Consider the following 230,686-nt stretch of genomic DNA (forward strand, 5'->3'; position numbering starts at 1 on the left):
TTCGCTTTTAAAACAACAGCATCCTCAGCTGCTGACGTTCCAAGCTGATGTTTCATCGTGGGAAAGTGTTCAGCAGATGACGTCAGCAGCTGAAAGGGAGCTGGGTGGCATTGGGCATCTTGTCTATTCAGCAGGAATGACGAAATCCCTTCCTTTTTTAGAAGTTGATTTTTCACTTTGGAAAAAAACACTGGCTGTGAATCTATATGGTCTTTTCTACTGCATCAAAGCATTAGCACCCTATCTATGTGAGCGGAAAGAAGGCAGCGTCGTCATTATTGGATCAGGATCTGCGATAACAGGCTCTGGCGGCGGCATCCAGTATTACGCGTCAAAAGCCGGGGCATTTGGTCTCATGCGTTCGCTTGTAAAGGAATTGGGTTCCCATCATGTCCGCATCAATGTCATTGCACCACGCGTCATTGAATCTCAGATGCTTGATACGCTCTATCCGACTGAGCTTGAGAAAAGTCAGCTTCGATCACTTATTCCTATCGGGAGATTAGGAAAACCAGAAGATATTGCTGGAGTCACTTTATTTCTCGCAAGTGACGAGGGAAGCTATTTGCACGGACAGATACTCTTATTAGATGGCGGGAGAACGTATCAGCCTAAATATAGCGAGGGAAAAAGAGCGGAGAGTTGATCGCTCTTTTTGTCATTTTCATAACAATTGTTCCAATTAGAAACGAATGTTTGGTATACTGGTAATCATAGTATATTAAAAGGATGATGTCACATGCTGAATTGGGAAGAAAGACGACAGCTCGTCAAGGTTGCTCATCTTTATTATACAGACGGGTGGACGCAGCAGGAGATTGCAAAAAAACTCAATGTCTCAAGACCAGTCATTTCAAAGCTCTTACAAAAAGCAAAAGATGTGGGAATCGTTGAAGTGTACATTAAAGACGAAAGTATTCATACAGTGGAACTTGAAAAGCAGCTGGAAACGACCTTTCAATTAACGGATGCTGTCGTTGTTCCAAGTGTCGGGACAATGTCTGAGATGGTCAAACGGGCAGTCGGTCAAGCGGGCGCCTATTATCTTTCTAAAAACATGAAAGGCGCTGAGAAAATCGGTATTTCATGGGGAACCACACTTGCCGAGCTCGTGAAGGAATATCCATTTGAGCGAAGAAACGATGTCAAAGTCATTCCTTTAGAGGGCGGAATGGGCAGGCAGGCAGTCGACATTCACGCGAATCAGCTGGCATATGAGCTGGCAAAGAAGATGAATGGTACGTGTTCCTATTTATATGCACCTGCGATTTTAGAAACAGAAGAATTAAAAGAGCGGCTGATGGCGATGCAGGACATAGAAGCTGTGCTTGAAGAAGGCAGAAATGTTGATATTGCCCTGATCGGTATTGGAAATCCGCATAAAGGCTCTACATTGAAAACAGTCGGTTATTTAAAAGAAGAGGATTTGTCTGGGTTGAGACAATCAGGGGCTGTTGGTGATATTGGTTTTCGTTTCTTTGATGGTGAAGGGAAACCAGTCCAAGATGAGCTGAACCAAAAGGTGATTGGATTATCGTTAGAACAATTAAAGAACGTGAAAAAAGTCATCGCAGTTGTGGAAGGAACCCATAAAGCTGAAAGTATTTTAGGGGCCTTAAACGGCGGCTTTATTCAGGTGCTCGTCACCGACGAATTAACTGCGGCAGCTATTTTAAAGGAAGCATCTGTCCAATAAACAGCTGACAGCTATCGTATTGTATAAAAAGAGCAACATCAAACGAGAAAGGAGCTGTGTATCTTGAAGAAAACCGAAATGGAAGCAAACCTACACTGTACTCGGTGCCAAGAAGAGACCCTCCACAGCATCGTTTATGTGAATGATCAGATGAAAAGCGTTGAGTGTACAGAGTGTCATCAGAAAATCAGTGTGCAAGTCGACATCATAAAGGAATTTTACAAAGAAGTATATGAAAAAATTGCCACAAAGCCGAAGCGGATGACGCAGGAGTATAAGGCGAATCTGAATGGATTTATTTCAAGACTCCCCATCCGGGTTTTAAGTAAGCCATACCGGCTGATGAGATATTTAAACGAATCTTATAAGGTCATTAAGCAATATAAAAAATAAAGCAGAGGCTGTCTTAGCGCTCTGCTTTATTTTGTGTTTTTTTCATATAGTAATAAATCGGCAGTCCGGCAATGCCGATCAGCATGGAGATCAGGCAGCTTTGCCAATCGGTGATCATGGTGCTGATTAAGACAAAGAAAGAGCCGATAATCGCAATGATCGGTGTGAGCGGATAAAGTGGTACGCTATAAGCGCGCTTCATTCCCTTGTTTTGTTTTCTTAGCTTAAAGACAGCGAAAAAGGCCATCACATAAAAGATGTAAATCATGAAAATCGAAACCTCTGACAGCTTCTCGGGATTACTGACGATCATAAACACAATGGCAATCAAAATCTGTACAAATACAGCGATCCAAGGTGTTTGAAAAGTAGGATGAATGCGTGAAATGGCTTTGGCAAATGGAATTTGTTTTCGTTCTGCCATCGCAAAAATGACACGCGGGAACGAAAGAACCTTTCCATTCAAACAGCCAAAGATACTAATGATGATTCCGATACTAATAATTTTACCGCCAATTGGACCAAAGAGCATTGTAGCAGCTGTGCTTGTGGCATTTTCACCTAGTTGAACGATTTGATCAGCTGGTAACACATGCAAAAGGGCGATGTTAATAAAGAGATAACATGCTGTGACAATTAAAATACCGCCTGCCATCGCGCGAGGAAGCAGTTTCTCTGGATTTTTCATTTCACCGCCAAGCGCTGCAAGCAAAATCCAGCCATCATAGGCAAATAATGTCGCCAAAATTGCTGCACCGAAGTTCATTTGTGCGATACTCTCATTGACGGCTGTGAAAATATGTTCATTTCCTTTCCATAAGCCAAACACAATAATTGCTGCAATTGGAACAAGCTTTCCGATCGTGGTCAGTCCTTGGACAAAACCACCGTATTTTGTTCCCATGATGTTGATTACACATAAAAAAAGAACGGTGATAATGCCAATGGTTGTAGCCCATAAAGAAGAAAGAGAAAATAAATTAGCTAATAATGAACCAAAATAAAGACCAAGAGCACCAATAATCGCTGGCCCGTAAATAATAATTTGCACCCAGCCACATAAGTAGCCCCAAAATTCACCGTATACTTCTTCAAGATAGGCATATAAACCGCCAGTACGTGGGATTTGTGTACCAATTTCAGCGACTGTGAGTCCGCCTGCAAGGGTTAAGATCCCGCCTAACAGCCATGCGAATAAGGCGATGCCTGAGCTTCCTGAATAAGAAAGGACGTTGCCAGGCTTCATAAAAACGCCAGATCCAATAATTGTTCCGATGACAAGAGATAGGGCAAAAAATAAGCCGATGTCTTGTTTTAACGCTGGTTGTTCTTTGTTCATTACACACGACCTCCTGCATCACTTTCATACGTTACTGTGACATGTATTTTGTTCATTGTAATACGATTTTAGGAAAACAAGAATTAAAAAAATTTTCTGATTTTCGTATTTGTATTTAAAAGTGTTCGTTTATTGGATATATTAGGATGAATGTTATCTTAAAAGCGAACAATACAAGAATATTTTTGATTTAATGTTAATTTAATAGGCGAAAGCCGAACATCCAATAAAGATGCAGCCGAATGGTTGACTTTTCTTCTAAAATGACCTATTTTATTCATAAGGATATTATCTTGAATTCGAGATATTTTATAATAGGAGTGAACACAATGAAAATAAATGGGATTCACCACGTATCAGCACTAACAGCAAATGCTCAGAAAAACGTTGATTTCTACCGCCAAATCCTTGGCTTAAAACTGGTGAAAAAAACAGTCAATCAAGATGATCCATCGATGTATCATCTATTTTATGGAGATGAGGTCGCCTCACCTGGTACAGAGCTGACGTTTTTTGAAATACCGATGCTCGCCCGCCGGCTGGACGGAACAAATGCGATCTCACGCACAGGTCTGATTGTCACTTCAGAAGAGGCACTCGCCTTTTGGGAAAAGCGCTTTGAAGAAAAAGGTGTAAAGAAAGAAACAGCTTCTTTAAGAGGCGGCAGACCTACCTTGAAATTTACAGATCCAGAAGGACAGCAGCTGTTTTTGACTGTAGAACCAAGCGTGCAAGATGGAGCGAAGCCGCCAGTGCATGATGAGATTCCTGCTGATTTTGCGATCAGAGGTTTGGGGCCAGTAGAATTAACAGTCGCAGAATCAGATAAAACGATCAGTGTGTTAACGAGCATCCTTGGTTTCACAGAAAAAGCACGTGAACAATCAAATGATGGGGAAATCGTGACGATTTTTGAATCAGGACAAGGCGGAGCTGGAACAGAGATTCATGTCATTGAAAAAGCAGAAGGACCTGTTGAGCGATCTGGCAGAGGTAGTGTTCATCACGTAGCTTTTCGTGTAGCGGACGCAGAAGAGCTTGAAAAATGGCATGATAAAATAGCCAAAGCCGGTTTCACCAACTCTGGTGTTGTAGAACGTTTTTATTTCAAAGCCCTATATTTTAGAGAGCCAAACGGCATTTTGTTTGAAATCTCAACAGACGGTCCGGGATTTACAGTGGATGAAAGCGTGGATGAGCTTGGTGATCAATTAGCACTTCCACCATTTTTAGAGCACAAACGAGCAGAAATTGAACAAAGATTGGTCCCAATCAAGTGAACATGAAAAAAGCAGCTCATAAAAATTGAGCTGCTTTTTTCGTTAAGAGCTGACTTGCTTTGATTCAGATTGTGTTAATGTCACTTGTTTTGTTTCTTCTGTTCCATTACGAACGAGTGTGATGCTGACGGTATCTCCTACTTTTGCATTCGTGTAAAGCTCGTGGCGTAATTCACTGCCGGTTGTCACTTTTTTGCCATTGATGGCGGTGATAACATCCTCTGTCTTTAATCCAGCTTTTGCAGCAGGTGAGCCAGCAGCGATTTCTTTTACGTACACGCCTTTATCGAGCTGACTGCTTGTCAGTCCAAGCGTTTCCTTCTGATAAGCATCTGGTACTTGTTCGAGATCCAGCATGCTGATACCGATATAAGGTCGTTCGATTTTTCCTTTTGTGAGAAGCTGCTCTGCAATTGGTTTGACATCATTGATTGGGAGCGCAAACCCGATACCTTCCACACCTGTTTCAGAAATTTTCATACTGGTGATCCCCACAACCTTTCCGTCTGTTGTTAAAAGCGGTCCACCGCTGTTGCCGGGGTTAATGGCGGCATCTGTTTGAATGACATTAATACTGCTTTCGCCAGCTGAGGTATCCATAGACACTGTTCGATCGACACCGCTGACAATTCCTTGTGTCACTGTTCTTGATAAATCTTCACCAAGCGGATTTCCGATCGCAATGACGGTTTCTCCCGCACGAAGGGATGAGGAGTCTCCAAGTTCAGCGACTTTTGTAACGCCGCTGCTACTAATTTCCACGACAGCAAGATCAGTCAGCGGGTCAGAACCGACCACTTTTCCTTCCACCGTCTTGCCATTATGCAAGGAGACTGTTAATTTATTTGCTCCTTCAATCACATGGTTGTTTGTTAATACATAGGCTTTACTGCCGGATTTTTTGAAAATAACCCCTGATCCGGTACCGCTTTCTTGCTCTTGACTGCTGCTGTTTTGATTTTGCTGTGATCCATCAAAAGGTGTGTTCATATCGCCAAAATCTGTGCTTGTTTGACTTTGTGTTTGATAGTTTGTAATGCCGACGATGGCTGGTGATACATTTTCGACCATACTGGAAATACTGCTGGTCGAATTGGATGTTTGTGACGCTGTTGTTTTTGACGAATTTGTACTTGTATCATTTGTCGATACAGCGGCTGTTTTCGTTGACGAATCAGTTGAATTATTTTCTGAATGCTGAGCATATGGAGTCAGAACGTAAACACCTAACGCTAACGTACCGCCTACAATCCCGCTGACAAATGGCTTCAGCCAGCCACTTGGCTTCTTCTGCTGTTTTTTCGGCTGTTCAATTGTTTGTAATTCATAAGAAGTGTGTTTTTCATCTTTGTGATGTGTCATCAAGATCACTCTCTTTCATCGATTTTTTCATGTATGTGTTTAAGGTGATTGACTGTATGTGGTGGATACTGACTTTATCGTAAGAAAAAAGTGTGGGATAAAAATGAAAACATTGTGGGAAATTGTTAAAATAAGTAGTGAATCTAAGCAAAATAGAGGAGATTAAACTGTGGAGACTATTGGAATCATTGGATATGGAAGCATGGCAAATATGATGGTGCAAAAATGGCTGGACAAAGGAGTACTTCATGCCAGTCAGTTTATGATCCATACAAGAAGTGAAACGGAGCGGCTGCAACAGCTGAAAGAGAAGAACCAGCATGTAAACATTTGCTCTTTAGATGACATCTCTGCATCATGTGATGTCGTGTTTGTTTGTGTACCACCGCTTGCTGTACTTGATGTCTTAGATCAGCTGAGCCCCGCAAAGACATCTCTCCATATCGTATCAGTGGCAGCGGCTGTCACGTTAGACAAATTAATGCAACATACGAATCAGCCGGTTTCTAGATACATTCCCACTTTGACATCAGCCGTAGGAACGGGTGTATCCCTTGTGGCGCATGGTGAAACCGCTGGGCAGGAGGCGCAAGAACGGCTCCACCACCTGCTTTCAGCTTTTAGTATCGTCAGGGAAGTGGAAGAGGACCGGTTTGATGCGGCGAGTAATTTGACAAGCTCTTCTCCGGGCTTTATTGCAGCAATCTTTGAAGAAATGGCGAGAGCCGCTGTTCGGAATAGTGAGCTTTCTTTAGAAGAAGCCTATGAATTTTTAACATATGCGCTGCTAGGAACAGGTCAGGTTCTTGTTGAACGCGGACTGACATTTGCTGAAACGGTGAACAGGGTCGCAACAAAAGGCGGGATTACAGGAGAGGGCGCTGCAGTCATTCAGCAGCAGGCACCGCAAATGTTCGATGACTTATTTACACAAACGATGAAAAAATATGCGCAGCTAAAATCGCAAATCGATGAAGCGGGCAAACACCACTAAAGACATAGCTAGTGGTGTTTTTTCTGTAAAATAAATCCTTTCGCATCAATGCTTTTGACCTGTATTACCTGAGTCTAATTTCCTTATTTTCAGACATTGTATTGAAAAATCAATCAAGTTCTCATATAATTTTTTAGAAAATTTAGAAAAATATACACAAATTTTAAGTTTAATTAAAGGGGGATGGGGATGAAGCTCTATTTATCAGTCGATATGGAGGGAATTACTGGTCTAGCTGATCATACATTTGTTGATAGCCGCCAGCACAATTATGAGCGTGGGAGAAAAATCATGACAGGTGAAGTGAACGCCTGTGTAGAAGCTCTTCTTACACATGGGGCGACCGATATTTTAGTGAATGATAGCCATTCTAAAATGAATAATCTGTTGATTGAAGAATTGCATGAGGAAGCATCTCTCATATCAGGTGATGTAAAGCCTTATTCAATGGTCCAAGGATTAGATCAAACGTATGATGCCGCTGTTTTTTTAGGCTACCATGCGAGGGCATCAATGAAGGGTGTGATGTCTCACAGTATGATTTTTGGTGTCAGACATTTTTACATAAATGATCATCCGATTGGTGAAATGGGCTTTAATGCGTATGTCGCAGGCTATTATGGTGTTCCGGTCATTCTTGTATGCGGAGACGATCAAGCGGCACTTGAAGCAGAAAAGTTAATGCCTGGCGTGAAAACAGTGGCGGTGAAAGAAACCATTTCAAGATCTGCTGTGAAATGCTTAACACCAGCGAAAGTGAGCACCCTCATCTCGCAGCAAGTGGAAGCTGCCATGAAACAAATTCATCAAATGAAGCCTCTCACGCCTCCTGAGCAGCCAGTGCTGAAAATCGAGTTTGCCAATTATGGACAAGCCGAATGGGCGAATTTAATGCCGGGTACGGCCATCATAGAAGGGACAACAACGGTGACGTACCAAGCAGAGAATATATTAGAAGCCTACCAAGCCATGCTTGTCATGACAGAGCTTGCCGCACGTACAACATTTTGTTAAGCGAGGGGGAGACAGCAGATGGCCAGCTTTTTGCTCAAGCGTTTGATTGCCATGATTGCCACGATTTTAACCATCACAACTTTAACGTTTATTTTAATGAAGGTCATCCCAGGATCGCCCTTCAATGAAGAACGAAATACAAACGAAACTGTCCAGCGAAACCTCGAAAGCTACTATCACTTAGACGAACCACTCTATGTTCAATATATGATCTATTTAAAATCCATCGTTACTTTTGATTTTGGTCCTTCCATTAAAAAGCCTTCTGAAAGTGTCAATGATTTATTGGCGAGAGGTTTTCCAGTCTCATTAGAACTTGGTCTTATCTCTATTTTGATTGCTGTCATCTCCGGCATCTTGCTCGGAATCATGGCTGCCCTCCGGCATAATGGCTTGATTGATTATATCGCCATGACGATTGCTGTTTTCGGTATATCCATACCAAACTTTATCTTTGCTACCTTATTAATTCAGCAGCTTGCTGTGAATGTAAAGCTCTTTCCTACAGCGATGTGGACAAGTCCAATGCATATGGTGCTTCCTACCATTGCACTGGCGGTAGGTCCAATGGCGATCATTGCCCGGTTAACGAGATCGAGCATGATTGAAGTGCTGTCGCAGGACTATATTCGAACTGCAAAAGCGAAAGGACTTTCCCCTTATAAAATTGTGTTTAAACATGCCCTGCGGAATGCGCTTTTACCTGTTGTCACGATCCTTGGAACGCTTGTCGCAAGTATTTTAACAGGCAGTTTTGTGATTGAAAAAATATTTGCGATCCCTGGAATGGGAAAATACTTTGTCGAGAGTATTAATAACCGTGACTATCCTGTCATCATGGGAACCACTGTTTTTTACAGCATCATCTTAATTACCCTTCTTTTCATTGTAGATGTGACATATCGTCTGCTTGATCCAAGGATCCAGCTGCATCAGAAAGGAGGAAAGGCATGAGTATACACCTTCAGCATGATCAAATGAATCAAGCGCATGAAGTGCCAGATGAATGGTTTGCTCCTAAAGAACAAAAGACATCTGAAGTCCATGCCATTAAAAGACCCTCACTTTCGTATTGGGCAGATACTTGGCGACGGTTAAAACAAAATAAACTCGCTATGTTTAGTTTATCGGTGCTGATTTTTCTTTTCGTCATGGCTGTATTAGGTCCACTCCTTGCGCCGAATAGTGTGACAGAACAGCGGCTTTCCATGCAAAACTTGCCGCCGTCAGCTGCTCACTGGTTTGGAACAGATGAGCTTGGACGTGATGTGTTTACACGTACTTGGTATGGCGCACGCATTTCGTTATTTGTGGGCGTGATGGCCGCTCTCATTGATTTTGCGATCGGTGTCATCTATGGCGGTATTGCAGGATATAAGGGCGGGAAGTATGACCATGTCATGATGCGGATCGTCGAGGTGCTTTACGGTCTGCCGTATTTACTTGTCGTCATTTTATTGATGGTTCTGATGGGGCCTGGGCTTGTCACTATTATTGTGGCGCTCACTGTCACAGGCTGGATCGGGATGGCAAGAATCGTGAGAGGTCAAGTCCTTCAGCTGAAAAGCCAAGAATATGTCCTTGCCTCGAAAACCTTTGGCGCAAAAAGTTTGCGCATCATCCGCAGAAATTTACTGCCGAATACGATGGGACCAATTATTGTCCAGATGACGCTAACTGTACCGACAGCGATTTTTGCTGAAGCATTCTTAAGTTTTCTCGGTTTAGGGATTCAAGCGCCGTTTGCAAGCTGGGGTGTGATGGCCAATGATGCCTTGCCGACAGTGCTGTCAGATAATGGTCACTGGTGGCGTTTATTCTTTCCGGCATTTTTTATTTCGCTGACGATGTTTTGTTTTAATAATTTAGGTGATGGCTTGCAAGATGCGCTTGATCCAAAGATGAAGAGGTGATGGCGCTATGAGAAAAATGCTTCGGATTATCGATCTGCATGTCAGCTTTCGGACATATGGCGGTTCTGTTCAAGCGGTACGCGGAGTGAATGTGGATGTGTATGAAAAAGAAACCCTCGCCATTGTCGGAGAATCAGGCTGCGGAAAAAGTGTGACGTCTCAAAGTATCATGCGGCTTCTCCCTGCATACAGCGCACAAGTCGATCAAGGGGAAATTTGGTTTCGTGATCGCAACTTGCTGTCATTATCTGAAAAAGACATGCGCAGCATACGTGGTGTCGATATCTCCATGATTTTTCAAGATCCTATGACGGCACTCAACCCGACGCTGACAATTGGAGATCAGCTGATGGAGGCTGCAAAAGTGCATCAGAAGCTGACAAAAAAAGAAGTGAAAGAAGAGGCGCTTCGTATGCTTGATTTGGTGGGGATTCCGCAGCCGAAAGAGAGGCTGAAGCAATATCCGCATCAGTTCAGCGGCGGCATGAGGCAACGGCTCATGATTGCAATGGCTCTTATTTGTGAGCCGAAGGTGCTGATTGCAGATGAACCGACAACTGCACTAGATGTCACCATACAGGCGCAGATTTTAGAACTATTTAAAGAGATTCAGAAAAAAACAGGCGTGACGATTATTTTAATCACACATGACCTAGGGGTCGTAGCACAAGTCGCTGATCGAGTGGCCGTCATGTACGGGGGGAAAATCGTTGAAGTTGGGACAAGGCGAGATATCTTTTACAGTCCGCAGCATCCCTATACAAAAGGGCTACTGCAATCCGTTCCAAGGCTGGATATGAAAGATGAACTCATTCCTATTGAAGGAAGCCCGCCTGATTTATTTGCCCCGCCAAAAGGATGTCCATATACCGATCGATGCCCGTCTGCGATGAAAGTGTGTGATCATATCATGCCGCATGAAACGCAGCGTTCACCTACACATGCAGTACATTGCTGGCTCCAAGATGAACGAGCGAAGCAAACGGTTTTATCTTCAACACAAAGGGGGAGTTTTTCATGAGAAAAACAGGTTGGATTCTCAGTATGTGCTTTATCGCAGTGATGCTGCTTGCAGGATGTACAGCCAATGAGCAAGCAGGCAAAGGATCTTCAAGCAAGGGCGAAGAGAAAGTTTTAACATTAAATAATGAAAACGAACCGACATCATTTGATCCGCCTATTGGTTTTAATAATGTGTCCTGGCAAGGGCTCAATAACTTAATGGAAGGATTAACAAGACTGAATGAAAAGCACGAACCATCTGCTGCCATGGCGGAAAAATGGGACATCTCAAAGGACGGAAAAACGTACACGTTCCATTTAAGGGATGGGATTCAGTGGTCAAATGGTGATCCAGTCAAAGCAAGTGACTTTGAATATGCGTGGAAGCGGCTGCTAGATCCAAAGACGGGCTCTTCTGCGGCATTCTTAGCTTATATGATTGAAGGAGGCGAAGCGTTTAACAGCGGAAAAGGGAAGAAAGAAGATGTAAAAGTCAAGGCTGTTAATGATCAAACGCTAGAGGTCAAGCTAGCATACCCGCAGAAATCTTTCTTAAATATGACCGCAAACCCTGCCTTTTTCCCGGTGAATGAGAAGGTAGCGGAGAAGGACCCGAACTGGGCCAAGGATGCGAAAACCTTTGTCGGTAATGGACCGTTTAAGCTGACAGAGTGGAAGCATGATGAAAGCTTTACAATGGAAAAAAGTGACACGTATTGGGACAAACAAACGGTCAAGCTAGATCAAGTGAAATGGCTCATGATCAGTGACCGAAACACAGATTACCAAATGTATCAATCAGGAGATTTAGATACGGCCTTCGTTCCGGCAGAACAAAGTGAAGACCTGTTAAAAAGCAAAGATGTGCAAATTGAGGATCAAGCAGGGCTGTTTTTTTATCGCCTGAATGTCAACATGGAGCCTTTTCAAAATAAGAACATTCGCAAAGCCTTTCAAATGGCGATCAACCCTCAGGATATTGTAAAGTATGTGACGAAAAATGAAGAGAAGCCAGCACGTGCCTTCGTTTCACCAGGAATTTTAGATTCAAAGGGTGAAGATTTCAGAGAAGCTGGCGGCGACCTTGTCAAACATGATACGAGTGAAGCCGTAAAACTATTAGAAAAAGGGTTGAAAGAAGAGAACTATTCAAAGCTGCCGCCCGTCACATTAACATATAGTACAAAGCCTGAAAATAAGAAAAAAGCAGAAGCCATTCAGCAGCAATTAAAAGAAGCGCTAGGGGTAGACGTGAAGCTTGCAAACATGGAAGCAAATGTGTTTGCAGAAGATCAAAAGGCACTCAAATTCCAATTCTCGCAAAGTTCATTTCTAGCTGACTATGCAGACCCAATCAATTTCTTAGAGAGCTTCCAAACAGGAAATGCGATGAACCGGACAGGTTGGTCAAATGATACGTATGATCAGCTGATCAAAAAGGCGAGTCAAGAAGCAGATGAACAAAAGAGAAATCGTATGCTGCATGATGCCGAGGCACTTCTGATGGAAGAAGCACCGATCATTCCCATTCATTTTTATAACCAAGTCTATTTACAAAAAGAAGGCGTAAAGGGCATTGTCCGCCATCCTGTTGGTTACATTGATTTGAAATGGGCACAGGTAGATGGAGAGTAAATGAAAAGAATGAGAGAACGGGACGCTTTGAAAAAAGCGTCTCAGCGTGTAGACAAACCCTCGCATTCGGTGTCAGTCCTGCGCTTCGGTGCTCACGAATGTCAAATTCGCTCCGCGCCGATTCTCGTCCTTCCTAGACTGCAAAGGTTTTCTATCACGCTGAAAAGAAGACAAAGGGTTAAAATAAAGTTCATTTTAACCCTTTGTCAACAATCTGGGACGCTTTGAAAAAAGCGTCTGTTCCTTTATTCGTTCATGTTATGAAGAAGATGCCCATAGATTGAAAGAAACGAAGAGAAAGAGGGGATTGGCATGAACCATCTGCCAGTGGCACTTCAAACAGGAGATACAGTGGGAATCATTGCACCAGCAAGCCCGCCTGATGAGCTGAAATTAGCAAGAGGTATTTCTTTTTTAGAAAGCTTAGGGCTAAAGGTGAAAAAGGGGAAGTATATCGACTCCCGGTATGGTTATTTAGCAGGTCATGATCATGAACGAGTGGAAGATATTCATCACATGTTTCAAGATCCTGACGTGAAGGCAGTGATTTGTGCTTGCGGAGGTTACGGAACAGGAAGAATTGCAGAAGCCATTGATTATGACCTCATTCGCCGGAACCCAAAAATCTTTTGGGGATACAGTGATATTACGTTTTTACATACAGCGATTCAGCAGCAGACGGGTCTTGTGACCTTTCATGGTCCAATGCTCTCCTCTGATGTGGGACTTGAGGAGGTTCATCCGTATACAAAAGATACCTTTTTACAGCTATTCACTCCGAAAGCCTTTTCGTATACGAACCACCTGTCACCTCTTCACACTTTTTATCATGGCACGGCTTCAGGCGAAATCACCGGAGGAAATCTTGCCCTTATCGTCACGACACTTGGTACACCTTTTGAAATTGATACAAAGGGGAAGCTTTTATTGATAGAAGATATTGACGAAGAACCATATAAAATCGATCGAATGATGCAGCACTTAGCATCTGCAGGAAAATTACATGATGCGGCGGGATTTATCATTGGTGATTTTCATCAATGTGAGCCGAAAAAGAAAGAGCAGTCGTTAACGCTCGATCAGCTATGGGAGACGTATATTGTCCCGCAACAGAAACCTGCACTTGGCGGCTTTCGGATCGGTCATTCATCTCCAAACTTCGCCATTCCAATCGGCGTGCAGGCTACATTAGATGCTACAGGGAAAAAACTGCATATTTCCCCAGGTGTTGCAGCGAAAGAGGCGATCAAATGAAAATCGTAGATGTTCGCACAAGCAGAACGAGTGTACCGCTAAAGAAGCCTTTCAAAACAGCATTAAGAACGGTGTATGATGCCGCATCTCTTATTGTGATCATCACCTATGATCAAGGTGATGTCAGCTACGGAGAGGCAGTGCCGACATCGGTCATTACAGGTGAAACACTGGAAAGCATCGACTATGCTATTTGCGCTGTGATGAGGCCGATCTTGATTGGGGCCTCATTGTCACAATATGAACAAATCTTTTCAGCGATCGACCGTGTACTTGTAGGAAACACGAGTGCAAAGGCTGCAATAGATATGGCGATTTACGATGGTTTAGCAAAGCAGGCGGGCCTGCCGCTTTATCAATATCTTGGTGGTTATCGCGATCAGCTGGAAACGGATTACACGGTTAGTGTCAACCGTCCGCTAGAAATGGCAGAGGATGCGAAGCAATATGCAGCTGAAGGCTTTCGTACCTTAAAGATCAAAGTGGGAAAAGATGATATAGATACGGATATTCAGCGGATCAAGCGGATTCGAGAAAAAGTCGGGCCGGATATTCAAATCAGGCTTGACGCCAACCAAGGCTGGACATGGAAGGAAGCGGTTGTGGCCATTCGAAAAATGGAGGCATTCGATATTGAACTAGTCGAGCAGCCAGTGCCTAAAGAAGACATCGAGGGTCTGCGCCGGGTGACGGAAGCAACAGACACATTGATTATGGCAGATGAAAGTATTTTTAGCCTCCATGATGCCATCAAGGTGTTAGAAACGAGAAGCTGTGATCTCATTAACTTAAAATTAATGAAAACAGGCGGTATCAAAAAAGCGTTGAAAATCAATAGTTTAGCAGAAGCATACGGCGTCAAGTGCATGGTTGGCAGTATGATCGAGTCAAAACTAGGGATTACCGCAGCCGCTCATCTTGCTGCAAGCCAGCCGAATATTACCCGTTATGATTTTGATGCGCCGCTTATGCTCAAAGAGGACTTAATAGACGGAGGAATTGTCTATCAAGGAAAAGATATTCTCTTTCCACCGCATCATGGATTAGGCATTCAAGGAGTGAAAGGGGTCTTATGATGTTATATGAATCAAAGGTTCCAGTCGCAAATATATGGACAGCACCGCAGTCGCCGAGAGATATGGATCGACACGTTCTTCAAAGTTCCGTCCAGATCAAAGAATGGATTGATCAGCAAACATATGAACAGAAATTGGCCTTATGTGAAGAAAACCTTATTCAAACCCAAGTACTGCTTGGCGAACGAGTCATTGGGCTGGAGGAGACAGATGGCTGGATGAAAGTTGTCATCCCGCAGCAGGCAAGCCGGAAACACCCGCAAGGCTACCCAGGTTATATCCCTGTAGAGCAATTAAATGAAGTATCAGAGAGTGAACCAGCTGCTAGTCCCTTGATTGTTTGTCAGAAAAAAGCGGTTTTATATCAAAATGGAACACCGGATATGGAGGTTAGTTTTTTAACAGAACTAGCACCTGTTGAAGAAATGAGCGATTCCTTTGATGTTCTGACTCCAGTAGGAAGAAGAGAAATCAAAAAAGAAGATGTGCGCCGCGCTTCATCACCTTCTTCTATGAGCGGTAAGGATGCCTTAGCCATAGGAAAACAATTTATTGGACTGTCGTATTTGTGGGGCGGCATGAGCAGCTATGGCTACGACTGTTCGGGTTTTGTTTACAGCATGTACAAAGCGTGTGGATGTTTATTACCGAGAGACGCAAGTGACCAAGCAGTTCAAGGAACTCCAGTCGCATCAAATCATTTGGCGCCAGGTGATCTCATGTTTTTTGCCAATGACAATGGGAAGGGAGCAGTTCGCCATGTAGGGATGTATGCTGGAGATGGCATGATGCTTCACTCGCCTAAAACGGGCAGACAGATTGAACTTCTTTCTCTTTCTGGTACGTCATATGAACAGGAATGGGCAGGAACAAGGCGGTATTTGAAAGCTGAGAGGGGGAGATGTGATGGGAAGTGAACCACTTCTGCAAGTCAACAACTTAAAAAAGCATTTTCATCTATCGAAAGGAAGAACGTTAAAAGCATTAGATGGTGTCACCTTTCAGCTGAAACAAGGCGAAACCTTTGGTCTTGTTGGTGAGTCAGGCTGCGGTAAATCTACACTTGGAAAAGTGCTCATGCGGCTTTATGACCCGACAGAAGGTGAAGCTTTGTATGAAGGGAAAAGTCTCCATCACTTATCGAACCGAGAATCATTTGATTTCAATAGACAAATTCAAATGGTGTTTCAAGATCCGTATTCTTCTTTAAATCCTAGGCTCTCTGTAAAAGATATTATGCTGGAACCGATGGAGATCCACCAATTGTATGGCAGTCAAAAGAAAAGGCTCGCACGTGTGAAGGAACTGCTTGAAGCGGTGGGGCTAAGTCATGATTTTGCTACACGCTATCCTCACGAATTCAGCGGAGGACAGAGGCAAAGAATAGGGATTGCTAGAGCACTAGCCTTATCGCCAAAGTTTATTGTGGCAGACGAGCCGATTTCTGCACTAGATGTATCCGTTCAAGCTCAGGTCGTGAATTTGCTGAAAAAACTGCAAAAAGAAGAAGGATTGACGTTTTTATTTATTGCCCATGATTTATCGATGGTCAAATATATTAGCGATCGAATCGGTGTCATGTACTTAGGACATCTCGTGGAAATGACTAGCAGTGATGCTTTATATAAAACACCGCTTCATCCATATACACAAGCATTGCTGTCTGCTATCCCGATTCCAGATCCTGATGTGGAAGATAAACGCAAGCGGTTTATTTTAAAGGGAGAAATTCCAAGTCCAGTGAATCCGCCAAGCGGCTGCGTATTTCGGACAAGATGTCCTGCTGCAATGGATGTATGTGCGGACAAAAAGCCAGTATTACAAGCAGTCGAAGAAGGACATGAAGTGGCCTGTCATTTATATGATAGGAAATAGATAAAGTGAAGCAGACAAGCGTTTAAAAAGCCAGCGAGTAAACAAGCTGGCTTTTTGGCTTTTATGAACGCCTAATAGGTAATGTACAGCATCTAAAAGAGCCGCCGGATTTAATGATTTCTGAAAAATCCACTTCAATGACGGTGTAGCCGCGTGCTATTAATGCAGCATTTGTTTCTTGGTTGATTGGTAAGCTGATGACTTTTTTCTGACCAATGGACAAAACATTTGGTCCAAGTGTGAACTGCTCTTGCTCACTTATTTCAATGAGATCATAATGCTTTTTGAGCATATGAAGATCCTTTTCCGTAAAAGCTTCAGGGTAAATCAATATCTCATGAGAAGAAAGAATATTCATCACACAATCAAGATGCAAAATGTGAGAAGGAAGATGAATAGGAATGATGTCGTGATTCGGCAGTTCTTTTTTGAGTTGCTGGATGGCGGCTAGATTTGTTCTTTTGCTGATCCCCACAAATACCCGTGTTTGGTCTACAAGCACATCGCCGCCTTCAATCGTTCCATCATCCAGCGTGATGGTTGTCCATCCTTTTGTCTGTGCCCATTCTTTTAAGGAATGTTCTTCTCCTTGTCTGACAGGGGCTGCCATGTTTGAAACAAATAAAGTCTGTCCAATTGTAAATCCAATATCCCGAGTGAAGACTTGTTCAGGGAATCGTTCATTTGCAGGAAGAAGGACAGGCCGGACATGATGGTTTTTCAGCGTTTGGATGAATTGCTTATGCTGCGTGAGGGCTTTGATTTGAGAAATATTTTCTCTTGCAAAATGCTTTTGGGTTTCATTGATGATCTGTTTAATTTCCATATAAATTGGACTGCATAAGAGGACTTCTTGTAAATCATCATATTCACTCATACATTGCGGCGTTTTATACACTTTCTCTGATTTCATAGAATCCATCAAAGGCCTCCTTGTTTATCGATAGTTATATTATTCCTCCTTCTAGTAAATGTTGAAACATTTCCGAAAGAAAATCTCTCATGAGAGACTAAAGCAAAAAGTTTAGACAAACCTAATAGAATAGTGTTTAATAAAAGTCGTTCCGCATCAACGAAAACAGCAAGAAGGAGCTATGACGATGAGTGAAGAAAATTTCAAATACTGCAAGGAATCAAAAGTTGTGAAAACCAGCAGGGTATTCCCCCTCGATACGAATAACCACCAAACGTTATTTGGCGGTAAATTAATGAGTTATATAGATGACATTGCTTCCATCTCGGCAGCAAGACACAGCCGTAGTGAAACAGTCACCGCATCAATGGATTCAGTTGATTTTTTAGAGCCGATTGGACAGAAAGAGTCCGTCTGCTTAGAATCTTATGTGACATGGGTCGGCACATCTTCTATGGAAGTATTCGTCAAAGTCATTAAGGAAAACTTGATGTCTGGAGAGCGCAGACTCGCAGCAACTTCATTTCTTACCTTTGTCTCGCTTGATGAAAACGGGAAGCCAAAACGAGTTCCACAAGTCATGCCGGAAACAGAGGAAGAAATCATGCTTCATCAAACAGCGAAGCAGCGGGCAGAGGAAAGAAAAAGCCGCCGAAAGCATAGTAAAGCTTTGGCTGACGCACTTGGGACGGATAAGCCTTGGGCGTAAAAATCACCCTTTAAGCGGTGATTTTTTTCTGAGTCGGTATCTTGCATGGCAAGATAGTGTGTGGTAAGATCAAACTATCTTGTCATGCAAGGTACTGAAAGTGGAGGATCGATGATGACACAATCAACACAAATGCTAAAAGGAATTCTAGAGGGATGCCTACTGTCGATTATTTCTGAAGGTGAAATTTATGGCTATGAAATGACAAAGAAGCTTGCGCACTATGGGTTTGATCAAATTAGTGAAGGCAGTATTTATCCGATCTTGCTGCGCATGCAAAAAGAACAACTAGTTCATACGTCCACAAAAGCATCGGCGAGCGGGCCGAAAAGGAAATACTATACGCTCACACAAAGAGGCGAAGAAGCGCTGACGGATTTTACCATGCGATGGAATGAGCTGTCAGGGAATGTAGAGCGATTATTACATAAAGGGAAGTGAGAAGATGGTAACAAAAGAAACGAGACACATCTTATTAGAGCTGCAACTCTATCTTATATCAAAAGGGAAAAATCAGGACGAGATCGACGAGGTGATGGATGAATTAACGACACATGCTGTCGAAGCTGAGAAAGATGGGAAAACAGGGGAAGATGTATTTGGCGGAGATCCACGGGGCTTTGCTGACGAGCTAGCAAAAGAACTCTCTAGAAATCATAAAGACTGGGTTCCGTTTGTCAGTGCTTTTTTAATTGGATCTCTTTTTTACATGATGTTAGCAGATGCCATTAGTCAAAGTTTATCGTATTCTTGGTATGCACTCATTGGTTATCCGCTCATCATAGTGGCCAATGTGATCATGACCATTGTGATGTTTAGGGCTTCTGCCTTTCAAACAAGCAGGAGGGCATTCTTTTACTTTTGGATATTAGGTGTTTTTCAGATGACAGCCTTGATCACAGTGAAATTATTGGACCAAAAACTTGGTACTCCTTTACTTGTGCTGACCTCGAGCCAAAGATGGGGCGTCATTCTTCTGTTACTGCTGTGTATTATCTTATTGAATGCCATTTTAAAAGCCAATATGGTGTCGCTCATTCCGCTGATCTTCTTCGGACCGCAGCTCCTATTCGAATGGCTTGGATGGACATCACCTCTCATGCTTCTTTTCACAAGTCTGGTATCCATTGTGATTTTAATCTTGCTCACAATCGCTTTTTTACGGAAAACAAACAAGAAAAATGAACATTTAATGTAGATAGAGCACATCACTTGCGATGTGCTTTTCTTTTTCTAAAAAAATGTAGATATGGGATCACATTTTTCTTTACAATGAGAAGAGGACAAAAATGAAAAGGGGTTCTGTGATTGGATATTGTATGGGGGTATGTACTCGTTTTTATATTGGCTGCTTTACCTTTCTTTGAAGTGGTTGGTGTCGTTCCGCTGGGGATTTTAAGTGGTCTGCATCCTGTGACAACGGCAGTTATTGGATTCGTCGGCAACTTTCTTACCGTCTTGCTACTCATCGTCTTCGTGGACCGATTTAAAGCGTGGTGGCTGAAGAGGAAAGAGGAGAAACATGATGAAAAAGGAGAGAAAAAACAGCTGAAAGCCAGAAAGGTTTGGGAACGGTATGGTCTCCCTGGTCTGGCACTTATTGGTCCTTTTATTATTGGCAGTCATTTAGCGGCTTTTATGTGTATGAGCTTCGGTACGAAAAGAAAACAAGTCGCTATGTGGATGACGGTCAGTTTAATCATGTGGACCGTATTAGCAGCTAGTTTAACGGGTGCGGGCTTCCATTACTTTGCCCCAGATTCAAATGGGTTGTTCGGGGATATTTTTAGCAAGTAAGCAGGGGGGATAAAAAATGGCACATCAAACACGGATCGTGCTTGAAACAGAGCGCCTCAGACTGAGAACAATGGATGAAGACGATGCGCCTTTTTTATATGAAAAGCTGTTCCAAGATGAAGAGGTCATGAAGTATTATCCTTCACTAAAGGATGAAAAGCAGACAAAAGAGTGGATTGCTTGGAATCAAAAGAATGACCGCACGTACCATACATCCCTGTGGATCATTGAAGAAAAAGAAACGAAAGAACCACTTGGACAAAGCGGCATTGTTCTCCAAAACGTCGAAGGACAAACAGAGCTTGAAATTGGCTATATGCTAAAGAGATCGGCATGGGGAAAAGGATATGCTGTTGAGGCTGCAAAAGGCTGTCTTGCGTATGGTTTTGACGAAATGAAGGTGAGGCGGATGGTCAGCTTAATTCGCCCTGACAATGAAGCGTCAGTCAAGGTCGCAATGAAAATGGGAATGAAAAAAGAAAAAACCATTTCAAAATGGAATCAAATCATGGATGTTTACAGTGTTACTCGTGATGGAAAAAGCGGCTCGCTTGAATCATAAGGAGAGCCGCTTTTTCTTTTATATACGCTGTTCTAACTGAAGTAAATATTTCTTTCGTTCGATTCCCCCGCCATATCCGCCAAGTTCACCGCTTGTTTGAATGACTCGGTGACAAGGAATGATGATGGCCAACTGATTGGCACCATTTGCATTTCCAACTGCCCGAACCAAATGGGGATCGCCAAGCATGATGGCAAGATCTCGATACGATCTCGTTTCGCCTGGCGGAATCTGTAATAGAAGATCCCATACCCTTTTTTGAAAAGGGGTGCCATGTATAGAAAGTGGCACAGTAAACTGCGTGAGTTTCTTTTCAAAATATAAGGCCAATTCCTTTGCTAATTGCTGATGGACGTTTGTTTCTCCAACTAAAATACGGGCATGATGTTTTTTTCTGATGTTCTCAATTTCTCTTTCTAATCCTCGCCTGTCCATAAATTCAAGCAAATACACATGGGTTGCATCTGAAATGCTAATCATCCGCCCAATTGGAGTAGAAATAAAATTCGCATGCAAAATATTGACTTGCGCCTTTTTGGGTGGATTTCCCATGATTTTCGTAAAGGCATCATTGAAGGCACTGGAAGACTCGTAACCGAAGGTGACTTGCTGATCTATGACTTTTTTTCCGTTCAGAATCTCTTTAAACGCTAGCCCCATTCGGCGTGATCTAGCATATTGAACAAAGGTCATTCCATAGATTTCTTTAAATTTTCTCCGAGCTGTTGCAGAGTGAATCCCTAATTGGCGAAAATCTTCTTCTTTCCATCGTTTCTCAGGACTCTCTTCAACTGCTGATACAAGTGTTTTGACTTCTTCTGGAATGCTGTTAGGATATGTTAAAGGCGTGCATCGCTTACACGGCCGATACCCTGCAAGCAGCGCCTCCTCTGCTGTAAAGAAAAACTCACAGTTTTCATATTTTGGTTTTCTAGCAGTACATGTGGCATGACAAAAGATGCCGGTTGTTTTAATACCTGCAAAGAACGTGCCGTCATATTGCGGATTTTTATCAACAAGTGCTTGATAAAATTCGTGTTTTTGTTCGTCGGTCATCATCATTTGATCCACCTCTTGTTTTATTATATCAGTGATGTGGTCGTTCCTCTTTCTAACATTTAGTATACTTCGCTTTCATCCACTTTCTTTCGAAAAATGAACAAGTATATTTGAAGGGGAAAAGCAAAGTGGTAGACCGGCATATCAGGGTGTGATACACTTTTTCATACAGAATCGGCTTTACGCTAGATCTGCTTATCATGAATTGGTTTTCTAGGGTTCCGTGCGGCAGCGCAGTCTGGACCGAGAGAAAACACATAGGGTCCTCTAAGAGTAGGCCGTATGGACACGGAGGGATAAAAGCCCGGGAGATTTGATCAAACGATCGATTTCCGGGCTTTTTTAATTGCTTGGAATCGGTAAGAAAGGAAGAGATCGAATGAAATGGGGAAACGTTTTGATTGCAGCCGTATTTGAAGTCGGCTGGGTAATGGGGTTGAAATATGCTGACTCTATATTGGAATGGAGCGCAACCATCGTTTGTATTGTCGTCAGCTTTTATTTACTCCTGAAAGCCACGACTGTACTTCCAGTTGGCACACTTTACGCCGTTTTCACCGGACTTGGAACAGCAGGTACGGTCATAGTAGGTATGGTCATGGGTGAGCCGGTACAGCTAGTAAAATTACTTTTGATCATGGTCCTTTTAAGCGGTGTATTAGGACTCAAATTAACCACAGGTGAAAAGAAAGGGGAGGCTGAATCGTGAGCTGGCTTTTACTCATTGGGGCAGGCATCTTAGAAATGCTTTGTGTCACCATGATGAATCAATTCCAGAAAGATCGCCATGTCAAATGGATTTTCTTCATAGCAGCTGGATTTTCGCTATCCTTTCTGATGCTGTCTCTTGCGATGAATACAATTCCGATGGGAACGGCGTATGCGATTTGGACAGGAATCGGAGCAGCTGGAGGAGCGATTGTCGGAATGCTGTTTTACGGTGAGTCAAAAGATGCAAAACGTATTTTCTTTATCGCACTGATTTTATCGGCAGCGGTCGGGTTGAAAATCATTGAATAAGAAAAGGCTGGCACATGTTTGCCAGCCTTTTTGCTACATCGAAGGATGATTGGAATCGTTTTCATTTTTGCGGTAAAGCTGACTCACAAGCAGAAAACATACACCAAATGTAAGTAAAGGAATGAGTCTTTCTCCGGTCATAAATAGATAAATGCCCGTAATGAGACATACGATGCCGAGCCAAAAGCTCACTTTACCAAACAAAGTCATGCTTTTCATCTCCATCACTCCTTTTGTGATAAAAGGTCTATTCATATTATATCACGCCAGGTGCAGAATTGAATGAATATTCAATAAAAAATACGACGCTTAATTGCTTTTTCTCTTTCCAGTCCAGTATAATATTTCATTAGAATGAAAAACGTAAATGAGGTCATAAGACATGAGAACATTGATTACAGAGAAACTTGAATTACACAGACAAAAGCATGAGCAAAAAGGAAGGCTTTTAGTCAGCTGCCCGGATCAGCCTGGTATTGTGTCAGCTGTTTCTACTTTTTTATTTGAACATGGAGCAAACATCATTGAATCTAGTCAATACACAACAGATCATGAGAGCGGCCGGTTCTTTTTAAGAATTGAATTTGATTGGAAAGACATTTCTGCCAACTTAGATCAATTGAAAAGCAGCTTTGAGCCAATTGCGCAATCATTTCACATGACGTGGAGCATGTCGCGTGCAAGTGATCTGAAAAAGCTGGCGATCTTTGTGTCCAAAGAGCTTCATTGTTTACATGAACTTTTATGGGAATGGCAAAGCGGTAATTTAATGGCTGAAATAGCGGTTGTCATCAGCAATCATGAAACGGCAAAAGATACAGTCGAAGCACTCGGCATTCCATTCCATTTCGTGAAGGCAAATAAAGACATTCGTCAAGATGCAGAAAAACAACAGCTTGCATTATTAGAAGAGTATGACATTGATGCGGTTGTGCTAGCTAGATATATGCAAATTTTGACGCCAGCCTTTATTGAACAGCATCCGAACAAAATCATTAATATTCATCACTCCTTCCTGCCGGCTTTTATAGGGGCTAACCCTTACAAGCGTGCATATGAGCGAGGGGTTAAACTGATTGGCGCGACTTCCCATTATGTCACCAATGATTTAGACGAAGGGCCAATCATTGAACAGGATATTGAGCGGGTAGATCATAGAGATGATGCAGAGGCATTAAAAAATATTGGCCGCACGATTGAGCGCAGCGTGCTTGCCCGTGCTGTCAAATGGCATCTAGAAGATCGAATCATTGTCCATGAGAATAAAACGATTGTGTTTAATTGACCGCTTGACTTTTCTGAAGCAATTGGTGATAATATAAAAAAATTAACGAGCGTTGAGAAGGAATAGTAAGCAGGACCTGCTGTGTAAAGAGAGCAAATGACATGCTGAAACATTTGCCGCAGACAGCTGCTGAACCTACCCTTTGAGCCTTAGAGGAAAAATCTAAGCGCATGCCTGGCGTTACAGGAGTTGAGTGGAATAAGCAGACGTATGCTTATTCAATGAAGGTGGTACCACGGAAAATCCCTTTTTCGTCCTTTACATAAGGAGAAAAAGGGATTTTTTATGTGGTGAAAGGTATAGCGGAGGGAATCAATGATGAAAAAGCAAAGGATCGTCATAAAAATTGGTAGCAGTTCATTAACAGAGCAAAAGGGAGCCATTGATGAACACAAAATGCAGGATCATGTCAAAGCCATCGCAAAGCTAAAAGAGGCAGGGCATGAAATCATTCTCATTTCGTCAGGTGCCGTTGCGGCGGGATTTGGCAGTTTAGGATATCCGTCAAGACCTGTGACCTTAAAAGGAAAGCAGGCTGCTGCTGCCGTTGGTCAAGGCTTGTTAATGCAGAAATATACAGAACTATTTTCACAGTTTCAGATGACGCCTGCACAAATGCTTTTAACACGTAATGACTTTTCAGATCGTACAAGATATCGAAATGCTTACGCAACGATGATGGAACTGCTCGAAAGAAAAATTTTACCGATCATTAATGAAAATGATTCTGTGTCCATCGAGGAGCTTACCTTTGGTGATAATGACATGTTATCAGCGCTGGTCAGTGGCTTAATTCATGCAGACCAATTGATCATTTTAACAGATATCAACGGAATTTATGATGCCAATCCAAGTGAGAATCCTGATGCGAAGCGGTTTGATGTGCTGACTCACATTTCAGATGAATTGTTCTCATATGCGAAGAGTACGGGTTCAAAGGTTGGAACAGGCGGGATGAAATCTAAGCTTTCAGCTGCACAAACAGCTCTCTCCCTTGGCGTTAAAGTCTTCATTGGCACAGGTGCAGGAGAAGACAAGCTTCTTCACATTCTCGCTGGTCAAGGGGACGGCACATATATTGGTGAACAAGACTTATCATCAGTCAATAACCGTCGCCAATGGATTCAATTCCACTCACCAGTCTCTGGGAAGATCATGATTGATGCGGGGGCAGAGGCGGCGATTTTGCATAATGGAAGAAGTCTTCTTCCAGCTGGTGTCATTGATGTAGCTGGTGAATTTTCTAAAGGAGAGGTCGTCGAAGTTGTTGGTCCAAACGGGTTAGTCGGTAAAGGACAAACATTGTATGATTCTGATGAGCTTCTTGGCATTAAAGGGATGCGAAGTCATGAGCTTTCTCATGAAAAACCTGAAGTCATTCACCGAGATCACTGGGTTCAGCACATACAAAACTGAGGAGGGAAAACGATGAATGAAGTTCTAGAAAAAGCAAAAAAGGCAAGTGCAGCCAAAGATCAGCTGCTATTAAAAACGACTGAACAAAAGAATGCTGCATTAGACGCTATTGCAAAAGCATTAAAAGCATCTTCAGCTTATTTAATTGCCGAGAACCAAAAGGACGTTCAGGCGGCTATAGACAAAGAGTTCACGCCATCTGTGATCGACAGAATTACATTAACAGAAGAGAGAATTGAAGCGATTGCAGACGCTACGCATCAACTCATTCAGCTCAAAGACCCAATTGGTGAAACATTAGAAACCATTCAAAAAGAAAACGGGCTTTTCATTGAAAAAGTACGTGTGCCTCTTGGAACGGTTGGGATGATTTACGAAGCAAGACCAAACGTGACAGTCGATGCGGCCACTCTTTGCTTGAAAACTGGAAATGCTGTGATTCTTCGAGGAAGTTCATCGGCCATTCATAGTAATAAAGCGATTGTGAAAGTCATTAATGAAGCGCTGCAACCAACGGATATTCCAGTAGACAGTGTACAATTGATTGAAGATACAGGCCGTGAGACAGCTAAAACCCTGTTCACTTTAAATGACTATCTAGATGTCCTGATTCCACGCGGCGGGAAACATTTAATTGATCTTGTTGTGAGAGAGTCTACTGTTCCAGTACTTGAGACGGGTGCAGGGAATTGTCATATTTACATTGATGAAACAGCCCAAAAAGAAATGGCTGAACAAATTGTTCTGAATGCGAAAACACAAAGACCATCTGTTTGTAATGCCATTGAGAGCATTGTCATTCATGAAACATGGGCAAAAGAACATGGCGCTTCGCTCTTTGAAGCACTTCAGACACATGGTGTAGAGATACGGGGCGATGAAGCAGTATGTGCACTTGCACCGAGTGCCACTTTAGCGACGACCACTGATTTTGAAACGGAATTTTTAGCGCCGATTGTCAGTATTAAAACCGTAAAGACCATGGAAGAGGCGATACAGCATATTCAAATGTATAGCTCTAAGCATTCTGAAGCGATCATTACGGAAAACGAGCAGCATGCGGCACTTTTCTTAACAGCCGTTGACGCAGCTGCTGTGTATCATAATGCATCTACCCGGTTTACAGATGGCTTTGAATTTGGCTACGGAGCGGAAATCGGCATTAGCACACAAAAATTGCATGCTAGAGGACCAATGGGTCTGCCAGCCTTAACCTCTGAAAAATTTGTGATTCGTGGTCAAGGACAAATAAGAGAATAACCAATCCAAAAAGAGAGTCTTATCGCACAAGGCTCTCTTTTTCCTTTCATTTTTGTATTTCTCCGGTCAAGTATGATAAAATATGGTAATGTTTTATATTTTGAGAAGATTGGAGAAGGCAACGTATGGCGAAAATCATTCCCTCTTCGGATATTGGAGTGAAAATCAACAAGTGGTATGAATTAATCCGCAGATTTGATTCAGAACAAGCAGAACAGTTAAAGCAGGAAATTCGCACCTCTCTTGATTCAATGGAAGAAGATCAGAATTTGCTTCTCTATTTTTCTTTAATGGAATTCAGGCATGAGGTCATGCTCGATTATTTAAAGCCATTAAAGGAAGGAAAGCTTCGCGCCAACTTTTCCGAGCTTTCGAAAGAAATAGATGAGCATCAAACGCATGTCACAGGCATGCTTGAATATTACTATCATTTCTTCAGAGGCATGTATGAGTTCGGCCGGAGAGAGTACATTGCTGCCATATCGTCCTATCAAAAGGCAGAGCACAAGCTTTCTTTTGTATCCGACGATATTGAACGTGCAGAATTTCATTTTAAAATGTCAGAAATATATTATCACATGAAACAAACACACATTTCGATGCACCATGCCAAACTAGCGCTGGATGTCTATATTCAGCACGAACTATATGCGCTTCGTACCATTCAGTGTGAATTTATTGTAGCCGGTAATTATGATGATATGAGAAGGCATGAAAAGGCATTGCCACATCTCGAAAGAGCACTTGCAAGGTCAAGAGACTTTCAGAATGTGCGTTTTATTGCTTCTTCTTTGTTTAATATGGGCAACAGCTATTACAGAATGGGAGACTTGAACCGCGCACTCGACTTAATGAAAGAATCCATCTCATTATTTGATCAAAACCAATCTGATCATCTTCGTCGATCGATAGACCCTCTTTATACAGCCGCTCAGATCTTATACAAACAAGGTAAAAACAATGAAGCATTATATTACAGAGAAGAATGTATGAAACGAGCAGAAGCTCTGCAGGATGACATTCATATTCAGAAGACCATTTTTTTAGAAGCGTTGTACTTACGACAAGATGCAGAGCATATTAAACGAATTTTCCATTTTTTAGAATCTTCCTATGCATATCCAGATATAGAAGAGCTGGCTTTAGACACCGCAAAGTATTATAATGAAATGGAGGATTATGAAAAATCTTCCATGTTCTATGGGGAAGCGGAACATGCTCGTATCTATATTCAGAGAGGGGATTGTTTATATGAATTTTAAAAAATGGGCAGTCGTCTGTACAAGCATCACGATCTTGGCATTATGGATCACATCACCTAATGCCGACCCCGATAACAGAAATCATACGCTAGAAAAACCGAATCCGCAGCATATCACGATCTAAAAAGCCCTTTTTAAAGGGCTTTTTTAATTGCCTTGATTGGTTCCATCATCGTGCGATGTACATTCATAAAAATAAAAAATGGAGGAAAGATGAAAGTGAGTGTTTTTCATTGACTCTTGAATTTAGATTGTGTACAATTCAATTGTAGAAAATATTAATAGAGCGAAAGAGGGTTATATTCATGTCAGAAGTTTTATTTACTGCAACGGTATCAGCTGTAGGAGGAAGAGAAGGTAAGGTTGTTTCAACAGATGGTGTACTAGAGCATGATGTAGCAATGCCAGGAACGCCAAGAGCGAAAAAGCTTGAGAAAGCAACGAATCCAGAGCAATTATTCGCAGCGGGCTATTCTGCATGTTTTGATTCAGCCCTTCAAATGGTCGCAAGACAAGAGCGTATCCGTTTTGAAAGTGAAGTAACGGCACATGTAAGCTTAGTCAAAGACAGTTCAGATGGCGGTTTCAAACTAGGTGTCAAATTAGAAGTAAAAGGAACTGGAATTGAGCAATCTGCACTTGATGAACTTGTTCATAAAGCACACGGCGTTTGCCCATACTCAAAAGCAACGCAAGGAAACATTGAAGTAGAATTAGTAGCTGTCGCTCAATAATAGACATCAAAAAAAGGCTGAGGGAATATTCCCTCAGCCTTTTGATTGTGTTAATTTTTGCAAAAGCTCATGTAAAGAAGCGCGAAGTGTTTTCAGCTCTTCTTCTGATCTGCCTGTTCCAGACAGCATTTGAAATGGAATCGAAGTGGCCTTCTCTTGTAAAGCTTCTCCGTATTCTGTTAAACGAATTTGGACCGAACGCTCATCCTCTTTCGAACGTTCGCGGATGATGAGTCCATTTTGTTCCATTCGTTTTAGCATAGGTGTGAGTGTACCGGAGTCTAAATATAAAAGCTCTCCCATTGTTTTCACATTTAATGTCCCATGCTCCCATAACAAAAGCAGTGCCAAATATTGCGGGTATGTGATATTTAACTCTTCTAATAATGGTTTATACTGCTTCGTCATTTCTCTTGAACTTGCATATAACAAGAAACAAAGCTGATTTTCCAGCTTCATATGTTCAAATTCATTTGTCATATCTGTCACCAACTATTTTTTGTCATACTTATCATTGTATAAGATTTTCTTCCTTTTTAAAATAAATACAGACTAAAAATGAAAAATTCTTCAATGTGCCATAAATGTTTGAGCAACGAATAGAACGTGAAAGGTATAAGTAGAAGAAGGAGGAGATCAAGATGAAACCATTATTTACTGCAAAAGTAAAAGCACAGCATGGAAGAGCAGGACATGTTCGTTCTGATGATGGTGTGCTTGACCACAACATTGTGATGCCAAACGCAAAGAAAGATGGAGAAACTGGTACGAATCCTGAGCAATTATTTGCAGCGGGTTATGCGGCCTGCTTCGGAGGGGCGCTTGAACAAGTCGCCAAGAAGCAAGGTGTCGAAATTGAATCAGAAGTAGAAGGACATGTCAGTCTATTAAAAGATGAAAGTGATGGCGGTTTTAAACTTGGCGTGAAGCTGATTGTTTCCGCTAAAGGGCTTGACCATGACAAAGCGAAAGAGCTTGTTGAGGCTGCACATGAATTCTGTCCATATTCAAAAGCAACAAGAGGAAACATCGAAGTAGAGCTTGAAGTGGCGGAATAATGAAAAGAAAAAAGGGCTGAAATTTAGCCCTTTCTCAACAATCTAATGACACCTGCTGTGGAGCAGGTGTCTTTTTTTAATATTCTTTCTTTTTGTCGTATGTGTCCCATGCTTCAAATGGAGCAAGGGTTTTTTGAAGGGTCAGCTGGTAAAATGGAATGTTTCTTGATTCGTATTCTTTATTGATTTCTTCATAAATAAAGGAGTCATCAAAACCAGAAGTCGCTGCATCCTTGTGTCCAGCGGCAAAATATACGGCCTTTGGTCTAGCCCAATAGATAGCGCCAAGACACATTGGACAAGGCTCACAGCTTGTATACAAAATACAGTCTTCTAATTGATATGTATGTAGTGTTTGGCATGCCTTTCGAATGGCTGTCACTTCTGCATGTGCAGTTGGATCATTACTCGTTGTGACATTGTTGCTTCCCTCTGCAATAATCTGACCGTCTTTGACAATGACCGCTCCAAAAGGGCCGCCTGTGCCACTATTTACTCCTTCTACTGCAAGATCAATTGCGCGTTGTAAAAAAGCTTCGTGATTCATTGTCTTCCTCCCTTTGTTCGACTGACTTCTCTAGTATAAACGAATCATGATAGAAAAGGAATCATTGTAGGAGGAGATCGAACAGGACAATTTACGGATAAAAAACCCCTGCCAAATGTTCAGCAGGGGAAGAGTGAGTTAATTATGCGTGCTGCGCTAGCTTTTTACGAGCGACTTCAGCAGCTGTCACCATGTTTTTCAAAGCAGCAATGGTTTCAGGTTCTTGTCTTGTTTTCAGTCCACAGTCAGGGTTGACCCAGAAGCGATCTGTCGGACAGACGTTCAGTGCATCATCAATGATTTTACTCATTTCTTCAACAGCTGGAACGCGCGGGCTGTGGATGTCATATACCCCAAGTCCAAGGCCTTTCAAATACGGGTGTTTTTCTAAATAATCGAGGAACCCGCCATGACTGCGTGAATGTTCAATCGTAATCACGTCTGCATCAAGGTCTTCAATCGTATCAACAATATCCTCGAAATTGCTGTAGCACATATGTGTATGAATTTGCGTTTCATTTTGAACAGACGATGTCGATAGACGGAATGACTCTGCTGCCCAGTTTAAGTATGCTGCCCAATCACTCTCTTTTAAAGGAAGACCTTCTCTTAGCGCAGGTTCATCCACTTGAATCACTTGAATACCCGCTGCTTCTAACGCTTCTACCTCTTTGCGTAAAGCAAAAGCGATTTGGAAGGCAATGTCTTTACGAGAGATATCTGTTCTTGGGAAAGACCAGTTTAAGATCGTGACAGGCCCTGTCAGCATTCCTTTGACTTTTTTCTCCGTTAAGCTTTGAGCGTAAACCGTCTCTTTCACTGTCATTGGCTCTGTAAATTCTACATCTCCATAAATGATCGGCGGCTTCACGCAGCGTGATCCATAAGATTGAACCCAAGCGAATTTTGTAAAGGCAAATCCAGCGAGTTTTTCACCGAAGTATTCAACCATGTCTGTACGTTCAAATTCTCCATGAACGAGTACATCTAGGCCAATCTCTTCTTGAATATCAATCCATCTTTTTGTTTCTTTTTTAATAAATTCATCATACTCTGCATCTGTCCACTCATTTTTGCGCCATTTTTGACGAGCACTGCGCACCTCAGCTGACTGAGGGAAGCTTCCGATTGTTGTGGTTGGAAGAAGCGGCAGTTCAAGAGATTCATTTTGAATGCGTAGTCGTTCTTCAAAAGCAACTGGACGTTTAAAATCTTTTGATGAAAGACTGTTGCGCTCTGCTGTCAGGTCCGCATTCGTTCCTTTCGCGAATTCTTTTAACGTCAGAAGTGCTTCATTTGCTGCATGGATGTCTGCATCAATGGCAGCCGCTCCTTTTGATAAGCCTTCTTTTAATAGCGTTAATTCAGCCAGCTTTTCAGTGGCATAAGAAAGTCCGTTTAATAGTTTTTCTTCAAGCTGTTCGCTCGGATGTTTTGCAACTGGTACATGTAGCAGGCTGCTTGAAGGCTGTAGCCATAATTCTTTCGGCTGCACGTCAGCAATTACTTCAGAAATAAACGATAATCTTTCTCCTAGATCTGATCTCCAAATATTTCTGCCGTCGATGATACCGGCTGCTAAAATTTTATCTTTTGGGAAGCCGTGTTTTTTCACTTGTTCAAGGTTTCGTCCTTGATCATGGACAAAATCAAGACCGATGGCTTCAACAGGATACGTGACAAGCTCTTCATAGGCATCTACTGAGTCAAAGTATGTTTGAAGGAGAACGTTTAAGGCAGGTACAGCTTCTTTAATCGTTTGATAGATGGCTTTTACTGCTTTCACGTCTTCACTTGAAGCTGTGACTAAAGCAGGCTCATCAATTTGAACCCATTTTACACCGGCTTCTTCAAGCTCTTTTAACAACTGAGTATAAAGCGGCACTAGGCGCTGCTGAATCTCTTTCACTTCATTGGCTTCATAGCCTTTAGAAAGAGAAACAAATGTATAAAGACCAAGGACGACAGGTTTTGTTTCAACACCAAACGCTTTTTTCACCTTTTCGTATGCTTCAAGCGGTTTGTTATGTGTGAGTTTGAATTCTGTGCTTTTTTCGTATTCTGGAACGATGTAGTGATAGTTTGTATTAAACCATTTTGTCATTTCACTTGAGACAGCATCTTTTGTTCCTCTTGCTATCGCAAAGTATGTATCTAGCGGGTCTTTCAAGCTGCGGAAGCGCTCTGGAATCCAATTGAACATAACGGCAGTATCCAGCACGTGATCATAGAAGGTAAAGTCTCCAGAAGGAACAACGTCAATTTGTTGATCAATTTGAGTTTTAATAGCGGCTAAAAATTGTTCATCGAGTGTGCTTAAGAGGGTTTCTCTGTCAGTTTGACCTTTCCAATAAGACTCAAGTGCTTTTTTCCATTCTCTGTTTAAACCAATTCGCGGGAAACCTAGATTACTTGTTTTAACAATTGTCAATTCCAATTCCTCCTCTAAATATAAAAAGACACTCACACTCATGATCAAGATTGATGAGGGCAAATGTCTGGTTTAAAAAGACAAAATGTGTGTGCGAAAGAAGGCGTAAGTATCAATGACGAACGCTTTTCCGACATCTCCTATCAACCGTAGGGGGTTTGATGTGATAGAGCGGCTGGTATCCTGGCTCGCGAATCTGCAAGCTTTTCATCCTTCCCATCCTCATGACAGTGGATTATTAACGAAAAGCTCTCCTCACTTACAGTGGCGGGACCGCGCCGGATTTTCACCGGTCTTCCCAATTAAAATTCGACGTGTGATCGAATTACCGACTCTCAAACTATGAATTTATTGTGTTCGATTATATAACGTTCACTTCATTTCGTCAAAGTAAATTTTGAATAATTTTAATTAAAAAAATCCTGAGAAAATTCTATCTTTTCTCAGGACCTAACATGTACCTATAGAGACAAAAGTTCTGCTTCCAATGTTTTCTCAAGAAGCACATCTGGTGCAGTTAAATATAAAAACCCGTTTCCTACAAGGGTTTTCGATTGTTTTAGCGGAAGGGTTCTCCGTACGAGCTGAGCATATACCTCAGGTTCTGTCAGTTTACGCTGGAACGCTTCTTCTTCGGCATTTTTAATAATGGCGAGTGCACCGCTCACATGAGGGGCAGCCATGGAAGTACCTGTTAGTCTTCCGTATTTATGGTTAGGGAGAGTGGATAAAATGTCTTCACCTGGAGCGACGAGGTCGATTTCTTTATTCGCATTGGAGAATTCAGAGGATTCTCTTGCAAGAGAGACAGAGCCGACGGCAATGACCTCATTGTATGCAGCTGGGTAGGAGAACTCTTCAGTACGCTCGTCTCCGTCACCTTCATTTCCTGCTGCGCAGACAACAAGCACACCGCTACTTACCGCATGTTGGATGGCCTTTTGCAGTTCTGGTTCATTGCTTGGCCCACCGAGAGACATGGAAATGATATCAACCTTCTGCTCAACCGCATAGTTAATGCCATTGATAATCCATTCGTATTTCCCGCTGCCATTTTTCCCTCCGAGAACTTTCACGATCAACAGCTTGGCTTCAGGCGCAACACCTAAAATGCCGCCATTTTGATCCGTTGCTGCAATCGTTCCTGATACATGGGTACCATGCCCGTTGTAGTCTTTTACATTCTCAGCATCTCCATTGTCATCATCGGTAAAGTTTTTTCCTCCGATAATCTGATCTTTTAAATCGGGATGCTCCGTGTCGCAACCTGTATCAAGGACAGCAATGGTTATGCCTTTTCCTTTGAAGCCACTTGACCAAAGTTCGGGTGCTTTAATCTCCTGAATACTTTCCGGCGTCTCTTTCGCTTCCATCACATTGGCTTTTACTTCATACGGAATTAAGCGAATTTCACCTTTCATAAGAAAGCCCTCCTTATTTTGTTTTCAAAGTAGATTCAGGTTGCGTAATGTTATTGTATAAAACAAATGTTTGATCGGAAAGGGTCAATTGTAATAATTTTTCAAATAATCAAATAATTATTCATTGTGCAGTTCTCCTCATATCTTGCCGAAAGAAGTCACCTTTTGAGGAAAACTCTTAGTATCATATGAAAAAGAAGGAAATGCTGCATAGTGAGCTTGCACCTGTATAGATGAAAATGGGTGAAAAGAACTAAAAAAGACAGAGCGAAAAAGCAATCATATAAAAAGATAGATGATGACAGAAAAGAAAAAGGTACATGCCATGTGCGGATGATTGTTTTTCCATTATAATGATCGAAAGAATTTAGAATGTAAAAAGTATTTGACATTTTTTAAGTGGATGATATGATTGGAATGTAAAAAGTATTTGACATTTTGATTGGGAGGGGGACTAACCGTTGGATGTTGTAAAAGTTGTGTATTCAGTCATCTTATTAGTGGTCGGACTGTTCATCTTTATCGCGCCTATGATTCAAAAGGGTGATGAAAGAAAGAGATTTATCTACTCAAAAGCTCAATCGTATGCATTTATGGTGGTCATCGGTATGCTTTTATTAGAAGTCGCAAAGTCTATATTTTTAACGACCCAAGGGAACAATTCTGATAAGGGGTTTGGGATTTCTCCCATCATGTTCCTAACTGTGATTTCGGTCATATATTTAGTTACATTACTCATATACAGAAAAAAATATGGTGATTAAATTGCAAAATCATATAAGAGAACTAAGGAAATCCATTAAATTATCCCAAGAAGAACTTGCTAAACGGTGTAAGGTCTCTAGACAAACCATCAATGCCATTGAAAACGATAAGTACGACCCTACTTTACAATTAGCCTTTGACATCGCCTCTGTTTTGAATACGACTGTAGATGAGCTTTTTGTCAGTCAACCTAAAAAGAAGTAAGGGACCAGCCTCAGAAAAGAGGCTTTTTTTGTTGATTTGTGTAATGTGAAAGGATCAGCTGAAAATAAAAATCAACCATATTACATAACAATTCCTCATTCATGAAAAATAAGATATGAAGATTGTGACTGTTCCAATGGAGAAAGGCAACATATAATAATGGAAAGACAAGCTTGCCTTTTAGATAGGAGAGATAGAGATGAACAAAGGGAAGATACTCGTGGTCGAAGATGAAAAGAAAATTGCAAGAGTGCTGTCATTAGAACTTGAATATGAAGGATATGAGGTCACAGTCCAAGATACAGGGATGAAAGGGCTCCAGGCGCTCGAGGAGGAGAGTTTTGATTTAGTGCTTCTAGATGTCATGCTTCCAGAATTAAGCGGACTTGAAGTGCTTAGAAGGGTTCGAAAGACAAATACGGCAACACCGATCATTTTGATTACCGCAAGAGGAAGTGTTCCCGATAAGGTCAGCGGTCTTGATCTTGGGGCAAACGATTATATTACAAAACCCTTTGACATAGAAGAATTATTAGCGCGAATTCGTGCACAGCTGAGGTTCAATCACAATGCGCAAGAGGAAAAGGAAATTGAGCTAAGTATTGCAGATTTAACGGTGAATGAGAAAACAAGAGAAATTCAAAGAGGCGGTCAGACGCTTGAGCTGACACCGAGAGAATATGACCTGCTTGTTCATTTATTGAAACATCAACAGCAAGTGCTCACAAGAGATCAGCTTTTAACAGCTGTTTGGGGTTTTGACTATTTTGGTGACACGAACGTGGTTGATGTCTATATTCGCTATTTAAGGAAAAAAATCGATTACCCGTTTGAAAAACAATTGATTCACACAGTGAGAGGTGTGGGTTATGTGATGAAAGGATAAAGCATGAGATTAAAAAATAAGATCCAGCTTTATACATCGTTGTCCTTGTTTTTAATGGTGCTGCTGTTTCATACAGCGATTTATTTTATTTTTTCGATGACCTTGACGCAAAAAGATATGTCCAGACTGTCAGAAGTAGCTGAAAATATTGCGATTGCACTAAAGAAGTCAGAAGAAGAGGGCCTTCCATCTTCAGAGCTTCTGAAAGCGTATCTGCCTCAAAATGGTATGATCCGTGTCGTCACAGAGAAAGGTGAATCAAAGCTGACCGTCACGAAGGAATCTACGTTTAGCTCACTTCCTTTTACATACGAATCTGGTCAGACAGCAGAAATTCAAGAATACAATAAGCATATGATTGCGTTCGCGGCTATCCCTGTCATTTGGACAAATGGGGACATTGTGTCGCTGCAAGTTTATGAAGAAATTGAAAATACAGAAGAGAACTTGGCGTTATTAAAAATGATTTTAATTGCTGCTGGCGTTTTGTTTATTGTGCTTTCTTATTTTGCAGGCCACATTTTAACGAAACAAATTGTCCGCCCAATTAGTCGAATGACCAATACGATGAAAGCAAGTATGAGAGAAAAGGCATTTAAACGAATTGAATTAACAGGCGATTCAAAGGATGAACTGTATCAAATGGGTCAAACCTTTAATGAAATGGCCGAAATTCTTGAGAAACATTATGAGAAAGAGCAGCAATTTTTGCACGATGCTTCTCATGAATTGAAAACACCCATTACCGTCATCATGAGCTACAGCAATTTACTAAAACGCTGGGGGCAAAGCCGGCCAGAGGTCGTAGAAGAATCCTCTCAAGCCATTCATGATGAGGCAAAAAAAATGAAAAGGCTGACAGATCAACTACTCACACTGGCGAAAAATGGGCAGCCGCTTTACTTGGACATGAAGCCGGTTGATCTTGGTCATTTGTGCAGCCAAGTTGGCCATACACTTGAAGTGGCAACCAATCGAACCATCCTTACTCATGTACAAACAGATCAGCCTGTTATTGCTGAAGGGGACGAAGAGAAGATCAAACAGCTTTTGACCATCTTGATTGATAATGCGGTTAAATATAGTGCAGAGCCAGTTGATGTGAACTGCGGACGAGCAGGAGAGAAACCGTTTATTTCGGTTGTTGACAAAGGAATTGGCATAAAAGAAGAGGATCTGCCGAAAATCTTTGACCGCTTTTTCCGTGTGGATGAAGCGAGAAACAGTGAGACGGGCGGTACTGGACTTGGCCTGTCAATTGCGAAGCAAATTGCTGAAGAGCATGGGGCTGAGCTAAAGGTAGACAGCCGTATCGGTGAAGGAACCGTGATGACCATTCTTTTTCAGAAATAAATAGGTCTTTTCTCATCAATTTCTCATTTCCTCCTTATAAAATAGGAAATAGGAAGGAGGCGCTGCATGTCTAGAAAACTGAAAATGCTGCTTGCGCTCGCAGGATGTCTTTTCATTCTTGTGGCTTTTGCAATGCTCATGATTCAAACCATTGACAAAAAAATATTAAGCGAAGCAGACATAAAAAAAATCATCGCAAAAGACTACAATGGAAACATCACAAATATTGATCTGATCAACCATAAACAGGACTATACATTGACGCTTGAAAATTCAAATGGCATCTATCAAATCATTGCATCTTCCTCAAGCGGTCAAATGAAAGAGATGAAACAGTTAAAGAGCTATCAAAAACCAATTGAGAAAAATGCCGAACTCCAAGCAGAAGAAGTGGCAGTGAAAAAAGTGAAGGGTACCGTGATTCAAAAGAAAGAAAAATCGGATCGCTTTATCTTTACGATTCAATCAAAAAAAGAACTGTATCAAGTGGATGTTGAGAAAGACACGTTCAAGGTGATTGAAGCAGAAAAGAAAAAGCCAACCTCTAAAGAAAAGAAGCTGACAAAAATAACGGTAGAAGAAGCCATTCAGATTGCCGTAAAAGAAGTAGGCGGCACAGTGGATGATGCAGATCTTGAAACTTTTAGTGGAATGCTCGTGTTTGAGGTAGAGCTCGATTTGCCGGATGGAAGAGAGGCAGAGGTGTTAGTGAATGCTTATACAGGAGATATTGAAGGCATTACGTACGAAAACTAATCATTTTCTCATGATTTTCTCATGTTCCTTTCCTTCCTTTATCATCTTGTTTTTTTAAGATAAAGGAGAAATCAAACAGAGGAGGAATTAAACATGATAAAAAAAGTACTAGTAGCTACAGCATTCACAGGAGCACTTGTCGCAGGTGGTTTCACCCTTCAAGCGCAAAATACAAATCAAACGGCAAATGCCGAACAAGTGGTACAAAAGAAATCTTCATTTGTCTCAAAGAAACAGGCTGAAAAAGCAGCATTAAAAGTTGTGAAAGGCTATGTAGATGATGTAGATCTTGAGCATAAAAAAGGAAAATGGGTATATGAGGTCGAGATTAAAAAAGGCGGCTTTGAATATAAAGTATATGTCGATGCCAAAACAGGCAAAGCGCTCAATGATCCAGTCAAAGAAAAGAAACAAAATGTAAAAATCACCAAAAAACAGGCTGAACAAATTGCCCTTGCAAAAGTAAAAGGAACAGTCACAGATTCAGAATTAGATAAAGAAAATGGTGTGTACTTGTATGAAATTGAAATTACGACACCAAGCGGCGAAGAAGTTGATTTTGAGATTTCTGCTAAAACAGGCAAAATCCTCAAGCAAGAATGGGACGATTAAGCCATAAATGAACCTTTGAGCGTGATAGAAAACCTTTGCAGCCCTAGGAAGGATGAGTACTGGCGCGGAGCGAATTTGACATTCGTGAGCACCAGCACGCACATGCTGAACCTTACACTTTTATGTGTAAGGTTTTTTCATTGGGACAAACTACTGGAAAGGAGGCGAGAGAATATGATGAAGAAAAAAGAAGAAGAACAGACGATGGATCGTGCGGAATATGTTCCCCATCCTGATGGAGAAGGATATGCTTTGTTTTTGCATGATTCCTTTCATCTCCTCTCCCAAGAGGATATGAATCAGCCGGAAGAAGAATAAAAGACATGAAAGGGCGATGGTCAACTTGTCGATCGCTCTTTTTTTGAAAAGAAAGCGAATACATCAGGAAACTTGGCATCTTGCTTATTGACATCATTGCGCTTTTTCTGTAATCTCAGTGTGTCAACAATATGAGACTTCGTTAGGTGAGGCTCCTGTATGGAGATACGCTGCTGCCCAAAAATGTCCAAAGACGCCAATGGGTCAACAGGAATCATCGACATAAGGTGATTTTTAATGCAGCTGGATTAATCCTATGCCATACAGTGCTAAAGCTCTACGATTGAAGGAGCAAGTGTTTATTTGTCATGCTTACAAAGCGCCTTCATTCGGTTGAAGGTGCTTTTTTATGAGAAAAGGAGGTGTGGGGATGGATCATCCCGATTCGAGACACATAGAGAGTATGTCAAAAGATCAGATTGACGCATCAGATAGAGGAGATCCTGACCCCCGCACAATCTAAGGGATTCGGGTATCTCCTGATTTTGGGGAGGTAACAGCGATGATACAGAACATTACGTACGATGAACTCATTTTACGCATCATTATTTTACTAAGAGATGGAAAACGTAAAGAATTTAAAAACATTATGGAAGAACTTCAGCCTTATGATATGGCCTACTTATTCAAGGAGCTTCCAGAAAAACACCGCGGCCGCTTTCTCAGTTTTTTAACAGTCGATGACGTGACGGAAATGATGGGTGAACTGGAGCGGGAATATCAAGAGATTGTTCTTGAAAAAGTAGGGAAAGACAAAGCCACCTTCGTCACAAACAAAATGGATAACGATGATCTAGCCAACTTGTTTGATGAGATGGAGGATGAGCTGAAGGATCAGCTTTTATCTAACATGGAAGCAGAGGAATCCAAGGCCGTCCAGCTTCTCATGAATTATCCTGCTGAGACAGCAGGTCGGATCATGACCAATCGGTACGTTTGGATTCCGCAGCATTATACGGTTCAGGATGCCGTGGTGAAGCTGAAAAGCTTTGCTGAAATTGCCGAATCGATCAACTACTTATATGTCATAAATGATCAAAAACAGCTTGTAGGGGTACTCTCATACAGGGATCTTATTTTAGGTGAGCCAGATGAAAAAGTGCAGGATCTTATGTTTACAAGAGTCATTGCCGTTGGTGCCTTTCAAGACCAGGAAGAAATCGCAAAGCTCATTGAACGATATGATTTCCTTGCCATCCCTGTTGTAGAAGAGAACAATGTCCTAGTCGGAATTGTGACAGTCGATGATATCATTGATGTTGTGATTCAAGAGGCAGGAGAAGACTATGAAAAGTTTGCTGCCTCTGGTAAAGATATCACGTTCGACACACCGGCATTTGTGGCGGCATACCGCCGTCTTCCGTGGCTTATTTTACTCTTATTCATTGGGCTGATTTCAGGCAGTATCTTGAATTATTTTGAAGATACTTTGCAACAAGTCGTTGCTTTAGCGTTCTTCATGCCGATGATTGCAGGTATGACAGGGAATACAGGGACACAGTCTCTAGCGGTTGTCATTAGAGGATTGTCAAAAGAAGAATTAACGAAAAAAACCATTATGCGCTTGATTTTCAGAGAGCTGAGAACAAGTATTTATATTGGGATTGTTTGTTCAATCATTATTACGGTCGTTGCCATGGTATGGCAGGGCAATATGATTTTAGGTTTTGTTGTTGGTTCCTCGCTTCTTGCAACACTGATTATTGGGACAATGGCAGGTACGGTCGTGCCGATTATTTTACACAGATTAAACGTGGACCCAGCCATTGCATCTGGACCACTGATCACAACATTGAATGATATTTTATCCTTACTCATCTATTTTGGAATTGCAACAGCATTTCTTCATACACTGATGTAGTCAAAAGACTGTAAAATGTAACGTTTTACAGTCTTTTTTGAATAAAGATTGCATATAGCGCTTCCATCCTTTACATTTTAAGGAGAAGGTGGGAGAGAAAAATGAAGAAGTTTTTATTCATTTTCATGTGCATTGTTTTGCTAAGTGCATGTTCAAGAGAAGACGAGGGGAAAGACAGAAGACTGGTGGCATCAGAGCATATGCTTGAAGCGATAACTGAAGGAAATAAACGAAAAATGGACAATGTCTATGTCGAAGGCGCAGTCCCAAGCCCAAATGACATTCTTAAATCGAAAAAGGAATGGGGAATTGAGACGCTTTCTTATGAAGATTTTCAAATGGAAGAAGCCAGCATCCACGTCTTTCATGCAAATTATAAAGATGCAAACACTGGAGAAAAAAAGGCGCTTGCCTTTCGGGTGAAAGAAGATCCTGAAAAAGGCGGCGTACGAATTGACTTTGTAGGGGTTGTTGAAGGAACTGACGCTTCATCTAAATAAAAAGAATCGTTCATATGCTTTATGATCAGTCAGGCATAAGAAGGATAGAAGAGCTGAAAGAATGTCGCTCTATCTATCCTCTTTTTTTATCACACATGATCTTATTTATGAAACAATGATCTGTCTCAGATCACTTATTCGTGATGCCCATTAACTCCATAAATTGTGACAGGGCACTGGTCATGTACGAATCACGTCGCCTGATCAACACAGTGGGCACGATTCGATGTGGTTCTGGTAATGGATGACAGGTAAATTTGCCTTGTCCCCGAGATTCAACCATAGATTTTGGTAATACGGTCACTCCCAGCCCGCTTTCAACACATTTAAGGACGCCCTCTAACGTACCATATTCCATGACCTTCATAGGAGGATAGCCGTTGTTCTCTAGCCACTTTTGCCATCGTCCTAAATAAATACAATGGGCGAATGACGAGAGCAACGGCTCATGTAAAATAGATTCTACCTGGAATTGCTCCGTGGAGTAGCTTGTAATGAGAACGAGGGATTCTTCCAATACAGGATACTCGATGATTTCTGGATGAAGAATTGGCCCATCTACCAAGGCGCCGTCTACTTTGTAGTTGAGGATAGCGCTAACTTGATCGACTGTAGGTGCCATATACAAGCTCAATTCTACTTGTGGAAATTTTTTGTGATATTCTGTGAAAATGCTGGGCAATCTCGTAGATGCGGTGGACTCTATAGATCCAATGTGTAAAGATCCCCGCGGAGTAGAGGAAAGCTTTACTGCTTCTATCGCTTCTTCGTAATCGTATAGTAATTTATTTACATAGGGCAGCAGTTCACGTCCTGCAGGCGTTAAAGATATTTTCTTATGATATCGATAGAGAAGAGGTACACCTAACTCTTGTTCAAGACGTTGGATTCTTGCGGTGACATTGGACTGCACATAATTTAATTTTTGAGCAGCTTTTGTGATGCTTTGTTCAATGGCAACGGCTTTAAATACTTCCAAAGATTTAATATCCAAACTAACTCTCCTTTTTTGCATCACAAATTGTGATGATCTATATGCTATTTTTTGATTTTACGTGATCCAATGAAGTATGTAAACTGAATGATGGAAGAGGTTGATGCTCATTGCGTCCCTTTTATTTGATCGAGAGGAGAAAATGAGAATTTTTTAGCTGTGGCAATTAAAACAGACGTTTCCATTTAATAAGGAGGGGAATCGATTGATTTCAAAGGTAAATATCGAAGAAAAATTTTCGCAAATAAATGATTATTGGAATCCTAGAATAAGTGGAGAGTTGAACGACTCATACATGAAAATGGTGAAAATTAAGGGTGAATTCATTTGGCATCACCATGATGATGAGGATGAAATGTTCTTTGTGTGGAAAGGCAATCTAGTCATCCGTTTTAGGGATAGGGAAATAACGCTTAATGAAGGAGAATTTCTTGTGATTCCAAAAGGAGTTGAACATCAGCCAATTGCTGAAGAAGAAGTTCACTTGCTCTTAATTGAACCCAAAACGACGCTAAACACGGGGAATGTGCTCAATGAACGAACTGTTTCGATTCCTGAACAAATTTGAAAAACTAAATCGTTAAAGATCAAGTATCTTAGGTGATAAATAGTTGAATGGTTGTTTTAGCTAATAACGAGGCTGCAATTGCTGCCTCGTTTTGCTGTTTCAATGATTCATTGGTTTTCGTTGTCTGAAATAGACTCTTCTGCAAGAATCGGTCTTTGGGTAAGTTCGTGCTTTCATCGTTTCATATTCAGGTCGATCAGATGCTAAGTCTATTTTGCCAAGTAAGCGATTTTTATTTAGTTCATCGATTTTTGTACCGGAAGTGTGCATTAATTTGACCTTCCAGCATTTTTTTCTTATATTGTCCGCTTTTTAATGCCTGTTCTTTTTTCTTCATGTCTTTTAAAATTTCCGCTGTCTGCACACCATCTTCCCGTTTATTGGCGATATCCATTAAACGTTCTACATCAGAAAAAGAGTATTTCCGTGTGCCTCTTGTTGAGCGCTGGGGGTAGATGAGTTTCCGTTCCTCATAATATCGGATTTGCCTGACGGAAAGCCCTGTTAATTCACTGACAATCCCGATTGAAATGACTTTTTTATCTTTATAAGATACATCTTCCTGCGTCATATCCTCACCCCTGCAAGTCTTTTCTTCATATTATATCGAAAAGTCAGTAAAAAAACCTAACGTTTGTTAGATAATATAACACAAAAATGAAAAAAGTGAAAAACAATGGAAGGAAAATTAACATATAACGTGCAAATCATGTCACGTGAACATATGATAATAAAAAGAAAAAATGAGGAGGAGGCGCACTTGATGGAGAAAACACAGATCATCCGTATGGCAAAAGAAATCATCGCATTAGATGTGAAGAGGGATGAACTGCTGGAGCAGTTTATGCAGGCTGCGGGTCAGAATGCACATGCTCTTCTTAGAGCCGTACAAAATGATTTGTATAAAAAGTCCTCATAAGCACCCGATCCATATCCATTGATAGGAGGGGAGATGTCGTGCGGCTAAAAGAAGCTTTAGCGAAAGAAAGACATTATTATACGAAGCAGCTTTGCTCACTTGGGGTGTATAGCCCTGATATGACCAAGAACATGACAATTAGTGACTTAAAAAAAGAGTATCATTTCTTTTTCAACAAAACAGACCGCTATCTTTAACATCCCTTATCATGTGCACTGTCACATGAAGGGTTCTTTTTTTGCGTGTTTAATATTATAGCAATATTGAATTTTGTAGAAATTTGACGAATCAAATGTAAGGAAATATAGAGCCTTTACAGATTATGTTAAAATTTGTCGTAACTTGATGGTTTGCTGGAAAAGCTTTTTTTCGAGATGATTGTGAAAAATAAGAAGGATTTTAAAAGTTTATATCGAAATCTTATACATAACACGAATGGAGTCACTTATGTGGTTGAAAGGGTTTTCAAAAACGTACTTCTATTTTTTACGAAAGGCTCCAACTGCACCGCAAGAAAGCCTTGAAGTTAAAAAAATATTATAAGAGGTAGATATGTGATGAGACTATCGTTTAATGAAGAAGAAGTAGAACGTTCAATGACGCTTTACAAAGTTTTTGCAAGGGCATTTAAAAGCGTTTCCGAACACAGTATTAGAGACAGCAAGGAGCATGGATTCAATCCAACTGAATTTGCCGTTCTCGAATTACTGTATACGAGAGGTGCTCAAAAACTTCAGCAAATTGGCTCAAGACTCCTGCTTGTCAGCGGGAATGTTACGTACGTAATTGACAAGTTAGAACGAAATGGTTTCATTGAAAGAGAACAGGACCCAAAGGATAAACGGTCAGTTTATGCCCATTTAACGGATAAAGGGCGCAGTTATCTGGATAAAATTTATCCAATCCATTCTCTTCGAATTGCGCGGGCGTTTTCTGGTCTTTCGCGTGAAGAACAGGAGCAATTAATTAGTCTGCTGAAAAAAGCAGGTATTCACAGTCAGCATTTGTTATTTAGATAAAACGAAAAGGTGCCATGGTTGGCACCTTTTAGATTGTTGACAAAGGGCTAAAATGAACTTGATTTTAGCCCTTTGTCTTCTTTTCAGCCCAGCGTGATAGAAAACCTTTGCAGTCCGAGGAAGGACGAGTACTGGCGCGGAGCGAATTTGTCATTCGTGAGCACCAGCACGCAGGACTGACAAAGAATGCGAGGGTTTGTCTACACGCTGAAAGGTGCCATGGTTGGCACCTTTTTTATGTATCCAGCTGATGAGCAGGATAGGCGATAAATTTTTCAATATCACTAGCTGGAAGTGGCTTGGCATAATAAAAGCCTTGTAGATCGTCACAGCCCTGCGCAGATAAAAGTTGCGCTTGTGCAAAAGTTTCAACACCTTCAGCAATGACTTCTAGAGATAGCTGGTGCCCCATTGCAATAATAGCCCCTGTGATTTGCTCAGACTTTGAATCGCTCAAAATATCCTCGATAAATGATTTATCAATTTTCAGGCGGTGAATCGGCAAATCCTTCAAATAGCTTAAAGAGCTGTGGCCTGTACCAAAATCATCAATACTAATACGGACGCCAAGTTGTTTTAGAGATGTCAGTACCTGTTTTGACTGCTTGATGTTGTCCATTGTCATGCTTTCTGTCACTTCAAGCTCAAGAAGTGATGGTTGAAGGTCGTATTTTTTTAGCGTTAGTTTAATCAAATCAATTAAGTCTTCAGAGTTAAACTGCTTAGCAGATAAATTGACCGCTACAGGAATTTTCAATTGCTTGTCATACCACAATTTTGCCTGCTGACATGCCGTGTCAATGACCCACCTTCCAATATCGATGATCAGGCCTGATTCTTCAGCAAGTTCAATGAAAGCCTCGGGTGATTTTAGAGAACCGTCTGGTGCTTTCATTCTTAAAAGGGCTTCAACACCTGTCATCTGTCTTGTTTTGGCGCTGATTTGCGGCTGATAATGAAGCACAAACTGCTTTCTTTGAATGGCATCTCGTAGCTCCAGTTCGCGATTGAGTCTGTCCTCACTCAATCTCTCCATAGATTCAGTAAAGAATTCATAGCGGCTTTGTTTATGTTTCTTTGATAAGTACATGGCCATATCTGCTTTTCTCATCAATTCCATGCCATTCTTTCCGTTTTGCGGAGAGATGGCGATTCCAATACTAATGGATGTAATGAGCTGATGGTTTTGAATGAAAAAAGGTCGTTCAAATTGGCGAATGATGTTTTTCGAAAGCTGTTCAATTTTATGTGTACCATGCTCCAGGTGAGGAAAGATCATTAAAAATTCATCCCCGCCAATTCTTGCAATAAAGCCATTGTCAGGCAAACATTTGGTTAATCTGTTTGCGGCGGCTTTCAACAGCAGATCGCCTATGTTATGACCAAGGGCATCATTAATAATTTTAAACCGATTTAAATCAAGAAAAAGAACTGCCGTTGACGTTTTTGTCTCTTCTTGAGCGGATAAAACATCATTTAAATGATTAATTCCATGACGACGGTTGGGCAGTTCAGTTAGTGCATCATAATGTGCCATCACATGAATTTCTTTTTCAGCAATCTTCTGCTGGGTTAAATCCTTTAAAACGAGATAAATGCTGTCAAGTGTATGGTTGACGTGTACGGGTATGTATGTAACATGATAATAATAAAAACGATCTGCTGCTTTCAGTTCTGCTTCACGCGTAATTGCTTTTTTTGATTGATCAATAAAGTCTTCCCACATCTCAGTCGGCATGACGTATTGACTCACATCATCACCAATCCAGGAATTGCACATTTTCAAAATGTGTTTGCCTTGGTCATTCGCAGATATCACTTTTCGATCAACAGATAACACGATAATCCCATCTATATTATGTTTGATCAGTGATTGGAACCGCTGTTCATTTTCTTTTAGCTGATCGGATTGTGACATAATCCGGTGATCAATATAGGCGCCGAAAATCATAAGTGATTGGACGATAAGCGTCATCAGACCGATGAAAATGGACAGGCTAAATGGTGACATTTCAAGAGAACCACCCGCAGCGGCATGACCATCTGAATGAAAAAACATCGTCGAAGACGCCATGCCAGTGTAATGCATGCCCGCAACAGCACCGCCCATCATCAGTGCACCCGCTATTTTTAACAGCTGATCCTCTCGTCTTTTCTCAGAGCGATGGAGCCGGAAAAAAAGGTGTAATGAAAAGAATGAAGCGAGCGCACCAATAAAAAACGAAAGAAAAAAGAGAACAGGGTCATAGCTGATGGTGACATTCGCCATTGATTCCAATCCGAGGTAGTGCATGCTGCAAATAGCTGAGCCCATCGTGATCGAACTAATCAAAAGTCGTCTTGTAGAAAGTTGCTGCTGAATACATATTGAAAATGCAATGAAAGAACCGATAAAAGAGGCCAAAATCGATAAAATGAGTAAGGGTGTTTCATATGTGATACCAGAGCGTAGGTGAAACGCCATCATGCCAATAAAATGCATTGACCATATTCCCATCCCCATGATCATCGCACCAATGATCAACCATACTCTTTTCTTTGCGCCGCTCGACTGGATCACCCGGCTGGCTAATTGAAGAGCTGAGTAGGAGGCGACAGCGGCGACAGCGACTGACAGAAAGACAAGCCATCCGTTGTAGCTTCCTGTTAAATGTGTCATGTAAGAAAACCTCCTGTATCTAAAAACAGACATATACTTAATATATCGGATCAAGTGGCGCCTGTGTTCACTTTTCCTTTACTTAAAAAGGGCATTTAGCATTTTTTTTGAACATTTTTTATAGTAAAATCAAATTTAATGTAAAAAAACGAAGAAAAGTGAATCGTTTTTGGTTTTTTATTCGTTTAATAGGTGGCACGGTACGATTTGCAAGCATAGCCTGTCAAACTGATTATGTGTGAAAGGGATTGATAAACATCGAAGATTTTATTATTTCATTAGCTGATGCCTTTAAGAATTTGTCGTACTTCGGCATCTTTCTTGCATTATGCATTGAATTTGTTCCTGCTGAAGTGGTGTTGCCTCTTGCAGGTTACTGGGTTTCAAAAGGGGACATGGCCTTCATTGGTGTTGTGGCTGCCGGTTCTATTGGTGGTGTGGCAGGCCCCTTGACCTTGTACTGGTTAGGGCGTTATGGAGGGAGACCCTTTTTAAATAAATATGGGAAATATTTCTTTGTGAAACCTGAGTCACTTGATAAATCGGATGCATTTTTTGAAAAGCATGGCGGATTTGTTGCGTTTAGCGGCCGATTTATTCCAGGGGTCAGAACCCTTATTTCCATTCCGTGTGGTATTGCGAAGATGAATGTGTGGGTTTTTTGCCTGTATACGTTTTTGGCGATTACGCCAATTACATTTGTATATGTGTATCTAGGATTTGTCCTTGGGGAGAACTGGCAAGAGGTTGGAACCATTTTAGAACCATATGTATTGCCGATTGGAATTGGTATGCTCTTATTGTTTGTTCTCTACGTGTGGCTGAAACGAAGAAAAAGAAAAACAGAAACACCAACGGCTTAATCAATGGGTGGAGATAAAAAGTCACCTGTTGACAATCCGGGGTCTGTTGATTATGATATAAGTAATCTAAATATTCTTAATCCCACCAAAGGGGAGTAGCGTCCGGTTTTTACCGGAAACAAAGTCGTCATTACATGGAACCTCATTCCATCGGCTTTGTTGGCATGATTTACATATCACATGTCTAGCAAGACCTTTGCCATTACAGGCAAAGGTCTTTTTTGCATTCATAAGCCTTTGTCTGTTGTGGGACAATAGATAAAAAATAAGGAGGAATGATGATGGATGCAGCAATTATTTTAGAGTACGGGTGGGTTCTTCTCGTATTGATTGGATTAGAAGGGATTTTAGCAGCTGATAATGCGCTGGTTATGGCTGTGATGGTCAAACACCTTCCTGAAAAACAAAGAAAAAAGGCATTATTTTACGGACTTGCGGGAGCATTTGTCATGCGATTTGGTTCTCTTTTTCTTATTTCGTTTTTAGTAGATGTGTGGCAAGTTCAAGCCATTGGCGCAATTTATCTTCTATATATTTCGATTCACCATATTTTAAAATCGCACGTATTTAAGAAAAAGGAAGCAGACACAAACATGAAACAAAGCGGCTTTTGGGCAACCGTCGTAAAAGTTGAGCTTGCTGACATTGCATTTGCAGTAGATTCTATTTTAGCAGCCGTTGCATTAGCTGTGACTCTGCCAGCAACAAACCTTCCACAAATTGGTGGGCTTGATGGCGGTCAATTTATTGTCATTCTATTAGGTGGTATCATTGGTCTAGTGATCATGAGGTTTGCGGCGACTGTATTTGTGAAACTGCTTAAAACGAGACCAAGCCTAGAAACAGCAGCTTTTGTCATTGTCGGATGGGTTGGCGTGAAGCTGACGCTCTATACACTTTCTCATCCAGCTATTGGGGTCGTGTCCTCTCATTTCATTCATTCAACATTATGGAAAATCATTTTCTGGACGGTCCTTCTCGCGATTGCAGCATTTGGCTGGTTTTTATCAAGTCCATCAAGAAAAGGCAGCCAGCAAAACGAGGAAAAACAAGAGATGCGGCTGGAAGAGTAGGTTTTTTGAAAGAAATATCATTTCATTTTCATAACACGTATATTACAAAAAAGGGGGGGATACCCCCTTATTTCTTTGCTTTTAAACGAAACGTTGTAAAGTAGATAAAGAAATACATGTCACAATTGAGTAACAGGAAATGAATTCCTCATTTCTTCCTTTGCGCTTCCCTCATAAATTAGCTATCATAAATGAGTAATATAGGGAGAACTGAGGTGAAACCATTGCTTAGCCTTTTGTTTAAAAAGGGAAAGAAAAAGCAAACATTAGAGCAGTCGGCAATCAACATCCAACAGGGTGATACCGAGCTGCAAAATGCATTAATCGAGCAATACAAACCATTTGTCGCTAAGACGGTTTCATCCGTTTGTAAACGATATATAGATGAAAAAGATGATGAATTCAGCGTAGGCTTAATTGCCTTTAATGAAGCGATAGAAAAATACTCTGCCGAAAAAGGCAACTCACTCCTTGCATTTGCGGAGTTAATTATTAAAAGAAAAGTAATCGACTATATTCGAAAAGAAGCAAGAAACGCGCCAACGGTTCAAATGGACCTTCAAGAAAGTGAGAATGGCGAGTACTCGCAAAGCATGATTGAAGCAGAGCTTTCTGCAAATGAATATAGGCGTTTAATTGAACAAGAACATAGAAGAGAAGAGATTGAACATTTTAAAGAACGATTGAAAGTATATGGTCTTACGTTTCAAGAACTGCTTGAGCATTCACCAAAGCATGCGGATGCGAGACAAAATGCCATTAAAGTGGCCCATACACTCGTTAAGCACGATGAACTGAGAACCATTTTATTTCAGAAAAAACAATTGCCAGTCAAACAGCTGGAAAAGCTAGTGGAAGTCAGCCGCAAAACGATTGAGAGAAATAGAAAATATATTATTGCGATGGCGATCATTATGACAGGTGATTATGTGTATTTGAAAGATTACCTTAAAGGGGTGCTTAATTCATGAGAAGAGGCATTATAGTAGAGAAAAACAAAAAATATGTCACACTGCTGACCCCTGATGGACAATTTCTGCGGACAAAGTATGAACAGCAAGACTATGAAATCGGTCAAGAAGTGACGTTTCCGAATGAATCACGTCTCGAAAGAAAAAGAGCCGGTTTTTTTGATCTGCTTCGTTTACGTCCGTTAAATGCAGGAATTCTATCAATTGCAGCAATTATTGTCGTGATCTTCACTATGATGCCATCTTTCTCAAGTCAAAAAGCATATGCATATATGACGATTGACATTAACCCAAGCTTTGAGCTGAAACTCGATCACAATTATCAAGTGATCGGTGTCACTCCGCTGAATAAAGATGCGAAGCAAGTACTGGCCAGTATGAAAGATTTAGAAAAAAACGACATGACCAAAGTCGTGCAGGAAATCATCGATGATTGTGATAAAAAAGGATACGTGAACCACTCTAAAAGCATTTATATTTCAACTGTTTATGAAAACAAGCAGGATCATACATACAAAACAAACGTAAAAAGTAAAATCAGCACCATCTCGGGGGAATATCAAAAGCGCAATTATAAGCTGGAAACTGTGGAAGGTGACCTGGAAACAAGAGAAAAGGCACAAAAAGCAGGCATTTCAACAGGAACTTATATTAGAAATCAAGAAATGCAAGACAACGAACAAGAGGACGTTAAAAAAGAAGATGAAAATCCAGCAGATGACGAGGCTGTCAAAGAAGAAGAGCCGAAAAATGCTGATGAAGATCAAAAAGACGAAGACAAAAAAGAAGATATAAAGACAGACGGTAGCGATGAGATGCAGCCGGATAAAGAGGCTCCAGAAGGCGAAGACAAAGAGCAGAAGGAAGTTGAGAGGGAAGAGCAAGGAGCTGTTCAAAAGCCTCACCAAACAAGCCCTAATCATGAAAATAAAGAGAAAAAGGGAAAAGAAGAAAAGGACCGCCCTTTTGAAAAAGACAAAGAGCAAAAAAAAAATCACTCAACTGATCCAGATGAAAAAAAACATCCAAATGGCACATCACGTGGTGATGCTGAAAAGCATGTAAAAAAAAACGACAGTGGTCAGAATCGTCCGTACGTCGAACGTAACAGAAATGACGTCAAACAAAAAGGGAAAAATACACCGCCTTCATACCGTGAAAACCGGGATGAGCCTACATATGAACAGTAAAAAAACGCCAGAATAGATCCGGCGTATTTCACCATGTCTTTATTTAGTTGAATGGCCCATTTGAGATTGCGCCTGCTGTACGAGTCTTTTTGTCATCTCGCCGCCAACAGAACCGTTTGAACGTGCGACTGTATCTGAACCGAGAGTCACGCCAAATTCTTGAGCGATCTCGTATTTAAATTGATCTAATGCTTGTTCTACTCCAGGAACAAGAAGTTGATTTCGATTTGCCATCACAGATTCCTCCTTTCACCTCATGTTTGTTGCGCCTTCTTATTTTGAAAAAAACAGCCTGCAATTATGCTGGCAATTGCTGCACAAAAAAGCCGAGGTGATGAAGGTCACCTCGGGCTCTGTTTTAAGCCTTTTTCAGCTGAAGCGTATTCAACATCATTTCTTGCGCTGTGCTTTGCAAGTGAGAAGTGAAAACGGAGAAAACGGTAGAACTGATAATGCCTTTAATCAAGTGCCATTGCGGCTTCGTCAATTCTGTAAACTCTTCGTGGAGCTTGTCCGTCTGTTCTTCTGTCATTTCTCTTAAATTCGTTTCCTTTAATGGAAAATGTGTATGGTGATAAATAAAATCAAGGACGTGCGCATATGCTTCATAAAAACGGATGGGGCTGATAATATCATCCGTTCGATCTGTGATCGTATTAAATAAGGCAGATAAGATCATACGAATAGAATCAAAATCAAATACTGATTTTAAATCCCGGACAATTAATAAAATAACGACCTGATCAATGGAGTACTTCTTGCCAAGCTCTGGATGGCCGATCATATCTTTAATATCGCGCTTGATCCAGTTTTGAATGGCTGTCGATTTAAGAGAAGTCAGCTCACACAAGTTGCCAAGCTCAACGATTTCGTTCGTTGAAAGCCCGTGCTCTGATTTTTGCTTCCGCCGTTCGAGTTTTTCAAAAAACGAAGGGATTTTTAATTCATCATATTCATGTTCCTTATCGCTTTTTACAGATAAATTCAAAAGCTGAAGCGGAGTCAGATCTCCCTCGCCTTTTAGAGAATACAGAAGTCTCGTCATGTCAATTCTCGTTAATTTAAAAGTCACCATGTTCCACCTCATTTGTACGTCAAAAACGTGATTATTGATCTAATTCAACATCATAATCTCTTTTTAATGAAAATGCAAAATAAACTAAAATAGGACCGCTGCGTCACAATTTGTTCACTTTTTAGCGGATGCAAGTAGCGTAATCATTGAAATGACGAGGTTTGAGCCAGTATGATAAACATAGAAAACGATTCCTTTTTCCTTGCAATTTGAGACGTTTATTTTTATAATTTTATTAATAAGTTCAAATGAACTTAATATGACAGCGGAGGTTATGTATGGGTAAAAGAATATTTCTGTTTATATTAACGAACATTCTTGTTATCACTACGATTGGTATTGTCCTATCGGTTATTAGTGCAGCAACTGGTGTTGGTTCTTATATAGGAGCAGACGGAAGACTTAATATCCTTTATCTTCTTGTATTCAGTGCAGTTGTTGGTTTTGTAGGCTCGTTTATGTCATTAGCGATGTCTCGCTGGATGGCAAAAATGATGATGGGTGTGCGTGTGTTAAATCCAGAAAAGGATTCTTTAACATATGATGAGCAGCAGCTTGTTGACCGCGTTCACAGACTATCAAGAGCAGCAGGCCTTTCTAAAATGCCTGAGGTCGGTATTTACCAATCATCTGAAGTAAATGCTTTTGCGACAGGTCCTTCTAAGAGAAGATCGCTTGTTGCTGTATCAACTGGATTGCTTCATGAAATGGATGATGCAGCAGTTGAAGGGGTTATCGCTCACGAAGTCGCTCACGTAGCGAACGGTGACATGGTTACAATGACGTTACTTCAAGGAATCGTCAACACGTTTGTTGTCTTCCTTTCAAGAATTGCTGCATGGATCGCAAGTCGTTTCGTTTCACGTGAAGAGCTTGTGCCGATTGTTCACTTTATTGCTGTGATTGTCTTCCAAATCATTTTCTCTATCTTAGGAAGCCTTGTCGTATTTGCTTACTCTAGACATCGTGAATTCCATGCAGACCGCGGCGGTGCGGACCTTGCAGGAAAAGATAAAATGATTCATGCGCTTCGTTCACTAGAGGCGTATACATCAAGAATTAAAGATGATGATCAAACAGCTGTTGCTACACTGAAAATCAGTGGTAAAAGAAAAGCTTCTCTTTTCTCAACACACCCTGATTTAAACGAAAGAATTAGAAGACTCGAAGCAAAATAAGAAAGATCAAAAGACATTCTGCGTAAGGATGTCTTTTTCTTTTTGATGAAAAAGTAAATAAAGCACAAAATACCTTTAAAATCTTCTCTCTTTTCATTAAAATGATATAGTATTCGAAAAGAAAGATAAAAGAAGGAATAACCATGAATCCAATGAAAAAACTAATTGACCGGCTGTCGGCTTTTCAGCTGATTGCCCTTTACTATTTTCTTGCTGTGACCGTGTCGTTCATTCTACTCAGTCTGCCAGTGGCTCACCAAGAAGGAGTCAAATGGACATTTATTGATGCGCTATTTACAGCTGTGAGTGCTGTCAGTGTCACGGGTCTGACTGTTGTCGATACGTCACAAACATTTAGTGTGACCGGGATGTGGATCCTTGCATTTGTTTTGCAAATCGGTGGTATCGGCATTATGACACTTGGTACATTCGTCTGGCTGGTTATGCGAAAAAGGATCGGCATTAAAGAAAGAAAATTAATTATGGCAGACCAAAACCAAAGCAACTTATCAGGAATTGTGAAACTCATGAAGCAGGTCTTATATTTAATCTTGCTGATTGAGTTTGTAGGCGGTCTGATTTTAAGTATGTATTTTCTAAAGTATTACGATGTGCAAGGCGCTTTTTTACACGGATTTTTCTCTAGTATCAGTGCCACAACCAATGGAGGCTTTGATATTACAGGGAATTCGTTAATTCCATATAAAGATGACTATTTCGTCCAATTTATCACGATGCTGCTCATCATTTTTGGCGCTATTGGCTTTCCAGTACTTGTCGAAGTAAAGGATTATTTATTCAATCAAGACCGAAAACATGCATCGTTTTCATTGTTTACGAAAATTACAACGATTACGTTTGGTCTCCTTGTTGTCGTTGGGGCAATTGGGATTTATGCACTTGAAGCCCGGTTTACTTTTCTAGGGAAGAGCTGGCATGAAATCTTGTTTTATTCTTTGTTTCAATCAACAGCTACTAGAAGTGGCGGGCTTTCGACATTAGATATTACGCAATTGACAGAGCCGACACTGTTATTTTTATGTTTGCTGATGTTTATCGGGGCATCTCCAAGCTCGGTAGGGGGCGGAATTCGGACAACCACGTTTGCCCTTAATTTACTTGCTTTGTTTCATTTTGCGAGAGGAAATAAGTCCATTAAAATCTTTAAAAGAGAGCTTCATCAAGCGGACATTAATAAATCCCTCATGGTGACGATGATGGCCTTTATTTTAGTGTTTGGTGCTACGTTTCTGTTAACTTTATCAGACCATCATACACTTCTTGAAACTTTATTTGAAGTTTGTTCTGCATTCGGAACAACAGGACTGTCGCTCGGAATTACGTCTGACTTGTCCGTATTTGGTAAGTGTATTATTATGGTCGTCATGTTTATAGGACGGATTGGAATTCCAAGCTTCTTGTATTTAATTGGCCGCCGGGAAAGTGAAGCGAATTATCATTATCCGAAAGAGCGTGTGATCATCGGCTAACCAGCATTCCTACTGAATGCTGGTTTCAGCGTGTAGACAAACCCTCGCATTCGTTGTCAAATCTGTGCTCCGGTGCTCACGAATGTCAAATTCGCTCTGCTCCGGTGCTCGACTTTCCTAGACTGTAAAGGTTTTCTATCACGCTGAAAAGAAGACAAAGAGTTAAAATAACGATCATTTTAACTCTTTGTCGACAATCAGACCAGCATTCCTACTGAATGCTGGTTTTTTTATTTCCATTATATAACTGGCTAAATCACAAGGGATGTTCGCAATCTATAGGTAAGAGGTGAAAGAGACGTGCTGGATGTGTTATGGAAAGCAATTGTAATGCTGCTCGTTGGTACCTTGCTGCTGAGAATAGCAGGACCTAAATCCATTAGTCAATTAACGGTTCAACAGACAGTCATCATGATTTCAATTGGATCGATTATTATCCAACCCTTTATTGAGCATAATTTACTTGAAACCATTTATGCGGCCGCCATTTTTATTGTGGCGCTTGTGATTATGGAAAAGCTGTCGATCCAATTTGATTTTTTTGAAAAATTGGTTTCAGGGAAGTCTGTGGTGATTTTAGAGGATGGAGAAATGCTTGATCACAAGCTAAAAAAAACGCGGCTGACAAGGGACCAATTCAAAATGCGCTTAAAGCAGCAGGGCATCACAGACATCAGCAGTCTCAAAAAAGCAACGCTAGAAGCAAATGGGCAAATTGGATATGAGTTAAAGCCTGAGGAAAAACCAGTGACAGTCAAACAAATGAAAGAGCTGTTTGATCAATTGAGCGAAGAACTAAACATGTTAAAAAGGAATGATGACAAGTGAAAAGAAAAGCAGCAAAAAATGAAGCACTCACGAATAATATGACGCCTACAGAAAGCATGGCACACGATCAAGGACAAACACAATTTGACGAGCAATCAGAAGACCGCCAGGCGAACCGAAATTCTCATCAAGGTAAACAGGGGGGAGCATCTCGTGACTAAAAAACATGTGAAAAGTAAAGACATGAAAGACCATAAAAAACCGATGAACCCCGATATGTTAGAAGAGGAATTTGGCAGCGAGCTAGGAGATATAAACAGCAGTAAATGGATTGATACTTTAATGAAGCCTAAAAAAAACGATGAATGTCACAATGAACAGAAAAACAAAAAATAAATAGAAAAAAAACGATCCTCACAGGATCGTTTTTCCTATTTAATATAACTGTTTTGTCTGCTAGTAATGGTTCGCATCAGACTGGTCATTTTGAGCTCGATGACTGGTTGTGCAACAGTTTTAACAAATGTACTAGATAGGGTAAAGGTTAAGAGGACCGTAAGTAGCAATAGAATCAATACACTTGCCGTATTTAGAGCCCAATCATCAAACCAAGTCGTTCTTAAAAGCTTAATCACAAAGCCATGAAGTAAATAGACATATAGCGTTCTTGTGCCCCATTTGGTAAAGAAGAACCGGCGTGTTGGGACTAATGCAAAGAAACTAAAGGTAGCAGCAAATGCAAGTAAATACCATACCATTCGTTTCATAGCTGCAATGAGTCCTTCATCTCCAAGAGAAGCGTAAGACTGTGACCCAAATAAAAAGGAATAATCGAATTCATAAAAATAGCAAAACATGAACACGGCCATCAGTACAAGAAGTGCAGTCAGTTTCCCTTTGCTTGTTCGGATAAATTCAAAGTGCTGCTTTTTTAAATAAAAGCCAGCTAAAAACATCGGCAAAAAGACAAATGTACGAGATAGGCTGAGTGTATCGCTAATGCTGTCCACGTAACCGACAAGTAACGCCATCGATAAACTGACGATCATTGCCCAGTGGAATGGCAGTTTTGAAAAAGGAATAAGTAGTAAGTTCCAAAAGAATAAACTGATTAAAAACCATAAAGACCATTGCGGATCAATCGGATTTAAGTTAGAGATGCTTTGATCCTGTAAGAAATAATAATACACAGAATAGATGACCTGAAAAATCAAATATGGGATGATCAGCTTAACTGCGACTTTTTTCATAAAACCTGGTTTTCTAAAACCTTTGGCAAAGAAGCCAGACACCAATATAAAAGCGGGCATATGGAATGTATAAATAAATTTATATAAGTAGAGTATCCAGTCATTATCATGTATGAATGACCGTAACAAATGACCAAAAACAACTAGAAAAATCAGAAGAAATTTTGCATTATCAAAATAACTGTCTCTCGTGGACGTCATAACATCACCTTTCCTGCTTCATTTCGAACATAAACGTTCTAAGTGCACTGTTCCCTCATTTGCCCCATTTTAAAATACAAATTGGCTCATTTCGCTATTTGATGTGAAATTGTAGAGCGGTTGTAAAAGAAGCGTAAGAAAAGAGAATCGTTATACAATCGTGTCATCCAAATGAAACAAATGAAGCAAGCCTCGTGTAAAAAGTTCTCTTTTTTTATGAGTCGAATGAAGGAACAATGAAAATCTTGTAGAAATATTGTAGAGGAATGAGGCTGGAAAAGGAGTGTAAGAGAATGACTGAAACGCTCGATGGTGCGAAAAATATCAGAAAATTAGAAAAAGAAAACGAATATTTGCGAAATGAATTGATTCAGCACAAAATGCTGTTAAATAAGACATTAGATGCCATTTTTATATTTGATCAGCACCTCAACATTATCCAAGCCAATGAAGCGACATGCAGGCTTGTACAAACACCGAAAGAAGACCTCCTCAATAAATCCGTTCTAGATTTCCTATACGGCATCCCGAAAAACAAAATTGACTGCTCACTTGAGATTTTTTTTCGAAAAGGAACTTTAAAAAGAGAGATCTCCATTCAACTTGAAAATGGAGAGACAAAATATATTGAATTTGCAGCAGAGCACGACGTGGTGAATCAACAATATATTGTCGTCATGCGTGATATTTCTTCAAAGAAAATATTAGAGCGAGAACGCTCGATGAATGAGCAGCTGTTTAAAGATTTATTTGATCGAGCGATTGACGGTATGGTCATTTTTGATCAGGATGGTTGTATGATTGACGCCAATCACTCTTTTTGCCAGAGCTTTGAACTTCAAAAAACAGATTTAACAGATCGCTACTTAAATGAATTTGTTGAAGAAGAAAATCTTCCAGCGCTCCAGCAGCTCTTAACTTCATTGAAAGAAACAGGGAAAGCAAAGGGAGAACTTCCTGTTACCCTTCAATCTGGGCAGCACAAATTATTCGAACTGACCATCACATCCAATGTGATGAGTGGTTTTTACATGTCCATCATGCGTGATATTACAGAAAAAAGATTAATGGAAGAAAAGCTGCTAAAAAGTGAAGAACGTTTTAGAGAAATATTCGAAAATGCGATGGATGCCATCATCATTTGGGCGGATGATGGAGAAATTGTCAGGGCAAATGAATCTGCCTGCCGAATTTTCGAATTACCGATGCATCAGCTGATTGGCAAGAAACTCATGGATTTTCTAGTCAAATCTGATCGCAGATACCGGCCGACAAGAAGACGGTATATCAGGAATCTTGAAATCAGAGAAGAACTCCTCTTTAGAATGGCGAATGGCCAATTCAAAGAGCTTGAGTTCACCTCTAAGCATGCGGTATTAGAAGGACAGCACTTAACCATTTTACGGAATGTCAGTGACAGAAAGCGAATGGAAGAGGAGCTGCGAGAAAGTGAGCTCAAATTCCGTAAAGTATTTAATGGCTCTATGGATGGCATTGTTCTTTTCGATAATCAATACCGGATTATTGATGTGAATCCTTCCGCAAGTGAACTGCTTGGCCTCAAAGATGATCACTTAACGGAAATGAACCTTTTTCATATCCTTGCACCATATCAAATTGAAAATTTGGCGCAGCCAGCTCAGGCGATGTCATTAGATGAGATGGACAATGAAGTTCCATTTGTGCTGAACCATCCAGATCAACGTATTTTGGAGTTTTCTTTTAAACGAAATATTATTCATAACATGAATTTGGCCATCTTTAGAGATGTGACTGAGCGCAAGGAATTAGAGGAGCGGGTAAGAAAATCGGATACGCTTCATGTTGTCGGAGAGCTTGCCGCTGGAATTGCCCATGAAATTAGAAATCCAATGACGGCTTTAAAAGGATTCATTCAGTTGCTCAAAGGAAACATTGAAGGGGAGTATTCGCTCTATTTTAATGTCATCACATCAGAGTTAAAAAGAATCGAATCCATCATTACAGAATTTCTGATTTTAGCAAAACCGCAGGCCATCATCTATGAAGAAAAAAATGTCGTGCAAATTGTCAAAGACACGATGGATCTTCTTCACGCGCAGGCCAATCTTGGCAATGTGCAAATGCACTTAAATGTGCTCGATGATATTCCGCTCATCTACTGTGAACAAAATCAATTGAAGCAAGTCTTTATTAACATTTTAAAAAATGCGATTGAAGTAATGCCTCAGAAAGGAAATGTTTACGTGAGCATTCAAAGGAAGGGGGAGGAGCACATTGTGATTTCTCTTCGTGATGAAGGCTGCGGCATGACAGAGGATAAACTAAAGCGTCTCGGAGAACCATTTTATACAACAAAAGAAAGAGGCACTGGACTTGGGTTAATGGTTAGTTATAAAATTATTGAAGAGCATCAAGGAACCATTGAAGTAGAGAGTGAAGAAGGGGTCGGAACAGTGTTCCATCTCACGCTTCCACTCCGGCAGCAGAAACAAGAAGGGGAGCTTTAATGTGTATTATACAGTCTATACCGCACCAATCGGGGCATTATACATACTAGAGAAAGATGGAGCCATCATTGAAGTGAAGTTTGATGATGAATCGTTTTTGGTTAAAAAACAGAGAGACCGTTTTAAACAAGAAGACACGCCTGTATTAAAAGAAGCGAAAAAACAGCTGGATGAATATTTTAAGGGCGATCGGAAAGTGTTCGATCTCCCGCTCAAGCAAGCAGGCTCTCCGTTTCAAGAGCAAGTGTGGGAGGCACTTTCTACTATTCCGTATGGTGAATCAAAAAGCTATGCTGATATTGCAGAAGCGATTGGCAATCCAAAGGCTGTCAGAGCCATTGGACAAGCTAATAGACGCAATGCATTGCCTATTTTTATCCCGTGTCACCGGGTCATTGGAAAAGACAGGACTCTGACTGGTTATGCAGGGACGAAGACAGGGATGAAAGCGATCCTGTTAGAATTAGAAGGCATCCCATTTGTTCAAAAATAAATGAATTGACCTGTTCCAAATGTTTAGCGAGCGACATATCCTTTTATTAAGCTAAAAAAGTTGGTCTAGGGAAAAAGGAGGCTGCTAACATGTTATGGGGCAAAAAAGATAAAATGTACGCCGTCACATCACTATTTGTCAAAATGAACGTGTTGACAGAAGAACAGAAAAAAGAAATATTAGCAAAAACGAACGAAACAAAAAAGCGCGGTGCTCTTAAATGATAAGAACCCCGCGCTTTTATTTGATTAAAGTGACACGCTTTCGGTGAATAGTGCATCAATCTCTTCTGTATAGTTGGAAGTGATAATTCCTTTTTCTGTAATGATTCCGGAAATGAGGTGATGAGGAGTGACATCAAAGGCAGGGTTAAATACCTGCACGTCAGGAGGCGCAATTTGGATGCCATTTAATTCCTTTACTTCCTGCGGGTCGCGTTCTTCAATCGGAATATCTGACCCATCCTGAGTTGACACATCAAAGGTCGAAAGAGGCGCTGCCACAAAAAATGGAATTTGAAAGTGTTTAGCTAAAATAGCCAGACTTAACGTTCCAATTTTATTTGCTGTATCACCGTTTCTAGCGATTCGATCTGCACCAACAATAACGGCAGAAATTTGTTTTTCTTTCATCGTATGGGCTGCCATATTATCCGTGATAAGCGTCACATCTACGCCGCCCTGCATCAATTCCCATGTCGTCAGACGAGCGCCTTGAAGGACAGGACGTGTTTCACATGCGTAAATGTGAAGATCGAGGTTTTTCTTTTTCGCTAAATAAAAGGGTGCAAGCGCTGTTCCGTACCGGCTTGTGGCAATGGAGCCTGCGTTGCAAATGGTCATAATTCGATCACCAGATTTAAAGAGCTGAAGAGCATTTTGACCGATTTGCCGGCATGTTTCTTCATCTTCGATTTGAATTTGAATGGCTTCATGGACAAGATCAGTTTTGGCTGCATTCACCGAAGCAGCACGCTCAATGCGCTGATAAAGCCGGTCTAATGCCCAGGCAAGGTTCACAGCGGTTGGACGAGCACTGTTTAAATATTCTTTCAGGCGAGCGACTTCTCGCTTAAAGAGATCAATGTCTTCTGTATCAATCTCTTGTGCACTGAGTGCAAGCCCAAAAGCCGCTGTAATGCCAATAGCAGGTGCTCCGCGCACTTTTAGCGTCACAATGGCATCATACACATCTTCTTTTGTATATAAATGCTCAAACACGGTTTCAGCGGGTAATTTTTGCTGATTCAAAATGTTGATACGGTTTTCTTCCCATTCGACGGAACGGGGAACTTCAAATTCTTTAGACAAAACTCGTCACTCCTTTACAGTTTGCTGGAATAATGCGACGAGGTCAGACGCTGTTTCCACTGCATGATATTGTTTGATCAATGTTTTTCCTAGTGTAAGTGCTGCTTTTTTCTGCTGAAGCCTTCTAGAATGTGATGGAATCGCATCGAGATCAGCCGCATGCGCAAGACCGATGGTTCGGCGAACAAGCTCACAGCCAGCAAAGCCGGTGGCTTCTTTTAAAATACGGTCAAACGTTGTTTCTAAAAAGCTGTCCGATACACTAAACGCTTCAATACTGTCTTCTTTCCATGCTTTTGTGAACACTTCTTTGAATGTTGCCCACACATTGACGACATGATCAAAAAGGTGCTGCTGATCCTGCTCATTCTCATGAGATAAAGCATTGATGAACAGATTGGCAATAAAGTGACCGATATCGAATCCGAAAGGACCGTAAAAAGCGAACTCTGGATCAATGATTTTCGTTTCCGTTTCGTTTGCAAAAATACTGCCTGTATGAAGATCTCCATGTACCAGTGTTTCAGCAGAGGTTAAGAAGATCCGTTTCAATTCTGCTGCTTTTGCTTGCAGTTCAAGATCAGCCCATAGTGCTTGTGCCTCTTCTCTTAATTCCTCTTCGAAGTCATTCGTTTCGCTGTCAAAGAAAGGATCTGTGAAGACGAGTTTCTCTGTAATGTCACAAAGATCAGGGTTCGTAAACTGCTTCACGAATTGCTTTTTGATTTTAGGATTTGTGGCAAAGTCAGACGTGTAAAATAGTGTTTTGCCTAAAAATTCTCCGACATGATCTGATAAGTACGGATAATGTTTTCCGGCAATTAGCCCTTTTCTGACGATTTCAAGGTGTGATAGATCCTCCATTGCCGTCACTGCAAGAGCTGTATCCGAATAATAGACGGCTGGTACGAGATGTGGTGCATACTCTGATTGCTTGATGAGTGCTGCACTTTCAATTCTTGCGCGGTCTAATGTCAGCGGCCAGCTTTCTCCAACGACCTTTGCATAAGGAAGAGCCTGCTTGATAATCAGTCCTTTTGCTTGTTTGTGATCATAAATATGAAAGACGTAATTTAAATTTCCGTCGCCAATTTCAGTACAGGTCAAATGACTGCTCTCTTGAATCAATCCAAGTCTAATGGCTAATGCAACTGCCGAACTCTCTGTTAATTCTTCATATGATGCCGTAAGTGTAACCAATTGCTTCCCCTCCAAATCATATAAAAAAGCCTCTTTCTCCTGAGAGAAAGAGGCTTGACGGCGTGTATGCTCGAAGCCTCTCTTATCTCTCAGCACATACGTCTGATGGAATTAGCACCGTGCCCTATAAGACAATGAATTGTCTTGGCGCTGTTCTTGCTGCGCCCCACTTCACAGTGGTATTAACGGTCGGTTGCTGTTGGGGTCAAAAGGCCAAATCCCTCGCCCAACTCTCGATAAGAGAAATCAATATGTAATTGTTTCATGTCTGCTTGCATTTCTTAATTCTAGATATTATCAGAGCTGCAGTTCACATGTCAATCTTTTTTCAAAATTGCTTTACAATTCATAAAACAATCCATTACAGTGATTGTATTGTCACGTAACTTGAATAGAAGGTGAAAAAATGGAATTCCAGCAATCAGATGTATTGAAACATTTACCGAAACAATTTTTTGCTTCGCTTGTTCAAAAAGTGCAGAAAAAAATGCAGGAAGGGGCAGATGTGATTAATTTAGGTCAAGGAAATCCTGATCAGCCCACTCCTCCACATATTGTGAAAGCGATGCAGGAAGCGGTAGCAAAACCTGAAAATCATCAATACTCCTCATTCCGCGGGACAGCGAAACTAAAAAAGGCCGCAGCTGCTTTTTATGAAAGAGAATATGGCGTCACGCTTGACCCAAAGACAGAGATTGCCATCTTATTTGGAGGAAAAGCGGGACTAGTCGAATTGCCGCAATGTTTACTGAATCCAGGTGATACGCTGCTTGTTCCAGACCCAGGATATCCTGATTACTGGTCAGGCGCTGTGCTTGCCGGAGCTCATATGGTCACAATGCCTCTTCTTGAACAAAATGCTTTTTTGCCTGACTACCACCAACTGTCAGAAGAGGATAAGAATCAAGCAAAATTGATGTACTTAAATTACCCAAATAATCCGACTGGTGCGACTGCAACCAGGACATTTTTTGAAGATACTGTTGCGTTTGCGAGTGAAAATAATATGTGTGTAGTCCATGATTTTGCATATGGCGGCATAGGATTTGACGGCGAAAAGCCCCTCAGTTTCCTGCAAATAGACGGAGCAAAAGAGACTGGTATTGAAATATATACATTGTCCAAAACGTATAATATGGCTGGCTGGAGAGTCGGTTTTGCAGCAGGGAATGCCTCTGTTATCGAAGCCATTGAGCTTTATCAGGATCACCTGTTTGTGTCACTGTTTAAAGCAACTCAAGATGCAGCAGCAGCAGCACTTTTAAGCGATCAAACGTGCGTCCAAGTACAAAATGATCGGTACGAAAATAGACGAAACACTTGGATTGCTGCATGCAAAGAGATTGGCTGGGACGTCAGTGCGCCAAAGGGCTCGTTTTTTGCTTGGTTAAAGGTGCCTGAAGGGTATACATCTGAAACTTTTTCTGATGTATTATTAGAAAAAGCACATGTTGTTGTGGCACCGGGGAATGGCTTTGGTGCTCACGGTGAAGGCTACGTCAGAGTCGGTCTTTTAACAAGTGAGGAGCGGCTAAAGGAAGCCGCTGATCGTATCGCTGCCTTGCAGTTATTTGAAAAAAAGCCATTGACAACGTAAAAAAATGGTGCGATAATTCAGGCAATATTTAAGAAAATTGAATATTCTTATCAAGAGTAGGCAGAGGGACTAGCCCAATGAAGCCCGGCAACCGACTTCCATGAAGCACGGTGCTAATTCTTGCAGCAAGCGCTGAGAGATAAGATTCGGATGAATGAGACGAAACCTCTTTAACGCGCTGATCAAGCACTTAAAGAGGTTTTTTATTGACCATATACAGGACGCAATCGAAAGGGGATTCCTAGTGAGTGAACTACTGGCAACATACGTACTAACACATCGAGAGGATGAACAAATAGACCGAAAAGCAGAGCAGATCGCACTTGGGTTAACGGTCGGGTCATGGACGGACTTGCCGCAGCTCAAAAAGGAGCAGCTGAAAAAACATAAAGGCCGTGTGGTGAGCGTAAAAGATCAGTCTCCCGCAAATGGTGGTCTGTATCAATCAGAGGTGACCATTGCATATCCTGAGGCGAACTTTTCAGCTGATATACCAGCGGTGTTGACGACGATTTTTGGTAAGCTTTCACTGGATGGGAAAGTAAAGCTCGTCGATATCGAATTTTCGGAAAGGTTTAAACGCTGTCTGCCAGGACCGGTATTTGGCATTGAGGGGATACGAAAGAAAGTAGGCGTGTTTGATCGGCCGCTATTGATGAGTATATTTAAAGGCGTGATCGGCCGTGATATGGAGGATTTAAAAGAACAGCTCCGTTTACAGGCTTTAGGTGGAGTAGACTTCATCAAAGATGATGAGATTTTATTTGAAAGCCCATTAGCCCCTTTTGAAGATCGAATCAAGGAAGGAAAAAAGATATTAAAAGAAACATATGAAGAGACAGGACATCGCACGCTTTATGCTGTTAATTTAACTGGGAAAACTTTTGATTTGAAGGATCGAGCAAGAAAGGCAGCCGAACTCGGGGCTGATGCGCTATTATTCAACGTTTTTGCCTATGGACTTGATGTCATGCAAAGCTTGGCTGAAGATCCAGAGATCCCATTGCCGATCATGGCACATCCGGCAGTGAGCGGTGCAATGACATCCTCTCCAGACTATGGATTCTCGCATTCCCTTCTTTTAGGTAAATTAAATCGATATGCTGGCGCTGATTTAAGTCTTTTTCCCTCTCCTTATGGATCAGTCGCCCTTCCGAAAAAAGATGCCATGGGCATTTTCGAAGCATGTGTGAAAGAGGATACAGTTCAACAAACATTTCCTGTTCCTTCAGCAGGCATTCACCCGGGAATGGTGCCGATCTTAATCAAAGATTTTGGACTTGATCATGTCATTAATGCAGGCGGGGGAATTCACGGACATCCGCGGGGAGCAATCGGAGGAGGGAAAGCCTTTCGTTCAATCATTGATGCGGTGGTCAAAAAAGAGTCTATCGAAGAAAAAGCATCAACTTGTCAAGACTTACAAGCAGCACTTGATCTTTGGGGAAGGGTAGCAGAATAAATGAAAAAACCAATTGTATGTTGTGATTTTGATGGCACGATTACGAAAAATGATAATATCATTCGCATCATGAAGCAGTTTGCTCCAAAAGAATGGACGAAATGGAAGGATGGTGTTCTAGCAAAAGAGATCACGATCCAAGAAGGCGTCGGGCAAATGTTTCAGTTACTGACGAGTGATCAGAAAGAAGCTATTCGGTCATTTATTTTAGAGGATACAGAGATTCGTGAAGGATTTGAACAGTTTGTCGATGATGTCAAAAAAGCAGACATTCCTTTCTATGTACTCAGCGGCGGTATGGACTTTTTTGTCTATCCCATCCTTGAAGGGATTGTCGAACAAGAGAATATTTATTGTAACCATGCATCATTTAAAGAAGACCATATTCAAATTGAATGGCCGCATGCCTGTGATTCAGAATGCCAAAATGGCTGTGGCTGCTGCAAGCCTTCCATTATTCGAGAGCTGACGCAGGAAGATGACTTTATTATCATGATTGGTGATTCAGTGACTGATATTGAGGCAGCGAAACATGCAGATCTCACGTTTGCGCGTGATTATTTACTGAACGAATGTAAAGAGCTAGGGCTCGTACATAAAGAGTATGAAACATTTGTTGATCTAAAAGCGCAATTTGATCAAATAAAGGAAGTGAAGGAATGGCAGACGAGAAGAGTAAACGCTGGAAGGAACTAGCAGACGTCAAACGTGAATTGGCACAGAGAGACTGGTTTTACGGAACGAGCGGCAATTTATCGATAAAAGTGTCGGATGATCCCATCACGTTTTTGGTGACGGCAAGCGGCAAAGATAAAAGAAAAGAAACCGATGAAGATTTTGTTCTTGTTGATGCAGCAGGTCAGCCGGTTCATCCGAATGAGCCGCTCAGGCCATCAGCTGAAACACTGCTTCACACATACGTTTATGAGCGGACGAAAGCAGGATGTTGTCTTCACGTCCACACGATCGATAACAATGTCATTTCTGAGCTGTATGGCGATAAAGGAGAAGTTCGTTTTAAAGGCAACGAAATCATTAAAGCGCTTGGTTATTGGGAAGAGGATGCAGAAGTCACTGTTCCTATTATTGAAAACCCAGCTCATATTCCGCACCTTGCAGAGCAATTTGCAGTGCACCTGACGGACGATGCTGGTGCTGTACTCATTCGTAATCATGGCATCACCGTTTGGGGGAAAACCGCATTTGAAGCCAAACGAGTCTTAGAGGCTTATGAATTTTTATTTACCTATCATTTGAAAGTAGCGCTTTATCAAAAGCAGCTTGTTAAATAAAAAGGAGGAAACAAACATGGCGACCATTTACATTCATAATGAAGAGAACACGTTACTTGAGAACGAACAAGAGGTCCAGGCGTATTTAGAACAGCAAGGGGTCATTTATGAACATTGGGATATTGAAAAACTACCAAAACAGTTATCAGAAAAGTACGATTTAACAGATGATGAAAAGGAAGAAATTTTAACTGTGTTTCAAGAGGAAATAAAGAGTATTTCCGAGCGAAGAGGATACAAAGCGCAGGATGTGATTTCATTATCAGATGCGACCCCTAACCTTGATGAACTGCTTCAAAACTTTAAACGTGAGCATCATCATACGGATGATGAAGTCAGATTTATCGTGAGCGGTCATGGAATCTTTGCCATTCAAGGCAAAGATGGTGTCTTTTTTGATGTGAGACTGAATCCAGGTGATTTAATTTCTGTGCCTCCGAATATTCGTCACTACTTTACACTTCAAGAAGATCGTCAAGTCGTCGCAGTTCGTATATTTGTCACAACTGAGGGCTGGGTGCCAATTTACGAAGAAGAAACGGTTTAATAGTGGGAGCTGATCATTTCGCATGAGGCGGAAGATCAGCTTTTTTTTAGGAAAATAGACATAAAATGAGAGAGAAAATAGTTGATTTTGGTCTTCTGCATAGGATAAAATTCTGTTTAATCAATGTGTCAGTCCTGTCCAATTTTGAAGTTTACCCCCAGAATTCATTGGGTAAAAGGTCTTTAGGCTGTAAAAAATTAAATAAAATAAGCATATTTAATTTAATTTACAAATAAAGTATAATTTTGGTGTCGGATCATTTAGAGCGTAGACAGACGAATTCAGAGCGGGAGCTGAGATCATGAATATTTATGTACGGAAAGAACAGCTATTAATGTCAATTGATGAAAAGAGAAGACAAATGGTAGAAGCTGCTCAAGTAGAAGGCTATACAGGTGAGACGACAATTAAATATAGTCAAGAACTGGACAACCTAATGAATGAGTATCAGTATCTTCTTTTTCATGAACAACAATCTGTTGCTTCCTTTCATGATCTTGTATCACAAATGAGTCTCCTTTCTGTCAATCGCCCTTCTTATTGACATCAAAAAACCGGTCTTGCCATTAGCAAAACCGGCTGAATGCTTCAGCTATTAGTGTGCAGAAGGGAGCATGATGATCACGGTTGTTCCTTTATTCACTTCGCTCTCGATATCGATTGTCCCCCCATACATCGAAATGATTCGTTTACACACAACAAGCCCAAGACCTGTTCCTTTTTCCTTCGACGTAATAAAAGGGAGGAAGATATGTTTCAGCATCTCTTCTGGTATACCTTCACCTGTATCTTTCACTTTTATGATGACCTGTTCTTTTTCAGCCTCAATGACAATCTTCAAATGACCGCCATTTGGCATCGCTTCTAACGAGTTTTTCGCTACATTCAATACCACTTGTTTAATGTGATCCTTCGTGCAATACACGCCAACATCTTGAATGGTATTGATTTGCAAATCAACCTCGACATTATAAAGGTTCGCCTCAGAAAATACAATTGGCATGATCTCACTGACAATTTCTTTCACAGAATTATTTTGCCACTTTTCAGCCGTTGGTTTTCCTAGCACAAGAAACTCACTGACGATTTGGTTAATCCGCTTAATTTCTTCCTCGATGACAGAAAAATAAAGCTGATCCTCTTCTGAACGATACTTCTTTTGCAAAAGTTGAATAAACCCGCTAATGCCTGTTAATGGATTGCGAATTTCATGAGCCGTACTTGCCGCGAGTGTTCCAATGAGTTCAAGTTTTTGTGCTTCATTTTGGTGGCGTTCCTGCTGGGTTTGTCGTCTTAAAATGATATATTGGACGAGTGTGAATAAGATATTTAAGAGAATAAATGCACTGGATAAAGGAAACAGCATCACAGACAGTACTTCACTTGTTGTCGCACGCTGCGGAAAAACCTCCAGCTTCCAGCTGTTTTCATCTAAATATGTAGACACGGTGCTATCACTTTCAGATGCTGGCTGTGGACCACTTGTAAACACAACGTCTCCATTTTGATTCAGCATCTTAAAATGAAGCTCTGGGTTTAATACATTCATAATATTTCTTAAATAATCAATTTGAATCGCAGCGACTAGCACATCCGTGACTTCGTCGTTTTCATTCAAAACAGGGACACAAATGGAGAGAATCCGCTGCTTAGTAATGCGGCTTACATAGTTATCTGTGATGACGGTCTGTTTTGTGACTTGAATACGTTTAAAGTAATCTCTAAATGACAGGTTGATTTTTTCCTTTAATGGTGTGGTGCTGGCTGTGACATTTCCTTTTTGGTCTAGGAGATACAGGCCTGAAAAACGAGGTTCTTGTTTATAGATTTTCTCTAGGATGTTTTGTACTCTTTTCGTTTCAAGCGGCTGGTCAAATCCCATGGCAAGGGAAGTTAATCTTGCTTCTGTTTCACTGATTAAATAATTCATTTGGTTTTTGTGAATATTTAACATAAGTGTAGCGGTTTGTTTGTTTTTTACATCAATTTTCTCAGTTTCTTTTTCGTAGATAAAATAACTAATGATGAGGGTTGGAATCACGACCAAAATAAGGTAAAGCTTGATCTTCTTCCAAAACCCTTTCAGTATACTCATGATTCATCGCTCCAACGTATTACCTAATAGACTTATTATAGCATTGAACCTATCTTTATTACGATGACTTGTGAGATTTTTAAAAAATTAGGTGATTCGTTCTGGTCTCTTTTTCATGCTAAAAATGGTTCAACATGTTGACATTTTACTTATTGTTTATTAATGTCACATTAGTGGGTTGCATTTCATAAAGGATGATAAAAAATGGAAAATCATAATGTTGAGAAATCTTTGAAATTATTTATTGTACTATCACGTGCCTATCGCTCCATTAATCACCACATGAACAAACATATTGTGAAGCACGGTCTGAATCCGACTGAATTTGCTGTATTAGAATTGCTGTATCATAAAGGTGATCAGCCGCTTCAGCAAATAGGTGATAAGATCTTACTCGCAAGCGGAAGCATCACGTATGTGGTTGATAAATTGGAGAAAAAAGAACTCCTTAGCCGGAAAGCTTGTGCAGAAGACCGCAGGGTGACATTTGCACATATTACGGAGCAGGGAAGAGCGTTGCTTGATGACATCTTCCCAGATCATGCAAAAGAGATTCACGAGATGATCAGTGTGCTTAGTGAAGAGGAGAAGGATGCCTGCATCGATATGCTCAAACATGTAGGACTTCGTGCCAAGCATTTATATGATCATAAAGAATAAACAAAGGAAGCCGTTGGCTTCCTTTTTAGTATGTAAACTAGACTAATCCGCGCATGTGGTGTCAGTCCTACGCACCGATAAACGACAAGAGCTTTCAATCGCGCTCATAAGAAAGACAAAGGACTAAAATAAACATCATTTTAGCCCTTTGTCATGATCTGAAAGGAAGCTGCTGGCTTCCTATTTATTTTGCTTTTTTCTCAATTGGCAAAATAAGAACTTCGACGCGTCTGTTTTTACTTCTGCCTTCTGCGGTATCGTTAGAGGCAATCGGTTTAAATTCACCGTAACCTTTTGTGCTAAAGTTCTCTTGGTCTAGGTTGCTGTTTTCAAGGAGAATATTTAAAAAGTTGACCGCACGAATGGCGCTTAAATACCAGTTGGATTCAAATTCAGAATTCCGAATCGGAACGTTATCTGTATGTCCGCTAATGACGATGTCACGAGCAGGGTTAATGACGAGCAGCTTGGATATTTCTTTGGCTAACGGAACATCCTGCGAGCGGATCACCGCTCGCCCAGAATCAAAGAAGATGCTGTCTTCAATTGTAATAAGCAGACCTTCATCCGTCAGCTTTGTTTCAAGCTTCGAACCAAGTTTTTTATCCGCAATGAATGAATCTACTTGCTTTTTAACCTTTGTTAAAACCGCTTGGTCACGAGCTTTGGCTTTTGCTTCTTCTTCTTCATCTTCTGCGGATTTTTTGGTTTGATTGCTGTTTTCTGTTTCTTCGGTGCTCTGCATGCTTGATTGGTCCATTACGCCAGTGCCGCCAGTAAAGACAACATTAAACGATTTAGCCATCTGTTCATATTTTGCCGCATCAATGGAGCTAGATGCAAACAGCACAATGAAGAGGGCGAGAAGAAGCGTAAGAAGATCGGCGTAAGGGATCAGCCAAGACTCATCTACATGGTCTTCATGATCATGGTTTTTACGTTTCCTAGCCATTCTGTTTTTCTCCTTCTTCAATGACAAGATTTGCACGTTCTTTTGCTGGTAAGTACATCAGAAGTTTTTGCTCAATGACCTTTGGAGACTGGCCTTCAAGGACAGAAAGAATCCCTTCAATCATAATGAGACGAAGCTTTACTTCTTCTTTTGATTTACGCTTCAGCTTGTTGGCAAATGGATGCCACAACACATACCCTGTAAAAATCCCAAGCAGTGTGGCGACGAAGGCAGCACTGATCGCATGTCCAAGTGCTTCAATGTCTCCCATGTTTGCAAGTGCGGCAATAAGTCCGACAACGGCACCAAGTACCCCTAGAGTCGGAGCGTATGTACCAGCTTGTGTAAAGATTAATGCGCCTGACTGATGTCTCTCCGACATGGCATCGACTTCTTCTGTTAAGACGTCGCGAATAAATTCAGCACTTTGACCGTCAACCGCCATGCTTAAGCCGTTCTTTAGAAAATCGTCATCGACTTCCTCAAGATTCGCCTCTAATGCCAAAAGACCTTCACGACGAGCAATTTGTGCCCAGTTTGAAAATAGAGGAATCATCTCTTGTATCGTTGGAAGCTTGCTATCTTTGAAAATTTTGCCGAATAATTTTGGTGTTTTCTTAATTTCACTAGATGGGAAGGCAATGACAACAGCTGAAATTGTCCCAACCACAATGATCAATATAGCCGCCGGGTTGATAAGAGCGGTTAGACTCACACCTTTCAAAACCATACCGACACTCAGTGCAATAAATGCTAAAATAATACCAATTAACGATGTTTTGTCCATTATCTCACCAAATCCTTTAACTATCTTTTTCTATAGTTAATATCGGTGTCTTCTAGAAGGGTTTTAGTCAGAATATAAAATTAAGACAGTTTATGTGAAGAAATTTTGACGAAAGCGCTTTCTGGAAGCCATAAAAAAAGAAACTCCCTCATATAAAAGGGAGTTTTCAGCGTGTAGACAAATCCTCGCATTCTTTGTCAGTCCTGCGTGCTGGTGCTCACGAATGTCAAATTCGCTCCGCTCCAGTACTCGTCCTTCCTAGGGCTGCAAAGGTTTTCTATCACGCTGAAAAGAAGACAAAGGGCTAAAATAAAGTTCATTTTAGCTCTTTGTCAACAATCTGGAAACTTCATCTTTTTTGAGCTGTTTCATCTAAGAGCAATTCTTTTAATTTTTCTTCATGTATGATTTTAATCAAATCGTAGTTCCAATTGATCATGTGATCCATGCGCTCCACCTCTTTTTCTTTTATCGTAAAGGAAAAGAGGCGGGGGAGCGTCGGCGCTCAGATGGAATTTAGACACTGCCACATGATGGAGCTGAAGATCCTCCTTAGGATGTACTTAGCTCTTTTTCACAACAATTTCGTCATGTTCAACATCGACTGTAAATCCAGTAAGTTGTTCTTCTTCAAGCAAGATGTCCGTCATTTGATCCTCAACATGCTCTTGAATCGTTCTTCGTAACGGACGAGCCCCAAATGCTGGATGATAACCAAGTTCAGCGATTTTTTCTTTCGCTTCGTTTGTGACGTGAACAGTTAGATTTTGTTCTTTTAACTGCTCTGACAAATCTTTGAGCAGAAGATCCACAATTTTGACTAAATCGTCTTTATCTAATGAATCAAACTGAATGATGCTGTCAAAACGGTTCAAGAATTCCGGTTTGAAATAAGCGCTCAGTGAATCAATCAATGATTGTTCTTCGATGGCTTCTTCTTGTTCAGACTGGAATCCGACTTTGACTGCTTTTTTATCTGTGCTGCCAGCGTTACTTGTCATAATGATGACTGTGTCTTTAAAGCTGACGGTTCTGCCTTGGCTGTCTGTTAGACGGCCATCTTCCATGATTTGAAGGAACATATGCTGGACATCAGGGTGCGCTTTTTCGATTTCATCGAGCAAAATGATGCTGTATGGTTTTCTGCGAACTTTTTCCGTGAGCTGGCCGGCTTCATCATGTCCAACGTAACCAGGAGGAGAACCGATGATTTTGGACACGGAGTGTTTCTCCATGTACTCACTCATATCTAAACGAATGATCGCTTCTTTTGAGCCAAATAATTCTTCCGCTAATGTTTTAGACAATTCGGTTTTCCCGACGCCTGTTGGCCCAACGAAAAGGAAGGAGCCAGTTGGTCTGTGTTTTGATTTTAAGCCGGCTCTGCTTCTTTTTACGGCTTTCGCCACTTTTTCAACCGCATGTTCCTGACCAATGACGCGGGCTTTTAAGCGGACATCAATTTCTTTCATTTTTGTTTGTTCGTCTGCTTGCAGTTTGCCGACAGGGATACCTGTTTTTTGTTCTACAATCGACTGAATGTCCTCAGCTGTGACGACATGTTCTTTGACATTTGTTTTGTTTTGCAATCTCGCTTCAATCGCTTCTTCTTCGTCTCGAAGCTTCGCTGCTTTTTCATATCGTTCTTCATTTAAAGCAGCTTGTTTTTCAGCGGCAATTTGCGCAAGACGGTTTGTTAATTCATCTTCACTTGCTGCATCAATGGAGAGATTCGCTTTTGAACCTGCTTCATCCATTAAATCAATGGCTTTATCCGGCAAGTGGCGGTCTTGAATATACCGCGAAGATAATTGAACACACGCTTTAATCGCTTCGTCAGAATAGGTGACGCCATGATAGGCTTCATACTTATCTTGAATGCCTTTTAATATCTCGAATGCTTCATCCTGTGTTGGCTCATCAACGATGACAGGCTGGAACCTGCGTTCAAGTGCAGCATCTTTTTCAATTTGACGATACTCTTTTAATGTTGTCGCACCTACTAGCTGCAGTTCCCCTCGAGCTAGAGCTGGTTTCAAAATGTTTCCGGCATCCATTGACCCTTCGGCAGAGCCTGCGCCTACAAGAAGATGAATTTCATCAACGAATAAGATGATATTTTTACGGCTTTGCAATTCTTTGATTAATTGCTTCATCCGTTCCTCAAATTGACCACGTACACCTGTGTTTGCCACAAGTGAAGAGACATCTAATAAATAAACTTGTTTGTTCTTTAATTTATTTGGTACATCTCCATTTGCAATTTTTAGTGCTAGTCCTTCGGCTATGGCCGTTTTACCAACACCAGGTTCACCAATGAGGACAGGATTGTTTTTATTTCTTCTATTTAAAATCTCAATGACTCTTGTGACTTCTTCATCACGGCCAATGACAGGATCGATTAAACCAGCATGTGCGCCATCCGTTAAGTTCCGGCCAAGCTCGTCTAGCAAGCCTTTTTGTTTAGGCCGCTCTTGGCTCGTCGCATGTCCTGCTTGCTCAGAGAAGAATGAGCTGCCTCCGAAAAGGTTAGGACCCATTTTCATTTTTGACTGTTCCATCAAAGAGGTATAGCAGTCTTCACATAAAACCATTTGGCTACGGGACGAATTTACTTGCATATTCAGGCGAATAGTTGCTTCATTCACTTGACAATGTTGACAACGCATGAGCCATGACCTCCTTAAAATAAAGTTTGACTTTATTTGACCAATGAATGTTAAATAAAATGGTCTGTTGTTTGACCATCTTTGACTATAGTATACTCTGACCTATTTTGACTTTCAACTGTTTTGCTCATAGCTGAATGAAAAATCCTTTTTTGCATTTAATCATGGTTTGTCCTTCTTTTCAAGGAACTTGTCTCATAGGATAAAAAAGAGACAATCGAAAGTGATGGGTGCGGAGGGGTCATATGAAACGTTCAAATGAATCCGCTTTTCAGCTTGCCTTTGTATATGTAGGAACAGTGGTTGGAGCTGGGTTTGCGACAGGAAAAGAAATCGTAGAATTTTTTGTTCGTTTTGGCTGGATTGGATTGATCGGGATTTTGATTAGCGGTGTTATTTTTACCGGCCTTGGCGCAAAAATGATGCTGATTTCCAAACGAATTGAAGCGGAGTCTTATCAAGATATGAATCGGTTTTTATTTGGAGCTGCTGCGAGTCGATATATTAACATCGTCATGTTTTTTATATTACTAGGTGTTACGTCAGTGATGATTTCTGGAGCAGGCGCTATTTTTGAAGAACAACTTGGCATCTCAAAAGAATATGGTATTTTTTTAACGATTATTTTAAGTGTCATTGTCCTTTTTAAAGGGTCAAAAGGGTTATTTGGTGTCAATGTACTTGTCGTTCCAATGCTGATTTTCTTTTCGCTGATTGTGTTTCTAGACTCATTTGTGTTTAGTAGCGGTGAAAGCCACGTTCTGGGGCTGCAAATGGGAGAGGGCGAATGGATGTTGTCTGCGATTTCATATGGTGCATTTAATTTAGCGCTGTCTCAAGCCGTATTAGTGCCGGTCGCAAACGAAATGACATCCGAAGCCGTTATAAAAAAGGGAGCGGTGCTTGGAGGTCTGATGCTGACACTCATTCTGCTCGCCTGCTTTTTATCCCTTTCTTCATTAGAAATGCTGGAGGCGTATGATATCCCGATGGCTCAAGTGGTGTATCAAGTCGCAAACTCCATTCATCTCATCTATTTATTCGTGATCTTCGGTGAAGTCTTTACATCCGTTATAGGGAATTTATACGGTCTCGAAAGACAAGTGAGGGTGTATATCCGATTGAACAGTACGTATACGATATCCTTTATTCTTCTTTGCTGTTATGTGATCAGTAAAATTGGATACGGCACACTCATTTCAACAGTTTACCCTGTTTTTGGCTATGTCAGTATCTTTTTTATCCTCTTCCTTTGTCTGAAAAAAGTGCCTGCATCAGGTGATAAGTAAAGAAGGGATAGCTTGTACACCAATTATGTGGTACACTATCCTCTGTGAAAATTGAACAAAAATCCGTGAAAACGGGAGAGGTTCTAGCAAAACCCTCTATAAAAAACTAAGGACTTGCCGTATCCTTGGATGTGGCATTTTTTATTTTTTATGGCTGGGACACCTCATACACATGTAAAGGTGTCTTTTCTTTTGAGAAAAATAGGGGTTTTCATGAACCTTTTAGATGCAGCTTTGTGCGGTGGTACGGGTCTGCAAAAGGAGGAAAAGGAAAAATGAAAAATGAAAAAGCGGTCGTTGTCTTTAGCGGGGGACAGGACAGTACGACATGTTTGCTATGGGCACTTCAACAATTTAAAGAGGTTGAAACGGTAACCTTTCATTATAATCAGCGTCATCAAGAAGAAATTGATGTCGCCAAAAGAATTGCTGACAAGCTAGGTGTGAAAAATCATCTATTAGATATGTCTCTTTTAAATCAGCTTGCACCAAATGCCTTAACAAGAGATGACATTGATATTGAAGAAAAAGAAGGAGAACTGCCTTCCACATTTGTTCCCGGGAGAAACTTAGTTTTCTTATCCTTTGCATCCATTCTTGCGTATCAAATCGGAGCACGTCATATTATCACGGGTGTGTGCGAGACAGACTTTAGCGGCTACCCAGATTGCCGAGATGAGTTTGTGAAATCTTGTAACGTCACGGTGAATTTGGCAATGGAAAAACCATTTGTCATCCATACGCCGCTCATGTGGCTGAATAAAGCTGAAACGTGGAAGCTGGCTGATGAACTGAATGCGCTAGATTTTGTGAAAAATGAAACGCTCACTTGCTATAATGGCATCATTTCTGATGGCTGCGGGGAATGTCCTGCATGTAAGCTTCGGAAAAATGGCTATGACACGTATATGAAAATGAAGGAGGCAAACTAAATGCTTTCTCAAATTTATCCACAAACGGATCATCCATTTTCGTTTGAATTAAATAAAGATATGCATCTATCGGCAGCACACTTTATCCCGAGAGAAGATGCTGGCGCCTGCAGCCGTGTACATGGTCATACGTATACGATCAATATTACGATTGCAGGAGATCATTTAGATGAGTCAGGTTTCCTTGTGAATTTCAGCACGCTAAAAAAACTCATTCATGGACAGTACGACCATACACTGCTCAATGACCATGAAGAATTCTCATCGAATGATCCATATGCGATGCCAACCACTGAGGTTGTCGCAAAGACTGTGTATGATAAAGTGGCCGCATATTTAACGACTTTAGCGAACAAACCAGTATGTGTTCAAGTTTTTGTCAGAGAGACACCAACAAGCTACTGCATTTATCGTCCGAAACGAGTTGAGCTCAATGACTAAAGCGATTCCTGTGTTAGAAATCTTTGGTCCAACCATTCAAGGAGAAGGAATGGTCATTGGACAAAAAACCATGTTTGTCAGAACGGCTGGCTGTGACTACTCTTGCAGCTGGTGTGATTCATCTTTTACATGGGATGGATCAGCTAAGCATGATATTCAGTGGCTTCAGGCAGAGGACATTGTAAAAGAGCTGAAGAGAATAGGTGGAAAGGCATTTTCTCATGTCACCATTTCAGGTGGGAATCCTGCGCTTTTGAAACAAATGGAATCACTTATTGATTTATTGCATGAAGAAGGAATTGATACGGCGCTTGAAACGCAGGGTACGATGTATCAAGATTGGTTTTTGAAGATAGATGATTTAACCATTTCTCCAAAACCACCAAGTTCAAATATGAAAACAGATTTTACGAAACTAACGCGTATCATAGATGAATTGAAAAATGGAAACAGATTGCATCATGCAAGCCTGAAGGTCGTCATCTTTGATGATCTTGATCTAGCCTATGCAAAGGATGTCCATGCGAAATACCCAGAACTTCCTTTTTATTTGCAGGTGGGAAATGATGATACAACAACAGCTGATGATGCGTACCTATTGACGCACTTATTAAAAAAATACGAAATGCTTGTAGATCAAGTAGCGCAAGACCCTGATTTGAATCGTGTGAGAGTCTTACCACAACTGCACACGCTATTGTGGGGAAATAAACGAGGCGTATAGAAAGGAAGAGAGACAAAATGACGACAAGAAAACCAGAAGAATTAGAAGGTGTCACTTTACTAGGAAACCAGGGGACCAATTACTTGTTTGACTATGCACCACAAGTGCTTGAAACGTTCCCGAATAAACATACGAATAGAGATTATTTTGTGAAATTCAACTGCCCAGAATTCACATCACTTTGTCCGCAAACAGGGCAGCCAGATTTTGCGACCGTGTATATCAGCTACATCCCAAATGAAATCATGGTCGAAAGCAAATCATTAAAATTATATTTGTTCAGCTTCCGTAACCACGGTGACTTCCATGAGGATTGTATGAATATTATCATGAACGATCTCATTGAATTAATGGACCCAAGATATATCGAAGTATGGGGCAAATTTACACCAAGAGGCGGTATTTCAATTGATCCGTATACGAACTACGGAAAACCTGGGACAAAGTATGAAGAGATGGCATCGTATCGTATGATGAATCACGATATGTATCCAGAAACGATTGATAATCGCTAATTAATAAGAAAAGACATGCGGATGACATGTCTTTTAGATTGTTGACAAAGGGCTAAAATGAACTTGATTTTAGCCCTTTGTCTTTTTTTCAGCTCAGCGTGATAGAAAACCTTTGAATTATAGGAAGGACGAGTACCGGCGCGGAGCGAATTTGACATTCGTGAGCACCGGCACGCAGGACTGACACCGAATGCGAGGGTTTGACTACATGCTGAAAGACATGCGGATGACATGTCTTTTTTTATGGAATAGATCATGATGGCGCATAAAAAAAGAGAAGAGTCATGTCACTCTTCTCATACCAATAGGAATAGAACTTGCTAGGACGGCTGGGGGCTACCAGCTCGTATGTATAGTATACACGACAGAACGTATGTTTGTAAAGGTGTATCATGCTTTTATTCTTGATATATTTACTTTAAGATAAAATTGAAACGAGCGAATGGAAATGGAGGCGTTTGTGTTGGCAAACAAAGAAGACAAAACAGAGAAGCTGCTGATGGAATTGAGGGAAGAGCTTCAGATGCTTGAACATCAAAACAAAGAACGATATAAATGGAGTGCCTCCACATTACTTGGAGTGATCGCCCTTTTAATTGATAAAGGCGTGATAACACCTGAAGAAGTTGACATGTACAAAACAAAAGCGGAAATGCAAACCTTTCACGCGCAAAAAGACTGACGCCTTCATCAAATGATGTAAGAGAAAATAAGAAAAAGACATAATAAATTGATGATTCAATTTATTATGTCTTTATTTCTGCAATTCTTTTTCATCGTATTAAACGAGCTTATACATTAATACATCATCCCAGTATTCATGATCATTTATTTTAAATTCATTGATTTTACGCCCTTCTTCTAAAAAGCCCATCTTTTTATACAAAGAAATAGCTTTTTGGTTTGTGGAGAAAACGGCTAAACTAACCTTTTCAATTGAAGGGTTCTTTTCTGCCCAATTTAATAATGCTGTTAGTAACATTTCCCCTATGCCTAAACCTCTATAGCTCTTATCAACCATCAAGCCGAAAGAACCAACGTGAGAAGTTCTTTTTCTATTTGATGATTGTTCAAAGGCTATCCATCCAATGACTTGATCGCCAGTTTGGGCAACTATGTACGTCTCATTTTCGTTTTCTATTCTTTTCTGTATCCATTCCTTGTGTTCTAACAAGGTTTTTTTGTATTCTTCCGGCGTTGTCAGTAAATAATCTGACTCAGCAATCACTGATTTTTGAATTTCTAAAGTAGTTTCAGCATCTTCTATTTTTCCAAAACGTACAATGATATCATTTGAATGTTGCATATTAGTTTCTCCTATCTAGAGCTAATATTGCATCAGATCACTTTTTTTACATAAAACATAAAAAGTAAGGTATTGTGATCAGCTCTGCTTCGTATATCCTTATGTAACGGTAGGCTGAATTGAGGATTGCAAATTAATGTACGGAGTCTTTGATGATTTTATAGTTTTTATGATTAACGACTGTTAGTGAATCCAGTTCTAAATCTCTATAGTTGTCCATAATGGTGACATCCACAATAACAGAGTTTTCATTCACTTTTTCAACTACACCTGTTAAACCATTTCTAAATTCGATCACATTCCCAATTTTTGCAATCTTCAACCGATCCCTCTCCTTTAAAAACAGATTTCATTCCCTATTAAAAAGTATTTTGCAATATTTTCATACCAATGTAAAGGATAAAGACGTTTTTCTTTCGTTTTCGTTGTACGCTTTGAAAACGAATGGTATATTTAATATTTGATCAAGGCTGAAAAGGAGCGATTTTTTTGACTGAAGAACACATCAACACAATACTAGAATCATTACGGAATGGTACTGAAAAACAAGTGACCATTCAAAAGGATGATTTTTTAACATTTCGTTCTGTATTGGTCAATCAAGATGATTTTAAACATTTTCGCGGAATCGCCAAGCATGGTGGAGATGTTATTTTTGAATATCTTAAAGAAGCAAGAAGCTAAAGCTTTTTCTCATTCATGAGAAAAAGCTTTTTATTTTGGTTCTTTTGTCACACTTCAAACCAGCTTGATACATATGAAAAGAAAATGTAATAACCCATAATCAGGAGCATAAGGATGATTATAGGCTAAAAAGAGACTATATTAAACGCTTACATTACCAGTTCATGCGTATTTCAACTAGGACATGCCATTTAATGACGGAATTTGGACAGGCATGAAAATCTTTGTGCGTGAAAATAGAAGAAGCTCTTGTTAGAGTGGACAAGTATCTTACAGCCTACATTGATTAAAGGAGGAATGAGGCGAATGATCAAAATTCATACAGCTCTTTTTGCCATCCTTATGCTCATCTCAGCGATCAAGATGGACAATATACAAGAGCAAGAAGGCACATTAAGTCAGAAACTTGAACAAGCACCTGTAAAGCATCAGCTTTCATATATAGATCAAGATGAAAAGCATACTGTGATCCCAGCGTTTTCAGAGGAGAAACATCAGCCGAAAGTGAAAATGCTAAGCACGTCAGCAGAGGAGAAGGCATCAAAACCGAAGCCGAAGAAAAAGGAAACGGCAAAGCCAGCAAGCTCAAGAAATCAATCACACTATTCTAATGAAGAAATGGACTTGCTTTCTCGGTTGGTACATGCCGAAGCAAAAGGTGAATCTTACGCCGGGAAAAAAGCTGTAGCAAGCGTCGTCTTAAACCGCGTGGAACACCGCTCTTTTCCTGACAGTGTCAGAGGCGTGATTTATCAGCGAAATGCCTTCCAGCCAGTATCAAATGGAAGTATCAATGATAAGGCAGACCAGGATTCCGTAAAAGCAGTGAAGCAGGTTGTCAAAGAAGATGACAGAACAACAAAGGCGATTTATTTTTATAATCCAAAAACGGCGACAGATAACTGGATTCGTTCTCGTAAAATTGTAGAACGCATTGGCCGTCATGTGTTTGCAGTGTAAAGAAAAGCAGCGATCAATCAGTCGCTGTTTTTTTGTCTTCAATTATTAAAATATTTTCAGGACTTGTCTCATAGAATGTGAAAAGAATTTGCTTTTAGACAAGGGGAGGCTACATGAATCGATTTGTAAAAGGGGTCATTCTGCTATCTGTCGCAGCTTTCATTGCTGAGTGTATCGAGTTTTTAGTCAATATGATTTTAGCGAGAGAGCTTGGAGAACATGGAATGGGTTTATATATGAGCATCCTTCCCATCATCATGCTTGTGCTTGTGATCGCCAGCTTAGAGCTGCCAGTCTCCATTTCTAAATTCATTGCAGAATCGCATGAGCGGCTTCATAAAAGTATGCTTCGCCATGCATTTAAAATGACGCTTGTGGTGACATGCACAACAACGGCAATAGCAGCCATTGTACTGCCTTTCATTCCTGTATTTCAATCGTATCATCCGCTGATGAAGGGCCTGGTTCTGTCACTCATTCCAATCATCGCTTTTACTTCCATTGCACGCGGCTATTTTATGGGCAAGCAGCAAATGGGCAGAATTGCTCTAGCCAATATGCTGAAAAAAACGATCCAGCTTATCTGTTTGTTTTTGTTTTTTCATTGGTATTCGTTTGATATTGAAACAGCGGTGCTTATCGCGATTGGTGTGATTGTTGCAAGTGATCTCGTCGTCTTTATCTATTTATATTCCCAATACGTCATGGCGAAAAATGCTGTGAATGTCAGAGCGGTTGAGTTAAGAGGAATTGACGTCAGAAAACGTTTGTTAGCAGTCTCCATTCCGACAACAGGTATGCGTATCTTTCATGCCATTGCCAATGCGATTGAACCGTTTTTAATCAAAGGAGCCCTCGTTGCAGCGGGCATTTCTGGTACGCTTGCTGTTGATCATTACGGAATGCTTGCTGGCGTAGCGATGTCGATCGGTTTTTTTCCGGCGTTTATCGCTCATTCCATTATGATTGTGATGATTCCGAATGTATCAGAAGCCTATGCCTTGGGGCAGTATGATCTCGTGAAAAAACGTGTCAGACAAGCGATTCTCATTACGTTTGGATATGGGGTGCCAGCCGTGATGATCATGTATTATTTCGCTTATCCGCTCACGCAGCTCTTTTTTGACTCACCTCAAGCAGCCGTCTATTTACAGCTGCTATGGCCTTACTTCTTATGCCACCTGTTCGTGATGCCGTTTCAAGCGTGCTTAATTGGTATGGGTCTTATTAAAGATGTGTTCCTACATAATATATGGGTGCACGTGGTGTCGTTCTCTATGGTGTATTTCCTAGGATCCATCGAATCCTTAAATATGATGGGCGTTATCTTAGGAATGAACACGGGGATGCTGCTATTAACGGCTTTGCATTATGCGACGATTTGCAAGGAACTCGGCGTCTCCATGTTTCTTACATTGAAAAAAGCTTGAATGTCATGTGCAGCTAGCGGGCAAGCTATAGGAAAATCAGGAAGGAAGATGCTGATGAATCGTAAATATCTACCCGCCAGTCTTCTCATGATGACCCTTCTTTTATTTCTGATGAACATAGAGGCTGAAGCAAAAGAGCCTGTCATGGCGCCGAGGATAGAAGCTCCTACATTAACAGGTGAAACGCAGGTGATCCCGGTGAAAGGGAAGCGGACCATTCTGCATTTTTGGACAACGTGGTGCCCATCCTGCAAAATGGAGCTTCCAGCCTTTGAACAGATTGTGAAAGAAAATCAAAGTGATGTAGACATACTGACTGTTAATTTACTTGGTGCTGAGCAAAGCAAGCATGCTGTTGCCCAATTTGTGAAAGACAGAAAGTTTACATTTCCGATCGTTCTCGATGAGCACGGCGAAATGATGAAGAAATACCAAATCATGACGATCCCGACGACTTTTTTCATCAATGAAAAGGGTGAAGTGGTCAAAAACCATGTAGGTCCGCTGACGAAAAAACAAATCAAAGAGTGGACTAATTCTTAGAACACAAGCTTTCTGTAAAGAACCAATGGTCGATCCGTTGGTTCTTTTTTGTGTTCAATTACCTTTCAGATGAATAAAATGTGCTCAGAAAGAGGAAGAAATGTCGGGTGCTAATAATGATAATTATTATCAAAAAGAAATTATAATAATTATTAATTGAAAATTGATCAGAACCTGTTATAATGAGTTACAGACCTATAAAAAGCTTGAAATAGCAGAAAATATAGATGGTAAACGGAACGGGCAACGATTGATAATGTGAAAATCATTATCAATTAGAGAGGAGAAAGTAATCATGAATGAGAATACAGCACTTTATCAAACGACAGATCAAAAGGGATCTAACTCGCTCTTTCATAAATGGGCACAGCACGGAGAATTAATCGCAGCAGGCATTTCGGGGATTCTCATCTTGATTGGATGGTTTCTAAAGGATGAAACGATGTGGAGTATTCCTCTTTTTATTCTTGCTTTTGTTATTGGTGGTTTTGCAAAGGCAAAGGAAGGAATTGAAGAAACCATTTCATCCAAGACATTAAATGTAGAACTTTTAATGATATTTGCTGCGATAGGCTCAGCGATCATTGGCTACTGGGCAGAGGGCGCCATTTTAATTTTTATTTTTTCGCTCAGCGGTGCGCTAGAAACGTATACGTCAAATAAAAGTAAAAAAGACTTAACGGCCTTAATGAGTATCGCTCCAGATGAAGCCACTTTAATTGAAGAAGATGGCACCACCATCCAAATCGCTGCTTCTTCACTTACGCCAGGCGATCGTATTTTAATCAAAGCGGGCGAACGAATTGCAGCAGATGGTGTGATCATGAGCGGAAGAACAAGTGTAGACGAATCTGCCTTAACGGGTGAATCGGTGCCTCAGGAAAAAGGGCAAGGGGAAGATGTGTTTGCAGGAACAGTGAATTTAAATGGTTCATTAACAGTAGAAGTAACAAAACATAATGAAGAAACACTTTTTCATAAAATCATTAAGCTTGTGGAATCTGCACAAGAAAGTGTATCGCCAAGCCAAGCATTTATTGAAAAATTTGAAGGTGCATATGTAAAAGGTGTGCTCATCACTGTGGCGATTTTAATGTTCCTGCCTCATTTTGTACTTGGCTGGAGCATGAGTGAAACGTTTTATCGTGCGATGGTGTTTATGGTGGTTGCCTCGCCTTGTGCACTTGTTGCCTCAATTATGCCAGCAGCTCTTTCACTCATCTCAAACGGTGCAAGAAACGGTATGCTTGTAAAAGGAAGTGTCTTTTTAGAAAAACTGGGCACAAGTACGATGATTGCATTTGATAAAACGGGTACAATTACAAGTGGGAAACCAGCTGTTGAAAAAGTGGTCTTGGCAAAAGGGCAGGATGAATCGACCTTTTATCAAGCGCTCTATCAAATTGAAAGTCAGTCAAACCATCCATTAGCTAAAGCCATTTCTGATATGGCAAAAGAGCATCATACAGAGCGGGCAGCCCACGTAACCATTGAAGAAACATCAGGTTTTGGTGTGGAAGCACAATTAAATGAGGACACATGGCGGATTGGGAAGAAAGATTTTGCCGGAAAAGCTTCAATGGATCGTGACATTGAAGAGAATGGTGATGTTCTTTCATCCAAAGGATATACAGTTGTCTATGTTCAAAAAAATCAAGAAGTTGTCGGCTGTCTCGGTTTGAAGGATCAAATCAGACCTGAAGCCAAAAAAATGATTCAGGAGCTGAATGATTTAGGCATCCAAACCGTCATGCTCACAGGGGATCAGCAAAAAACAGCTGAAGCGATTGCAGAGGAAGCAGGCATCCAAACCGTTGTCGCTGAATGTCTTCCAGATGAAAAGGTACACGAAGTCAATCAACTGAAAAAACAAGGTGATTCGATCATTATGGTCGGAGATGGAATCAATGATGCACCTGCACTCGCCACAGCAGATGTTGGCGTCGCAATGGGCGGAGGCACAGATGTTGCTTTAGAAACAGCAGATCTCATTTTAATGAAAAATAACTTAAACAACTTGACAAAGATGATCCGTCTTTCAAGAAAGATGAACCGAATCATTAAACAAAACATCATCTTTTCATTAACTGTTATTTGTTTGTTAATCTGTGCGAATTTCTTACAAGTTCTTGATTTACCTTTTGGTGTCATTGGGCATGAAGGCAGTACGATTTTGGTTATTTTAAACGGACTTCGTTTGCTTCGTGCTTCTTAAGCAAATCACAAAAGCGCACTGGCTTTAGGTCAGTGCGCTTTTGTGCGAAATACAGTGAAAACTGATACAATAGATCAGTAGTCAAACGTGTGAGGAGGATCACGATGAATCGAATGAAAAACTTGTCTTCTTGGCTTAAGAAAAAAGACATTCAAGGTGCATTTATACATACAAAGGAGAATGTATTCTATCTATCTGGATACTTCACAGAGCCGCATGAAAGAGTGATGGGGCTGTTTGTTTTTCAGGAAGCAGATCCATTTTTCATTTTGCCTAAGATGGAAGTTGAGCAAGCAAAAAATGCGGGATGGGCTGGAGATCTCATTGGATATGAAGACCATGAAAACCCCTTTGATTTCATACAAAAGGCACTAGAAAAACGAGGAGTAAAAGCGACTCGCCTAGCGATTGAAAAAGAATCCATTCCTTTGCAAAGAGCAGAGCAGCTTCAAGCTATCACTGGGGCAGAAACATTCGTCCGGGCAGAAGATGTGCTCAATCAGCTAAGACTAATTAAAGACGAAGCTGAAATTGAAACATTGAAAAAAGCTGCTCAATTGGCAGACGAAGGCGTCAAAATTGGGGTTCATGCCCTAAAAGAAGGGGTGACGGAAACCGAAGTTCTTGCTGTCATCGAATATGAACTGAAGAAAAAAGGCATTCAGGGCATGTCCTTTTCAACCATGGTACTATTCGGAGAAAAATCAGGAGAACCTCATGGAAATCCGGGACAGGCAGCCTTGAAAAAAGGTGATTTTGTTTTATTTGACCTTGGCGTGATTGTGGATGGCTACTGTTCAGATATTACAAGAACCTTCATCTATCAAGAAGCGTCTGAACAACAAAAGGATATTTACAACACCGTCTTGAAAGCCGAATTGGCAGCACTTGATATGAGCCAGCCGGGTGTGAGAATTGGTGACCTTGACTTAAAAGCAAGAGGGCTGATCGCAGAAGCAGGATATGGCGAATACTTCCCTCACCGTCTAGGGCATGGACTCGGGGTTTCTGTTCATGAGTTCCCTTCTATGAGTCAAGCAAATGATGACCTTCTAAAAGAAGGGATGGTCTATACAATCGAGCCGGGTATTTATGTACCAGGAGTCGGCGGGGTTAGAATTGAAGACGATGTTCTCATTACAAAAGATGGCCCAGTCACCTTAACCAATTATCCAAAAGAGTTGACGATCATCAAGTAATGAAAAAAATCACGATGAACGTCCAAGTATTGGGAGCGTCATCGTGATTTTTTTGTCACTCTTTGCGATCCTTATCAACAAAAAAATCATCAATTGATTGAAACGGCTTGATTTTATGTTCTTTTCCTAAAGGATGTAGTGCGAATCGAGCAGAAAACAAAATAGTCAAACATAATATGATCCATATGATAATACCCATCTTGAATTCCCCTTTCCACCCAGTGATTTGTTCAGCTCACATACATCTTAAAGTATGAAACGCTTACCATATCAAGAGAAAGTAGGAGAAAAAATGCCTAACATAAGGGATATTGCGAAAAGAGCGGGCGTATCTGTTACCACCGTATCACGAGTGATGAATGATCATCCTTATGTCAAAGAAGAAAAGCGAGAGCGCGTACTTAGTGCGATGAAAGAGCTCAAATATACACGGAATATTCAGGCAGTGCATTTAGCAAAGGGCTATTCCAATATGCTTGGAATTGTGCTTCCGACAATTGATCACTCCTATTTCAGCGGAATTGTCACAGGGATTGCAGAGAAAGCACAGGAGCGCGGAATGCATTTTGCCTTGTTTCAAACAGGATATGACCCATTAAAGGAAAAAGAAGCATTAATGAGCTTAAAAGAGCAGCGTGTGGATGGTTTAATCTTTTGCTCAAATGCGTTAAGTGATCGAGACATTTTAAAGTGGCAGGAATCTGGTCCTATTATTTTTTGTCATCCTACTCCGCATGATACATGTTCATCGGTATCGATTGCGCATGATCAGGCTTTTAAGGAAGGGCTTGAACACTTAGCGGCATGCGGTCATGAGCGAATCGCAATCGTTCTTGCTAGAACAGAAGGGGAGAATAGCCAAGTTCGCATTCAGACTTATCAAGAAATGATGCGGTCGCTTGGGCAGGACATTGATGAGGAATGGATCATTGAAGGAAAACTGACCATTTTTGATGGCAAGCAATTATTTACAGAATGGAAAGAGATGAAAAATCGTCCGACAGCCTTACTGATTACAAACGATGATGTATCAGCAGGTTTTTTACTAGAAGCACAGCGTCACCAAATAAACGTTGGAGAATCACCAGCCATACTTGGCTTTCAAAACGATCAATTGAGTGAAGCATTGGGGATTTCTAGTATAGACATTCCTCTCAAACAAATGGGGCAGGAAGCATTTGATTTGTTCAATCGAGCGTTACAAGGAGAGGCACCAGAAAAAAGGGTGCTGTCATATCGACTCGTTGAGCGCACAACGACTATTTTAAAAAACAATCGTTGACGCACGTTTCATCTGTTTTGTACGATAAGAAGGATTGAATAAGAAGGAGGTGGGGATGTTCATGGAATCCTTCACCGTTGATAAAGCGTTAAATAATAATGTCATCATCGCAAAACACCCTTCTTTAGGCGAAGTGGTCCTGATTGATAAAGGGATCGGCTTTGGGAAAAAATCGGGTGACGTTCTCGATCAAGCGGCATTTGAGAAAATGTTTGTGTTAAAGAACACAAAAGAGCAAACAGAATACAAACAATTGCTGCACCACATTAATGAGGACATGATTGAGCTTGCCAATGACGTCATTTATCATATACGAGAAAAAATGGGGCATCGCTTAAATGAGCATATTCACATTGCTCTGACAGATCATATTGCCTTTAGTTTTAAGCGAGTTAAGCAAGGCTATGATATCACCAATCCTTTTATGCTTGAAACGAAATCCTTATACCCGAAAGAATACGAGGTCGCAAAGGAAGTCGTGGAACTGATAAATGCGCGGCCAGATGTTGAAACAAAGCTGCCCGAAGGAGAAATTGGGTTTATTGCGCTCCACATTCACTCTGCTTTAACGAACCGGCCTTTATCCGAGGTCAACCGTCATTCGCAGCTTATGACACAAATGGTCCAAGTCATAGAAGATGCATTTCATATGAAAGTAGATAGAGAAAGTATTCATTATTTACGCTTACTGCGCCATATTACGTTTTCGATTGAGCGTATTAAACGGGAAGAATCATTAGAGGAGCCAGAAAAGTTGCTTCATCTATTGAAAAATGAATATCCTTTATGCTACAATACTGCTTGGAAAATGATCAAAATTTTGCAACATGCATTGAAAAAGCCTGTACAAGATGCCGAAGCTGTCTATTTGACACTTCACCTGTACAGATTGACGAATAAAATTTCATAGTTTCCTTGAAACGTGTAACTGATTCGATCAGGCATGAGTGACTTAAGGTAAATACAGGATAAGATCCTGTTATTTGCGCAACCTTATATCACCATGCCTTTTTTGTGTTCTGAAAGTGAAATGTAAACGGTTAATTATGAAATGTACGTCAATATGTGATTGAAATGTATGTTGTAAGCGAAAACAAAAGGAGGTTCAACCAGTGTTTAAATCACTTTTTGGTGTGTTGCAAAAAATTGGACGAGCACTTATGCTTCCAGTTGCGATCCTTCCTGCTGCTGGTATTTTACTAGCACTCGGAAATGCGATGCAAAATCCGCAGTTGATTGATGTCGCTCAATTTTTAAGCAATGATACAATTCAGCTTGTTGCTAGTGTTATGGAGAATGCGGGGAATATTGTCTTCTCGAATCTTCCACTCCTATTTGCTGTAGGGGTTGCCATCGGTCTTGCCAATGGAGACGGTGTGGCAGGGATTGCCGCGATCATCGGTTACCTTGTCATGAACGTGACGATGAGTGCCGTATTAATGGCCAACGGTTCTATTCCATCCGATTCAGTCAAATTGGCTAAGTTCTTTAAGGAAAGTCATCCAGCATATGTGAATATGCTCGGCATACCGACCTTGTCTACCGGCGTTTTTGGCGGAATTATTGTCGGGGTATTAGCGGCTTATATGTTTAATAAATTTTACAAAATTGAGCTCCCGCAATATCTTGGCTTCTTTGCTGGTAAGCGTTTTGTTCCAATCGTTACGTCGATTTCAGCACTTATTTTAGGGCTATTGATGCTCGTCATTTGGCCGCCAATCCAAGGTGCATTGAACTCATTTTCAACAGGACTGCTTGCAGCGAATGAGCCGCTAGCTGCCTTTGTATTCGGTGTCATTGAACGCTCATTAATTCCGTTTGGTCTGCACCACATATTCTACGCACCATTCTGGTATGAATTTTTTAGCTATAAGAGCTTATCAGGAGATATTATCCGTGGTGACCAGCGTATTTTCATGGCGCAAATCAAAGATGGTGTTCAGCTGACAGCCGGGACATTCATGACAGGGAAATATCCGTTCATGATGTTTGGACTTCCAGCAGCAGCACTTGCGATTTACCATGAAGCCAAACCTAAGAATAAAAAGCTTGTAGCAGGAATTATGGGATCAGCGGCCCTTACTTCTTTCCTAACAGGGATCACTGAACCGCTTGAATTCTCATTCTTGTTTGTTGCACCGATATTATTTGCGATTCACTGTGTATTTGCTGGATTATCCTTTATGATAATGGATATTCTAAACGTGAAAATCGGGATGACCTTCTCAGGAGGGTTAATCGACTTCTTCCTTTTTGGTATCCTGCCGAATAGAACCGCTTGGTGGCTTGTCATTCCAGTCGGTCTCGTACTAGCTGTCATTTACTACTTCGGATTCAGATTTGCGATTCGCAAGTTTAATCTGAAAACGCCAGGACGCGAAGATGAAGCAGCTGACGGTGCAAGCAACGCTCAATCTGGAAAAGGCGATGACTTACCTTATGAAATTCTTGAAGCAATGGGTGACCAAGAAAACATTAAACACCTAGATGCTTGTATTACGCGTTTACGTGTCACTGTAAATGATCAGAAAAAAGTGGATAAAGACCGCTTGAAAAAGCTTGGCGCTTCAGGTGTCCTTGAAGTAGGGAATAACATCCAGGCCATCTTTGGTCCACGCTCTGATAATTTAAAAACACAAATGCAAGACATTATTGCAGGGCGCACACCTCGACCAGCGAAAGACCCTTCTGCAAAAGAAGAAGTTAGCCAGCAGGTTGAAGAAGTCATTGCAAAACCGCTTCAAAACGAACAAGGGGAAGAAACGTTTGCTTCACCAATTACAGGGGAGCTGCATCCAATTACAGATGTGCCAGATCAAGTATTTTCAGGGAAAATGATGGGTGACGGTTTTGCTATCTTGCCAAAAGAGGGAACAGTGGTTTCACCAGTAAGAGGAAAAATCTTAAATGTGTTCCCAACAAAACACGCCATCGGCCTCCAGTCTGATGGTGGACTTGAAATCTTGATTCACTTCGGGATTGATACAGTCAGCCTCAAAGGAGAAGGATTTGAAGCATTTGTACAAGAGGGAGATCAAGTAGAAATCGGTCAAAAACTTTTAGAGGTTGATATTGATAAAATTAAGTCAGAAGTACCATCTTTAATGACACCAATTGTATTTACAAACTTAAGTGAAGGACAATTTATTGACCTTCAAGAATCCGGTGAAATCAAAGCTGGCCAAGAAAACATCATGAAAATTTCAAAATAATTTTCATAACTGCCGTTCTTGTTAGATGACAAGCTCGGCAGTATGATATAATATTGTGGATGTATGAAATGTATAAAAAGGAGATTGATAAAAATGGCTCAACAAACATTCAAAGTAACTGCAGATTCTGGAATTCACGCACGTCCTGCAACAGTTCTTGTACAAACTGCTAGTAAATATGATGCTGATATCAACTTAGAATATAATGGTAAAACAGTGAACCTGAAATCTATTATGGGTGTAATGTCTCTAGGAATTGCGAAAGGTGCTACAATCACAATCTCTGCTTCTGGTTCTGATGAAAATGATGCACTTGCTGCACTAAAAGACACAATGAAAAGTGAAGGCCTAGGCGAGTAATGCAACAACTGAAAGGAATCGGTGCTTCAGCAGGCGTTGCGATTGCAAAAGCATATCGTCTAGAAGAACCAGATTTAACAGTTCACCAAAAAGACATCAATGATCCAGAGACAGAAGTGAAACGCTTTGAAGAAGCAATTCATGTTTCAAAGCAAGAACTTGAAGCAATTAAAGAGCATGCGCTAAAAGAACTTGGCCAAGATAAAGCGGATATTTTTTCTGCACACCTTCTTGTGTTAAGTGATCCAGAGCTGCTCAACCCAGTGAAGGATAAAATCACATCGGATAAAGTAAATGCTGAATTTGCTTTAAAAGAAACAGCAACAATGTTTGTTACAATGTTTGAAGCAATGGACAATGAATACATGAAAGAACGTGCAGCGGATATTCGCGACGTTACAAAACGTGTCACTGGTCATTTGCTAGGCGTTGACATTCCAAACCCAAGTATGATTTCTGAAGAAGTCATTATCATTGCTGAAGATTTAACACCTTCTGATACAGCTCAGCTGAACAGACAATTCGTCAAAGGTTTTGCGACAGATATCGGTGGTCGTACTTCTCACTCAGCGATTATGGCAAGATCAATGGAAATTCCAGCAGTTGTTGGGACAAAAGAAGCAACAAAAACGGTGAAAAACAATGATCTGATCATTGTTGATGGTATTAGCGGAGACGTCATCATTCAGCCTTCTGAAGATGAAGTGAAAGCGTATCAAAAAAAGCATGAAGACTACTTAGCTCAAAAAGCGGAATGGGCGAAACTTGTTGACCAGCCAACGGTCACAAAAGACGGCGTTCACGTAGAGTTAGCTGCGAATATTGGAACACCTGAAGATGTGAAAGGTGTACTTGAAAATGGCGGCGAAGCAGTTGGATTGTACCGTACAGAATTTTTATACATGGGCAGAGATCAGCTCCCAACAGAAGAAGAGCAGTTCGATGCGTATAAAACCGTTTTAGAGAAGATGGAAGGGAAAGCTGTGGTTGTCCGCACACTAGATATTGGTGGCGATAAAGAACTTCCTTACTTGCAGCTTCCAAAAGAAATGAACCCGTTCCTTGGCTATAGAGCGATCCGCCTTTGCCTTGAAGAGCAGGAGATTTTCAGAACACAGTTACGCGCGTTACTTCGTGCAAGTACATATGGAAACTTGAAAATCATGTTCCCTATGATCGCGACGTTATCAGAATTTAGAGAAGCAAAAGCTATTTTACTTGAAGAAAAAGAAGCATTGGTTGCTGCTGGTACAGAAGTATCTGATTCCATTGAAATCGGAATGATGGTAGAAATTCCATCAACAGCTGTTATCGCAGATCAATTTGCAAAAGAAGTAGATTTCTTCAGTATTGGAACAAATGATTTGATTCAATACACAATGGCTGCTGATCGAATGAACGAACGAGTGTCTTATCTTTACCAGCCATACAATCCAGCTATTTTACGCCTCATAACGCTTGTGATTGAAGCAGCGCATAAAGAAGGTAAATGGGTTGGCATGTGCGGTGAGATGGCAGGAGATGAAATCGCAATCCCGCTCCTACTTGGATTAGGATTAGATGAATTTTCAATGAGCGCAACATCGATTCTTCCAGCAAGAACGCAGTTAAGCAAGCTTTCTAAGGAAGAGGCTGCATCATTTAAAGAGCATATCTTATCACTGAGCACAACTGAAGAAGTGGTTGATTTCGTGAAAAAAACGTTTCAACATAACTAGGTGATGTAAACCAGACAGGTCAAACTGTCTGGTTTTTTTGTCGAATTTTATCATAATCAGTCATATCGCTTGCAGAGAAGGGCATCCTAACATAAAAAATGGAGGTGACCAGTTTGTCTTTCTCTAACTATAAGCCAGGTGATCAAGTATATGTCATTTATCGAAATCCACATGCAGCCAATGTCGCACAAATTAAAGAAGCGGAAATCGTTTCACACCCTTACAATGAGCAAGAGCTTGCGCTATTTCTACTTGAAACATATCACCCATTAGCCCCTGATGATGCCGTATTTCCAACATACGAAGAAGCAGAAGCCCTTTATCAAGATCTGTTTGAATAAGGGAGATTTTAGAAAGGATAGAAGCCATCCTGAGAGGTTAAAGTAACGGTATGAACCTATAAGGTAAGGATGTGCTAAATATGATCAAACCGTTCGTTCCTCAGCTTGTGTATATTGAACCTCGGGCGCTAGAGTACCCATTAGGACAAGAGCTGAAAGAAAAGTTTGAAGGTATGGGAATTGAAATTAGAGAAACAACGTCACACAACCAAGTGAGAAATATTCCGGGGAAAAATGACTTGCAAAAGTACCGTAATGCAAAATCGACGCTCGTTATCGGCGTGAGAAAAACCTTGAAATTTGATACATCTAAACCATCTGCAGAGTATGCCATTCCGTTTGCGACAGGATGCATGGGGCATTGCCATTATTGCTACCTGCAAACGACGATGGGGAGTAAGCCGTACATTCGCACATATGTCAATGTAGAAGAGATATTAGATCAGGCTGAACAGTACATGAACGAGCGTGCACCTGATATCACGCGATTTGAAGCTTCATGTACATCCGATATCGTAGGAATTGACCATTTGACTCACACACTCAAACGAGCGATTGAATACTTTGGTCAAACCGATCTTGGCAAACTGCGCTTTGTTACGAAATTTCATCATGTAGACCATTTGTTAGATGCAAAACACAATGGGCGAACAAGATTCCGCTTTAGTATCAATGCCGATTATGTCATTAAATATTTCGAACCTGGAACATCACCACTCGATCAGCGGATTGAAGCGGCTGTAAAGGTAGCAAAAGCAGGCTATCCACTTGGCTTTATTATTGCCCCTATTTACATTCATGAAGGGTGGCAAGAGGGCTATAAAGTCCTATTTGAAAAACTCGATGCAGCTCTCCCTGAAGAAGTGAGACAAGATATCACCTTTGAAATGATTCAGCACCGTTTTACAAAACCGGCGAAGCGTGTCATCCAAAAAAACTATCCGAAAACAAAACTAGAACTAGATGAAGAAAAGAGAAGATATAAGTGGGGTAGATATGGAATTGGAAAATATATCTATCAAAAAGATGAAGAACAAGAACTTAGACAGACATTAGAATCATATATCGAACAGTACTTTCCGTCTGCAAAAATTGAATATTTTACTTAAAACAAGTCATTATGGCTTGTTTTTTCTATTTAAATTTTCTTACAACTATTGAATGCGGTACCAATTTTGCCGATATACACATTAAGATGCGAAAGTAGGATGTAGGGGTGATGAGATGTTTAAGAAACTTCAAGTGAGAATAGCTGTTTTCATCTCAGTTATTTTAATTTTAACCGTTGTCGCAGTTCAAGTGGGTTCCAATTTAGTATTAAGACCATTGATTGAACGAGATGCGAAAACAACGACAGCAGCAACGGCAGAAAGCATGAGAGACATCATAGCACTAAAGCTTGAGAATTACGGTGATACGATTAACAAATTGGCAACAAGTACACTTACTGAAGATTTTGCACAGAAACAAACAAAGCAGACATTGGCATTTGAAAACGATGAATTAAAAGGATTGCAGGAGCAGGATGAACTCATCTCGCTTGCCTATATAGGAACAAGTGATGGTAAAATGTTCGCTTTCCCGGAGTCCGATTTTGGTGAAGGGTATGATCCGTCTAAACGAGACTGGTATATTCAAGCAGCTGAAAAGCCTGACGAAGTCCTATGGACAGATCCGTACATTGATAAAGCAACAAATGAAATGGTCGTTTCAGCCACGAAGGCGATCGTACGAAACGGGAAAGTAGTCGGTGTCGCTGGACTTGACTTGAAACTGGCTTCCATTCAGTCTTATATAAAAGAACAAAAGATTCCTTATATGGGAACGGCTTTCTTAGTTGACGGCACAGGGACCATTTTGGCACATCCAACAGAGCAAGGAAAAAATATCTCAAAAGTCGCTTCTGTGAAAAAAGCGATCGACAACTCGGGTATTGATGATGACAAACAGCTGACCGTCATCTCAAAAATTAAAGAGGCAAACTGGACGATCGGTGTGAGCTTCGAGAAAAAGAAACTTCTTTGGATCACTGAACAAATGAATCAGACAAGTATCATTATTTCTGTCATTGCCATTATACTTGCCATGATTCTAAGCTACTTATTGGCTAGAAGCATTACAACACCAATTAAACGCCTCATCGAGCATGTTCGTAAAGTGTCTGAAGGCGATTTAACCAGCTCGCTTGAGTCGAAGTCACAGGATGAGATAGGTTTCCTTACGAAAAGTTTTAATCAAATGACTGAAGGCATCAGGGATTTAATTGAAAAAGTGAAAGAGTCTTCAGATCAGGTTGTGAAATCAACGGATGAAGTGACACAAATTTCAAACGAGACCTTGCTATCTAGTGAACAGATTGCAACGGCTATTCAAGAGGTCGCTGTAGGAGCGACGAAACAAGCATCAGAAGCGGAAACCATTAATGAAAAATCAGAGCATTTGTATGAAAAAGTTCGTCATATGGGTGAGCTTGCCACGCAAATGCAAACCAACTCAAAATCATCGGAAGATGCAAGCTATAGAGGACTTGATGCTCTTGGTCTGCTCGTCCAAAAATCAACACAAGCGAATGAAGAATCGAAGAAGGTAGAGCAAATGCTGCTTGACCTTGAGCATAAAACGAAAAATATTGAAAACGTCGTAACAGCGATCTCTGAAATCTCAGATCAAACGAATTTACTCGCACTGAATGCAAGTATTGAAGCAGCGAGAGCAGGAGAAAGCGGAAGAGGATTTGCTGTTGTTGCAGAAGAAGTCAGAAAGCTGGCTGAACAATCTGCGGAATCAACGAAACATATTAGTGAAACCGTAAAACTGATTCAAGATGAATCGAAAAAGGCAGCTGAAGCGATGACAGCAGCAAGCAAAATGAATGAAGAACAAGGTGATGCCATCAATTCAACAGGAGAGGCACTCAGCAGTATCACAATGGAAATGCAGGCACTTGTCGGCTCCATTGACAGCATTCATACACAAATCAATGAAATGACTGAAGAACAACAGAAAATGAATGATTCCATTCAAAGTATAGCGGCCATTTCACAAGAATCCGCCGCTTCAGCTGAGGAAGTACATGCTTCCACAGACGAACAAGTACAAGCTTTAGAAAGAACGAAAACTTCAACAGAAATGTTGAACGAATCAAGTCAGGCACTGCGTCAGGCAGTCAATCGGTTTAAACTATAATCTTGCAGAAAAGAACCTTGCCATGTGAGCAAGGTTCTTTTTGTATGATAAAATATGAACAGAGGAGGGTGCCAACATGCATGTTAATCTATCTGGAAAAAAAGCATTGGTCGCTGCAAGCAGTCAAGGTATCGGTAAAGCCATTGCCTTTCATCTTGCAAAAGAGGGAGCAGATGTGATGCTCTCGGGAAGACATGAGCACACGCTGCAAGAAGCGGTCAAAGAATTATCCCCGCTTGTAAAAGGGAAGCTGACGTATCAAGTATGTGATGTATCTGATGCCGAGCAAATTAAAGCGCTTGTCGTCGCAGCAGCTGGTGATGAAAAACGTCTTGATATACTAGTGAACAATACAGGCGGTCCTCAAACAGGAACACTTGAAACCTTAACGGATGAAGATTGGATGGAATCATTTCAGCTTCATTTACTCAGCTATATTCGGTTATTAAAAGAAGCCTTGCCGTATTTAAAAAAACAAGGTGCACGAGTGTTAAATATTGCATCTATGTCGGTCAAAGAACCGATCCCAGGCTTGATGCTGTCGAATACATTTAGACCGGCCGTTACCGGCTGGACAAAAACAGCTGCCCAGGAGCTTGCCAAAGATGGTATTTTGATCAATACCTTAGCCCCGGGGAAAATTGAAACAGAGCGTGTGAAACAGTTGGACAAACACCGTGCACAAGAGGAGCAACAATCGGTTGAAGAGATCAAAGCACAAGCTGAACGTATGATTCCGCTGGGCCGTTACGGACAGCCAGAGGAATTTGCAGCATATGCGGCTTTTCTTTTATCTGAAGCCAATACATATATGACAGGTCAAACCCTCATCATTGATGGTGGATTGACAAAGTCTCTATAAGGAGGAATTCTTGATGGCACAAATCAAAACAGTTGGTTTTATTGGAATCGGTGTAATGGGACGTAGTATGGCAGGGCATTTAATGAATGCTGGCTACGAAGTTCTCGTTTATACAAGAACAAAAGCAAAGGCAGACACATTGGTTCAAAAAGGTGCTCTTTGGAAATCGACCGTAAAGGAGATCGCAAAGGAGGCAGATGCCGTCATCACAATGGTCGGGTATCCATCAGATGTAGAAGAAGTCTATTTAGGAGAAGATGGACTCGTGACACATGCTGCGCCTGGTACATACCTCATTGATATGACCACATCGAAACCTCAGCTGGCAAAAGAAATTGAAACGAAAGCGAAGGAAAAAGGACTATTTGCATTAGATGCGCCGGTCTCTGGCGGAGACGTTGGAGCCCAAAACGGCACGCTGGCCATCATGATTGGTGGAGAAAAAGCGGCCTATGAAGCGTGCCTGCCGCTATTTCAGCAAATGGGAGAAAATATTCAATATCAAGGACCTGCAGGAAGTGGTCAGCATACAAAAATGTGTAACCAAATTGCTATCGCAGCAGGGATGGTAGGTGTGGCTGAGGCAATGGCCTATGCCGAAAAATCAGGACTTGATCCAGAGCAGGTACTTAAAAGCATCACAACAGGAGCAGCCGGCAGCTGGTCTTTGTCAAACCTTGCGCCAAGAATGCTGAAAGGTGATTTCGAGCCAGGATTTTATGTGAAGCATTTTATCAAGGATATGGGCATTGCACTTGAAGAAGCAGAGCTGATGGGAGAAGAGATGCCAGGCCTTTCACTAGCGAAGTCATTATATGAAAAGCTCAGCGAACAGGGCGAAGAAAACAGCGGAACACAAAGCATCTATAAATTATGGGTGAAATAAAAAAACTGCCCCGCCTAGGTGGAACAGTTTGTAGCGTGTAAACAAGCCCTCACATGGCTGAAAAAAGAAGACAAATTAAAAACCTGTCCCAAATAGAGACAGGTTTTTTTGATCTTATTTTCCGATGAATTGCTGCGTCCAGTAGTTACCAGATTTCACATAACCTACACCGATATGTGTATAGTTTTTGTTTAAAATGTTCGCTCTGTGACCTTCACTGTTCATCCAAGCTGTTACTACTTCTTGAGGTGATCTTTGACCTTGAGCAATGTTTTCACCTGCTGTTTTGTACGTGATACCAAATTGCTTCATTTGATCAAATGGAGATCCGTAAGTTGGGCTTGTATGAGAGAAATAGTTTTTATCTTTCATATCTTGTGATTTAGCGCGAGCAGATTTGCTTAATTTAGAATCAACAGAAAGAGCTTTTAAGCCTTGTTTTGCACGCTCTTTATTTGTCAGTTCAACCACTTCTTGTTCAAATGCATTTAAGCTGCTGTCTGCTTTTGTTGCAGTTGTGTCTTTTTGATCAGATTTTGAGCTGTTGTTCGTTGTGTTTTGTTTTGCTGGTGTGCTTGGTTTAGAAGCAGCTGGTTTTTTCACTGATTCTTGTTTTTGCTCATTTTTTGCTTTATTAACTTCTTTCACCACTTTTGTACCAGTAACAGGTTGACCACTTTTGATCAGCTTGTTTAATAGAGCTTCGATCTCTTTTTGATTTGAAGTGCTTAGCTTGTTTACATCTGAAGAGATATGTAATTTTGCAGCTAATGTATGAAGATCAATGGCTTGATGCTGTACGTTTATGACTTGTTTCAGGTTAAGCTCTTTCGCATCAGCTGAATGCCCTCCAGTGAACGTGATCAATGCAGCAGCTGTCAGCGCTGAAAAAATGAATGATTTCTTTTTCATTTTGTAACTCCTCCTAAAATCTTTGTTTTGTTTTCTCACAGAAAATCATAACATGGACTTTTTGTTATAAACGTACCAGCATCCTCCATTGACAACGCCCGTTTGTCATTTTTGTTAAAGTCATAGAAAGAGTCTCTTCATATCAATGAATGGAGAATCTTTCTATTTAAAGAAAACGACATAAACATACCAATATTTTAAAGTGTTAGTATATTTTTTTGCAGAATAGGGATTGACAGCTTTTTTTCACTTGTTTCGCTGTAACAACTATTACAAAAGTGTTACAATAATGAGTGGTAATTGTAAAAGATTGAAAGGATGAGAGGAGCTACATAAGTGGGAGAGAAACAGCATCAAGGTGCTGCCGAGCAGAAAAAAATGAAGCGCCGGAACGCCTGGAGAATTAATCTCTTTTTCTTCGCTGTATTTAGTTTATTTGCTGGACTTGTCATCAAGCTCGGTGTGCTGCAAATCGTCAATGGTGAGGATTATAAAAAGCAAGCCAACCGAACTGAGGTCAAAACAGCATCATACCCGTCTCCAAGAGGAAAAATGTATGACGCGAGAGGAAGAGTCGTTGTTGATAACGAAAGTGTACCTGCCATCGTTTATACATCAGAAAGCGGTGTGAAAGCGGAGGATAAGATTAAAGTAGCAAGAAAACTTGCGACTTATATAAAAATGGATACAGATTTTTTGAGAGAGCGTGACATTCGAGATTTTTGGCTGGCCAGCCACCCGAAAGAAGCGGATAAGCTCATTTCAAAAGCAGAGCAAAAGAATCTTAAAGCAAAAGATGTCTATCCACTTCAAGTAGAGCGTGTGCCTAAGAAAGAAGTCAAGGCGATCGAAAAAGATGATGAGGAAAAAGCAGTTGCAGCGATCTATCGCAGGTTTACAGGCGGATATGCCTTTGAACCTCAAGTCGTGAAAGCAATGGACCCGAACGAAGAGAAAAAAGGGGACGAAAAAGTTGCTTTACTCGATGAAACAAAAGAATCAAAACAGACATCATCCGTAAGTTTGACATACGAAGAGATCTCACTTGTATCAGAGCATCTTGATGAACTGCCTGGTGTAAATGTCATCAATGACTGGACAAGGAAATATCCGTATGAAAAAACCCTCTATAATGTCCTTGGCGGTGTCACCACCCCAGAGCAAGGCATTATAAAAGAGCGTGAAGATTACTATATGGCAAGAGGTTACTCGAGAAATGATCGAGTAGGAAAAAGTTATTTAGAATATCAATATGAGGATTTTCTCAATCCAGAAAAAGCAACTGTTCAATATACACAGGTCGGCGGCAAACTGCTTGATGAAATCAAGCGGACAGAAGGACGAAGAGGACTTGACCTTGCACTCACATTTGATATGGAGTTGCAAAAGGAAGTCGACAAAATCGTTGAATCAGAGCTAAGATCCGCTAGTGCAAGAAACTATATGATGGACCGTGCCTTTGTTGTGATGATGGACCCTAACACAGGTGATGTTCTCGCGATGTCAGGGAAGAAAATGGACGGCAGAGACGTCACAGATTATGCAATCGGTACATTTACGACTCAGTATGAAATGGGCTCTGTTGTCAAAGGAGCTACTGTCCTCTCTGGTTATCAAGATGGCATGTCACACAACCAATCCTATTTGGATACTGGTCTCTATTTTGCAGGAACTGGAGGGAAACCGAAAAAGTCTTACAAAGACCTTGGATGGGTCAACGACCTTCAGGCTCTTCAAAAGAGTTCCAACGTATACATGTTCCAAGTAGCGATGAGAATGGCAGGAATCACCTACCAAAAGAATGGCCCGTTACCGGCAAGACCTGAACATTTACAAAAAATGAGAAACTACTATGCGCAATTCGGTCTTGGCGTAAAAACAGGCATCGATTTGCCGCAGGAATCAAGCGGAATGCAGACGCATCCTAAGACAGTCGGCGGACTCTTACTTGATGAAGCGATTGGCCAGTATGACACGTATACACCACTTCAAGTTGCACAATACATGTCGACCATCGCAAATGGAGGTAACCGTATTCAGCCAAGAGTGGTGAAAAGTGTTCACTTTCCAACGAATAAGGAAGAAGTAGGTCCTGTTGTGAAGAAATATGAGCCGAAGGTGCTGAACACCATTAACAACTCGAAAGCAGATATCGACCGCGTCAAAATGGGACTAAAAATGGTCACATCAACAGGCGGGACTGCCGCTGGCCGGTTCGGTCAGCATGATGTTGCAGGGAAAACGGGTACAGCCCAAACCTTCTACTATGGTGCCAACCGGAGCTGGTGGGGGAATGCCACGTACAATTTAACCTTTGGAGGATATTATCCTTCTTCCAATCCGAAAGTGGCATTTAGTGTCGTCACACCGTATGTATCAGATAAAGATCCTGTCATTAAAACCATTCCAAGTAAAATTGTTGATAAGTACGTTGAATTACAAAAGAAATATGAAAAGCAATAAACAGCAGGGAGCACAGCAAGAGAAAGTGCTCCCTTTTTGCTGAAAATATGGACGTTTCACACGAGATTGGGAGGAAAATACGGTTTTTCTAGCGAATCCTTTTTATACATCAAACTAAGGACAACCCTAAAAAAATTAAAGGAGGGTCGGACGACGATGGAACAAAAAATGAAAGATTCGAATCAGCTGTACTCGAATATTGATTTACATGCCGTTCTTTCTTCTAATGGCCGCTTTCTCTACATTTCTTCCAATTGTAAGCAGCTTTTGCTCTATGAACAAAAGGATTTACTAGGGTGTTTTTTGAAAGACTTTGTTCATACCGAAGATCAATTTCTCGTCGAAAGTTATTTCTATAATCAGCACATGTTAGAGATTTGCCACTTTAGACTGCTTAGAAGTGATCTTACAGCTGTATGGGTAGAAGCAAGCATTGATTTTGTTGCTTGTGATGGGTTAGACAACGATTTGAGTAGAGAAATGATCCTGAAAATGAGGGTAATGAATACAGAGCCTCAAAAAGCAGCATTTCAACCAACAGAAGTGTCAGAACAGTCGTTAGGCAGTCTACCGGCTTTCCAAGATGTCAGTGAAGCTGAAAATCTGATTGCCATGCTGCCAAATCCGTTATGTATTACGGCGCTTGGGAAAATTGTGTATGCCAACGATGCGATGCTGCAATTAATGGGTGTATGTACAAAAGATGAAATGATCGGCAAGTCTGCGTTTGATTTTATTGCCGAGGAGTACCATGACATTGTGAGAAGCCGAATCAACAGACTGCAGCAAGGCCTTCCAGTCGGAATGATTGAACAAATATGGAAAAGACAAGACGGGAGCATGATTCATATTGAGGTGAAGTCATCTCCGGCAATTTATCAAAATCAACGGGCAGAACTTTTACTCTTAGTGGACATCTCTTCCCGTAAAAAATTTCAAACCGTTCTTCAAAAAAGCAGAGAGCGGTATCAACTGCTTATCCAAAATTCGATTGATACCATTGCCGTCATCCACGATCATAAATGGGTATTTATGAATGAATCAGGTATTAAATTATTTGAAGCCGAACATTACGATAAATTAATCGGAAAAGATATCTTTCATCAAATCCATTCATGTGATCAGCAAAAAGTCAAAAAGAGCTTATCACGTATTATCGAAAGAGCATCAGATTCTGAGATTGTGACGATGAGCTGCCATACGTTTAAACACCGGTTGATTTATACAGAAATGGTTTGTATCCCTACCACATTTTTTGGTGAAACAGCCGTTCAAATTATTTTAAGAGATATATCTGAACGAAAACAGACAGAAGAACTTATGCTGCGCTCTGAAAAATTATCAATCGCAGGTCAATTGGCAGCAGGCATTGCACATGAAATAAGGAATCCACTGACGGCGATTAAGGGCTTTTTACAGCTCATTAAACCAAAAACAAAAGACCGTGATCAATATTTTGAAATTGTCTTCTCTGAGCTGAGCCGGATTGAAATCATCTTAAGTGAGCTACTAATGCTTGCGAAGCCGCAGCAAACGGCATCCATGCAGACGCTTGATTTGAAAAAAATCATTAGCGAAGTCACCGCTCTGTTAGAAACACAGGCCAACTTAAATGGAATTTTGATGAACACAAGTGATATTGAGGAGGATCTCCTGATGAATGGGGATCAAAACCAGCTGAAGCAGGTATTTATCAATTTAATCAAGAATGCCGTCGAATCCATGCCGGACGGAGGGAAGGTAGACATTACCGCCAAAGCCGAAAAAGAAGGGATACTTGTCACGATTAGAGATGAAGGAATTGGTATTCCTGAATCGGTCATGAAGCGGATCGGTGAACCTTTTTTAACGACAAAAGAAAAGGGAACAGGGCTTGGGCTCATGGTGACATTTAATATTTTAGAAAATCACAACGGAACCATCCGGGTAGATAGCCACCCAGAGAAAGGGACTGTGTTTCACATCATGTTTCCCGCAAAATAAAAACAACGGCAAGAGAGCCGTTGTTTCATCCATCTGTTGATTGTATGGAACGCTTTTCAAGTACAAATTGTTCGAGACGGTCTAGTCCTTCTTTTAACGTTTCAAGTGAATATGCATAGGAAAGGCGCACATATCCTTCTCCGAGTGAAGAGAAAGCAGAACCAGGTACGACCGCAAGTTTTGTACTTTCTAACAACTCCATGCAAAAATCAAATGAACTCATCCCAAACGATTCAATGGAAGGGAAAATATAAAAAGCGCCGGAAGGCTTAATGACCGGAAGCCCCATAGAAATGAGTCGATCATATACATAGTCGAGCCTTTTCTTATATTGCTCTCTCATAATCAGTGCATCATCCACACCATTTGTCACTGCTTCAAGTGCCGCCTTTTGTGAGATAGCCGAGGCACAAGACACGTTATATTGATGTACTTTTAATACATGTTTAGCAATAGGAGCGGAAGCAAATAAAAAGCCGAGTCTCCATCCGGTCATGCTATGAGATTTTGACAGTCCATTGATGACAATCGTCTGTTCCTTTAAGAAAGAAGCAATGGAATGATGCGGACGATCAAATGTCAGCTCACTATAAATTTCATCAGATAGAATAAAAATATCCTTTCCTTCAAGAAGCTGTGCAATTTCTTTCAATTCTTCTTCTAATAGCGTGACCCCAGTTGGATTTGAAGGGTATGGAAGGACAACACACTTTGTCTTTTCCGTTAATGCATCTTCAATCAGCTTGGCATTTAATTTAAAACCGGCATTTGTTGTGTCAATATGCACGGGCACCGCACCGCACATCCGAATGATCGGTTCATAGCCAGGGTACACAGGGCCTGGCAGGATGACCTCATCGCCTTCAGTCAAAATGGTTCGAAACGCAGCATCAATTGCTTGACTCGCACCTGTTGTCACAATGATTTCTGTCTCTGCATCATAATCAAGATGGACTTTCTTTTTGATGTATTGCTGGATCGCTTGTCTTAGCTCTAAAAATCCAGCGTTATGAGTATACGAGGTGAAATTCTCGTCAATGGCTGTTTTGGCAGCTGTTTTGACATGATGCGGCGTATAAAAATCGGGCTGACCTATGGTCAATGAAACGACATCCTCATATGAAGATACGAGATTTGAAAATGTTCGAATGCCTGAAATTTCAATATCCTTTACTCTTGGATTCAGCAAATGCTCCATTTCTCATCACCTTAAAAATTTATGTTTTTATCCTATTTTACCATTCACTGCATAAATGTCACCTGCGGAAAGGCTTCGGATATCGTTATATGTAGTCTATTCTCCTATCCATCACAGCATGAGTGATAGATGAAGAAAGAGCAACATTTATTATAGCGTAACCTGCTCGGAAAATACAGCTCTGCTTATGATGATTAGAATAAGGCAAAACGGTATAAACTGAAAGAACGAGAGAATCAAGTCATGGGAATTGCTTTCACAGGCATACGATCTCCTGAAGGAGGACGATAATAGATGGATCAATCAGCAAAGACATCGAAAATAGCCTTTTTATCCGTCATGAGTAATACGTTTGTTGTGGTCCTTAAAATCATTGTAGGGGTGCTAACTGGATCTGTTGCGGTTTTATCAGAAGCCATTCACTCTTTTCTCGATTTAATGGCCTCTTTTATTGCATTTATCTCTGTTCGTATTTCAAGAAAGCCGGCAGATTCAAAACATCCTTATGGACATGGGAAAGTTGAGAATATTTCTGGAACGATTGAAACTTTGTTGATTTTTGTTGCTGGGATTTGGATCATTTATGAATGTGTTCATAAATTAATGCATCCAGAGCCTGTTAAACTGCCGGTACTTGGTATTGTGGTCATGCTGATCGGCGCACTTATCAATTTTGTTGTGTCGAGAGTTGTGAACAAAGAGGCAGAGCGAGTACATTCTGTTGCCATGAAATCGAATGCGCTGCATCTTTTAACAGATGTGTTTACGTCACTAGGGGTCGCCATTAGTTTATTGCTTGTTGCATTAACGGACTGGTATTTCCTCGATCCGATTATTGGAATGGTGCTAGCGCTCTATATTATGCGTGAAGCGTTTAAACTCATGAAGGAAGCGTTCCCGCCGCTTGTCGACGCCCGGTTAACCCCGGAAGAAGAACAAGCGATAGAGGGCATCATTCAAACATTTAGTCAAGAATTCATTGAATATCATGACTTTCGAACAAGACGATCCGGTGCTGAAGAATATATTGATTTTCATTTGATTGTTCATGGAAAAACAACCATTGAAGATGTTCACCAATTATGTGATCGAATTGAAGAGAACATTCAGCAGGCGTTTCCGCATGCACAAATCTTTATTCATGTAGAACCTGAAAGTGAAAGAAGCACACAAACGTAAAAAAGGCGATACCACCTCTTTGAAGGTTGTATCGCCTTTTTTTACGCTTCATCTATGAAATGAAATCAATATCCATAAGCAGTATCGTAATCTTCATACCAAGAGATATAAGCAGCATCTTCATTAGATAAACCATGTTTCATATCTAAAAAATCAGCTTCGCAAATATCTTCAATCACAGTCATTTCGTTGTTCTTTAATAGTACGACAGTTCCCATCATGAACACCTTTCTTTAAAAAATCCTTGACTATTGTACCATGTGAAACGTGATTGTCAACAGAAGAATCGAAATGAGAGGAAAATATCACAAAATGTTAAAAAATTAGGCGTTGAAAGAACTAGATGTGCCATAATTTCTGTGAATTTTCAGTATTTATTCACATAAATCATCATTGAAAGATGATCTAAAATTCATGTAAAAATGTAAAGCTCCATTGATCTTGCGATATTCATAAGATATAATAACGAATGATTATAAGAAATTTATAGAAAACATACATAATAAAGGAGAAATAGGATGGAAACAAACATGTCAGAAGCACCTATTCAAGAAGAAAAACATCCTGAACTAGCTGGAGTAGGTTATCGTTTTCTTGCTCATCTTTTAGACGGTGTCATTATTAGTGTACCATTTTCAATCATTGTATTTATTCTCGCAACACTCTTTTTTGTCTCAAGCCCTGAGGCGGCATTTTTAATGTATGATGATAGCTATTACTATTCTTCAACGGTGATCACGGATGAAGAATGGGCAGTCATTGTGGGCCTTCTCTTTTTCTATGGCGTAACGACCTTAATCGGTATCGCGGTGACTTGGCTTTATTATGCGATCATGGAATCATCAAAGTTGCAAGGAACTCTTGGCAAGATGGCTCTTGGCATCAAAGTGACAAAAGTAACGGGTGGAAAAATAACATTCGGGCGCGCGACAGGCCGCTTTTTTGCAAAAGGCTTTTTGTCTCCAATCTTATTCATTGGCTACATCATTGCGTTTTTCACAGAAAAAAAACAAGCACTTCACGACTTGATTGCAAGTACCATTGTCGTAAAGAAATAATGAAGAGAAGCACCTCTGCTAAATAGTAAGGGGTGCTTTTTGTATAGATTGCTTGTATGGAAGAGGGAAACGTCACATAAAGTAGAATGATAGTGAAAATAAAAGCAGAGAAGGGAGTCAATCTATTGAAAAGAGGGAAAATGACTGTTCAGAAAAAAGGGGCAAGCTTCGGGCTCTTTTTCACCGCACCTGTTTTGGCCTGGGCATTGTATGATTTTGCAAATACGATATTTTCATCGAATATGATCACCATTTTCTTCCCATTTTACTTACAGGAGACGATAGGCGACAGTGCGAGGATGGATCAAATCGCCAGTACATTTATATCTTATGCGAACGCACTTGCAAGCTTTTTCCTCGTCATTTTTACGCCTTTATACGGTGTGCTGATTGATCGTACAGGGAAAAAGAAGCGGTATATCACGGTGTTTACCCTGATTTGTATTGCCTGTACCTTTATGATGGGGATCTTTGCTGGGATTGATTTCTCAAGCGAATGGTTTGGTCTTCCTGTCTCCTTATTGGTGGTGGTTACCTTGTTCGTCATCGCCAAATTTTTCTATCACTCTAGTCTTGTTTTTTATGACACCATTTTGCCCGATCTTGGGACAAAGGATGAAATCCCCCTCATTTCTGGATTCGGTATTGCTGTCGGCTATTTAGGTACACTTGTCGGCCTTTCTGTTTATTTACTTGTAGGAAATGACCAGTTTCATGGAGCGTTCATTCCGACAGCCCTTTTATTCTTTCTCTTTTTTCTGCCCTTTCTCTTTATTATAAAGGACCCCCACCCTCTGCCGCAGCAAGAGAAAAAGGCGTCTTTTTTTAGCGGGTATAAAGAGATTATTCGTACGTTTAAAGAGATGAAGCAGTACAAACCGGCCTTTATTTTTATGATCGCTTTCTTTTTTATGAATGATGCGTTACAGACAGCGATTGCGATGATGGCTGTTTATGCAAAAATTATCATTGGTTTTACGGCAGGTCAATTTATTTTGCTGTATCTTGTGTCCACGATTTCAAGTATCATTGGCTCGTTTCTATTCGGATATGTCACAAAGGCCATCGGGGCAAAGCGCTCGATTACAGTCGTGTATGTCATTTTAATTGTGGCGCTCATTCTAGCTGTGACAGCGACAACTGAATGGGTCTTCTGGGTAGCAGGCAGTTTATTTGGAATTTCACTTGGCGCAAGCTGGGGATCATCACGAATCCTCATTATTGAGCTGACGCCTAAAGAAAAACGAGGACAATTTTTTGGTCTCTTTGCGTTTTCAGGAAAGGTGTCTTCAATTGTTGGTCCCATCATTTATGGCTCCGTCACACTTCTATTTGCAGCACATGGGAATCTCGCAAGCCGTCTTGCATTAGGGTCTTTGCTCATCCTTGCAGCCATAGGACTTGTGATTCATCAATTCGTGCGAGAGAAAGCGTAAAGAAACGTCAACTTTTTACCCATGCTGCCGATATAAAAAGTACAATCTTATATTGAAGAATAGAGGGATTTCCGTGGCTTTAAACAAACAAGAAATTTTACTTGACTCTGGTACTAATGAATTGGAAATTGTGAAGTTTGAAATTGGTTCAAATCAATTCGGCATTAACGTCATGAAAGTAAGAGAAATTATTCAGCCAGTTGAGGTGACAGTTGTACCGCACTCTCACCAAGATGTAGAAGGGATGATTAGTTTACGAGGCGAGATTTTACCAGTCATCAATCTATTTTCCTTTTTTAATGTCGAGTCAGATCAGTCAGAACAAGAGAAATACATTGTGACTGAATTCAACCAACGGAAATTTGTGTTCCATACAGGAACGGTATCACAAATTCACCGCGTCAGCTGGGAAGAGATTGAAAAACCAACTGCACTCAATCAAGGAATGGACCGTCATTTAACAGGAATCATCAAGCTTGACGAGAAAATGATTTTCCTTCCAGATTACGAAAAAATCATCTATGATATTGAATCCGCATCTGGCGTAGACACATATCATATGTTTGACGGTGAGAAAGACGAGCGAAGAACAGGGAAGAAGCTGTATGTTGTTGAAGATTCTCCGCTTCTCATGCGCTTATTAACAAATGAATTAACCGAGGCAGGCTATAAAAACATTGTGACCTTTGAAGATGGAAAACAAGCATATGACCATGTCATGGATCTTGTCAGTAAAGGCATTAGTGTGACAGAAGAAATTGATATGATTATTACAGATATAGAAATGCCAAAAATGGATGGACATCGATTAACAAAGCTGCTGAAGGACAATCCTTTAACACAGTCCATTCCAATTCTCATTTTCTCTTCATTAATTACGGACGATCTGCGTCATAAAGGGGAAACCATCGGTGCAGATGATCAAATTAGTAAACCAGAAATTCATCAGTTGATTGAAAAAGTAGATCATTTTATTATCTAAAGAAAAAAGACAAAGAGCTAAAATAAACAACATTTTAGCACTTTGTCAATAATCTGAAAAACCACTCGCTTTGAGTGGTTTTTCTGTTTAAAAATAACTTTCCCCGAGCCGTTTGAAGACGGGTTTTGTATAATGTGATTTTTGTTTTGTGGCGGCAGGTTTTTCTTTTAAACCGACATACGTTTGAAGTATTTGTTTCGCTCGATTTAATGACATATTCGCTTTTGGATTGCGATATGATTGATTTAAATTTCCTAAGTGTGGCAAAAATTCGAAGTCTTCTTTAGTTGGTGGCAGATGAAAATAATAATCTCCAATTTCAATCAGCACGTCGGACTGTTGTTGACTATATTTGGGATTGTTAGAGAAATGTAGGCCCACTTTTCTTCCTTTACCTTCTTGCAATAGTTTTTGCAGCGCACGTTTTTTCAAAAGATAAAGAAACTTGGGATTTGGTGCGGTTTTAGCATGGCGGTTAACAGTATAAATGGCTTTTGCGATGTTTTCTGCTGTAGGTTCTATGTCTTTAGTATGAGCATAATCGTCCATTTTTTCTCTCCTTTGTCTTTCGTCTTCCTGTGCTTAGTATAAATTATACGTTTTTATTAGTAAATTGCAAATAGACTTATTGTAAAAACCATTAGATTTTCATCACTCTTATTTACAATAGCCATTCATGATGATTCTGAAACGTGAAGAAGAACAATGAATGAATCCTTCTTAGCAAGAGCACCATCATTTATCCGGTATCCTTTCCAACTAGGCGTTTCAGTTGGATGTAAACGACGCCTTTGATTTTCTATATGATAAAGGTGTTGTATTTTTTACTCTTTTAAAAATATTAATAAAATAGCTAGTGCTGCTGAATCCAACTTGGTAGGCGATTTCTGTTATGTTTAAGTCCGTCTTTTGAAGCAAAATGAGGCTTTGTTGAATTCGATATTCATTCACATAATGTATAGGAGATTTCTTTAAAATATCATTGAAATATCTACAGCATTCAGAGCGGCTTAATTGTCCTTCACGAGCGATATCTTGAAGAAGAACCTTTTCATGATAATGTTCATGAATCCAATTCAGCATATGTTTCATACGTTCATTTCTATCGTGCTTACGAGCATCATATGTCAGTTGAAAACGATTTTGTAAAAGGCATTTCCAAATCGTGATGAGCTGTATATTAAGTTCGAGTTCATAATATGCCGGAGTTTGTTCGATTAATCGTTGAATGATTTGTATACATTGATAGATTCGGTTTGGCCATCCGTCTTTTCGGTTGAATAAAATAAAAGGTGTTTGACTCGCATGCATATATGGATGAACGAACGTGGTGAATAACTCATTGGCTGTGATGAAGTGAGGTGAAACGTTTAAACAAATATAAGTACATGTCGTCCCATTTGCATCCTTTGCCATGTGTAAGCAGCCACTGTTGATGAATACACCATCTCCTTGCTGAATGTTCAATATCTTCTCGTTAATGTGAAACTCAGCCTCTCCCTCCAAAATAAAGACGAATTGAAATTCGTCGTGCCAATGAAGAGGGATATATCCGCTCATATGATCACGAATCTTTGTATGATATAGAGCAATAGGCCATGTGGTGGTTGAATGCTCCGTTAATTCTTTCAGATTGTTGTCAATAAGAAAATGATGATTGTGCATGGTTCTCCTCAATATTCTTTTATTTTTATGTTCAATTGATATATCAATATGTAAAAAATTGAACTACTATCAACTATATTATCATGATTTTTTTAGAATTGAGGAGAATAAAAATGAAGAGGAGAAAGGGAATCTTTCTTGTACTGATAGGAGCTATCTGTTGGGGAGTAGGAGGAACCGTTTCACAAAAATTGTTTCAGCAATATGGAATTGACGTCCATTGGCTGGTTACTGTCAGGCTGCTCATTTCAGGCGGGTTGCTTTTATTTGTTCATTACATGACGAAAGAACGCACGCAATTGATTGGCGTGTTGAAAATGAAGAGTACGGCCATTCAAGTGCTGATATTTGGACTAATGGGCATGTTAGCTGTTCAATATACTTATATGGTGTCCATTCATCATGGGAATGCTGCGGTAGCTACATTGCTACAGTATACAGCACCTGTCATGATTATCGTGTATCTAGTATTTCGCCGGCAATCCACTTTTACAAAAAGAGATATGTTGACGGTCGCATTGGCTTTGGTTGGCATGTTTCTCTTATTGACGAATGGTTCCGTTTCCACATTAACTGTTCCAGCTGTCGCGGTATTTTGGGGAATATTATCAGCCGTGGCATTGTCCTTTTATACGTTATATCCAATCAACCTGTTAAAACAATTCGATTCACTTGTTGTTGTTGGCTGGGCGATGCTTATAGGGGGAGCTGCCCTTAGCTTGGTCCATCCTCCATGGAAGGTGAATCTGTCTCAATTACCTTTTGAAGCGTATATCTATTTATTATTTGTCATTGTATTTGGAACGATGGTCGCTTTTTGGTTTTACATCGAAAGTTTGAAGTATTTATCTCCGAAGGACTCAAGCTTAATTGGAAGTGTCGAACCCCTTGCAGCAGTGATAACCACTGTTTTCTGGTTAAAAGAGCCATTTGGTCTTTTCCAGTGGATAGGGACAGCGTGTATTGTATACATGATATTATTCATGACATTATACCAGCCTAAAATAAGAGGGGAAAAGAAGAAATTGGGTTCATTGGATAGATGATAAGGTAAATTGAATGTGTGCAATGTATATAAAGTGAACTATTAAACATAGATAACTACCTATTTTAAAATAAATGGGTAGTTGATGACTTATATGAGAACGGGATTGCCGGATAAAATCTACCATATGCAAGACAATCAAAGTCGAACATATGGCTTAAAAACATGGACTATTTCGTATGGCTAGAATAAGCACAGTAAAAACAGCCGTTAAAATCAGTTTCACTCGTCATTTTTTTGGCTTCATCCATGGCGCTTTCACTGTTCATGTGCAGACCAATCAATGTACGACTTGCTGCATCACCTAAAAATGCGCAGTCTTCTGTATGTACAACATATTGTCCTTGATCATTTTTTGTATGAATAAAATAATAGCTTTTTAACATACCCCTCACCTCCAACCTGACTATCCTACTATAAAACTTCCAATAATGTAAAGGTTTTTTATTAAAATTGTTGCAATTTTATGCACATTCCTTTTATTTTATAAAAAGGAAAATATATTATAAAATATGAAGATCAAAGTCAATGAGGACAGAAAGGACGGTTTAGATTGAAAGATATTTTAACTCCTTTATTGGTCGCTTTTGTCGTTGGAGGCATTGTGTACGTGATAGATGATCGGCCGATTCATCCTTTTCTTCTTTTTCTCATCTTATTTATTAGCATTTATACAGTCGATAGAATCGTTCATTTTGCTTCGAATCATTTCCATGAGCAGAAAAAATAATCGTCGTTTATGTTACACCCATGAAAAAAGGACTTTCTATAGAAGAAAGTCCTTTCAGCATGTAGACAAACCCTCGCATTCTTTGTCAGTCCTGCGTGCTGGTGCTCACGAATGTGAAATTCGCTCCGCACCAGTACTCGTCCTTCCTAGACTGCAAAGGTTTTCTATCACACTGAAAAGAAGAAAAAGGGCTAAAATAATGTTTATTTTAGCCCTTTTTGCTTCATCTATTGTACTCCTTGCCCTTTTAATTCACGCTGCACATCTAAGTCGGCAGCTTCTCTGCTGAACTTTGGCAGTGTAATGAAGTAAAAAAGGAAGACGAGTAAAATAACAAAACCCATTCCGTAATAAATGTAAGAAACATTGGTGATGAGCTTTGGAAATAACACGGCAATTAAACCTAGCGTCATTGATTGTGCAAACATGGTGAGCGGATCAACCCACCCTGATACGCGTCCCATCAGACGAGGGTGAACAATTCTTGGGAGCCAGCCTCCAATGACAATGTTGACTGGACCAATACATGTACCAATGACAAATGATGTGACATAAAATAACCATAATGTATGGGTAGAACCAAGGACAAAAATTAAAATACCTGCAACTAGAATTGGAATCGACATGAGATATTGCATTTTTACCTTTTTCGCAAGAATAGAGCCAAGTAAGCTTCCAACTAGAAGTCCGGCACCGATCGCGATCGTAAAAAAGGATGTATGCAGTTCAAAATGGTCCGGTGAAAGACCGTATTTCATTGTAAACATCGGAAGAACGGCAAATGCGCCATTCACAAGACCGAAAACAAAAAAGCCGAAAATTAAAGAAGCCAATAATTTATTTTTTAAAATATAGAGAATGCCTTCTTTAAAATCTTTTAGAGACGTTTTAACGGTCATGCCCTTCCAGCCTGCTTGTCCATTTGGCTGTCGTGCTTCAATTGGAATATTGCATGATCGAATGAGAATACCGGAAATAATAAAACTGACCAAATCAATGGTAATGGCACCGTGAAGTCCAATCGTTTTATACATAATGGCACCAATTCCAACACCAAATACCATAAATAAACTAAACAGCATTTGATTTAAACCAGCCGCTTTTGCATATTGATCTTTATTTAAAATGGCCTGAACGAGAGAGGCTTCAGCTGGATAGAAGAACTTCGTAATGGCACTTCGTATAAACAAGATCAAGAAAATAAGCGGCAGTGAATTAAAATAAATGACGATAAATAAAACGATCGTCAGCCCAGCTCGTATCCAATCACAATTCTCTGCGACTTTTTTACGATCAAAACGGTCTGCGACCACACCGACCATAAAAAAGACAAAGATTGTAGGCAGTGAATACATTAACTCTGCTAAAGTGGCGTAAGCGGGCTGATGACTAAAATGGTCGAGCAAATAAAAGGCAAACGCCATATTGCCTACTGTTGTCCCCATTTGCGAGGCAAGTGCTGCAAAAAAGAGACGAACAAAATTTCTGTTTTTAAAAATATCCATAAATACGCTCCTTAACCTGAAGATCCCACTTTCTATCATATAAAATTTTAACCATTCGTACAATTGATTTCTCCTACTGGCTAATGGTCACAGGTGTTCCATTTGGAACAATTGAAGCAAGTTCGATGACATTCTGATTGTACATGCGAATGCACCCTCTAGACACAGCTTTACCAATTGAAGACGGGTTATTCGTTCCATGGATGCCATAATGAACTTTTGAAAGGCTCAGCCAATAGGCGCCAAAGGGACCTCCTGGGTTTGGCTGTCTGTTGACAATATAATAAGAACCTGTCGGTGTCATGTTTAATATTCTACCAGTTGCAATCGGGTATGAGCGCAAGAGCTGTGATCCAGAAAACAGTACGAGACGTTTCGCTGAAATTGACACAGATATGCGGTAAGGGATCGTGTTAGGATCCGGTAACCCAGGGATGATGATGACTTCATTTTGTTCTGGCTCGCGGGCTTGAAGTGACGGATTTGCAGCCTTTAAAGCATCTGTCGTTGTTCGAAAATCAAGTGCTATAGAAGCAAGTGTTTCTCCACTTTTTACCGTGTATCGCAGCACGAAAGGACACTCCTTTTACTCAAATAAAAGAAGCCGTGATCCCCGTCTCACATATACTATATGGACGGGATCAGGCCCAGTAAGGTTTCTCCTAACATTTGTCATGAGAATGATCTTTGTTTATACATATGCAGAAAAAGGTGATTTGGCTTCTCTTTACACGTAAGATGTTAAGGTGAAAAAGGTGATTTCAGGTTTGGCTAAAAACCGAAGCGGTAGTCTAGTTGTCCCAAGCCCGCGGTTGACATAGATACGGTGCTGATAGCTACCGTATAAGCCTTCGACATATGTACGCCCAAAAGGTGCTGTGAGAATCGGTCCATAGAAAGGAAGCTGTATTTGACCGCCATGCGTATGCCCAGAAAGCTGCAAGTTTATAGGTGTTGATTCAAGCTCTAGTGCGGCATCAGGCTCATGCACAAGCAATAACGTAAAGAGATCAGAAGAAACTTCTCGTTTGATGAAATGGTAATCAGGCATACTCATCATGAGATCATCCAGTGTAGCGATCTGTATGCGTCCGCCTTCTTTTTCTAAGTGAAACACTTCATTTTTACATAATGTAAAACCACAAGCTTTCATCGTTTCCTCATATAGATCAATGCCAAATGGTCCGTAGTCATGATTTCCGCATATGGCAAACTTTCCAAACGGAGCATCAAGCTTAGACAAAGAGGCTTTGGCTTTTTCATGTTCTTCAATCGATGCTTCAAAATCAACAAGGTCACCTGTAAACACAATGAGATCTGGAGATTCATCGTTGATCTTTTGGACAACAGTCTCTAAATCTTTTGCCGGAAATGTATCACTTAAATGAACATCACTAAATTGAGCAATTTTAAACTGGTTAAACGAAGCCGGTAGCTGAGCATCATGAATAGTGTGTGATACGGCGTCGATCATGCGCGGCTCAATGTACCGAGCATAGCCATAACCGGATGTGGTCGCCAAAAGTCCGAGAATACTCGCACCAGCTGCTCCTTTTAAAAACTGCCTGCGGGAAAGTTGCTTCATATAAGACTCCTTTAAAAATAAAATTAAGTATAGCATGATTTTTGATGAATCTCCTATATGGTGCATGGAGGGGAAATCATGATATGATAGACGAATAATGAATGAATAGTCATTCAAAATACACAAAGGGGGAGAACAAATGACGAAGCAAACAGTGATTGTCACAGGGGGATCAAGCGGAATGGGAAAGGCGATGGCGACTCATTTGGCACTCGGGGGCTGGAATGTTTTGATTACTGGAAGAACAGAAGAGACCCTTGAAACAACGGCAAATGAAATCAAACAGCAAGGTGGTTCGATCGCTTATTTTCAAATGGACGTGCGACATCCAGAAGATGCTGATCAAATGGTAAAGTTTGCGGTAGATACATTTGGTGATGTGGATGCACTTATTAATAACGCGGCAGGCAACTTTTTAGTTCCAGCAGAAAAACTGTCTCCTAACGGCTGGAAAGCGGTCATAGATATTGTGCTAAATGGCACCTTTTTTTGCAGCCATGCAGTGGGCAACTATTGGATTCGTCAAAAGAAAAGCGGAAGTATGATCAACATGGTCGCCACATATGCATGGGGGGCTGGTGTTGGTGTAGCGCATTCAGCAGCCGCAAAAGCAGGCGTACTGTCACTTACCCGAACGCTTGCAGTCGAATGGGGAAAGCAATATCGCATTCGCGTAAATGCCATTGCGCCGGGGCCCATTGAAAGAACAGGTGGTGCAGATAAACTGTGGGAATCTGAAGAGGCTGCCCAAAGAACATTAGATAGTGTTCCGCTCGGTAGACTTGGCACACCAGAAGAAATTGCAGAACTTGCGAGTTTCTTATTATCTGAGCATGCATCTTATATGAATGGAGATTGTATCACGATGGATGGGGGGCAATGGCTCAACCAATCACCATTTTGAATGACCGTGTAAGACCTGCTTTTGATATGGTATAATCACACAAAGAGAGAAGCAGGTGATGAAAATGGTCGATCCATTGGATATTTTAACGAATATTGAAGATGTTTTCCCGCACTATCAAGCGATCTTCAGTGCGGAGGAACAAAAAGTGATAGGCTATGAGATTCTTGGAAGAATGAAGCTTGAGTCGGGAACAGTTAGTCTAGGCTCCTTCTTTACGGATTCATCTATTCCTGACGAATATAAATTGGAAGTAGATCAAAAAGTATTAAGTCAAGCACTTGATCTCTTCACGACCGCAGATGAAGATTTGCTCATCTTTATTAATCATGATGCGAATGTCCTCATGCTCGATCATGGCGAAAGTTTTTTAGAACTTTTAAAAGATTATGAAGCAAGGGGTATTCAGCTTAGCCGGTTTGTCATTGAAATTACTGAACATACGTTTAGCGGCGACATTGAACAGCTTTACCATACGTTAACGTATTATCGTACATATGGGATCAAAATCGCCGTATCTAATATAGGGAAAGAAAGCAGCAATCTTGACCGGATTGCTCTGCTTTCACCTGATCTATTAAAAATAGATCTACAGGCTTTAAGGGCTTCGTCTCCATCTCCTTCCTATGAATATGTGTTATACAGCATTTCACTGCTTGCAAGAAAAATAGGAGCAGCTTTAATCTATGAAGACATTGAAGCGAATTTTCAGCTGCAGTATGCATGGAGAAATGGCGGTAGATATTTTCAAGGCTTCTACCTTCACGAGCCTGACGCACAATTAATTGACCGTAACAAACGAAAAGAACAGCTTAAAGAAGAATTTCAACAATTCATTGCCCATGAGAAAAAGAAACTCCAAGCTGTCTATGAACATTCTGAAACCTTTTATAAGCGAATTCACCAAGCCGTCAGTACGTTAAAAAAATCATGCAGCACAAATGATGAACTTATACAAAAACTGGCACTTGAACTAACCGATTGCAGCTTTCGCATTTATATGTGTAATGAAGAAGGTTTTCAAATTACTGGAAATGTGTTTAAGAAAGAAAAAGAATGGCTGTTTCAGCCAGAGTATATAGAGAAAAACTGGAGCTGGCGCCCTTATTTTCTAGCAAATATTCTTCAAATGAGAATTAGCGGAAAAGGATTTTTCAGCGATATCTACAGTGATTTAGAAACTGGAGAACGAATACGAACGTTTTCTTATCCGTTAGAGGGAGACGTGTATTTGTTTGTAGATCTTCCGTATGCTTATCTATATGAGCAGGAAGGATTAATTTAAAAGCAGCCGTCGTGGCTGTTTTTTTTATTAGAAAAAAGATAGAAAAAATGGTTGACAATGAAACTGATAATCATTATCATTTAGTTATAGAGAGAAGCTACTCTCTGTTCCCCAACCCCTCTATCAGATCAAGATCCAAAAAACTTGGCGCTACCCCCGCCAAGTTTTTTTTGTGCGCCAATCATTCCCTTCATGCATAGGACATCCCAATTCATCCATACACCTTAAATGATGATAGTTAGACAGTAGGAGGGAAAAGTCATGATCAAACGTGACAAGCGGCTGCTGATTGATTTACCAATGCCAGATCACCCAGATGCAAATGGTGCAGCGGCTGTGCAAGAATTACTCGGCGGAAAATTTGGTGAAATGTCCACATTAAATAACTACATGTTTCAATCGTTTAACTTTAGAGGGAAACGAAAGCTCAAACCATTTTATGATCTTGTATCAAGTATTACAGCTGAAGAATTCGGTCATGTAGAGCTTGTGACAACTGCAGTCAATCTCATGATTACGGGAACCACTCATGGGGGCGATCCAGATACGACCCCGATGAAAGCGGCTGTTGATAAACGAAATACGCAGCATTTTATCCAAACGGCACAAACAGGCTATCCGTTTGACTCCATGGCAAAGCCGTGGACAGGTGAGAATGTGTTCTCAAGTGGTAATCTGATTCTGGATCTTCTTCATAACTTCTTCCTAGAGTGCGGAGCTCGTACGCATAAAATGCGCGTATATGAAATGACGGATCACCCTACGGCAAGAGAAATGATCGGTTATTTACTTGTCAGAGGCGGCGTACATGTTGTGGCGTATGCAAAAGCCCTTGAGGTAGCGACAGGGGTAGATGTTGGGAAGATGCTGCCAATTCCAAATCTCGACAATAAATACTTTGACTCTGCAAGAAAGTTTGAAGATCAGAATATTCATACAAAACTGTATACATTTAGTGATACGGATTATAAGGATATCAATCAAATTTGGAAAGGAAACCATCCGATTGATGGAAAGCCGCTGACAGTTATTGAGGGCACGCCAAAAGGTGCACCCGTGCCAGATTATAGAGATTTGCCGGAAGAGTTTGCTCCAGGTATTTCAAAAGAAGATTTTGACGAAATTGCGAAACGCTTGATGAGATCGGCCGGTTTATAAAAAACAAGATGCATGAGATAAGAAAAAAGACTCAAAATAAAAAAACAGATTCTTTTTCTTTTTTTGAATTCAAGAGGAAAAATATCATCTGAGAACACTTTATGGTATGATGCTTTGTAGGACTTGTGTATAATCAATACGGGTTCATCTTGAGTTGTTTTTTTGAAAGGAGTCTTTTTTTAGAATGTCACAATTAATGGGTATCATTACAAGGCTGCAAAGTCTTCAAGAGACAGCAGAAGCTGCAAACGAGCCGGCACAGCGTTATTTCGAAGTGAACGGTGAGAAAATCTGTAGTGTTAAGTATTTCGAAAAGAATCAAACGTTTGAATTGACTGTTTTTCAACAAGGGGATAAGCCAAACACTTTCCCATTTGACAACATTGATATGATTTCGATTGAGATTTTTGAGCTTCTACAATCCTAAGCTGAATCGTATGAAATGTTTTTTCTGAGAATTCCTTCGTTGATTGCGGAAGCATACACTTCATAAGTGATGAACAAATGGAAGATGATCATTCAGTGCAATATTCGGATAAGAGACCATTGAAAAGGAGTTCCTTTCTGTGAGTGATTCTTTTTTCTTTAATCTTTCTGAAGAGCATTTAGCGTTTTCTGATGTTGTCATGAGATTGAAAGACTTTATTCAAAAAGACCCGAGATCTGTTTATGTACTATCAATTGGTACGGACTCTCAGGTCAATCAGAATGTCACAACATTTATGACTGCAATTCATCTTCACCGGATCGGCAAAGGAGCTTGGGGCTGTCTCACGCAGCAAGTGTTGAATCGGCCTGTACAAAGTCTTAGAGAAAAAATTTCATTAGAGACAGCGTTTAGCCAAAAGGTATGTGCAGACATCCTTGAGGGACCTTTAACAGAACTGATGGATTTGCTTCTTCCGTTTGCTGAGGAAGGGGCAGACCTTCGTTTTGAAGTCCATCTAGATATTGGCAAAAAAGGAAGTACAAAAGAGCTGATCCAGGAAATGACCGGAATGATCACAGCCATGGGAATTGAAGCAAAAATAAAACCCGACTCATACGCAGCATTTTGCTACGCCAATCGATACACAAAATAAATTCCGTCATTTTTCTCCAAACGTTGTCGAAACGTGCGGTTGACGATTCGATTCTAGTTCCTTATTCTAGCTGTATAGAGAGGAAGCAGACATTCAAACGCCTGCTAATCAATATAAAAGCATATATGAAACAGGGGGCCTGATGTTGAATGAGCGTCATCGAAAATCGTTTTAATGAAGAAGAGAAAAAGCTATTATTAAACGTATTACTGAATCAGGAATATGCTGTCGAATTACTAAGCAGTGAGATCAATGATATAGAATGTGGAACAAAAAATGTCGACGACAATACGTATAAGAAATTGATCACATTGTATGACAGAGTAAGGTTTGAGAATTAATATCGATTGAACATTCTATTAGATACTCTACGCTGAGTATCTTTTTTATGCAGAAAAAAATCTTTCGACAAAATTCGTTTTAGTTTATGCTTAATGTTAAAGGGGAATGTATGATTGATGATTGAGAGAAAAGGGGTCGAAGAAACATGATAGAGATAGAACCGGCTCAATTACTTGAGTCAACAGTAGCTGAGCATATGATTGATGCAGATAAAGTGGCACACGTTCAAATTGGAAATAATCTTGAGCACGCCCTATTGGTCCTGACAAAAACAGGATATACAGCCATACCTGTTCTGGATGCTTCTTATCACCTTCATGGGTTAATTGGAACAAATATGATCATGGATAAAATCTTTGGCTTAGAACGAATTGAATTTGAAAAGCTCGACCAATTGAAGGTAGAAGAGGTCATGCTATCAGATATTCCAAGACTGAAAACGACGGATCCTGTTTTAAAAGGCGTTCACGCTGTGACGAATAATGGATTTGTTTGTGTGGAAAATGAAGAGCAAGTATTCGAAGGAATTTTCACTCGGCGTGTTGTATTAAAGCGCTTAAATGAGGTCATTCATTCCGCAAAAAAATGAGCTGTAGCCCAGCTTATTTTTTTTGCCTTCATAAGCTATTATTTATATAATGACCATATAGAATAAGAAAAACTTATCAAGAGAAGGAGGGCGTTCATGCAGCTTCAAGAGTTACATATGCTTGTTGTACTTAGTGAGGAATTGAATATGAGAAAGGCTTCAGAGCGGCTCTTTGTCTCTCAGCCTGCCCTATCTCAAAGGCTGCAAACGATTGAAAAAGAGTGGGGAACCAAAATCTTTTTTCGTTCACAAAAAGGCTTGACAGTGACTTCAGCAGGTGAACAGATTATTCAATTTGCCAAAGAGGTTACGACTGAGCAGGATCGAGTGCGAGAGAGAATTGACGAGCTTGAAGGAGACATTCACGGTACACTCAAGCTTGCAGTTGCGTCCATTATTGGTCAGCACTGGCTGCCAAAGGTGCTGAAGCGGTATGTCGAGAAATACCCAAATGCCAAGGTATCTCTTGTGACCGGCTGGAGCAGTGAGATGCTTAAAAGTCTGTATGAAGACCATGTGCACATTGGCATCATTCGCGGGAATCCTGATTGGAAGGGCACAAAGGAATACTTAATGACCGATCATTTATATTTAGTCGATTCTGTCATCAAGGACGTGGATGAGTTAATTGAGACAGAACGCCCGTTTATTCAATTTAAAAGTGATAGCACCTATTATCAAGAAATTCAGCACTGGTGGCATCAAAAGTTTAAAGTGTCGCCAAAACAGACGATTCTTGTGGACCAGATTGAGACATGTAAACAAATGGCCTATCACGGTATCGGCTACGCCATTTTGCCTTCGGTCACCTTATATGATCATGAGAAAAGTGTACACAAAACTCCGCTCGTAGACGCAAATGGAGAGCAAATCGGACGTGACACGTGGCTGTTAGGATATGAAGCCTCTTTTCAGTTAAAACAGGTTCAAGCATTTGTTGGTGTGGTGAAAGAAATGCTTGAAAGTGAGGCAGTGTAAGTACTTCTGGAAGAGGAGGTGCTTTTTTAGGATAAGTGGTTTGATTAGGTTTCTAATAGATTTGCCTGTTTCATACTGAAAAAGCAGAAAGCTGGAAGAAATGATGAGAAATCAACAAAAAAAGAAGATGGATATACCGAAGTGGGGAACTTATTTACGCGAGAGATGGCGTGGACGTTTTGCAAGTCATCTTTCTTTAGAAGAACAAAAAGAGATTGGGATGGATGGTTTCCTATGGCACTTATGTAGCTGGGGAAAAGTTGAATGCCTTGAAAAAGAGGCAGCGATCAACGCCTTTCATCAGCAATCAAAGCATACATGTACGATTTTTTATCAATTTGCTCAAGAAGCGTATCTGTTTGAAAACGCCAAGGAACTGTCAGTGAAGGAATTGCCATATACAGACGGACACATGGACTATAGCGATCTGTATGTCATGGATTGGGAAGAAAATTGGACATTTGTGATGACGCACGAAACCGATTGCGGTCCATATTTTATTCAGAAATAAAAAAAGAGTAAATCACAAAGAGATAGAGTGATGATCAGTTAAAGCCGCCTTCCAATTGGAATGAGCGGTTTTTTGATGTACGTCATGTTTATTTTGAACAGCACCTTTTCATAAAACATTTGACAATGAAAATCATTATCATTTAAAGTGTACATATAATAATTGAAAATGATTATCATTTAGATGAGGTGACCAATAGATGAAAGCACTAATTGCATTTGCGAGTATGTCTGGCAATACGGAAGATATGGCAGCGATCTTAAAACAAACGCTTGAAGGAAAAGGGATAGAGACAGAGATGATGGAATTTGACGACACAAGCGCAGAAGATCTTTCTTCATACGATTATGTCATGATCGGCTCTTACACATGGGGTGACGGTGATTTACCTTATGAAGCTGAAGATTTTTATGAAGAGGTCTCAGCTCTTGAACTTAGTCACATCAAAGCGGCGGTATTTGGATCAGGGGATTACAGTTATCCGAAGTTTTGCGAGGCTGTTCATACTTTTCATGACATGCTGAAATCGACAGGTGCATCCGTATTTCCTGAAACATTGAAAATGGAACTTGCGCCAGATACAGATGAAGATGTGGCGTGCTGTGAGGAGTTTGCAACGAGCTTTTTAACGTGGGCATCATTGTCTGAGAAAAGAGTTGAAAATCATGTTTCATAAAGGTGCGACAGCTGTTGCTGCGTCTAAAAGTGGCGGCTACTTTGTTGCTGTCAAACGAGAAGGTATTTTCCATTACAGTGTGGAGGGCGGATGGCAGCAGCTTTTTAAGCTTAAGCATAAAATCCATGCTATCAGTTATATTGGTCCTTATTTGTTCGGTGTTGGTGAAAATGGAACTGTCATACGATCAGGAGATGAGGGCCACACATGGGCGCTATCATCTTTTCCGACAAATGCAGTTGTTTGGTCTATTACAGGACGCAAAGATGGGTTTGTATGCGCACATGGAAAGCATAGTATTTATGTGTCAACCGATTTCGGAATTTCCTGGGAAATTATGAAGCCATTTGCTCATGTAAATCAGCCCCCTGTTATTCGCTCATTATGTGTAGCGGGCGATTATCTTTATATTGGAACACAGATTCATGAGGTGCATGGAGGAATATGGGTGTATGACTTGCAAAGTGAACAGGTTTTTCTCCTAAACAGAGAAGAGCACCGAATGACTGCTTCTATGCTGCTTTGCGGGGAACACCTCCTTGTCTGTGCGTTGGGCTCTAAAAAAGGGAAAAGAGGATCTGTTCAAATTTTAGACTTACATACCAATATGCTGCATGATATTCAATCACAAGCTTTTGCGCGAGAGGAATCATTTTTGGATGTGTCAGAGGATAACGGCATTGTGTATGTGACCACCTCACAGGACGAGCATGGATTTTCTAAGGTGTATCAGCTTGATATAGAGCAAAAAGAGCTCAAGTGGTTTGATACGATCAAAGGGCACGGTTTTCGTGTCGCCAATCAAAATGAGAATTTTTTCTGTGCGGGTTTATATGAAAGTAAGTTTGTCAGGCCTTATGAAGAACCTGCACTGATTCATTAATAAGGAGGAAGAAAAAGTGACGAAAAAAGTTTTATTGGTGTATGCCACAATGTCAGGAAATACAGAAGCAATGGCTGATTTAATCGAAAAAGGATTAAAGGAAGCTGGGGCTAGCGTGGACCGGCATGAAGCGATGGATATTGATGCTGAACTTCTTCATGATTACTCGCACATTCTGTTAGGTGCATATACTTGGGGAGATGGTGATCTTCCAGATGATTTTATTGATCTATATGAGGAAATGGAAGAGCTTGATTTGACGGGTAAAGCATTTGCTGTATTCGGTTCTGGAGATACATCTTATGAACATTTTTGCGGAGCTGTGGATTTAATTGAAGAAAAAGTGAAGGAGCTGGGCGGTGATATCGTCCTGCCATCCATCAAAATTGAGCTGAATCCAGAAGGAAACGAGGAAGAGGAATTGATTTCTTTTGGTAGACAATTTGTTCATCTTCACCAGCAAGAAGCGGGATAAAGAGGCCCGCTTGTTTTATTTGCCAAGGCGCAGACGATTCTTTCACTTGTCATTAAAACTCTCCTTTGGTACAGTAATGAAGTATAAATTAAGAGGAGGACATACATACATGAAACAAATGGACGCTAATGAAATTATTTCATTTATTCAAAATAGTACAAAATCAACACCTGTTAAAGTTTACATTAAAGGTGACTTAGAAGGTATTGAATTTGGTGAACATGCAAAAACATTTATTACAGGCAATACAGGTGTTGTCTTCGGTGAGTGGAGCGAAATTCAAGAAGCTCTAGCATCAAACAAAGACAAAATTGAAGATGTTGTCGTGGAAAATGACCGTCGTAACTCTGCGATTCCTATGTTGGATTTGAAAAACATCAAAGCACGTATTGAGCCAGGTGCAATTATTCGTGATCAAGTGGAAATTGGCGACAATGCAGTCATCATGATGGGTGCTTCTATTAATATCGGTTCAGTCATCGGTGAAGGTACGATGATTGATATGAACGTTGTTCTTGGCGGCCGTGCGACAGTAGGTAAGAACTGTCATATCGGTGCGGGATCTGTTCTTGCAGGTGTTATTGAGCCGCCTTCTGCTAAGCCAGTTGTAGTAGAAGATGATGTTGTTATCGGTGCAAACGCTGTTGTTTTAGAAGGTGTGACCATTGGGAAAGGTGCAGTTGTAGCAGCTGGAGCGATCGTTGTGAACGATGTCGAGCCTTACACGGTTGTAGCAGGTACACCTGCAAAGAAAATCAAAGACATTGATGAAAAAACAAAAGGTAAAACTGAAATTAAACAAGAACTGCGTCAGCTTTAATTGACACAATTCGCAGCTGAAGACATAGACGTGGATGATATATCCACGTCTTATTCGTATAGAGGAAAGGAAGCGAGTTCACTTGTTAAATCGTGAGCAATTAATATCCATTCGAAGAGATTTGCACCAAATTCCTGAGCTTGGTTTTAAGGAATTTAAAACACAAGCTTACCTCATCAAGCATCTCGAATCGTACCCAACAGATCGAATCGAGATGGAAACATGGCGGACTGGACTTTTTGTGAAAGTAAAAGGGACAAATCCTACGCGTGTCTTTGCGTATCGTGCAGATATGGACGGCTTATCTATCCCTGAAGAAACGGGCTACCCATTTCAATCGGTACATGAGGGCCACATGCATGCATGTGGACATGATCTTCATATGACCATTGCTCTTGGTATCATTGATCATTTCGTGCATCAGCCAATCAAAGAAGATCTGCTATTTATTTTCCAACCGGCAGAAGAAGGTCCAGGAGGAGCTGAACCAATGCTTGCAAGTGATGTTCTAAAAAAGTGGACGCCAGACTTTATTACAGCGCTGCATATTGCACCTGAATATCCAGTCGGCACGATTGCAACAAAGCCGGGCCTATTATTTGCTAATACGAGTGAGCTTGTGATCGATCTTGAAGGAAAAGGCGGGCATGCCGCATACCCTCATTTAGCAAATGATATGGTGGTGGCTGCAAGTGCACTAGTAGGGCAGCTGCAATCGGTGATTTCACGAAATGTGGACCCTCTTGATAGTGCCGTCATTACAGTTGGCACGATTACAGGTGGCACTGCTCAAAATATCATTGCGCAGCACGCAAAGCTGGATGGAACCATTCGCACGCTCTCGCCAGAGTCTATGGAAAAGGTGAGAAAACGAATTGAAGCACTTGCAAAGGGAATTGAAATTGGCTACGAATGCAAGGCGACAGTTCGATACCCTTCATCTTATTACGAAGTGGACAATTCAAAGGATTTGACAGAGGAATTTATGTCATATGTAGCCGAAGAAGGTCTTGCAAATGTCATTGAATGCAGAGAAGCGATGACAGGAGAAGATTTCGGCTACATGCTGAAAAAATATCCTGGGTTCATGTTTTGGCTAGGGGTAGATTCAGAATATGGTCTGCACCATGCAAAACTCACTCCTGACGAAAATGCGATTGAAACAGCTGTAAACGTCATGACAGCTTATTTTAAAAAGCAAGCAGGTGAATGAATAATCAAATGGTCTCCTGTACACCTTATGAACAGGAGGTGTTCTTGATTATGACAAGAATTGGTGTAGAACCATCTTTATCCGATGTAGAAGAACTTTTGAAGCAAAAAGGGTATGATGTCGTACGTATTCAAAATGAACAGCAAATGGATCAGTGTGACTGTTATGTGGTCACAGGGTTAGATTCAAATGTTCTTGGCATTTCAGACACAACGACAAAGGCATCTGTCATTACAGCGTCAGGTATGACGGCTGATGAAATTTGTCAAGAAGTAGAACAGCGTGTTCAATAAAACTAACAAAAAAGAACCAGGATATTATGACCCTGGTTCTTTTTGCTCTTTGGCTAGATCAAGTGCTTCTTTCATTTTTTTGCGCAGAATTCGTTCGACACGCCACTGCTCCATCGTTTCAGTTTTTGCAATGATACGAAGGACGAGGGATGAGGAGCCAAATGATTCCACTCCAACGACTTGAGGACCTTCGATGATTTGCGGCATGCCCTCACGAACTTCATCACAGGCTGCCTGCAAAGTGGTGATCATCTGATCCACATTTTCATCTGGGGATAATTCGATATCAACGAGTGCCTGCATCGTCCCTCGTGAATGATTGCTCACATTGAGTATACTTCGGTTCGGAATGAAATGAAGAGTGCCATCAAAGCTTCTAAGCTGTGTTGTTCTCAGTCCAATTTGTTCAACGATCCCATCAAAACCAGCAACCGTTATATACTCACCGACATCAAATTGTTTTTCGAGCAGTATGAAGAAGCCTGTCACAATATCACTCACTAATCCCTGAGCGCCAAATCCAATGGCAAGTCCTACAACACCTGCGCCAGCCAGCAAGGCGGTTGGGTTATAATGAAATAAGTCGAGGATCATGACAACTAGAATAAAAATTAACAAGTAGGCGAAGATATTTAAGGTAAGACTTTGCAGCGTTTGAGCTCGTGATAAAGAGACATCGTGCTTCTCAGAGAATGCTGAATAGGCACGCTTAATCATCTTGTTTCCAATCGCTCTGATGATAAAATAAATCACAAAAATAGCAATGAGTTTTAGAAAAATCATACTGATATTCATGATGATGGAAACCCAATCTACTTGTTCAAGTGCTTTCATGATCTTCAAAACCTTTCTATGTATGTGCGAAATGAGAAGCTAATCATTTGTTCCCTTATGCAAGTCATGTTAAACTTTTAATAGTTGGAGCGAGAGATTGTGACAAATCGTTAATTAAATTTATTATTAATTAATATTGACTAAAAATCGCTTAAGTATTATAATTATATTTGTGAAGTTATTAACTAAATGAGAATTTAACCTATTGATTCTCATTTTATATACAGCTAAGAAGTCTGTATAAAGATATTATTTTTGGAGGGATTTACATATGGCAGAGCGTTTTGTAGGAAAACAAGCTCCACGTTTTGAAATGGAAGCAGTACTTGCTAATAAGGAATTTGGTAAAGTGAGTTTAGAGGAAAACATCAAGAATGACAAATGGACAGTTCTTTTCTTCTATCCAATGGATTTCACTTTTGTTTGTCCAACTGAAATTACAGCAATGAGCGATCGTTATGATGAGTTTGAAGATTTAGATGCAGAAATCATCGGTGTATCTACTGATACAATCCATACGCATCTTGCTTGGATCAACACAGATCGTAAAGACAATGGTCTTGGAGAATTAAAATACCCACTAGCTGCTGACACAAACCACACAGTATCTAGAGAATACGGTGTTTTAATTGAAGAAGAAGGAATTGCACTTCGTGGTCTATTCATCATTAACCCAGAAGGCGAACTTCAATATCAAACAGTATTCCACAACAATATCGGTCGTGATGTAGATGAGACACTACGTGTTCTTCAAGCATTACAAACTGGTGGACTTTGCCCAGCGAACTGGAAACCTGGTCAAAAAACACTTTAATTGATAGTTGAAGAAACAGTCTAACTGGTGTTAGACCTTCAGATTGTTGACAAAGGGCTAAAATGTTGTTTATTTTAGCCCTTTGTCTTCTTTTCAGCGTGATAGAAAACCTTTGCAGCCCTAGGAAGGACGAGTACTGGCGCAAAGCGAATTTGACATTCGTGAGCACCAGCACGCAGGACTGACAAAGAATGCGAGGGTTTGTCTACACGCTGGGGTCTAACTGATGTTAGACCTTTTTGTTTCGAGACATACAATGGATGGAGGCGCTTCAAAATGAAATTACGTCAACCAATGCCAGAACTAACTGGTGCAAAAGAATGGTTAAATGGAGAAGTAACAAGAGAAGAATTAATTGGTGATAAACCAACATTGATCCACTTCTGGTCAGTTAGCTGCCACCTTTGTAAAGAGGCGATGCCGCAAGTGAACCAATTCCGTGATGAATACAAGGATCAACTAAACGTGATCGCAGTTCATATGCCACGTTCAGAGGATGACCTAGATCTAGAAAAAATCAAAGAGGTTGCAAATGAGCATGAAATCACACAGCCAATCTTTGTAGACAGCGACCATAAACTAACAGAAGCATTTGAGAACGAATATGTACCAGCTTATTATGTATTCGATAAAACAGGTGCTTTACGCCACTTCCAAGCTGGCGGAAGCGGTATGAAAATGCTTGAAAAACGTGTCAATCGAGTTCTTTCTGAGTCTGAAAAGGCTGCAGAATAGGCTTTCCCCCCATGAATGGGGGTTTTTTCATGGGGAAAAATAGGAGACATATTGCACTGGATGAATATGATTGTAGGTGGAATGCCTAAGAAAAGAGAAAATGAGGGATTTCATTAAAAAAATTTCCTGAAATAAAAAGGTATTATGACCTATTTACATTTTTATTTTGAAATGAAAATGTAAAGATTTTAACTTTTTACTATTCAGAACGTTTTTGCACAAAAGAAATTTCAGTTTGGTAAATAACTATATAAATCAAGTAGTATAAGCGTTTATTCAAAATTTTTACAATATTTTAAAGGTGGTCAAAAGCCTATAGTGGCAATGAAATGGGTGCCGATTTTTCTTCTTTGGCAAAATTTTAGTTGGAAATACCTATCTGATAGCAAACTGTAAAATGATAAAAAAATAGTTGATAAAATTAGTTTTCTAATCTAATATTTACTATAGAATATTTTTTATATGATGAGGGGGAAATCCATTGTTTAATGAGAGGGAAGCGTTACGTTTACGATTGGAACAATTAAATGAAGCAGAAGTAAAGGTCATCCGTGAATATCAAATTGAACGAGATGCGATTTACGCAAAACTAAGAGAATTAGACCGTCAAGGTACAGGTCTCGTCACAGATACAAAAAAAGAAGTGCGTACAGAGAGAAAAACGGATTCACTGCCTGTATTAGCTGAGCTGGCTGCACAAGAAATGAGAAGCTACAATCAGCCTGCGCAAACGCAGTCAAACGTTACATCATCTTTAGGAACAGGTCAGCTAAATGGTGCACCTGTAGGTATTCCTGAAGGATCTACAAGACGCAGAAGAGGCACAGCTAGACCTGGATCAAAGGCAGCTAAGCTTCGTGAAGCTGCAATCAAAACATTAAAGCGTCATAATGCGGCGATTAAAAGCTCTGAACTTCAAAAAGAGATTGAAAAAGAGAGCGGTCTTGAAATTCCAAATATGACAACGTTTATGCAAAGCTTAATTAAAATGTACCCAGAAGTGAAGAAACCTTATCGCGGACAGTATATTTTAGAAGGCGACATTCAAACAGAAGACGAATAAATAAAAAAGAAACTGCTGGGCGTAAATGCCAGCAGTTTTTTCTTGCGTACGTGATGAATGAATCACTTTTTTTGATCAACTGTATAGACAATCTTTCGTTCTTTGGGCATGTTGTCGCGCTGTTTTTTAAATCCATCGATCTTCACTGTCATGACCTCTCCACTCCGCTGCACCGCATCAACTTTTGCCTGGAGTGTTTCTACTTGTTCGTTTAGTTTCTTCAAAATCGGTCCTATTTCTTCGGTTGTTTGCAAAATAGGGTCTTGTGAGAACAGCTCGGCATTTGTTTGGGCTGACTGGTCGATATCAGCAAAATGAGAAGCGATCCATTCCTCGCTTTCGGCTAACTGTTTTTGGTAGCTCGTGAGCGTTTCATAAAAAATGGCTTCTTTTGCTTTTTCGATTTGCAGTAATTTTTCTTGTGTTTCATAAAAACGCTCCTGTAGATGCCGGACGCCTTCTTGTAATAAATGAAGCTCTGCGTTTTTATCGCCTAGAGTTTGCTGCAGTTTTTCAATCACAGCGGATAAAGTATTTCCTTTTTTCTCCTCTTTTGCAAGCTGTTTATCTTGGTCTAGTAAACGCTCCTGTAGTTGCTGAGACATTTCCTTATATTTTACAACCTTCAAATGCAATCGGTGCTTTTCCTCTGTTTCTTTTCGTCTATGATAGGTTTCCTTTTGCAGCATTTCATGAAGAAGGACGATTTTATGTAATAATTCCGATTTGCTATAAGAGAGATCCTGTATTTTAGATGATGCTTGGTCTTGGTCAATGGTCATTTCATCCAATTGTTGTTTTAATTGAGTGAAATCCTTTTTCATCTCATGATATTCTTGAGATAGCTTCTTGTTTTTAGCATACGTATACGTGGACTGAAAATCTGAAATCATCTGTTGATATTTGGCCGTTTCAGCTTTTAAAAATAGGTTTTCTTGAGACAGATCATGGAATAGGGGAGAAGCATGGCGCCGGTTCATAGGTAGACCCTCCTTATTCATGTTATCAATAAAGTATGCGGAATGAGTGCGATTAGAACAACCATATTAAAGGGGATGAGATGATGAGTATAGTGAATGTGATACTAGCCGGAGGCGCTTCTAGGCGTTTTGGAGAGCCGAAGGCAAGTCATGTCTATCAGGGGAAACCACTATATGAACATGTGAAAGAGCAACTTTTGAAAGGGGAAACCATCATCATCAGTCACCCGAAGCTTCTGCCTTTTTTCAAAGCAAGAGGGGAACAAGCTGTTTGGTTAGATGATGAACAGGTGCGCGGGTATGGCCCGCTTGCAGGTATATATACCGCTATGCAAAAGCAAGAAGCAGATTGGTATTTAGTGACGGCATGTGATATGCCATTCATACGAAAAGAGACAGCCGTCGCTTTATCTTCTTATTGCCATGAGCATGTAGATGCTGTGGTTCCGATGGTGCAGGGAAGATTACAGCCGTTATTTGCGCTTTATCACCGCCGCAGTCTTCCGTTTATTTCTGCGTGTTTAAAAGAGAATCAATTAGCTATCAAAGACTTACTGCAAAAACTTCACGTCCAGGTTGTTCCAGTCGACGAACTGAACGTAGCACCAAATGAATTTCATAATATCAATAAAAGAAGCGATTTACCTGAAAACGGTATGATATGATACATAAAAACGAGGAGGAGAGAACAATATTGAACGAGCGATATTCAAGGCAAATCTTGTTCCCTCCGGTAGGGAAAAAAGGGCAGTCTGCGCTTGCCGAAAGTCATGTCCTTATTGTTGGAGCTGGTGCACTTGGAACAGCGTCTGCTGAAGGGCTTGTCCGGTCTGGAATTGGTACTTTGACGATTGTAGATCGTGATTATGTCGAATTCTCAAATTTACAGCGGCAGCAGCTGTACACTGAACACGATGCAAAGATGCATGTGCCAAAAGCGGCAGCGGCGAAAAAACGTCTCCAAGAGATCAATCATGAAGTGACCATACACGCCATTATTGAAGATGCAGGAGTAGAGCTGTTAAGACCTTTATTCCGAAAAGCAAATATCGTCATTGATGCGACTGATAATTTTGAGACAAGAATGGTGATGAATGACTTATCTTTAGAAACAAATACGCCTTGGATTTACGGTGCCTGTGTGAGCAGTCAGGGAATGTATTTGACCATTTTGCCAGGCAAAACACCTTGCTTATCCTGTGTGTTTACCTCAGTGCCTGTTGGGGGTTTGACATGTGATACAGCTGGTATTATTTCTCCGGCTGTCCAAATGGTGTCGGCTTATCAGCAAACAGAGGCATTAAAATATTTAACAGGGCATGAAGAGCAAATGGAGCGAAAGTTTGTCACGTTTGATTTGTGGCAGTCGTCTTCGTTTAAAATGGATGTATCTCGTACGAAGCAGGAAAGCTGTCCATCTTGCGGCACACATAGAACGTATCCATATTTAGATGAACAGCGTAAAAAAACAGCGGTTCTTTGCGGACGTGACACCATTCAGATCATATCGAAGGATTTGGAAAACCTTTCATTTCAGCGTGTAAAAGAGCGTCTGTCATCTATTTGTGAGGTGGAAGTGAACGATTTTTTAATTCATATACGCTATGAAACACACCGTATCGTTTGTTTTAAAGGAGGACGTGTATTAATCCATGGGACAAATGATGAAAGAGTAGCCAATTCATTACTAGCAAGACTGCTAGGCATATAGGAGTGAGAAGTGATGGAAAGACGACAGCCAATTCCAGTAGAAGAGGCAGTAAAGAAAGTCCACCAATTTCAAAAACATGGACAAGTCGAATGGGTTCCTTTAAAGAACAGCCTTGGAAGATGGATTGCAGAGGATATTTTAGCAGACCATGATGTTCCTGCCTTTGATCGTTCTCCGTATGATGGTTTTGCACTTCGGGCAGAAGATACAAAGGAAGCATCAAGCGAGCATCCGGTTGAATTTGAGGTCATTGATCATATTGGGGCAGGTATTGTTTCTGCAAAAACGATCGGTCCTTTTCAAGCGATTCGCATCATGACAGGAGCGAAGATTCCAAAAGGAGCAAATGTTGTGATCATGCTCGAATTGACGAAAACGTTTGAAAAAGACGGTAAATCAATGATGTCACTTAAAAGACCTCTGAAAAAGGGTGACAATATTTCTCGGCAAGGAGAAGAGACCCTCAAAGGGAACGTCATGATCAAAAAAGGCTCAAAAGTAACCCCAGGCGTGACGGCGATATTGGCAACGTTCGGGTATGCGGTTGTGCCAGTCGTCAAAAAACCGGTCATCGGTATCATCTCAACAGGTACCGAGCTCCTACAAGTAAGTGATGCCATGGTGGACGGTAAAATTAGAAATAGTAACCTAAGTATGGTGTACGCTCAGGTTCTTGAAGCTGGAGGAGAACCGCTTGATTTAGGCGGTGTATCCGATGATTTTGATCAAAGCTATGAAGCAGTAAAAGCAGCCTTAAGCAAAGTTGATATGCTCATCACAACAGGTGGTGTATCAGTTGGTGATTTTGACTTTTTACCTGCTATTTATGAAAAACTAGGTGCAGAGGTGTTGTTTAATAAAGTGGCCATGAGACCTGGAAGTGTAACGACCGTTGCTGCGTTGCCAAATGGTCAATTGCTTTATGGGCTGTCAGGAAATCCGGCTGCCTGTTTTGTTGGCTTTGAACTATTTGTCAAACCGATCATTTATAAATGGTGTTTGAAAGAAAATCCATTTCCCGTTTTTGCTGAGGCGAAGCTGACACATGATTTTCCAAAAGCCAATCCGTTCACTCGATTTGTTAGAGCATCACTTGATTTCGCTGGCAGCCAGCTGAGTGTGACGCCAACAGGTCTTGATAAATCTAGTGCGGTGACATCTATTGCTCATGCTGATTGTTTCATTGTTTTGCCTGGAGGAACAAGAGGGTTTAGTGCAGGTGACCAGGTCAACGTTCTGCTATTTCACCACGAAGGCGGTGCTCCATGTTGGATGACAAATTAAACATTCTGCAAGTCGTGGGCTATCAAAATAGTGGTAAAACGACGCTGATCGAAAAATTATGTCAGCTGGCGGATGAAGAAGAAATGAAGCTAGGCTGCTTGAAACATCATGGACATGGCGGAAAACCAGACCGTCTGTTCAAACAAAAAGATACGGATCGATATGTTCAAGCGGGTGCGTTTGCTGCTGGTGTGGAGGGAGAAGGTGAATGTCACTTTTTCATGCAGCACATGACGTTTGCACAACTAGTCAACATGTGTCAGCATCTTCCTTTAGATGCCGTCTTGATCGAAGGATACAAACAGGCGCCTTACCGCAAAATCCTGTGTGTCAAAGACGAACAGGAACTCATTGATCTTTCGACACTTTCTCATATACAAGCAGCCATTTATTTCAATAAAGAAATACAGTTCTCCGAGAAATACCCGTTTCCTGTGTTTTCAGCATTTGACAAGCGCGGGATCACATTTGCTTTTAATTTATTGAAGGGGGAAGCCTCGTATGAATGAACTTTTTAACATCACAAAAGAGCCAATTGATGTGAATGAATTGATTCAGCATGTCACAAGACGCAAAGCGGGAGCCATTACGACATTCATAGGAACGGTAAGAGAATGGACAAATGGCAAAAAAACGCTGCGTTTAACATATGAAGCATACATACCAATGGCGGAAAATATGTTGAGTCAAATTGGACAAGAAATAAAAAAACGCTGGCCCGATACAGAAGCTGCTATTGTGCATCGTATTGGCACTCTTGAGATATGTGACATTGCAGTGGCAATAGCTGTTTCATCACCTCATCGGAAAGCTGCATACGAAGCCAATGAATATGCGATTGAACGAATAAAGGAAATAGTTCCTATTTGGAAAAAGGAATACTGGGAAGATGGAGAGGCTTGGATAGGTGATCAGCTTGAAACCGTTTCATACCCGGAAGGAAAACCTAGTACTCTCCAACTTAACGAGAAAGAAGGGAAGCGGCATGATTAGCGTATTATTGTTCGCCGGCCTTGCTGAGAAGGCCGGTAAACAACAAATCATCATTCAAAAAGATCAAACAACGGTTGATGAGATTAAAATAGAATTACAGGAGGTATATGGTGTTGATACTGCACAAAACGTGATGGTTGCAGTCAACGAAATATATACGAGGGGAAATGCTGAAGTGCGTAGCGGGGACACTGTTGCACTCATTCCTCCTGTAAGTGGTGGATAATAGATATTAGAGGATTTGGTTATGGCCAGCGGCTGTAACCAATTTTTTTATGTGTGAAAAGATTGTAGAGGTACTTGGGTATGATCTTCGTAAATAAAACATCCCCGGCGTGCTTTAGAAATGTGAGGATCGAGCTGTTGAATGAGATCATACAATTCGCTGATTCGTCTCACATTGAAATCTGTTTGAGCTTGAAGCTGTTCTTTTAGTTCTTTTGTGCTCACGATGCTTCCCTTTTTTTCTTTAATAATATCTACACACCTTGCTGCGTAGTATATTTTGTCATTAGAAGGTCTGCTCTCTTTCATATCAAGTAATTTGAGCTCATGATAAATCAGTTCTCTTTCCTTTCTAAAGTATTGCCATGCTTCTTGTTCCTTTTCATAAAGTAAAATCAATTGCATTTTCAATTTTTCTCTTAACATTCACTTGACTCCATTTCCACTATCATTTAACCTACCTCTATTTTACATTATATGAAAAAATAACATTTGATCAAGTAAAATCCTTTTATTTTTATTTTTTTAATATGAAAGTATTGATACTAAAGGCTCATCTGTTCTATAAAAGGCGCTAAACATAGTCCTATAAAGCCGGGATTCATTGAAATTACTAGGAATATTTTAACAAAAAATTGTTGTGTCTAACTGAGACCATCTGAATCCAAAGGAAAAGGATATTTATTCCGAAAGACATGTTGTTTACTTCATAAAATGTTTTTCAGTCAGTAAAATCATGATTTTTTCATATGAATATGGTCGGATCAAGGTATCATTTGAAGGATGTCGTTCATGAAAATAGAATAATAGATTCAATCCTATCACTATGAAAATAAGAAAATCAAATGATCTATCACTTATTGGCAATCTTTTGATAAAATAGAAACAACAAGAGTATGAAAAAACGTTTCGATACTTACAGCACATGGAGAGGATGACCTTTGATGAAAGAAACAACGCCAAAACCCACAATAATTGGAGTAAGCACTAGACCATCAGAGCATTTAAAAAGAGTGTGGGAACATCCATTCGTTTGGTGGCCTTTATCATGTGTGCTTGTATTAACAGTTGTTGTCACTTATTTGTCTCAGCTAGTGAATGAAGGATTGTGGGCAGATTTAATTTTGCCAATCCCTTTCGTTTATGTGATCACGCTCATTGGAATTGTCATTAATACTGCCGTATACAAGTTCATCGTCTTTTTAGCAAAAGGTGATGCAACATTTCATCAGCTGTTTTCAGGTGTACTGTATATCACGCCTATTACGATCATTGGTACGATTATTTCTCATTTGGCGATCATTTTTTTTCATGTGCCAAAAGATATCACGGTTACCTCATTAAACGCATTCATTCGAATGTCTGGTCCATGGCATGCCGTGTTAGCAAATATCGATCTTTTTGTGATCTGGAATCTTGTTTTAACAGGCTTTTTATTGATCAAAGTCGGCCGCACTTCGCCAAAAATATCTTGGATCATTGTAGCTGTCTTTTATGTGCTATCTTTAATTTTTCAATATGTAGGAACCACAATCACCATTAACATGTCATTAAGCTGGGGGTAGAATGTTTTTATGAGAAAGAAAATCATCATCGGATCCATTATCATTATTGTGATTGGTCTATTTATTGGATTTAATATTGCAAAAAACCAATCAAAGCCTGCCTCTACGGCATCATTTAAAACAGTCCAACTTGCATCAAAAGAAATAACTTCTACGGTGATGACGCCTGGAACACTTTCATTCTCGGAGGAGCAATTCATTTATACAGAAGAGGAGAAGGGAAGCCTGAATCATATCGCTGTGAAAGAAGGAGAAAAGGTGAAAGTTGGAACACCGCTCCTGACATATGAAAATAAGGAACTGGAGCTTGAAGAACAGCAGCAAGCACTTGCGGCTGAATCAAGTACACTAAAGCTTGAACAATTACAAAATAGACTCAATACATTAGATGAAAATCAGGGAAAAAAGGTGGGCTCTGATTCGAAAAACGAGCGAGATCAGCTTGAACTCGAACTCAAAGCTGCTGAATTAGAACAAAAACAAGCGGAGCTTAACCAAGAAAAAATAAAGGCACAAATAGAAGATTTAACGATACATAGCAAAATTGAAGGAACAGTCATCTCCATCGAGCAAGATGCTGGCGCAGGGAAGCTAGAAGAGAGACAGCCGGTGATCCATATTGGCAATGAGAAAAAAATGATCGTACGAGGCTTAATCACTGAGTATGACGCTATGAAAGTCAAAAAGAAACAAAAAGTAAAGGTAACGTCTGATGTCATTCGCGGAAAGAGCTGGCAAGGAGTGGTGAAAAAAGTGGGCGCTGTGCCTGCCCAGTCAACAGCAGAAACAGCTGCAAGTGATCAAACGGTACAATATCCAGTCGAAATTGAAATAAAAGGGAAAAAGCCGGATGCAAAACCAGGCTTTAAAATGATCATGGAAATTGAAACGGACAAGCGTCAAGTGCTCACAATTCCTGAAACAGCCGTGAAAAAAGAGAAAGATGGTTCATACGTTTATGTTGTTGGAAAGAATGCACTGAAGAAAGTAAAAGTGACATTAGGTGAAACGTCAGGTCATGATCTTGAAGTGACGAAAGGTTTAACAAAAGAAGATCAAATCATTGCAGAGCCATCAGATGACATGTATGACGGAATGGAAGTGAATGCTGAATGATTCAGCTTTCAAACGTGACAAAAAGCTACGAAGTCGCTGAGGAGACATTTGATGTATTAAGTGATGTGGACCTTGTCATTGGTAAAGGCGAGTATATGTCCATTATGGGCCCATCCGGCTCTGGAAAATCAACGTTAATGAATATCATCGGCTGTTTGGACCACCCGACCTCCGGACAGTACCATTTTCAAGGTATGGAGCTGTCGGCAGCAAAGGATCAAGAACTGGCAGTGATTCGAAATCGATCCATTGGTTTTGTTTTTCAACAATTTTATTTACTGCCTAGATTAAATGCGAGGCGAAATGTTGAACTTCCAATGATTTATGCTGGTATCAGTCAAAAGGAAAGAAAAGAACGTGCGGAAATGGCACTTGAAAAGGTTGGTTTGGCAGATCGAATGAAGCATATGCCAAACGAGTTGTCAGGGGGTCAAAAGCAAAGAGTAGCCATCGCACGTGCGATTGTCAATGAGCCGAAGCTCATCTTGGCAGATGAACCAACAGGCGCTCTTGATTCAAAAACGAGCGGCTCGATTATGGAACAGTTTACAAAGCTCAATGAGGAAGGAACAACGGTTGTGCTAGTTACTCATGAAGAAGAAATAGCTGCGTATACAAACCGGATAGTCGTTGTAAGAGATGGACGCCTCGTTCAAGATAGATTGATACAAGGAGACGCAATGAATGAAACTCTTTGAAAATATCAAAATAGCGCTGAATTCTGTCTTAGCTCATAAATTGCGGTCTATTTTAACAATGCTTGGAATTATTATTGGGGTTGGATCAGTGATTGCAGTCGTTGCCATCGGTCAAGGCGGAGAGCAAATGCTGAAAGAATCAATTTCAGGGCCAAACAATACCATTGATATGACCTATACACCCTCTGATGAGGAGTTAAATGCGAATCCTAATGCGTTATTTGAAGCCACATTTACTGAAGAAGACATTCAAAGTGTTCAAGCATTGAATGGGGTTAAACAGGTTGCCTCCTCCACTGCACAAGGCATGCAATTAAGATTCCAAGATACAACAATAGATGCAACGGTCAATGGGATTAATGAAGGCTACACGAATGTACATTCTTTACATATAGCAGAAGGACAGGACTTACGTGAAATCGATTTTAGGAGCGGAAGAAGGGCAGCTGTTATTTCAGAAGGGATACAAAAAGAATTGTTTAATGGAGAGAAGGCAGTAGGCGAGTTGATTTGGATGAATGGACAGCCGGTTGAGGTGATCGGAGTTTTAGCAAAACAGGAAGGGCTGTTTTCATTTGATATGAATGAAATATATGTCCCTTTTGCAATGCTGACAACTGCATTTGGTGTGAAAGAATATGATAAGTTGTCTATTCAAGTCGCACATGCTGATCAAATGAAAGAAGTGGGAAAGAGTGCGGCTGCACGCTTAAATGAAAATCACCATACAGACGATGCTTACGAAATGATCAATCTGGAAGAGATTGCAGCAGGCATTGGTCAGATTACGTCTGTCATGACAACAATCATTGGCTCAATTGCTGGTATCTCATTACTTGTCGGCGGCATTGGTGTCATGAATATTATGCTCGTATCTGTCACAGAAAGAACAAGAGAAATCGGAATTCGAAAGGCACTTGGGGCAACTAGGGCTCAAATACTCGTTCAGTTTTTAATTGAGTCTGTCGTCCTTACACTGATCGGTGGGTTACTTGGAATTGCGCTTGGCTTCGGAGGTGCTTCACTTGTGTCACTGTTTGCAGGGTGGCCTTCTCTTGTATCGTGGCAAATCGTATGTGGAGGCGTCCTATTTAGTATGCTCATTGGTATTATTTTTGGACTGATTCCTGCCAATAAAGCAGCGAGGCTCGATCCTATTGAATCACTTAGATATGAATAATCCTAAAGTTAACGTTCAAGGTGCTGACAAGAAGGTAGAACGAGATATATTGCCTGCTGCTCCGCACCTGAAGCTTTTATGCAAAACGCATAAAGGCTTTTTTTCGTTCAATTGAATGAAATGAAAAATGATAGAAATGCTAATATCATGACTTTCTTCTCAATGTCACATATTTTTCAGTTTACAAATGGTACATATAAAGGTAAGATGACCATTGTGAAAGATTTTGATAGTTATTGAATGTATTTGATTGTTTTGTATTGATAATGTTGAAAAAAGCGATTACAATAAAGGTGCGCGCAAAATGAATACGTTTTCAAAAGGGGGTGTTTTCAATGCTCACACCAGAAAGACATCAACTCATTATCGACTATTTAGAAGAAAACGATGTCATCAAAATACAGGACTTAACGATTATGACGGATGCGTCTGAATCTACAATTAGAAGAGATTTATCAGCCCTCGAAGAAAAAGGCTTTCTTAAAAGAGTTCACGGAGGAGCTGCTAAAATATCTAGTATTCGTCTTGAACCAGATGTGTTTGAGAAATCTGCCAAAAACCTTCATGAAAAGTCATTGATTGCAGAGGCAGCTGCATCACTTTTAAAACAAGGCGATTGTATTTACTTAGATGCTGGTACGACAACACAGCAAATGATTGACTTTATCGATCCAGATCAAGATATCGTGGTGGTGACAAATGGTGTCATGCACATTGAAGCACTCATGAGAAAAGGCATTTCTTTTTACCTGATAGGCGGATCAGTGAAACATCGAACAGGAGCCATGGTGGGAGCCGCAGCTTTGACAGCTATGGAAAATTACCGTTTTGACAAAAGCTTTGTTGGGACGAACGGCATTCATCCCGAGGCAGGGTTTACAACACCTGATCCAGAAGAAGCGCTCATTAAAAAAAGAGCCATGAAGCAGGCGAAAAAAACCTACATCTTAACAGATGCCTCAAAGTTTGGCGAAATATCGTTTTCAACCTTTGCTAGTTTACAGGAAGCCACCATTATCACAAACGACGCAAAAGAGGATTCATTCGATAATTACCATGAAAAAACGGTTATAAAGGTAGTGAAAACATGATTTATACAGTTACTTTAAACCCATCAGTTGATTACATCGTACACGTGGAGGATTTTGCGGTCGGCGGTTTAAATCGTTCAACCTATGACAAAAAATATCCAGGTGGTAAAGGAATCAATGTCTCAAGGCTTTTAAAACGGCACGGTGTTGAATCAAAATCACTTGGATTCATTGGCGGTTTTACAGGCAAATATATTCAAGACTTTTTACAAAACGAACAATTACAAACAGCCTTTCATGAGGTGTCAGAAGATACACGTATCAATGTGAAACTAAAAACAGGCGAAGAAACAGAAATCAACGGGCTCGGTCCAAGTATTACTGAAGCACAGTTCGATTCGTTTTTATCCCAATTCACTTCATTAACAGAAGGCGATGTCGTTGTATTAGCAGGTAGCATTCCTTCTTCACTGCCTCATAACACATATGAGCGCATTGCTGAGGTATGTGCGAAGCAAGGGGTAAGAGTAGTACTTGATATTTCTGGAGAAGCCTTAAAAAAAGCAGCAGATCTGAAACCATTCTTAATGAAACCAAACCATCATGAGTTAGGTGAAATGTTTGAAACCAGTATTTCATCTGCAGAAGAAGCCATTCCTTATGGGAAAAAGCTGTTGGAACAAGGTGCTGAACATGTCATTGTATCTATGGCTGGAGACGGCGCTCTCTTATTCAGTAAGGAAGGGATCTTTCAATCTAATGTTCCAAAAGGCAAGCTGATCAACTCAGTTGGTGCAGGGGATTCAGTCGTTGCAGGATTCTTAGCTGGCGTTTCTAAAGGCCTTTCCATAGAAGAATCATTTAAGCTTGGCGTCACATCAGGAAGTGCTACAGCATTTTCTGAGGAACTTGGAACAAAAGAGCTTGTCAATACATTATTGCCACAAGTAAAAGTCACACGCATTTAAAGGAGGAGTCATCATGAAAATTACAGAACTACTCACGAAGCATACGATTAAGCTTCAATTAGACAGCCAGCAAAAAGAAGCCGTTATTGAAGAACTGGTCACTGTATTAGATACAGCTGGTAAATTAAATGATAAAGAAGGCTACAAAGCAGCTGTTGTTAATCGTGAAAAACAAAGCTCTACGGGAATCGGAGAAGGAATTGCGATTCCTCATGCGAAAACAGCAAGTGTGAAAGAACCTGCCATTGCATTTGGCCGTTCAACAGCTGGTGTAGACTATGAATCATTAGACGGACAGCCAAGTCATCTTGTCTTTATGATTGCAGCAACTGAAGGCGCAAACAACACGCATTTAGAAGCACTTTCTCGTTTATCCACACTTCTCATGCGTGAAGAGATCCGAAAGCAGCTTCTTGAAGCGGCTACTGAAGATGAAATCATTGAAATTATCAATACACATGATAAAGACGATGAAGAAGAAGAGGAAGTCAAAGAGGAACCGGCTGCACCGGGAAAACCTGCTAAAATTTTAGCGGTGACAGCTTGTCCAACAGGCATCGCGCATACATTTATGGCCGCAGATGCTTTGAAAGAAAAAGCAAAAGAAATGGGCGTTGACATTAAAGTTGAGACAAACGGCTCTAGTGGAATTAAACATGCCCTGACAGCAAAAGAAATTGAAGAAGCGCCAGCTATTATTGTGGCAGCTGATAAACAAGTTGAAATGGAACGCTTTAAAGGCAAACATGTCATTGAAGTACCTGTGACAGCTGGAATTCGCCGTCCGCAAGAATTGATCGAAAAAGCCATCAATCAAGATGCGCCGATTTATAAAGGTTCAGGCGGCAGTTCTTCAAAAGATGAAAATGAATCGTCAGGTAAGGGAAGAAGTGGATTCTATAAGCACTTAATGAGCGGTGTAAGCAACATGCTTCCGTTTGTTGTTGGGGGCGGTATCCTCGTTGCGATTTCATTCTTCTGGGGAATTAACTCAGCTGACCCTAAAGATCCTTCTTTCAATTCATTTGCAGCTGTATTAAAAGGGATTGGCGGAGATAATGCACTTGCCTTAATCGTTGCTGTATTAGCTGGATTTATCGCAATGAGTATTGCAGACCGTCCAGGTTTCGCACCAGGTATGGTTGGCGGATTCATGGCCTCTGCAGCAGGTGCTGGATTCTTAGGCGGATTGATTGCTGGTTTCCTTGCTGGTTACATTGTGGTGCTGCTCAAAAAAGTATTCACTTTTGTACCACAGTCGCTCGATGGTATTAAACCAGTTCTGCTCTATCCATTGTTCGGTATTTTCTTTACAGGGATTATCATGCATTACATCGTCAATACGCCTGTCAAAATGGTCATGGACGGATTAACACACTGGCTTGAATCACTGGGTACGGGAAACCTTGTACTAATGGGGATTATTTTAGCTGGTATGATGGCCATTGATATGGGTGGTCCGATTAACAAAGCGGCCTACACATTTGGTCTTGCGATGATTGCTGCTGGCAACTATGCACCGCATGCTGCGATTATGGCAGGCGGAATGGTGCCGCCGCTAGGAATTGCCCTAGCGACAACGATCTTTAGAAACAAATTCTCTAAACGTGACCGCGAAGCAGGTATTACATGTTACTTCATGGGAGCTGCGTTCATTACTGAAGGGGCGATCCCGTTTGCAGCGGCAGATCCTCTGCGCGTCATTCCTTCAGCTGTGATTGGTGCAGCAGTTGCAGGTGGATTAACAGAATTCTTTAGAGTGACGCTTCCTGCACCGCACGGCGGACTATTCGTTTTCTGGGTAACAAACCATCCAGTTCTTTACATCATCAGCATCTTAATCGGTGCCATTGTTACAGCGCTACTTCTCGGAATTCTAAAAAAACCAGTCCGACAAGAAGCTTAATTTGAAAAGAAGCATCGTGAAGAGCGGTGCTTCTTTTTGTTTAATCATCAGCAAATTAGGAAAAAATATCTAATTGAATGGTTGTCTTGTGAATTTTTAAATGACATGTGATAAAGTAAAGTTATTCAATTCGCGTTTCAAGTCTTTTAGCAGAAAGTCTTAGGAGGAAGCAGTATTTTGAACGAAGAAAACAAACAAAACGAAAATGACATTCAATCTGATGGGAAACAAGCCAAAAAAGAGAAGAAAAGTTCTCTGTTTGAATGGATCAAAGCCATTTTAATTGCACTTGCCCTCGTCCTCATCATCCGTACGTTTATTTTTGAGCCGTATGTGGTGGAAGGAGAGTCAATGGAACCAACCCTTCATGATGGAGAAAAGCTGTTTGTCAACAAAACCATCAACTATCTCGGTGGAGTCAAACGTGGTGACATCGTGATTATTAATGGAAAAGACGGTCAGAAAATTCATTATGTCAAACGATTGATCGGCCTTCCAGGCGACACGATTGAAATGAAGGATGATACGCTTTACATTAATGGTAAAAAAGTAGATGAGCCTTATTTAAAAGAGAACAAGGCACATGCCAAAGAGTATGAGGTACATTTAACAGGAGATTTTGGTCCAGTGAAAGTACCGAAAAACGATTACTTTGTTATGGGTGACAACAGACTGAATTCTATGGACAGTCGAAATGGACTCGGACTCATTGAAAAGGATCGGATTGTCGGCACATCAGAATTTGTTTTCTTCCCATTTGGCGATATTCGACAAACACAATAAATACACCTTTCTCATTGCGTAAGAAAGGTGCTTGAATGGACGACCCTTCATGTAGGGTCGTTTTTAATTTGGTGTGAGCATCGTGACAATGATGACAATGGCCAAAACAGAAGCGAAAACGGACCCGATAATCGCCAAAACAGAACGGAATAATCCAATTTTCACATTGTCTTTTCCGCGCTTTTGTAAAAAGCGTTTTGAAAAGATGTGGACCAGTGTGTAAATGAGGACAAGTCCAATATAAAGGCCAAAGTCTCTTGCATTAAAGCCAGTCGCCGATAAATAAATGCCCATAAAGAAAATCAATAAACAGTATTCCATGAGTGTGAGTAATCTCAAATCGCCCGAACTCCTTCAATAAAAACATTCCCACTTATTATACCATATTGGACAAAAAGCCTTTGTTCTTAGCGAGAGACGTTTCTATCAATCGTTATTCATGTTATACTTCATATTGATGAATGAGTGATGGAGGATTAATAAATGATTGCAGTGAATAATGTTAGTTTGCGATTTGCTGATCGTAAATTATTTGAAGAAGTAAATATTAAGTTCACTCCTGGCAACTGCTACGGACTAATTGGTGCCAATGGAGCTGGTAAATCAACGTTCTTAAAGATTCTTTCTGGAGAAATTGAAGCTCAAACGGGCGATGTTCATATGAGTCCTGGTGAACGTTTAGCGATTTTAAAACAGAACCACTTTGAATACGAAGAGTTTGAAGTGTTAAAAGTCGTCATCATGGGTCACAAACGTTTATATGATGTGATGCAGGAAAAAGATGCGATTTATATGAAACCTGATTTCTCAGATGAAGACGGGATTCGTGCAGCAGAGCTTGAAGGTGAGTTTGCTGAGTTAAACGGATGGGAAGCGGAAAGTGAAGCTGCGATCTTATTAAAAGGTCTTGGCATTCCAGAGAGCCTACAATCGAAGAAAATGTCTGAGCTTGGCGGATCTGAAAAGGTAAAAGTGCTTTTAGCTCAAGCTTTATTCGGCAAACCTGACGTTCTCCTTCTCGATGAGCCAACGAACCATTTGGACTTACAAGCGATCCAGTGGCTGGAAGAGTTCCTCATTAACTTTGAGAATACCGTCATCGTCGTATCGCATGACCGTCATTTCTTAAACAAAGTATGTACGCATATTGCAGACCTTGACTTTGGGAAAATTCAAGTGTATGTCGGAAACTATGATTTCTGGTATGAATCAAGCCAGCTGGCATTAAAACTCAGCCAGGATGCCAACAAGAAAAAAGAAGAACAGATTAAGCAGCTTCAAGAATTCGTTGCTCGGTTCAGTGCGAACGCATCTAAATCGAAGCAAGCGACATCAAGAAAGAAATTGCTTGATAAGATTTCGCTAGATGACATTAAACCATCTTCTCGTAAATATCCTTATGTTCATTTTGCGCCAGAGCGTGAAATCGGAAATGATGTCCTTCAAGTAGAAGGTCTATCAAAAACGATTGACGGTGTAAAAGTACTGGATAACGTCAGCTTTATTATGAATCGTGAGGATAAAATTGCGTTCTTAAGCCGTAATGAGCTTGCTGTCTCTACTTTATTTAAAATCCTTGCTGGTGAAATGGAGCCAGACAGCGGGACGTTTAAATGGGGCGTGACAACTTCTCAAGCCTTTTTCCCTAAAGACAACAGTGAATATTTTGAAGGAAGCGATTTAGATCTTGTTGATTGGCTTCGTCAATATTCTCCTAATGATCAAAGTGAAAGCTTCCTGCGTGGTTTCTTAGGCCGTATGCTTTTCTCTGGGGAAGAAGTGAAGAAAAAAGCAAGCGTCTTATCAGGTGGAGAAAAGGTTCGTTGTATGTTATCAAAAATGATGCTGTCTGGAGCGAATATTTTGCTGTTAGACGAGCCGACGAACCATTTAGACCTAGAGTCCATCACAGCGCTGAATAACGGTCTAATGAGCTTTAAAGGGGCTATGCTCTTCTCATCTCATGACCATCAGTTTGTTGAAACAGTTGCAAATCGGATTATCGAAGTGACGCCAAACGGCATTGTTGATAAACAAACAACTTATGATGAGTTCTTATCAGATCAAGACATCCAAAAAAGACTACAAGAGCTGTATGGATAAACATAAAGAAAAGACATCCACATGTGGATGTCTTTTTTCTTTAAAAAGCCCAATTTCCATTACGGAAAATCGGTTCACGTTTACCATCTTTTGTGATCCCATCAATATTCATTTCCTTTGAACCAATCATGAAATCGACGTGTGTAATACTGCTGTTCACACCCGCTGCGTCTAATTCCTCTCGTTTCATCTCTTTACCGCCTTCGATATTAAATGCATAACCGCTGCCGATGGCAAGGTGATTGGATGCATTTTCATCGTAAAGTGTATTGTAATAGAGGATATTTGAGTTAGAAATTGGTGAATCATCTGGTACAAGGGCAACCTCACCTAGATAATGTGAGCCTTCATCTGTTTCAACGAGAGAGGTTAAAATGTCTTCGCCCTCTTTTGCTTTCACATCTACAATGCGCCCATTTTCAAAGGTTAACGTAAATTCATCGATAATGTTTCCTGCATAACTAAGTGGCTTTGTGCTAGAGACAGTCCCGTTTACACCATCTTTTTTAGGTACGGTAAAGACCTCTTCTGTCGGCATATTGGCCATGAATGATACGCCGCGTTCACTCACGCTGCCAGCACCTACCCAAATATGCTGCTCTGGAAGTTCAATCGTTAAATCTGTACCTGGTGCTTCATAGTGCAGCTTGTGGTAATGACGTTCATTTAATACTTTTACTTTTTCATTTAGTGATTCATCATGCTTTTTCCACGCTTCAACAGGATCTGGCTGATCAGCGCGGGCGACTTTAAAGATTTGGTCCCATAATAATGCAACAGCTTCTTCATCGGCATGCTTAGGGAAAATCTTTTTCGCCCAATCTTTTGATGCAGCACCGACGACTGTCCATGCGACTTTGTCAGATTGAACGTATTGACGATATGTATGAAGTGCTGAACCTGCAGCTTTTTGCTGTGAAGCAATTTTTTTCGAGTCAATGCCACTTAGAAGATCAGGGCTTTCTGACAAGATCGTAATAAAAGCACCGCCACGTTTTGCGATGGTTTCCATCATCTGTGCTTCCCATTCTGGAAATTGCTCAAACACATCTTGTGGGGCATGTTCATATTTTAAACGGGTAAGAACACCATCACTCCAGCGGATATGTACGTTTTTCGCTCCGCGCTCATATGCGTGTTTTGCCACAAGGCGGACAAGGTCTACAGATTCAGTGAACGCAGATACGACCACTTCTTGACCACTTTGAACATTTACACCTACTTCAACGATGGTTTTTGCATATTGATCTAGTTGTTTTTCGAATGAACTCATAAAAACCCTCCTTTAGTCATGTTCATCATATCAGATTTAAGACCGAAAAGGAAAATGGGGAGCCGTCCCGAAGCAAAATAAAAAAGCCGCTTTCGTGCGGCTTTTTAGCGGTTCAGTTGTTTCACAGGCTGTGCATTAGAAGGGGGCATATGTGAAAACGACAGGCTCATTCCTCCTAAAATAATACCGGTTAAAATGACTGTGACAACGACCCGTTTACCTAAATCAAGCAACATGTTCTTCCTCCTTCACGTTTATCCATTCATCACGATATGATCGAAATGATGAAAAAAGAAGTAGAACATGAAGATTATTTTAATGTTTTTTGCAATTTGTCGATTACTTCTAATGAACGACCCGTTCCAATTGCGACAGATTCAAGTGGATTTGCTGCGATATGAACTGGGACGACAATTTCTTGAGAGAGCCATTCTTGAATGCCGTTTAATAGTGCACCACCGCCAGTTAGAATGACGCCGCGGTCTACGATATCACCACTCAGTTCTGGAGGGCTGTCTTCTAATGTAGCCCGAATCGCCTCTAAAATATGAAGAAGTGATTCTCGCATAGCACCTTGAATTTCTGTTGATTCAAGTGTAATTGTTTTTGGAAGACCTGTGACAAGGTCGCGTCCACGTACTTCTAATGACTCAGGTTCGTGTTCAATGAGTCCATAACCAATTTCCATTTTTACCTGCTCAGCTGTCCGTTCACCGATCAGTAAATTGTATTTCTTTCTCACAAAAGTAATGATATCTTCATCCAGTTGATCTCCGCCAATTCGGATCGAGTGGCAAGAGACAACCCCGCCAAATGAAATGATCGCTACCTCTGTCGTTCCTCCGCCAATATCTACAACGACGTTGGCAACAGGCTCGTCCACCGGGAGATCAGCACCGATCGCAGCTGCGACGGGTTCTTCAATTAAATGCACATGCTTGGCCCCGCAATTTTTGACAGCATCGCTGATCGCGCGGCGTTCGACAGCTGTTGAACCTGATGGTGTACAAACAACCACAGTCGGCTTTCTAAAGGTAAACCCAATATTTTTTCCTGCTTTTTTCATAATTTGTTTGAGTAAATCGGTTGTCATATCATAATCAGCGATGACACCATCTTTCATCGGACGGATCGCTACAATTTTTCCAGGTGTTTTCCCAATCATCTCTTTTGCTTCTGACCCCACTGCAAGGACAGTTTTTGTTTCCGTATCTACTGCCACAACGGATGGTTCATTGAGAATAATTCCTTTATTTTTACTGTAAACCAATATGTTAGCTGTTCCTAAATCAATTCCAATTTCGGCATTTTGAAACATGTTTTCACCCAATCTCTATTTTTGCTGTTTTAAACAATTTTACATTTAAAAGTTCAGAGGGTTGAGGTCATTTGTGGGGGTTTGTGATCACCTTGAAATGAATCTGTAAAATTCAAGTCTCATTTTGACATTCACAATAAATTTTCCCTTTGGTTTTTCGATTTTGAAAAAAATTTTTATGCAGGAGAAACCTTTTAAGAATCTCTTACGTCTACGATATATCAATTGGTGAAAAACAGATTGATCTTGAGCTAATGAAAGAAAGAGGGAACGAAATTGAAATCTATCGGAGTTGTAAGAAAAGTAGATGAACTAGGGCGTATTGTGATGCCAATCGAATTGAGAAGAGCACTTGATATCGCTATTAAAGACAGTATGGAATTTTTTATAGATGGAGAGAAAATCGTCTTGAAAAAATATCAGCCAGAGGGCGTCTGCCTGATGACTGGCGAGATTACTTCTGAGAACCACGAGTATGGAAATGGTCAAATTACATTAAGCGCTGAAGGCGCAGAACTGCTGCTAAAAGAGCTTCAAGAAGCCCTTCAGCAGTAAATAAAAATAGCCTGTTCTCTCCCATTGTGCTGAGAGCAGGCTATTTTTTCTAAAAAAGTTCCTTAAAAATGCCGCATCTCCCTCAAAAAATAAGTGGAAAATGGTACAATTGACAAAGAATCTCAGGGCGGCAGGTGGAATTATTTGAACAAAACATATCAAGTACGGATTCTGTTATCCGTTCTTGCATTTATATTAATTTTGAGCTGGGATTTCTTTTATTATCTTAGCGGCTATCACATTAATTGGCCGCTCGATCTAGCCTTTACAGTCGTTGTTTTGGTCGGTATTTGGGTCATCTCAGGCCATGTGGACCGGCTGAATTTACTTGTCTCAGATTTAAATAAACGAGAAAAAGAAGCACATGAACTGACAGAGCGGCTGAATCGAATAACAGATAACTTGCAAGAAATCGTCTTTGAAACCAATGAAAAAGGTGAAATCATTTTTTTAAATCAAGCATGGAAACAAATGACGGGTTACGACATAGAGGAGTGTCTAGGTACGATGTACAATCAGTACTTTGATCAAGAAGAGCATGTCGTTCAGCATTTGTTGTCTGTGATCAAAGAGCATAAGGATGAGGGGCGGGTGGAGCTACAGCTTCTCCATAAAGAAGGAAAAAAGGTATGGGGAGATGTGCATTATAAGCTTTATTTCGATGAACAGCACCAGTTTACTGGAGGTATTGGAACGGTTGCAGATATCACGAAACAAAAGCAGGCAAAGCTTGAACTTGAAAGATCAAATCAGCAATTGCAAATGCAGGCACAAAAGCTGGCTGTTGCAGGACAAATAGCCGCTGGCATTGCCCATGAAGTCAGAAATCCGCTCACCTCAGTCAATGGATTTTTGCAGCTGATGAAAACGCAATATCCTGAAAGAACCGATTATTTTGATATCATCTTTTCTGAAATTAAACGCATTGATTTTGTTTTAAGTGAGCTGCTTGTCTTAGCAAAACCTCAATCGATTCAATTTCAAGAAGTACAGCTCCATGATTTGCTAGAGCAGGTGATTACCTTATTAAACACAAATGCCGTTCTTTCAAATATTGATCTCAAACAGCCATTTAAAAAGCAGGATGCTGGCACGATATTAGCAGACGCCAATCAAATGAAGCAGCTGTTCATTAACTTAATCAAAAATGCGATCGAGGCAATGCCTGAAGGCGGCAGTATATACATATCAACAGAAAAAGTGATAAATGAATGGAAAATCACGATTCAGGATGAAGGAAAAGGAATGTCCGAAGAGGACATTCTGAAAATATATGATCCTTTCTTTTCGACTAAAAAAGAAGGTACAGGACTTGGTTTAACGATCTGTGCGACGATCTTAAAAGATCACCATGGAAGAATGGATGTAAAGAGCGAGCTCAGCAAAGGGACGGCTTTTGATATTTACTTACCTGTGTATCAAAAAAGCAGATAGTAGCAAGGTGAGAGGATGTGATGTGTGATGACGAAGGAGAAGGAGACAAAGACGTTATTTGTGTATGGGACACTTTTAAAGCACGAAAAGTATCACGAGACATTGATGAAAGAAAGCAGTCCATTAGCAGCATCTGCTTGGATAAAGGGGAGACTGTACAATACAGGTGAGGATTACCCTGTGTGTGTTGTCTCGGAACAAAACACAGTATATGGAGAATTGTATGAGGTCAGTGATGAAACGCTGCATAAGATAGATGAGCTAGAGGAAGGGTATGACCAGCAGGAAATAGAGGTTATGACAGACCAGGGGCCAAGATCAGCCGTTGCTTATACAATATGTAAGCAGAAGGCATCGAGTCTGAAGGAGATTGAAAGCGGCTGCTGGAAGTCATATCAACTATGGGAGCGCAAACCGTCTTCCTTCTATTATTTTGCCTATGGGTCCTGCATGGATGATGCAAGGTTTAAGCTTGCGAAAGTGGATCATTATTTTAAACAAATCATCGGCGGCGGCACACTTGGTCGTTTTACCACAAGGTTTACATTGGTGCGTCCTGATGGATCAAGAGCAGATATGGTAGAAGACGGCGGAGAAACAGAGGGTGTTCTATATGAAGTCCCTTTTGATGCCATTCGTTATTTGTACAAACGAGAAGGTGTAAATGAAGGGACTTATCGTCCAGCATTTGTCGATGTCACAGTAGGTGATCAAGTGTATGAGGACTGCTTAACGTTTCTCGTTTTAAAAAAGAGCGAAGAAATTGCGCCTCCTGGTCATTATCGCAGTGAAATCGAAAAAGGAGCAGACCTTTACTTAAGTGAAGCGTTCCGTAAAAAAATACGGTCGCATATGGATTCATTAATGAAACCGTAGTAAAATGCATGGTAAGTGATATAAAAGGAGTCTGAACATGAAAAAGGAATATGCAGTCATTGGTCTTGGACGCTTCGGCGGAAGTATCTGCAAGGCGCTAAGCGAAGAAGGACTTGAAGTCATGGCCATGGATATGAATGAAGATCGTGTGAACGAATATGCTAAAATTGCATCACATGCCGTGATTGGTGATTCGACGGACGAATCTGTTTTAAAGAACCTAGGCATTCGCAATTTTGATCATGTGATCGTTGCGATAGGTGAAAACATTCAGGCGAGTATTTTAACAACGATTATGCTGAAAGAACTTGGTGTCAAAATGGTCACAGTGAAAGCTCAAAATGACTACCATGAAAAGGTTTTGAATAAAATTGGTGCGGACCGTATTGTCCATCCTGAACGAGACATGGGCAGACGGATTGCACATAAAATTATTTCTAACAACGTGCTTGATTATTTAGAGCTGTCAGATGAGTACAGCCTTATTGAAATCGTAGCCAACAGCAGACTTGCTGGGCACTCTTTGTTAGATCTCGACATTCGTGCAAGGTACGGGATCAATATCGTGGCAATTAAGCGCGGGAAAGAAGTGATCGTTTCACCGCTCGCAGATGAAATGATTCAAAAAGAAGATATTCTCATTGTCATTGGAGCAGTAGCAGATATCGGGCGCTTTGAAAAACGGGAAATGCAGAACGACTATTAAACACTCCGAAAAGGGGTGTTTTTTGTTTTAGAAGTGTACATATCGGGCGGACATTGAGGAAGAGAAAAAAGTGGAAATGAGCCGTTTCCTTTCTGAAAAACAGCAAAATGGATCACAATTATTTTTCAGCAAATTATTACTATTCAGAAATAAAAATCAATCTTTTGATATGGTTGATTTTCTCTAAATGTCATTGACTGGACAAACAGATTCGTTTACGATAAGAAACATTATATTGTTTACTCGGAGGAGGCAGTGTCGTTGGATAAGGAGCTTTTCAGACATCAAATTGAGGTAGCTGCAAAGAGAAAAAAAGCAGCCCTAGTGATTAAACATGCGAAGGTTATGGACGTGTTTAACCAGGAATGGATAGACGCTGATGTCGCTGTTGAAAATGGAAAAATAGTAGGAATTGGGGAGTATGATGGGGAACAGGAGCTGGATGCAACAGGTCAAATGCTTGTTCCCGGTTTCATTGACGGCCACGTTCATATCGAATCCTCGATGGTGACTCCTGCTGAATTTTCCAAAGCTGTCGTTCCTCACGGTGTGACAACTGTTGTAACAGACCCGCATGAAATTGCCAATGTATCCGGTGTTGCAGGTATCCGTTTTATGCTCGAAGAAGCGAGAAAAGCTGCTTTAAATATATATTTCATGCTGCCATCCTGTGTACCGGCAGTCAGCTTTGAACGATCAGGTGCTACACTAAAAGCAAAAGATTTAAAGCCTCTTTATGAGGAGAAAGAAGTGCTTGGTCTTGCCGAAGTGATGGATTATGTCGCGGTGGAGCAAGCGGAAGAAGATATGCTTCAAAAACTGCTTGATGCTCACCATGAACATAAACTCATTGATGGCCATCTAGCAGGATTAACGGACCGATTAATTAATGTGTACCGAACAGCTAATGTCCAAACAGATCATGAGGTGACAACAGCTCAAGAGGCCCTTGAACGTGTCAAAAGAGGCATGTATGTCATGCTGAGAGAAGGCTCTGTTGCTAAAAACGTGAAAAACGTATTACCTGCTGTCAATGAGAAGAATGCGAGACGCTTTTTCTTTTGTACGGATGATAAACATTTAGATGATTTAATGGCTCAAGGAAGTATTGATGAACAAGTACGGATGTCGATACAAGATGGATTGGACCCCTTTTTAGCATATCAAATGGGAAGTTTAAACGCAGCGGAGTGTTTCGGTCTCAAAACAAAGGGAGCGATTGCACCAGGCTTTGACGCGGACTTTATGCTCATTTCTGACTTACATGAGGTAGGAATTACAAGCGTCTTTATCGCAGGAGAATTGGTCTCTGAACATGGAGAGTATTTGCCAAGTGTCGACAAGATTACGCCAAGTTCTTCGCTCATGCAATCGGTACATGCAGTGGACGTTCAAGAGAAAGATTTAACGCTGCCTATAACAGATCATCAAAAGATGAATGTCATCCGCATTATACCGAATCAGCTTGAAACAAAATTAGAACAAATATCTCCTTCTGGTAGCGATGGACAATTTACGAGTGATATTGATCGAGATGTATTAAAAATAGTGCTTGTCGAACGCCACAAAGGTCTATCTGAAATTGGGATAGGGGTTGTCAGCGGTTTCGGCTTAAAAGAGGGGGCGATTGCAACAACAGTTGCCCATGACTCGCATAACTTAATTGCCGTTGGCACAAATGATGCTGATATGATCAAAGCCATTGAAACGTTAAAAGAAGCAGGGGGCGGTTTGACCGTTGTAAAAGACGGAGAAGTTCTTCATACGCTTCCATTACCGATTTCCGGTTTATTATCAGATCAACCTGCACATACGGTCAATGAAAGCCTTCATGCACTCCATGATGCTTTAAAGGAAACAGGCTTTGTCTTAGACTTTAATCCGTTTTTGACATTATCCTTTTTGGCACTTCCAGTCATTCCTGATGTGAAAATGACAACACAAGGATTGTTTGATGTGAGAAGTTTTCAGCATCTCCCGATTCAATCGTAAAACAATGACTGAACCCGCACGTATCGTACAGATATGCGGGTTTTTTTATTGCGCATAAAAAAGAGACACAGTCAAAAGGCTGTGTCTCCTTGTACGTCATTACACTTCCATAATAATCGGTAAGATCATTGGGCGGCGTCTTGTTTTTTCATAAAGGAAAGGAGCAAGAGTGTCAGTAATCTCGTTCTTAATTTCTGACCATTGAGTCGTCTTGCGTTCCATTACTTTTTCAAGATGCTTTGAAATGAGATCTTGCGCGTCATTAATGAGGTCTCCGGATTCTCTCATGTAGACAAAACCTCTTGAGATTAAATCAGGACCTGCAGAAATTTTGAATTCTTTCATATCCATGCTGACAACAACAATGACAAGACCTTCTTCTGAAAGAATGCGGCGGTCTCTTAACACGATGTTACCGATATCACCAATACCGCTACCGTCGATATACACGTTGCCTGATGGAATTTTGCCAGCGACACTTGCTTCGTCACCTTTCAGTGCAAGAACTTCACCGTTATCCATGATAAAGCAGTTTTCCTCAGGAATTCCGCAATCATTCGCAAGTTTAATATGCGTTTTTTGCATGCGGTACTCACCGTGAATCGGCATGAAGAATTTTGGTTTAATTAAACGGAGCATTAGCTTTTGTTCTTCCTGCCCGCCGTGTCCAGAGGTATGAATATTATTGAGTGAGCCATGAATGACTTCAGCACCAGCACGATAAAGCTGGTTAATAGTACGGCTTACGCTAATATTGTTACCTGGGATCGGTGAAGATGAGAAGACAACAGTGTCTCCAGGGTTAATTGAAATCTGGCGGTGCGTACCGTTGGCAATACGAGAAAGAGCGGCCATCGGTTCACCCTGACTACCAGTACAAAGAATGGTTACTTTGTTTGCTGGAAGGCGGTTGATTTCATTGTGTTCAATGAATGTGTTTTTTGGACATTTGATATATCCGAGCTCTTGTCCAATATCAATGGCAGACTCCATGCTGCGCCCAAACACAGCGACTTTTCGGCCGTTGGCAACAGCTGACTCGATCACTTGCTGAAGTCTGTGAATGTTAGATGCAAATGTAGCAAAGATAATACGTCCATCTACTTTTCTGAAGATGTCATCAATGCTTTCACCTACACGTCTTTCGGACATCGTAAATTCTGGAATTTCACTATTTGTACTGTCAGATAGAAGACAAAGAACGCCTTCTTTCCCGATCTCAGCCATTTTCGTTAAATTGGCAGGCTCGCCAACAGGAGTAAAGTCAAACTTGAAATCGCCTGTATGTACGATGTTACCAGGAGGTGTCTTCACGACAATTCCATAAGAATCTGGGATACTGTGCGTCGTTCTAAAGAAAGACACAGCTGTTTTTCTAAATTTAATTGTATCTTCTTCTTCAAAGATGTGAAGTTTGGTCTGTCTTAATAGACCATGCTCTTCCAATTTATTACGAAGTAGGCCGATTGCGAGTTTGCCTCCGTAAACTGGAATATTCACTTGCTTGAGAAGGTAAGGGATACCGCCGATGTGGTCTTCATGTCCATGAGTAATAAAAAGACCTTTGATTTTATCTTCGTTTTTAACTAAATACGTATAGTCAGGGATGACGTAATCAATTCCAAGAAGTTCATCTTCAGGGAACTTAATACCAGCATCAATCAAAATGATTTCATCTTGAAATTGAACGCCATACGTGTTTTTACCGATCTCGCCTAATCCGCCGAGCGCAAAAACTGCCGCCTGATCGTTTTTTACAAATTTCATTCCTCTCATAGCTCCAATACTTTAAAATTTTCACTTTCTCGTTCATAGTCTAAAAAAGCACCGTCTACAGGCTGAATGAATTCAATATTGTAGTTATGTTTTTTCAACTTATCGCGTACGTCTCTTTCAGAAACCGCTTCAACGTATAGTGAATCTGTGTGTTCTCTCACAGGTACCTCAGTCGTACTTGCCTGAAAAAATACCTTATATATCATCCAAATCTCTCCTTAAATACCGTATGTTACACTCGCTTATTCTATTATATTAAAAAAACGCGCATAAGAAAAGTCTCAGAGAAAAAAGGACCTTCAGCAAATGTGCGGAAGATCCTTTTAAGCAATCGATTTTTTACGAAGCATGTCCTTCCATTGTCTTCGAATTTTCTTGCGCAGACGACGAAGCATCGCGGATCGCCTCCTTTCGGTATGAGTCTCATTCAGCCATTTGTTCCGTTCTCTCTATATACTTGTATTATATGATGTTTCCACTTAATGTTACATGGTTATATGTGGGAAATGGGCGTTTTAAGAGGAAGTGGTTTCGTCAGTGAAGATCTTTCTGTATGATGAAGGGGAGAGGGTATACATAACAAGAGACAGGAGACGAGATATGAATAAAAAAGTCATCTTCTTTGATATCGACGGTACTTTATATGACCATGATAAAAAAATACCTGAATCAACGAAGCGAGCTGTTCGTTTATTAAAAGAAAAAGGGCATCATCTCTTCATTGCATCTGGCCGTTCGCCTTTTCTCATCCAACCTATTTTAGAAGAAATAGGGCTTGACTCATTTATTGCTTATAACGGTCAGTATGTCATGTACGAAGGAGAAGTCATTTACGGCAATCCGCTTAAGCAAGAGCTAATGGATAAAATTTATGAAACAGCGGATCAACATGATCATCCGCTTGTTTTCATGGGAGAGAAGACGATGAAGGCGTCTGTGCCGAACCATCCATTTATCCACGAAGGGATTGGCACTTTAAAAACAGAGCATCCCGAGCATGATTTGTCATTCTTTAAAGAAAACGTCATTTATCAAATGCTGCTATTTTGTAAAGCAGAAGAGGAACACCAATATGAAGCGTTCCGTGAAGAAATTGATCTCGTCAGGTGGCATGAGCTGTCTACTGATGTCCTGCCAAAAGGTGGATCAAAGGCTGAAGGAATTAAACGAGTCATTGAAAGACTTCCGTACGATCAAAAGGACACAATTGCCTTCGGTGACGGGCTGAACGATCGAGAAATGATTTCGTTTGTTGGAACAGGCGTTGCGATGGGGAATGCAGTCAATGAATTAAAAACATTAGCTGACTTTGTCACCAAACCTGTAGATGAGGATGGCATATTCCACGCTGTGACTGAATTAGGCCTTATTGAAGAATAAAAAACAAGACCCGCTGATGGACGGGTCTTGTTTTTATTCTATGATCTGCCGATCGCAACCGCGTTGTCTGGCTCGGCGAATGGATGATCTTTTTGAATATGATCATAAAACATAATGCCATTTAAGTGGTCAATTTCATGCTGAAAAACGATGGCCGGAAACCCTTTGAGGCGAATATCAATGTCTTCACCTTCAAGCGTTGTACCTTTCACCCTGATTTTTTCATAGCGCGGGACGAATCCAGGGATGGCTTCATCAACAGATAAACAGCCTTCTCCAGTAGCTAAATAAGCTCTTTTGACTGAATGGCTAACAATGCGAGGATTGAATAATGCATAGCTATAAAGTTCTCCGCCCTCGTCTTCACAGTGAACAGCAATCATTCGTTTACTGATATTGATTTGCGGAGCTGCTAGGCCAACACCGGGTCTAAGTTCATATTTTTCAGCAATATCTGCATCCTGACTGTTTTTGACAAATTCAATCATGTCAGCTAATTGCTGTTTTTCTTCTTCTGTTGGCGGGAGTTCGACCGCTTCAGCTGTTTGTCTTAAGACGGGATGCCCGTCTCGTACGATATCATCCATGGTAATCACAAAACTTCACTCCTATTTCCTTTGTATGTAAAGTATATAAAATGATACACAACATATGCAATGAAATAAAGAAGACCGGTCGTATGAGACCGGTCAGAGGCTTATTCAGCCGTTAGCAGCAGCCACCGCCGCCTAAGAATGCTGCGCCAACAATGATCAATAGAATGAATAGGACGACGATTAAAGCGAATGTACGTCCACCACCGTAACCGCAACCGTATCCACCACCATAACTTGGATAGCAACAACCGCCGCCGTATCCATAACCGTAACCGCCGTATCCACCATACATACTTCCATGACTATAATTAGACATACTTTTGACCTCCTTTGAAAATACACTCGGCCTCTCATAAGTGAAGGCGAAGCGTGTAATATAAACTATGTATGAATGCACTATTTGTATAGTCATGAGCCTAGAGCATGAAAAAAATCTTCTTTCCCCTTAAAAAACCAGCCTCTTTCCTTGTCACAACCGCCCTGAAAAATTATAGTGGTATGTGGAGATGTAAAGGGGGACTTTGTAATTGAAACAGATGAAAAGAAGAATAAAAGCAGGTGCAGCTTTAGCGGGGATATGTACCCTCTTGCTTGCGGGCTGCGGAGGTCAAAATCCGCTTTATGAGATGCAAGATGCCATGACGAAAATGAGCGAAAAAGAAGCATCCTTTGAAAAAGAACAAGGCGCACTGCAAAGCTATGAGAAAAAAGAGCAGCAGTTGTATAAAAAAATGATTCAAACAACAAAAGACCACACAAAAACAGTCTCAAGCTTGTCTGATCAAGCATTAGCATCGGCAGAAAAGCGTGAAGAACATTTAAAAACAGAAAAAGACAGCATGGATCAATCGAAAAAAGAATTTCAATCTGTAAAAGAATTCGCTGGACAGATAAAAGATGCGGAAGTAAAAGACAAAGCAGAACAAACAGTCAAATCAATTGAAAAAAGATATGCATCGTATGATCAGCTTTACCGTGAGTATCAAAAGGCGCTGAAACAAGACAAGCACTTGTATGAATCTTTAAAAAGAAAAGACTTAGGATACGCTGAACTGAAATCCAAACTGAAAACAGTCAATCGTTCCTATAGTAAAGTGAGAAAAGAAAGCAAGAAGTTCAATCAATATACAGATCAATTGAACGAATATAAACAAGCTTTATACAAAACAGCTCAGAAAGAATCACAAAACAGTTAAAAACAGTACTTGCATATTTGCTGCTAGTTTTGTTTATCGCTGCTACTCACAAAGTGCCTGCGTGTCGTTACTCGTTTTTCCAAGATGTCAAACTGAAAAGAAGAGAAAGGGTTAAAATGAAGTTCATTTTAGCCCTTTGTCCATCATGATCAAAAGAGCTAAAAATAGCTCTTTTTTTATTTTTCGACAAAAACAAACATGTGCTATTGTAGTACAGTGACCCACTCTATACTAGTACAGTTTATGCTGTTGATTAAACAGATTGATACAGGTCACCATAAAAAGTAAAGCGAATATATTTATTTAAATAAAGCCGTTAAATCAATTGACGGACTATTTTTCTTGTTGTAAACTATTCCTTGTTAACAGAAGTTGTATTAGTTTTTTGTGAACTATCGTTAATACAGTTAGAAAAACTCAAAAGCAAGCGATCATCCAATGTTTCGACAATGATCTTTGTGGCTATTATATACAGGAGTCATATGAGCATTTTGGGTTATCCTATATCTGTATGTATAAATGGATTCACGACAAATTGACTGTTAAAAGAAAGGAAGAGGTGACTTTAGAATGGCTGCAAAAACAAAAAAAGCAATTGTTGATAGCAAAAAGCAATTCGATGCCATCAAAAAGCAGTTTGAAACGTTCCAAATTTTAAACGAAAAAGGCGAAGTCGTAAACGAAGCGGCAATGCCAGATCTTTCAGATGACCAATTAAAAGAATTAATGCGCCGTATGGTGTTTACACGTGTATTAGATCAACGTTCAATTTCATTGAACCGTCAAGGACGTCTTGGCTTCTATGCGCCAACAGCTGGACAAGAAGCTTCTCAGCTTGCAACTCACTTTGCACTTGAGAAAGAAGATTTCATTCTTCCAGGATATCGTGATGTACCACAATTAATCTGGCATGGTCTTCCACTAACAAAAGCATTCTTGTTCTCTCGTGGACACTTTGTTGGGAACCAAATGCCTGAAGATGTGAATGCACTTTCTCCGCAAATCATTATCGGTGCACAAATCATTCAAGCTGCTGGTGTAGCTCTTGGTTTGAAAAAGCGCGGTAAAAATGCTGTTGCAATCACTTACACTGGTGATGGTGGAGCTTCACAAGGTGATTTCTACGAAGGTATTAACTTTGCAGGGGCTTACAAAGCGCCAGCGATTTTTGTTGTCCAAAACAACAGATATGCGATCTCTACACCTGTTGAAAAGCAATCTGCTGCACAAACGATTGCACAAAAAGCAGCTGCAGCTGGTATCGTAGGCGTACAAGTTGACGGTATGGATGCATTAGCTGTATACGCAGCGACTGCTGAAGCTCGTGAGCGTGCTGTAAATGGTGAAGGTCCAACATTAATTGAAACTCTTACATTCCGTTACGGCCCACATACAATGGCTGGTGACGATCCAACAAGATATCGTACAAAAGAAGATGAAAATGAGTGGGAGCAAAAAGATCCATTGGTACGCTACCGCAAATTCTTGGAAAACAAAGGCCTTTGGTCTGAAGAAGAAGAGAATAAAGTCATCGAAGATGCAAAAGAACAAATCAAACAAGCAATCAAAGAAGCTGACGAACAGCCTAAGCAGAAAGTCACTGATTTGATTGAAAACATGTACGATGTGAAACCATTTAACTTGGTTGAACAGCTTGAAATCTACAAACAGAAGGAGTCGAAGTAAGCCATGGCGCAAATGACATTGATTCAAGCGATCACTGATGCGTTACGCACAGAACTGAAAAATGACGAAAACGTTCTCGTTTTCGGAGAAGACGTTGGTAAAAACGGCGGCGTATTCCGTGCGACTGAAGGATTGCAAAAAGAGTTTGGTGAGGATCGTGTATTCGATACTCCACTTGCTGAATCTGGTATTGGCGGTCTTGCAATTGGCCTTGGACTACAAGAATTCCGCCCAGTAATGGAAATTCAATTCTTCGGATTCGTTTACGAAGTATTAGATTCTGTTTCTGGACAAATGGCTCGTATGCGTTACCGTTCTGGTGGGCGCTGGCATTCTCCAGTGACAATCCGTTCTCCATTTGGTGGAGGAGTTCACACACCTGAGCTTCACGCTGATAGCTTAGAAGGTCTTATTGCACAACAGCCTGGTATCAAGGTTGTCATTCCTTCAACACCTTACGATGCAAAAGGACTATTAATTTCTGCAATCCGTGACAACGATCCGGTTGTATTCCTTGAGCATATGAAACTTTATCGTTCTTTCCGTCAGGAAGTTCCTGAAGAAGAGTACACAATTGAAATCGGTAAAGCTGACGTGAAACGTGAAGGTTCTGACCTTTCAATCATCACTTACGGTGCAATGGTTCACGAATCACTTAAAGCTGCTGAAGAACTTGAAAAAGAAGGCGTTTCTGCTGAGGTCGTCGACCTTCGTACAGTGAGCCCGCTTGATATTGAAACAATCATCGCTTCTGTTGAAAAAACAGGCCGTGCGATCGTTGTTCAAGAAGCACAAAAACAAGCTGGTATTGCAGCAAACGTAGTAGCTGAAATCAATGATAGAGCAATCCTTAGCCTAGAAGCACCAGTACTTCGTGTAGCTGCACCTGATACTGTATTTGCTTTCTCTCAAGCTGAGAGCGTATGGCTTCCAAACCATAAAGACGTGCTTGAAACAGCTAAGAAAGTTCTTGAATTTTAATTAAATGACAGAGGGGAAAAGAATTTATTTCTCTTCCCCTTTATCAATTACATGACCGTGTAATGTTGACAGAACAATGGTTTAACATAATCTAGGAGGCGAAAAACAGTGGCATTTGAATTTAAACTTCCGGACATCGGAGAAGGTATCCACGAAGGTGAGATCGTTAAGTGGTTTGTAAAACCAAACGACGAAATCAATGAAGATGACGTTTTAGCAGAGGTACAAAATGATAAAGCAGTTGTAGAAATTCCTTCACCTGTTAAAGGAAAAGTATTAGAATTAAAAGTTGAAGAGGGAACAGTTGCAACTGTAGGACAAACAATCATTACGTTTGATGCACCTGGTTACGAAAATCTTCAATTTAAAGGCAGCGAAGAAGAAGGCGAAGCGAAAACTGAAGCTCAAGTACAAGGTACTGCTGAAGCTGGTAACGAGCCTGAAAAGAAAGAAGTTGCTCAAGAAGAAGCGGCAGCAGCAACTGGTGCTGGCGCACAAGAGCAAGTAGATGCTGATCCTAACAAACGCGTTATTGCTATGCCATCTGTACGTAAATATGCGCGTGAAAAAGGCGTTGAAATTTACAAAGTTGCAGGTACTGGTAAAAATGGCCGCGTGCTAAAAGAAGATATCGACAGCTTCCTTAATGGCGGTTCTGCAGCAACTCAAGAAGCAGCACCTCAAGCAGCTGAAAGTGCGAAAGAAGAAGCAGCTCCAAAAGCGGCAGCAGCTCCAGTTCTAGAAGGAGAATTCCCAGAAACTCGCGAGAAAATGAGCGGAATCCGCAAAGCGATCGCAAAAGCAATGGTGAACTCTAAGCACACAGCTCCTCACGTAACATTAATGGATGAAGTTGATGTAACAAACCTTGTTGCACATCGTAAACAATTCAAACAAGTTGCAGCTGATCAAGGAATCAAGTTAACTTACTTGCCTTACGTTGTAAAAGCTCTAACTTCTGCTTTGAAAAAGTACCCAGTACTTAACACTTCTATCGATGATAAAACAGATGAAGTTGTTCAAAAGCATTACTACAACATCGGAATTGCAGCTGATACTGAAAAAGGCTTGCTTGTTCCAGTTGTGAAAAATGCAGATCGCAAAGCGATTTTCGAAGTATCTAACGAAATCAACGAGCTTGCAACAAAAGCACGTGATGGTAAATTGGCTCCAGCTGAAATGAAGGGTGCATCTTGCACAATCACAAACATCGGTTCTGCTGGTGGACAATGGTTTACTCCAGTCATCAACCACCCAGAAGTAGCGATCCTTGGTATTGGCCGTATCGCTGAAAAAGCGGTTGTTCGTGATGGCGAAATCGTTGCAGCTCCAGTCTTAGCTCTTTCCCTAAGCTTTGACCACCGTATGATTGATGGAGCTACTGCGCAAAATGCCCTTAACCACATCAAGCGTTTATTGAATGATCCACAATTAATTTTAATGGAGGCGTAAATTCATGGTAGTAGGAGATTTCCCAATCGAAACAGATACTCTTGTCATCGGTGCAGGTCCTGGTGGATATGTAGCTGCTATTCGTGCTGCACAGCTAGGACAAAAAGTAACAATCGTTGAAAAAGGAACACTTGGCGGCGTATGTCTAAACGTCGGCTGTATCCCTTCAAAAGCATTGATCAATGCTGGACATCGTTTCGAGAATGCAAAGCATTCTGAAGACATGGGTATCAAAGCTGAAAACGTAACAGTTGATTTCACAAAAGTTCAAGAGTGGAAAGCTTCTGTTGTAAACAAATTAACAGGTGGAGTTCAAGGTCTTCTAAAAGGAAATAAAGTAGACATCGTCAAAGGTGAAGCTTATTTCGTAGACAGCAACTCTGTACGTGTCATGGATGAAAATTCAGCGCAGACTTATACATTTAAAAATGCAATTCTTGCAACTGGATCTCGTCCAATCGAATTGCCTACATTTAAATACACAGACCGCGTGATTAACTCAACTGGTGCTTTAGCGCTTAAAGAAGTACCTAAAAAGTTAGTTGTCATCGGTGGTGGATACATCGGTACTGAGCTTGGTACTGCTTATGCGAACTTTGGAACAGAAGTTGTCATCCTTGAAGGTGGAGACGAAATCCTTCCAGGTTTTGAAAAGCAAATGAGCTCATTAGTGAAACGTAACCTGAAGAAAAAAGGAAACGTTGAAATTCACACAAACGCTCTTGCAAAAGGCGTTGAAGAAAAATCTGACGGTGTCACTGTTACTTTCGAAGTAAAAGGTGAAGAAAAAACTGTCGATGCTGACTACGTACTTGTGACTGTTGGTCGTCGTCCAAACACAGATGAGCTTGGTCTTGAGCAAGTTGGTGTTGAATTGACAGACCGCGGAGTTGTCAAAACTGACAAACAATGCCGTACAAGCGTTTCAAACATCTATGCAATTGGTGACATCGTTGATGGACCACCACTTGCACACAAAGCTTCTTACGAAGGTAAAATTGCTGCTGAAGCAATCGCTGGAGAGCCAGCTGAAATTGATTACCTTGGTATTCCTGCTGTTGTATTCTCTGAGCCAGAACTTGCAACTGTTGGATACACTGAAGCAGAAGCAAAAGAAGAAGGAATCGACATCGTTGCAGCGAAATTCCCATTCGCAGCAAACGGACGTGCACTTTCTCTTGATGCAACTGATGGCTTCATGAAAATGATCACTCGTAAAGAGGATGGTCTAGTGATCGGTGCACAAATCGCAGGTGTTGGTGCTTCTGATATGATTTCAGAGCTTAGCCTTGCAATTGAAGCTGGTGTGACGGCTGAAGATATCGCAATGACAATTCACGCTCACCCAACTTTAGGTGAAATCACAATGGAAACGGCTGAAGTAGCAATCGGAAGCCCAATCCATATCGTAAAATAATGAACGTTGAAACCCTCTCCACACGGAGAGGGTTTCAGATTGTTGACAAAGGGCTAAAATGAACTTGATTTTAGCCCTTTGTCTTCTTTTCAGCGTGATAGAAAATCTTTGCAGTCTAGGAAGGACGAGTACTGGCGCGGAGCGAATTTGACATTCGTGAGCACCAGCACGCAGGACTGACAAAGAATGCGAGGGTTTGTCTACCCGCTGAAGCCCTCTCCACACGGAGAGGGGTTTTTTATGTATGTGAAACGTCGCTGAAAAAGAAAAACCCTCATGAGATGAGGGCTTTTTTCATATGGATATATAAGTGCAAAGTCGAACCGTTAATTTGTATTCACTCGATCTAATGCTTGGCATATGGGTGATAAGATATCCTCTTTACTTCGGACATTACCTTCCACCTTCACAATGACTTTTTCATTATTGACAAGTAAAATAGCCGGCAGTTCGTCTACTTCATTTTTCCAGCCTTTACGATCTTCTTTGACAATCATCTTGGACATTTCCTTCGGATATTCATTTTTTAAATCGAGCACTGCGTCATAATAAGGACTTTCTTTATCAAGATTTTCTGCATCAGTAAAAAAGAGAATTCTCGGCTTTTGAATATGACTGACCTGGTCTGTCTGATTCGGTATGATATACGCAAATGAGCATGAACTAAGTACAAAGAGCATAGGGAATATAATGAGAAGGGTCCTCATAAAATTCAATCTATTCACCTCAAAATCCTTTGGGGTTGTACCAACATTTTTAGGAGCTAGTTCCCTGTTAGTCACTCTAGTGTATCACGTCCTTTTTGACAATTTTCGATTGTTACTCAATTGTTACAGAATTGATATGAAGCAAAATACATTTGAAACGTTTCCTCAATATGATGAGAAAAAAGCATATATTTATAAAAAATAATTAAATGTGTCATACAATTAACCGTTGACAACTTAAATGTGACATCATATTATAGAGGTATGAAATAGATTAAACGCTTTCAAACTTTGAGTAAAGAAAAGGGGAATGTACGTGGGTACAATTATTTGTCAAGATTGCAATGAAACCATTGATCAATTTGAAAATGAAAAAGTGACAACACTTTATGGAACATGTGGTCACTGTCATTGCTGTGATGAAGCCTCTGAATAAATAAAAAAGCATGCAGCTCCAATTGGGGCTGCATGTTTCTTTTTTATAAAATGGCTTTTTGTTCTTTAATGACACGAATCATATCTAGTGTGGAATCTTCTGGTCCTTGAACAGGAAGACCGATTTCGATATTTTTAAAGATATAGGAGATATTTTCTTCTGTGATGATTTCACCTGGTATAAAAATAGGAATACCAGGCGGATAAACCATGACAAATTCTGCAATGATACGGCCAGCCGCTTCTCTAAATGGAATGACTTCCGTTGTTGCGTAAAAAGCGTCACGCGGTGTCATCGCAAGCGAAGGGATCTCAGGCAGTAACACTTCTGTCACGGCTTGTTTGCCGCCTTGACGTGCAGAGGTTGCCGCAATTTCCTTCATAGCCGTTACAAGCGTATCAATCGTCTCATCACAATCGCCAGGCGTCACGATACATAAAATGTTGTATAGGTCAGAGAGCTCTACTTCAATTCGGTAGCTTTCTCTCAGCCATTTCTCCACATCATGGCCATTCAGTCCAAGGTCTTTAATGGAGATGATTAATTTTGTTGGGTCATAATCGTAAGTAGAAGGTGAACCGAGAATTTCTTGACCAATACAAGTAATACCTTCAATTTCGTTTAAACGAGTTCTTGCTGATTCAGCTAATCGAATGGCTTCATCTGCAAGTGCCTTTCCTTCAGTCGCTAATCGCTTTCTAGCGACATCCAGGGAGGCTAAAAGCAAATAAGAAGTAGACGTAGTTGTCAGCATGCTTAAAATAGATTGTACTCGATCCTTTGAAACAAGCCCTTCTTTTATATTTAAAATCGAGCTTTGGGTGAGAGAGCCGCCAAGTTTATGCACACTTGTTGCTGCCATATCAGCTCCCGCCTGCATCGCAGACAATGGAAGCTCATCGTGAAAATGAATATGCACACCATGTGCCTCATCTACAAGAACAGGTACGTCATACGAATGAGCAATGTCTACAATGGTTTTTAAATCAGCTGAAATGCCAAAATACGTTGGGTTAATCACAAGCAGCCCTTTCGCATCTGGGTGTTTAGTCAGCGCTTTTTTAGCTGACTCTGGCGTGATGCCATGAGAGATGCCAAGCTCTTTGTCAATTTCCGGGTGAATAAAAACAGGTACTGCACCAGAAAATACAATAGCAGACATAATCGACTTATGGACATTACGTGGAACAATAATTTTGTCTCCAGGGCCACAGACGGTCATCACCATTGTCATGATCGCGCCGCTTGTTCCTTGTATAGAGAAAAACGTATGGTCGGCACCAAATGCTTCTGCTGCAAGCTCCTGTGCTTCTTTGATCATTCCTCGAGGCGAATGTAAATCATCAAGAGGTTCTATATTAATAAGGTCAATGCTTAATGCATTGTCTCCAATGAATGCTCTAAATTCAGGGTCCATTCCGGCTCCTTTTTTATGGCCTGGAATGTGAAATTGGACTGGATTAGTTGAAGCGTGTTTTTTTAGTCCAGTGTATAAGGGTGTATCATGTTGTGACAATTGCTTTCCCACCTTCATCGAAATACCTGCTATTATTATCCCAATAACAGCAGATTTCATTGCATAAAACAAAAGAATTATATTATGAACTGATCGGAATGTAAAGCATAAAATCAATCGGATTCTGATCAAACAGATGCTATAATAAAAGTTCAAATAAGAAATGTGGATTAAAGTGAGGGACAAGTAAATGGAATATCAATATCCAATGGACGTCGACTGGACAACTGAAGAAAAGATGGCGGTCATTTCATTTTTTCAAGCCGTTGAAAAAGCCTATGAAACAGGAATTGCGAAACAAGCGTTACTAGAGGCTTATAAACGATTTAAAGAAGTTGTACCATCAAAAGCAGAAGAAAAGACGCATTGTGCGGCGTTTGAAAAGGGAAGTGGGTATTCCCCTTATCGCACAGTAAAAAGTGCAAGAGAGGCTGAAGAAACAGCTATGATACGGATGTAAAAAACGAGCCTATATAGATAGGCTCGTTTTTTTATACAGATTCTTTTTGTGTAAAGCGGTATAGATAAGTTACTGTGCGGAAGGCATCTTCAATTTTTGATAAGAATTCTTCATTATTCATTTGAACAACTTCTTCTCTAGGAAGCTGGATGCCGCAAAGGAGTTCGGCCTTTTTGACTGTTTGAACACGTTCAAATAGTGTTCTCAGCTGTTCAGCATCAAGTTCGCTGTGGCGGAGGACGTCCGGTTTCATATGATCCTTAGACCAAACAAAGTCTTGCGGTATTTTCTTTTGGATCGTGTCCAGCTCTTTTTCGAATAATTGCCCATATTCACCTTTTACTGGAGATTCATAAATGAGCGCAAACCATACAAATACATGAGTTTTCCAAAGCCCAATTTGAAAATGAGGGAGCTTTTTATACCCACGCTTACTGTTAGCGAAAGCCACCCAAGTGTCATTTGGCGGGTTGACTGATCTTCTTGCATGTTTTGCCACGTGGACAAACATTTCGTCTCCTGTAATAGAAGAAAGAAGCGGTGCAAAATGTTCACCAAGTGCTTCAAGCTTTGGACGGACTCTCTCTTTTAATACGGCCATACGTTCATCTAAACCGTCTACTGTGAATGTTTCAAAATCTTCATCTCTAAAACGCATTTCACTCATGTTATGCCTCCTGTATCTTTTCGCTGATCATATTTTATCATAGCTTGGGTCAAGCTCAAAAAAAGATGCACTTTAAAGAGAAAGATAGCAGGGATCTTGGTTCGGCGTTTAAAAACATCGATTTTGTGGTACATAACAAATAGGTAAAAACACAATTTTCAGAATGTCGTTGCGGTTATGCGATCGCTTCATACGATATAAGCAAGAACCATTTCTCTTATCGATTGTATTTTTTATCAATGAAAACTGACAAGGAATGAATCATTCTCTGGAAGGGGCGTTGACCAATGAAGCAAATCGTGAAGCATGGGTATAGACAAGAGAAGAAGAATCGCATCGCTGTGTGGAGATTAGAGGTTGATTATGAGCTTTCTACGCTTCATGAAGCCATCGAGCAAAAAGACGATATCCAAGTAGAACGCAGCAAACGAAAGCTTGAGCGCCTAAGAAAAGAATGGGAGCAGCTTCAAGGGTAAAACAAGGTGAGGTAAAAACGAACCAATTCATCGGTTCGTTTTTGTATGAAGCTGCTTTTTTCTTGCTTTTACGTACATAATATCAGTATGCTAATACAAATAGGTACTACATAGAAAAGAGGTTTACAGTCCGATGACAAACTGGGTGGAAATTGACCGACTTGCAAAGCTTTGGGTAAAAGAAGCGGGTAGCCGCATTAAAGAATCCATGCAGGAAGGTCTATCAATTGAAACAAAATCAAATCCAAATGATCTTGTCACAAACATCGATAAAGAAACAGAACGTTTCTTCATTGAAAAGATACAGTCGACATTTTCAGATCATCATATTTTAGGAGAAGAGGGCCAAGGGGAAGAAGTGACCTCTCTTGACGGGATAGTATGGATCATTGATCCAATTGATGGCACCATGAACTTTGTCCATCAAAAACGAAATTTTGCCATTTCAATTGGGATATTTGAACATGGTGTGGGGAAAATCGGTCTTATTTATGACGTCATTCATGACGAGCTCTATCATGCAGTCAAAGGAGAAGGAGCGTATATGAACGATACCTTACTCCCGCCTTTAAAAGATGTCGCCATTGAAAAAGCCATTGTCGGCATTAACCCAACATGGGCGATTGAAAGCCCCCATTTTGACGCTAAGCCGTTTGCCCGTCTCGTACGCGATGTGAGAGGAACAAGAACGATTGGATCAGCTGCACTTGAACTGGCTTATATTGCAAGCGGAAGAAGCGACGCATATGTCACGTTAAGGCTAGCGCCATGGGATTATGCTGCTGGATGTGTGTTGCTTGATGAGGTAGGCGCTGTTTACTCGAATATTCACGGAGAACGCTTAACGTTTCTAGAGAAAAATAGCATTGTTGCCGGAAATCGATCCGTCTGTGAGAAAATCTTGCATGATTACATAAAAGGAAGCGGAAATAAAAAATAAACAACATCACTTCATGAGAATGAAGTGATTTTTTGTTTTTCCTGAAACTTTTTGGTAAGGCAGATGTCTAAACGAATGAGGCCTTAATTTGATGTAAAGGATTGTGTAGCAATGTTTGATTTGTTTAGTGATTTATCCCTCCATTTTGAAAGGTTTTTTATTTTAAATGAGTACAGTATCCACATGATTCAATGGTGTGTGCTTGGACTATTTGTCCTTTTCATTACACTTCCCATATGGAAAGAAAAGAAGAGTAGTTATGTATTTTATGTTGGAATCGTATTAAGAGTAGTTCTGCTAGGGAGTATGACACTTGAGATGATTCACCAAGTTCTAGCTAGACAGTATACGATCGAAACATTTGAAGTGCTGACAGATTTCATGCAATTTCTCATCTATGGATATGTCTTACTTGCATCACTTTTCTATGTGATTTCTCTTCCTTATTTAAAAAATAGGGGCATGTTTTTTGCATTTGATTTATCTGTGTTACTTCTGCCTTTATGTCAAACGGTATTTATTGTGTTAGTTGAGAGCAAAAAGTTCTTTCTCAGCGGTGATGCGGAGCTGATATGGAGAGATTTGATCATCATTTTGCTTATGATTGGCTTTGCCGCTTTGGTACTTCACCTATTCTTTCGTTTGTTTTGGCATCAGAAGTGGAAAGAATTGCTGTTTTTCTATGGCCTGATTTTCGCTGCGCTGCTGTATATTTTTTATCCTTCTATCTCGAAGTATGAGCTACAATCTTCGTTTAAATCCATTGTGATTTTAGTAGCGGCCGCAGGAAGCTTTATGACATTACATTTGTTATGTGCGTTACTACAAAACAAGGTGAAGTTGAGACAGTGGGGTGCTTGGGGAATTGTCGTCTTTTTTACGCTAATGCTGAACCCGATCCTAAATCTCCCACATATCATGTTTCAATTTACTAAAACGGAACTGACAGATACTTTCTCAGAAGAATATCGCCCTTTATCTGAAGCAAGTGCAAAAGCATTCGCTTCAAAGTTTGTACCATCGGACACTACATTATATTCAACGACTAGTAAACAGCCGATCTCTGATCACTACGTGTTTGCAGCCGATCAATATGAAGTGAATGTTTCTGCGTTTACAGGTGAATTAAACAGCTATTTTTATAATGGTCGCGCAAAGGGTCAGCATTTGACCGATAAAGAATATAGGGAAAAAACCATTGAATTTTTTGAAAGAAGCGGCCGATCCGTTGATCTAGACCGCATTCATGTAGTGATTGAAAAAGAAGACGGGGAGACAAGCGTTCTTCTTTTGCCAAAAATGTCTCAGAATAAAGATGAGAGCCTAGCGTTTGCCACATGGAAAAAAGAGACGCTTCGACAAGCGCAATATGGGAACGCCATCTTTCAATTAAGGGATATAGACGGGATCAATTTAACAAACAAAGAAATGAAAACGAAAATAAATCGTATCTATAAAAAACTAAATTTACAGCCAACAGATTATCAGATCACAGACGTTGATGGCTTTTATTTTCAGTGGCAGCATGAAGTGGAGGTAAAGACAGCCGATCAATCTACATTTGTGTTTAATGGTTCAACGAAAGAATTGCTAAAAATACAGCTATCAAAAGCGATTCTTCAACAGAAAAAAGGAAATATCAGTGACGAAGATTTGTTGGAAATGATAGGGGAACAGTCAAAAGACGTGAAGACAGAAACAGGATCTCGTGAACACAAACAATATACTTTTAACGGGTCATCCCATTTACTTCATGTGACGAGAGATGCCGATGGAATTGCGTTGAATTGGCAATCAGACTCTTCTTTACCGCATACGGTATCGAATCAAGAACGTGATGAAGTCTATCAGCAAGTTCTCAAAAAGTATGAACCTTATGCCATCTATAAAAAACAAATCAAGCCGGTGAGAATGATCGACAAAGAGGGGAAAATGAGCATTTCGTGGTTTGTGATCATTCAAACCTTCGGATCGAATGAGCGGAAAATATATGAAGTGAATGGACGAACAAAAGAGGTGCAACGTTTTGACAGATAAAGAAAAACAAGCCATCTTTCAAGATTTATATGAATTGTATCAGGAAGGGGAGCTTGGAGAAAAGGCTTCTAACTGGATGAATGCGCATGAAAAGCAGTTTCAGCATTCTGTTAAGGGAAATGAGTTTGCTCCTGTCCACACTGAGGATCAGAGCGATTATCTCGAATTAAAACGCATGAAGTGGTTTATTTCTTCGTTATACTTCTTTTTTATCGTTTTATCAATTTGGATGACTGTGTGGTTTTATTTTTGATGTCTAGACCGACCAATCAAATTGAAAAAATATATGAAGAATATTTTCAGGAAATCACCAAATATTTATATCGCAGAACGGGAAATGTCGAAACAGCCAAGGATCTTGCGCAGGATGTATTTATCAAGGCACTGCATGGATTATCCTCTTTTAAAGGACATTCAAGCATTAAAACATGGCTTTACACCATTGCTTATCATACATTTGTCAACGACTATCGCCGAAAAGTAAAACGAACTTTTACGGATGTAGAAAAAGCTGATTTTTTAGAGCAGCAGATATTCATGACACCTGAAGACCATTTAGAAACTCAAGCTGATATTCAAAGGCTGTGGAGCCAGATCAATCAATTGAAGGATTCTTACCGAGAAGTCCTCATTTTAAGAGATATTCAGGAATTATCGTATGAAGAAGTAGCGGAAATTTTGAATTGGACCTTATCTAAAGTAAAGACAACCCTTCATCGAGCAAGATTAGAGCTGAAACGAAAGCTACATTGTGAGGAGTTCAACAAATGAGCTGTTATTTGATTGAAGAACTATTACCACTTTATATAGAAGGGGACACGAGTGAAGAAACAAATCAATTAGTGAATGAGCACTTACGTTCATGCGAAAAATGCCTTCATCTATATGAAGAAATGAAAGAACCAGTCTCTATTGCAAAGTCAACAGATTTCATACCGTTCATAGATGAAAAAGAAGAAAAAAGAAAGTTTGAAAAGCGCTACTATGGAAAACTGTTATTACGGGCAAGTATCGTTTTTAGTATCGTCTATCTCATCATGCTCTTGATCTATTGGATATAAGAAAGAACCCCCATCTGGATGAACCGGATGGGGGTTTTTTGAGCTTAGTTCAATTTTTCTTTAGCAATTTGAACTGCATCATAGAACGTTTTTAATTGCTCTTGAGGAATTTTCTTAAGCAATTGGTTGAAAACAAGTAATTCAGTAGAGCTGAATCCAAGACCTTTAGCGATTTTAGAATCAATTACAACGTTTCCTTTTTTGTCTAGAACAAGTGCATCACCAGCAAGATCAGCAATTCTGATCACTGATTTGAAAAGCTTTTCGAATTTAGTTGCTTCTTCTTTAGTAAGACCAAGTTCAACAGCTTTTTCTGCATCAAAAACTAATTTTCCTTTTTCGTTTTTAGTGATGCTTTCACTGAAAACGATTGTAAGAACAGCTGCGCGATCTAAGAATTTCTCAGCAGTCGCCGCTTCTTCTTCAGTAAGACCGAGCTCAACAGCTTTTTTCACATCAAATGTGTAGTTGTTGTCTTCCTCAACAAATGAATTGATGAGAATGCTGATAACACGCTCGTTTTTCTCCAATAAATCTTTAATAATTTGTTGCTGCTCAAAAGGAATCCCTTTGAAAGTTGCAGCACTTGCTTGCCCAGGAGCTACTGTTGTGAAAGTAAAAATGATAGCTAAAGCGAAAAATACAACAGAGCTGAGCGATTTGCTCAAAAACTTCTTCATGCTTCTTTTCTCTCCCTTTTCTGTTAAATTTTGTTGCAAGAACAGCATACCATGAGAAACTTTGTGGAAGAATAGGAAAAATGTAACTTTGTGTTTGTTTTTGGAGAACTATAAAAGTTCTTGTCGAAAAATGGAAGAGTTCAGATTGCTTATATTTGCCAACTCTATATGAAGTTTTTAGTTGAATCACTAGGGTTACATAGGTGGTTAGTCTTGTTTTTACCCAAAATAAAAGCCTTCTACATGTAAAATGTAAAAGGCTTTTCATAAATTTTATGATTGTACGTTTAATTTTCGTTTTAATGTAAATCCTGTACCCATGAAAATCATGGCGAACACAATACTTAAGCATGTTCCCAGTATGCTTTTTTCTGCAACAGACACTCCAATAAACGCCATACTGACGACGGCAAGTAATGCACATAATAATAGAAGCCATTTGATTTGTTTCATTTGTCTCCATCCCTTTTTTTAGAGTTAATATAAGTTTACAGAAAAACGATCGGCATTTAAAGGGGATTGTGATATAATATGAAAGTTATCTAATTATTTTAGGAGATGAAAATGTGAAACTTCGAAAAGACCTTCGCAACATCGCAATTATTGCCCACGTTGACCATGGTAAAACGACGCTTGTTGACCAATTGCTCCATCAAGCTGGTACTTTCCGTGCGAATGAAAATATCGCTGAGAGAGCCATGGATTCAAATGATTTAGAGCGAGAGCGCGGTATTACGATCTTAGCTAAAAATACTGCGATCCATTATAAAGATACACGCATTAATATTTTAGATACACCAGGACACGCCGATTTCGGTGGTGAAGTTGAGCGTATCATGAAAATGGTAGATGGTGTACTTCTCGTTGTGGATGCATATGAAGGTTGTATGCCTCAAACACGATTCGTGCTAAAAAAAGCACTTGAGCAAAACTTAACACCAATTGTTGTTGTCAATAAAATTGACCGTGACTTTGCTCGTCCAGCTGAAGTAGTCGATGAAGTCATTGACTTGTTCATTGAATTGGATGCAACAGAAGAACAGCTTGAATTCCCAGTTGTATATGCATCAGCAATCAATGGTACAGCAAGTAACGATGCTAGTAAGCAAGATGAAAACATGGAATCGTTGTTTGAAGCGATTGTCAACCATATCCCATGCCCAGTCGACAACCATGAAGAACCGCTTCAATTCCAAGTGGCGCTACTTGATTACAATGATTATGTTGGAAGAATTGGAATTGGGCGTGTATTTAGAGGAACGATGCAAGTAGGACAGCAAGTTGCTCTAATGAAAGTGGATGGCAGTGTAAAACAATTCCGCGTGACGAAGATTTTTGGTTTCCAAGGGTTAAAACGAGTGGAAATCAATGAAGCGAAAGCTGGAGATCTTGTCGCAGTATCTGGTATGGAAGACATCAACGTAGGAGAAACAGTCTGCCCGGTAGAACACCAAGAGGCTTTGCCGATCCTTCGTATTGATGAGCCGACACTTCAAATGACATTTGTTGTCAATAACAGCCCATTTGCAGGCCGTGAAGGAAAGTACGTGACATCACGTAAAATTGAAGAGCGTTTAGAACAGCAGCTTCAAACAGACGTAAGTCTTCGTGTAGATCCAACGGATTCACCTGATGCTTGGGTCGTATCAGGACGCGGTGAGCTTCATTTATCAATTCTGATTGAGAATATGAGACGTGAAGGATTTGAACTGCAAGTATCGAAGCCAGAAGTTATTGTAAAAGAAGTAGATGGTGTTCGATGTGAGCCTGTAGAGCGTGTTCAAATTGATGTACCTGAAGAGCATACTGGCTCTGTTATGGAATCAATGGGTGCAAGAAAAGGTGAAATGATTGACATGATCAATAATGGTAACGGTCAAGTTCGCCTGATCTTTACAGTTCCATCACGTGGTTTAATCGGATATACAACTGAATTTCTTTCATTAACTCGTGGTTTTGGTATTTTGAACCATACATTTGACAGCTACCAGCCGATGCAGTCTGGTCAAGTTGGCGGACGCCGTCAAGGTGTACTTGTTTCAATGGAAACAGGTAAAGCAACTGCTTACGGAATCCAAGGCGTTGAAGAGCGCGGTGTGATTTTCGTTGAGCCGGGTGTTGAAGTATACCAAGGAATGATTGTTGGTGAGCATAACCGTGAAAACGATCTTGTTGTCAACGTGAGCCGTATGAAACAACAAACAAACGTACGTTCAGCGACAAAAGATCAAACGGTTAGCATGAAAAAACCACGTATTATGTCACTTGAGGAATCTCTTGAGTACTTAAATGAAGACGAATACTGTGAGGTTACACCGGAATCGATCCGTTTAAGAAAGAAAATTTTAGATAAAAACGAACGTGAGAAAGCTGCGAAGAAGAAAAAGCTAGCAGGATTATCTTAATTCCATGAAGAATTAAAAAGATAGAACCCTGAAAGATAAGGGGAGGGAATCTTTTTGAATGATCAGGAAGTAAGTGAGAATCTATCCTTTTTCGCGATGCTGTTTCGTGTCGATGAAAATCCGCAAATAGGGATGTGGCTCCTATATGGCACCATCCTTGTTTTAGCGATTATTGTTTTTAAACTCGGCTTTGCTAGACGTTTACCGATTTTAAAAGCACTTGTCATTTATTTGTTTTTGATTTTTGGCTGCACGTTTCTCACATTTCTAGGAATCTTCTTGCCAGTAGCAGAAGGCCTGGTTGTGGCAGCTGTCATTTTGATTATTTATAAAATACGGCTGCATCGTGCGAAAAAAGAAGGAACAGTGAGTACGTAAAAAAGACCTGAACTTGTGTCAGGTCTTTTTTATGTCTTCTGTTCTTTTTTTCCTTTTTTCTTCTTTTTCTCTTTCGTCGCAGGATCTTGATAAAGAGAGAATCTGCCAGTTTTGATGCGTGCCTCTGTCTTTACTTTAATTCTTTCTTGGCAGTCATCGCACATATATGTATGAATCGGTCGATTTCTTAACCGTTTAGCAACAAGTGTATCATCATTAATGGTTTCAAGCTTTTCACATAATGAGCACTTCACTCTCATCATTTTCACCTCACTTTGGTCATGCCTTCATTATAGCATGTTTTTTGAGCCACTTAAAATCAGTATAAAAAAGGCTTATATCACAAGAGATATAAGCCGCAGCGTGTAGACAAACCCTCGCATTCGGTGTCAGTCCTGCGCTTCGGTGCTCACGAATGTCAAATTCGCTCCGCGCCGATGCTCGTCCTTCCTAGGGCTACAAAGGTTTTCTATCACGCTGAAAAGAAGACAAAGAGCCAAAATAAAGTTCATTTTAGCCCTTTGTCAACAATCTGAGGCTTATATCACAAGAGATATAAGCCGTTCTCATTATTTCTTCTGATTCATATGATGGTTTGATTGATCGTTTTGGTTTTTTTCTAATTGCTTTTGATCTTGTTGCTTGAGCTGATGGTTCGGATCATTTGTCGGATCTGTTTCGTTACGGTCGATTTCATTTCGAGGCATTTCTGGCATCACACGTCCCACAATGGCTGCTAGTTCATCCATAATACCGCTTACTGGCCTGCCTGCTTGAATTTCTTTGCCCATTTCCTTTAAACGGCTCACTGTATCAGGATCAGCGACGACCACAGCATTCGCACCTTCTGGATCATTTTTCAGTGCTTTGGCGACTGAATATTTAATGGTTTCAACTTTGCTTCTATCTAAATCATCTTTTACATCAATGCCGACGACAGCATACTTGCCGATGACGATCGCTGTTGCGTCATTTACATCTGCTACATGCTCAGTCACATTCACTAGGTGTTTTGCCACATCTGTTGATGGGCGGGCTTTGTCAGTGTTTTTCTTGGATGAGTCTGATACTCTTACTAAATGCTTGTTTCCGTCTTGATGTTCTTGTGCCAAAGGCTTCTCTTGATGTTGGCAAGCGCCTAATAAAAGAATGGTTTGAACCATGAATAACGTCAAAAATAGTCGCATGTGTATTCCCTCCTTCACAAACTGCATGATTTATTTTATTGTTGAATTAACCTTCTAACTTTATTCATGAAAACATATATTTTAACAATCGTTTTTGGAAAGACAAGGATGAATGAAACCCCGATCAGGAGGCGAAGGACCTGAGTAAAATTTATGTATTAGACACAAATGTGTTATTACAGGATCCGAATTCAATCTTTTCATTTGAAGACAACGAGGTCGTGATTCCGGCCGTAGTGTTAGAAGAAGTAGACTCGAAAAAAAGATATATGGACGAGGTTGGGCAAAATGCACGACGTGTCTCACGTTTAATCGACGGGTTGAGATCGAAAGGGAAACTGCATGAAAAAATTACGCTGGAGTCAAAAGGAACGCTGCGTATTGAGCTGAATCATCGCTCTTTCCATGAACTTCAAGAAATTTTCATCGAAAAAACAAACGATAACCGGATTTTGGCTGTTGCGAAGAATTTGAGCTTAGAGGAAGAAACAAAACCGGATGGCCGGCCTGTCATTTTGGTCAGCAAAGATGTCCTGGTGCGAGTAAAGGCAGATGCCATTGGTCTGCAAGCAGAGGATTTCTTAAGCGATCGTGTGCTACAAAATGAAGACATTGATAACGGCTATCACGAGCTCTATATTCCGACTGAGCAGCTGAATACATTTTATAAGCAAAATCAGTTACCGATAAAAGACGTCACCCAAACGCCATTAAACCCTCATCAATTTGTTATTATGAAGGGAAATGAGGGTGGTTCTGCTTTGGGGATGCTTGATCAAAAAGCAGAGCATGTGAAACGGCTTATTTATGACCAAGAACATATTTGGGGAATTCGCCCAAAAAATGTCCAGCAAACGATGGCGCTTGAGTTACTTTTACGCCGCGATATTCCGCTTGTGACACTTATCGGAAAAGCGGGAACAGGAAAGACACTGCTTGCACTTGCTGCTGGATTAATGCAGACAGAGGACCTCGGTATGTTTAAAAAGCTCATCGTGGCCCGCTCCATTGTTCCTGTTGGTAAGGACTTAGGGTATTTGCCAGGCGAAAAAGAAGAGAAACTCAGACCGTGGATGCAGCCGATCTATGACAACCTAGAATTTTTATTTAACACAAAAAAACCTGGTGAACTCGATGCGATACTAGCGGGCATCGGTTCAATTCAAGTGGAAGCTTTAACGTATATTCGCGGGAGAAGTATCCCTGATCAATTTATCATTATCGATGAGGCGCAAAATTTAACAAAACACGAAGTAAAAACATTATTAACGCGGGTTGGTGAGGGAAGTAAAATTGTGCTGATGGGAGACCCAGAGCAGATTGATCACCCTTATTTAGACAGCTTAAATAATGGGCTCACATATGTCATTGAGCGTTTCAAAGGGCAGCAAATATCTGGACATGTCAAGCTTGTCAAAGGAGAAAGGTCTGGACTTGCACAGCTTGCAGCTGATTTATTATAGTCCAGACCCGCCATCTTATGTAATGATTAACTCTTTGACGCCTTTAATCGGCTGAGTGATGTTGGACTGATCCTCGAAATAAACGTGGATTGGTCCTTCTTCTGTTATAGGTTTTCCATTTTGGCTGAAATGGGCAATGCTATCCATCGCCTTAGAGAGCGGAACAGCAATTGTTTCTGTTTCTGTGACAAATTCACACGTCTCCGCTTGTTCGAGCGGTTCTGCATTTTTTATCATGTCGCCAAGTTTCATCCCGAAGCTGCCTGTGACAAGTCTTTCTTTTTCGTATTTTTTCTCTGTTTTTAATGTGGGTGGAAGTGTTTGACCTTCTCTTATGACCCGCTCTTGATCAAGCTCCTGATCTAGCTGCTGCTCTTCGTTTGCTGCACTTTTCTCAAAAAATGAATCCATTAAAAATTTACGGTCATCAAAAATCCATACACTCGGATCAATGGTGATCTTGTATTGTACGTTCCCCTTGATTTGAATAATGCTCATGTTCAAGACAACCCCTTTCCAACATAAATTATAGAAGTTTTCGCCCGCTTTGTCACTTTCATAAACATGCACCTCCTTGTACAAACTACGATTAGACGAAAAACAGGGAGGATTTTGGGCATGGCATGTCGTGACAATGAAGAGCTTCAGCGATTTGTAGAAGAGGCAAAAAAGGTGGCCAAAAATGGAAAGGTAGCATCCTATATTCCGGCACTCGGTAAAGCGGATCAATCGGATTTATCTGTCGCTGTTTATCATGTGAGTAATACGTGCCACTCAGCAGGAAATGTTGATAAACGATTCACCCTGCAAAGTATTTCAAAAGTATTAGCACTGGCGCTCGTGCTCTCAGAAGAAGGACCGAAAAAAGTGTTTCAATATGTTGGACAAGAACCGACTGGCGACCCGTTTAATTCGATGATTAAACTAGAGACAGCAAGCCCAAATAAGCCGCTTAACCCAATGATTAATGCAGGAGCGCTTGCCGTTACAAGTTTAATAAGAGGGGCAACGCCGCAAGATCAGCTGAACCGGCTGCTTGGTTTTATTAGAGAGCTTGCCAATGACACCACCATTACATATTGCAAAGAAACCGCTGCATCCGAATTTGAAACATCAATGATTAACCGCGCAATGTGCTATTATATGAAGCAATATCATATCATTAAAGGGAATGTAGAAGAGGTGATGGACGTCTATACGAAGCAATGCGCCGTCATGATGAACAGCCTGGATTTGGCGAAGATCGCATGTGTTTTTTCATTAGATGGCAGGCATCCAGAGACAGGAAAGCAAATCCTTTCGAAAGATGTCGCTAGAATTTGTAAAACGTTTATGGTTACATGCGGTATGTACAATGCGAGCGGGGAATTTGCGATCAATATCGGAATCCCTGCTAAAAGTGGTGTTTCAGGCGGAATTATGGGGGCGGCGCCATACGACTTTGGGATAGGTATATTCGGGCCTGCTTTGGATGAAAAAGGGAATAGTATTGCGGGTATTAAGCTGCTTGAGCTCATGAGTGAAAAATATGAGATGAGTATCTTTTAATGACGAATGGCTTCTTTTTATTTTTACAGAGCGAACTGTACAAATCTGCTTGCAATTTTGGGCGTTTCGCTTTATGATAAATAGAAGAATTAGGTACTCGCCTGGGGAACGGAGGGATACTTTTGGCGTCAGAAATTTTAGTCGATCATCGGCAAAAAGCACTGGCTTTATTAAAATTGGATGCAGATAAAATTTTAAAATTGATCCAAGTGCAAATGGACAACTTAACGATGCCGCAATGTCCTCTTTATGAAGAGGTTTTAGATACTCAAATGTTCGGATTATCGAGAGAAATTGATTTCGCTGTCCGGCTTGGATTAGTTGATCAACATGAAGGCAAAAAACTACTCGATAAACTTGAGAGAGAACTATCCGCACTTCATGATGCGTTCACAAAAAAATAATGATTGAAAACTCAAACTTCCACAACATAAGTTTGAGTTTTTTTGTCCGCCTTTTTATTTTGATTGATGCCAAACGGACTTGATTGTCTCATGAAAGACGAACAATATAAAGAGGTAAAACGGGATCAAACGGAGAAAATGTAGTAGAATAAGAACAGCTAAGAGAAGAGAATATCAAGCAGTAGAAATAGACGTTAGGAAGAGGATTATATGTTAAAGAGAATGCTAAAATCGTATGACTACTCATTATTGTTCGCCATTATATTAATTAGCGCATTCGGCTTGGTGATGGTGTATAGCTCAAGTATGATTACATCTGTGATCAGATATGATGCTGCGCCAGATAATTTTTTCAAGAAACAGCTTTTATTTATGATTGTCGGGGCGGTCATCTTGATTTTTACAGCCCTCATTCCGTATCAGCTGCTCTTAAATAAAAGATTCCAAATTGTGATGCTTTTGCTATCTGTGTTTTCTCTCATTTATGTGTACTTTGGCGGTCACATTGCAGGGAATGCTAGAAGCTGGATCAAATTTGGACCTTTTAGTCTTCAGCCAGCGGAATTCGTGAAGATCGTTGTCATCATTTATCTTGCTGCTGTCTATGCAAAGAAGCAGCATTATATTGACCATATTTTAAGAGGGGTTACACCTCCAATTGTGGTTGTCTCCATCCTATGCGGATTTATTATTTTGCAGCCAGACTATGGGACAGCTTTTATCATTGGTATGATTGCCCTTGCGATGATTTTATGCTCAGGGTTTAGCGGTAAAACGCTGGCCAAGCTGCTCGCTTTATTTAGTGCGGTGATGGTTGTTGTGACACCGTTTATTATTCTTTTTTGGGATAAAATTTTCACGCAGAATCGTCTTGGACGTTTTGAGAGTTTCCAAGATCCATTTAAAGACGCAGGCGCTTCTGGGCATCAATTGATTAATTCATATTATGCGATTGGATCAGGCGGCTTTTTTGGTCTTGGTCTTGGAGAGAGTGTACAAAAGTATGGATACCTTCCAGAACCGCATACAGATTTTATCATGGCAATTATCTCGGAAGAGCTTGGTTTTTTCGGTGTATTTTTTGTCCTTGCTCTCCTTGGCTTTATTGTCGTGAAAGGTTTTTACATTGCGAGAAAGTGTGAAGATCCGTTTGGAAGTTTGCTTGCAATAGGAATTTCTTCAATGATTGCCATCCAAACGTGTATTAATTTGGGCGGTGTTTCAGGGCTCATTCCGATCACTGGGGTTACACTTCCGTTTATCAGCTACGGGGGATCCTCTATCATTTTACTGAGTGGATGTATGGGAATATTGCTGAATATCAGCATGTTCACTGAATATAAAGAGCGTTATAAAAAGAAAAAATCAATCAGCAAACCATCGATTCAAAAAAATGGATTGCAGAAAACTTTGAATCTTTAGAAAACAAAAGTGTACAGTTTTCATTTCTTCCTTTATTATAGAGTACATATAAAATTTTAAGGGATATGGAGGAGTGAGAATGTCACAGAGAACAATTCAAAAGGTTCTAGTTGCAAACAGAGGGGAAATCGCTATCAGAGTCTTTAGGGCCTGTACGGAGCTCAACTTACGTACAGTGGCCATTTACTCCAAAGAAGACTCGGGCTCTTATCATCGCTATAAAGCCGATGAAGCATATCTAGTTGGAGAAGGTAAAAAGCCGATTGATGCCTACCTTGATATCGAGGGGATCATCGAAATTGCAAAACGAAATGACGTGGATGCGATTCATCCAGGATACGGATTTTTATCTGAAAACATTCATTTTGCAAGACGATGCGAAGAGGAAGGCATCCAATTCATCGGCCCAACTTCTCAACATTTAGATATGTTTGGAGATAAAGTAAAAGCGAGAGATGAAGCGAAAAAAGCTGGAATTCCAGTCATTCCAGGAAGTGACGGGCCAGTTGATTCGGTCAAAGAAGTCGAAAAATTCGGTGAAGAATATGGTTACCCGTTTATTATTAAAGCTTCACTTGGAGGCGGCGGCCGAGGTATGCGGATTGTCAGATCAAAAGAGGAGCTGAACGAAGCCTATGACCGTGCAAAGTCAGAGGCGAAAGCGGCTTTTGGAAATGACGAAGTATACGTTGAAAAGCTGATTGAAAATCCGAAACATATTGAAGTGCAGGTGATAGGAGACAATCACGGCAATATCATTCATTTATATGAGCGTGACTGCTCTGTTCAAAGGCGTCATCAAAAAGTTATTGAGGTTGCACCAAGTGTGTCCCTGTCAGATCAATTGCGTGAAGACATCTGTGAAGCGGCTGTTCAGCTGGCTCAGAATGTATCGTATATCAATGCAGGGACTGTAGAATTCCTAGTGGCAAATGGGGAATTTTATTTTATTGAAGTCAATCCTAGGGTCCAAGTGGAACACACGATCACAGAAATGATCACAGGGGTCGATATCGTCCAAACCCAAATTCTTGTCGCAAAAGGACATGACCTCCACAGCAAAGAAGTCGGGATACCAAAACAAGAAGATATCTTTACACATGGATTTGCCATTCAATCAAGGGTCACAACAGAAGATCCTTTGAATGACTTCATGCCAGATACAGGAAAAATCATGGCTTACCGTTCAGGCGGTGGTTTTGGAGTACGTCTTGATACAGGAAACAGCTTCCAAGGTGCGGTGATTACACCTTATTACGATTCACTGTTGGTCAAGCTGTCTACTTGGGCACTTACATTCGATCAAGCTGCGGCTAAAATGGTCCGAAATTTACAAGAATTCAGGATTCGTGGCATTAAAACAAATATCCCGTTTCTTGAAAACGTTGCAAAGCACGAGAAGTTTCTAAGAGGGGAATATGATACATCGTTTATTGATTCAACACCAGAGCTATTTAACTTCCCTAAGCAAAAAGACCGCGGAACGAAAATGCTTACTTATATTGGTAACGTTACCATTAATGGGTTCCCTGGTATTTCGGAAAATAAGAAGCCTCATTTTGATAAACCAAATGTGCCGAAACTTGCTGTCCATGAAACGATTCCTTCTGGAACAAAACAATTGTTAGAAAAGCATGGACCTGAGGGGCTCGCCAATTGGGTGAAAGAGCAAAGCAGTGTACTTTTAACGGATACAACTTTTAGAGACGCACATCAATCCCTGCTTGCAACACGCTTTAGAACACACGACTTAAAGAAAGTTGCGCAGCCAACAGCAGGTTTATGGCCAGAGTTATTCAGTATGGAAATGTGGGGCGGCGCTACATTTGATGTGGCATATCGTTTCTTGAAAGAAGATCCTTGGGAAAGATTGAAAGAGCTTCGTCAAGAAGTGCCAAACACTTTGTTCCAAATGCTATTAAGATCATCAAACGCTGTCGGATATACAAACTATGCGGATAATGTGATTAAAGCATTTGTAAAGGAATCGGCAGAGGCAGGCATTGACGTCTTCCGTATTTTTGACAGCCTAAACTGGGTCAAAGGCATGACGCTTGCCATTGATTCTGTTCGTGAATCAGGCAAAGTGGCAGAGGCAGCGATTTGTTATACAGGTGATATTCTTGATCCATCACGTCCGAAATATGATTTGAAATACTATGTCTCTCTTGCGAAGGAGCTTGAATCCGCAGGCGCTCATATTTTAGGCATTAAAGATATGGCGGGATTATTAAAACCGCAGGCGGCTTATGAACTTGTATCTGCTCTAAAAGACGAGCTCACGATTCCAATCCACCTTCATACACACGATACGAGTGGAAATGGACTCTTCACCTATGCAAGAGCGATTGATGCAGGTGTTGATATTGTTGATGTTGCGGTCAGCTCTATGGCGGGGCTCACATCACAACCAAGTGCGAGCTCATTATATTATGCTTTAGACGGACATGAAAGAAAGCCCGAAATGAATGTTCAAGCGGTTGAACGTCTTTCTCAATATTGGGATTCCGTCAGAAAATATTACCATGAGTTTGAAAGCGGAATGAATTCACCGCATACAGAAATTTATGAGCATGAAATGCCTGGTGGCCAGTATAGTAACCTGCAACAGCAGGCGAAAGGAGTCGGCCTTGGCGACCGCTGGAATGAAGTAAAAGAAATGTACAGACGTGTAAATGACATGTTTGGTGACATTGTGAAAGTGACACCGTCTTCTAAAGTAGTCGGAGATATGGCACTTTATATGGTGCAAAACGATCTGACAGAAGAGGATGTTTATGAAAAAGGAGCAACACTGGATTTCCCAGATTCGGTTGTTGAATTGTTTAAAGGTTATTTAGGACAGCCTCATGGCGGATTCCCAGAAAAATTGCAAAAGCTGATTTTAAAAGGGGAGGAGCCGCTTACTGTCAGACCAGGTGAGAAACTGAAACCAGTGGACTTTGAAGAAATCAAAAAGCAGTTCAAAGAATCACATGACTTGACGTTAACAGAACAAGATGCCATTGCATATGCTTTATACCCGAAAGTCTTTTCTGAATTTGTTCAAACAGCAGAAAGTTATGGAGACATCTCTGTTCTTGACACACCAACCTTCTTCTACGGCATGAGACTTGGTGAAGAAATTGAGGTAGAAATTGAAAAAGGGAAAACCCTCATTGTCAAACTCGTGTCAATTGGAGAACCGAATCCAGATGCTACAAGAGTGCTTTACTTTGAGCTGAATGGACAGCCGCGTGAAGTGGTCATTAAGGATGAAAGCATCAAATCCTCCGTTCAAGAAAAAATGAAGGCAGATCGCTCAAATCCAAATCACATTGCGGCATCGATGCCAGGCACTGTGATCAAAGTGCTTGTTGAAAAAGGACAGAAAATTTCTCAAGGTGAGCATTTGATGATCAATGAAGCGATGAAAATGGAAACGACGGTACAAGCACCGTTCTCAGCAGTCGTGGATGAAATTCATGTCACGAATGGAGAAGGGATTCAAACTGGAGATCTGTTGATTGTCTTAAAACCTGAATAATGAGTGAGACACATCCACTGCGATGTGTCTCAGCGTGTAGACAAACCCTTGCATTCTTTGTCAGTCCTGCGTGCTGGTGCTCACGAATGTCACATTCGCTCCGCTCCAGTCCTAGACTTCAAGGGCTTTCTATCACGCTGAAAAGAAGACAAAGGGCTAAAATAAAGAGCGTTTTAGCCCTTTGTCAACAATCCAAGACACATCCACTGTGATGTGTCTTTTTTTGAGCGCATTAAAATGTGCAGCCGCCCGCTAGAGTGATTACACTATAGAATGAGGTGAAGAAAGAGTGGAAATTGTCGTGATTTGGTTTCGCCGAGATATGCGATTGGATGATCATATCGCCTTATCAAAAGCGATCACATATGCAAAAAAACATCAGTACCGATTATTTGCTTTTTATCATCTAGATCCGTTTTTTACAGAAATGGAACTGGATTTGAACAACGAACATTTCTTTCAAAACTTGGCCAATTTCGTCAAGGAAGCGAGAGAATCTCACATGTATGTTCATTTCATTCATGATGATATTTTGTCCGCTTTTCAAAAGCTCATGAATGCTTATGACATCAATGCGGTCTTTTTTAATGAGGACGAAGTAGGAAATGGTCGAACACGTGATGAGCAAGTGACCCGTTTCTTAGAAGAAAAGGGTATTCATGTGTCAAAGTGGCAAGATACGCATCTGCATGGGGCGAGAGATATTTTAAAAGCGGATGGGTCTCATTATCAAGTGTTTACTCCATACTATCAAGCGTGGCGGAAGCAGGAGAAGCAGTCTGTGATAAAAGTTGACAAATCATTTCTGAGCAGCAAGCATACGATTTGTGATGAGTCACTTTCTGAAAAGGGAGATGAGAAACTAAGGGACATCATCAAGAAATGTACAAGGAAATTCGATCAGATTGGGTCAGACAAAGCGAGAAGCACGCTAGACGGCTTTATTCAAGAAAGATTGACGCGTTATCACGAGAAACGAGATATTCCGTCTGTTTTTGGGACGAGCAAGCTGTCTCGGTTCTTAAAAACCGGGACCATTTCTATTCGCACGATCTTTCATGCTGTCAATGAGGAAGAACTTTTTGAAGATGAGGGCAAGGAAACATTTATCAAAGAGCTGGCATGGCGTGATTTTTATCATATGATCTTTGCGCATTATCCAGAGATGAAAGAAAAAGAAATCAACTCCTCCTTTCAACATATAAAATGGAATGATGATGAGACACTTTTTGAAGCTTGGTGTAAAGGACAAACAGGCTTCCCGCTCGTTGACGCTGGGATGAGACAGTTAAATGAAGAAGGCTGGATGCATAACCGTTTGAGAATGGTGACGGCTTCATTCCTGACAAAAGATTATTTCATCGATTGGAGAAAGGGCGAAGCGTATTTTGCGAGAAAACTTGTCGACTATGATGAGGCTTCGAATATTGGGGGATTTCAGTGGGCGGCCTCTGTTGGAACGGATGCGGTTCCTTACTTCCGTATTTTTAACCCAACGACCCAGTCGAAACGATTTGATCCAAGCGGAGAATATATTAGAAGGTATGTACCAGAACTAAAGCATGTGAATGAAAAATGGATTCATGAACCGAGTAAAATGCCGATAGATGAGCAAATGAAATCGGGGTGTGTGCTGGGGGATACATATCCTCTGCCTACAGTTGACCATCAAGAAAGACGAAAAAAAGCCATTTCGCTATTTGAAGAAGCGAAACAAACATAAAAGAAATCCCCCTTTTCGGATGAAAGGGGGATTGTATGTTTATCTGAAAGGCTCTCTATTTTCATATTTAAACCGGGCAATGAGTAAGCAGAAGTAGCATAGTACCCCAAACAAACAAGAAATAAAGAATGAATGAGCAAGCGCATAACCGAGTGCGAGCTGAGAATAAACAGACATGACACCAGAGATCGCTTGAAGTGTAATCAGAATGGCTGAAATGATCCATCCATAATACAGCTGCTTTTGTTCTTTATAATGTTTAAGGGCATGGAACATCGCAACAAATATCCAAACGAATAAAAGAAGGGCTGCTGCTCGGTGAGACATTTGAACCCATTGATTAAAATACGCTGGAAGTGCGCCGTCTTTTGAACAAAATGGGAAGACAGAGCATGCAAGACTTGATTTTGTATGTCTCACATAGGCGCCCGTATACACCACAATATACGTATATGTGATCAACCCATAAATATGGAACTGCATTCTTTTGCCGATATGAAGCGGCTTCACAAGCTTTGTTTCAGATCTGGTTGCTTCAAACACAAGCAGTGCCAGCAGTAAAATGGAAGCAAAAGAAATCAGTGAAATACCGAAGTGCAGTGCCATGACAAGTGCGTTAGAACCAAACACAACGGCGAGTGCCCCTAACAGCGCTTGAAGCAGTAAGAATATAATGGACATGATGACCAAAAATTTGGTTTCACGGAATACTGGACTGATTTTTTTCCAGCATAAGACCGCCAGTGCCAGTACAAGAATGGTGGAAACTCCTGTTGACATGCGGTGGCTCCATTCGATAATGGAAGCAGGGTTCATTTCTGGAAAGAAACGACCGTGGCAAAGGGGCCACTGTCTGCCGCAGCCAAGACCGGAGCCAGTTTTCGTCACAAGCGCACCGCCAATCAGAACGATCAGCATCACAAATGTTGTGACAACGCTCAATAACCTTAAAGCAAATTTCATCAAATGATTTCACCTTCTCTAAATAACTTCTGATCTAAATGAAAACCTCACATGCTCTCAAGTTTAAGCCAAATGCGTGTTCTGTTGCAATTCATAATGACCAAAGTTCACAAAAAAATGATATGTTAGTTCACAAAGTTTACAGATTTAGAGTGCTTGATCTTTCTTTGACAGTCTGATAGAAATAGAGGAGAGAATATTTCATTTTGCACCGCCTTCTGAAACGCACATCCTAATAAATTCACGAAAAGTTCACAAATAACTTCAAGTTTGTCGTTTATTATTTAATAGGATGTTTTTTTACAGCTCTTTATCTTGTATGATAGAGTTGTAACGATTTTACGTTTTATTCGTTCGTTTGAAGGTTTGGGCAAGGGAGGTTATACACATTGGCAAATTCCAAAACAGCCGCGGAAGCAGCTATTCATGGACAAATAGAAGAAACAACAGCTTTAAAAGATTTTCTTGCTCTTATTAAAATGGGCATCGTCAATTCCAATTTCATTACAACATTTACTGGAATGTGGCTTGCTTTTTATTTTACAGATATGAGTTTCCTTGGGAATCTTGATATTGTTCTGTTAACAATGATTGGTTCTTCTCTTATTATTGCCGGTTCATGCGCCATTAATAATGCGTTTGACCGTGATATTGATATACTAATGGAAAGAACAAAAACAAGACCGACGGTGACAGGTAAAGTTCAGCCGGGTCAAGCGTATGCATTTGGTATTCTGCTTGTTGTACTTGGACTGATTATGCTTTTGATGACAACTGTTACATCAGCAGTGATTGGATTTATCGGTGTCTTTACTTATGCAGTTCTATACACGATGTGGTCTAAACGCCATTACACCATTAATACAGTCATTGGGAGTGTATCTGGTGCGGTTCCGCCATTAATTGGCTGGACAGCTGTTACAGGCACCATCGACACAACGGCTTGGGTCCTGTTTATGATTATGTTCATCTGGCAAATTCCGCATTTCTTATCACTTGCGATTAAGAAAACGGAAGATTACCGCAAAGCAGGTATTCCAATGCTGCCAGTTGTTTACGGCTTTGAAGTCACAAAACGCCAAATCATCATTTGGACAGCATGTCTTCTCCCGCTTCCATTTTTCTTAGGTGGATTAGGATGGCCGATTGTCGCACTTGGCACATTGCTGAACATTGGATGGCTCGTAATTGGTCTTATGGGCTTTAAAATGAAAGATATCATGAAGTGGTCAACACTCATGTTCGTTTATTCATTAAACTACTTAACGATCTTTTTCGTTGCGATGATTATTATTACACTATTCTAGAGTGAAATACACTTTGATCACATCAAAACAATGGCTATATCTTATAACACAACATTTTCTTACAACTATGAAAGCCGCCTGATATTCAGTTCTATTTAGGCGGCTTTCTGTTTATACATAGATGGTATTTTGAGTAAAAACATCATTTTTTTATGAAAAGAGGAAATGTAAGTGCTTTTATAAGAGGCGGGGGTTATGGATGGGTGAAAGGTGATTTTATAAATAAGAGGTAAAAAGCGAAAGGCAAAGGAGATCAAGCAAAAGGGGTTGGGACAAATTATGATAAGAAAATGGCGTGTTTATTCACTGTTTCTTTTACTGACGCTCGTTTTGGCGGGCTGCGGTGAACCATACTTATCAACACTCAAGCCAGTTGGGGAAGTAGCAGATAAACAGTTTTTCCTAACGGTACTGAGTACACTTATTATGGTTCTTGTCGTTATTGTTGTATCGATCATTTTCTTTTACGTCATCATTAAATTCAAACGTTCTAAAGTGGGAGAAGATACGATTCCTAAACAGGTAGAAGGGAACCGTAACCTCGAAATTACGTGGACAGCGATTCCGATACTTCTACTCATTATTCTCGTTGTACCTGTTGTGGCATATACGCTTGAGCTAGGGGATACAAGCGCCATGGATAAGAAAAAACGAGATCCTGAAAAAACACTTGTTGTGAATGTAAGAGCCAGCTTATATTGGTGGGAATTCGAATACCCTGATTATGGGATTGTGACAAGTCAGGAATTGATTGTTCCAACTGACCAAAAGGTTTATTTTAAGCTGAAAGCATCCGATGTGAAACACTCTTTCTGGGTTCCATCGGCTGGGGGTAAAATTGATACAAATACAGACAACGAGAACAAGTTTTATTTAACATTTGACTCAAAACGAACGAAAGATGCTGGAGAATATTTCTATGGGAAATGTGCGGAGCTTTGTGGTCCATCACATGCTTTAATGGACTTTAAAGTTAAAACGCTTTCTCAAGATGAGTTTTTAGGCTGGACGAAAAAGATGGCAGATTATAAGAAGCCTGCATCAACGTCAGATCTAGCCCTTGAGGGTGAAAAACTCTTTAAAGAGAAAAACTGTTTAAGCTGTCATGCGGTAGAGCCTGGAGATGAACGGCCAGAGGCGGCAAGGACTGCTCCAAACCTTGCAACCTTCGGAGAGCGGACAAAAGTAGCTGGAATTAAAGACATGAACAAAGAAAATGTCAAAGCATGGCTGAAAGATCCAGAGAGCTTTAAACCAGGTAATAAGATGACAGGGACGTACCCTAAACTAAATGACTCAGAAGCAGATGCACTCTACGAGTATTTAAAAGGTCTTAAAATACAGTAAATGCCTTGAGCAGCTTGAAGTTGCGCACATTCAAAAGGGTATACGATCTATGTGAAGTTTTTGTTAAGAGCTCCCGAATAAGTCTCTACATCCAAGAATAAGTCATCTGTCAGATATAGTCTGTTTTTAGAACGTGAAGATAGACATTGATATGAAAAGGGGCAAATGGGAGATAAGAGGGGGATTTCATGGTGAGTACAATAGCTAAAAAGCGGGGGTTTGGCGCTGTCTTATGGGATTACTTAACGACGGTTGACCACAAAAAAATTGCCATACTATATTTAGTGGCAGGGGGATTTTTCTTTTTAATTGGTGGCCTGGAAGCGATGATTATCCGTATTCAGCTAGCCATCCCTGAAAATGATTTTGTGAGTGCAGGGTTTTACAATGAAGTCATGACGATGCATGGAACAACGATGATTTTCCTTGCAGCAATGCCGCTTTTATTTGCATTAATGAATGCGGTTGTACCCATTCAAATTGGTGCACGTGACGTAGCGTTTCCATTTGTGAATTCACTTGGTTTTTGGCTGTTCTTTTTCGGTGGTATTTTCTTAAACCTTGGATGGTTTATGGGCGGAGCACCTGATGCAGGCTGGACTGCCTATGCGTCGCTCACGCTGAATTCAGAAGGGCACGGCATGGATTTCTATATTTTAGGGTTGCAGATAGCGGGTATTGGTACGCTAATTGCCGGAATCAACTTTCTTGCAACGATTATTAATATGAGAGCGCCAGGTATGACGTATATGAGAATGCCGCTCTTTACCTGGACGACGTTTGTGGCATCTGCACTAATTTTATTCGCATTCCCGCCGCTGACAGCAGGACTTGCGATGCTGATGCTTGATCGAATGTTTGATACGAGCTTTTTTAATCCAGAGCTTGGCGGAAATACAATCATCTGGGAGCATTTGTTCTGGATTTTCGGACACCCAGAAGTATATATCTTAATTTTGCCGGCATTTGGGATTTTCTCTGAGATCATTCCAGTGTTTGCAAGAAAAAGGCTGTTTGGTTATTCGTCCATGGTGTTTGCGACTGTATTAATTGGTTTCCTTGGATTCATGGTGTGGGCGCATCACATGTTCACAACAGGACTTGGTCCAATTGCCAATGCGATCTTTGCCGTAGCCACGATGGCGATTGCGGTGCCAACTGGAATTAAAGTATTTAACTGGTTGCTCACCATATGGGGCGGTAATGTGAAGTTTACAACGCCGATGCTATATTCAGTTGCGTTCATTCCGTCATTCTTACTTGGCGGTGTAACCGGCGTCATGCTTGCAGCAGCAGCAGCGGATTATCAGTTCCATGACACGTACTTCGTTGTGGCGCATTTCCACTATGTCATTATCGGTGGTGTGGTCTTCGGTATTTTAGCAGGTGTGCATTATTGGTGGCCGAAGATGTTTGGGAAAATATTGAATGAGAAGCTTGGGAAAATTGGCTTTGTGCTGTTTTTCGTCGGTTTCCATTTAACGTTCTTTATCCAGCATTTTCTCGGTCTTTGGGGCATGCCGCGCCGAGTCTTTACATTCTTGCCAGGTCAGGGTCTAGACCTTGGGAACTTGGTCAGTACGATTGGGGCACTGTTCATGTTTGTAGCAGTTGTGATCATGCTGATTAATATCATCTGGACGACAGCAAAAGGGGAGCGTGTATCGGGCGATCCTTGGGGAGATGGAAGAACGCTTGAATGGGCAGTATCTTCACCTCCGCCAGAATATAACTTTAAGCAGCTGCCTCTTGTACGGGGACTTGATCCATTATGGATTGAGAAAATGGATGGTAAAAAAGGAATGACAGCATCTGAACCGCTCGATGATATTCACATGCCGAATAATTCCATCTTGCCTATCATTATCTCATTCGGTCTATTTGTGTCAGCGTTTGGTTTTATGTATCGTCAAGAACACAGCTGGGGTCTACCGGTGATCTTCATTGGTCTTGGCATCACGTTTGCGACCATGCTCGTTCGCTCTCTTAAAGATGATCATGGATACCATATTCACAAAGAAGATTTGACGGATGACGATGACAAAGGGGTGAAAGCATAATGGAACCACAAAAAATGACAGCGGAAACCTTTCCGGCTTCTCCTGAGAAAGCCACGTTAGAAGGAAAGAATAAGTTCGTCGGGTTCTGGTTGTTTCTTGGGGGAGAAACGGTCCTGTTTGCATCTTTGTTTGCCACTTATTTGGCGCTGAAAAATTCAAATGCAGGCGGCGCAACAACAACTGAAATGTTTGACCTCACACTTGTCTTTATTGCCACAATGCTTCTGTTAACGAGCAGTTTAACGAGTGTGTATGCTATGTATCATATGAAAAACTTTGCCTTTAAAAAAATGCAGCTTTGGCTAGGTGTAACCGTTCTTTTAGGTGCTGGATTTTTAGGGGTAGAAATTTATGAGTTTTATCATTATGTGCATGCGTATGAATTTACAATTACGAGCTCTGCACTTGGCTCTTCCTTCTATACGCTTGTTGGAACACACGGGGCTCACGTCGCATTTGGACTTTGCTGGATCACCGCTCTGATGATTCGGAATATGAGACGCGGTCTAGATTTATACAATGCACCAAAATATTATGTGGCGAGCCTTTATTGGCATTTCATTGATGTTGTGTGGGTCTTCATCTTTACCGTTGTATATTTAATGGGAATGGTGGGATAAGAATGGGAAATAAAAACACAAATCAGTCCAAAGTCGATCTTGTCTATCGGAAAAAGAAAAATGCCGAAGAAATGAAGCATCAGCTCATTTCTTTCGGCTTGATGATTGGTTTAACGTTTGTTGCCTTTTTAACAATCGCCTCTGAAGACGTCGGAAATTGGTTCGCTGTCCCTTTTATTTTACTGCTTGCAGTGATTCAGGTGGCTTTTCAGCTTTATTATTTTATGCACATGAACCAAAAAGGGCATGAAACACCCGCGTTGTTTCTTTACTCAGGTGTGTTTGTCGCGTTTATTACCGTTTTAGCCTTTTTGACCATTATTTGGTGGTAAGCTCGCTTTGCCCTTGAAGGAGGCGCAGCAATGGAAAACTTAGAGATATTTGGATTTCGTGCATTATGGAGTCCTTACTATTTGACATGTATTGTAGTAGCAGCCACTTTTTATCTGCTTCTCGTGACGAAGGGAAAGCACCGTGCGACGGTGAAAGAGAAAACGCTGTTTCTCACGGGGCTTGTGTTGCTTTATGCAGTGAAGGGGAGCCCGATTGATTTAATGGGGCATATTATGTTCAGTGCGCATATGGCGCAAATGGCAGTGCTCTATTTGGTCATCCCGCCGCTTCTTATTACAGGTTTACCTGCGGCGATTTGGGAGCGGATCATTCAAACACGGGGTATTCAGCCGATTTTCCGCTTGTTTTCTAAGCCGTTGATTGCCTTGCTCGGATTTAACGGGTTGTTTTCGCTGTATCATATTCCGCTTGTGTTCGATTTTGTCAAAACAGATCCGTTTTATCACGCATTGATGACGGTTGTAATTTTTATCGCTGCCTTTTTCATGTGGTGGCCGCTTGTCCATAAAGTGCAAAGTCAGCCGCAGATTACGGGCATTTTAAAGCTTGGATATATTATGGCAGATGGGATTTTAATGACACCTGCCTGCGCACTCATTATGTTTAGTGAAGCGCCTATCTATGCCACTTATTCAGATGCCGGCGCATGGATACAAGCACTGCACCTATGCGTACCGAGTGATATGCTTGCTGGTCTTGCGCTTACGGGACCTGACATGTTTCATACATTGCCGCTGCTAGAAGATCAGCAACTAGGTGCTATTTTGATGAAAATCATTCAAGAGATTGTATACGGATCGATTCTTGCTGTTGTCTTCTTTGACTGGGCAAGAAAAGAAAGAGCGAAAGATGCCGTACCAGATGCGCTCATTCCGAAATATGAATAAATGAAAAACACAGCCGCAGGGGCTGTGCTTCCAGATTGTTGGCAAAGGGCTAAAATGAACTTTATTTTAGCCCTTTGTCTTCTTTTCAGCGTGATAGAAAACCTTTGCAGTCTAGGAAGGACGAGCACTGGAGCGGATCGAATTTGGCATTCGTGAGCACCAGCGCACAGGACTGACAACGAATGCGAGGGTTTGTCTACACGCTGAAAGCACAGCCGTAGGGGCTGTGCTTCTTTTATGCTTCAGCAGTTATCGCTTCTAGTTTTTCTTTCAATAGGTTCAGCGTTTTTTTGCTGGATTGAATAAGAGATTTAGGGAAATCTTCGCCTTCTCCATATTCAACACCATGCGGATAATAGTGTTTTCCAAGTAAAGGTGTCAGCAGCTGGATGTGGGCTTTTTTGGAGCCGACATCTCCCTCAGTGGCGTAGCCAGAGATCCGTAAGTAAAACGTCCCCTCTACCATGTTATACTTCCTGTCGTACGTCACACGCTCATAATCCCATTGATCGGCTCGTACAAATCCTTCACTTTCCATAATGAAATCCAATTTATTTAAGTCAGCTGATACCTTTTCAATCCCCGTACCTTCAAACTTCACCCAAAACCCCTCCTTATAAAAATTCCCTTTACTGACAATCATAGTATGAAAGCGTTAAACTTTCAACTGTGAAAGGTATGTTCTTTTATAAGCTGGTTACAGTAATAAAGAAAATAACGGATGGAGGAATCAACGTGAAAACGAAAAAAATCAAAGATATCATGACGAAAAAAGTAGTGACGTTGCAAAAGGACGACAATGCGTATGAAGCCGCAGTCAAAATGAAAGATGCTGACATTGGTGCCATTCCAGTAGTCGATGGGGATCAGCTTGTTGGTATTGTCACAGACCGCGACCTTGTACTTAGAGGTATTGCTGAGAAAAAGCCGAACTCACAAGAGGTTGGTGCCATCATGACGAAGGAAGTATTGACAGCTGAAGAAGATGCAACCCTAGAAGAAATTGTCCGGTTGATGTCAGAACATCAGCTCCGCCGTATCCCGGTTGTCAAAAACGGGGCACTCACAGGAATCGTAGCCCTTGGGGATTTATCAGTTGAAGATTTATCAAACGATCGTGCAGGTGATGCTCTGACGGAAATCTCTCAACAAGACCAGGATCATGGCCAAGGATTTCTTCATTAGGAGGGGCATATTTTAAATTCGTGTTAAATAGGCTGTATTGTCGTTGATAAATGGAGCAAGTTTTGTTTAAATGACAGTAGAAGGTACTTTTTGTACCTTGTCAATTTAACGGAGGTGTTTATTTGAAAACTGTGCTGAAAACACTCTTCATCCTCCTGATTATATCTGGAACGTACGTTCTGTTTATTCAATATGGATCTTCACCAGAAAAAGAAAACAGCAATGAGCCGAAGGTGTCTAATGAAGAAACATCTAGCGATAAGCCGATCAACATTCCGAAAAAAGGTCTCATGTCCTTTATGGGGAAGTCTTCAAACGAAGTGCTTAAACAGCTAGGGGAACCAGATCGCATTGATCCTTCCGCATATGATTATGACTGGTGGATATACAATCAATCGAAGAAACACTATATTCAAGTAGGGGTAAAGGACAGTAAAGTGGTGACCTTGTTTGCGACAGGGGATGGGCTGAATGTTGAGCCGTTTAAAATCGGTCAAGCCACAAGTGAAGTATTTAAAAAAACACAAATCGCTCCTTACATTCATGTAGAGGACGAGGGAAATTCATATCGCTTTGAATTCTCAGAAGATGATATGAATACCAGGCCGACGGTGAAAGTGGGAGATGATGTGTATGTCCAGCTCTACATGGATAAGTTTGAAAGCACTCTTTCGAGCATTAGAGCCTTTAACGCAGATACATTTGTCAAACAAAAGCCGTATGAAGTCGTTTATCGAGGTCAATTAATTGAACCTGAGGCGATATCAGGCGAAAAGTGGAAGGATATTGAAGCGTCGAGTCAAAAACAAATTTTTGATATGACCAATATTATCCGCCATAAGTACAAACTACCGACCTTAAAGTGGGACGATGAAACCTCTGAAGTGGCATTCATGCATAGTGAGGACATGAAAGATCATCATTATTTCTCCCATGAATCTAAAAAATACGGCACGCTGAAAGACCGGTTAGAAAGAGGAGAGGTCGCATTTCAACTTGCGGGGGAAAACATTGCGTATAATTATGTTGATGGCCCTGCAGCTGTAGAAGGCTGGCTGAATAGCGAAGGTCACCGGAAGGCATTGTTAAATCAAGATTACACGCACCTTGGCGTTGGTGTGAAAGAAAAGTACTATACACAAAACTTCATTAAGAAAACGTCTTAATCCTCTAAACAGCTGCGCACAGATGGCGGCTGTTTTTTTATGAAAAGGGCTCACCAAAATAGATCCAGATGTATATAGTATAGTAGGCATTTGTATGGGGGGTGAGGATATGACAAATAAGCAAAAGCAAACATCCATTGATGAATTTAAACAGTTCGTCAGACGCCATCCGAAATTAATCCAAGAAGTGCAGACGCAAGAAAAAAGCTGGCAAAGTTTATACGAGAATTGGGTCATGTTTGGTGAGGAAGATGATATGTGGTCTCCTTACCGGCAAACACAAAAGGAAGAAGCAAAAGAAGAAAAAGCCGCTAAGCAAAGTGAACCGGGAAAAGCAGATTTTATGTCTAAAATGGTTTCTGCAGTGAAAAAAATGGACGCTGATCAAATGAATGAACAAATTAATAAAATGAGCCAGTCTATTTCCTCTTTACAAAGCTTACTCGGTCAATTTTCATCAAATGGCTCAAAGAAGGGTTCATCTGGAGGCAGCCAGCACCCATTCTCCTTCAGGAAAGATTAATTGAAAGGGGATGCTTTTGGTGCGGAGAGAAGTACAAGAGTTTGTCATGGCCGAAGAGGATCGAATCAAATTCATCAGGCAGCGCCCACTCTGGTATAGACAGTTAACGCGGCATCCTGAAAATGTCACTTCGTTTGAATTAGATAAAATGAACTTTTACGAAAAAACCATTCCTCATCGTGTGAGCCAGTTGAGCAATAGTGTCCAAATGGCTGAAATGATGATTCAGATGTTCCAAGCAATGCGCAATCAAAATGGAGCCGGGTGAGGCTTTTTTTGAGTTGATTAAGATGTCTATTTCATGAGCATCCTATGAAAGTAGACGAAAGGAGAATCAGAACATGAAATGGATGCTGTCAATATGCGCATTGCTTTTTCTTCTCACCGGATGTCAAAGTCAACATGATCAAGAGCAAGTAACTAGGCAAGAACCAGCAGTACCAGTCATGCAGCAGACGCAAAGTGAAATGAAGCAGCAAGGCTTTTTAAAATACAAAGTGCAGGGATCTGTTGTGTATATAGAAAGTACACTTCAAGATTTTCACCTTGAACCTTCACCCCTGAAAAAGGATAAGAAGGCGGGGTATTTTACTGTGTATGTAGACGGGAAACGGGCAGGCAATGAGTATACTGCGGCGTTTGTGGTCAAGCACCTTTCAAAAGGAAAGCATAAAATGACCGTTGTGCTAAATTCTCGTCACCCTGAATATAAGCAGAAAAGAGAGACGTGGGATGTATTTGTCACGTAAAAGCATTTTCTGATCCATAGGTTTCGTGGTAAACTATGAATTGGAGGTGCAACATTTATGTATGCGACAATCGAATCTGTGGAGCTCCAAGAGGAAGCAAATCAATTGGCTGCCATGATTCTTCAGTCGGAGGAGGCTGAACATTACCGCAACTGCTTTAAGCGTCTCCAGCAAGACGAAGAAGCCCAACAAATTATTGCCCATTTTACAAAAGTAAAAGAGCAATATGAAGATGTGCAGCGGTTCGGCAAATACCATCCGGACTATAGAACGATCTCAAAAGAAATGCGTGAGGTCAAAAGAAAGCTAGATCTTCACGATACAGTGGTTGATTTCAAAAAAGCAGAAACAGCGATTCAATCCATCTTAGATGAGATTAGTATTGAAATCGGTCAAGCTGTATCAGCATATATTAAAGTTCCAACAGGGAACCCATATTTTGATGGTCTATCATCATGCGGCGGTGGCTGTGGATCAGGAGGCAGCTGTGGCTGTAAAGTATCTTGACGAGACTTGAACGTCTCGTCTTTTACATAATGAACGGAAAGAATTGAAAAGCGGCAGGTGAAAAGATGGATACCAAACGTCAAGGGATGGTCGTTTGGCTGCATTCGTTAAAGCAGTCAAAAGCGCTAAGGAAATTTGGGAATGTTCACTATATTTCAAGGAAAATGAAATATGCAGTGATTTATTGTGATATGAATGATCTTGAGCGCCACATGGCAAAGCTCAGTTCATTACCATTTGTGAAACGTGTTGAGCCTTCCTATAAACCTTTTATTAAATTAGAGTACGAATCGAAATTGGACAAAGCAAAAGAGTATGACTATAAGGTGGGCTTTTAAAGACACAAAAAAACCCCCGCGGCATCACCCGCGGGGTCCTTCTATTCTTAATGATTCATTAAGGAGAAGGCAAAGGGAGAGGAGAAACCGGAGGAAGAACTTATGGGGAAACGTAAGTCTTCTCCGCGGTTGGCAACAGCACCACATCAGATGCTGTTAACAGTAGTATGACCCTCTCTTTTGTGATCTATACATAGAAAATGAATGGAATTCAGTGCATTGTCCCATGTGGAGTGGATATGGTAAGATAATGTTGAATTTTTTGTCATCAAACAATATTCAATAGATGCAAGCAGAAAAAGTGGTGGAAAAATGAGAGTGATTTCTGGAACAAAAAAAGGCCGCACGCTGAAAGCCGTACCCGGCCAATCAACAAGACCAACAACAGATAAAGTAAAAGAATCCATTTTTAATATGATTGGACCGTATTTTGATGGGGGATGGGCCCTTGATTTATTTGCTGGAAGTGGTGGTTTAGGTATTGAAGCGCTTTCTAGAGGGTTCGATCATTGTATTTTTGTGGATCGAGATATGAAGGCAATTCAGACGATTAAAGGCAACTTGAATCAATTGTCGCTGATGGATCAAAGTGAAGTGTTTCGAAATGATGCAAACCGTGCACTCGCTGCTGTAGTGAAGCGAGAAGAATCTTTTCAAGCCATCTTCCTTGATCCGCCGTATAAAGATCAAAAGTTGAAAGCACTTCTTGATACGATTGATGAGCATTCCTTATTAGCAGATGATGGCGTCATTGTCTGTGAGCACGATAAAGATGTGACACTGCCAGAGGAAGCAGGACAGCTACATATCTCAAGGCAGGAAATGTACGGAATGACTGGCATTACGATCTATAGAAAGCGGGGAAATTAAAGCATGGGGAATATAGCCGTTTGTCCGGGTAGCTTCGATCCAGTCACATTGGGCCATTTGGATATTATCAAAAGAGGGGCTAAGATTTTTGATGAAGTATATGTGTGCGTCCTCAATAACTCGTCAAAAAAGCCGTTGTTTACTGTTGAAGAGCGGTGTGAACTCATTCGTCAAGCAACAAAGGAGCTGCCGAATATCAAAGTGGAATCCTTTCATGGACTGCTCGTTGATTATGCGAAACAAAAAGAGGCGAAAGTCATTTTACGCGGACTTAGAGCGGTGACGGACTTTGAATACGAGATGCAAGGGACATCAATGAACAAAGTGTTGAATGATGACATTGAAACGTTCTTTATGATGACGAATAATCAATACTCCTTCTTAAGTTCAAGCATTGTTAAAGAAGTAGCGAAGTATCATGGATCAGTCAAAGAGCTTGTACCGCAAGAGGTCGAAGCTGCGCTGAAAGAAAAATTTAATGGATGAGTGCACTGTGCACTCATCCATTTTTTAATTTCTGATAATAGAGCGCAATATACACGATCAGACTGAACAAGGTGATGAGGGGACCAGCAGATACAAGCTGATTCCATAACACGCTGCTAAACATCACGACTTGCTCGCTTGCTTCAAATGCCCCTGCTGGAAGCGCCATGTCTGCTTTAGAGACGTAAAGGGGTTTGAATAACAAAAAGGCAAAGACGGCTGCGTAAATACCGTGAAGCAAACGGGCCAAGAAAAACGGTTTAAAACGTATATCGGTTGCTGCCAAAATGCCGGCTACCTGAGCTTGAACGGAGAATCCGCTAAATCCTAAAATAAAGCTGACCACAATCGTTTTAGCGAGCAGGGAAACCTCTTGTGACCCTGTGAGTTGACTTCCTAATGTGATTTCAAATAGACCCGCAATCATGGCTAGATCTAATTCTGGCGGAAGATGCATCGTTTTCAGTATATAACCGATCCCGATAGAGAGAAGATCTGTTACATGCACAACAGCGAGCATTTGACTAAAGACAGAAAATAAAATGATAAAGCCGCCAATCATAAAGAGCGTTTGAACAGATGACATGACAGCGTCACTTAATATTTGGCCAAGTGGTCTTTTTTCTGCGAGTCTTGCCGTATGAAGAGCGCTGAATGCTTCTCGAATTGGAGGCAATAAAAATCCTTTTCGGCTTCTGAGGTGCGCATCATGATGTGCTTTATATCCGCGCATCGTCACCCCAACCGCGAGATTTCCTAAATAATGTGCACAGGCTAACACAATGCCTAAAGCTGGGTGATGAAAAAATCCTACAGCCACTGCTCCAAATATGAACAAAGGGTTTGAAGAATTGGTAAATGACACAAGGCGTTCTGCTTCAATTCTTGTCAGCTGTCCTTCCTGCCGAAGTCTTGTCGTCAATTTAGCGCCAGAAGGAAAACCAGAGGCCATTCCCATTGCTAATACAAATCCGCCGACACCAGGCACCCGAAAGATAGGCCGCATAAATGGCTCTAATAATACGCCGACAAATCTGACAATCCCGAAACTGATTAATAGCTCGGACAAAATAAAAAAAGGTAGCAGCGATGGAAAAACCACTTCCCACCACATTGCAAGTCCATTTTTTGATGCTTGCAAAGAGGCTTGTGGATGTGTTATCACAGTGGCTGTTAAAAAGATAAAAAAAGCAGCGATGAACAGAGTGTTCCATTTTTTCATGGAGATGTCGCCCCTTGCCGTTATAATCTATTGGCGAGCTCGTGATTAAAGAAAAAGAGATGCTAGCCGAGCCTGTCTTCTATTACTATACGATGAGAAGGGGCATGTTTAGACCTATAGATTCGTATATATGCATAGAAAGAGGAGGGTGGATTCATGAAACGACCGATTATCGGGCTTGCGCTGGGCTCCGGGGGTGCCAGAGGGATGGCGCATATCGGGGTTTTATCTAGTCTTGAGAAACAAGGAATTCAGGTGGATATGATCGCAGGAAGCAGTATTGGTGCTCTTGTGGGGAGCTTTTATGCGGCAGGACAAGACGTAGAAAAAATGAAAAAACTTGCACTTGTCTTCAGAAGAAAGTATTATGCTGACTATACACTGCCAAAAATCGGTCTGTTAAAAGGAAATCGAATTTTGCAGCTGATTCACACGTTTACATATGGGAAGAATATTGAAGAAATGCGCGTGCCTCTTGCGATTGTTGCCTGTGACCTTCAGACAGGGGAGAAGGTTGTGTTCAAAGAAGGGTCTGTCTCACAAGCAGTCAGGGCAAGCATTAGCATTCCGGGTGTGTTTGTTCCGCATGAAATAGGCGGCAGGCAATTGGTGGATGGAGCGGTAGTGGACCGCATTCCTGTCTCTGTTCTGAAAGAAATGGGGGCAGATCTCATTATCGCCTCTGATGTATCAAGGGTGAAAAAAACAGAAAAGGCAACGAGATTATCGGATGTCATTATGCAAAGTTTGGACATCCTTCAAAATGAATTGGTTCGTCACCAAACCATTCATGCAGATCTCATGATTCGGCCGAAGCTCGAGACCTTTAGCTCTAGTGCGTTTACACAGGTTCAAGAAATGATTGAAGCAGGTGAACTCGCCGCCGACCAACTAAAAGGAAAACTGAAAGATGTCATTGATAAATGGGAGTGTTAATCGAATGAAAAAATTAAATATTCGCTGGCTCAGCTTTTTTGCTGTTGTTCTAGTCTTATTTGGCTTAACTTTTGTGAAACTGCCCTATTACGTCACAAAGCCAGGTGATGCAACAGAAATTGCGCCACACATTCAAGTAGACGGAGGATATGGCGAGAAGGGCAGCTTTTCTCTTATGACCATTAAAGTAGGTCCAGCCAATCCATATACGTATTTGCTTGCAAAAATGAACAAGTATGACGAAATCGTTCCAGAAGAAAATATTAAAGCAGACGGAGAGTCTGATGAGGATTATATGAAACGGCAGCTGCAGCTCATGAAAAGTTCTCAAGAAAATGCGATGATTGCCGCTTATACAAAAGCAGGGAAAAAAGTAGATTATACGTTTAATGGGGTATATACGAGCTATGTGATGAAAGGAATGCCTGCTTATGGGAAGATTGAAGTGGGCGATAAGATCAAAAGCGTCGACGGCCGTACATATGAGTCAGCAGATAAAATGGTTTCGTATATCAGCAGTAAAAAAGCAGGCACTGCTGTCCGTTTTGTACTTGAACGTAATGGCAAAGAAATCACGCAGAACGTGACGTTAAAACCATTTAAAGAAGAGCCAAAACGAGTGGGGATTGGCGTATCATTATTTACAGACCGTCATGTGAAAGTGTCTCCTTCTGTGAAAGTGGACATCGAAAACATCGGCGGTCCATCGGCTGGTTTAATGATGTCACTTGAAATTTACAATCAGCTGACAAAAGAAGATGAAACACATGGCTATGCGATCGCAGGGACTGGAACGATTGATGCAGATGGTACAGTCGGACCGATTGGCGGAATTGATCAAAAGGTTGTTGCAGCAGACAAAGCAGGAAAAGACATCTTCTTTGCACCGAATGATAAAGGTGACCCAAACTCTGACTACAAAAATGCAGTCAAAACAGCAAAAGATATTAAAAGTGATATGAAAATCGTTCCTGTGGATACCATGCAGGACGCACTAAACTATTTAAACAAATTAAAAGAGAAAGCATCATAAAAAGAGCAGCCTGACTTGCAGGCTGCTTTTTTTCTATCGAGATGAAAAGAGCCCGCTCTCTTCATCATATCGAATCGGTGATGTTTTAAACTCTGCTTTTGTTAACTCTGTTTGCATGGGTTCACAGATGGGAAGGCTGAACACCCTTGAAGCGCGAATATCAAGATCAAGGGCGGGATGTGAAAAGGAAGACAGTTTACTCACAAGTGGTGCATCCAACTCTTTTTTTACAAGAGACAGGTACTGTTGTCCTTTCCTTGTCATTCCAAGTAAACGAATATAGGGCGCTTTTTTCTCTTCAAGCAGCTCGTGCATCGTCTTTTTCTTCACGTTCATTAATAGATGCGTATTCATCCGCTGTAACCTTGTCCACGTATATCGTTTTGTTTTGACAAGTGATAGATACTCCTCGTAGGAAGACGCATGTGTCATGGCTTTTTGCATGCGGTGTTCAATGCCTTCTTCAATTTCATAGATGCCCTCTAGTTCACTCGTATCCATTGTATGAAAGACATGTTTCAGAAAGCGAAAATAGGCTTCTTGCGTATGTAAAAGACCATATGAAGAATGATAGTCGTGTAATTGCTTTAAAGTAGCGTCCGGGAGGTAGGGGGTGACTGCTTGAAATGAGCTCTGTTCTTTTAAAGCTTTTCGGATACTTGTGGCGCTTGCGATTTTTTGGTTGTCAGGTAGTTCTTCATCATGATAATCAGATGCAATTCTTTGAGACGTAAAAGGCTGCATGTGAGGAGCTCTCTCTAAGATGGCTTTAACATAATGAAAGCCTAAAATGTTATTTGGTTTGGACAAATCCAGTAAGTGTTCAGAATGAATGGCCTCTTGAAACGCACCTGCTGCTGCTGCGGGATAACTAAGACCTTCTTTCACCTTTTCTTTTGTTAAAAGGTCAATCTCTGCCTTTTTTTCATGCCAAGCGTGTGCTGTGCGCTCAAATGCTTTGATCTCTCCATCCTCACTGCCGAAAAAAAGAGAATGGCATTTTAATGCATCGAGGATGGACACAGCGCCATTCGCGAAGGTTTCTGCCTTTTGTACGGCATATATGTATGGAAGCTCACACACAATGTCTACACCGTTTTGCAGTGCCATTTTTGTACGTGCCCATTTTGAAACGATGGCAGGCTCCCCGCGCTGGAGGAAAGAACCGCTCATGACGGCAATGGCAACATCTGAGGAGGTTTGTTTTTTCGCCTGGTTCACATGATAGGCATGCCCATAATGAAATGGATTGTACTCGACAACGACTCCCACTGCTTTCAATAGATGTTCCGCCTTTCTTGCTATGGTTAAATGGTCTGTGCTACAGTAGCATAAGGGAAAAATGAAGACCATTTTTTTCAGTGTAGGCATTCCGAGAACTGATGTCAAACAGCCCTTTGACGTCATGAAGGACTGTAAAGAAAAAATATTGACAAATAGCATGATGAAAGCTATAATCATGTTTGTTGCTCTTAGAGGTGATACAATTGAAATGGACAGTTTATCAGTTACATCAAAAAGCTAAAAACAGCTTCGATTTTCATGAGACGGTTGACTTAAATGAACTTACTAGCCTTCATTCAGATATACGTCGTATTTCACCAGTAGAGGTGAAAGGGACTGGAGTGATCGAATCAAAGCAAGTCGCATTTGATTTAACCATCACAGGTGAAATGACATTGCCTTGTTCAAGAACGCTTGTTGATGTAAATTATCCATTTGCGATTTCAACAAAAGAACTATTTGTACTTCATAAGACAGACGATATAGAAGATGAAGACGTATCTGTTGTAGAAGACGATATCATCGACTTAACGCCTTTAGTCAAGGAAGAAATACTTCTTGAAGTGCCCATGCAAATCTTTTGCGACCAAACAGACGTAAAAGGTGCTGCACCACAGGAAGGGAATGACTGGGCGGTCATTTCGGAAGATGCACATCAAAACCGAATTGATCCTCGTCTGGAAGGCTTGAAGAAGCTCTTAGAAGAAAATAATGAATCTTAACTCTTTAAGGAGGTGGGAATAATGGCTGTACCTTTTAGAAGAACTTCTAAAATGAAAAAAAGATTGCGTCGTACGCATTTCAAACTACAAGTACCTGGTATGGTAGCTTGCCCAGAATGCGGTGAAATGAAAATTTCTCATCGTGTCTGCAAATCTTGCGGAACATACAAAGGCAAAGACGTAAAAAGCAACTAATGCTTGATAAAAAAACGTGAGGGAATCTTCCCTTGCGTTTTTTTATTGATCTATTTTTTAGGTTTCTCTCCTGCAAATAGTCTATCTACTCTAGTAAGCGCATATGATGTGGTATTCAGATTCAGGGGGGATGATGAGTTGACGATTACACGGCAGGACGCATGGACACAAGATGAAGATTTACTTTTAGCAGAAGTTGTCTTAAGGCATATCCGAGATGGAGGTACCCAGCTTTCAGCATTTGAAGAGGTTGGAAAAGCATTGTCAAGAACAGCAGCAGCATGTGGATTCAGGTGGAATTCTTACGTCAGAAAGCAGTACCAGGCAGGCATTGAGCTTGCCAAAAAACAGCGAAAAGAACTGCGTAAAAAAATTGGTATCCATTCTTCGGGTTTACCGCAGCATGCGTTCACCATAGAAGAGAAGGCATCTTCTGATCAGACTGAACTGACGCTTCGAGAAGTAATTCGGTTTCTAGAGCAGCTTGAGAAAGAACCATCTGGTCCAGCTTATTTACGGGAGGAGCTTAAAGATGCACAGCATCAATTAAAATCACTCACCGAAGAAAATGAACAGCTGAAGCGTCAATTAAAAATGACAGAAGAAGATTACCGGGCACTTATTGGTATTGTTGAAAGAGTCAAACAGAATATCAGCTTAAAAGATTACGCAAAATAAGAAAACGCCCCTCACAGATGGAAAGAGGGGCGTTTTCTTATTGATTAAAATGATTAAGCGGACTCACCTGTGTTCTTTTGAATATGTGCAGGCTCCCAAATGAGTGGGTTTTCTCCTTTATCGCGTTCCATATCATATTTCACCGCTTCAAAGCCCATTTTATCCCAAAAACCGGCAGATTTGACGCGTGGATTCGTTCGAATTGGAAGACCGAAAGATTTTGCGAAATCAACAAGCGCTTCGCCGTATCCTTTACGCTGATATCCTGTCAGCACTTCTAGCTTCCACAGCTCTAGATAATCATGATTATGGTCAAAATACGTCGTCGTCGAGCCATCTACTTGATAGAGGCTCATACGTGCCACAAGCTTATCCCCAAAGTAAATCCCATAAAATGGAGAGTTGCTGTCATTTTCAATCATATTACTTTCTAGGTCTTCAAGCATGGAAAGTTCTTGTATGCCATATTCCTTAAATTGTTTAAATTCCTCTAATGTTTTGTAGTTAATCAGAAGACGTTTTACTTGTGTCATGTGATCTTCCCCCTTACACACATAATGTCGACAGTGATGTCATTGAAGGCGTTTTCATCCCATCCGCCTAAAAAAGTTTTTACACTTATTATTATAGTTTTTTAATTAAAAAAATTCAATCATAGCGCGTTATCTGCTTTTTGCATCGTAGCACGAAACTGGTAAAATAGTTGATAACATGAAGTAAACAGAAAAAGGGAAGTGCGGCAATTGAAAATTGGAATCATTGGCGGTGGTGCGATTGGTCTGCTTTGTGCCAGTTATTTATCAGAGCATCATGACATCACCCTCTTTACAAGAAGAAAACAGCAGGCAGAAGAAATTCGAGCATTAGGCATTGAACGAATGGTAAGAGGGGAAACCATTCAATCAGCTGTTGGGGCCGATACGGGAGTCAAAGGAATATTTGATTTGCTGATTGTGACAGTGAAGTATCATCACCTGCAAGATGTTCTAGGTGAATTATCAGGACTGCCTCGTCAGCGAATCTTATTTTTGCAGAACGGAATGGCCCACTTATTCGATTTAAAGAACTGGAAAGCGGCACATCAGTTATATATTGGTGTAGTAGAGCATGGCGCAATGAAGGTGTCTGATCGCGCAGTGAAGCATACAGGAATTGGTGTCATCAAGTGGGGAGCATTTCTGCATGAGGAAAAAGGACCTATGAATAATGGATTGTCATCGGCCGATTTTCAAATGATTTATACAGATGAATGGAAAAAGATACTGGAGGAAAAACTGCTCGTCAATGTGTGTATTAATCCGTTGACGGCTTTATTACATGTGAATAATGGGGAATTGGTATCGAACCCATCATATGAACATATGATGACATGTGCATTTGAAGAAGCGGTTTCCATTCTACGGTTGCCTGAAAAAGATCGTCTATGGGCTCATGTGAAATCGATTTGCCATCAAACGGCTGCCAATCAATCGTCGATGCTGCAAGATATCGTCAAAGGCCGCCAAACTGAAAGAAAAGCAATCATTGGCTACCTTTTAAAAAAAGCTCAAGGTCAAGGGATGACGCCGCCATTCCTCACTTTCTTGAATAGAAGCTTGGAAGTATTGGAAAAAAAGCAAACAAAATCTTTTGAGTGAGCTCATTTACATGCTATACTTTTTCGGGAAACTAACTATTTATTGAAGAAAGGAAGTTCTAAACATGCAATTGACTGAACTTTCCATCCGAAGTCAGAATTTATTCATACGTGATTATATAGAAGAAAAAAAAGAGATGACTGCTTTTTTTGATTATGATATACATTCTGAGCACACATGGAAAAAGAGATACGACGATCTCATGGAAAGGAGCTTCCCGCGCGAGGCTTTAGCGGATTATATGAGCGCATATCATGCAAAATTTGATTCGGCTGCGATGCGTGAGAATATTGAGAAGATCCGTGATGAACGGAGCGTCATGGTGGTTGGAGGACAGCAGGCAGGCTTACTGGCAGGTCCGCTTTATACCATACATAAAATCATTTCCATTATTCAGTTTGCCAAAGAAAAAGAATCAGCGCTTGGCGTTCCTGTTATTCCGGTCTTTTGGGTAGCGGGTGAAGATCACGATGTAGACGAAATTAACTTTGTGTACACGTCTGGCGAAAAAGGCCCAGTCAAACAAAAGCTTCCATTACATCATGTGAAAAAAACAGCTGCGAAAAGAACACCTCTCCACCAAGAGAAAACAGAGAGATGGCTTCGTGATGTATTTTCAACCTATGAGGAATCTGCTTACACAAATGACTTGTTTGATCAGCTTCTTCGATGTTTACGCAAATCAGAAACGTTTACTGATTTCTTTGAGTGGATTGTTTGCGATCTATTTGAAGAAGATGGACTCCTGTTATTGAATTCAGGAGACTTCGGCGTGAAGCCACTTGAACGTACGTTATTCAAGCAAATTGTGGAGTCGAGTGATGCGATCGTGGCTCGCTTAAATAACACGCAGGCTGCCATGAAACAAGCGGGGTATCAGCCGATTATTGAAGCTGGTGACCATCAAGCCAACTTGTTTTACGAATATGATGATGAGCGTTTCCTCATTGAAAAAGAGAATGGCCAATTTTCTATATCCGAAGTGGGGCTTACTTGGACAAAAGATGAGCTTTTGCAGGAAGTCGAGGAGCACCCAGAGCGGTTTAGCAATAATGTGGTGACCCGTCCATTGATGCAGGAAACCCTTCTTCCAACGCTTGCTTTTATGGCTGGACACGGTGAAGTGAACTATTGGGGTGAGCTGAAAGGCATCTTCGAGTACTTCGATGTCAAAATGGCACCCGTTCTTCCAAGACTGCACGTCACCATTCTTGAAAGGCACATTGATAAGAAGCTGCCGATAAGAGAATTGTCGGTTGAAGAAGTGCTGACAAAAGGCGTGAAAGAAAAGAAGGATGCGCACTTTCAGCAAAGTCTTCCAGACAGCTTTGTTGAATCGGTTCAACATGCCAAACGTGAATTAGCGAATGTTCATGAGGCAATGAGACAAGAAGCGCTAGAGATCGAACCAAGCTTTGAACAGCTATTAGATAAAAATGCCAAATTTATAGAAGACCAGCTTCAATTTGTTTATCAAAAGGTTGCAAAGCGTGTGGAAGAGAAGGAAGGATACATCCTTCGAGATTTTGAACGGATTGAAAATAGTTTAAAACCACTCGAAGCACCACAAGAAAGAATTTGGAATATCATGTACTTTTTAAACAAATATGGTCCAGAATTCTTCAAAACGTTCAAAAATCTGCCATTTTCATTTCAAAACAAGCAACAAATTGTCAAACTTTGAAATAAAGTTTTAATGAACCCTGACTAGTTCAGGGTTTTTTTTTATGTGGAAACAGTGTAAAATAAGTTTTGTGGAGAGAAGTGGTGGATAGTGGAGAGTATGGGTGAGAAAGTGGGGCTCTGATATCATGTTCATGGGTGAATACCAACATACGATTGATACAAAAGGGCGCATGATCATCCCTGCTAAATTTAGAGACGGTCTCGGAGAACAGTTTGTGCTGACGAGAGGGCTTGATCAATGTTTATTTGGCTACCCTATGAGTGAGTGGAAACTAATTGAAGAGAAACTCAAAGCACTGCCGCTAACGAAAAAAGATGCACGTGCGTTTACCCGGTTCTTCTTCTCCGGCGCAGTTGAATGTGATCTGGACAAGCAGGGGCGCATTAACATCGCATCCAACCTACTCCAATATGCAAAACTCGAAAAAGAATGTGTGGTCATCGGCGTTTCAAATCGAATTGAGTTGTGGAGTAAGTCGATCTGGGAACAATATACAGAAGAGCAAGAAGATTCTTTTGCTGAAATTGCTGAAAACATGATTGGATTTGATATATAATAATCCCTTGTGCAGCAAGCTTTCTACACATTCATTTCTATTTGAAAAAGGTGGGACCATATCATCATGTTTCAACATGAGACAGTATTATTAAAAGAAACAGTTGACGGTTTAAACGTCAAAGAAGACGGTACATATGTGGACTGCACGCTAGGCGGCGCAGGTCATAGCTCATATTTACTATCTCAATTATCAGAAAAAGGTACATTGATTGGGTTTGACCAAGACGATGCTGCACTGGATCATGCACGAGAGAAGCTCGCACATGTTAAAGCGAACATTCTTTTCATAAAAAGCAACTTCCGATATTTAAAAGAACGTCTGAATGAACAAGGAATTACAAGCGTAGACGGTGTGATTTTTGATCTTGGGGTTTCATCACCTCAGCTTGACACACCAGAGAGAGGCTTTAGTTATCACCATGATGCACCTCTTGACATGCGAATGGATCAAACCGCTGCTTTGTCGGCAAAACAAGTGGTGAATGAATGGCCATTTGAAGATCTAGTTCGGATTTTCTACAAATATGGGGAAGAAAAATTCAGCAAGCAAATCGCACGCAAAATTGAAGAAGCTAGAAAAAAAGCGCCAATTGAAACAACAGGTGAGCTTGTCGACATTATTAAAGAAGGAATTCCCGCACCTGCAAGACGAAAAGGCGGACATCCAGCGAAAAGAGTGTTTCAAGCGATCCGAATTGCCGTAAATGACGAATTGAAAGTATTTGAAGAAGCACTAGAACAAGCAATAGAGTTACTCAATCCGAAGGGGAGAATTTCTGTCATTACATTCCATTCACTTGAAGATCGGATTTGTAAAAGTACATTTAAAGAAATGTCTTCTCTTCCAGAACTTCCGCACGGACTACCAGTGATTCCAGAAGGACTTGAACCAAAACTGAAGCTGATCACGAGAAAACCAATCGTTGCATCAGAACAAGAGCTGGAATATAACAACCGTGCCCGTTCAGCGAAGCTCCGAATTGCAGAAAAAAAGTAAACGACACCATAGATGATGATAAAAAGGAGGTTTCTTATGAGTAATTTGGCTTACCAAAGAGAAGTAAAGCAACATCAAACCGAGCAGCAAGGTCAATCGGTTGTTATTAGAAGAAGAGGTTCTATTACACTTGGTGAAAAAATCTTACTTGTCATGTTTGTCATGGCTCTCATGTGCAGCTCGATCCTCATCATTTCGAAAGCCTTTGCTGTTTATCACGCAAATATCGAAGTGCAGAAACTAGAACAGCAAGTGTCATTAGAATCGAAAAAGATCACCGAACTGCAAAAGGAAAAAGATTTACTAAGTGAACCAGAGAGAATCATTGAAGCCGCTAAAAAAGCGGGCTTAAGCATATCGAAAGATGTTAAGAAGGTCGATTAACATGGCGATGCCTAAAAAGAATAAAATGATGAACAGAGGCGCGGCAATTGCGAGTATTTGCTTCGCCCTGTTTTTCTTTATCATCCTTGCACGTTTTATTTATATTCAGATTACGGGAACCGTTGATGGACAAGTGTTAGCTGCAAAAGCCAATGAACAATATCAATCGAAAAAAACACTTGAAGCCAAAAGAGGGTCCATTTTAGACAGAAATGGCAATGTGATTGCGGAAGATACATCTGTGTATAAGCTAATTGCAATCATGAGCAAGAAAATGACGGTCGATCCAAAGCATCCGATGCATGTCGTTGACAAAGAAAAGACAGCAAAAGAGCTGTCAAAAGTCATTGATATGAGTGAGAGTGAAATTTTAAAGCGTCTGAATACAAAGGATGCGTTCCAAGTTGAGTTTGGTAAAGCCGGAAAGGATATTAGTTTTTCAACAAAGGAAAAAATTGAAAAGCTAAAACTTCCTGGGATCGCCTTTGAAAAAGACACAAAGAGGTATTATCCAAACGGCATGTTTGCTTCGAACTTAATCGGTTACGCTAGATTAGATGAAGCAACGAAGGACATGTCAGGCGCAATGGGTCTAGAAAAGGCTCTGAATAAATATTTAAAAGAAAAAGATGGCTATGTAACATATAACAGCGACAGAAGCGGATGGGCACTTCCGAATAGTAAAGAAGACATCGTTGCCCCGAAAGACGGGAAAAACGTCACGCTGACCATCGACCAAAAAATTCAGGCATTTCTTGAAGAAAGTATGACGCAGGTCGCTAAAAAATATAAGCCGAAGAAAATCATTGCGACAGTCGTTGATCCGAAAACTGGAAGAGTTCTTGCAATGGGACAGCGGCCAAGCTTTAATTTAAATGAACTCGACATTACGAACTATAACAACGATGTCATTTCTTACGCATTTGAACCAGGTTCAACAATGAAAATTTTTACACTCGCTGCTGCTATCCAAGAAGGAGTGTACCAAGGCAGTGACAAGTATCAGTCTGGTACTTATAAAGTAGGCGGCGGTCTTGTAAGAGACCATAACAACGGAAATGGCTGGGGGAAAATTGATTTTCATGAAGGTGTTCTACGTTCTTCAAACGTAGCTTTTGCGAAACTGGCAAAAGAAAAGCTAGGTTTCACACGCTACGAACAATACTTGCAAAAATTCCATTTCTATGACAAAACAGGCATAGACTTGCCGAACGAAGCGTCTAGTAAAATCAATTTCAGATACGAATATGACAAAGCATCGACTGCTTATGGTCAGGCGTCCGCGATTACCCCAATTCAGCAAATTGAAGCGGCGACAGCCATTGCAAACGGTGGAACGATGATGAAGCCATATGTAATCGATCATATTACAGACCCGAACACAAACAAAACAATTTTACAGCACGAACCAACAGTAGCTGGAAAACCAATTTCTTCTGATACAGCGAAGCAAGTCCGTGACATTTTAGGTGAGGTCGTTTCCTCAAAAATTGGCACAGGACAGCCATATCAAATCAAAGGTTTTGATGTCGCTGGGAAAACGGGTACAGGACAAATTGGCGGTGCTGGCGGCTACCTTCAAGGGAGAAACGATTACGTCTTTTCATTTATGGGAATGGCACCAAAAGATGATCCGAAGCTACTCGTTTATGTGGCTGTCCAACAGCCTCAGCTATCTGAAACACAAACAGGCTCTGCCCCTGTTTCAGAAATCTTTAACCCTGTGATGAAAAATAGTTTGCTCTATTTAAATATCGCACCAACAAAAACAGACGATAAAAAATCTGGCAAACAGAAAATAAAACAAGAAACAATGCCGTCATTCCTAGATTTAGAAGTGAAACAGGCAGAAACAGAAGCAAAAAACAAAAAGTTATCACCTGTTGTCATTGGTGACGGTCTATCCATTAAACGCCAATGGCCAAATGCGGGCTCTGAATTCTCTGAAAGCCAGAAAGTCTTTTTGAAAACAGCAGGTAAAACCATTAAAATGCCTGATATGACAGGCTGGTCCAGAAGGGAAGTTCTTCAATATGCGTCTATTTCAGGTGTGCATATTGAAACAAATGGACAAGGATATGCTGTCAAACAAAGCATCAAAAGTGGAGCGGAGATTTCAGATAAAGTCGTCACAGTGACCTTCAAAAGTCCAAATTAATTTGAAAACCTAGCAAATCATTTGCTAGGTTTTTTCTTTTGCTTGAGCGATGGACGAGATCGTTCTATAAAAAGACGAGCCTGCATATGATGAAAACAAGCCATATGTAAGGAGTGAACCGGGCGTGCGAGTGTCAAGTGTAACAGTGAGAAAACGATTGCTTTTCGTGCTGCTGTTTGGGGTGATCATTTTTTTCATCATAGATACTAGATTAGGATATGTGCAGTTTATTATGGGCGAGAAGCTGACAAGTTTAGCGAAAGATTCATGGAGCCGTAACCTCCCATTTGAACCCGAACGAGGAGATATTTTGGACCGAAATGGGGTGGAGCTTGCGACGAACAAAAGTGCTCCCTCTATTTTAGTCGTGCCGCGGCAGGTGAAAGACCCAGCAGAAACAAGTAAAAAATTAGCAGCAGTACTGAATATGTCTGAGGAGAAAGCGTACAAGCATGTCACCAAGAAAACGTCTATAGAGCGGATTTCTCCAGAGGGGAGAAAAGTATCTCATGAAAAAGCAAAAGAAGTCAGAGAACTTGATTTAGATGGAGTCTATGTAGCAGAAGACAGTATTAGACATTATCCGTTTGGAAGTTTCTTATCTCATGTATTAGGTTTTGCTGGAATTGATAATCAAGGCTTACTTGGGCTAGAAGCGTACTATGATGATGACCTAAAAGGTGAAAAAGGCTCTGTGAAATTTTATTCTGATGCAAAAGGGCAAAAAATGCCAGATGAAGCAGATGATTATACACCGCCTAAAGATGGGCTTGATATGAAATTAACAGTTGATTCAAAAGTGCAAACCATCATCGAACGAGAACTAGACAATGCCCAGGCAAAATATAACCCAGATGGCATGATTGCCATAGCCATGAATCCGAAAAATGGTGAGGTGCTGGGAATGTCGAGCAGACCTGATTTTGATCCGGCTGACTATCAATCAGTTGATTCAAAAGTATTTAACCGAAACTTACCGGTGTGGAGCACATATGAGCCGGGATCGACGTTTAAAATCATTACACTGGCAGCTGCCCTGGAAGAAAATAAAGTAAATTTAAAACGTGATCAATTTTTTGACAGCGGATCTGTGACAGTGGATGGTGCAAGGCTCAGATGCTGGAAAAAGGGAGGACATGGATCACAGTCGTTTCTAGAAGTGGTACAAAACTCTTGTAACCCAGGATTCGTCGAGCTAGGCGACCGTCTTGGAAAAGATAAATTATTTTCTTATATTAAGAATTTCGGCTTTGGCCAAAAGACAGGAATCGACCTTCAAGGAGAAGGTAGAGGAATTTTGTTCCCGCTTGATCGTGTTGGTCCTGTAGAACAGGCAACAACAGCCTTTGGTCAAGGTGTATCTGTTACGCCGATTCAACAAGTAGCTGCAGTGGCAGCCGCAGTAAATGGAGGAACGCTTTACACGCCGTATATTGCAAAAGAATGGATCGATCCAATTACAAAAGAGGTGGTTAAAAAGCAATCACCAATTGCCAAGAAGAAAGTCATTTCAGCGGAGACGTCTAAAGAAATCAGGTATGCCCTTGAAAGTGTAGTCGCTCAAGGAACTGGCCGGAATGCATTCGTTGAAGGATATCGGGTGGGCGGAAAAACAGGAACAGCACAGAAAGTAAAAGACGGAAAGTACATGGAAAATAACCATATTGTGTCATTTATCGGTTTTGCGCCTGCGGATGATCCAAGCATTGTTGTGTATGTAGCAGTAGATAACCCAAAAGGCACGATTCAATTTGGTGGGACAGTAGCAGCACCTATTGTGGGCCATATTATGCGAGACAGTCTGCCTGAAATGGGCGTGAAAAAAAGAAAAGGACAAATTGAAAAGAAGTACCAATGGCTGGACACAAAAACCATTGAGGTACCGAATCTTGTAGGAGGATCTGTTTCTGACCTTGAATCACTCTTGATTAATTTAAAGATTGATGCTTCAGGAACTGGCAGTAAAGTGGTGAAGCAATCGCCTGCTGCCGGCACAAAGGTCAAAGAAGGTTCCACGATCCGATTATACTTAAATGATGAATAATAAAGAATGAACAGAGGGTAGCCGCACTCATTCGGCTGCCTCTTTTTGTTGAAAGAGAAGGGTCGCTTTAAAAAAAGAGCATAAAGTGTGTTTTTTCCAAGAGAAACTTAAGGAATACGCTGGATGTATCCTTTTTTTTACGATAAAATATAGACTGTGTGTTTTTTTCACAAGACATGCACGTGAACGAATTTGAGAGGTTTGATATGAAATGAAATTACAAGAACTCCTTACATACTTTAAAAGTGAAAACAGTGAACTGATAAACGAAAATCCGGAGATTACTTCCATTGAAATGGATTCAAGAGAAGTAAAAAAAGGGAGTCTTTTTGTCTGTATAAAAGGCTATACAGTAGATGGACATGATTACGCTGAAAAAGCGGTGAAAAGCGGGGCTGCAGCAATTGTAGCAGAACACCCACTTCACATAACAGATGTACCAGTCATTATTGTAAAACACTCTCAAAGAGCACTTGCAAGAATGGCAGATGCTTTTTACGAACAGCCAACTCATAAACTCAATCTAATTGGTATTACAGGAACGAACGGGAAAACGTCCACAACACACATGATTGAACAAATGATGAGAAAAGCCGATAAAAAAACAGGTTTAATCGGTACGATGTATATGAAGGTAAACGATGAAATTCTCGAAGTGAAAAACACAACACCTGAGAGTGTCACCCTTCAGAAGACCTTTAAGCAGATGCTTGATCAAGACGTAGATACAGCCATTATGGAAGTATCATCACATGCTTTGCATCTTGGGCGTGTTCATGGATGTGATTATGATATTGCCGTCTTTACAAATCTTACCCAAGATCATCTGGACTACCACAACACAATGGAAGAATATAAACATGCAAAAAGCTTGCTCTTTTCTCAGCTTGGAAGTGCCTTTCAGCACGATAAGCCGAAGCATGCCATTTTAAATGCAGATGATGAAGCGTCTAGTTATTTTGAAAAAGTCACAGCTGCTGAAATTATGACGTATGGCTTAGAGCAAGAATCAGATGTAATGGCAAAGAACATTCAAATCAAACCAAAGGGAACACAATTTGATTTGATCACCCCAATCGGCACAAAAAATGTGACGGTTGCCCTTATTGGGAAATTCAATGTGTATAACATTCTAGCAGCTGTATCAGTAGGAATTGTATCAGGCTTAACGTTTGAAACGATCGTTAGTGCCATTGAAGAACTTGAGGGAGTCAAAGGAAGATTCGAACTTGTGAATTGTGATCAAGACTTCCCAGTCATCGTTGATTATGCGCACACACCTGACAGTTTAGAAAATGTACTGACTACGTGTAGAGAATTAACAGAAGGTAGAATTTTCTGTGTAGTTGGCTGCGGGGGCGACCGTGATAAAACCAAGCGCCCTCAAATGGCCCAAATCGCTGTGAAATATGCAGATGAGCCTGTTTTCACATCAGATAATCCAAGAAGTGAAGATCCATCAGCCATTTTGAAAGACATGGAAAATGGCGTGCCAAATGCCTATTATCACAGCTTTGTGAACCGGAAACAGGCCATCTTTTTTGCCATTGCTAATGCAAAAAAGGGCGATACAGTCTTAATAGCTGGAAAAGGCCATGAGACGTACCAAATCATTGGTGATCAAGTCTATGACTTTGATGATGCCAAGGTGGCAGCCGACGCTATTTTAGATCTAAACAAATCTTAAAAATGATGAAAAGAGTGTAATGAAATGAAGCATTTTGTACAAAAACAACATACGAAAGACACGAATGAATATCATAATAATGAATGCTATTTTCTAATGGAAAACGGCTTTGGAAATTCGGAAGGAGTAAAGAACAATGCTTGAACAGGTGATATTGTTTACAATCATAATGGGATTTTTAATCAGTGTTCTTTTATCCCCGATTTTTATTCCGTTTTTAAGAAGACTTAAATTTGGTCAAAGTATTAGAGAAGAAGGACCTCAGTCTCACCAAAAGAAATCTGGTACCCCAACAATGGGTGGAATTATGATTATCTTTTCTATTACAATTACAACGATCGTGATGATTAACAAATTCTCTGAGATTAGTCCAGAAATGTTTTTATTGTTATTTGTCACCCTTGGCTACGGATTATTAGGATTTTTAGATGATTATATTAAAGTAGCGATGAAGCGAAATCTTGGCTTAACATCGAAACAAAAACTGATCGGGCAAATTGTGATTGCTGTGATTTTCTATGCAGTCTTCCATTACTATGAGTTTGCAACGACTATTCGCATTCCAGGAACAGATGTCAGCTTTGACTTAGGATGGGCATACTTTATCCTCGTCGTTTTCATGCTTGTCGGTGGTTCTAATGCGGTAAACCTTACGGATGGACTTGATGGTTTATTATCTGGAACAGCTGCTATTGCATTCGGAGCTTTTGCTATATTGGCTTGGAATCAATCTCAGTATGATGTGGCGATCTTTTCGGTAGCAGTAGCAGGGGCTGTCCTTGGGTTCCTTGTCTTTAATGCGCATCCTGCAAAAGTATTTATGGGTGATACGGGATCGCTTGCTTTAGGCGGTGCCATCGTGGCCATTGCCATTTTAACGAAACTTGAGATTTTACTCGTCATTATTGGAGGAGTATTTGTTGTTGAAACGTTATCCGTTATCCTTCAAGTCATCTCCTTTAAAACAACTGGAAAAAGAATCTTTAAGATGAGCCCGCTTCACCACCACTATGAGTTAGTTGGCTGGTCTGAGTGGAGAGTAGTTGTCACCTTCTGGACAGCTGGTTTATTGCTTGCTGTTTTAGGAATTTACATCGAGGTGTGGTTATAATTGAATAGGATGCAAATGTTAAAAGACGAACATGTACTAGTACTAGGCCTTGCAAAAAGCGGATATGCGGCAGCCTCAATTCTTCACGAACACGGAATAAACGTGACGGTCAATGACCAAAAAGCTTTTGAAGAAAACGAGCCTGCTCAGCTACTTTCTGAAAAGGGGATTGATGTCATTTGTGGCAGTCATCCTCTTCGTATGTTCGACGATAAAGAAATTACGATTTTAATTAAGAACCCTGGAATTCCTTATGAGAATGTGATGGTTCAAGAGGCGCTTCGCCGAAAAATTCCAGTTTGGACTGAAATAGAATTGGCGTATCATTTGACCTCGTCTCCTTTTATTGGGATTACCGGATCAAATGGAAAAACGACCACGACCACTTTGATTTATGAAATGTTGAAAAAAGACAGCCAAAAAACATTGGTAGCAGGTAATATCGGAACGGTCGCAAGTGAAGTTGCCGCGCGTGCAGCGGGCGATGAATGGATCGTAACTGAGCTCTCTTCATTTCAGTTAATGGGAACCGTTGAATTCAGACCTAAAATCAGCTTAATATTAAATATTTTTGACGCACATTTAGACTATCATCACACGCGTGAAGAATACGAAAAAGCAAAACAGAAAGTGTATGCACATCAACAAGAAGATGACATAGCTGTGGTTAACCTAGATGATCCTTCTGTTGTCAAACTAGCAGAAGATTCGAAAGCGCAAAAAGTGTTTTTCTCAGTTAAAGAGCCGGTAGCACATGGAGCGTTTATTAAAGATGGTGCCATTTACTATATGAATGAACATGTCATTGACCTCAAGGATGTTGTTCTTCCTGGTGAGCATAACCAAGAAAATATTCTAGCAGCTATTTGTGTTGTAAAAAATGCAGGCTGCTCAAACGAAGCGATTGCGCAAGTTCTTACTACATTTAGTGGAGTGAAGCATCGTTTGCAATTTGTGGAGACGATTCAAAATAGAAAATTTTATAATGACAGTAAAGCGACCAATATACTGGCAACAAGTAAAGCTTTGTCTGCCTTCAAGCAGCCGACCATTTTACTAGCAGGTGGACTGGATCGTGGCAATGAATTTGATGAATTAAAACCTTTTATGAAGAATGTAAAAGGAATGATTACATTTGGTGAGACTGCGCCTAAGTTTGTGAAGCTTGGTGAAGAGCTGGGAATACATCACGTAAAACATGTCGATAATGTTGAACAAGCAGTACCTGCGGCGTTTAGCATATCTGAAGAAGAAGACGTGATTTTATTGTCTCCAGCTTGTGCAAGCTGGGATCAGCATAAAACATTTGAAGAACGTGGAGACATGTTTGTAAACGCCGTGCATATGCTTAAATAAGGGCTTGTCTCTCATATGACTGACAGCCCAAATGAAATTATGCTTGGGGTGTCGGTCTCTTGACGAATAAGAAAACTTCTCCGGATTTTTTGCTTGTTGTCATTACGTTACTTTTATTGACGATTGGTTTAATTATGGTGTACAGCGCAAGTGCTGTGTGGGCATCGTATAAATTTGATGATTCGTTTTATTTTGCAAAAAGACAGCTTTTGTTTGCCGGAATCGGAGTTATCGCAATGTTTTTCATTATGCGGGTCGATTATTGGACGTGGCGGACTTGGTCAAAGATACTGATTGCAGTGTGTTTTCTCCTCCTCGTGCTTGTCTTGATTCCTGGTATCGGTATGGAGAGAAATGGTTCAAGAAGCTGGATTGGTGTCGGTGCGTTTAGTATTCAGCCCTCTGAATTTATGAAGCTTGCGATGATTGCGTTTCTTGCAAAATTCTTATCTGAAAAGCAAAAGAATATCACATCCTTTCGTAAAGGTTTCGCCCCAGCACTAGGCATTGTGTTTTCTGCATTTGCCATCATTATGCTGCAGCCGGACCTAGGTACAGGAACGGTTATGGTTGGAACTTGTATTATTATGATATTTGTTTCAGGTGCGAGAATCGCTCACTTTATCTTTCTCGGTCTTTTAGGGCTTAGCGGATTTGCCGCACTTGTCTTATCAGCACCCTATCGAATAAAACGAATTACATCTTATTTAAATCCTTGGGAGGATCCACTTGGCAGCGGGTTTCAAATTATTCAATCGTTATACGCTGTCGGTCCAGGCGGTCTGTTTGGAATGGGGCTAGGTCAGAGTAGACAAAAATTCTTCTATTTGCCTGAGCCTCAAACAGACTTTATCTTTGCTATATTGTCTGAAGAACTTGGATTTATAGGTGGATCACTCATTTTGCTGCTCTTTAGTGTTCTATTGTGGAGAGGCATTAGAATAGCCCTCGGGGCACCAGATTTATATGGAAGTTTCTTGGCAGTGGGTATCATCTCAATGGTTGCCATTCAAGTAATGATTAATATCGCAGTTGTCACTGGTCTCATCCCTGTGACGGGCATCACACTCCCATTCTTAAGTTATGGCGGTTCATCACTGACATTAATGCTGATGGCAATTGGCGTACTTTTGAATGTAAGCAGATATGCTAGATATTAATGTGCTGATAGTTCATGAAACCATATAGACTTTTATTTTGCAAAAGTATGAAAAAATGATTTGAAGAGTGAAAATGGCAGTTTCTGTTTCGAAAACATGATGATTGACTCTTCTTTACAGGTTTTGACGGAGCCCTGTTGTTTAAAACAGGGTTTATACTTTGTTCAGAGCAGAAAAAAATTGAGGGGAAATGGTATAATGCGTATAGTTATTAGTGGAGGCGGAACAGGCGGGCATATTTATCCTGCTCTAGCTTTTATTAAAGAAGTGAAAAGACTGCATCCTGATGTGGAATTTTTATATATTGGCACTGAGAACGGGCTTGAAAAGAAAATTGTAGAAAGAGAAAATATCCCATTTAAATCAATTGAAATTTCAGGTTTTAAAAGAAAGCTTTCCTTTGATAATGTAAAAACAGTGATGAGGTTTCTAAAGGGCGTCCAAAAAAGTAAATCTTATTTAAAAGAATTTAAGCCGGATGCTGTTATTGGAACAGGTGGTTATGTGTGTGGTCCTGTTGTTTATGCTGCGTCTAAGCTAAAAATCCCGACGATCATTCACGAACAAAATAGCCTGCCAGGCATCACAAATAAGTTTCTGGCAAGATATGTGAATAAAGTAGCCATCTGTTTTGAAGAAGCAAAGGAACACTTTCCTTCAGAAAAGGTTGTTTTTACGGGAAACCCAAGAGCCTCTGAAGTCGTCTCTATTAAAGAGGGAAAATCTCTTAAAGAGTTCGGGCTGGATGAGAAGAAAAAAACGGTTCTCATTTTTGGCGGGAGCAGAGGTGCAGCTCCAATCAATAAAGCAGTGATTGACATGCAAGATGAATTAAAGGCAAAGAACTATCAGCTTTTATATATTACAGGTGAGGTTCATTATGAAAAAGTGCTGAACGAATTAAAAGAAAAAGGTGAAGCGCCGAATATGATCACAAAGCCTTTCTTGCATCAAATGCCGGAGTATTTAAAATCAATTGATGTCATTGTTGCAAGAGCGGGAGCCACAACGATTGCTGAAGTGACGGCACTTGGAATTCCGACCATCTTCATTCCAAGTCCATACGTGACCGCAAATCATCAGGAAATTAACGCAAGATCACTTGAAAAACATGATGCTGCGATCGTTTTAAGAGAATCAGAGCTTTCTGGAAATCGCTTGCTTCATGCAATTGATGAAATTGCTGGTAATGACGAGAAACTACATCAAATGAGCCGTTTAACAAAAGAACTCGGAGTACCAGATGCGGCCACACGTTTATATAATGTGTTAAAAGAAATTACGACTTCATGATGAATGATATGAGGTAAGGCGGAGGGTAATATGGAGAACTTGAAGAATGAATTATTAGAAGCGCAAGTTGGTAAAGTACTTGAAAACGAACCGCTTGCAAATCATACGACAATGAAAATAGGCGGACCGGCCGATCTATTAGTCATCCCTAAAGATGTCGATGCTGTCAAAACAATTATGGATCAGGTGAAAAAACATGATACTCAATGGACGGTCATTGGAAGAGGGTCCAATTTACTTGTTCTTGATAAAGGAATTCGCGGGGTCGTTTTAAAGCTGGGCGCTGGGCTTGATCACTTAACTGTCAATGATGAAGAGATTACAGTTGGCGGAGGCTATTCAGTTGTAAGACTCGCGACGTCTCTTAGTAAGCAGGGGCTGTCAGGATTGGAATTCGCAGCTGGTATTCCAGGTTCTATTGGTGGCGCTGTTTATATGAACGCAGGGGCACATGGATCTGACATCAGCAAGATTCTTGTGAAAGCGAGAGTCTTATTTGAAGATGGAACGATCGAGTGGTTAACTAATGAGCAAATGAACTTTAGCTATCGAACTTCTGTGCTTCAAAAGGAACGCCCTGGAATTGTTCTCGAAGCAGTGTTCAAGCTTAAACAGGACGAACGTGAGAAAATCACAAAGAAAATGCAGCAAAATAAAGATTATCGCAAGGAAACACAACCGTATAATAAACCATGCGCCGGCAGTATTTTCCGAAATCCATTACCTGAATATGCAGGACAGCTTGTAGAAAAGGCGAATTTAAAAGGATATCAGATTGGCGGCGCTAGAATTTCTGATATGCACGGAAACTTTATTGTCAACGCTGGTGGGGCGAAGGCTCAAGATGTGCTCGACTTAATTCAGTACATTCAAAAGAAAATCAAAGATGACTACAATGTAGAGATGCATACAGAAGTGGAAATTATTGGTGAAGCAAATTAAAGGCTACTACTTATGAATGATGGTATCACAGGAAAACAAACGGCATTTTTTCATGCCGTTTGTTTTCTAATCAATATGAGATAAAGAATGATCCAAAGGTGCGGACAAGCAGCTTTGAATGAGGTGAAGAGTATATATGCGGCCTGATCATGAAAATGAAAAGATCGTCAATATAGAAGAGCGAATCCCTAAAATTAAAGAACAAAGGAAGCAGAAAGCGAATCGGAGATTAATCTCTTTTATTTTGCTGTTTTTTATCATGGTTTTAATTATTGTCTATTTGCAAACACCAATCAGTAAAATTTCTTCTTTAACCATTACTGGCAATGAACATGTACCAACAAAACAGCTCGTTAAACTTTCGCAAATTAAAGAAGGCGAGACAGAGTTTTGGAATTTAAATAAAGATATGACAGCAGACCATATAAAGCAAAATAAATTGATTAAAAGTGTCAGTATCAAAAAACATTTCCCTAATAAGGTCAGTATTGCTGTCAAAGAGTATGCAAATATTGCGTATCTGCAAAAGGGACATTTTTATTATGAGCTTCTTGAAAACGGGACGGCTTTGCCAGATGAAGTAACGCCAAGTCACGCAGGACCTATTTTTGTCGATTGGGACAATAAAGAGAAATTGAAGCAAACAGTGAGAGCTCTGAATCAACTGCCGGCTTCTATTCAGGAACTAATCTCAGAAGTATATTACGTACCGACTAGCTCCAATCAGTGGCTCGTTAAATTTTATATGAATGATGGAAACACCGTTATCGCATCAATTAAAACATTCGCAGATAAAATGACGACGTACCCTGCCATTGTCAAAGAGCTTTCGTCCTCTGAGAAAGGTACGGTTCATATGGAAGTAGCCACGTATTTTGAAGCTTTTAAATCTAAGAAAAAGGAAGATGAACGTTGAGAGGCAAAACCGTCATATTCTCAATTGTAATGCTTGTTCTTGGATTTCTGATTTCTTTTTCATACCAATATACGAAGCAGCATCAAGCAGATGTCAATCGAACCGAACAATGGAAAAAAGAATATTCTTTGAAAAGTCAGCTAACAAAGCAAGAAAAGGCGAATCAAAAACTTGAAAAAGAACTTTATCGTCTTCAATCAAAGGTTCAAGCAACAGAGTTTGGTTTGAAAAATGAAAAAGAGCAGTATTTTAATGTTTTGGAAGATGTTGAGAAATACAGAATGTTTACAGGAGAAATAGGTGTAAAAGGGAAAGGGGTAAAAGTATCTCTTGAAGATGCATCTTATATCCCGAGTGGACAAAATGTCAATAATTACATTGTGCATGAGAGCCACATTTTCCATGTGATAAACGAACTATTTATATCAGGGGCATCTGCTGTAGCTATAAACGGACAAAGAATCACACACCAATCATACATACATTGTAACGGTCCAGTCGTCACGGTTGATGGTGTTCAACATCCAGCACCATTTGTCATTTCTGCTATTGGAGATCCAGCTGTTTTAATTCCTGCATTAAACATTGCAGGCGGGGTGGTTGATCAGCTGACAAGTGATCATATTTCCATGACGATTGAAAAGAAGGATATTCGTATGAATCCTCTTCTAAGAAACAAAGATTAAATGTGAAAAGGTGAGTGGTGTTGAGGAAAAAGAAGCCATTACTTAGTTTGACAGTCCTGATGGTCATATTTGGCATCATGGTCTCCATCCAGTTTAACTCTCTACAAAAGCCTAAAGTTCGCGATACTCGAGACGTTTGGGAATTAAGAGAGGATTTATCTGCATCTAAAAGTAAGGAACTGGATTTATTGAAAGAAATTGATAAATATGATGAAATGCTAAAAAAGTATGGCAACCAAGAAGATCAATCCAAAGAAGCACAATTAACAAAAACGTTGAAGGATTTGAAAGAAAAGGCTGGTTTTACAGAGGTAACGGGTGAAGGAGTTGAAATAGAAATTACTCAGCTTTTTTCTAAGGAACTTACCGGAGAAGAAGTCAAAAATATACCACCTGATCTTCTGAAAAAATTAATCAACGAAGCCAATATGTTTGGGGCAAAACATATTTCCATTAATGAACACCGGGTGATTAACACCAGTGTTATTCGAGATATTAATGGTACGACGAAAATGGATGGTTACAGCATAGATGGTGATACAGTCACTATTAAGATGGTCAGCGAGCAGGCCGATAAATTATACAGCCGTTTAAATGTATCAGATATTGGTGATTTGTTTGCTCAGGAAAATTTTAGTTTGAGTATTAGACCGCCGAAGAAAAAAATTCATTTAAAAGCATTTGACGGTACAATTCAGTTAAATGAATTGAAGCCTCTTGACGATGTAAAGGAGGGAAAATCTTAATGTGGCTTCCTGTACTTGGTCTAATCATAGGAGTTGCGATCGGTTTCTTAACAAATTTTACGATACCGAATGAGTATTCTAACTATCTTTCCCTCGCTGTACTTGCTGCGCTTGATACATTGATTGGTGGAATCAGAGCACATCTGCAAGGGGCATACGATGAACTAGTGTTTGTATCAGGTTTCTTCTTTAATATTATACTCGCAATAAGTTTAGCTTTTCTGGGCGTCCATCTTGGTGTAGACTTGTATTTAGTCGGAATGTTTGCATTCGGTGTTAGATTGTTTCAAAATATCGCCGTTATTCGAAGAATTCTACTAACAAAATGGACAATTTCTAGAGAAAAAAAGAAAAAAAGTGAGTCATAAAAAAGGATATACATATGATGTAACGAATATTTTCAGTAATCCTAATAAAAAATGTTGATTTTTTAAGTTTTGTTACACACTTGTAAAAACACATTCATTGTATTGTTGTTCAGCAAATAATAGAATAGAAAGTATTGATATGTGAGGAGGTGCCATAGAATGAACAACAATGAAATTTACGTCAGCCTTGACATCGGTACATCCAATATAAAAGTCATCGTCGGAGAAATGGCGGATGATTCGCTTAACATTATAGGTGTTGGAAATGTCCCTTCAGAGGGGTTAAAAAAAGGATCGATTGTTGATATAGATGAAACAGTTCATTCTATTAGACAAGCATTTGAACAGGCTGAGAGAATGGTAGGTTTTCCTTTACAAAAGGCGATAGTCGGAATTAACGGAAACCACATTCATATTCAGAATACGAGCGGCGTGGTCGCAGTGTCTAGTGAAAATAAAGAAATACATGCTGAAGATGTGAGACGTGTCTTGGATGCTGCACAGGTAGTATCTATTCCGCAAGAACATCTCGTAGTAGACGTCATTCCGAGACAATTTATCGTCGACGGAAGAGATGAGATCACAGATCCGAAAAAAATGCTAGGTGTACGGCTAGAAGTGGATGGATCGTTAATCACAGGTTCTAAAACGATTCTACATAACTGGCTCCGATGTGTAGAGCGGGCTGGTATTGAAATTATGGATATTTGCTTGCAGCCACTCGCATCGGGTTCAGCAGCGTTATCGAAAGATGAAAAAAATCTAGGGGTAGCTCTTGTCGATATTGGCGGCGGCTCTACTACGATATCCGTATTTGAAAACGGGCATCTCTATTCTACTCACAGTATCCCATTGGGCGGAGAGAACATTACAAAAGATTTGTCTATAGGACTTAGAACTTCCACTGAAGAAGCTGAACGAATCAAAAAGCAATTTGGGCATGCATTCTATGATGAGGCATCGTCTGAGGAGACATTTGAAGTTTCCGTCATCGGTACGGACCAAAAACAGACGTATACACAACTTGAAGCAGCCAATATCATTGAAGCACGGTTGGAAGAGATTCTGCTTTTTGTGGCAGAGGAATTACGCAATATGGGTGTCCATGATTTGCCTGGCGGATTCGTTCTAACAGGTGGACAGGCAGCTATACCAGGTATCCTTTCTCTGGCACAAACGGTCTTACAAAACAATGTAAGAATCGCAAGTCCTAATTATATTGGGGTCAGGGAACCTCAATATATGACAGGAGTGGGCCTGATCCATTTTGCTTATCGCAATGCAAAGATTCAGGGCAGACAGGTTGGATTCCAAATGCCGGATGAAGCATTTCATGAAGTAGGCGCGTCCATGGAGCCGGTTTCTTCTACACCACAAGTAAAAGAAGCTCAGCCAAGACCGAAAGTGAAACAAAAAGCACAACAAGAGACAAATAAAAAACCGGGCAAAATGAAAAAACTATTTAATATGTTCTGGGAATAGAACTAGATTTT

At 40.6% G+C, this 230,686-nt stretch carries 244 protein-coding genes, 7 riboswitches and 1 other annotated feature (1 of these 252 cut by a window edge); of the genes, 188 read left to right on the top strand and 56 right to left on the bottom strand.

Translation table 11 applies throughout. From position 1 onward, the window contains the following. The 3 genes from ABG082_RS06175 to ABG082_RS06185 form a co-directional block, all read left to right on the top strand. Positions 1-646, top strand: the 3' portion of a protein-coding gene (locus ABG082_RS06175) for an SDR family oxidoreductase (RefSeq protein WP_008346247.1). Its footprint begins 140 nt before the window's first position; 646 of the gene's 786 nt are visible here — the last part of the coding sequence; its start codon lies off the left edge, out of view; it ends in the stop codon at positions 644-646. Between the two features lie 93 nt (positions 647-739). Beyond that, positions 740-1,696, top strand: coding sequence for a sugar-binding transcriptional regulator (locus ABG082_RS06180; RefSeq protein WP_017359143.1), 957 nt, complete (start codon positions 740-742; stop codon positions 1,694-1,696). A gap of 63 nt (positions 1,697-1,759) precedes the next feature. Beyond that, positions 1,760-2,089: a hypothetical protein gene (locus tag ABG082_RS06185; protein WP_017359142.1), complete on the top strand. Its 330-nt coding sequence runs from the start codon at positions 1,760-1,762 to the stop codon at positions 2,087-2,089. 13 nt (positions 2,090-2,102) lie between these two features. Here ABG082_RS06185 and ABG082_RS06190 read toward each other — a convergent pair whose 3' ends face one another. Continuing rightward, positions 2,103-3,428 (bottom strand): amino acid permease, encoded by a 1,326-nt coding sequence (locus ABG082_RS06190; protein ID WP_008346243.1) that lies wholly within the window; start codon positions 3,426-3,428, stop codon positions 2,103-2,105. 329 nt (positions 3,429-3,757) lie between these two features. Between ABG082_RS06190 and ABG082_RS06195 the strand changes: the two genes are divergently transcribed. Continuing rightward, the gene (locus ABG082_RS06195; RefSeq protein ID WP_342494648.1) at positions 3,758-4,708 is read left to right on the top strand and encodes a ring-cleaving dioxygenase; all 951 of its coding nucleotides are present in this window, start codon (positions 3,758-3,760) and stop codon (positions 4,706-4,708) included. A 42-nt stretch (positions 4,709-4,750) separates the two neighbouring features. On the opposite strand, the gene ABG082_RS06200 is transcribed toward ABG082_RS06195, so the two are convergent. After that, positions 4,751-6,070: a trypsin-like peptidase domain-containing protein gene (locus tag ABG082_RS06200; RefSeq protein WP_348936687.1), complete on the bottom strand. Its 1,320-nt coding sequence runs from the start codon at positions 6,068-6,070 to the stop codon at positions 4,751-4,753. Positions 6,071-6,239: 169 nt separating this feature from the next. Here ABG082_RS06200 and proG point away from each other — a divergent pair, with 169 nt between their 5' ends. The 10 genes from proG (at position 6,240) to ABG082_RS06250 (ending at position 16,833) form a co-directional block, all read left to right on the top strand. After that, the gene (proG, locus tag ABG082_RS06205) at positions 6,240-7,064 is read left to right on the top strand and encodes a pyrroline-5-carboxylate reductase ProG (RefSeq protein WP_348936688.1); all 825 of its coding nucleotides are present in this window, start codon (positions 6,240-6,242) and stop codon (positions 7,062-7,064) included. Between the two features lie 189 nt (positions 7,065-7,253). Next, on the top strand, positions 7,254-8,078 hold the full coding sequence (locus ABG082_RS06210) for a M55 family metallopeptidase (RefSeq protein ID WP_008346235.1): 825 nt from the start codon (positions 7,254-7,256) through the stop codon (positions 8,076-8,078). An 18-nt stretch (positions 8,079-8,096) separates the two neighbouring features. Then, positions 8,097-9,032 carry an ABC transporter permease gene (locus tag ABG082_RS06215; RefSeq protein WP_008346233.1) on the top strand — a complete coding sequence of 312 codons (936 nt, stop codon included), beginning with the start codon at positions 8,097-8,099 and terminating at the stop codon, positions 9,030-9,032. Further along, positions 9,029-9,991: an ABC transporter permease gene (locus tag ABG082_RS06220; RefSeq protein ID WP_008346230.1), complete on the top strand. Its 963-nt coding sequence runs from the start codon at positions 9,029-9,031 to the stop codon at positions 9,989-9,991. The genes ABG082_RS06215 and ABG082_RS06220 overlap by 4 nt, the downstream gene beginning before the upstream one ends. Before the next feature lie 7 nt (positions 9,992-9,998). Next, positions 9,999-11,012 carry an ABC transporter ATP-binding protein gene (locus ABG082_RS06225; RefSeq protein ID WP_008346229.1) on the top strand — a complete coding sequence of 338 codons (1,014 nt, stop codon included), beginning with the start codon at positions 9,999-10,001 and terminating at the stop codon, positions 11,010-11,012. Next, positions 11,009-12,628, top strand: a complete 1,620-nt coding sequence (locus tag ABG082_RS06230; RefSeq protein ID WP_348936689.1) for a peptide ABC transporter substrate-binding protein — start codon at positions 11,009-11,011, stop codon at positions 12,626-12,628. The genes ABG082_RS06225 and ABG082_RS06230 overlap by 4 nt, the downstream gene beginning before the upstream one ends. 312 nt (positions 12,629-12,940) lie before the next feature. Further along, a complete protein-coding gene (locus ABG082_RS06235; RefSeq protein WP_017367085.1) occupies positions 12,941-13,882 on the top strand; it encodes an LD-carboxypeptidase in 942 nt (313 codons plus the stop codon). Beyond that, positions 13,879-14,958: a dipeptide epimerase gene (locus ABG082_RS06240; protein WP_008346222.1), complete on the top strand. Its 1,080-nt coding sequence runs from the start codon at positions 13,879-13,881 to the stop codon at positions 14,956-14,958. The genes ABG082_RS06235 and ABG082_RS06240 overlap by 4 nt, the downstream gene beginning before the upstream one ends. Next, positions 14,958-15,875, top strand: a complete 918-nt coding sequence (locus ABG082_RS06245; RefSeq protein WP_025207219.1) for an NlpC/P60 family protein — start codon at positions 14,958-14,960, stop codon at positions 15,873-15,875. Before ABG082_RS06240 ends, ABG082_RS06245 begins: the two co-directional genes overlap by 1 nt. Further along, entirely contained in the window at positions 15,865-16,833 is a 969-nt protein-coding gene (locus ABG082_RS06250) for an oligopeptide/dipeptide ABC transporter ATP-binding protein (protein ID WP_017367088.1), read from the top strand. The genes ABG082_RS06245 and ABG082_RS06250 overlap by 11 nt, the downstream gene beginning before the upstream one ends. A gap of 61 nt (positions 16,834-16,894) precedes the next feature. Here ABG082_RS06250 and ABG082_RS06255 read toward each other — a convergent pair whose 3' ends face one another. Further along, on the bottom strand, positions 16,895-17,755 hold the full coding sequence (locus ABG082_RS06255; RefSeq protein WP_348936690.1) for a dimethylarginine dimethylaminohydrolase family protein: 861 nt from the start codon (positions 17,753-17,755) through the stop codon (positions 16,895-16,897). Positions 17,756-17,933: 178 nt separating this feature from the next. On the opposite strand from ABG082_RS06255, the gene ABG082_RS06260 reads away from it, so the two are divergent. The 5 genes from ABG082_RS06260 (at position 17,934) to ABG082_RS06280 (ending at position 20,814) form a co-directional block, all read left to right on the top strand. After that, positions 17,934-18,455, top strand: a complete 522-nt coding sequence (locus tag ABG082_RS06260) for an acyl-CoA thioesterase (RefSeq protein ID WP_008346212.1) — start codon at positions 17,934-17,936, stop codon at positions 18,453-18,455. Between the two features lie 114 nt (positions 18,456-18,569). Further along, complete coding sequence (locus ABG082_RS06265) at positions 18,570-18,896, top strand: PadR family transcriptional regulator (RefSeq protein WP_017367090.1); 327 nt, start codon at positions 18,570-18,572, stop codon at positions 18,894-18,896. Positions 18,897-18,900: 4 nt separating this feature from the next. Then, positions 18,901-19,653: a hypothetical protein gene (locus ABG082_RS06270; RefSeq protein WP_281215402.1), complete on the top strand. Its 753-nt coding sequence runs from the start codon at positions 18,901-18,903 to the stop codon at positions 19,651-19,653. 110 nt (positions 19,654-19,763) lie between these two features. Continuing rightward, positions 19,764-20,252 carry a small multi-drug export protein gene (locus ABG082_RS06275; RefSeq protein WP_017367092.1) on the top strand — a complete coding sequence of 163 codons (489 nt, stop codon included), beginning with the start codon at positions 19,764-19,766 and terminating at the stop codon, positions 20,250-20,252. A 16-nt stretch (positions 20,253-20,268) separates the two neighbouring features. After that, positions 20,269-20,814: a GNAT family N-acetyltransferase gene (locus ABG082_RS06280; protein WP_017367093.1), complete on the top strand. Its 546-nt coding sequence runs from the start codon at positions 20,269-20,271 to the stop codon at positions 20,812-20,814. Positions 20,815-20,832: 18 nt separating this feature from the next. Here the strand turns inward: ABG082_RS06280 and ABG082_RS06285 are convergent, their stop codons facing one another. Further along, entirely contained in the window at positions 20,833-21,876 is a 1,044-nt protein-coding gene (locus ABG082_RS06285) for a trifunctional transcriptional activator/DNA repair protein Ada/methylated-DNA--[protein]-cysteine S-methyltransferase (protein WP_017367094.1), read from the bottom strand. Positions 21,877-22,075: 199 nt separating this feature from the next. Continuing rightward, positions 22,076-22,186, top strand: a riboswitch (guanidine-I (ykkC/yxkD leader). Positions 22,187-22,252: 66 nt separating this feature from the next. Between ABG082_RS06285 and ABG082_RS06290 the strand changes: the two genes are divergently transcribed. Next, positions 22,253-22,582, top strand: coding sequence for a multidrug efflux SMR transporter (locus ABG082_RS06290; RefSeq protein ID WP_017367095.1), 330 nt, complete (start codon positions 22,253-22,255; stop codon positions 22,580-22,582). Continuing rightward, a complete protein-coding gene (locus ABG082_RS06295; RefSeq protein WP_017367096.1) occupies positions 22,579-22,893 on the top strand; it encodes a multidrug efflux SMR transporter in 315 nt (104 codons plus the stop codon). The genes ABG082_RS06290 and ABG082_RS06295 overlap by 4 nt, the downstream gene beginning before the upstream one ends. Positions 22,894-22,926: 33 nt before the next feature. Here ABG082_RS06295 and ABG082_RS06300 read toward each other — a convergent pair whose 3' ends face one another. Then, positions 22,927-23,112: a hypothetical protein gene (locus ABG082_RS06300; protein ID WP_017367097.1), complete on the bottom strand. Its 186-nt coding sequence runs from the start codon at positions 23,110-23,112 to the stop codon at positions 22,927-22,929. Between the two features lie 163 nt (positions 23,113-23,275). Between ABG082_RS06300 and purU the strand changes: the two genes are divergently transcribed. The 6 genes from purU to ABG082_RS06330 all read left to right on the top strand — a co-directional run bounded on the left by purU (position 23,276) and on the right by ABG082_RS06330 (position 28,850). Continuing rightward, positions 23,276-24,178 (top strand): formyltetrahydrofolate deformylase, encoded by a 903-nt coding sequence (gene purU, locus ABG082_RS06305; RefSeq protein ID WP_007498809.1) that lies wholly within the window; start codon positions 23,276-23,278, stop codon positions 24,176-24,178. Positions 24,179-24,221: 43 nt separating this feature from the next. Further along, positions 24,222-24,440 (top strand) — a binding site (T-box leader). 56 nt (positions 24,441-24,496) lie between these two features. Further along, positions 24,497-25,594 (top strand): glutamate 5-kinase, encoded by a 1,098-nt coding sequence (proB, locus tag ABG082_RS06310; protein ID WP_029575424.1) that lies wholly within the window; start codon positions 24,497-24,499, stop codon positions 25,592-25,594. A gap of 12 nt (positions 25,595-25,606) precedes the next feature. Beyond that, positions 25,607-26,854 (top strand): glutamate-5-semialdehyde dehydrogenase, encoded by a 1,248-nt coding sequence (locus ABG082_RS06315; RefSeq protein ID WP_348936691.1) that lies wholly within the window; start codon positions 25,607-25,609, stop codon positions 26,852-26,854. Between the two features lie 125 nt (positions 26,855-26,979). Continuing rightward, positions 26,980-28,116: a tetratricopeptide repeat protein gene (locus ABG082_RS06320; RefSeq protein WP_008346192.1), complete on the top strand. Its 1,137-nt coding sequence runs from the start codon at positions 26,980-26,982 to the stop codon at positions 28,114-28,116. Beyond that, positions 28,106-28,240: a hypothetical protein gene (locus tag ABG082_RS06325; RefSeq protein ID WP_008346190.1), complete on the top strand. Its 135-nt coding sequence runs from the start codon at positions 28,106-28,108 to the stop codon at positions 28,238-28,240. Before ABG082_RS06320 ends, ABG082_RS06325 begins: the two co-directional genes overlap by 11 nt. A gap of 181 nt (positions 28,241-28,421) precedes the next feature. Then, positions 28,422-28,850 carry an organic hydroperoxide resistance protein gene (locus ABG082_RS06330; RefSeq protein WP_017367099.1) on the top strand — a complete coding sequence of 143 codons (429 nt, stop codon included), beginning with the start codon at positions 28,422-28,424 and terminating at the stop codon, positions 28,848-28,850. A 33-nt stretch (positions 28,851-28,883) separates the two neighbouring features. Here ABG082_RS06330 and ABG082_RS06335 read toward each other — a convergent pair whose 3' ends face one another. Next, positions 28,884-29,330: a MarR family transcriptional regulator gene (locus ABG082_RS06335; RefSeq protein ID WP_008346188.1), complete on the bottom strand. Its 447-nt coding sequence runs from the start codon at positions 29,328-29,330 to the stop codon at positions 28,884-28,886. 161 nt (positions 29,331-29,491) lie between these two features. On the opposite strand from ABG082_RS06335, the gene ABG082_RS06340 reads away from it, so the two are divergent. Beyond that, positions 29,492-29,908, top strand: a complete 417-nt coding sequence (locus ABG082_RS06340; protein WP_046343356.1) for an organic hydroperoxide resistance protein — start codon at positions 29,492-29,494, stop codon at positions 29,906-29,908. Between the two features lie 76 nt (positions 29,909-29,984). On the opposite strand, the gene ABG082_RS06345 is transcribed toward ABG082_RS06340, so the two are convergent. The 3 genes from ABG082_RS06345 to ABG082_RS06355 form a co-directional block, all read right to left on the bottom strand. Continuing rightward, positions 29,985-30,455 (bottom strand): nucleoside deaminase, encoded by a 471-nt coding sequence (locus ABG082_RS06345; RefSeq protein WP_008346184.1) that lies wholly within the window; start codon positions 30,453-30,455, stop codon positions 29,985-29,987. A 142-nt stretch (positions 30,456-30,597) separates the two neighbouring features. Continuing rightward, complete coding sequence (gene metE / locus ABG082_RS06350; protein WP_076821825.1) at positions 30,598-32,886, bottom strand: 5-methyltetrahydropteroyltriglutamate--homocysteine S-methyltransferase; 2,289 nt, start codon at positions 32,884-32,886, stop codon at positions 30,598-30,600. A gap of 155 nt (positions 32,887-33,041) precedes the next feature. After that, positions 33,042-33,234: riboswitch (cobalamin riboswitch) on the bottom strand. Between the two features lie 113 nt (positions 33,235-33,347). Continuing rightward, positions 33,348-34,307, bottom strand: coding sequence for a S8 family peptidase (locus ABG082_RS06355; RefSeq protein ID WP_007498796.1), 960 nt, complete (start codon positions 34,305-34,307; stop codon positions 33,348-33,350). A 461-nt stretch (positions 34,308-34,768) separates the two neighbouring features. Here ABG082_RS06355 and ABG082_RS06360 point away from each other — a divergent pair, with 461 nt between their 5' ends. The 9 genes from ABG082_RS06360 (at position 34,769) to ABG082_RS06400 (ending at position 41,562) form a co-directional block, all read left to right on the top strand. After that, on the top strand, positions 34,769-35,071 hold the full coding sequence (locus ABG082_RS06360; RefSeq protein ID WP_008346180.1) for a hypothetical protein: 303 nt from the start codon (positions 34,769-34,771) through the stop codon (positions 35,069-35,071). Next, positions 35,061-35,276, top strand: a complete 216-nt coding sequence (locus ABG082_RS06365) for a helix-turn-helix transcriptional regulator (protein ID WP_169476040.1) — start codon at positions 35,061-35,063, stop codon at positions 35,274-35,276. The genes ABG082_RS06360 and ABG082_RS06365 overlap by 11 nt, the downstream gene beginning before the upstream one ends. 199 nt (positions 35,277-35,475) lie before the next feature. Continuing rightward, a complete protein-coding gene (locus ABG082_RS06370) occupies positions 35,476-36,162 on the top strand; it encodes a response regulator transcription factor (RefSeq protein ID WP_008346176.1) in 687 nt (228 codons plus the stop codon). Between the two features lie 3 nt (positions 36,163-36,165). After that, a complete protein-coding gene (locus ABG082_RS06375; RefSeq protein ID WP_008346174.1) occupies positions 36,166-37,515 on the top strand; it encodes an ATP-binding protein in 1,350 nt (449 codons plus the stop codon). Positions 37,516-37,581: 66 nt separating this feature from the next. Continuing rightward, entirely contained in the window at positions 37,582-38,271 is a 690-nt protein-coding gene (locus tag ABG082_RS06380; RefSeq protein ID WP_035392289.1) for a PepSY domain-containing protein, read from the top strand. A 93-nt stretch (positions 38,272-38,364) separates the two neighbouring features. Continuing rightward, on the top strand, positions 38,365-38,883 hold the full coding sequence (locus ABG082_RS06385) for a PepSY domain-containing protein (RefSeq protein ID WP_348936692.1): 519 nt from the start codon (positions 38,365-38,367) through the stop codon (positions 38,881-38,883). Positions 38,884-39,057: 174 nt separating this feature from the next. Next, positions 39,058-39,201: a hypothetical protein gene (locus tag ABG082_RS06390; protein WP_008346168.1), complete on the top strand. Its 144-nt coding sequence runs from the start codon at positions 39,058-39,060 to the stop codon at positions 39,199-39,201. Between the two features lie 131 nt (positions 39,202-39,332). Continuing rightward, positions 39,333-39,496, top strand: a riboswitch (M-box (ykoK) riboswitch). Between the two features lie 207 nt (positions 39,497-39,703). After that, positions 39,704-41,062: a magnesium transporter gene (gene mgtE, locus ABG082_RS06395; protein ID WP_007498785.1), complete on the top strand. Its 1,359-nt coding sequence runs from the start codon at positions 39,704-39,706 to the stop codon at positions 41,060-41,062. Positions 41,063-41,163: 101 nt separating this feature from the next. Beyond that, positions 41,164-41,562, top strand: a complete 399-nt coding sequence (locus ABG082_RS06400) for a hypothetical protein (protein ID WP_017367106.1) — start codon at positions 41,164-41,166, stop codon at positions 41,560-41,562. A gap of 130 nt (positions 41,563-41,692) precedes the next feature. Here the strand turns inward: ABG082_RS06400 and ABG082_RS06405 are convergent, their stop codons facing one another. Next, positions 41,693-42,556, bottom strand: coding sequence for a LysR family transcriptional regulator (locus tag ABG082_RS06405; protein WP_019743439.1), 864 nt, complete (start codon positions 42,554-42,556; stop codon positions 41,693-41,695). A 205-nt stretch (positions 42,557-42,761) separates the two neighbouring features. Between ABG082_RS06405 and ABG082_RS06410 the strand changes: the two genes are divergently transcribed. Continuing rightward, positions 42,762-43,124 (top strand): cupin domain-containing protein, encoded by a 363-nt coding sequence (locus ABG082_RS06410; RefSeq protein ID WP_017367108.1) that lies wholly within the window; start codon positions 42,762-42,764, stop codon positions 43,122-43,124. A gap of 241 nt (positions 43,125-43,365) precedes the next feature. Here the strand turns inward: ABG082_RS06410 and ABG082_RS06415 are convergent, their stop codons facing one another. Next, positions 43,366-43,695 (bottom strand): MerR family transcriptional regulator, encoded by a 330-nt coding sequence (locus ABG082_RS06415; protein WP_007498778.1) that lies wholly within the window; start codon positions 43,693-43,695, stop codon positions 43,366-43,368. A 192-nt stretch (positions 43,696-43,887) separates the two neighbouring features. On the opposite strand from ABG082_RS06415, the gene ABG082_RS06420 reads away from it, so the two are divergent. The 3 genes from ABG082_RS06420 to ABG082_RS06430 all read left to right on the top strand — a co-directional run bounded on the left by ABG082_RS06420 (position 43,888) and on the right by ABG082_RS06430 (position 45,062). Beyond that, on the top strand, positions 43,888-44,043 hold the full coding sequence (locus ABG082_RS06420; RefSeq protein WP_008346151.1) for a hypothetical protein: 156 nt from the start codon (positions 43,888-43,890) through the stop codon (positions 44,041-44,043). A 38-nt stretch (positions 44,044-44,081) separates the two neighbouring features. After that, a complete protein-coding gene (locus tag ABG082_RS06425) occupies positions 44,082-44,240 on the top strand; it encodes a hypothetical protein (protein ID WP_035700511.1) in 159 nt (52 codons plus the stop codon). A 357-nt stretch (positions 44,241-44,597) separates the two neighbouring features. Then, positions 44,598-45,062, top strand: coding sequence for a MarR family transcriptional regulator (locus ABG082_RS06430; RefSeq protein ID WP_088004396.1), 465 nt, complete (start codon positions 44,598-44,600; stop codon positions 45,060-45,062). Between the two features lie 235 nt (positions 45,063-45,297). Here the strand turns inward: ABG082_RS06430 and ABG082_RS06435 are convergent, their stop codons facing one another. Then, positions 45,298-47,721 carry an EAL domain-containing protein gene (locus ABG082_RS06435; RefSeq protein WP_255392398.1) on the bottom strand — a complete coding sequence of 808 codons (2,424 nt, stop codon included), beginning with the start codon at positions 47,719-47,721 and terminating at the stop codon, positions 45,298-45,300. 248 nt (positions 47,722-47,969) lie between these two features. On the opposite strand from ABG082_RS06435, the gene ABG082_RS06440 reads away from it, so the two are divergent. The 4 genes from ABG082_RS06440 to ABG082_RS06455 all read left to right on the top strand — a co-directional run bounded on the left by ABG082_RS06440 (position 47,970) and on the right by ABG082_RS06455 (position 51,818). Beyond that, entirely contained in the window at positions 47,970-48,584 is a 615-nt protein-coding gene (locus ABG082_RS06440; protein WP_007498772.1) for a DedA family protein, read from the top strand. A 78-nt stretch (positions 48,585-48,662) separates the two neighbouring features. Beyond that, positions 48,663-48,769, top strand: a riboswitch (yybP-ykoY riboswitch). Between the two features lie 96 nt (positions 48,770-48,865). Continuing rightward, entirely contained in the window at positions 48,866-49,657 is a 792-nt protein-coding gene (locus tag ABG082_RS06445) for a TerC family protein (protein WP_057079630.1), read from the top strand. 215 nt (positions 49,658-49,872) lie between these two features. Then, positions 49,873-50,628: an RNA polymerase sigma factor SigI gene (gene sigI, locus ABG082_RS06450; RefSeq protein WP_008346139.1), complete on the top strand. Its 756-nt coding sequence runs from the start codon at positions 49,873-49,875 to the stop codon at positions 50,626-50,628. Next, positions 50,625-51,818 (top strand): anti-sigma factor domain-containing protein, encoded by a 1,194-nt coding sequence (locus tag ABG082_RS06455; RefSeq protein ID WP_348936693.1) that lies wholly within the window; start codon positions 50,625-50,627, stop codon positions 51,816-51,818. The genes sigI and ABG082_RS06455 overlap by 4 nt, the downstream gene beginning before the upstream one ends. 39 nt (positions 51,819-51,857) lie before the next feature. On the opposite strand, the gene ABG082_RS06460 is transcribed toward ABG082_RS06455, so the two are convergent. Both ABG082_RS06460 and ABG082_RS06465 read right to left on the bottom strand, forming a co-directional pair. Further along, a complete protein-coding gene (locus ABG082_RS06460) occupies positions 51,858-52,052 on the bottom strand; it encodes an alpha/beta-type small acid-soluble spore protein (RefSeq protein WP_017367112.1) in 195 nt (64 codons plus the stop codon). A 124-nt stretch (positions 52,053-52,176) separates the two neighbouring features. Further along, positions 52,177-52,893, bottom strand: coding sequence for a DUF1836 domain-containing protein (locus ABG082_RS06465; protein ID WP_025207237.1), 717 nt, complete (start codon positions 52,891-52,893; stop codon positions 52,177-52,179). 278 nt (positions 52,894-53,171) lie between these two features. Here ABG082_RS06465 and htpX point away from each other — a divergent pair, with 278 nt between their 5' ends. From htpX to ABG082_RS06490, 5 genes are all read left to right on the top strand, one after another. Next, positions 53,172-54,071: a protease HtpX gene (gene htpX, locus ABG082_RS06470; protein ID WP_024424664.1), complete on the top strand. Its 900-nt coding sequence runs from the start codon at positions 53,172-53,174 to the stop codon at positions 54,069-54,071. Between the two features lie 143 nt (positions 54,072-54,214). Then, positions 54,215-55,561, top strand: a complete 1,347-nt coding sequence (locus ABG082_RS06475; RefSeq protein WP_007498761.1) for a TrkH family potassium uptake protein — start codon at positions 54,215-54,217, stop codon at positions 55,559-55,561. Between the two features lie 300 nt (positions 55,562-55,861). Continuing rightward, a complete protein-coding gene (locus ABG082_RS06480) occupies positions 55,862-56,389 on the top strand; it encodes a YetF domain-containing protein (RefSeq protein WP_017359458.1) in 528 nt (175 codons plus the stop codon). Continuing rightward, positions 56,386-56,550: a hypothetical protein gene (locus ABG082_RS06485; protein ID WP_017367114.1), complete on the top strand. Its 165-nt coding sequence runs from the start codon at positions 56,386-56,388 to the stop codon at positions 56,548-56,550. The genes ABG082_RS06480 and ABG082_RS06485 overlap by 4 nt, the downstream gene beginning before the upstream one ends. After that, positions 56,543-56,725 carry a hypothetical protein gene (locus tag ABG082_RS06490; RefSeq protein ID WP_017367115.1) on the top strand — a complete coding sequence of 61 codons (183 nt, stop codon included), beginning with the start codon at positions 56,543-56,545 and terminating at the stop codon, positions 56,723-56,725. Before ABG082_RS06485 ends, ABG082_RS06490 begins: the two co-directional genes overlap by 8 nt. Positions 56,726-56,760: 35 nt before the next feature. Here the strand turns inward: ABG082_RS06490 and ABG082_RS06495 are convergent, their stop codons facing one another. After that, entirely contained in the window at positions 56,761-57,780 is a 1,020-nt protein-coding gene (locus ABG082_RS06495) for an acyltransferase family protein (protein WP_348936694.1), read from the bottom strand. A 293-nt stretch (positions 57,781-58,073) separates the two neighbouring features. On the opposite strand from ABG082_RS06495, the gene ABG082_RS06500 reads away from it, so the two are divergent. The 3 genes from ABG082_RS06500 (at position 58,074) to ABG082_RS06510 (ending at position 60,986) form a co-directional block, all read left to right on the top strand. Beyond that, positions 58,074-60,269, top strand: a complete 2,196-nt coding sequence (locus tag ABG082_RS06500) for a PAS domain-containing sensor histidine kinase (RefSeq protein ID WP_019743075.1) — start codon at positions 58,074-58,076, stop codon at positions 60,267-60,269. Position 60,270: 1 nt separating this feature from the next. Beyond that, the gene (locus ABG082_RS06505; protein ID WP_019743074.1) at positions 60,271-60,762 is read left to right on the top strand and encodes a methylated-DNA--[protein]-cysteine S-methyltransferase; all 492 of its coding nucleotides are present in this window, start codon (positions 60,271-60,273) and stop codon (positions 60,760-60,762) included. A gap of 89 nt (positions 60,763-60,851) precedes the next feature. Continuing rightward, a complete protein-coding gene (locus tag ABG082_RS06510) occupies positions 60,852-60,986 on the top strand; it encodes a hypothetical protein (RefSeq protein ID WP_008346115.1) in 135 nt (44 codons plus the stop codon). 24 nt (positions 60,987-61,010) lie between these two features. Here ABG082_RS06510 and mtnA read toward each other — a convergent pair whose 3' ends face one another. Both mtnA and mtnK read right to left on the bottom strand, forming a co-directional pair. Continuing rightward, positions 61,011-62,072: an S-methyl-5-thioribose-1-phosphate isomerase gene (mtnA, locus tag ABG082_RS06515; protein WP_017367119.1), complete on the bottom strand. Its 1,062-nt coding sequence runs from the start codon at positions 62,070-62,072 to the stop codon at positions 61,011-61,013. A 6-nt stretch (positions 62,073-62,078) separates the two neighbouring features. After that, positions 62,079-63,272 carry an S-methyl-5-thioribose kinase gene (mtnK, locus tag ABG082_RS06520; RefSeq protein ID WP_039956298.1) on the bottom strand — a complete coding sequence of 398 codons (1,194 nt, stop codon included), beginning with the start codon at positions 63,270-63,272 and terminating at the stop codon, positions 62,079-62,081. 79 nt (positions 63,273-63,351) lie between these two features. Continuing rightward, a riboswitch (SAM riboswitch) is annotated at positions 63,352-63,515 on the bottom strand. 163 nt (positions 63,516-63,678) lie between these two features. Here mtnK and ABG082_RS06525 point away from each other — a divergent pair. The 6 genes from ABG082_RS06525 (at position 63,679) to ABG082_RS06550 (ending at position 68,714) form a co-directional block, all read left to right on the top strand. Then, complete coding sequence (locus ABG082_RS06525; RefSeq protein ID WP_249670243.1) at positions 63,679-64,869, top strand: pyridoxal phosphate-dependent aminotransferase; 1,191 nt, start codon at positions 63,679-63,681, stop codon at positions 64,867-64,869. A 44-nt stretch (positions 64,870-64,913) separates the two neighbouring features. Further along, positions 64,914-65,015: riboswitch (SAM riboswitch) on the top strand. A 98-nt stretch (positions 65,016-65,113) separates the two neighbouring features. Further along, complete coding sequence (gene mtnW / locus ABG082_RS06530) at positions 65,114-66,331, top strand: 2,3-diketo-5-methylthiopentyl-1-phosphate enolase (protein ID WP_348936695.1); 1,218 nt, start codon at positions 65,114-65,116, stop codon at positions 66,329-66,331. Further along, complete coding sequence (locus ABG082_RS06535) at positions 66,332-67,027, top strand: 2-hydroxy-3-keto-5-methylthiopentenyl-1-phosphate phosphatase (protein ID WP_017367123.1); 696 nt, start codon at positions 66,332-66,334, stop codon at positions 67,025-67,027. After that, positions 66,991-67,623 carry a methylthioribulose 1-phosphate dehydratase gene (locus ABG082_RS06540; protein ID WP_007498743.1) on the top strand — a complete coding sequence of 211 codons (633 nt, stop codon included), beginning with the start codon at positions 66,991-66,993 and terminating at the stop codon, positions 67,621-67,623. The genes ABG082_RS06535 and ABG082_RS06540 overlap by 37 nt, the downstream gene beginning before the upstream one ends. A gap of 16 nt (positions 67,624-67,639) precedes the next feature. Next, positions 67,640-68,170, top strand: a complete 531-nt coding sequence (locus tag ABG082_RS06545) for a cupin domain-containing protein (protein ID WP_024719646.1) — start codon at positions 67,640-67,642, stop codon at positions 68,168-68,170. A gap of 301 nt (positions 68,171-68,471) precedes the next feature. Continuing rightward, positions 68,472-68,714, top strand: a complete 243-nt coding sequence (locus ABG082_RS06550; protein ID WP_008346101.1) for an aspartyl-phosphate phosphatase Spo0E family protein — start codon at positions 68,472-68,474, stop codon at positions 68,712-68,714. Positions 68,715-68,765: 51 nt separating this feature from the next. On the opposite strand, the gene ABG082_RS06555 is transcribed toward ABG082_RS06550, so the two are convergent. Further along, positions 68,766-70,265: an ATP-binding protein gene (locus ABG082_RS06555; RefSeq protein WP_008346092.1), complete on the bottom strand. Its 1,500-nt coding sequence runs from the start codon at positions 70,263-70,265 to the stop codon at positions 68,766-68,768. A 204-nt stretch (positions 70,266-70,469) separates the two neighbouring features. Between ABG082_RS06555 and ABG082_RS06560 the strand changes: the two genes are divergently transcribed. Next, positions 70,470-70,925, top strand: coding sequence for a MarR family transcriptional regulator (locus ABG082_RS06560; protein ID WP_003211701.1), 456 nt, complete (start codon positions 70,470-70,472; stop codon positions 70,923-70,925). A 184-nt stretch (positions 70,926-71,109) separates the two neighbouring features. On the opposite strand, the gene motB is transcribed toward ABG082_RS06560, so the two are convergent. The 3 genes from motB to ABG082_RS06575 all read right to left on the bottom strand — a co-directional run bounded on the left by motB (position 71,110) and on the right by ABG082_RS06575 (position 75,333). Next, positions 71,110-71,877, bottom strand: a complete 768-nt coding sequence (gene motB / locus ABG082_RS06565) for a flagellar motor protein MotB (RefSeq protein ID WP_019743067.1) — start codon at positions 71,875-71,877, stop codon at positions 71,110-71,112. Continuing rightward, positions 71,870-72,664, bottom strand: coding sequence for a flagellar motor stator protein MotA (gene motA / locus ABG082_RS06570; RefSeq protein ID WP_008346088.1), 795 nt, complete (start codon positions 72,662-72,664; stop codon positions 71,870-71,872). Before motA ends, motB begins: the two co-directional genes overlap by 8 nt. A gap of 563 nt (positions 72,665-73,227) precedes the next feature. Next, positions 73,228-75,333: an ATP-dependent Clp protease ATP-binding subunit gene (locus ABG082_RS06575; RefSeq protein WP_046527713.1), complete on the bottom strand. Its 2,106-nt coding sequence runs from the start codon at positions 75,331-75,333 to the stop codon at positions 73,228-73,230. A gap of 245 nt (positions 75,334-75,578) precedes the next feature. Between ABG082_RS06575 and ABG082_RS06580 the strand changes: the two genes are divergently transcribed. The 6 genes from ABG082_RS06580 to ABG082_RS06605 all read left to right on the top strand — a co-directional run bounded on the left by ABG082_RS06580 (position 75,579) and on the right by ABG082_RS06605 (position 79,916). Further along, a complete protein-coding gene (locus ABG082_RS06580) occupies positions 75,579-76,622 on the top strand; it encodes a membrane protein (protein ID WP_048003074.1) in 1,044 nt (347 codons plus the stop codon). A gap of 71 nt (positions 76,623-76,693) precedes the next feature. Beyond that, positions 76,694-76,738, top strand: a riboswitch (PreQ1 riboswitch). 159 nt (positions 76,739-76,897) lie between these two features. After that, on the top strand, positions 76,898-77,554 hold the full coding sequence (gene queC, locus ABG082_RS06585; protein WP_025207244.1) for a 7-cyano-7-deazaguanine synthase QueC: 657 nt from the start codon (positions 76,898-76,900) through the stop codon (positions 77,552-77,554). Continuing rightward, entirely contained in the window at positions 77,555-77,995 is a 441-nt protein-coding gene (gene queD / locus ABG082_RS06590) for a 6-carboxytetrahydropterin synthase QueD (protein WP_224559797.1), read from the top strand. Next, the gene (queE, locus tag ABG082_RS06595) at positions 77,988-78,719 is read left to right on the top strand and encodes a 7-carboxy-7-deazaguanine synthase QueE (RefSeq protein WP_008348085.1); all 732 of its coding nucleotides are present in this window, start codon (positions 77,988-77,990) and stop codon (positions 78,717-78,719) included. The genes queD and queE overlap by 8 nt, the downstream gene beginning before the upstream one ends. Positions 78,720-78,736: 17 nt before the next feature. Further along, positions 78,737-79,234 carry a preQ(1) synthase gene (queF, locus tag ABG082_RS06600; RefSeq protein WP_003211403.1) on the top strand — a complete coding sequence of 166 codons (498 nt, stop codon included), beginning with the start codon at positions 78,737-78,739 and terminating at the stop codon, positions 79,232-79,234. A 463-nt stretch (positions 79,235-79,697) separates the two neighbouring features. After that, positions 79,698-79,916, top strand: coding sequence for a hypothetical protein (locus tag ABG082_RS06605; RefSeq protein WP_017367128.1), 219 nt, complete (start codon positions 79,698-79,700; stop codon positions 79,914-79,916). Positions 79,917-80,015: 99 nt separating this feature from the next. Here ABG082_RS06605 and ABG082_RS06610 read toward each other — a convergent pair whose 3' ends face one another. Both ABG082_RS06610 and ABG082_RS06615 read right to left on the bottom strand, forming a co-directional pair. Further along, complete coding sequence (locus tag ABG082_RS06610) at positions 80,016-80,540, bottom strand: GNAT family N-acetyltransferase (RefSeq protein WP_035392243.1); 525 nt, start codon at positions 80,538-80,540, stop codon at positions 80,016-80,018. A 133-nt stretch (positions 80,541-80,673) separates the two neighbouring features. Continuing rightward, positions 80,674-80,862 carry a DUF2187 family protein gene (locus ABG082_RS06615; protein ID WP_003211747.1) on the bottom strand — a complete coding sequence of 63 codons (189 nt, stop codon included), beginning with the start codon at positions 80,860-80,862 and terminating at the stop codon, positions 80,674-80,676. 167 nt (positions 80,863-81,029) lie between these two features. Between ABG082_RS06615 and ABG082_RS06620 the strand changes: the two genes are divergently transcribed. The 16 genes from ABG082_RS06620 to ABG082_RS06695 all read left to right on the top strand — a co-directional run bounded on the left by ABG082_RS06620 (position 81,030) and on the right by ABG082_RS06695 (position 99,418). Next, entirely contained in the window at positions 81,030-81,224 is a 195-nt protein-coding gene (locus ABG082_RS06620; RefSeq protein WP_008348081.1) for a hypothetical protein, read from the top strand. A 306-nt stretch (positions 81,225-81,530) separates the two neighbouring features. Beyond that, positions 81,531-82,184, top strand: a complete 654-nt coding sequence (locus ABG082_RS06625; RefSeq protein WP_348936696.1) for a cell wall hydrolase — start codon at positions 81,531-81,533, stop codon at positions 82,182-82,184. Between the two features lie 113 nt (positions 82,185-82,297). After that, positions 82,298-83,614 carry a polysaccharide biosynthesis protein gene (locus ABG082_RS06630; RefSeq protein ID WP_317329085.1) on the top strand — a complete coding sequence of 439 codons (1,317 nt, stop codon included), beginning with the start codon at positions 82,298-82,300 and terminating at the stop codon, positions 83,612-83,614. A gap of 54 nt (positions 83,615-83,668) precedes the next feature. Beyond that, positions 83,669-84,157 carry an endospore biogenesis thiol-disulfide oxidoreductase StoA gene (gene stoA / locus ABG082_RS06635; protein WP_017367131.1) on the top strand — a complete coding sequence of 163 codons (489 nt, stop codon included), beginning with the start codon at positions 83,669-83,671 and terminating at the stop codon, positions 84,155-84,157. Positions 84,158-84,452: 295 nt separating this feature from the next. Continuing rightward, positions 84,453-86,372, top strand: a complete 1,920-nt coding sequence (locus tag ABG082_RS06640; protein WP_007498723.1) for a heavy metal translocating P-type ATPase — start codon at positions 84,453-84,455, stop codon at positions 86,370-86,372. Between the two features lie 104 nt (positions 86,373-86,476). Beyond that, complete coding sequence (locus ABG082_RS06645; protein ID WP_008348072.1) at positions 86,477-87,571, top strand: Xaa-Pro peptidase family protein; 1,095 nt, start codon at positions 86,477-86,479, stop codon at positions 87,569-87,571. A gap of 292 nt (positions 87,572-87,863) precedes the next feature. Then, entirely contained in the window at positions 87,864-88,853 is a 990-nt protein-coding gene (locus tag ABG082_RS06650; protein ID WP_039956480.1) for a LacI family DNA-binding transcriptional regulator, read from the top strand. Positions 88,854-88,908: 55 nt separating this feature from the next. Then, positions 88,909-89,763 carry a transcription antiterminator gene (locus ABG082_RS06655; RefSeq protein WP_017359435.1) on the top strand — a complete coding sequence of 285 codons (855 nt, stop codon included), beginning with the start codon at positions 88,909-88,911 and terminating at the stop codon, positions 89,761-89,763. Between the two features lie 202 nt (positions 89,764-89,965). Further along, complete coding sequence (ptsG, locus tag ABG082_RS06660; protein ID WP_025207251.1) at positions 89,966-92,065, top strand: glucose-specific PTS transporter subunit IIBC; 2,100 nt, start codon at positions 89,966-89,968, stop codon at positions 92,063-92,065. A gap of 93 nt (positions 92,066-92,158) precedes the next feature. Further along, positions 92,159-92,425, top strand: a complete 267-nt coding sequence (locus ABG082_RS06665; protein WP_003211078.1) for a phosphocarrier protein HPr — start codon at positions 92,159-92,161, stop codon at positions 92,423-92,425. Next, positions 92,425-94,143, top strand: a complete 1,719-nt coding sequence (ptsP, locus tag ABG082_RS06670) for a phosphoenolpyruvate--protein phosphotransferase (protein ID WP_008348058.1) — start codon at positions 92,425-92,427, stop codon at positions 94,141-94,143. Before ABG082_RS06665 ends, ptsP begins: the two co-directional genes overlap by 1 nt. Positions 94,144-94,241: 98 nt before the next feature. Next, positions 94,242-94,484 (top strand): transcriptional regulator SplA domain-containing protein, encoded by a 243-nt coding sequence (locus ABG082_RS06675; protein ID WP_034646394.1) that lies wholly within the window; start codon positions 94,242-94,244, stop codon positions 94,482-94,484. Positions 94,485-94,564: 80 nt separating this feature from the next. Beyond that, positions 94,565-95,593: a spore photoproduct lyase gene (gene splB / locus ABG082_RS06680; protein ID WP_007498710.1), complete on the top strand. Its 1,029-nt coding sequence runs from the start codon at positions 94,565-94,567 to the stop codon at positions 95,591-95,593. A 115-nt stretch (positions 95,594-95,708) separates the two neighbouring features. Then, on the top strand, positions 95,709-97,670 hold the full coding sequence (locus tag ABG082_RS06685) for a methyl-accepting chemotaxis protein (RefSeq protein WP_035392234.1): 1,962 nt from the start codon (positions 95,709-95,711) through the stop codon (positions 97,668-97,670). Between the two features lie 76 nt (positions 97,671-97,746). Further along, a complete protein-coding gene (locus ABG082_RS06690) occupies positions 97,747-98,532 on the top strand; it encodes an SDR family oxidoreductase (protein WP_317329087.1) in 786 nt (261 codons plus the stop codon). A gap of 13 nt (positions 98,533-98,545) precedes the next feature. Beyond that, on the top strand, positions 98,546-99,418 hold the full coding sequence (locus ABG082_RS06695) for an NAD(P)-dependent oxidoreductase (protein WP_348936697.1): 873 nt from the start codon (positions 98,546-98,548) through the stop codon (positions 99,416-99,418). A gap of 114 nt (positions 99,419-99,532) precedes the next feature. On the opposite strand, the gene ABG082_RS06700 is transcribed toward ABG082_RS06695, so the two are convergent. Continuing rightward, a complete protein-coding gene (locus tag ABG082_RS06700; RefSeq protein ID WP_048003071.1) occupies positions 99,533-100,330 on the bottom strand; it encodes a CAP domain-containing protein in 798 nt (265 codons plus the stop codon). Between the two features lie 336 nt (positions 100,331-100,666). Here ABG082_RS06700 and ABG082_RS06705 point away from each other — a divergent pair, with 336 nt between their 5' ends. After that, the gene (locus ABG082_RS06705; protein ID WP_144625932.1) at positions 100,667-102,793 is read left to right on the top strand and encodes a penicillin-binding protein 2; all 2,127 of its coding nucleotides are present in this window, start codon (positions 100,667-100,669) and stop codon (positions 102,791-102,793) included. A 156-nt stretch (positions 102,794-102,949) separates the two neighbouring features. After that, a complete protein-coding gene (locus tag ABG082_RS06710) occupies positions 102,950-104,776 on the top strand; it encodes a PAS domain-containing sensor histidine kinase (RefSeq protein WP_008348043.1) in 1,827 nt (608 codons plus the stop codon). Positions 104,777-104,801: 25 nt separating this feature from the next. On the opposite strand, the gene ABG082_RS06715 is transcribed toward ABG082_RS06710, so the two are convergent. Continuing rightward, positions 104,802-105,974 (bottom strand): aminotransferase A, encoded by a 1,173-nt coding sequence (locus tag ABG082_RS06715; RefSeq protein WP_348936698.1) that lies wholly within the window; start codon positions 105,972-105,974, stop codon positions 104,802-104,804. Between the two features lie 294 nt (positions 105,975-106,268). Between ABG082_RS06715 and ABG082_RS06720 the strand changes: the two genes are divergently transcribed. Beyond that, positions 106,269-107,153: a cation diffusion facilitator family transporter gene (locus tag ABG082_RS06720; protein WP_039169114.1), complete on the top strand. Its 885-nt coding sequence runs from the start codon at positions 106,269-106,271 to the stop codon at positions 107,151-107,153. Between the two features lie 65 nt (positions 107,154-107,218). Here the strand turns inward: ABG082_RS06720 and ABG082_RS06725 are convergent, their stop codons facing one another. Beyond that, a complete protein-coding gene (locus ABG082_RS06725; RefSeq protein WP_017367142.1) occupies positions 107,219-107,371 on the bottom strand; it encodes a hypothetical protein in 153 nt (50 codons plus the stop codon). 300 nt (positions 107,372-107,671) lie between these two features. On the opposite strand from ABG082_RS06725, the gene ABG082_RS06730 reads away from it, so the two are divergent. From ABG082_RS06730 to ABG082_RS06740, 3 genes are all read left to right on the top strand, one after another. After that, positions 107,672-108,211: an RDD family protein gene (locus tag ABG082_RS06730; RefSeq protein ID WP_007498690.1), complete on the top strand. Its 540-nt coding sequence runs from the start codon at positions 107,672-107,674 to the stop codon at positions 108,209-108,211. Positions 108,212-108,336: 125 nt separating this feature from the next. Next, positions 108,337-109,647: an MFS transporter gene (locus ABG082_RS06735; RefSeq protein ID WP_342494661.1), complete on the top strand. Its 1,311-nt coding sequence runs from the start codon at positions 108,337-108,339 to the stop codon at positions 109,645-109,647. Positions 109,648-109,720: 73 nt separating this feature from the next. Further along, complete coding sequence (locus ABG082_RS06740) at positions 109,721-110,629, top strand: chemotaxis protein (RefSeq protein ID WP_008348035.1); 909 nt, start codon at positions 109,721-109,723, stop codon at positions 110,627-110,629. An 87-nt stretch (positions 110,630-110,716) separates the two neighbouring features. On the opposite strand, the gene ABG082_RS06745 is transcribed toward ABG082_RS06740, so the two are convergent. Both ABG082_RS06745 and ABG082_RS06750 read right to left on the bottom strand, forming a co-directional pair. Then, positions 110,717-111,178, bottom strand: a complete 462-nt coding sequence (locus ABG082_RS06745; protein WP_008356877.1) for a YkyB family protein — start codon at positions 111,176-111,178, stop codon at positions 110,717-110,719. Positions 111,179-111,397: 219 nt separating this feature from the next. Continuing rightward, on the bottom strand, positions 111,398-112,294 hold the full coding sequence (locus tag ABG082_RS06750; protein WP_125588961.1) for a helix-turn-helix domain-containing protein: 897 nt from the start codon (positions 112,292-112,294) through the stop codon (positions 111,398-111,400). 113 nt (positions 112,295-112,407) lie between these two features. On the opposite strand from ABG082_RS06750, the gene ABG082_RS06755 reads away from it, so the two are divergent. Beyond that, positions 112,408-113,340 (top strand): EamA family transporter, encoded by a 933-nt coding sequence (locus ABG082_RS06755; RefSeq protein WP_348936699.1) that lies wholly within the window; start codon positions 112,408-112,410, stop codon positions 113,338-113,340. 169 nt (positions 113,341-113,509) lie between these two features. On the opposite strand, the gene ABG082_RS06760 is transcribed toward ABG082_RS06755, so the two are convergent. After that, positions 113,510-113,725, bottom strand: coding sequence for a hypothetical protein (locus ABG082_RS06760; protein ID WP_008348016.1), 216 nt, complete (start codon positions 113,723-113,725; stop codon positions 113,510-113,512). 167 nt (positions 113,726-113,892) lie between these two features. Here ABG082_RS06760 and ABG082_RS06765 point away from each other — a divergent pair, with 167 nt between their 5' ends. Beyond that, a complete protein-coding gene (locus ABG082_RS06765; protein ID WP_008348014.1) occupies positions 113,893-114,069 on the top strand; it encodes a hypothetical protein in 177 nt (58 codons plus the stop codon). A 227-nt stretch (positions 114,070-114,296) separates the two neighbouring features. Here ABG082_RS06765 and ABG082_RS06770 read toward each other — a convergent pair whose 3' ends face one another. From ABG082_RS06770 to ABG082_RS06780, 3 genes are all read right to left on the bottom strand, one after another. Next, a complete protein-coding gene (locus ABG082_RS06770) occupies positions 114,297-115,574 on the bottom strand; it encodes an MFS transporter (RefSeq protein WP_058213814.1) in 1,278 nt (425 codons plus the stop codon). A gap of 73 nt (positions 115,575-115,647) precedes the next feature. Then, a complete protein-coding gene (locus tag ABG082_RS06775) occupies positions 115,648-116,145 on the bottom strand; it encodes a L,D-transpeptidase family protein (protein WP_008348009.1) in 498 nt (165 codons plus the stop codon). Positions 116,146-116,301: 156 nt separating this feature from the next. Next, positions 116,302-117,159 (bottom strand): metallophosphoesterase, encoded by an 858-nt coding sequence (locus ABG082_RS06780; protein WP_348936700.1) that lies wholly within the window; start codon positions 117,157-117,159, stop codon positions 116,302-116,304. Between the two features lie 139 nt (positions 117,160-117,298). Here ABG082_RS06780 and fadH point away from each other — a divergent pair, with 139 nt between their 5' ends. The 15 genes from fadH (at position 117,299) to ABG082_RS06855 (ending at position 128,368) form a co-directional block, all read left to right on the top strand. Continuing rightward, the gene (fadH, locus tag ABG082_RS06785; RefSeq protein WP_046527698.1) at positions 117,299-118,063 is read left to right on the top strand and encodes a 2,4-dienoyl-CoA reductase; all 765 of its coding nucleotides are present in this window, start codon (positions 117,299-117,301) and stop codon (positions 118,061-118,063) included. Positions 118,064-118,127: 64 nt separating this feature from the next. Then, the gene (locus ABG082_RS06790; RefSeq protein WP_348936701.1) at positions 118,128-119,348 is read left to right on the top strand and encodes an EAL-associated domain-containing protein; all 1,221 of its coding nucleotides are present in this window, start codon (positions 118,128-118,130) and stop codon (positions 119,346-119,348) included. 261 nt (positions 119,349-119,609) lie between these two features. Then, a complete protein-coding gene (locus ABG082_RS06795; protein WP_019743902.1) occupies positions 119,610-120,506 on the top strand; it encodes a manganese catalase family protein in 897 nt (298 codons plus the stop codon). 184 nt (positions 120,507-120,690) lie between these two features. Further along, positions 120,691-120,933 carry a DUF1797 family protein gene (locus tag ABG082_RS06800; protein ID WP_003212254.1) on the top strand — a complete coding sequence of 81 codons (243 nt, stop codon included), beginning with the start codon at positions 120,691-120,693 and terminating at the stop codon, positions 120,931-120,933. 139 nt (positions 120,934-121,072) lie between these two features. Then, the gene (locus ABG082_RS06805) at positions 121,073-121,588 is read left to right on the top strand and encodes a ribonuclease H-like YkuK family protein (RefSeq protein WP_142154910.1); all 516 of its coding nucleotides are present in this window, start codon (positions 121,073-121,075) and stop codon (positions 121,586-121,588) included. Between the two features lie 149 nt (positions 121,589-121,737). Then, positions 121,738-121,929 (top strand): antirepressor AbbA, encoded by a 192-nt coding sequence (abbA, locus tag ABG082_RS06810; RefSeq protein WP_008347999.1) that lies wholly within the window; start codon positions 121,738-121,740, stop codon positions 121,927-121,929. A 146-nt stretch (positions 121,930-122,075) separates the two neighbouring features. After that, entirely contained in the window at positions 122,076-122,519 is a 444-nt protein-coding gene (gene cbpB, locus ABG082_RS06815) for a cyclic-di-AMP-binding protein CbpB (protein ID WP_007498671.1), read from the top strand. 96 nt (positions 122,520-122,615) lie between these two features. Further along, the gene (locus tag ABG082_RS06820) at positions 122,616-123,497 is read left to right on the top strand and encodes a LysR family transcriptional regulator (protein WP_007498669.1); all 882 of its coding nucleotides are present in this window, start codon (positions 122,616-122,618) and stop codon (positions 123,495-123,497) included. Between the two features lie 103 nt (positions 123,498-123,600). Continuing rightward, complete coding sequence (locus ABG082_RS06825; RefSeq protein ID WP_057079609.1) at positions 123,601-124,008, top strand: DUF4275 family protein; 408 nt, start codon at positions 123,601-123,603, stop codon at positions 124,006-124,008. 199 nt (positions 124,009-124,207) lie between these two features. Beyond that, positions 124,208-124,684 carry a flavodoxin gene (locus ABG082_RS06830; RefSeq protein WP_008347992.1) on the top strand — a complete coding sequence of 159 codons (477 nt, stop codon included), beginning with the start codon at positions 124,208-124,210 and terminating at the stop codon, positions 124,682-124,684. Continuing rightward, on the top strand, positions 124,674-125,567 hold the full coding sequence (locus ABG082_RS06835) for a hypothetical protein (protein WP_041092408.1): 894 nt from the start codon (positions 124,674-124,676) through the stop codon (positions 125,565-125,567). The genes ABG082_RS06830 and ABG082_RS06835 overlap by 11 nt, the downstream gene beginning before the upstream one ends. A 16-nt stretch (positions 125,568-125,583) precedes the next feature. Next, the gene (locus ABG082_RS06840) at positions 125,584-126,042 is read left to right on the top strand and encodes a flavodoxin (protein WP_008347989.1); all 459 of its coding nucleotides are present in this window, start codon (positions 125,584-125,586) and stop codon (positions 126,040-126,042) included. Positions 126,043-126,151: 109 nt separating this feature from the next. Continuing rightward, on the top strand, positions 126,152-126,862 hold the full coding sequence (gene dapD / locus ABG082_RS06845) for a 2,3,4,5-tetrahydropyridine-2,6-dicarboxylate N-acetyltransferase (RefSeq protein ID WP_008347987.1): 711 nt from the start codon (positions 126,152-126,154) through the stop codon (positions 126,860-126,862). Positions 126,863-126,896: 34 nt separating this feature from the next. Then, the gene (locus ABG082_RS06850; protein WP_048001606.1) at positions 126,897-128,075 is read left to right on the top strand and encodes an N-acetyldiaminopimelate deacetylase; all 1,179 of its coding nucleotides are present in this window, start codon (positions 126,897-126,899) and stop codon (positions 128,073-128,075) included. A gap of 50 nt (positions 128,076-128,125) precedes the next feature. After that, positions 128,126-128,368, top strand: coding sequence for a YkuS family protein (locus tag ABG082_RS06855; protein WP_003211408.1), 243 nt, complete (start codon positions 128,126-128,128; stop codon positions 128,366-128,368). Positions 128,369-128,392: 24 nt separating this feature from the next. Here the strand turns inward: ABG082_RS06855 and ABG082_RS06860 are convergent, their stop codons facing one another. Next, on the bottom strand, positions 128,393-129,202 hold the full coding sequence (locus tag ABG082_RS06860; RefSeq protein ID WP_348936702.1) for a mechanosensitive ion channel family protein: 810 nt from the start codon (positions 129,200-129,202) through the stop codon (positions 128,393-128,395). Positions 129,203-129,473: 271 nt separating this feature from the next. Here ABG082_RS06860 and ahpA point away from each other — a divergent pair, with 271 nt between their 5' ends. The 3 genes from ahpA (at position 129,474) to ABG082_RS06875 (ending at position 131,814) form a co-directional block, all read left to right on the top strand. Further along, positions 129,474-130,016 (top strand): biofilm-specific peroxidase AhpA, encoded by a 543-nt coding sequence (gene ahpA, locus ABG082_RS06865; RefSeq protein ID WP_007498654.1) that lies wholly within the window; start codon positions 129,474-129,476, stop codon positions 130,014-130,016. Between the two features lie 276 nt (positions 130,017-130,292). After that, the gene (locus ABG082_RS06870; protein WP_008345174.1) at positions 130,293-130,751 is read left to right on the top strand and encodes a TlpA disulfide reductase family protein; all 459 of its coding nucleotides are present in this window, start codon (positions 130,293-130,295) and stop codon (positions 130,749-130,751) included. A gap of 481 nt (positions 130,752-131,232) precedes the next feature. Beyond that, entirely contained in the window at positions 131,233-131,814 is a 582-nt protein-coding gene (locus ABG082_RS06875; protein WP_007498648.1) for a hypothetical protein, read from the top strand. Positions 131,815-131,876: 62 nt separating this feature from the next. Here ABG082_RS06875 and ABG082_RS06880 read toward each other — a convergent pair whose 3' ends face one another. Then, entirely contained in the window at positions 131,877-132,794 is a 918-nt protein-coding gene (locus ABG082_RS06880) for a hypothetical protein (protein WP_058213811.1), read from the bottom strand. Between the two features lie 83 nt (positions 132,795-132,877). On the opposite strand from ABG082_RS06880, the gene ABG082_RS06885 reads away from it, so the two are divergent. From ABG082_RS06885 to moaD, 6 genes are read left to right on the top strand one after another with little or no spacing between them, the layout of a single operon-like run. After that, positions 132,878-133,459: a molybdenum cofactor guanylyltransferase gene (locus ABG082_RS06885; RefSeq protein ID WP_282833582.1), complete on the top strand. Its 582-nt coding sequence runs from the start codon at positions 132,878-132,880 to the stop codon at positions 133,457-133,459. Positions 133,460-133,488: 29 nt separating this feature from the next. Beyond that, entirely contained in the window at positions 133,489-134,505 is a 1,017-nt protein-coding gene (locus ABG082_RS06890) for a ThiF family adenylyltransferase (RefSeq protein ID WP_348936703.1), read from the top strand. A gap of 9 nt (positions 134,506-134,514) precedes the next feature. Beyond that, on the top strand, positions 134,515-135,789 hold the full coding sequence (gene glp / locus ABG082_RS06895) for a gephyrin-like molybdotransferase Glp (RefSeq protein WP_348936704.1): 1,275 nt from the start codon (positions 134,515-134,517) through the stop codon (positions 135,787-135,789). After that, on the top strand, positions 135,771-136,298 hold the full coding sequence (gene mobB, locus ABG082_RS06900) for a molybdopterin-guanine dinucleotide biosynthesis protein B (protein ID WP_348936705.1): 528 nt from the start codon (positions 135,771-135,773) through the stop codon (positions 136,296-136,298). Before glp ends, mobB begins: the two co-directional genes overlap by 19 nt. Beyond that, positions 136,291-136,782: a molybdenum cofactor biosynthesis protein MoaE gene (locus ABG082_RS06905; protein WP_041092418.1), complete on the top strand. Its 492-nt coding sequence runs from the start codon at positions 136,291-136,293 to the stop codon at positions 136,780-136,782. The genes mobB and ABG082_RS06905 overlap by 8 nt, the downstream gene beginning before the upstream one ends. After that, on the top strand, positions 136,775-137,008 hold the full coding sequence (gene moaD / locus ABG082_RS06910; protein ID WP_008345159.1) for a molybdopterin converting factor subunit 1: 234 nt from the start codon (positions 136,775-136,777) through the stop codon (positions 137,006-137,008). The genes ABG082_RS06905 and moaD overlap by 8 nt, the downstream gene beginning before the upstream one ends. 47 nt (positions 137,009-137,055) lie before the next feature. Here the strand turns inward: moaD and ABG082_RS06915 are convergent, their stop codons facing one another. Further along, positions 137,056-137,433, bottom strand: a complete 378-nt coding sequence (locus tag ABG082_RS06915; RefSeq protein ID WP_008345156.1) for a hypothetical protein — start codon at positions 137,431-137,433, stop codon at positions 137,056-137,058. 518 nt (positions 137,434-137,951) lie between these two features. Here ABG082_RS06915 and ABG082_RS06920 point away from each other — a divergent pair. From ABG082_RS06920 to lepB, 8 genes are all read left to right on the top strand, one after another. Then, the gene (locus ABG082_RS06920; RefSeq protein ID WP_348936706.1) at positions 137,952-138,572 is read left to right on the top strand and encodes a YIP1 family protein; all 621 of its coding nucleotides are present in this window, start codon (positions 137,952-137,954) and stop codon (positions 138,570-138,572) included. 9 nt (positions 138,573-138,581) lie between these two features. Beyond that, complete coding sequence (locus ABG082_RS06925; RefSeq protein WP_348936707.1) at positions 138,582-139,688, top strand: efflux RND transporter periplasmic adaptor subunit; 1,107 nt, start codon at positions 138,582-138,584, stop codon at positions 139,686-139,688. Then, positions 139,685-140,386: an ABC transporter ATP-binding protein gene (locus tag ABG082_RS06930; protein ID WP_017367165.1), complete on the top strand. Its 702-nt coding sequence runs from the start codon at positions 139,685-139,687 to the stop codon at positions 140,384-140,386. The genes ABG082_RS06925 and ABG082_RS06930 overlap by 4 nt, the downstream gene beginning before the upstream one ends. Next, the gene (locus tag ABG082_RS06935; RefSeq protein WP_041092427.1) at positions 140,373-141,566 is read left to right on the top strand and encodes an ABC transporter permease; all 1,194 of its coding nucleotides are present in this window, start codon (positions 140,373-140,375) and stop codon (positions 141,564-141,566) included. Before ABG082_RS06930 ends, ABG082_RS06935 begins: the two co-directional genes overlap by 14 nt. Before the next feature lie 335 nt (positions 141,567-141,901). Continuing rightward, positions 141,902-142,657, top strand: a complete 756-nt coding sequence (locus ABG082_RS06940; protein WP_008345143.1) for a DeoR/GlpR family DNA-binding transcription regulator — start codon at positions 141,902-141,904, stop codon at positions 142,655-142,657. Beyond that, complete coding sequence (gene pfkB / locus ABG082_RS06945; protein ID WP_348936708.1) at positions 142,654-143,565, top strand: 1-phosphofructokinase; 912 nt, start codon at positions 142,654-142,656, stop codon at positions 143,563-143,565. The genes ABG082_RS06940 and pfkB overlap by 4 nt, the downstream gene beginning before the upstream one ends. 13 nt (positions 143,566-143,578) lie before the next feature. Then, entirely contained in the window at positions 143,579-145,471 is a 1,893-nt protein-coding gene (locus ABG082_RS06950; RefSeq protein WP_008345139.1) for a PTS fructose transporter subunit IIABC, read from the top strand. 210 nt (positions 145,472-145,681) lie between these two features. After that, positions 145,682-146,254, top strand: coding sequence for a signal peptidase I (gene lepB / locus ABG082_RS06955; RefSeq protein WP_034647709.1), 573 nt, complete (start codon positions 145,682-145,684; stop codon positions 146,252-146,254). A gap of 63 nt (positions 146,255-146,317) precedes the next feature. Here lepB and ABG082_RS06960 read toward each other — a convergent pair whose 3' ends face one another. Next, positions 146,318-146,593, bottom strand: coding sequence for a hypothetical protein (locus ABG082_RS06960; protein WP_348936709.1), 276 nt, complete (start codon positions 146,591-146,593; stop codon positions 146,318-146,320). A 144-nt stretch (positions 146,594-146,737) separates the two neighbouring features. On the opposite strand from ABG082_RS06960, the gene ABG082_RS06965 reads away from it, so the two are divergent. Further along, positions 146,738-148,357, top strand: coding sequence for an ATP-binding cassette domain-containing protein (locus tag ABG082_RS06965; RefSeq protein ID WP_348936710.1), 1,620 nt, complete (start codon positions 146,738-146,740; stop codon positions 148,355-148,357). Positions 148,358-148,397: 40 nt separating this feature from the next. Here ABG082_RS06965 and ABG082_RS06970 read toward each other — a convergent pair whose 3' ends face one another. The 3 genes from ABG082_RS06970 to mreBH form a co-directional block, all read right to left on the bottom strand. Beyond that, the gene (locus tag ABG082_RS06970) at positions 148,398-149,630 is read right to left on the bottom strand and encodes an aminopeptidase (protein WP_282833586.1); all 1,233 of its coding nucleotides are present in this window, start codon (positions 149,628-149,630) and stop codon (positions 148,398-148,400) included. A 104-nt stretch (positions 149,631-149,734) separates the two neighbouring features. Then, positions 149,735-149,866 (bottom strand): protein YkpC, encoded by a 132-nt coding sequence (locus ABG082_RS06975; protein WP_003210922.1) that lies wholly within the window; start codon positions 149,864-149,866, stop codon positions 149,735-149,737. A 74-nt stretch (positions 149,867-149,940) separates the two neighbouring features. Continuing rightward, the gene (mreBH, locus tag ABG082_RS06980) at positions 149,941-150,948 is read right to left on the bottom strand and encodes a rod-share determining protein MreBH (RefSeq protein ID WP_017359401.1); all 1,008 of its coding nucleotides are present in this window, start codon (positions 150,946-150,948) and stop codon (positions 149,941-149,943) included. Positions 150,949-151,224: 276 nt separating this feature from the next. On the opposite strand from mreBH, the gene ABG082_RS06985 reads away from it, so the two are divergent. The 5 genes from ABG082_RS06985 to ade all read left to right on the top strand — a co-directional run bounded on the left by ABG082_RS06985 (position 151,225) and on the right by ade (position 156,511). Then, positions 151,225-151,503: an AbrB/MazE/SpoVT family DNA-binding domain-containing protein gene (locus ABG082_RS06985; protein ID WP_008345129.1), complete on the top strand. Its 279-nt coding sequence runs from the start codon at positions 151,225-151,227 to the stop codon at positions 151,501-151,503. A 144-nt stretch (positions 151,504-151,647) separates the two neighbouring features. Further along, on the top strand, positions 151,648-152,937 hold the full coding sequence (locus tag ABG082_RS06990) for an ATP-binding protein (protein ID WP_348936711.1): 1,290 nt from the start codon (positions 151,648-151,650) through the stop codon (positions 152,935-152,937). 27 nt (positions 152,938-152,964) lie between these two features. Beyond that, a complete protein-coding gene (locus tag ABG082_RS06995) occupies positions 152,965-153,813 on the top strand; it encodes a gamma-glutamylcyclotransferase (protein ID WP_348936712.1) in 849 nt (282 codons plus the stop codon). 37 nt (positions 153,814-153,850) lie between these two features. Beyond that, positions 153,851-154,519, top strand: a complete 669-nt coding sequence (locus ABG082_RS07000) for a TrkA family potassium uptake protein (RefSeq protein ID WP_008345123.1) — start codon at positions 153,851-153,853, stop codon at positions 154,517-154,519. Positions 154,520-154,780: 261 nt separating this feature from the next. Further along, positions 154,781-156,511, top strand: coding sequence for an adenine deaminase (gene ade / locus ABG082_RS07005; protein ID WP_348936713.1), 1,731 nt, complete (start codon positions 154,781-154,783; stop codon positions 156,509-156,511). Between the two features lie 99 nt (positions 156,512-156,610). Here ade and rnjA read toward each other — a convergent pair whose 3' ends face one another. Next, the gene (rnjA, locus tag ABG082_RS07010; protein ID WP_008345116.1) at positions 156,611-158,278 is read right to left on the bottom strand and encodes a ribonuclease J1; all 1,668 of its coding nucleotides are present in this window, start codon (positions 158,276-158,278) and stop codon (positions 156,611-156,613) included. A gap of 5 nt (positions 158,279-158,283) precedes the next feature. Beyond that, a complete protein-coding gene (locus ABG082_RS07015; protein WP_008345114.1) occupies positions 158,284-158,493 on the bottom strand; it encodes a DNA-directed RNA polymerase subunit epsilon in 210 nt (69 codons plus the stop codon). Between the two features lie 394 nt (positions 158,494-158,887). Between ABG082_RS07015 and ABG082_RS07020 the strand changes: the two genes are divergently transcribed. Continuing rightward, positions 158,888-159,667 (top strand): Cof-type HAD-IIB family hydrolase, encoded by a 780-nt coding sequence (locus ABG082_RS07020; protein WP_008345112.1) that lies wholly within the window; start codon positions 158,888-158,890, stop codon positions 159,665-159,667. A gap of 38 nt (positions 159,668-159,705) precedes the next feature. On the opposite strand, the gene def is transcribed toward ABG082_RS07020, so the two are convergent. Then, a complete protein-coding gene (gene def, locus ABG082_RS07025; RefSeq protein ID WP_008345111.1) occupies positions 159,706-160,263 on the bottom strand; it encodes a peptide deformylase in 558 nt (185 codons plus the stop codon). Between the two features lie 112 nt (positions 160,264-160,375). Beyond that, the gene (locus tag ABG082_RS07030) at positions 160,376-160,555 is read right to left on the bottom strand and encodes a YjcZ family sporulation protein (RefSeq protein WP_026050085.1); all 180 of its coding nucleotides are present in this window, start codon (positions 160,553-160,555) and stop codon (positions 160,376-160,378) included. A gap of 235 nt (positions 160,556-160,790) precedes the next feature. Between ABG082_RS07030 and ABG082_RS07035 the strand changes: the two genes are divergently transcribed. From ABG082_RS07035 to lpdA, 5 genes are all read left to right on the top strand, one after another. Beyond that, positions 160,791-161,459: a YkyA family protein gene (locus ABG082_RS07035; RefSeq protein WP_008345105.1), complete on the top strand. Its 669-nt coding sequence runs from the start codon at positions 160,791-160,793 to the stop codon at positions 161,457-161,459. Between the two features lie 570 nt (positions 161,460-162,029). After that, positions 162,030-163,145, top strand: a complete 1,116-nt coding sequence (pdhA, locus tag ABG082_RS07040; protein ID WP_007498599.1) for a pyruvate dehydrogenase (acetyl-transferring) E1 component subunit alpha — start codon at positions 162,030-162,032, stop codon at positions 163,143-163,145. Positions 163,146-163,148: 3 nt separating this feature from the next. Then, a complete protein-coding gene (gene pdhB, locus ABG082_RS07045; RefSeq protein WP_007498597.1) occupies positions 163,149-164,126 on the top strand; it encodes a pyruvate dehydrogenase complex E1 component subunit beta in 978 nt (325 codons plus the stop codon). Positions 164,127-164,234: 108 nt separating this feature from the next. Beyond that, positions 164,235-165,578 (top strand): dihydrolipoamide acetyltransferase family protein, encoded by a 1,344-nt coding sequence (locus ABG082_RS07050; RefSeq protein ID WP_008345100.1) that lies wholly within the window; start codon positions 164,235-164,237, stop codon positions 165,576-165,578. Between the two features lie 4 nt (positions 165,579-165,582). Further along, positions 165,583-166,995: a dihydrolipoyl dehydrogenase gene (gene lpdA, locus ABG082_RS07055; protein WP_003211097.1), complete on the top strand. Its 1,413-nt coding sequence runs from the start codon at positions 165,583-165,585 to the stop codon at positions 166,993-166,995. 326 nt (positions 166,996-167,321) lie between these two features. Here lpdA and ABG082_RS07060 read toward each other — a convergent pair whose 3' ends face one another. After that, on the bottom strand, positions 167,322-167,702 hold the full coding sequence (locus tag ABG082_RS07060; protein ID WP_223255627.1) for a hypothetical protein: 381 nt from the start codon (positions 167,700-167,702) through the stop codon (positions 167,322-167,324). Positions 167,703-168,018: 316 nt separating this feature from the next. Here ABG082_RS07060 and ABG082_RS07065 point away from each other — a divergent pair, with 316 nt between their 5' ends. Continuing rightward, complete coding sequence (locus ABG082_RS07065; RefSeq protein WP_003212464.1) at positions 168,019-168,138, top strand: GapA-binding peptide SR1P; 120 nt, start codon at positions 168,019-168,021, stop codon at positions 168,136-168,138. A gap of 43 nt (positions 168,139-168,181) precedes the next feature. On the opposite strand, the gene ABG082_RS07070 is transcribed toward ABG082_RS07065, so the two are convergent. After that, a complete protein-coding gene (locus tag ABG082_RS07070; RefSeq protein ID WP_348936714.1) occupies positions 168,182-169,654 on the bottom strand; it encodes an aminotransferase class I/II-fold pyridoxal phosphate-dependent enzyme in 1,473 nt (490 codons plus the stop codon). 190 nt (positions 169,655-169,844) lie between these two features. On the opposite strand from ABG082_RS07070, the gene ABG082_RS07075 reads away from it, so the two are divergent. Next, complete coding sequence (locus tag ABG082_RS07075; RefSeq protein WP_008345089.1) at positions 169,845-170,114, top strand: UPF0223 family protein; 270 nt, start codon at positions 169,845-169,847, stop codon at positions 170,112-170,114. Positions 170,115-170,145: 31 nt separating this feature from the next. On the opposite strand, the gene ABG082_RS07080 is transcribed toward ABG082_RS07075, so the two are convergent. Then, positions 170,146-170,781, bottom strand: a complete 636-nt coding sequence (locus ABG082_RS07080) for a DUF1054 domain-containing protein (protein WP_035392176.1) — start codon at positions 170,779-170,781, stop codon at positions 170,146-170,148. Positions 170,782-171,068: 287 nt separating this feature from the next. On the opposite strand from ABG082_RS07080, the gene ABG082_RS07085 reads away from it, so the two are divergent. From ABG082_RS07085 to ABG082_RS07110, 6 genes are all read left to right on the top strand, one after another. Continuing rightward, complete coding sequence (locus ABG082_RS07085) at positions 171,069-171,257, top strand: hypothetical protein (RefSeq protein WP_008345085.1); 189 nt, start codon at positions 171,069-171,071, stop codon at positions 171,255-171,257. A 133-nt stretch (positions 171,258-171,390) separates the two neighbouring features. Next, entirely contained in the window at positions 171,391-172,197 is an 807-nt protein-coding gene (locus tag ABG082_RS07090) for an inositol monophosphatase family protein (protein WP_046343457.1), read from the top strand. A 183-nt stretch (positions 172,198-172,380) separates the two neighbouring features. Further along, positions 172,381-174,234: a hypothetical protein gene (locus ABG082_RS07095; RefSeq protein ID WP_348936715.1), complete on the top strand. Its 1,854-nt coding sequence runs from the start codon at positions 172,381-172,383 to the stop codon at positions 174,232-174,234. Then, positions 174,224-174,487, top strand: coding sequence for a hypothetical protein (locus ABG082_RS07100; protein WP_348936716.1), 264 nt, complete (start codon positions 174,224-174,226; stop codon positions 174,485-174,487). Before ABG082_RS07095 ends, ABG082_RS07100 begins: the two co-directional genes overlap by 11 nt. Further along, complete coding sequence (locus ABG082_RS07105) at positions 174,487-175,005, top strand: sigma-70 family RNA polymerase sigma factor (RefSeq protein ID WP_035701060.1); 519 nt, start codon at positions 174,487-174,489, stop codon at positions 175,003-175,005. The genes ABG082_RS07100 and ABG082_RS07105 overlap by 1 nt, the downstream gene beginning before the upstream one ends. Continuing rightward, positions 175,002-175,295, top strand: coding sequence for a zf-HC2 domain-containing protein (locus tag ABG082_RS07110; protein ID WP_057079593.1), 294 nt, complete (start codon positions 175,002-175,004; stop codon positions 175,293-175,295). Before ABG082_RS07105 ends, ABG082_RS07110 begins: the two co-directional genes overlap by 4 nt. Before the next feature lie 44 nt (positions 175,296-175,339). On the opposite strand, the gene ABG082_RS07115 is transcribed toward ABG082_RS07110, so the two are convergent. Next, the gene (locus ABG082_RS07115; RefSeq protein ID WP_017359387.1) at positions 175,340-175,975 is read right to left on the bottom strand and encodes a hypothetical protein; all 636 of its coding nucleotides are present in this window, start codon (positions 175,973-175,975) and stop codon (positions 175,340-175,342) included. Positions 175,976-176,248: 273 nt separating this feature from the next. After that, positions 176,249-176,428, bottom strand: coding sequence for a DUF5325 family protein (locus ABG082_RS07120; RefSeq protein WP_008345070.1), 180 nt, complete (start codon positions 176,426-176,428; stop codon positions 176,249-176,251). 113 nt (positions 176,429-176,541) lie between these two features. On the opposite strand from ABG082_RS07120, the gene typA reads away from it, so the two are divergent. Together typA and ABG082_RS07130 are read left to right on the top strand one after the other, a co-directional pair. Next, the gene (gene typA / locus ABG082_RS07125; protein ID WP_008345068.1) at positions 176,542-178,380 is read left to right on the top strand and encodes a translational GTPase TypA; all 1,839 of its coding nucleotides are present in this window, start codon (positions 176,542-176,544) and stop codon (positions 178,378-178,380) included. 54 nt (positions 178,381-178,434) lie between these two features. Further along, complete coding sequence (locus ABG082_RS07130; protein ID WP_025207278.1) at positions 178,435-178,758, top strand: YlaH-like family protein; 324 nt, start codon at positions 178,435-178,437, stop codon at positions 178,756-178,758. Between the two features lie 29 nt (positions 178,759-178,787). Here ABG082_RS07130 and ABG082_RS07135 read toward each other — a convergent pair whose 3' ends face one another. Further along, positions 178,788-179,018, bottom strand: coding sequence for a YlaI family protein (locus tag ABG082_RS07135; RefSeq protein WP_008345063.1), 231 nt, complete (start codon positions 179,016-179,018; stop codon positions 178,788-178,790). A 309-nt stretch (positions 179,019-179,327) separates the two neighbouring features. Further along, complete coding sequence (locus ABG082_RS07140) at positions 179,328-179,945, bottom strand: YhcN/YlaJ family sporulation lipoprotein (protein WP_008345059.1); 618 nt, start codon at positions 179,943-179,945, stop codon at positions 179,328-179,330. Positions 179,946-180,085: 140 nt separating this feature from the next. On the opposite strand from ABG082_RS07140, the gene ABG082_RS07145 reads away from it, so the two are divergent. Further along, positions 180,086-181,408 carry a PhoH family protein gene (locus tag ABG082_RS07145; protein WP_025207279.1) on the top strand — a complete coding sequence of 441 codons (1,323 nt, stop codon included), beginning with the start codon at positions 180,086-180,088 and terminating at the stop codon, positions 181,406-181,408. Positions 181,409-181,423: 15 nt separating this feature from the next. On the opposite strand, the gene ABG082_RS07150 is transcribed toward ABG082_RS07145, so the two are convergent. Continuing rightward, the gene (locus ABG082_RS07150; RefSeq protein WP_008345056.1) at positions 181,424-181,906 is read right to left on the bottom strand and encodes a hypothetical protein; all 483 of its coding nucleotides are present in this window, start codon (positions 181,904-181,906) and stop codon (positions 181,424-181,426) included. Positions 181,907-182,026: 120 nt separating this feature from the next. On the opposite strand from ABG082_RS07150, the gene glsA reads away from it, so the two are divergent. The 5 genes from glsA to ABG082_RS07175 all read left to right on the top strand — a co-directional run bounded on the left by glsA (position 182,027) and on the right by ABG082_RS07175 (position 190,031). Next, on the top strand, positions 182,027-182,956 hold the full coding sequence (glsA, locus tag ABG082_RS07155) for a glutaminase A (protein WP_035392166.1): 930 nt from the start codon (positions 182,027-182,029) through the stop codon (positions 182,954-182,956). A gap of 122 nt (positions 182,957-183,078) precedes the next feature. After that, complete coding sequence (locus tag ABG082_RS07160; RefSeq protein WP_003212509.1) at positions 183,079-183,360, top strand: YlaN family protein; 282 nt, start codon at positions 183,079-183,081, stop codon at positions 183,358-183,360. A 210-nt stretch (positions 183,361-183,570) separates the two neighbouring features. Then, positions 183,571-184,782: a putative lipid II flippase FtsW gene (gene ftsW / locus ABG082_RS07165; protein WP_008345051.1), complete on the top strand. Its 1,212-nt coding sequence runs from the start codon at positions 183,571-183,573 to the stop codon at positions 184,780-184,782. Positions 184,783-184,861: 79 nt separating this feature from the next. Continuing rightward, entirely contained in the window at positions 184,862-188,308 is a 3,447-nt protein-coding gene (gene pyc / locus ABG082_RS07170; RefSeq protein ID WP_348936717.1) for a pyruvate carboxylase, read from the top strand. A gap of 289 nt (positions 188,309-188,597) precedes the next feature. Continuing rightward, positions 188,598-190,031 (top strand): deoxyribodipyrimidine photo-lyase, encoded by a 1,434-nt coding sequence (locus tag ABG082_RS07175; protein WP_348936718.1) that lies wholly within the window; start codon positions 188,598-188,600, stop codon positions 190,029-190,031. Positions 190,032-190,070: 39 nt separating this feature from the next. Here the strand turns inward: ABG082_RS07175 and ABG082_RS07180 are convergent, their stop codons facing one another. Next, positions 190,071-190,994: a heme A synthase gene (locus ABG082_RS07180; protein ID WP_008345045.1), complete on the bottom strand. Its 924-nt coding sequence runs from the start codon at positions 190,992-190,994 to the stop codon at positions 190,071-190,073. Between the two features lie 389 nt (positions 190,995-191,383). Between ABG082_RS07180 and cyoE the strand changes: the two genes are divergently transcribed. From cyoE to ctaG, 6 genes are all read left to right on the top strand, one after another. Further along, positions 191,384-192,301: a heme o synthase gene (gene cyoE, locus ABG082_RS07185; protein ID WP_007499825.1), complete on the top strand. Its 918-nt coding sequence runs from the start codon at positions 191,384-191,386 to the stop codon at positions 192,299-192,301. Between the two features lie 279 nt (positions 192,302-192,580). Further along, entirely contained in the window at positions 192,581-193,648 is a 1,068-nt protein-coding gene (coxB, locus tag ABG082_RS07190; protein WP_008345042.1) for a cytochrome c oxidase subunit II, read from the top strand. Between the two features lie 188 nt (positions 193,649-193,836). Then, complete coding sequence (ctaD, locus tag ABG082_RS07195; RefSeq protein ID WP_007499823.1) at positions 193,837-195,708, top strand: cytochrome c oxidase subunit I; 1,872 nt, start codon at positions 193,837-193,839, stop codon at positions 195,706-195,708. Beyond that, positions 195,705-196,328, top strand: a complete 624-nt coding sequence (gene ctaE / locus ABG082_RS07200; RefSeq protein WP_089374148.1) for a cytochrome c oxidase subunit III — start codon at positions 195,705-195,707, stop codon at positions 196,326-196,328. Before ctaD ends, ctaE begins: the two co-directional genes overlap by 4 nt. Positions 196,329-196,330: 2 nt before the next feature. Next, positions 196,331-196,660, top strand: a complete 330-nt coding sequence (gene ctaF, locus ABG082_RS07205; protein WP_003211520.1) for a cytochrome c oxidase subunit IVB — start codon at positions 196,331-196,333, stop codon at positions 196,658-196,660. Positions 196,661-196,690: 30 nt separating this feature from the next. After that, on the top strand, positions 196,691-197,569 hold the full coding sequence (gene ctaG, locus ABG082_RS07210; protein WP_017359380.1) for a cytochrome c oxidase assembly factor CtaG: 879 nt from the start codon (positions 196,691-196,693) through the stop codon (positions 197,567-197,569). 235 nt (positions 197,570-197,804) lie between these two features. On the opposite strand, the gene ABG082_RS07215 is transcribed toward ctaG, so the two are convergent. Further along, positions 197,805-198,170, bottom strand: coding sequence for a YugN family protein (locus ABG082_RS07215; protein ID WP_017359379.1), 366 nt, complete (start codon positions 198,168-198,170; stop codon positions 197,805-197,807). A gap of 161 nt (positions 198,171-198,331) precedes the next feature. Between ABG082_RS07215 and ABG082_RS07220 the strand changes: the two genes are divergently transcribed. From ABG082_RS07220 to coaD, 9 genes are all read left to right on the top strand, one after another. Continuing rightward, positions 198,332-198,754 (top strand): CBS domain-containing protein, encoded by a 423-nt coding sequence (locus ABG082_RS07220; RefSeq protein WP_034646433.1) that lies wholly within the window; start codon positions 198,332-198,334, stop codon positions 198,752-198,754. Between the two features lie 122 nt (positions 198,755-198,876). Continuing rightward, positions 198,877-199,920, top strand: a complete 1,044-nt coding sequence (locus ABG082_RS07225) for a CAP domain-containing protein (RefSeq protein WP_008345031.1) — start codon at positions 198,877-198,879, stop codon at positions 199,918-199,920. Positions 199,921-200,029: 109 nt separating this feature from the next. Further along, on the top strand, positions 200,030-200,443 hold the full coding sequence (locus ABG082_RS07230) for a YlbD family protein (protein ID WP_017367184.1): 414 nt from the start codon (positions 200,030-200,032) through the stop codon (positions 200,441-200,443). A gap of 19 nt (positions 200,444-200,462) precedes the next feature. Then, positions 200,463-200,711, top strand: coding sequence for a YlbE-like family protein (locus ABG082_RS07235; protein ID WP_017359376.1), 249 nt, complete (start codon positions 200,463-200,465; stop codon positions 200,709-200,711). Positions 200,712-200,784: 73 nt separating this feature from the next. Further along, entirely contained in the window at positions 200,785-201,192 is a 408-nt protein-coding gene (locus tag ABG082_RS07240) for a hypothetical protein (RefSeq protein WP_007499810.1), read from the top strand. A gap of 57 nt (positions 201,193-201,249) precedes the next feature. Continuing rightward, positions 201,250-201,699, top strand: coding sequence for a YlbF family regulator (locus tag ABG082_RS07245; RefSeq protein ID WP_007499807.1), 450 nt, complete (start codon positions 201,250-201,252; stop codon positions 201,697-201,699). 65 nt (positions 201,700-201,764) lie between these two features. After that, the gene (locus tag ABG082_RS07250; protein WP_008345023.1) at positions 201,765-202,037 is read left to right on the top strand and encodes a YlbG family protein; all 273 of its coding nucleotides are present in this window, start codon (positions 201,765-201,767) and stop codon (positions 202,035-202,037) included. A 312-nt stretch (positions 202,038-202,349) separates the two neighbouring features. Further along, a complete protein-coding gene (gene rsmD, locus ABG082_RS07255; RefSeq protein ID WP_007499805.1) occupies positions 202,350-202,907 on the top strand; it encodes a 16S rRNA (guanine(966)-N(2))-methyltransferase RsmD in 558 nt (185 codons plus the stop codon). A 3-nt stretch (positions 202,908-202,910) separates the two neighbouring features. Further along, entirely contained in the window at positions 202,911-203,393 is a 483-nt protein-coding gene (coaD, locus tag ABG082_RS07260) for a pantetheine-phosphate adenylyltransferase (RefSeq protein ID WP_007499803.1), read from the top strand. 13 nt (positions 203,394-203,406) lie between these two features. On the opposite strand, the gene ylbJ is transcribed toward coaD, so the two are convergent. Continuing rightward, entirely contained in the window at positions 203,407-204,615 is a 1,209-nt protein-coding gene (gene ylbJ / locus ABG082_RS07265) for a sporulation integral membrane protein YlbJ (protein WP_348936719.1), read from the bottom strand. Positions 204,616-204,771: 156 nt separating this feature from the next. Here ylbJ and ABG082_RS07270 point away from each other — a divergent pair, with 156 nt between their 5' ends. Both ABG082_RS07270 and ABG082_RS07275 read left to right on the top strand, forming a co-directional pair. Then, positions 204,772-205,551 carry a patatin-like phospholipase family protein gene (locus ABG082_RS07270; protein ID WP_017367186.1) on the top strand — a complete coding sequence of 260 codons (780 nt, stop codon included), beginning with the start codon at positions 204,772-204,774 and terminating at the stop codon, positions 205,549-205,551. Positions 205,552-205,555: 4 nt separating this feature from the next. Further along, the gene (locus ABG082_RS07275) at positions 205,556-206,584 is read left to right on the top strand and encodes a SepM family pheromone-processing serine protease (protein WP_348936720.1); all 1,029 of its coding nucleotides are present in this window, start codon (positions 205,556-205,558) and stop codon (positions 206,582-206,584) included. Positions 206,585-206,617: 33 nt separating this feature from the next. Here ABG082_RS07275 and ABG082_RS07280 read toward each other — a convergent pair whose 3' ends face one another. Further along, a complete protein-coding gene (locus tag ABG082_RS07280; RefSeq protein ID WP_348936721.1) occupies positions 206,618-207,865 on the bottom strand; it encodes a nucleotidyltransferase in 1,248 nt (415 codons plus the stop codon). Between the two features lie 206 nt (positions 207,866-208,071). Between ABG082_RS07280 and ABG082_RS07285 the strand changes: the two genes are divergently transcribed. From ABG082_RS07285 to gerR, 3 genes are all read left to right on the top strand, one after another. Next, positions 208,072-208,590 carry a DUF177 domain-containing protein gene (locus tag ABG082_RS07285; protein WP_041092194.1) on the top strand — a complete coding sequence of 173 codons (519 nt, stop codon included), beginning with the start codon at positions 208,072-208,074 and terminating at the stop codon, positions 208,588-208,590. A gap of 21 nt (positions 208,591-208,611) precedes the next feature. Beyond that, on the top strand, positions 208,612-208,785 hold the full coding sequence (rpmF, locus tag ABG082_RS07290) for a 50S ribosomal protein L32 (protein WP_008354700.1): 174 nt from the start codon (positions 208,612-208,614) through the stop codon (positions 208,783-208,785). A gap of 138 nt (positions 208,786-208,923) precedes the next feature. Beyond that, positions 208,924-209,463 carry a sporulation-specific transcriptional regulator GerR gene (gene gerR / locus ABG082_RS07295; protein WP_017359370.1) on the top strand — a complete coding sequence of 180 codons (540 nt, stop codon included), beginning with the start codon at positions 208,924-208,926 and terminating at the stop codon, positions 209,461-209,463. Positions 209,464-209,516: 53 nt separating this feature from the next. Here gerR and ABG082_RS07300 read toward each other — a convergent pair whose 3' ends face one another. Continuing rightward, positions 209,517-209,996 (bottom strand): N-acetyltransferase, encoded by a 480-nt coding sequence (locus tag ABG082_RS07300; protein WP_348936722.1) that lies wholly within the window; start codon positions 209,994-209,996, stop codon positions 209,517-209,519. Between the two features lie 210 nt (positions 209,997-210,206). Here ABG082_RS07300 and ABG082_RS07305 point away from each other — a divergent pair, with 210 nt between their 5' ends. The 18 genes from ABG082_RS07305 (at position 210,207) to ftsA (ending at position 230,675) form a co-directional block, all read left to right on the top strand. Next, positions 210,207-211,100, top strand: a complete 894-nt coding sequence (locus ABG082_RS07305; protein ID WP_348936723.1) for a 2-dehydropantoate 2-reductase — start codon at positions 210,207-210,209, stop codon at positions 211,098-211,100. A 64-nt stretch (positions 211,101-211,164) separates the two neighbouring features. Continuing rightward, positions 211,165-212,784 (top strand): bacillithiol biosynthesis cysteine-adding enzyme BshC, encoded by a 1,620-nt coding sequence (bshC, locus tag ABG082_RS07310; protein WP_008345002.1) that lies wholly within the window; start codon positions 211,165-211,167, stop codon positions 212,782-212,784. A gap of 127 nt (positions 212,785-212,911) precedes the next feature. Next, a complete protein-coding gene (mraZ, locus tag ABG082_RS07315) occupies positions 212,912-213,343 on the top strand; it encodes a division/cell wall cluster transcriptional repressor MraZ (RefSeq protein ID WP_003211163.1) in 432 nt (143 codons plus the stop codon). 66 nt (positions 213,344-213,409) lie between these two features. Further along, positions 213,410-214,342, top strand: a complete 933-nt coding sequence (gene rsmH / locus ABG082_RS07320) for a 16S rRNA (cytosine(1402)-N(4))-methyltransferase RsmH (RefSeq protein ID WP_007499781.1) — start codon at positions 213,410-213,412, stop codon at positions 214,340-214,342. A 36-nt stretch (positions 214,343-214,378) separates the two neighbouring features. Continuing rightward, positions 214,379-214,726, top strand: a complete 348-nt coding sequence (gene ftsL, locus ABG082_RS07325) for a cell division protein FtsL (RefSeq protein ID WP_008344998.1) — start codon at positions 214,379-214,381, stop codon at positions 214,724-214,726. Between the two features lie 7 nt (positions 214,727-214,733). Then, on the top strand, positions 214,734-216,884 hold the full coding sequence (locus ABG082_RS07330) for a penicillin-binding protein (RefSeq protein ID WP_029575415.1): 2,151 nt from the start codon (positions 214,734-214,736) through the stop codon (positions 216,882-216,884). Between the two features lie 124 nt (positions 216,885-217,008). Further along, a complete protein-coding gene (locus ABG082_RS07335; protein ID WP_019743279.1) occupies positions 217,009-218,928 on the top strand; it encodes a stage V sporulation protein D in 1,920 nt (639 codons plus the stop codon). 211 nt (positions 218,929-219,139) lie between these two features. Next, positions 219,140-220,615, top strand: a complete 1,476-nt coding sequence (locus tag ABG082_RS07340) for a UDP-N-acetylmuramoyl-L-alanyl-D-glutamate--2,6-diaminopimelate ligase (protein ID WP_348936724.1) — start codon at positions 219,140-219,142, stop codon at positions 220,613-220,615. A gap of 136 nt (positions 220,616-220,751) precedes the next feature. Continuing rightward, positions 220,752-221,726, top strand: coding sequence for a phospho-N-acetylmuramoyl-pentapeptide-transferase (mraY, locus tag ABG082_RS07345; protein WP_007499771.1), 975 nt, complete (start codon positions 220,752-220,754; stop codon positions 221,724-221,726). Next, positions 221,727-223,082: a UDP-N-acetylmuramoyl-L-alanine--D-glutamate ligase gene (murD, locus tag ABG082_RS07350; protein WP_035700666.1), complete on the top strand. Its 1,356-nt coding sequence runs from the start codon at positions 221,727-221,729 to the stop codon at positions 223,080-223,082. It abuts the gene before it with no gap. A gap of 59 nt (positions 223,083-223,141) precedes the next feature. Beyond that, positions 223,142-224,242: a stage V sporulation protein E gene (gene spoVE, locus ABG082_RS07355; protein ID WP_007499768.1), complete on the top strand. Its 1,101-nt coding sequence runs from the start codon at positions 223,142-223,144 to the stop codon at positions 224,240-224,242. 198 nt (positions 224,243-224,440) lie between these two features. Then, a complete protein-coding gene (murG, locus tag ABG082_RS07360) occupies positions 224,441-225,535 on the top strand; it encodes an undecaprenyldiphospho-muramoylpentapeptide beta-N-acetylglucosaminyltransferase (protein ID WP_317329112.1) in 1,095 nt (364 codons plus the stop codon). 30 nt (positions 225,536-225,565) lie between these two features. Then, the gene (murB, locus tag ABG082_RS07365) at positions 225,566-226,477 is read left to right on the top strand and encodes a UDP-N-acetylmuramate dehydrogenase (protein ID WP_007499764.1); all 912 of its coding nucleotides are present in this window, start codon (positions 225,566-225,568) and stop codon (positions 226,475-226,477) included. 136 nt (positions 226,478-226,613) lie between these two features. After that, on the top strand, positions 226,614-227,393 hold the full coding sequence (locus ABG082_RS07370; protein WP_008344978.1) for a cell division protein FtsQ/DivIB: 780 nt from the start codon (positions 226,614-226,616) through the stop codon (positions 227,391-227,393). Then, positions 227,390-228,079, top strand: coding sequence for a DUF881 domain-containing protein (locus ABG082_RS07375; RefSeq protein WP_017367196.1), 690 nt, complete (start codon positions 227,390-227,392; stop codon positions 228,077-228,079). Before ABG082_RS07370 ends, ABG082_RS07375 begins: the two co-directional genes overlap by 4 nt. 20 nt (positions 228,080-228,099) lie before the next feature. Then, positions 228,100-228,825 carry a DUF881 domain-containing protein gene (locus ABG082_RS07380; RefSeq protein ID WP_007499758.1) on the top strand — a complete coding sequence of 242 codons (726 nt, stop codon included), beginning with the start codon at positions 228,100-228,102 and terminating at the stop codon, positions 228,823-228,825. After that, positions 228,825-229,193, top strand: a complete 369-nt coding sequence (locus ABG082_RS07385) for a small basic family protein (RefSeq protein ID WP_003210988.1) — start codon at positions 228,825-228,827, stop codon at positions 229,191-229,193. Before ABG082_RS07380 ends, ABG082_RS07385 begins: the two co-directional genes overlap by 1 nt. Before the next feature lie 159 nt (positions 229,194-229,352). Continuing rightward, a complete protein-coding gene (ftsA, locus tag ABG082_RS07390; protein WP_007499754.1) occupies positions 229,353-230,675 on the top strand; it encodes a cell division protein FtsA in 1,323 nt (440 codons plus the stop codon). Positions 230,676-230,686: the final 11 nt, after the last annotated feature.

Origin of the sequence: Bacillus sp. BS1807G30, assembly GCF_040047675.1 — a bacterium.
In the GTDB taxonomy this organism is placed as follows: Bacteria; Bacillota; Bacilli; order Bacillales; family Bacillaceae; genus Bacillus; species Bacillus altitudinis.

What these genes read in the sequence shown, in the direction of transcription:
- ABG082_RS06180 (WP_017359143.1), top strand. Translation starts at nt 740, where the DNA reads ATGCTGAATTGGGAAGAAAGACGACAGCTCGTCAAGGTTGCTCATCTT.
- ABG082_RS06190 (WP_008346243.1), bottom strand. Translation starts at nt 3,428, where the DNA reads ATGAACAAAGAACAACCAGCGTTAAAACAAGACATCGGCTTATTTTTT.
- ABG082_RS06195 (WP_342494648.1), top strand. Translation starts at nt 3,758, where the DNA reads ATGAAAATAAATGGGATTCACCACGTATCAGCACTAACAGCAAATGCT.
- ABG082_RS06200 (WP_348936687.1), bottom strand. Translation starts at nt 6,070, where the DNA reads ATGACACATCACAAAGATGAAAAACACACTTCTTATGAATTACAAACA.
- ABG082_RS06210 (WP_008346235.1), top strand. Translation starts at nt 7,254, where the DNA reads ATGAAGCTCTATTTATCAGTCGATATGGAGGGAATTACTGGTCTAGCT.
- ABG082_RS06215 (WP_008346233.1), top strand. Translation starts at nt 8,097, where the DNA reads ATGGCCAGCTTTTTGCTCAAGCGTTTGATTGCCATGATTGCCACGATT.
- ABG082_RS06220 (WP_008346230.1), top strand. Translation starts at nt 9,029, where the DNA reads ATGAGTATACACCTTCAGCATGATCAAATGAATCAAGCGCATGAAGTG.
- ABG082_RS06225 (WP_008346229.1), top strand. Translation starts at nt 9,999, where the DNA reads ATGAGAAAAATGCTTCGGATTATCGATCTGCATGTCAGCTTTCGGACA.
- ABG082_RS06230 (WP_348936689.1), top strand. Translation starts at nt 11,009, where the DNA reads ATGAGAAAAACAGGTTGGATTCTCAGTATGTGCTTTATCGCAGTGATG.
- ABG082_RS06235 (WP_017367085.1), top strand. Translation starts at nt 12,941, where the DNA reads ATGAACCATCTGCCAGTGGCACTTCAAACAGGAGATACAGTGGGAATC.
- ABG082_RS06240 (WP_008346222.1), top strand. Translation starts at nt 13,879, where the DNA reads ATGAAAATCGTAGATGTTCGCACAAGCAGAACGAGTGTACCGCTAAAG.
- ABG082_RS06245 (WP_025207219.1), top strand. Translation starts at nt 14,958, where the DNA reads ATGTTATATGAATCAAAGGTTCCAGTCGCAAATATATGGACAGCACCG.
- ABG082_RS06250 (WP_017367088.1), top strand. Translation starts at nt 15,865, where the DNA reads ATGGGAAGTGAACCACTTCTGCAAGTCAACAACTTAAAAAAGCATTTT.
- ABG082_RS06255 (WP_348936690.1), bottom strand. Translation starts at nt 17,755, where the DNA reads ATGGATTCTATGAAATCAGAGAAAGTGTATAAAACGCCGCAATGTATG.
- ABG082_RS06260 (WP_008346212.1), top strand. Translation starts at nt 17,934, where the DNA reads ATGAGTGAAGAAAATTTCAAATACTGCAAGGAATCAAAAGTTGTGAAA.
- ABG082_RS06265 (WP_017367090.1), top strand. Translation starts at nt 18,570, where the DNA reads ATGACACAATCAACACAAATGCTAAAAGGAATTCTAGAGGGATGCCTA.
- ABG082_RS06270 (WP_281215402.1), top strand. Translation starts at nt 18,901, where the DNA reads ATGGTAACAAAAGAAACGAGACACATCTTATTAGAGCTGCAACTCTAT.
- ABG082_RS06280 (WP_017367093.1), top strand. Translation starts at nt 20,269, where the DNA reads ATGGCACATCAAACACGGATCGTGCTTGAAACAGAGCGCCTCAGACTG.
- ABG082_RS06285 (WP_017367094.1), bottom strand. Translation starts at nt 21,876, where the DNA reads ATGATGATGACCGACGAACAAAAACACGAATTTTATCAAGCACTTGTT.
- ABG082_RS06290 (WP_017367095.1), top strand. Translation starts at nt 22,253, where the DNA reads ATGAAATGGGGAAACGTTTTGATTGCAGCCGTATTTGAAGTCGGCTGG.
- ABG082_RS06300 (WP_017367097.1), bottom strand. Translation starts at nt 23,112, where the DNA reads ATGAAAAGCATGACTTTGTTTGGTAAAGTGAGCTTTTGGCTCGGCATC.
- purU (WP_007498809.1), top strand. Translation starts at nt 23,276, where the DNA reads ATGAGAACATTGATTACAGAGAAACTTGAATTACACAGACAAAAGCAT.
- proB (WP_029575424.1), top strand. Translation starts at nt 24,497, where the DNA reads ATGAAAAAGCAAAGGATCGTCATAAAAATTGGTAGCAGTTCATTAACA.
- ABG082_RS06315 (WP_348936691.1), top strand. Translation starts at nt 25,607, where the DNA reads ATGAATGAAGTTCTAGAAAAAGCAAAAAAGGCAAGTGCAGCCAAAGAT.
- ABG082_RS06320 (WP_008346192.1), top strand. Translation starts at nt 26,980, where the DNA reads ATGGCGAAAATCATTCCCTCTTCGGATATTGGAGTGAAAATCAACAAG.
- ABG082_RS06325 (WP_008346190.1), top strand. Translation starts at nt 28,106, where the DNA reads ATGAATTTTAAAAAATGGGCAGTCGTCTGTACAAGCATCACGATCTTG.
- ABG082_RS06330 (WP_017367099.1), top strand. Translation starts at nt 28,422, where the DNA reads ATGTCAGAAGTTTTATTTACTGCAACGGTATCAGCTGTAGGAGGAAGA.
- ABG082_RS06335 (WP_008346188.1), bottom strand. Translation starts at nt 29,330, where the DNA reads ATGACAAATGAATTTGAACATATGAAGCTGGAAAATCAGCTTTGTTTC.
- ABG082_RS06340 (WP_046343356.1), top strand. Translation starts at nt 29,492, where the DNA reads ATGAAACCATTATTTACTGCAAAAGTAAAAGCACAGCATGGAAGAGCA.
- ABG082_RS06345 (WP_008346184.1), bottom strand. Translation starts at nt 30,455, where the DNA reads ATGAATCACGAAGCTTTTTTACAACGCGCAATTGATCTTGCAGTAGAA.
- ABG082_RS06355 (WP_007498796.1), bottom strand. Translation starts at nt 34,307, where the DNA reads ATGAAAGGTGAAATTCGCTTAATTCCGTATGAAGTAAAAGCCAATGTG.
- ABG082_RS06365 (WP_169476040.1), top strand. Translation starts at nt 35,061, where the DNA reads ATGGTGATTAAATTGCAAAATCATATAAGAGAACTAAGGAAATCCATT.
- ABG082_RS06370 (WP_008346176.1), top strand. Translation starts at nt 35,476, where the DNA reads ATGAACAAAGGGAAGATACTCGTGGTCGAAGATGAAAAGAAAATTGCA.
- ABG082_RS06375 (WP_008346174.1), top strand. Translation starts at nt 36,166, where the DNA reads ATGAGATTAAAAAATAAGATCCAGCTTTATACATCGTTGTCCTTGTTT.
- ABG082_RS06380 (WP_035392289.1), top strand. Translation starts at nt 37,582, where the DNA reads ATGTCTAGAAAACTGAAAATGCTGCTTGCGCTCGCAGGATGTCTTTTC.
- ABG082_RS06385 (WP_348936692.1), top strand. Translation starts at nt 38,365, where the DNA reads ATGATAAAAAAAGTACTAGTAGCTACAGCATTCACAGGAGCACTTGTC.
- ABG082_RS06390 (WP_008346168.1), top strand. Translation starts at nt 39,058, where the DNA reads ATGATGAAGAAAAAAGAAGAAGAACAGACGATGGATCGTGCGGAATAT.
- mgtE (WP_007498785.1), top strand. Translation starts at nt 39,704, where the DNA reads ATGATACAGAACATTACGTACGATGAACTCATTTTACGCATCATTATT.
- ABG082_RS06400 (WP_017367106.1), top strand. Translation starts at nt 41,164, where the DNA reads ATGAAGAAGTTTTTATTCATTTTCATGTGCATTGTTTTGCTAAGTGCA.
- ABG082_RS06415 (WP_007498778.1), bottom strand. Translation starts at nt 43,695, where the DNA reads ATGACGCAGGAAGATGTATCTTATAAAGATAAAAAAGTCATTTCAATC.
- ABG082_RS06420 (WP_008346151.1), top strand. Translation starts at nt 43,888, where the DNA reads ATGGAGAAAACACAGATCATCCGTATGGCAAAAGAAATCATCGCATTA.
- ABG082_RS06435 (WP_255392398.1), bottom strand. Translation starts at nt 47,721, where the DNA reads ATGACACATTTAACAGGAAGCTACAACGGATGGCTTGTCTTTCTGTCA.
- ABG082_RS06445 (WP_057079630.1), top strand. Translation starts at nt 48,866, where the DNA reads ATGGATGCAGCAATTATTTTAGAGTACGGGTGGGTTCTTCTCGTATTG.
- ABG082_RS06455 (WP_348936693.1), top strand. Translation starts at nt 50,625, where the DNA reads ATGAGAAGAGGCATTATAGTAGAGAAAAACAAAAAATATGTCACACTG.
- ABG082_RS06460 (WP_017367112.1), bottom strand. Translation starts at nt 52,052, where the DNA reads ATGGCAAATCGAAATCAACTTCTTGTTCCTGGAGTAGAACAAGCATTA.
- ABG082_RS06465 (WP_025207237.1), bottom strand. Translation starts at nt 52,893, where the DNA reads ATGGTGACTTTTAAATTAACGAGAATTGACATGACGAGACTTCTGTAT.
- htpX (WP_024424664.1), top strand. Translation starts at nt 53,172, where the DNA reads ATGGGTAAAAGAATATTTCTGTTTATATTAACGAACATTCTTGTTATC.
- ABG082_RS06475 (WP_007498761.1), top strand. Translation starts at nt 54,215, where the DNA reads ATGAATCCAATGAAAAAACTAATTGACCGGCTGTCGGCTTTTCAGCTG.
- ABG082_RS06495 (WP_348936694.1), bottom strand. Translation starts at nt 57,780, where the DNA reads ATGACGTCCACGAGAGACAGTTATTTTGATAATGCAAAATTTCTTCTG.
- ABG082_RS06500 (WP_019743075.1), top strand. Translation starts at nt 58,074, where the DNA reads ATGACTGAAACGCTCGATGGTGCGAAAAATATCAGAAAATTAGAAAAA.
- ABG082_RS06510 (WP_008346115.1), top strand. Translation starts at nt 60,852, where the DNA reads ATGTTATGGGGCAAAAAAGATAAAATGTACGCCGTCACATCACTATTT.
- ABG082_RS06525 (WP_249670243.1), top strand. Translation starts at nt 63,679, where the DNA reads ATGGAATTCCAGCAATCAGATGTATTGAAACATTTACCGAAACAATTT.
- ABG082_RS06535 (WP_017367123.1), top strand. Translation starts at nt 66,332, where the DNA reads ATGAAAAAACCAATTGTATGTTGTGATTTTGATGGCACGATTACGAAA.
- ABG082_RS06540 (WP_007498743.1), top strand. Translation starts at nt 66,991, where the DNA reads ATGGCAGACGAGAAGAGTAAACGCTGGAAGGAACTAGCAGACGTCAAA.
- ABG082_RS06545 (WP_024719646.1), top strand. Translation starts at nt 67,640, where the DNA reads ATGGCGACCATTTACATTCATAATGAAGAGAACACGTTACTTGAGAAC.
- ABG082_RS06550 (WP_008346101.1), top strand. Translation starts at nt 68,472, where the DNA reads ATGAATATTTATGTACGGAAAGAACAGCTATTAATGTCAATTGATGAA.
- ABG082_RS06555 (WP_008346092.1), bottom strand. Translation starts at nt 70,265, where the DNA reads ATGAGTATACTGAAAGGGTTTTGGAAGAAGATCAAGCTTTACCTTATT.
- ABG082_RS06560 (WP_003211701.1), top strand. Translation starts at nt 70,470, where the DNA reads ATGGAAAATCATAATGTTGAGAAATCTTTGAAATTATTTATTGTACTA.
- motB (WP_019743067.1), bottom strand. Translation starts at nt 71,877, where the DNA reads ATGGCTAGGAAACGTAAAAACCATGATCATGAAGACCATGTAGATGAG.
- motA (WP_008346088.1), bottom strand. Translation starts at nt 72,664, where the DNA reads ATGGACAAAACATCGTTAATTGGTATTATTTTAGCATTTATTGCACTG.
- ABG082_RS06575 (WP_046527713.1), bottom strand. Translation starts at nt 75,333, where the DNA reads ATGCGTTGTCAACATTGTCAAGTGAATGAAGCAACTATTCGCCTGAAT.
- ABG082_RS06580 (WP_048003074.1), top strand. Translation starts at nt 75,579, where the DNA reads ATGAAACGTTCAAATGAATCCGCTTTTCAGCTTGCCTTTGTATATGTA.
- queC (WP_025207244.1), top strand. Translation starts at nt 76,898, where the DNA reads ATGAAAAATGAAAAAGCGGTCGTTGTCTTTAGCGGGGGACAGGACAGT.
- queD (WP_224559797.1), top strand. Translation starts at nt 77,555, where the DNA reads ATGCTTTCTCAAATTTATCCACAAACGGATCATCCATTTTCGTTTGAA.
- queE (WP_008348085.1), top strand. Translation starts at nt 77,988, where the DNA reads ATGACTAAAGCGATTCCTGTGTTAGAAATCTTTGGTCCAACCATTCAA.
- queF (WP_003211403.1), top strand. Translation starts at nt 78,737, where the DNA reads ATGACGACAAGAAAACCAGAAGAATTAGAAGGTGTCACTTTACTAGGA.
- ABG082_RS06610 (WP_035392243.1), bottom strand. Translation starts at nt 80,540, where the DNA reads ATGCAACATTCAAATGATATCATTGTACGTTTTGGAAAAATAGAAGAT.
- ABG082_RS06625 (WP_348936696.1), top strand. Translation starts at nt 81,531, where the DNA reads ATGATCAAAATTCATACAGCTCTTTTTGCCATCCTTATGCTCATCTCA.
- ABG082_RS06630 (WP_317329085.1), top strand. Translation starts at nt 82,298, where the DNA reads ATGAATCGATTTGTAAAAGGGGTCATTCTGCTATCTGTCGCAGCTTTC.
- stoA (WP_017367131.1), top strand. Translation starts at nt 83,669, where the DNA reads ATGAATCGTAAATATCTACCCGCCAGTCTTCTCATGATGACCCTTCTT.
- ABG082_RS06640 (WP_007498723.1), top strand. Translation starts at nt 84,453, where the DNA reads ATGAATGAGAATACAGCACTTTATCAAACGACAGATCAAAAGGGATCT.
- ABG082_RS06645 (WP_008348072.1), top strand. Translation starts at nt 86,477, where the DNA reads ATGAATCGAATGAAAAACTTGTCTTCTTGGCTTAAGAAAAAAGACATT.
- ABG082_RS06650 (WP_039956480.1), top strand. Translation starts at nt 87,864, where the DNA reads ATGCCTAACATAAGGGATATTGCGAAAAGAGCGGGCGTATCTGTTACC.
- ABG082_RS06655 (WP_017359435.1), top strand. Translation starts at nt 88,909, where the DNA reads ATGTTCATGGAATCCTTCACCGTTGATAAAGCGTTAAATAATAATGTC.
- ABG082_RS06665 (WP_003211078.1), top strand. Translation starts at nt 92,159, where the DNA reads ATGGCTCAACAAACATTCAAAGTAACTGCAGATTCTGGAATTCACGCA.
- ptsP (WP_008348058.1), top strand. Translation starts at nt 92,425, where the DNA reads ATGCAACAACTGAAAGGAATCGGTGCTTCAGCAGGCGTTGCGATTGCA.
- ABG082_RS06675 (WP_034646394.1), top strand. Translation starts at nt 94,242, where the DNA reads ATGGAGGTGACCAGTTTGTCTTTCTCTAACTATAAGCCAGGTGATCAA.
- splB (WP_007498710.1), top strand. Translation starts at nt 94,565, where the DNA reads ATGATCAAACCGTTCGTTCCTCAGCTTGTGTATATTGAACCTCGGGCG.
- ABG082_RS06685 (WP_035392234.1), top strand. Translation starts at nt 95,709, where the DNA reads ATGTTTAAGAAACTTCAAGTGAGAATAGCTGTTTTCATCTCAGTTATT.
- ABG082_RS06690 (WP_317329087.1), top strand. Translation starts at nt 97,747, where the DNA reads ATGCATGTTAATCTATCTGGAAAAAAAGCATTGGTCGCTGCAAGCAGT.
- ABG082_RS06695 (WP_348936697.1), top strand. Translation starts at nt 98,546, where the DNA reads ATGGCACAAATCAAAACAGTTGGTTTTATTGGAATCGGTGTAATGGGA.
- ABG082_RS06700 (WP_048003071.1), bottom strand. Translation starts at nt 100,330, where the DNA reads ATGAAAAAGAAATCATTCATTTTTTCAGCGCTGACAGCTGCTGCATTG.
- ABG082_RS06710 (WP_008348043.1), top strand. Translation starts at nt 102,950, where the DNA reads ATGGAACAAAAAATGAAAGATTCGAATCAGCTGTACTCGAATATTGAT.
- ABG082_RS06715 (WP_348936698.1), bottom strand. Translation starts at nt 105,974, where the DNA reads ATGGAGCATTTGCTGAATCCAAGAGTAAAGGATATTGAAATTTCAGGC.
- ABG082_RS06720 (WP_039169114.1), top strand. Translation starts at nt 106,269, where the DNA reads ATGGATCAATCAGCAAAGACATCGAAAATAGCCTTTTTATCCGTCATG.
- ABG082_RS06725 (WP_017367142.1), bottom strand. Translation starts at nt 107,371, where the DNA reads ATGGGAACTGTCGTACTATTAAAGAACAACGAAATGACTGTGATTGAA.
- ABG082_RS06730 (WP_007498690.1), top strand. Translation starts at nt 107,672, where the DNA reads ATGGAAACAAACATGTCAGAAGCACCTATTCAAGAAGAAAAACATCCT.
- ABG082_RS06745 (WP_008356877.1), bottom strand. Translation starts at nt 111,178, where the DNA reads ATGGACGATTATGCTCATACTAAAGACATAGAACCTACAGCAGAAAAC.
- ABG082_RS06750 (WP_125588961.1), bottom strand. Translation starts at nt 112,294, where the DNA reads ATGCACAATCATCATTTTCTTATTGACAACAATCTGAAAGAATTAACG.
- ABG082_RS06755 (WP_348936699.1), top strand. Translation starts at nt 112,408, where the DNA reads ATGAAGAGGAGAAAGGGAATCTTTCTTGTACTGATAGGAGCTATCTGT.
- ABG082_RS06760 (WP_008348016.1), bottom strand. Translation starts at nt 113,725, where the DNA reads ATGTTAAAAAGCTATTATTTTATTCATACAAAAAATGATCAAGGACAA.
- ABG082_RS06770 (WP_058213814.1), bottom strand. Translation starts at nt 115,574, where the DNA reads ATGGATATTTTTAAAAACAGAAATTTTGTTCGTCTCTTTTTTGCAGCA.
- ABG082_RS06780 (WP_348936700.1), bottom strand. Translation starts at nt 117,159, where the DNA reads ATGAAGCAACTTTCCCGCAGGCAGTTTTTAAAAGGAGCAGCTGGTGCG.
- fadH (WP_046527698.1), top strand. Translation starts at nt 117,299, where the DNA reads ATGACGAAGCAAACAGTGATTGTCACAGGGGGATCAAGCGGAATGGGA.
- ABG082_RS06790 (WP_348936701.1), top strand. Translation starts at nt 118,128, where the DNA reads ATGGTCGATCCATTGGATATTTTAACGAATATTGAAGATGTTTTCCCG.
- ABG082_RS06795 (WP_019743902.1), top strand. Translation starts at nt 119,610, where the DNA reads ATGATCAAACGTGACAAGCGGCTGCTGATTGATTTACCAATGCCAGAT.
- ABG082_RS06800 (WP_003212254.1), top strand. Translation starts at nt 120,691, where the DNA reads ATGTCACAATTAATGGGTATCATTACAAGGCTGCAAAGTCTTCAAGAG.
- abbA (WP_008347999.1), top strand. Translation starts at nt 121,738, where the DNA reads ATGAGCGTCATCGAAAATCGTTTTAATGAAGAAGAGAAAAAGCTATTA.
- cbpB (WP_007498671.1), top strand. Translation starts at nt 122,076, where the DNA reads ATGATAGAGATAGAACCGGCTCAATTACTTGAGTCAACAGTAGCTGAG.
- ABG082_RS06820 (WP_007498669.1), top strand. Translation starts at nt 122,616, where the DNA reads ATGCAGCTTCAAGAGTTACATATGCTTGTTGTACTTAGTGAGGAATTG.
- ABG082_RS06825 (WP_057079609.1), top strand. Translation starts at nt 123,601, where the DNA reads ATGAGAAATCAACAAAAAAAGAAGATGGATATACCGAAGTGGGGAACT.
- ABG082_RS06830 (WP_008347992.1), top strand. Translation starts at nt 124,208, where the DNA reads ATGAAAGCACTAATTGCATTTGCGAGTATGTCTGGCAATACGGAAGAT.
- ABG082_RS06835 (WP_041092408.1), top strand. Translation starts at nt 124,674, where the DNA reads ATGTTTCATAAAGGTGCGACAGCTGTTGCTGCGTCTAAAAGTGGCGGC.
- dapD (WP_008347987.1), top strand. Translation starts at nt 126,152, where the DNA reads ATGAAACAAATGGACGCTAATGAAATTATTTCATTTATTCAAAATAGT.
- ABG082_RS06850 (WP_048001606.1), top strand. Translation starts at nt 126,897, where the DNA reads ATGATATATCCACGTCTTATTCGTATAGAGGAAAGGAAGCGAGTTCAC.
- ABG082_RS06855 (WP_003211408.1), top strand. Translation starts at nt 128,126, where the DNA reads ATGACAAGAATTGGTGTAGAACCATCTTTATCCGATGTAGAAGAACTT.
- ABG082_RS06860 (WP_348936702.1), bottom strand. Translation starts at nt 129,202, where the DNA reads ATGAAAGCACTTGAACAAGTAGATTGGGTTTCCATCATCATGAATATC.
- ahpA (WP_007498654.1), top strand. Translation starts at nt 129,474, where the DNA reads ATGGCAGAGCGTTTTGTAGGAAAACAAGCTCCACGTTTTGAAATGGAA.
- ABG082_RS06870 (WP_008345174.1), top strand. Translation starts at nt 130,293, where the DNA reads ATGAAATTACGTCAACCAATGCCAGAACTAACTGGTGCAAAAGAATGG.
- ABG082_RS06880 (WP_058213811.1), bottom strand. Translation starts at nt 132,794, where the DNA reads ATGAACCGGCGCCATGCTTCTCCCCTATTCCATGATCTGTCTCAAGAA.
- ABG082_RS06885 (WP_282833582.1), top strand. Translation starts at nt 132,878, where the DNA reads ATGAGTATAGTGAATGTGATACTAGCCGGAGGCGCTTCTAGGCGTTTT.
- mobB (WP_348936705.1), top strand. Translation starts at nt 135,771, where the DNA reads ATGTTGGATGACAAATTAAACATTCTGCAAGTCGTGGGCTATCAAAAT.
- ABG082_RS06905 (WP_041092418.1), top strand. Translation starts at nt 136,291, where the DNA reads ATGAATGAACTTTTTAACATCACAAAAGAGCCAATTGATGTGAATGAA.
- moaD (WP_008345159.1), top strand. Translation starts at nt 136,775, where the DNA reads ATGATTAGCGTATTATTGTTCGCCGGCCTTGCTGAGAAGGCCGGTAAA.
- ABG082_RS06915 (WP_008345156.1), bottom strand. Translation starts at nt 137,433, where the DNA reads ATGTTAAGAGAAAAATTGAAAATGCAATTGATTTTACTTTATGAAAAG.
- ABG082_RS06920 (WP_348936706.1), top strand. Translation starts at nt 137,952, where the DNA reads ATGAAAGAAACAACGCCAAAACCCACAATAATTGGAGTAAGCACTAGA.
- ABG082_RS06925 (WP_348936707.1), top strand. Translation starts at nt 138,582, where the DNA reads ATGAGAAAGAAAATCATCATCGGATCCATTATCATTATTGTGATTGGT.
- ABG082_RS06930 (WP_017367165.1), top strand. Translation starts at nt 139,685, where the DNA reads ATGATTCAGCTTTCAAACGTGACAAAAAGCTACGAAGTCGCTGAGGAG.
- ABG082_RS06935 (WP_041092427.1), top strand. Translation starts at nt 140,373, where the DNA reads ATGAAACTCTTTGAAAATATCAAAATAGCGCTGAATTCTGTCTTAGCT.
- ABG082_RS06940 (WP_008345143.1), top strand. Translation starts at nt 141,902, where the DNA reads ATGCTCACACCAGAAAGACATCAACTCATTATCGACTATTTAGAAGAA.
- pfkB (WP_348936708.1), top strand. Translation starts at nt 142,654, where the DNA reads ATGATTTATACAGTTACTTTAAACCCATCAGTTGATTACATCGTACAC.
- ABG082_RS06950 (WP_008345139.1), top strand. Translation starts at nt 143,579, where the DNA reads ATGAAAATTACAGAACTACTCACGAAGCATACGATTAAGCTTCAATTA.
- ABG082_RS06965 (WP_348936710.1), top strand. Translation starts at nt 146,738, where the DNA reads ATGATTGCAGTGAATAATGTTAGTTTGCGATTTGCTGATCGTAAATTA.
- ABG082_RS06970 (WP_282833586.1), bottom strand. Translation starts at nt 149,630, where the DNA reads ATGAGTTCATTCGAAAAACAACTAGATCAATATGCAAAAACCATCGTT.
- ABG082_RS06975 (WP_003210922.1), bottom strand. Translation starts at nt 149,866, where the DNA reads ATGTTGCTTGATTTAGGTAAACGGGTCGTTGTCACAGTCATTTTAACC.
- mreBH (WP_017359401.1), bottom strand. Translation starts at nt 150,948, where the DNA reads ATGTTTCAAAATGCCGAAATTGGAATTGATTTAGGAACAGCTAACATA.
- ABG082_RS06995 (WP_348936712.1), top strand. Translation starts at nt 152,965, where the DNA reads ATGACGAAGGAGAAGGAGACAAAGACGTTATTTGTGTATGGGACACTT.
- ABG082_RS07000 (WP_008345123.1), top strand. Translation starts at nt 153,851, where the DNA reads ATGAAAAAGGAATATGCAGTCATTGGTCTTGGACGCTTCGGCGGAAGT.
- rnjA (WP_008345116.1), bottom strand. Translation starts at nt 158,278, where the DNA reads ATGAAATTTGTAAAAAACGATCAGGCGGCAGTTTTTGCGCTCGGCGGA.
- ABG082_RS07015 (WP_008345114.1), bottom strand. Translation starts at nt 158,493, where the DNA reads ATGATATATAAGGTATTTTTTCAGGCAAGTACGACTGAGGTACCTGTG.
- ABG082_RS07020 (WP_008345112.1), top strand. Translation starts at nt 158,888, where the DNA reads ATGAATAAAAAAGTCATCTTCTTTGATATCGACGGTACTTTATATGAC.
- ABG082_RS07030 (WP_026050085.1), bottom strand. Translation starts at nt 160,555, where the DNA reads ATGTATGGTGGATACGGCGGTTACGGTTATGGATACGGCGGCGGTTGT.
- pdhA (WP_007498599.1), top strand. Translation starts at nt 162,030, where the DNA reads ATGGCTGCAAAAACAAAAAAAGCAATTGTTGATAGCAAAAAGCAATTC.
- pdhB (WP_007498597.1), top strand. Translation starts at nt 163,149, where the DNA reads ATGGCGCAAATGACATTGATTCAAGCGATCACTGATGCGTTACGCACA.
- lpdA (WP_003211097.1), top strand. Translation starts at nt 165,583, where the DNA reads ATGGTAGTAGGAGATTTCCCAATCGAAACAGATACTCTTGTCATCGGT.
- ABG082_RS07060 (WP_223255627.1), bottom strand. Translation starts at nt 167,702, where the DNA reads ATGAGGACCCTTCTCATTATATTCCCTATGCTCTTTGTACTTAGTTCA.
- ABG082_RS07075 (WP_008345089.1), top strand. Translation starts at nt 169,845, where the DNA reads ATGGAATATCAATATCCAATGGACGTCGACTGGACAACTGAAGAAAAG.
- ABG082_RS07080 (WP_035392176.1), bottom strand. Translation starts at nt 170,781, where the DNA reads ATGAGTGAAATGCGTTTTAGAGATGAAGATTTTGAAACATTCACAGTA.
- ABG082_RS07085 (WP_008345085.1), top strand. Translation starts at nt 171,069, where the DNA reads ATGAAGCAAATCGTGAAGCATGGGTATAGACAAGAGAAGAAGAATCGC.
- ABG082_RS07090 (WP_046343457.1), top strand. Translation starts at nt 171,391, where the DNA reads ATGACAAACTGGGTGGAAATTGACCGACTTGCAAAGCTTTGGGTAAAA.
- ABG082_RS07095 (WP_348936715.1), top strand. Translation starts at nt 172,381, where the DNA reads ATGATTCAATGGTGTGTGCTTGGACTATTTGTCCTTTTCATTACACTT.
- ABG082_RS07105 (WP_035701060.1), top strand. Translation starts at nt 174,487, where the DNA reads ATGTCTAGACCGACCAATCAAATTGAAAAAATATATGAAGAATATTTT.
- ABG082_RS07110 (WP_057079593.1), top strand. Translation starts at nt 175,002, where the DNA reads ATGAGCTGTTATTTGATTGAAGAACTATTACCACTTTATATAGAAGGG.
- ABG082_RS07115 (WP_017359387.1), bottom strand. Translation starts at nt 175,975, where the DNA reads ATGAAGAAGTTTTTGAGCAAATCGCTCAGCTCTGTTGTATTTTTCGCT.
- ABG082_RS07120 (WP_008345070.1), bottom strand. Translation starts at nt 176,428, where the DNA reads ATGAAACAAATCAAATGGCTTCTATTATTATGTGCATTACTTGCCGTC.
- ABG082_RS07135 (WP_008345063.1), bottom strand. Translation starts at nt 179,018, where the DNA reads ATGAGAGTGAAGTGCTCATTATGTGAAAAGCTTGAAACCATTAATGAT.
- ABG082_RS07140 (WP_008345059.1), bottom strand. Translation starts at nt 179,945, where the DNA reads ATGCGACTATTTTTGACGTTATTCATGGTTCAAACCATTCTTTTATTA.
- ABG082_RS07150 (WP_008345056.1), bottom strand. Translation starts at nt 181,906, where the DNA reads ATGAGCATTATTCAAATCAAGGGGAACGTACAATACAAGATCACCATT.
- glsA (WP_035392166.1), top strand. Translation starts at nt 182,027, where the DNA reads ATGGCATGTCGTGACAATGAAGAGCTTCAGCGATTTGTAGAAGAGGCA.
- ftsW (WP_008345051.1), top strand. Translation starts at nt 183,571, where the DNA reads ATGTTAAAGAGAATGCTAAAATCGTATGACTACTCATTATTGTTCGCC.
- pyc (WP_348936717.1), top strand. Translation starts at nt 184,862, where the DNA reads ATGTCACAGAGAACAATTCAAAAGGTTCTAGTTGCAAACAGAGGGGAA.
- ABG082_RS07180 (WP_008345045.1), bottom strand. Translation starts at nt 190,994, where the DNA reads ATGAAATTTGCTTTAAGGTTATTGAGCGTTGTCACAACATTTGTGATG.
- coxB (WP_008345042.1), top strand. Translation starts at nt 192,581, where the DNA reads ATGATAAGAAAATGGCGTGTTTATTCACTGTTTCTTTTACTGACGCTC.
- ctaD (WP_007499823.1), top strand. Translation starts at nt 193,837, where the DNA reads ATGGTGAGTACAATAGCTAAAAAGCGGGGGTTTGGCGCTGTCTTATGG.
- ctaF (WP_003211520.1), top strand. Translation starts at nt 196,331, where the DNA reads ATGGGAAATAAAAACACAAATCAGTCCAAAGTCGATCTTGTCTATCGG.
- ctaG (WP_017359380.1), top strand. Translation starts at nt 196,691, where the DNA reads ATGGAAAACTTAGAGATATTTGGATTTCGTGCATTATGGAGTCCTTAC.
- ABG082_RS07220 (WP_034646433.1), top strand. Translation starts at nt 198,332, where the DNA reads ATGACGAAAAAAGTAGTGACGTTGCAAAAGGACGACAATGCGTATGAA.
- ABG082_RS07230 (WP_017367184.1), top strand. Translation starts at nt 200,030, where the DNA reads ATGACAAATAAGCAAAAGCAAACATCCATTGATGAATTTAAACAGTTC.
- ABG082_RS07240 (WP_007499810.1), top strand. Translation starts at nt 200,785, where the DNA reads ATGAAATGGATGCTGTCAATATGCGCATTGCTTTTTCTTCTCACCGGA.
- ABG082_RS07245 (WP_007499807.1), top strand. Translation starts at nt 201,250, where the DNA reads ATGTATGCGACAATCGAATCTGTGGAGCTCCAAGAGGAAGCAAATCAA.
- ABG082_RS07250 (WP_008345023.1), top strand. Translation starts at nt 201,765, where the DNA reads ATGGATACCAAACGTCAAGGGATGGTCGTTTGGCTGCATTCGTTAAAG.
- rsmD (WP_007499805.1), top strand. Translation starts at nt 202,350, where the DNA reads ATGAGAGTGATTTCTGGAACAAAAAAAGGCCGCACGCTGAAAGCCGTA.
- coaD (WP_007499803.1), top strand. Translation starts at nt 202,911, where the DNA reads ATGGGGAATATAGCCGTTTGTCCGGGTAGCTTCGATCCAGTCACATTG.
- ylbJ (WP_348936719.1), bottom strand. Translation starts at nt 204,615, where the DNA reads ATGAAAAAATGGAACACTCTGTTCATCGCTGCTTTTTTTATCTTTTTA.
- ABG082_RS07270 (WP_017367186.1), top strand. Translation starts at nt 204,772, where the DNA reads ATGAAACGACCGATTATCGGGCTTGCGCTGGGCTCCGGGGGTGCCAGA.
- ABG082_RS07275 (WP_348936720.1), top strand. Translation starts at nt 205,556, where the DNA reads ATGAAAAAATTAAATATTCGCTGGCTCAGCTTTTTTGCTGTTGTTCTA.
- rpmF (WP_008354700.1), top strand. Translation starts at nt 208,612, where the DNA reads ATGGCTGTACCTTTTAGAAGAACTTCTAAAATGAAAAAAAGATTGCGT.
- ABG082_RS07300 (WP_348936722.1), bottom strand. Translation starts at nt 209,996, where the DNA reads ATGACACAAGTAAAACGTCTTCTGATTAACTACAAAACATTAGAGGAA.
- bshC (WP_008345002.1), top strand. Translation starts at nt 211,165, where the DNA reads ATGCAATTGACTGAACTTTCCATCCGAAGTCAGAATTTATTCATACGT.
- mraZ (WP_003211163.1), top strand. Translation starts at nt 212,912, where the DNA reads ATGTTCATGGGTGAATACCAACATACGATTGATACAAAAGGGCGCATG.
- rsmH (WP_007499781.1), top strand. Translation starts at nt 213,410, where the DNA reads ATGTTTCAACATGAGACAGTATTATTAAAAGAAACAGTTGACGGTTTA.
- ftsL (WP_008344998.1), top strand. Translation starts at nt 214,379, where the DNA reads ATGAGTAATTTGGCTTACCAAAGAGAAGTAAAGCAACATCAAACCGAG.
- ABG082_RS07330 (WP_029575415.1), top strand. Translation starts at nt 214,734, where the DNA reads ATGCCTAAAAAGAATAAAATGATGAACAGAGGCGCGGCAATTGCGAGT.
- ABG082_RS07340 (WP_348936724.1), top strand. Translation starts at nt 219,140, where the DNA reads ATGAAATTACAAGAACTCCTTACATACTTTAAAAGTGAAAACAGTGAA.
- mraY (WP_007499771.1), top strand. Translation starts at nt 220,752, where the DNA reads ATGCTTGAACAGGTGATATTGTTTACAATCATAATGGGATTTTTAATC.
- murG (WP_317329112.1), top strand. Translation starts at nt 224,441, where the DNA reads ATGCGTATAGTTATTAGTGGAGGCGGAACAGGCGGGCATATTTATCCT.
- murB (WP_007499764.1), top strand. Translation starts at nt 225,566, where the DNA reads ATGGAGAACTTGAAGAATGAATTATTAGAAGCGCAAGTTGGTAAAGTA.
- ABG082_RS07370 (WP_008344978.1), top strand. Translation starts at nt 226,614, where the DNA reads ATGCGGCCTGATCATGAAAATGAAAAGATCGTCAATATAGAAGAGCGA.
- ABG082_RS07385 (WP_003210988.1), top strand. Translation starts at nt 228,825, where the DNA reads ATGTGGCTTCCTGTACTTGGTCTAATCATAGGAGTTGCGATCGGTTTC.
- ftsA (WP_007499754.1), top strand. Translation starts at nt 229,353, where the DNA reads ATGAACAACAATGAAATTTACGTCAGCCTTGACATCGGTACATCCAAT.